We start from the raw sequence: 226,470 nt of genomic DNA on the forward strand, positions 1-226,470 counted from the left end.
GCCTCGCCGAGGACCTCGTGGCCGCGTTCGCGGCGGCGCGCCGCCCGGGGCCGCCGCCCGTCGTCCTGTTCGCCGGGACGACGAGCCAGAGCGGCCCCACGTACGGCAGGCCCGTCGACGGCACGGAGCGGGACCGCCCGCTGAGCGCGTACTGCGCCCAGAAGCTGCGCGCCGAGAAGCTGCTGAAACAGGGCACCGAGGACGGCCTGGTGCGGGCCGTCTCGCTGCGGCTGCCCACCGTCTACGGCCTCGCGCCGCGCCCCCGCAGCGAGCGCGGCGTGGTGGCCGCCATGACCCGGCGCGCGCTCGCCGGGCAGCCGCTGACCCTGTGGAACGACGGCACCGTGCGCCGGGACCTGCTGCACGTCCAGGACGCCGCGGCCGCGTTCGCCGCCGCCCTCGACCACGCCGACGCGCTGGCCGGCGGGCACTGGCCGGTGGGCACCGGCGAGAGCGTGCCGCTCGCCGAACTGTTCACGCTGATCGCGTGGACCGTCGCCGAGCACACCGGGGAGCGCGCGGTGCCCGTACGGACCGAGCCGCCGCGGGACGGGGCGGTGGGCGCCGACCAGGAGAGCGTGCGGGTCGACCCCGCGGCCTTCCACGGCCGGACCGGCTGGCGGCACGCGATCCGCCCGCGCCCGGGCGTCCGCCGCACCGTCGGCGCACTCGTCGCCCGGGAGGCGCACACCTCAAGCCGTCCTTGAGCCGCGCTGATCCGCCCTCAAGCCGCCGTGAAGACCGTGCCACGACGATGGTCGAGACCAACGGGACCGAACGGCGAAAGGGAAGCCATGAGGGTGCTCGTCACGGGGGGCGCGGGGTTCATCGGATCCTGCTTCGTGCGCACCGTCCTGAAGGACGGCGGGCCGGACAGTGGCTCGAACCGGGCCGGCGCGACGGCCGAAACGGTCACCGTCGACACGGCCGGCGCGACGGGCGACACCGTCACCGTCCTCGACAAGCTCACCTACGCGGGCAGGCGCTCCAACCTGCCCGCGCACCACCCGCGCCTCCACTTCGTCCGCGGCGACATCCGCGACCGCGCCCTGCTGCGGAAGCTGCTCCCCGGCTGCGACGCCGTCGTGCACTTCGCCGCCGAGTCGCACGTGGACCGCTCGCTGCACAGCGCGGACGCGTTCACCGAGACCAACGTGCTCGGCTCGCAGGTGCTCTTCGACGCCTGCCTGGAGGCGGGCGTGGAGCGGATCGTGCACGTCTCCACGGACGAGGTGTACGGCTCCGTCACGGCCGGCGCCTCCAAGGAGGACGACCCGCTCCTGCCCAACTCGCCCTACGCGGCGTCCAAGGCGGCCTCCGACCTGGTGGCCCGCGCCTACCACCGCTCGCACGGGCTGCCCGTCGTGGTGACCCGCTGCGCCAACAACTACGGCCCCCGACAGGACCCCGAGAAGGTCATCCCGCACTTCGTGACCAGGCTGCTCGACGGGCAGGACGTCCCGCTGTACGGCGACGGATCCCACGTACGTCAGTGGCTGCACGTCAGCGATCACTGCCGGGCGCTGCGCCTGGTCCTGGAGAAGGGCGAGCCCGGCGAGATCTACAACATCGGCGGCGGCACCGCGCTCAGCAACCGGGAGCTGACCTTCCGGCTGCTGCGGCTGTGCGGGGCCGACGCCGGCCGGATCCGGCACGTCACGGACCGCAAGGCCCACGACCTGCGCTACGCGGTCGACGACTCCAAGCTCGCCGCCCTGGGCTACCGGCCCCAGGTGCCCTTCGACGAAGGGCTCACGCGCACCGTCGAGTGGTACCGCAGCCATCGAGACCATCGCAGCCATCGAGACCACCGAGAAGGGAACGTCGCTTGACTACCAACGTATGGAGCTACCTCCCCGAGTTCGAGCAGGAGCGGGACGACATCCTCGACGCGGTCCGGACCGTCTTCAGCTCCGGCACGCTCATCCTCGGCGAGAGCGTCCGCGGCTTCGAGGAGGAGTTCGCCGCGTACCACGGACTGCCGCACTGCGTCGGCGTGGACAACGGCACCAACGCCGTGAAACTCGGGCTGCAGGCGCTGGGCGTGGGCCGGGGCGACGAGGTGATCACCGTCTCCAACACGGCGGCGCCCACCGTCGTCGCCATCGCCTCCACCGGTGCCACCCCCGTCTTCGTCGACATCCGCGAGGACGACTACCTGATGGACATCGAGCAGGTCGAGGCGGCCGTCACCCCGCGCACCAAGGTGCTGCTCCCGGTCCATCTCTACGGCCAGTGCGTGGACATGGCGCCGCTGGAGCGGCTGGCGGAGCGGCACGGTCTGACGATCCTGGAGGACTGCGCACAGGCGCACGGCGCCACCCACCACGGCCGCCGCGCGGGCGCGATGGGACACGCGGCGGCGTTCTCCTTCTACCCGACCAAGGTGCTCGGCGCGTACGGCGACGGCGGGGCCGTCGTCACCTCCGACGCCGAGGTGCACGCCGACCTGCTGCGGCTGCGCTACTACGGCATGCGGGACCGCTACTACGTCGTGCAGACCCCCGGCCACAACGCCCGCCTGGACGAGGTGCAGGCCGAGATCCTGCGCCGCAAGCTGCGCCGCCTGGACGACTACGTGCGCGCCCGCGGCCGGGTCGGCGAGCGCTATGCGAAGGCGCTGGCGGGCACGGATCTCGTGCTGCCCGCGACGGCTCCCGGCAACACCCACGTCCATTACGTGTACGTGGTGCGACACCCGCGCAGGGACGCGGTCATCGAGGCGATGCGCGCCCACGACGTCAACCTGAACATCAGCTATCCCTGGCCGGTGCACACGATGAGCGGCTTCGCGTACCTGGGCTACGCGCGCGGCTCGCTGCCGGTCACCGAGCGGCTTGCGGGCGAGATCTTCTCGCTGCCGATGTATCCCTCGCTCCCCGAAGCCGAGCAGGACGCCGTGATCGACGCGCTGCACAAGGTGCTGCGCGAGGTGTGAGCGCCGGGGGTGTGAGCCTCAAGGGCGTGCCGCCCGTACGAACTCCTCGAACTCCGCGTAGTCGTAGAGGTAGTCGTCCGGGTCGTACGGTGCCGAGGCGAGCACCAGGCAGATCGCGTCGGCCGAGAAGCCGGTGAACTCCGTCCACAGGTGCGGCTCGATGTGCAGGGCCCGGCCGGGGCGGTCCAGGCGCACCCGGGCCCGGCACGTGCCGTCGTCCACGGTCACCTCGAAGGAGCCGGAGACGGCGACGATGAACTCGTTCAGCTCCCGGTGCGCGTGCAGACCCCTGGCCACGTGCGGCGGCACGCCGTGGACGTAGAAGACCCGCTCGACCCGGAAGCCGAGCTGCCGGCCGCTCTCGATCACCGTGAGGGAGCCGCGCGGGTCGGTGTGCTCGGGCAGGTCGACGAGCCGGCAGCCGCGCACCTCGGACAGCGGTGCCAGCGGGGACCGCGCCTGCGGTGTGTCCGGCTTCGACGGTGCGTCCGGCGTGTGATCAGCGGCCATGGAACCCTCCCGGGGGTACAGACGGTGCGGACAGCAGGCTGTGCAGGCACGCGATGAGGCTGCGGGCCTGGACGTTGACGTAGTGGCTGTGCTGGAGCAGGGCGGCGAGTTGGTGCGGCGTCACCCAGCGGAAAAGGTCCTGGTGGTCACCGGCCAGGGACTCCGGGTCCCGGTCGGTGGCGACCACCAGATAGCGGTTCCTGGCGTGGTAGAAGCGCCCGCCCTCCTCGGAGAGCGTGGCGTCGAACAGGATCCGGGACCGCGGGGCCGCGAGGACCTCCGCGAGCAGCGGCGGCCGCGCGGACGGCGGCAGGTGCGCGTAATTGGCGGGCGTGCACTGGACGGTGGGGCCCAGCTCGGCGACGTCGGCGTAACCGGGCTCGCGATGGACCCCGGTCAGGACGTGCGGGGTGCCGTCGAACCAGCGCAGCAGGAAAGCGATCACGCCGCCCTCGCGGGGCCGCAGCATGGGCTGCTGCCAGCTCGTGACCTCGCGGTGCGCCGACTCCGCGTGCACGCCGATCACGTCGAAGTAGCGCCCCTGCTCGTGCGCGATGCGCTCCGGGGTCCTGACCCAGTCGGTCACCGCGCGCAGCGGCACGCGCCGGACCCGCAACGGCTCCTCGCAGCGATGGGCGGTGAGCCAGCTCAGCAGCTCGGCCTCGCTGTGCCGGGGCGTGCCGGGGGTGCCGGGCGGCGGCAGCTGGGACAGGACGCTGCGCGCGTCCATGTTGACGTAGTCGCCGGCGGCCAGGAGCCGGTGCAGTTCGGCGCGGGTCGTCCAGCGGAACCCGTCGGCGAGTCCGACGTCCTCCGTCACCTCGACGATCATGTTCCGATTGCGCTTGCGCAGGAACCAGGCTCCCTGTTCCGACTGCCGTACGTCGGCGAGCACCCGGTGCCGCCGGGGGTCCTGGAAGTAGCCGAGGTACGGCACGGACCGGCCGCGGTGCACCCGGGTGTAGTTGCTGCGGGTGGCCTGCACGGTGGGGGAGAGCTGGTGCCCGTTGTGGTTGCCCGGCTCGGCCTTGGCCTGCATCAGGTAGTGGCGTACGCCGTTGAACTCCTTGGCGAGCAGACCGAGTACGCCCACCTCGGGCTGGTCGATGATCGGCTGGCTCCAGCCCGTGCCGGTGCCGTGCGCGTCGCCGTCCCGGCGCTGGACGCTCAGCCCGGCGACGGTGAAGAAGCGGCCGCTGCGGTGCCGGATGTCACCGGTCTCCGGGTCGGTCTCCCAGCCGTCGAGGCCGGCCAGCGGCATACGGCGCACGCGCATCGCGGAACGGCGGCCGACGTCGCGCAGCCAGGCGACGGACGGCTCGGCTTCGCCCACCTCGGTCTTGCCCACGTCGGCCTGGGTCAGGTCGGCCTCGCCCACCTCGGTCTCGTTCACGGGGTGCCCGTCCCGGCCAGCGCGGACAGCGGCATCTCGACCCTGCGGTCGATCTTGTCCTCGGCCCAGGTCCGCAGGTCGATCAGCCACCACCGGTCGACGGTGACGCGGTAGAGCCGGTGCACGCCGGGCGGCCTGAACGCGGCCGGCGGCAGCGCCCACTCGGAGCGCACCTGTGGGTCGGGGAAGACCGTCTCGAAGAAGTACCGGTGCGTCTGCCGGAGTTCGCCGTCCGGCACCTCGGCGCAGACGCCGGTGAACTGGGCGCCCTCGACGGGTGCGATGGCGACGTCGGTGGCCGCACCGGTGACGAACAGGGAGCCGGCCACCCGGGCGTTCGCGGCGATGTCTCTCCCGTGCCGGGTCCGATGGGACGAGCAGAACAGCAGCCGCAGTGGATCCGGCTGCCACTCGTAGTGCAGCGCGGCGGACCAGGGGCCGCTCCGCGGCGAGCACGTGGCCAGCGTCAGATAGCGGGTGCCGGCCAGCAGGCGCAGGGTGCGCGCGGCCAGTTCCTCGGGCGTTGCTCCGGATCCGACGGGCGTCGCTCCGGGTTCGACGGAGGTCAAGAGGACTCCTCACAGGGCCAGACTGAGCAGGTACTTGCCGTAGGCGGAGCCGGACTGCGCGGAGCCGAGCCGGTGGCACTGGTCGATGTCGATGAACCCCATCCGCAGCGCCACCTCCTCCAGGCACGCGATGCGTACGCCCTGCCGGTCCTCCAGCGCCCGGATGTACAGGTCGGCCTGGAGGAAGCTCTCCGGGGTGCCTGTGTCCATCCACGCGAAGCCCCGGCCGAGGTCGACGAGGCGGGCCCGGCCCCGGTCCGCGTAGTGGCGGTTGACGTCGGTGATCTCCAACTCGTCGCGCGCGGAGGGCCGCAGGTTCTTCGCGATGTCGACGGCCTCGTGGTCGTAGACGTACAGGCCGGTCACCGCCCGGTTGGAACGCGGGTGGCGCGGCTTCTCCTCCAGGGAGACGACGCGTCCCTCGGCATCCGTCTCACAGACGCCGTAGCGCTCCGGGTCGGGCACGGGATAGCCGAACAGGACGCAGCCGTGGGGGTCGCGCGTCGCCTCCTGGAGGGTGCCGGAGAAGTGGTGGCCGTGAAAGATGTTGTCGCCGAGGATGAGCACCACCGGATCGCCCGCAATATGGCCGGCGCCGATGAGCAGCGCGTCGGCGATGCCCCGTGGCTCGGCCTGCTCGGCGTAGGACACACTGATTCCCAGATGTGATCCGTCCCCGAACAGCTCCTGAAAGCGCGGGATTTCCGCGGGGCGGCCGATGACGAGGATGTCCCGTACACCGGCAAGGAGCAGCACCGACATCGGGTAGTAGATCATCGGTTTGTTGCCGACCGGCAGCAACTGCTTGGAGACGGCCACCGTCGTGGGGTACAGCCGGCTGCCGGTTCCGCCGGCGAGAATGATTCCTTTCATTTCCGGATTCCCTTCGTTTCCGCTCATTTCCGCGCATGCCTCCCGGACGTCAGGATGCGCGCCACGGAATCCGGGCCCGGACTCGTCAGCGCGGATCGGGAGAGACGGGCGGCCGCGGCCGGGACAGCGGGGTCGTCGAGGAGCCGGAGCAGTTCCTGGCGCAGCCGTTCGGGGGTGAGCCGGTCCGGCGTGACGAGCGCCCCGGCGCCGAGATCGGCCAGGCGCTCGCCGAGCAGCCGGGGGTCCCACACGGCGTCCGGCACGATCAGTTGCGGGACGCCGTGCGCCACGGCGCTGTGCAGCGTGCCCGCTCCGCCGTGGTGCACCACGGCGGAGCAGCTCGGCAGCAGCGCGGTGAGCGGCACGAAATCCACCGCGCGGACGTTGGGCGGAAGCGCGCGGCGCGCCTCGTCGTCGGGCGGCAGGGTGGTCACGACCTCCACGTCGAGGTCGGCGACCGCCGCCAGCAGGTCGCCGACGGAAAGGCCGGCGGCGTCCCACATCTCCCGCAGCGACAGGCCCAGCGTCACACAGACCCGGGGCCGCCCCGACGGCGGCTCGCGCAGCCAGCGGGGCACCTGGGACGGGCCGTTGTAGGGCGTCTGCCGCATGGCGATCCGGGGCAGGCCGGCGGGCAGGCCCGCGTCCAGGGCGAGCGGCGGCGGCATCGGGTCGACCGTCCAGTCGCCCGTCGCGTCCGCCTCGGTGAACCCGCTGCCGTGCCGCCGCAGATGGACGTCGAGCCACTCCGCGAGCACGTCGTCCCGCGCCTCGGGCGGCAGGCCCCGGCGCTGCTCCTGGAAGCGGTGGCGCATCCGGACCAGCAGGTCGAGGCCGAACAGCAGCCGGGTGTGCGTGGCGTCGCAGGCACGGGCCGCGACCGGGCCCGCGTAGGTGAGTGCGTCCCACACCACGAGCCCCGGCCGCCAGGCGCGGGCCGCGTCGACGAGGTCGTCCATGAACGTCTCGTCGGTGACGTTCTGCAGGAACACGGTCGTGTACCAGGTGAGGATGCCGAGGGTGCGTTCGGCGTCCAGCGTCGCCGGATCCTCGGAGATGTCGAAGCCGAGCCCCGCGATCACGGACTCGCGCTCCATGAACGACCCCATGTGCAGGGGCCGGCCCACGGTGACGGGCTGGAGCCCGGCGCCGGCCACGGTGGCCGCGGCCTCGGGGTGCACGGCGAACCGCACGTCGTGTCCGGCGGACTGCATCGCCCAGGCCAGCGGCACCATATTCAGAATGTGCGAGGTAACGGGTATGGAGGTGAAGAGGACACGCACGTCATTCCGCCGCTCTGTCGCCCTGCCGTTCTTCCGTGGATTTCCGTATCGCCCGAGCGACGCTATCAACGGCTTCCTTGGGTGGCCGTCGAGGCTTCTTGAGAGGTCCTTGAGCAGTACTTGAGGAGGGAATTTGCAGCCTCAACGGAAAATCTGGCCCCGGCTGCTGCAATTGCCCTTCCCGCACGTATTTCGAGCGCCGCCGAAAGGAAATGCCATGGCCCAGGCCGCACTTCCCGCCCTCGACCCCCGGCGCCACGGCGACGCCGAACTCGCCCGGCACCTGCTGACCCTGCGCGGCGAGCAGTGGATCAGCGGAGAGCGGACCGGCGACCCCTACGCGCTGCTGCTGCGCGGCCGCGAACCCGCCTCCGTGTTCCCGCGGTTGTGGGAACTGCCCGACGTGCACCGCAGCACCACGGGCGCGTGGGTGACCGCCCGGCACGCGACGGCGTCGGCCGCGCTCACGGACCCCCGGCTGGGTCCGGGACCGGCGGGGCGGGCCCTCGTGGTCGTACCCGGCCTGTTCGACCGGGACGCGGCGGCGCCCGCGCCCCAGCCCGATCCGGCATGGGTCGCCCGCCGCTGCCGGGACCTGGTGGAGGCGGCGGGCGACGGCGAGACCGAGGTGATCTCCGCGCTCGCGCGTCCCCTCGCGCGGGACTGCGTGCGCGAACTGCTGTGCCTCACACCGCGGGAGGCGGGGTCCGCGCCCGAGGGGCTGGCCGACGCGCAGCTCTGCCCGCCCACGCTGCGCACCGCCCGGACGCTGGTGCACGCGACCGACGCACTGCGCGACCGGCTGACCGCCCCGGGAGAACTGGCGCTGTGGGCAGTCGGCGTCGACACGGCGGTACGGGTGATGGCACATGCCGTGGCGCTCCAACTCGGCGCGGGCGAACCCCGTTCGGGTCCGGCTGCCGCGAGCGAACCCGGGTCGGTCCCGGCTGCCGTGCGTGATCCCGGATCGGCCCCGGCCGCCGCGAGCGAACCCCGTCCGGATCCGGCCGCCGCGAGTGGACCACGTTCCGACCCCGCTGCCGCCGTGGACGAGGCCCTGCGGCTCGAACCTCCCGTCCGCTTGGAGAGCCGCGTCGCCCGCGCGCCGCTGACCCTGGGCGGTGCCGACATCCGGGCGGGCGAGGAGCTCGTGATCGCCGTGCAGGCGGCGGGGCGCGACCCGCGTGTCCACGTCGAGCCCGACGCCTTCCGGCCAGGGCGGCAGACGCGCAAGAACGCGCCGCGGCCGCCCTGGGGGCCGGCCGTCGACGCGTATGTTCCGATGGCCCGGCTGCTCGCCGTGACGCTCCTCGCCGAGCTGGACCGCGGCTTTCCGCGGACCCGCCTCGTGGAGCCGCTCGTACGCCGCTGCCGGGCCCCGGTGACCGGCGGACCGGTCAGGCTGCGCGCGGTGCTGTCCCGATGAACAGCCCGCGCGGCGCGTGTTCGTCGCGTACGTACTCGACCGTGCAGCCCGCCCGCCGGATGGCGTTCTCGTAGTCCTCCCGCTCGAACAGCCGCGCGCGGTGCACGTCGGAGAAGTGCGTGATGCCCTCCTCGGCGGAGGCCACCAGATAGTGGACCTCCATGTGGCTGCTGTCGCCGTCGCGCACGGTGTGCGAGATCCGCGCGTAGCTGCGGCCCTTCCACTGGAAGGAGTCGGTGGCCACATAGCCGTCCAGGAAGTCCTCGGGCAGCCACCACGGTTCGATCACGATGACGCCGCCGGGCGTGAGGTGGCGGGCGAAGCAGGCCAGCGTGGCGTCGAGTTCGCCGGTCCCGGCGGAGTACGCGACGACGTTGAACATGCTCACCACCGCGTCGAAGCGGCGGCCGAGCGCGAAGTCCCGCATGTCCCCCCGCGTGACGCGGACGCCGGTGCCGCGCTCCTCGTTCCTGCGCACCATGTCCGCGCTCAGGTCGAGTCCCTCGGCGTGCGCGAAGTGCCCGGCGAAGCACTGGAGATGGCTGCCGGCGCCGCAGCCGACGTCGAGCAGCGAGTCGGCCTTCGGCAGCCGCTCGCGCACCAGTGACGTCACGAGTGCCGCCTCGGCCGCGTAGTCCTTGCCGCGGCTCATGTAGATGGCCTCATAGATGTCGCCGTGGTCGTAGATGCTCGTGCCACTGTCCGTCGTCGTCATGCGTGGGGGCTCCTCAGCTCGGCCGTCAGGCGTTCCAGGACCGGCACCGCCTCGCTGGGTGCCGGGTGGGCGAGGGTCGCGCGGCGCATCGCGCCCGCGCCCTTCGCCCAGGCGGGCTCGGTCAGCAGCCTGGTCAGCGCCGCTCGCACCGCGTCCGGCGTCAGACCGGCGCGCGGGCCGGGGCCGCCCCGCGCGCCGGGCTCGGCGGCGCCCACGGTCAGCCCGGCGCCGAACGCCTCGACGGCCGCGGCCAGTTCGCGTTCGTCCCAGGTCTCCGAGGGCACGATGAGCTGCGGCACCCGCGCCCACACCGCGGCCATCAGCGTGCTCGCGCCGCCGTGGTGCAGGACCGCGGCGCAGGTGGGCAGCAGCGCGTTCATCGGTACGAAGTCGACCAGGCGGACGTTGTCCGGCACGGGCGTGCCCGGCGGGAGCTGCTCCGGGGTGAGCGTCGCGACCACCTCGGCGTCCAGGCCGTCGACGGCCGTGAGCAGATCGGGGACGCTGAGGCCGTAGTTGTCGTTGCCCCGCACGTCCCGCACCGACCGGCCCAGGGTGAGGCACACCCGGGGCAGATCGGGGGCCGCCCGCTTGCCGGTGAGCCAGTCGGGCAGCGCCTCCAGGTGCGTGAAGGGCAGTTGCCGCAGGGACAGGCAGGCGAGGCCCGGGGGAGCGGGGACGGCCTCCGGCAGCGGGTTGACGGTCCAGTCGCCGACCAGGACCGCCTCGTCGAACGCGGCGCCGTAGCGGTCGAGCCGGTCGGCGAGCAGCCCGGCGACAGCGTCCTCCTCGGCCTCCCCCTCCTGCTCGGCCACCGAACCGTTCCGGGCGAGGAACGCCCGCCGCATCCGCGTCACATGGTCGACGCCGACCAGGGAGCGGGCGCTCGCGGCCCCGGCGGCGCGGGCCGCGACGGAGCCGTGGAAGGCGACGTTGTCCCACACCACCAGGTCCGGCTCCCACGCCCTGGCCAGCGCCACCAGCTCGTCCATCGTGGGCTCGAGCAGGTCCACGGCGCAGTACGCGGCGATCGCGCCGAGCACCTGGTCGCGGATCTGCCCGTCGCGGTACGAGCCGTCGGTGTCGAGCCCCGCGAGCCGCTCCCACTCCGGGGCCTCGCCCTCGGGCATCGCCTCCTGCGAGTCGCCCAGGTCCACGTCCACGCCGAAGGGCACCGCCATCAGGCCGGTGCGCAGCACGCTGTCCACATGGTTGGGCGGCACCGCGAACCGCACCTCGTGCCCCGCGGTCTGGAGCGCCCACGCCAACGGCACCATCAAGGTGATGTGCGAGGGCGCGGCGAGCGGGACGAACAGGACGCGCATCGTCATCGGGGACTCCCGGGTGTCTTGGTGGGCCGCGGGCGGCGGAGGTAGCCCGAGGCGAAGAAGTACGCCAGGTACCGGTCCAGCAGGGCGTCGTCCACCGGCGGGCAGTCCAGGCCGCTGCCCGCCAGCGCGCGCTCCGCATTGGTCCGCGCGAGCCGGGGGAAGGTGCCGTCGAAGTACATCTCCTTCACGGACATGTCCGCTCCCCGGCTGCGGTCCACGCACAGGGCGACGAACGGCGCCGTGGGGCTCGCCGGGTGCTCCGCGACGTATCGCACCAGTTCCCGCACCCACTGCCGGTACGGCAGCGTCCGTATCTCGCAGCCCGCGGCCCGCATCCGGCGCAGCATGTCGTGGAAGGCCGCGGGGCGGGGGTTGGTGAGGTGGTAGACGTGCCGCCCGGGCGGGTCCGTGGTGGCGATGTGGGCGATGGCGGCGGCCGCGTGGTCGACGGGCACGAAGTCCAGCGGCAGCGGGATGTCCGGCGCGACCCCCGTCTCGGCGACGGTCTTGAACAACGAGCAGATCGCCGTTTCCACGTTGCACACGCCGCCGGCCTGCTCGCCCGTGATCTCGTACGGCCGGAAGACGGAGACCGGAAGGCCCCGTGCCCCGGCGTCGAGGACCAGCGCCTCGGCCGCCCACTTGCTCTCCGCGTAGCCGAGGGTGAGGTGGTCGCCGTGGTCGAGCGGTGTGTCCTCGGTGACGTGCCGCACGCCCGCGGTGCCGAACCCGGCGAGGGTCGCGACGGTGGAGATGAAGTGCACCGGCACCCGCCGGGGCGCCGCGAGCCGCAGTACCTCCCGGGTGCCGCCCACGTTCGCCGCCCGCAACTCGGCGTACGGATAAAGGAAGTTGACCTGGGCGCCCGAGTGCAGCACCAGATCGAGACAGGCGCGCAGCTCCGCCGTCTCGTGGTCGGTCAGGCCGAGGCGGGGCCGGGTGAGGTCGGCGGTCCTGCACACCACGCGCCCCGGATCCGCGACCTGTTCGAGGGGCGGAAGACCGTACTTGGCTCGGGCCGCCGCAACCCTGCGCCCGGCGTGCTCCGCGTCCCGCGCGCGTACCGGCAGATGGACGCGGGCCCGTGTCGTGCGCAGCAGCCGGTCCAGCAGGAAGGTGCCGAGGAAGCCGGTCGCGCCGGTCAGCAGCACATGCTCCGGGTCCTGCCAGCGCGGCTCGGGCCCGCGGCGCGGGGGGAGCGTGAAGCCCAGCCGGGCGTCCTTGATCAGCGTGGCCATGGAGGGCGAGCGGTGGCCGCCGTCCCCGTCGCGGGCCACGGCGACGGTGCGGGTCCAACCCGCCAGCGTGGGGTCCCGCAGCAGCCCGGCGACCAGCGCGCTGCCGAGGGAGGCGTCGAGGCCGAGGACGGTGAGCGTGCGGCTGACGGTCTCCGAGGCGAGCAGCGAGTCGCCGCCCAGGGCGAAGAAGTCGTCGCGGGGGCCCGGGTCGACGGCGAGCGTGGTGTGCCACACCTCGGCCAGCGTGTCCTGGAGGCCGGCGACCTCGGGCGCCTGCCCGGCCGCGGCGGCCTCGTCGCCGTGCCGGTCGGCGAGCGCGGCGAGACGTTTCTGGTCGACCTTGCCGTTGAGCTGCACCGGGAGCTGGTCGAGGCGCAGCAGCCTGGCGGGGACCGCCTGGTCGGGCAGCCACTGGCGCAGCGCGGCGAGGATGTCGGCCCCGTCGCGCTCGGCGCCGGGTGCGGGCGTGTAGAAGCCGATGAGGAAGGCGTCGCCCGACTCCCGTTCGGCGAGCAGCACGGCGGCCTCCGCGACGCCGCCCTGGGCGCGCAGCCGTGCCTCCACCTCGTCGATCTCGATGCGGTGGCCGCGCAGCTTGATCTGCCGGTCCTGGCGGCCCACGAACTCCAGCTCCCCGTCGGGCCGCACCCGCACCCGGTCACCGGTTCGGTAGAGCGTGCGCTCCGGCGCCCGCGGGTCGGTCACGAAGCGCTCCGCGGTGAGCCCGGGATCGCCGAGGTAGCCGAGCGCGAGACCGTCCCCGCCGACCAGCAGTTCGCCCTCGTCGCCGGGCCCGGCACCGGTTCCGTCCGAACGGCGCACCAGGCAGGCGGAGTTGGCGATCGGGCGGCCTATCGGCACCCGGTCGGCGCCTTCGGGGACCTCGCGCACGACGTACGCGGTGGAGACGACCGAGTTCTCCGTGGGGCCGTAGAAGTTGACCAGCGTGGTGTCCGGGCAGGCGGTGAGCACCGCGCGGGCCAGGTCCGGGGACATCGCCTCGCCCCCGGCCGAGACGTGCCGGAGGCCGGACAGCGCCTCGGGGCGGCTGCGCGCGACGAGGTGGAAGACGCTCGTGGTCAGGTAGGCCACGGTCACCGACTCCGCGCGCAGGAGCTTCTCCAGAGCGGGCGGCGAGAGCAGGTCCGGCTGGTCGACGAGCACCAGGCAGGCGCCGTTGACCAGGGCCGCCCAGATCTCGATGGTCGAGGCGTCCGACGAGAGCCCGCAGGAGTGCAGCACGCGGTCCCCGGGCCCCGGACCGGACAGCGCGGGCTCGGACGTCACCAGCCGGACCACCCCCCGGTGCGGGACGACCACGGGCTTGGGCCGCCCGGTCGAGCCGGAGGTGAACATGACGTAGGCGGGCCCGGCGGCGTCCGGAAGCACGGGTTCCATGGCCGGCAGCGAGGACCCCGCGTGCGGGAGCGGGGACTCCGTGTCCGGGAGCGGGGACTCCGTGTCCGGGAGCGGGGACCCCGCGTCCGGCAGCGGGGACCCCGCGTCCGGCAGCGCCGGGCCCGCGCCCCGCGCCGCCGACACCCCGAGCAGCGTCCAGCTTCCGCGCGGCAGCCTTCGTACGGTGTCCAGCGCCACGATCACGCGCAGTCCCGTGTCCTCGGCCATCGCGCGCAGCCGCTCGGGCGGCAGCCCGTCGTCGAGCGGGACGTAGGCGGCGCCGGACTTGAGCACGCCGAGCAGCGCCACCAGCGCGTCCACCGAGCGGCTGCCGCACACTCCCACGAAGTCGCCCGGCCCTGCCCCGGACTCCCGCAGTCGGACGGCCAGCAGGTCGGACCTGGCCCGGAGTTCGCCGTAGGTGAGCAGCGCCTGGCCGTGCACGGCCGCGGGGGCGTCGGGACGGGAGGCGGCCTGTTCGTCGAAGAGCTGGTCCAGGGTGCTGCCGCTGGGATAGGAGCGCGCGGCGCCGGACCACAGCACGGGTCGGGTGGCGTTCATGGGCGGATCACCTTCCGGAGAGGACGCGGGCGTCTCGGCGGGTCAGAAGATCGTCACGTCGGGCACATAGGTGATCCACCGTCCGCCCGACGCACGGAACGCGGTCTCCTTGGCCGTGATCTCTTCGGCGTGGTTCCAGGCGAACAGCAGCGCGTAGTCGGGGTACGCGGGCGAGCCGAACGCCTCGTGCGGGCGCACCGGGATGTGCGAGCCGGGCGTCAGCCGCCCCTGTTTCTCCGGCGTGGTGTCACAGACGAACTCCACGAGGTCCGGGCCTATGCCGCAGTAGTTGGCGACCGTCGCGCTCTTCGCGGTGGCGCCGTAGGCGACGACCCGCTTGCCCTCGTCCCGCAGTCGCGTCAGCAGCTCCCGCAGGTCGGTGCGGACCGCGCGCACCTGCTCGGCGAAGGCGCGGAGCCGGTCCGGCTCGCCGACCCGCTCCCGGTGCTCCTCGTCCAGGAGCCCGGCCACGGAGGCGTCCGGCGTGCGCTCGCCGGCCCGGGCGAGGAAGTAGCGCACCTCGCCGCCGTGCACCGGCAGCCGCTCCACCCGCACGAGCCGGAAGCCGAACCGGTGGGCCATGGCCTGCACCGAGGTGGCCGTGAAGAAGTAGAAGTGCTCGTCGTAGATCTGGTCGAAGGAGACGCGGCGGAGGATGTCCCCGAGGTAGGGGTCCTCGAAGACGAACACCCCGCCGGGCGCCAGCAGGGTGTCGACGCCGCGCAGCACGGAGTCGAGGTACGGAATGTGGCAGATGGTGTTCGCGGCGTACACGAGCCGGGCCGCGCCCTCCGCCTTCCGGATGCGTACGGCGCTCTCCTCCTCGAAGAACTCGCCGAGGATCCGTACGCCTTCGGCGCGTGCCTCATCGGCGACCCCGAACGACGGGTCGACGCCCATGCACCGCACTCCGGCCTCGTGCACGGTGCGCAGCAGCACCCCGTCGTTGCAGCCGATCTCCACGACGAAGGGATCCTCGCCCCGGCACTCCTCGGCCAGCAGGCGGCGCGCCGTCGCGGCGAAGTGCTCCCGCATGACCCGGGAGCCGGAGGACCGGTAGGGGTAGTTCTCGTGGAACATCCGCTCCCGCGGGACCTCTTCGACGAGCTGGGTCATGGCGCAGCCCTCGCACACGCCCACGGCGAGGCGGAAGAAGAACTCGGGCCGGCTCTCGCCGGGCGTGCGGAAGGCGTCGGAGAGGGGTTGCTGCCCGAAGTCCAGGAACTCGGTGACGTTGTCGCTGCAGATACGGCAAGTGACCATGCGGAGGACCGTAGGAGCCGACTTCACAGGATGGCTCGAAGGCTCATGAGGAACCCTTGAGCCCGCCTGGAGACGGATCCGCCCCCGCTCGGAAAAGCGGTTGAAGGCCGCCGGATCAGTTCCTAGGGTGAGTGTCACTTCGGAGAGGAGGTGGTTCGGCAGATGTACGGAAACCGGACGGAAGAGGTGACTGCGGGCTAGCGGCCCGCCACCACACCCAGTGCGGTGCCGGACCAGCACGCGAGAGCTGCGTGCAGCCGGCCGAAATCCAGGCAGTCACCCGACCCGCGAGCCGCCGGTACGTCCGGCCGGCTTCCCCCGTCTCACCCACGGGGGAACCACGGCTCGCGGGTCGTTCCGTATGCGTACGCGCGGGTCGTTCCGTAGGCGCACGGCATGCGCACGGCGGGCTCAGCCCCTGCTCACCGCCGCCAGGATCTCCGGCAGCCGCCCGGCCACCCGGGGCGCCGCGAGCCGCAGCCCCGCGAGCGCGACGGCGGCACCGTAGACCGTGCCCAGCGGGAGCAGCAGCCAGGTCGAGGCCGTGTGGTCCGCCGTGTGCAGCCAGATGGTGAAGGCCAGGACGGGGGCGCAGAGGACGGCGGCGGTGAGCATGCCGCCGACGATGGAGATCCAGGCGAGCCCCGCCTGGCCGGGGGCGACGTTCTTGTAGCCCTGCTGCGGGATGGAGTAGGGGAAGCGGGCCGACGACCAGGCGCCGGTGGCCAGCATGGCGCCGAGCAGCGCGAAGGACAGGCCCAGCGCCTCCGGCAGGGCGCGCCACTCGCCGAGGATCGCCGTGGTCAGGACGGTGACGAGGGCCGCGTACGGAAGTGTGATCGCGAAGAGGGCGAGGGCCCGGGCGCGCAGCTCGTCGTACGCGTCGCGCGTCGAGGAGATCGTCATCGCGACCATCCAGAACGCCGAGGTGTCCTGCCCGAACTGGTTGTACATCTGGATGCCGAGCATCCCGGCCGCGAAGCACGCGAAGTAGACGGAGCCGGTGCCCTGCAGCGCGTTGAACAGGGGCACGATCAGGCCGATGGCCAGGGACGTCACCCAGGCCGCCTTGGTCTTCGGGTCGCGCCACACGTAGCGGAGGGTGCGCTCCATGACGGGCCCGGTGCGGCCGGCGGGGAGGCGGGCGGAGAGGCCCGTCGTGCGGTTCTTGGTGCGTGTGGGTTCCGCCGCCGCGAGCGTCGAGCCGTCCGGCGAGGTCATCAGCCGGGTCAGGCTGCGCCGCCACACCCACAGGAGCAGGAAGAGGGCCGCGACGGACAGGGTCAGTTGGGCCGCCGCCGTGACGTACCGCGCGTCGCCGGTGGCGTGCACCGCCGACAGCGCCGACGACGGCGGGATCCAGCCGAGCACGTCCGCCGCCGGATCCAGCTCGCCGAGCCCCGCCTCCGACGAACCGATCCGCTGCGCCCCGAAGTTCACCACCTGCGCCCCGACCGCGATGACGAGCCCGCTCAGTACGGCGAGGTCGCGCCCCTTGCGGCTGGTCAGCAGGCGGATGTTGGCGGCCGCGACGGCCCGCGCGAGCGCCACGCAGACCAGCAGCGTCAGCGGCACGGCGACGACACCCACGGCGACCGCCGCCCCGCCCCGCGCCACCGCGATCACCGTGCCGAGCGCCAGACAGAGCGTGAACAGCGGCCCGATGCCCACCAGCGAGGAGACGAGCAGGGCGCGTACGAGAGGACGCGGGCGCAGCGGCAGCATCACCAGCCGCGTGGGGTCCAGGGTCTCGTCGCCGCTCGGGAAGAACAGCGGCATCACGGCCCAGCCGAGCGCGAGCACCGCGAGGAGGATGACCGACACGGTCGCCGCGTGCTCGTTGCCGCGCAGCAGGATCAGGCCGAGGAGCTGGAGCGCGGCGAACAGCAGCGCGATGACGGCGGACGCCACGTACGCGGCGCGGCGGCCCGAGGACTGCCGCAGGCCGTTGCGGAGCAGGGACAGTTTCAGGCGTACGAAGACGGGGGTGAGGCCCGTGCCCGGGGCGGGCCCCGGCCTCGGGGAGGCTGTGGCCTGTGTCGTCATCGGGCGCCGCCGCCCAGCCAGTCGAGGTCCGACCCGGCGTCGCGCCCGTTCGCGCCGACGAGTTCGAGGAACGCCTCCTGGAGTGTGGCCGCCTCGCCGCGCACCTCGGCCAGCGGGCCCTGCGCGCGGATGCGGCCCGCCGCGATGACGGCGACCCAGTCGCACAGGGACTCCACGAGCTCCATCACGTGGCTGGAGAAGACGACGGTCGCGCCGGAGGCCGTGTAGCGCTCCAGGACGCCGCGGATCGTCTGCGCGGAGACGGGGTCGACGCCCTCGAACGGCTCGTCGAGGAAGAGGACTTCGGGGTTGTGGAGCAGTGCCGCCGCGAGTCCGATCTTCTTGCGCATGCCCGTCGAGTAGTCGACGACGAGTTTGTGCTGGGCGCCCGCGAGGTCGAGGACGTCCAGGAGCTGGGTGGCGCGCTTGTCGACCTCCTCGCCGGGCAGGCCGCGCAGTCTGCCCGTGTACGCGAGGAGTTCGCGCCCGGAGAGGCGGTCGAAGAGGCGCAGGCCTTCGGGGAGTACGCCGATGCGGGCCTTGACCTCGGCGGGGTCCCGCCAGACGTCGCGGCCGACGACTTCCACGGTGCCCTGGTCGGGGCGGAGCAGGCCGGTGACCATGGAGAGGGTGGTGGTCTTGCCCGCGCCGTTCGGGCCGACGAGTCCGATGAATTTCCCTGCCGGGAGGGTGAGGTCGATGCCCGCCACGGCAAGTTGCTGGCCGAAGGCCTTCCACAGGTTCGTTACGCGTACCGCTGGCTGGGTCACCGCTGCCCCTCTGGTTGCCGTCGCCCGTGGGGTGCACGATACGTCGGGCTCGTGGCCCTTGGACGGACGGTCCCGTCGGCCTGGGCTGTGCCCGCCCGTGCCGCCCCCTGGGCGGCCCAGCCGCCCACAGGGGGGAGGAGCGGGGGTGGGCGCCGCCCACAGGGGGGAGCGGGTGATTGCCTGCGGTGGGGAGGGGCGGCGGGGGCGGAAATATAGCCCCTCCGGCGTTTGAGGAGCGGGGTCTGGGGCGGAGCCCCAGAAGAGGGCGGGTGCGTGTGGGCGCCCCGCGGAGGCGGACGAGTAGCCGCCCGCCGCGGGTGCGGCGGGCGGCAGTGGAAGGGCGGGTGGGTGGGGGAACTAGCGTCGGCGGGAGTCCCTGCCGCAGGCGTAGGACAAGGGGGAGATGATTTCTTCCGCGTCGGGGAGCCAGCGGTTGGCGGGGGTGGGGCGGCAGGCCCACTGGACGGCGCCGGAGGCGCCGAAACGGGTGGGGGGCGCGGCGACGTACGCACCCTCACCGAAGGTGACGAGGTCGAGGGCGGCGGGCGGCCAGCCCAACTTGCGCACGAGGTCCGGGACTTTCGCGGCGGCACCGGGCAGCACGAAGAACTGCATGCGCCGGTCCGGCGTACACGTCACGGGACCGAGCGTCAGCTCCATCCGCTCCATGCGGGCGAGGGCGAGGAAGCCGGCCGTCTCGGGCACGTCGATCGCGTCGAACGTGCGCCCCGTCGGCAGCAGGATCGAGGCTTTCGACTGCTTGGCCCACATGCGTCGGGCGACTGTCGCGCTGCCCGTGGCCTGCGTGGGCCAGTCGTCGCGCACGGGGTGGGCGCCGGGCGCGGGGCACGCGACCTCGCCGCACGAGCAGCGCCACGTGCCCTCGACGGACTCGAGCCAGGCGCCGGGGAAGACATCCCAGTGGCGTTCCTCCGCGTACCGTACGGCCGTGTCCTGCAGGGCCTCTCCGCGCTGCTTCGGGATCTGCGCGGCTGACGTGACTCCGATGGTCTCTTCCACGCAGGGCTCAACTGCCCCCGTCATGTGGGGTTACGGGGTGTCACGTGCGCGGGGGAGGAGCATCGATCCTGCTGCGGGGCGCATGGGTGCACAGCCGGGGGCGCGCATGCGCAAGGGAGGCCGGGCGCGGGTAACCACGTCAGGGGCAGTCGGAGTTCACCCAGGTTCACCCGGCTCGCCGACTTGTGCTGCGCTCTGTTGTGTTCTACGCGATTCCACATCGTTCTGTCGCGCTCTGCCGCGTTCTGCTGTATCGCGCTGCGAAACGCCACGAAAGAGTGTGAAACGCGAAGTTCCCGCAGGTTGCAGCTCATTTGTGGTGCTAGTGGTGCATCTTCCGGTTGTTCCCAGGGCATTGATCATCTGGGCGATGCGGGCAAACCGGCCCGGACCGTTCCTCATTCGACATCCACATCCGAAGTTCCAGATGGTCCACGGTGCACACAGGGGGTACGCCATGGCCGCCAGGCCTCTCGTCGCGCGGCAGCCCAACGAACGGCTGCAGGCGCTCATTCAGGAAGCCGGCTGTTCCAACGCCGGCCTGGCCCGTCGCGTGAACATGTGCGGCGCGGAGCACGGTCTCGATCTTCGTTACGACAAGACGTCGGTGGCTCGCTGGCTGCGCGGCCAGCAGCCGCGCGGGCGCGCGCCGGGCATCATCGCCGAGGCGCTCGGCCGCAAGCTGGGGCGCACGGTCACGATCGACGAGATCGGCATGGCGAACGGCAAGAACCTCGCCTCCGGCGTGGGGCTGCAGTTCTCGCCCACCGTTCTCGGCGCGATCGAGCAGGTCTGCGAGCTGTGGCGCAGCGACGTGGGGCGGCGGGACTTCCTGTCCGGCTCGTCCGTCGCCGCGTCCGCGCTCGTGGAGCCGAGCCGCGACTGGCTCATCTCCTCGCCGGACGCACAGGTCGGCCGGACGGCCGGGCCGCGCGTCGGGCTCTCGGACGTGGCCGCCGTCAAGGCGATGACGGAGGCCCTGACGCAACTGGACCACCAGTACGGCAGCGGGCACGTGCGCCCCGTCGTCGTGCACTACCTCAACTCGGTCGTCTCCGGGCTGCTCGCGGGTTCGTACCGCGAGGCGGTGGGCCGTGAACTGTTCGCGGCCGTCGCCCGGTTGACGGAACTCGCCGGGTACATGGCCGTCGACACCGGCCAGCCGGGCCTCGCCCAGCGCTACTACATCCAGGCGCTGCGCCTCGCCCAGGCGGCGGGCGACCGGGGGTACGGAGGGTACGTACTCGCGGCGTCGATGAGTCACCTGGCCGCGCAGCTCGGCAACCCCCGCGAGATCGCGCAGCTCGCGCGGGCGGCGCAGGAGGGGGCGCGCGGGCGGGTCACACCGCGCGCGGAGTGCATGTTCTACGCCGCGGAGGCGCGGGGGCACGCGCTGCTCGGCGACGCCCGGTCCACGCAGGTGGTCGCGGGCCGCGCGGTCGAGGCGATGGAACGCGCCACGGGCGAGGAGGACTCGGGCGACGACCCGGTGTGGATCCGCCATTTCGACCAGGCATATCTGGCCGACGAACTCGCGCACTGCCACCGCGACTTGGGACAGGCCGACGCGGCCGCCCGGCGCGCGGAGGAGTCCCTGGCCGGGCATCCGCCGACGCGGGCGCGGCGGCGCGCCATCGGTCTGGTGCTGCTCGCCACCGCCCAGGTCCAGCGCCGCGAGGTCGAGCAGGCCTGCCACACCGGCCTGAAGGCCGTCGAACTCCTCGGCACCCTGCGGTCCAACCGCGGCGCGGAGTACCTCGACGACTTCCAGCAGCGGCTCGAACCGTTCCGGGAGGAGCCGGTGGTGCGGGAGTTCGGGGCGCGCCTCGACCTCCAGGCCGCGTGAACCTCGCGCGACGGCGGGAGGCGCGGGCTCCTCTTCTCCCTTGAGGGGCTTTGCTCAAAGGGCTTAAGGGGCCCTTAACAGCGTCTCCCGCACAACTTCTGTTACTCCTGTGGCGTCTGTGTCAGGAGCGGTGCTTGGCGCCTCCTGAGCTGCGTGGCAGAGCGCCGCGGGGACCCGGTAGCGTGAGCCGACGTTCCGAAGGTCCCCCATTCGTAGGAGTCCCGGTGACGCAGCAGAGCGGGCAAGGCGCTGCTTCCTCCGAACCGCAGCAACCCGCGGCGCGGCACGCGCACGAGGGCATCGTGCTGCCGGCGGACGGCAGCGAGCCCCTGATGCCGGGCACCACCGGCGACCACGCCGCCCCACCCGTCGGCAGCCCCTGGGGCGACCCCTGGGGCCCGGACCCGGCGACTCCGGCACCCGGCGCGGGCGAGGCCTGGGGCACCCCGGCCCAGGAGCCCGCCGGGCCCTACCAGGACCCCACCGGGCCGCCGCCACCCCGGTCCGGGATGCCGCTGCCCCCCGAGGGCACCCCGCTCCCGCCCGCCGCACCGTCGGCGGCGGCGTACCCGGACGCCGCCGCGTACGGGGGGCACGGGGCGCAGGGGGCGCCGTTGCCGCCCGAGGGGGCGGGGCAGGGGTATGCCCCGAGGCATGGTCAGGGGTCGGGTCAGATGCCCGGTCAGGTGCTTGGCCAGGGCCCAGGGCAGATATCCGGTCAAGTTTCGGGTCACGTCCCCGGTCAGGGCCCGGGCCAGATACCCGGCCACGGCTCCATACCCGCCGAGGGCCACCTCATGCCGCCCCACGGCCAGAACCAGGGCGCGCACCAGCTGAACCAGGGTGCGCACCAGAACCAGGGCCCACACCAGCAGAACCAGGGCTCACACCAGGGCCAGAGCGCGCCCCAGAACCACCCGCTCCCCCCGGCCGACCACGGCCAGGAACTGCCCGGCGCCTCGTACGGCGGGCACGGCAGGCACGGCGGGGCGCACGCCGCCTACGGGGGGACCGGCGGCGGCGACGCTTCGTATGGCGGTCACGACGCCTCGTACGGCCAGAACGGCGGGCACGGCGGCCACGACGCCTCGTACGGCGCCAACGCCTCCGCCCCCCTCCCGCCCGCCGCCCAGAGCATGCCGCTCCCGCCCACCGGACACCTCCCGTCGGCAGGACAGCACGACCCCGGCTACGGGCCGCCGGGGCCCGACGCCGCGTACCCCGCCGGAAACGGTGGCGGCCGACACGCCGCGGCGCCCACCGGGGCCGACGCCGAGGCCACCCAGTTCATCGCGCCCGTCGACCCCGGCGCCCCCGCGGCGCCGGGCGCGCTGCCGCCCGAGATGCCCGCCGACGGCGCCACCCAGTTCCTGGGCCGCGCGCAGGACGTCGGCCCGGCCGCGGCCCCGGACGACAACGCGCCCACCCAGTTCATCGCTCCCGTCACGGACGGCGGCGCCCACGCGGGCCCGCCCGCCGCTGCGTCCCCGTCCGCCGCGTACGACGTGCGCCCCGGCGCCCCGGGCGACCGGCAGCCGCCCGCCGAGTTCGACAGCCTCTTCCGCAGGGAGCCGGAGCCCGACCAGGGCGCCGCGTCCACCCAGCAGATGCCCCGGCTCCAGGTGCCCGCGCCGGGCCCCGCGTTCGAGCCGGAGCCCGAGCCCGGGCGCCAGCGCCGCGGCCGCGGCGGCTCCAAGATGCCGCTCCTCGCGGCCGTCGGCGTGGGCATCGCCGTGCTCGGCGTCGGCGCGGGCGCGATGCTCAGCGGGGGCGGCGGCGCCGGCGACGACGACGAGAAGGACGACAACAAGCCGCTCGCCGCGACCGCCCCGGCCGAGAGCGACAAGCCGTCGCCGTCCGCCGACCCCGGCAAGAAGCAGGCGGTGGCGCTGGACAAGCTGCTCGCGGACAGCAACAACAGCCGCGAGGCCGTGATCGGCGCCGTACGCAACGTGGGCAAGTGCTCGAACCTGAAGCAGGCCGCCACCGATCTGCGCGCCGCGGCCAGGCAGCGCGACGGCCTCGTCGGCAGGCTCTCCGGCCTGACCGTCGACCAGCTGCCGAAGCACGCGCAGCTGACCGCCGCGCTCAACAAGGCGTGGAAGGCGTCCGCGTCGGCCGACAACCACTACGCCGCGTGGGCCGACCAGGTCGCCCGCAAGAAGGGCTGCCGCAAGGGCCACGCCCGGCAGACCAACCACTCGGCCGCGGGCAACCGCGCGAGCGGCGAGGCGACGCGGGCCAAGCAGCAGGCGGCGGCCCTGTGGAACGCGATCGCGCAGCAGCACGGACTGACCAAGCGGGACAAGACGCAGCTGTAACAAGGCACAGCTGTAAAGCGGCTGAAGCGGCTGAAGCAGCTATGGAGAAGGCGCGTGCTTCAGTGGGCGGATTCGAGGGTCTTGGCCACGTTCACGAACGACTTGCGGGCGAGTACGAGACGGCCGTCCCGCACCACCTGGAAGGTGACGTCGGCGTTGACCAGGCGCGGGTAGTCGCCCGCCGCCAGCATGTCCTCGAAGCGCCAGCTCAGCATCGGCGTGAGCCCGCCGGTGTCCACCCGCAGGCCCTGGTCGAGGGTGCGGCGCAGCGAGCGGGGGGTGACGTCGTCGCCGTTCAGCGACTCGACCGCCTGCCGCAGGACGGTGAACGCGATCCAGGTGGTCTGCACGCCCGCGTCCGCCGCGTCGACCCGGTTGTCGCCGAAGGCCTGTTCGCGGATGACCTCGCGCATCTTCGACCAGCGCCGGTCGCTCCCGTCCGGGTACCAGCCGGTGACGTACGCGCCCTCGTACACGCCTTCCGCGCCGCCCGTCCGGTCGATCAGGGACTGGTCGACGCTGCCGAGCACGGAGGCGGTGCGCACGTCCGGGTACGTGTCCTCGGTGCGCCGGAACGAGTCGAAGAAGGTGTCCGTGCGGGCGCCGAGCGCGGCCGCGACGCAGCCTTCCTTGCCGCCGGAGGCGGAGGCGGAGGCCGATGCCGAGGAGGCGCCGCCCGCGCTTCTGCCGCCGGAGGCGCGGTCCAGCGCCTGCTCGGCCTGCGTCGTGTAGTCGGTGGCGTCCTCGGGGGCCCGGATGTCGGCGGATGCCGCGTTGTGGTCCTGGGCGAGGCCGGAGTCGAGGAGCTTGGAGAGGTCGTCGCCCGCGATGGTGTCCGGCCGCACCAGCGAGACGCGGTCGCAGACACCGGCGAGCTGCCGTCCGTTGCCCGCGATCAGCGCGGGCTGCCCGCCGTTGACGGGGTACGACAGCGGGCTGGAGAACTCCTCGTCGGTGAGGCCGTAGCCGCCGATGTACGGGATGCCGGCCGACTCCAGGGGTGCCATGAAGGCGCGGCCGTGCTGGCTGTAGGAGCCGACGACGGCCGCGACGTCCTCCTTGACGGCCTCGCGGGCGCAGTTGCCCGCGCCGACCGGGTCGTTGCGCTCGTTGCAGGTGACGACTTCGAGCTTGCGGCCGTCGAGCCCGCCGTTGGCGTTGACCCAACGGGCGTAGGCCTTCGCCATCGCGGGCATGCCGGGCTTGTTGGTCGCTTTGGTGTGTTCCGGGGCCCAGGTCATGACTTTCACGGGGTCATCCCCGGAACCCCCCGTGGTACCGGGGATGACCCCGCAGCCGACGGCCACGGACGCACACGCCGCCACCGCCGCGGCGCTGAGCAGCGCTTTTCGAGCTCGGGGCGCGGTCTCGGCGGGACGGGGAGGGAAGACGCGTCGCAAGGCGGGCATGAACACGCACGATTCCGTCATCCGGCCAACCTGGGAGTGACGCGCACCCAACGATCGGTGACCAAGGCGTGAACTGGTGGGGCCGTAAACAGGTGGGGGATGTGGGAACGTACGATCGATGACCGTGCAAGGAACGGAGAAGTCTTCCCGTCGTGGCCGTCGGTCGACGACCATAGGCGGCATGCCAACGAACGACATGCCGTGGTGGCGCTGGCGCAGCAATGTGCGCTCGGCGCTGCACATGCTCTCGGACCCGGTCTTCCAGCGGGAGTGCTGGCTCGCGGGGCGCGAGGAGTACGGGGACGTGACCGACGCCGTGTACCGCCTTGTCGAGGACACGTGGCTGGACAACTGGTCGGCGGAGAAATACGTCGGGACGATCTTCCGGGACTCCCAGGAGGCCGCGCTCGTCGACGCCGCCGTGCTGCGGGTCCTGCGGATCATGCACGAGGTCGGTCCGGACGCGGCGGTGTCCGTGTATCTGGACCACCCCGGCTGGCCGGACGCGGTGCGAGCGGCGCGGGACGCGCATGTGCGGCTCGCGGCCGGGGACGGGGAGGATCCGGACGGGCCGCCGCGCACGCTGGAGGTTCTGCGGATTCTTACGCGGTCGGGTTGAGGGGTCCGTTCTTCGTACGCGGCTCCGGTTGAGGGGTCCGTACTTTCGTACGCGGTCGGGCTGAGGGGGCCGTTCGTCGTACGCGGCTCCGGTCCCGTACGCGGTCGGGTTGCCCCCTGGCGTATGGGACCCTGGGCGGATGAACGAGCAGTCCGCCGTCGCCAGTGACCAGCGCGCCGACCGCGCCGAACAGTACGTCCTCACTCTCTCCTGCCCGGACAAACAGGGCATCGTGCACGCCGTGTCGAGCTACCTCTTCATGACCGGCTGCAACATCGAGGACAGCCAGCAGTTCGGCGACCACGACACCGGGCTGTTCTTCATGCGGGTGCACTTCTCGGCCGAGCCGCCGGTGACGCTCGACAAGCTGCGCGCGAGCTTCGCGGCCGTCGGTGACTCCTTCCAGATGGACTGGCAGCTCCACGGGGCCGACGACAAGATGCGGATCATCCTGCTGGTGTCGAAGTTCGGCCACTGCCTGAACGACCTGCTGTTCCGCTCGCGCATCGGCGCGCTGCCGGTGGAGATCGCCGCGGTCGTCTCCAACCACACGGACTTCGCCGAGCTCGCCGCCTCGTACGACGTTCCCTTCCACCACATTCCCGTCACCCGGGACACCAAGCCCGAGGCCGAGGCGCGGCTGCTGCAGCTCGTGCGGGACGAGAACGTCGAGCTGGTCGTGCTCGCCCGCTATATGCAGGTCCTCTCCGACGACCTGTGCAAGCAGCTCAGCGGGCGGATCATCAACATCCACCACTCGTTCCTGCCGAGCTTCAAGGGCGCGCGGCCCTATCACCAGGCGCACGCGCGCGGCGTGAAGCTGATCGGTGCCACCGCGCACTATGTCACCGCCGAGCTCGACGAGGGGCCGATCATCGAGCAGGAGGTCGAGCGGGTGGGGCACGGGGTGACTCCCGACCAGTTGGTCGCCGTGGGGCGGGACGTGGAGTGCCAGGCGCTGGCGCGAGCCGTCAAGTGGCATGCCGAGCACCGCATCCTCCTGAACGGCCACCGCACCGTGGTCTTCGCCTGACCGATCGAGCCCCGCCGCTCCGCGGCGGGATCTCTCCCACCCGCCCGCCCGTTTCCAGCAGACCAACAGGCCCTGGCCGCAGCCGCCACCGACGCCGGCCTCCGGCCCAGGCAGACCACGCTTCCGGTGCCGAGCAAGGCCGTTCGGCGTCTGCGGGCTGCGGCTGGATGATGCTCCGTCACTTGCTGTGGGCAATCGTGCCGCAGGGCGGCTCCCAACCCTTAAAGGCAGCCCAGGCCGACGGTGCCGTTCTGGTCGGGGGTGCGCACCCCGAGGCCGACGGTGCCCGTCCGGACGGCGTGAGGTGACTTGCCGGGTGCGGGGCCCGAGGCCCACGGCGCCTACAACCGGCTCAGCGACGCCGCTGCGAACAGGACGTCGCGGATCGCCTCGCGGTCTCCCATCTGGCCGGCGGCCGCCTCCTCGGGGGCCACATGCCCCGCCGCCAGGCGACAGAACTCCACCCCGTCCAGCGCGATGTGCGCAACCTCGCACTCGGCGGAGCCGCTCGCCCCGGGCGAGTCCAGCGGAATGAACCACTCTCCGCCCCCGACCCCCTCGACCTCAAGGCGCAGGCTCCGCCCGGGAGCCCCCGCCGCGACCAGCTCCCGCGACGGCGCCGCCCGCCCCGCCCGCCGCCGCTCCGCCAGCGTCGCGGGCAGCATCCGCGCCGCCAGGTCGATCATGTGGTGCAGATGGCGGGGCGAGGGCGGCTCGTACGGATAGTCCACGGCGTCGGCGATGTCCTCGGCGTGGATCCAGCATTCGAAGGCCCGCTCCACCATCGAGTCCCGCAGGGGCAGTTCGACCCTGCGGCCGTCCTCGCCGGGGTCCTCACGGGGCGGGGCCGCCGCAATCCCGTACTCCACGGCGAGCCGTCCCGAGCCGCCGCCCGCGAACGACACCGTCCGGATCAGCTCGTGCGTCTGGTCGCGCCAGGGGCCGCGTACGGCGCGGGTGGGCGGGACGTGAGAGGCGCGCCAGTACGCCTCCGTGCGCCGGGTCGGGTCGGGGACGCGCGGGGCGTCCGCGCCGAGCGGGTCCTCCAGGCCGAGCGCGGTGCCGACCAGGCCGTCGACGGCCAGCAGATGCGCGATCACCCCGGCGACCGTCGTCTTGCGGCTCACCGGACCGTCGTCCTTGAACCAGCGCAGCCGCACCGGGGCGTGCCACTCGGCGTCCCCGATGTCCTGGAGCAGTGCGTCGAGCCGCGCGGTCTCGGCGTCGTACGGAGCGGCCCACTCCGGCAGTGGGATGCGGGGCGGGCGCCGCCCCAGGCAGCTCTCCAGGACGCGGGTGCGCAGCCCCGGGTCGAGGTCGAGGCTCTCTTCGGGGTGCAGCAGTCCGACCGCCTCGCGCAGCCGCAGCGCCTCCTCGGCGCAGGGGCCGCACGTCCCCAGATGCTCCTCGACGGCGATCGACTCCTGCGCCGAACAAGCGGCGAGTGCCCACGCCCCGAGCAACGACTTCAACACCCGATGATCAAGCTCCCCACCCCCCGACACGTCCCCACCAGTCCCCGCCCCCGCGTCCGGGTCCCACTCCGACCCCGGACCTGAGCCCGCGCCGGACGCCCCACTCGCGTCGTACGCGCTCCCCGCGTCGTACGCATCCCCGACGCCGGGTGCACTCCCGACGTGGGGCGCACCCCCCACGTCGGACGCGCCCCCGCCGTCGCCCGGGTCCGCACCCCGCTCCTTCGCCCCCGGAGTCGGCACGTCAGGCAACGGCCCCCCGCCGTCCTCCACCGACACCCGCGGCGCGGGTATCCGCGGCGCCCCGCCCCCGCCGGGGAGCGCCCCCGGACCGTCGCCCGCAGGCCCACGGCCAGTCCCGTCGTCCCGAGGCCCACGGCCTGTCTCTTCGTTGTCGTACGGGTCCGGCTGGTCGGGGCTGTTCACAGTGCTCTCCCGTAGCCGTGGGCGCCGGTGTCCGTGGGCTCTTCGCCGGACGGGGCGGTGTCGTGGGCGGTGGAGAGGAGCTGCAGGCCGAGGCGGAGGCGGCGGCGGGCCTCGTCCTCGGTGACGCCGAGATCGGCGGCGGTCTGGCGATAGTCGCGGCGCTGGAAATAGGCCAGCTCGAGGGCGGCGCGCAGCGGGGCGGGCATGGCCGTGACGATGTAGTCCGCGCGGGCGGCGGCGGAGGCGCGGCGGACCTTGCGCTCCAGGTCCTCCGTGGTGCCCTCGCCGCCCCGGGCCAGCGCGGCGGACTCGGTCTGCCGCAGCCGCCACACCGCCTGCCGGTGGGCCAGCATGGCGATCCAGGAGCGCAGTGGGCCCTGCTTGGGGTCGTACCCCTCGGGGTTCTCCCAGACGTGTGTGAAGACCTCGCGCGTGATGCGGTCGGCCGCCGCCACGTCCCCGAGGACGCGATACGCGAGGCCGTGCACCAGCGAGGCGAAGTGGTCGTACAGCTCGCCCAGGGCGGCTGCCTCCCCGTGCGCCAGGCGCTGCTGCATGCGGCGGTCCCAGCGACGCGGCGCGTCCTTCGGCATGCGGCCCCCTCGATCGCTCGCCGTCCTCACCCTCATCGTTGCTTCGAATGTAGTCGGCGCCACTGACACCGCACCGCTCTTTCGGCCCGCTTTCCCGTTCTTTGCGGCAAAGCGCGGCCGGGCAGGGCCGCGAATGATATTGAACGTGTGCTCGCCCCGCGTCCCGCGGGCATCCGCGAAGCCCGCTTCCGGTACGCATGGTGTCCTGGTGTTTCATGGAACCGCTGTGGGGCAGCCGCGAAAGAGGAACCGAAGGAGCTGCTTCCGGATCAGCGGACGAGGGGCTGGCGCGTGGCGTTCAAGGTGGCCGTGGCCGAGCAGGGCGACTGGGTCGTGCTGCGGGTGTCGGGGGAGATGGACCTCCTGGCGTCACCCATGCTGCGCCAGCGCGTGCACGACGCCGTGGCCGAAGGCCGCCGCAGCCTGGTCCTCGACCTGTCCGACGTGTTCTTCTGCGATTCGAGCGGCGTCGGCGTACTGATCACCACCCGCCGCCTGATGCGCTCCTGCCGCGGCCGGCTGCGGCTGATCCTGCCCGCGCAGGGAGCGGTCGACGGCTCGCACGTGAACCGCGTGCTCGCCGCGCTCGGCGTGCGGCGGCTCTTCGAGGTGTACCCGGACGCGGAGTCGGCGGTCGACGACGGCGCCGCACCCCTGACCGCGTAGCGCCCGCACCCCTGACCGCGCAGGCCGTCCCGCCGGGCAAGCCACGGCCGACTCGGGCAAGTGGAACCCCGCACCCCGCGCAAGATCGGAATGCTGATACAACCTTCCCGAGCGGACGCCGGCGTCGGCGTGCCCGCCGGGTCCGTCCGGAGTGCGTCCATGACACACCTTTGTCGCGGAATTTCCGCGGTCTTGGCACAGGCGCAGCTTTTCCGCCTCCTGGCGGCCGACGGCGTCGTACGCTCCTGGACAGATACCTGTAGGACGGCTCGCCCGGCTCCGGCCGCGGCGGGCCGACCCTCCGAACCGCATGAGAAGTGAGGCGGCCCTAAGACCATGGACAGTGCCGAGTACGAACGCAGGATCGCGGCCCGTTTCGCCACCTTCGACCAGGACGGCAACGGCTACATCTCCCGTGAGGACTTCAGCACGGCGGCCCAGGCGCTGCTCGCGGAGTTCGGGGTGACGGCACGGTCCGAGAAGGGCCAGGCCCTGTACATCGGGGCCGAGGCGTTCTGGCAGGGCATGGCGGGCATCGCGGACCGCGACGGCGACCAGCGCATCACCAAGGACGAGTTCGTCGGCGGCGCCGTGAAGCGGCTGCGCGACAACCCCGCCCGGTTCGCGGAGATCGCCCGGCCGTTCCTGCACGCGCTGATCACCCTCGCGGACGGCGACGGGGACGCCTCGGTGACCCCCGAGGAGGTCCAGCGAGCCCTGCGGGTCCTTGGCGTGGAGTCCACCCTCGCCGAGCAGTCCGCCACCGCCCTGGGCCCGGTGACGGAGGACCAGGTGGTCACGGCTTTCGCGGAGTACTTCACCGTCCCTGAGTAGGCACGGATTCGGCACGTTCCGGGGACAGAATCAGCCCGTCCGGCATTTGAGGACGAGGCCCGAAGGGCCGAAAAGGCGGGGAAAGGGGCGCAGCCCCATACACCCGCTCACGCCGAAAAGCGCTCCCGCAGCTTGTACTTGAGCACCTTCCTCAACGTCTCGTTGCGGGGCAGCGCCGTCACCAGCTCCAGTTGCTCCGGCAGCTTGTGCACGGACAGGCCCGCGCCGCGCAGGTACGCCGACGCCTCCGGGAGCGTCAACTCGGGTGCCCCGGGGGCGCCTTCCACGACCGCGCACACGCGCTCCCCGCGCTCCGGGTCGGGCAGGCCGATCACCGCCACGTCGGCGACCGCCGGGTGGGTGTGCAGCAGGTCCTCGATCTCCTTGGCGGAGATGTTCTCGCCCTTGCGGATGATGACGTCCTTGGCGCGCCCGGTCAGGACCAGGTGCCCGGACTCCCGGACGTGCCCCAGGTCGCCGGTGATCAGGAAGCCGTCCGCGTCGAAGGCGGCCCGCGTGGCCGCCGCGTCCAAGTAGCCCTGGCAGACGGCCTCGCCGCGCAGCCGCACCTCGCCGTCCGTGTCGGCGGGCAGCTCCTTGCCGTCGGGGTCCGTGACGCGGATCTCCATGCCGGAGGGCGGGCGGCCCTCCGTGGTGGCGAGGTGCTCGGGGGTGTCGTCGGGGTCGCCCATCGTGATCATCGGGACTTCGGTCATGCCGTAGCCGTGCGTGAGCTGACACCCCAACTCGCGTACGACGGCGTGGTAGATCTCCGGCGGCTTGGGGGCGCCGCCGCCCGCGAGCAGGCGCAGGGTGGGGATCAGCTTCCGGCCGGGCCGCTTGCGCTGCTCGGTCAGGAACATCGAGTAGAACGCCGTCGAGCCGCCCGCGACGGTCACGCCGTGCCGCCGGTAGCCGTCCAGCGCGTCCGGCAGCGCGAAGTGCTCGAACAGCACGGCCGGGAAGCCGTACAGCAGCAGCATGACGGTGTAGTCGGGCCCGGCGATGTGCGCGAAGGGGAACGCCATCGAGCCCACGTCGTCCGGCGTCAGGCGCAGCGCGTGCGCCAGGCAGGCGCCGCCCGCGATCAGGGAGCGGTCGGTGTGCAGGACGCCCTTGGGGTCGGACGTCGTGCCGGACGTCCAGTAGATCCAGCGCACCGCGCGGCCGTCGGCCGGCGGCGGGGGCAGCACGCCGGGGTCGGCCTCGGGCAGCTCGTCGTACGCGGTGAACACGCCGCGCGCCCCGAGCCGCGCGGCCAGTTCCGTGTGGTCGAAGCCCCGCCAGACACCTGGCACCGCGAAGAACTCGGCCTTCGACTCCCGCAGCGCGAAGCCGACTTCGCGGTCCCGGTAGAACGGGATCACCGGTGACTGGACGGCGCCGAGACGGGCGAGGGCGAAGGACAGGACGGCCGTCTCGATGCGGGTGGGGAGCTGCCAGGCCACGACCGTGCCGGGGCGCACCCCCCTCCCGTACAGCCCCGCCGCCACCCGCTCGCAGCGCTCCCGCAAGCCGCCGAAGGTGAGGACGCGGTCGTCGGCGGGATCGGCGGCGGCCTGGATCAGGGCGGGGGTGTCCGGGGTGAGGGCGGCGCGGCGCTCGATGAGCTCCCAGAGCGTCCCGCAGGCGCTCAGGGCATGGGCGGTGTCGTCGTGCACTGCGGCCCCCTCGTGATCAACCGAGCACTGTTTCTGACGGGTAGTCAGGATGTGCGGTGAGCGTAGAGCTCCGCTCCTTGTCGGTCCAGGGGTGCGGGGCTAGCCTGCGTTCTGACGCTCCATCAGAAATTGTTGAGGGCTGCCGGGGTGAGGGCTGTCAAGAACTGTCGAGCGAGGGGACCTTGATGGACCTGACGTACACCGAGGAGGAGGAAGCCTTCCGGGAGGGGCTGCGGGGCTGGCTCGCGGACGTGCTGCCGAAGCTGCCGGCCAAGCCCTCGCCCGACGACTGGCCCGGCCGGCGGGCGTACGACACCGCGTGGCAGCGGACGCTGTACGACGCGGGGTACGGCGAGGTGCACTGGGACGCGTCCCCGACCCGGCGGCTCATCTTCCTGGAGGAGACGGAGAAGGCGGGCGCGCCCTACGTAGGGGCCAACTTCGTCGGGCTGCTGCACGCGGGCCCCACCATCGCCTCCGAAGGCACCCCCGAGCAGCGGGCCCGCTGGCTGCCGCCCGTGCTGCGCGGCGACGAGGTGTGGTGCCAGGGCTTCAGCGAACCGGACGCCGGATCCGACCTCGCGTCGCTGCGCACGCGCGCGTGGCGCGACGGCGACGACTACGTAGTGAGCGGTTCGAAGATCTGGACCTCGCACGCGGAGGTCGCCGACTGGTGCGAACTCCTCGTGCGGACCGCACCCGTGAGCGCGGAGGTGCCCAAGCACCGGGGCATCACCTGGCTCGCGACGCCCATGGACGCGGACGGGATCACGGTGCGGCCGCTGCGGACGCTCGCGGGCTCGGCGGAGTTCGCCGAGGTGTTCCTCGACGAGGTGCGGGTGCCGGTCGCCAACCGGGTGGGCGCCGAGAACGACGGCTGGCGCGTGACCATGGTGACCCTGTCGTTCGAGCGGGGCACGGCCTTCGTGGGGGAGGTCGTGGCCTGCCGCCGGCTGCTCGGCGAGCTCGCCCGCGAGGCGCGCGCGAACGGGCGCTGGGACGACGCGGTGCTGCGGCGCCGGCTCGGGCGGCTGAGCGCGGAGTTCGCCGCGCTGTGGCGGCTGACCCAGTGGAACGTGAGCGAGGCCCAGCGCACCGGCGGCGTGCCCGGCACCGGCGGGTCCGTCTTCAAGCTGCGCTACTCGCAGGCGCGCCAGGAGCTGTACGACGCGGCGGCCGAGGTGCTCGGCCCCGGCGCCCTCGACCTGGACCGCGCCTGGACACTGGAGCGGCTCTCCTCGCTGTCGTACACCATCGCCGCCGGGACCTCGCAGATCCAGCGGAACATCGTCGCCGAGCGCATCCTCGGCCTGCCGAAGGGGCGGTGAGCCGACGGTGGACTTTCAACTCACCGACGATCAGAAGGCCTTGAAGCGGGGCATACGGGATGTTCTGGAGGGACGGTTCGGACGGGACACGCTGCGGGCCGCCGTTGCTGCCGCCGAGGGCGCCGAGGGAGCCGCGGGAGCCGAGGCTGCTGACGCCTTCGAAGTGCCGTGGCTCGACCGGGACTTGTGGCGGGCGCTCGGCGACGCCGGGTTCTTCTCGCTGTGCGTGGCCGAGGATGCGGGCGGTGTCGGACTGGGGCTGCCCGAGGCCGTGTTGGCCTTCGAGGAGGCCGGGCGGGTGCTGCTGCCGGGGCCCGCCGCGGCGACGTTCCTCGCGGCCGGGGAGGTCGAGGGCGCGGCCTCCGGGGAGGTCGTCGTCACTGCCGTCGACGGCGTGCTCGTGCCGTGGCTGGCGGAGGCCGACGTGGTGCGCGGGGACGCGGCGGGAGCGGTGCCCGTACGGTCCGTGGACCCGCTGACGCCGCTGCACCGCCTGCCGGACGGCTCCGGGCCCGTCACCGCCGCCGCGCCCGCCTCCCACGCCTCCCAGGCCCCTCACGCCTCCCAGGTCCCTCACGCCTCCCAGGCCCCTCACGCCACACACGCCGCCCACGCCCCTCACGCCTCCCTCCTCGGGGCCGCCGAACAGCTCGGCTCCGCCACCCGCACCTGCGAGGCGGCCGTCCAATACGCCCAAGATCGCGAACAGTTCGGCGGGCCCGTCGGCCGCTTCCAGGCCGTGCAGCACCTGTGCGCCGACATGCTGGTCCGCGCGGAGCTGGCCCGCGCCGCCGTGTACGCCGCCGCCGTCACCGCGGACCCCCTCGACATCGCCGGAGCCAAGCTCCTGGCCGACGACGCCGCCGTACGCAACGCCTGTGACTGTCTGCAAGCGCACGGTGGCATGGGGTTCACCTGGGAGTCCGACGTCCATCTGCACCTGAAGCGGGCCTGGGTGCGGGCCGCGCTCGGCGGCACGGCGGCCCGCGCGGAGGAGGAACTGGCGGCGGCGTTGTGATCGACTTGCGCGCCCGCCGAAAGGCGCTAAAGCTTCCCGTGAAAGGCGGTATTGCGTCCCATGCGGACGGAAACGTCACGGAAAAGCTACTGAGCGTCGATATCGGGTTGTGTCCTACGCGTGACTCGTCACGACGCGGAGTCGGCGCCCGGCTCCGGTACCTTGTGTGAGATGCGAGTGGTCATGAGGCCGAGCCGTGCCGGTGTTGCCCCCGAGGCAACTCCGCGGCTGGCAACGCGTTCCTCTCGCCGCGCAGGACGAGGCCGCGCGCCCGCCTGTTCGACCCCTTGCGGTGCGCGTCGCACAGTATGCCGCACGCGTACTCCTTCGCGCTGGAATATGCCCGAAGCGCTTGTTGGGGTGACTGAACGTCAACCATGCTGTTTCTCAAGGGCTTCACGTTCTGTGACCTTGTCGAGTCACGAGGCGATGTGTCCGCCGGTTCGGATGGTGTGAGCGGTGCAGGTGCTTCAAGTTCAGCTGGAAGTCGGGCCGGATCCCGCGGAAGTGGGCCGGGCCCGCAGATGGGCGCGCTCACGGCTCGCCGGGTCGGGTATAGCTGCCGATGAGCCGGTGGCCGAGACGCTGATCCTGCTGATCTCGGAGCTCGTCACCAACGCCGTTGTGCACACGGGCTGTCCGGCGGTCCTGCGCATGCTGCTCCCCGGAGTCCCCGCCGACGAACCCGGCACCGTCCGTGTCGAGGTCGCCGACCGCAGCGCCTGCCCGCCCCGCCCTCGGCACGCCGAGGGCGACGACACCAACGGCCGCGGACTCGAACTCGTCGACGGCCTCGCCGACCGCTGGGGCTGGCGGCACGAGGGCGCCGGCAAGAGCATCTGGTGCGAGGTCGACCGCTGCGAGGCGGGCACCCCCGCCGTCACCTTCGACGGGACGACCCACGAGGACGTCGCGTACGAAGCAGTGTGACCCCGCGTCGCGTACGAAGCCGCGTGACCCCGCGTCGCTCACAACCCCGCGTGACTGCCTGACCGAACCCGCGTGACCGCCCGACCGAAGCCGTGTGACCCCCGACCGCCCCCGCACCCCTCCTGCTCTCCCTCCGTGCCGCACCGCCGTCCCGCGCTCCCGCACCGCCCGCCGTGCCGACGTATGCGCCGTCCCGTGCCCCCGTGCGCGGCCGTGCGCGGGCCGGAGCAAAAGCGGCATATCCCGTAAATCCCCGGCATGGTGTTGACGTACCGTGACCAATTGATCACGCTGGTGTGCAGCGATTCGCCGCGAGGGGACGCCGAGGGGCGCCGGTGCCCGTGGCCCGCTCCTTGGCGAGGTGCGAATCGTGATTCGGCGTGGTGCTCCTTCAGGGCAAAGAGGGGGGTGGAGCCCGTACGCCGGAGCCGGATGGCGGCGCGCGAAACAGCGCTCGGGGCGGGCGTCGACGCGCCGCCACCCGAACTCAGAAGATCACGACGGGCGCCACCGGTGAGCCCGTCGCACCGGCGAAGGGCTCCGGCGTCGCCGACAGCAGGAAGCTGTGGCGCCGCTCCTCTCCACAGGCTGTGGACAACTCTTCGAGATTCCAGTTCTGACCCTGCGGCATGCCCATCTCGACCAGATGCAGGGCGTGCACGGGCAGCCACAGATTCTCGATCTCCGGCGGGAAGATCTCAAAGGTCAGCGTGTCATTGGCGACGGCCGCCACGTCGCGCGCGTGGAACCACTCCGGCGTCCGCACCGAAAGCCCCGGCGACGGAAAGGCGTAACCCTGCTTGTCGCCCGCCAGATACGTCTGGAGCTGCCCGGTCCGTACGAGGACGATGTCGCCGGAGCCGACGGTGACACCCCCGAACTCCTCGGCCTCGTCCAGGTCTTCGGGTGTCACGGCGTGGTCGGCGGGCAGCCGGTCCAGGCCCTTGGCGCGGGCCACGTCGAGGAGTACGCCGCGCGAGACGACGTACGCGGCCGTGGCGATGGAGCTGAACCGGGCGCCCTCGTGGGCCGTGATCGTGTCCGCGGGGCGGCCGTTGTAGATCCGGCCCGAGTGCGAGGCGTGCGGCAGCGCGTCCCAGTGCGTGGCCGCCTGCAGGCCCATCGTGACGGCGTCGTCGCTGGTGGCGACCGAATCCGGGCCGACGAGGGGCTGGTTGATCTGCACCATCGTGTGCAGCGGATTGACGCGTCCCGGGATCAGGCCCGTCTGTACGCCGTCCTGGCGCAGCGGCAGCGCGAGCGGGACGCGGCGGCCCGTGCGGACCGTCGCGGCGGCCGTGCGCACCACCTCGTCGGTGATCAGGTTCAGGGTGCCGATCTCGTCGTCGGCGCCCCAGCGGCCCCAGTTGTTCACGCGCTCGGCGAGGTCGAGGAACTCGGGCGGCATGGCCGACGTGTTCGGCGTGTTGGGTGTGCTCGGCGTGTTCGGCATGTTCGGGGCTGACATGAGTACTCCCCGGGGCTTGTCTTCCGGCGTCTGACGGGTCATAAAATCTAACGGTCCGTCAGAAACCGCGGGAAGGGGCCGGTGTGGGGAACTTCTTGGCAGGCAAGGTGGTCGCCGTCACCGGCGCAGGGCGGGGCATCGGCCGGGCGGTCGCGCTCGCCGCGGCGGCCGAGGGCGCGAAGGTCGTCGTCAACGACTACGGGGTGTCGATCGAGGGCGGCGAGCCCACGAGCGAGGTGGCCGCGGCCGTCGTCAAGGAGATCGAGGCGGCGGGCGGCGAGGCGGTGGCCGTCGCCGACGACATCTCCACGATGGCGGGCGGGCAGCGGATCGTCGACGTGGCTCTCGCCGAGTACGGGCGCGTCGACGGGGTCGTGTGCGTCGCCGGGATCCTGCGCGAGCGGATGCTGTTCAACATGTCCGAGGAGGAGTGGGACCCCGTCGTCGCCACCCACCTGAAGGGCACCTTCACCGTCTTCCGGGCCGCGTCCGCCGTCATGCGCAAGCAGGGCTCGGGCACCCTCATCGGCTTCACCAGCGGCAACCACCAGGGCTCCGTCGCCCAGGCCAACTACAGCGCCGCCAAGGGCGGCATCATCTCCCTGGTCCGCAGCGCCGCGCTCGGCCTGCACAAGTACGGCGTCACCGCCAACGCCGTCGCACCCGTCGCCCGCACCCGGATGTCCGCCAACGTCCCCATGGAGCTGGCGGAGATCGGCGAGCCGCAGGACGTGGCCGCCCTCGTCGTCTACCTGCTCAGCGACCGCGCCCGGCAGGAGAAGATCACCGGGCAGGTGTACACGATCGCCGGACCGAAGATCGCGGTCTGGGCGCAGCCGCGGGAACTGCGCGCCGGGTACGCCGACGGCGGCTGGACGCCCGAGAAGATCGCCGACTTCCTGCCCGGGACGGTGGGCACCGATCCGATGCCGCTGCTCGCGCGGCTTGAGGAGATGGCGCGGGCCGCGGCGGCGAAGGACCGGCCCAACGCGGGGGCGGACGCCGGAACCGCCCCCACCTCCCGCCCGAACGACTAGGCCCCGCCGTGGACTTCGGGTTCGGGCCCGCCGACGAGGACTTCCGGCGGGCGGCGCGGGCGTGGCTGGAGGAGCATCTGACGGGGGAGTTCGCGGCGGCCGCGGGGCAGGGCGGGCCGGGCAGCGAGCACGAGCGCGGGGACGTGCGGCGGGCGTGGGAACGGGAGTTGGGGCGGGGCGGGTGGATCGGGATCGGGTGGGATGCCGGGCCCGCGTACGGCACCCGGCGGGCCACGCTCACCCAGCAGGTCGTGTGGGCCGAGGAGTACGCGCGCGTGCGCGCGCCCGCTCGGTGCGGGCACATCGGGGAGAACCTGCTGGCGCCCACCCTCCTCGCGTACGGCACCCAGGAGCAGAAGGACGAGTTCCTGCCGCCCATCGCGCGCGGGGAGGTGCTGTGGTGCCAGGGCTACAGCGAACCGGGCGCCGGGTCCGACCTGGCAGGCGTGCGCACCACGGCCGTACGGGAAGAACACGGCGGCGGCACGCAAGGGACGTACCGCGTCACGGGGCAGAAGATCTGGACTTCCCTCGCGCACGAGGCGGACTGGTGCTTCGTCCTTGCCCGCACGGAACCGGGCTCGCGGCGCCACCACGGTCTGTCCTTTCTGCTCGTCCCCATGGACCAGCCCGGCCGGATCGAGGTGCGCCCGATCCGGCAGCTCACCGGCACGAGCGAGTTCAACGAGGTCTTCTTCGACGGCGCACGCGCGCGTGCCGAGCACGTCGTCGGCGGCGAGGGCAACGGCTGGCGCGTCGCCATGGGGCTACTCGGCTTCGAGCGCGGCGTGTCCACGCTGACCCAGCAGATCGGCTTCGCGCAGGAACTGGACCGGGTCGTACGGGAGGCCCTGCGCGCCGGGGCCGCGGCCGACCCGGTGCTGCGGGACCGCCTGGTGCGGCAGTGGGCCGAGCTGCGGGTCATGCGCTGGAACGCCCTGCGTACGCTGGGGAGTTCCGGCGGCGACGACGGCTCGCCCAGCGTGGCGAAGCTGCTGTGGGGCGGCTGGCATCAGCGGCTCGGCGAGCTGGCGATGGCCGTGCGCGGCACGGCGGCCGCCGTCGGCCCCACGGACTGGAGCGCGGACGCGCCGTACGAACTGGACGCGCTGCAGCGGCTTTTCCTCTTCTCGCGCGCCGACACCGTGTACGGCGGCTCGGACGAGATCCAGCGGAACATCATCGCCGAGCGCGTGCTCGGTCTGCCGAGAGAGGCCAAGGGGCCGGTGAGGGGTGCGCCATGAGAGGCGTGGTGTTCGACGGGGCGCGGGTGGAGGTCGTCGACGACCTGGAGATACGCGACCCGGGGCCGGGGGAGGTGTTGGTGGCCGTCGCGGCGGCCGGGCTGTGCCACAGCGACCTTTCGGTGATCGACGGGACGATCCCGTTCCCGCCGCCCGTGGTGCTCGGGCACGAGGGCGCGGGCGTCGTCGAGGCCGTCGGCCCGGGCGTCACGCACGTCGCGCCCGGCGACCACGTGGCCCTGTCCACCCTCGCGAGCTGCGGGGCCTGCGCGGAGTGCGACCGGGGCCGCCCGACCATGTGCCGCAAGGCCATCGGCATGCCGCAACAGCCTTTCGTACGCGCCGGGAAGCCGCTGTACCAGTTCGCCGCGAACTCCGCGTTCGCCGAACGCACCCTCGTCAAGGCCGTGCAGGCCGTGCGGATCCCCAAGGAGATCCCGCTGACGTCGGCCGCGCTCATCGGGTGCGGGGTCGTCACCGGCGTCGGAGCCGCCCTCAACCGCGCCCGCGTCGGCCTCGGCGACTCCGTCGTCGTCATCGGCACCGGCGGCATTGGCCTCAACGTCCTGCAGGGCGCGCGGATCGCGGGCGCCGCGACCATCGTGGCCGTCGACACCAACCCGGAAAAGGAGCCGGTGGCACGGCAGTTCGGGGCCACACACTTCCTGCCGTCGGCGGACGGCGTGACCGAGATCCTGCCGAACGGCGCGGACCACGCCTTCGAGTGCGTGGGCCGCGTGGAGCTGATCCGCCAGGCCGTCGACGTACTCGACCGGCACGGCCAGGCGATCCTGCTCGGCGTGCCGCCCGCGAAGGCCGAGGCGTCGTTCGTCGTGTCGTCGCTGTTCCTGGACAAGTCGATCCTCGGCTGCCGGTACGGATCGGCCCGCCCGCAACGGGACTTCGCGCTGTACGCAGACCTCTACCTGGCAGGACGGCTGCTCCTCGACGAACTGGTGACGCGGACGTACCCGGTGGAGGAGTTCGCGGCGGCGCGGGCGGACGCGGAGGAAGGGAAGGTGGCACGGGGGGTGTTGGTGTTCTGACGGGGGTGTTGCTGGTGCTGCGCCGAGTGGTCCTGAGGGCTTCGCGCCCGGCGCGGGAAAAGCCGTGGGGCGGTGTCAGTGGTGTGATTTACCTTCGTACGCATGAGTTATCGCGACATCGCATCGCGGCGGACCCTCGCCTGGGCTGCCGTGGCCGTGGGCGCCCGGATGCCCGTGGCCATGGCGCCGCTCGCCGTCGTGTTCCTCGTCCGCGAGCGCGAGGGCGGGTACACGCTGGGTGCGATGCTCGCCGCCGCGTACGTGATCGGTGAGATCGCCGGCGCCCCGCTGCTCGGCATGCGGATGCGGGCCGAGCGGGCCAGGCCGCAGCTCGCGGCGGGCCTCGCGGTGGGCGCCGTGGGCTTCGCGGCGCTCGGCGCGCTGCCGGACGCGCACGCGGCGGTGCTCGCGTTCTGCGCGTTCGTCGCGGGCGCCGCCCCGGCCGCCGCGCCCGGCGGGATGCGGGCGCTGCTCAACAGCATGGTTCCGGAGAAGTCCGTGCCGCAGGCGATGTCCGCCGAGTCCATGCTGGTCTTCCTGATATGGGCCGTCGCCCCGGCCGCCGTCACCGGCCTCGCGCTCGGCGTCACGCCGGGCCCGCCCCTGCTGCTCGCCGCCGTCCTGATGGCGCTGTCCGTGGCCGGGCTCTGGCTGCTGCCCGCGGGCTGGCGGGCGGACGAGTCCGACCGGGACGGCGAGTCGATGCTGCGCATCCTGGCCCGCGCCTGGCCGGTGTTCGTGACGGGTGCGGCCGGCCTCTCGCTCCTGGCCCTCGCTGAGCTGGTGCTGCCCGCGCTCCTGGAGCAGCGCTCCATATCCGTCGGCATGTCCGGTCCGCTGCTCGCCGGGCTCGCGGTGGGCTCGGCGGTCGGCTCGTTCGTGTACGGGCTGCGGACGTGGCCGGGGCGGTTGCGCACCCAGAGCCTGGTCCTGATGCTGTCCGTCAGCGGCTGCCTGGCCGTCGTCGCCCTGCTGCCGACGGCGGCGTGGCTCGCGGTCGGCCTCGCCGTCGCGGGCTTCCTCCAGGCGGGCTCGATGCTCACCCGGAACCTGACGCTCCGTGAGGTGTTGCCTCCGAGTGCGCTCGCCGCGGGCTATTCGGTGATGTACGCGGCGATCGGCGCCGGTTACGCGGCCAGTGGGTCCCTGGCCGGCGGGCTCCTCAGCGTGACGACGCCGTCGAACGCGATTCTGGCCGGGGTGGGGTTGTCCGTGGTGCTGGCGTTGGTGGGCGGGTTGGCGGAGGTGCGGCCGGGCCCTGGGGGGCTCTCCCCAACCCCGCCCCTTCCCGAAACTGGGGCTCCGCCCCAGACCCCGCTCCTCAATCGCCGGAGGGGCTAGAACTTGCCGGTGCGGCAGGGTTTTAGCCTGTCCGGCGATTGAGGACGAGCCGCGGAGCGGCGATAGCGGGGGTCCGGGGGCGCAGCCCCCGGGGCTACGGGACGGGCCGCCGCGTCGCAGGCTTCGCTGCCCGCCACTCCGGGGCGAGTACCGACCAGATCTCCTCGTCGTGGCGCTGCCCCCGGTAGAGATAGCTTTCGCGGAGGACGCCGTCGCGGGTCATGCCGAGGCGGCGGGCCACGGCGATGCTGGGGGCGTTGGCCGAGGAGCACCACCAGTCGACGCGGTGGATCCCGCGCTCCTCGACGGCCCAGTCGATGAGGGCCCGGCAGGCGCGCGTGACGAGGCCCTTGCCGGCCGCCGCGGGCTCCAGCCAGCAGCCCGCCTCGGCGGTGCGCTGGACGGTGTCCATGGTGCGCAGGATGACGGCGCCGACCAGCTCGCCGTGCAGGCGGATGCCGCAGATCCGGCCGGTGTCGGCGGCAGTCTTGTCGGCGTACGCCTGGAGGTAGGCCCGGCTGGACTCCAGGTCGGTGACGATGTCGGGCAGGCCGTTGTGCCGCCCGATGAACTCCCGCCCCCGGTCGATGTGGGCGAGGAACTCGTCGGCCTGCCAGGGCTCCAGCGGACGCAGCTCCGCGCCGTCGTCACCCAGCGATATCGCGTACATCAACGCCCTCCACAGTGTTCGCGGTCGCGCTCATTATCGGGCTCCCGCCGTGGCCCGGAATGTCCGGCGGTACGAGGTCGGCGTCACCCCGAGGGCCGCCTGCAGGTGCTGCCGCATGGACTGTGCCGTGCCGAAGCCCGCGTCCCGCGCGACCTGGTCGACGGACAGATCGCTGGACTCCAGGAGATGCCGGGCCCGCTCCACCCGCTGCCGCGTCAGCCACTGCCCGGGGCTGACCCCGACCTCCTCGCGGAAGCGCCGCGTGAACGTCCGCACGGACATCGCCTCCTGCTCGGCCATGTCGCGGAGCTGGATCGGCTCGTGCAGCCGCCCGAGCGCCCACGCCCGCGCCATCGACGTCGTCGCCAACTGCGGCTCGGGCACCGGGCGTTGGATGTACTGGGCCTGCCCGCCGTCCCGGTGCGGCGGCACGACGGTGCGGCGGGCGACCTCGTTGGCGACCGCGGTGCCGTGGTCACGGCGTACGAGATGCAGGCACAGGTCGATGCCGGCCGCGACGCCCGCCGAGGTCAGGACGTCCCCGTCGTCGATGAACAGCACGTCCGCGTCGACCTCGACCCGTGGGAAGAGCCGCTGGAAGTGGTCCGCGGACGACCAGTGCGTGGTCGCCGGGCGCCCGTCCAGAAAGCCCGCCGCCGCGAGGACGTAGCCGCCGGTGCAGATGGCCACCAGGCGGGTGCCGGGCCGCAAGTGCGCGAAGGCGGCGGCCAGTTCGTCGGTGAGGCGGCCCTCCTCGTACACGGGCCCCAGTTCGTACGAGGCGGGGACGACGAGGGTGTCGGCGGTGGCCAGTGCCTCCGGCCCGTGCTCGGCGACGATCGCGAAGTCCGCGTCCGTGCGGACCGGCCCCGGCGGCCGGACGGAGCAGGTCACGACGTCGTACAGCCGCCGGCCCGCGGCGTTCCTGGTGCGCCCGAAGATCCGCTGCGGGATGCCCAGTTCGAAGGGGATGACGCCGTCCAGGGTGAGGACGACGACACGGTGCCGCTCCCCGGTTCGCACAGGTCCGGCAGGGTCATGCGTACGGTCCGCCATGGCCCGATCCTAGCGAATGCTGGCCCTCGGGCCACTCGTCCGTGGTGATCGGCGCCACGGATGCTTTCTGACGTGAGCGAGACAAGCGAGACAACGGAACCGCGCGTGCGGACGACACAGCAGGAACTGGTGAACAAGACCCCCGGGGCGCCGGGCGCGGAGCAGCTGTCGCCGGGCGCCGAGGCGAAAGCGCCCGGCGGGCGGCGGCGGGTGCCCCGGATCCACCGTGCCTGGTCCGTCGCCGCCGTCGCCTTCGTGACGATCATCGGCGGCGCCGCCTTCGGCTCGCTGCCGGGCCTCCTCATCGACCCGCTGCACGACGATTTCGGCTGGTCGCGCGGCGAGATCGGCCTCGGCGTGTCCCTCAACATGGCGCTGTACGGCCTGACCGCGCCGTTCGCCGCCGCGCTCATGGACCGCTTCGGCATGCGCAAGGTCGTCGCGGCGGCGCTCACCGTGATCGCGACCGGGGCCGTGCTCAGTGTCTGGATGACGGCGAGCTGGCAGCTGATGCTCTACTGGGGCCTGCTCGTCGGCCTCGGCACCGGCTCGATGGCCATGGCCTTCTCGGCGACCGTCACCAACCGCTGGTTCGTGGAGCGGCGCGGCCTGGTCACCGGCGTCCTGACGGCGGCGGGCGCCTCCGGGCAGCTCGTGTTCCTGCCGCTGTGCGCGTGGATCGTGGACAACCACGGGTGGGAGCCCGCGGTCGTGACGGTCGCCCTGGCCGCGCTCGTCGTGGTGCCGTTCGTGTGGCTGCTCCTGCGCGACCACCCGGCGGACGTCGGACTCGCCCCGTACGGAGGGGAGTTCACGCCGAAGCCGGAGCCGACGCGGGGCGCCGCGAAGCGGACCGTACGCGTGCTCCTCGACGCGGCACGGACAGGACCCTTCTGGCTGCTCGCGGGCTCCTTCGCGATCTGCGGCGCGTCCACGAACGGCCTGATCCGCACCCACTTCGTGCCGTCCGCGCACGACCACGGCATGCAGATCACCGCCGCGGCCTCGCTGCTCGCCGTCATCGGCGTCTTCGACATCATCGGCACCATCGCCTCCGGCTGGCTGACCGACCGCTTCGAGGCGCGCCGCCTGCTGGCCGTCTATTACGCGCTGCGCGGCATCTCGCTCCTCTTCCTGCCGATGCTGCTCGCGCCGACCGTGCACCCGCCGATGATCTTCTTCATCGTCTTCTACGGCCTGGACTGGGTCGCCACGGTGCCGCCGACGCTCGCGCTGTGCCGCGAGCACTACGGCGCGGACAGCGCCATCGTCTTCGGCTGGGTCCTCGCCTCGCACCAGGTCGGCGCGGCCGTCGTCGCCTTCCTCGGCGGGGTGGCGCGGGACGTGTTCGGGACGTACGACGTGGTCTGGTACGCGTCCGGGGCGCTGTGCGCGGCGGCGGCGCTGATGGCGCTGGTGATCCGGCGGAACACACGGGACGCGGAGCTGCTGACTAGCGGGGGGTGAAGTCGCCGAAGGCGCCGCGGTGAAAGAGGAGCGGTGCCGCTGCGTCTTCGTCCGCGCTCCCGTCGACGGCGCCGAGCGCCTCCACGCGGCCGACGACGATCAAGTGGTCGCCGCCCGTGTGCACGGCGTGCACCGCGCAGTCGATCCAGGCCGGGGCGCCCCCGAGCCGCGGCGACCCGGTGACCGGGGCGGCGTCGTACGTGACCCCCGCGAACTTGTCCGCCCCGCTGACGGCGAAGGCGCGGCACAGGGCGCCCTGGTCCGCGCCCAGGATGTTCACGCAGAAGACGCCCGCGCGGGCGATGCGGGGCCAGGTCGTCGACGTACGGGCGACCATGAAGGAGACCAGGGGCGGGTCGAGGGAGAGGGAGGCGAAGGACTGGCAGGCGAAGCCGGCGGGACCGGCCTCCCCCGGGGCGGCGGGGGCCGTCACCACCGTCACGCCCGTCGCGAAGTGGCCCAGTACGCGGCGGAATTCGGCCGCGTCGACCGGTGCGCGCTCGTCCTCGCGGACGGCGCGCAGGTGGGGGCGCGGCAGCGCCTCGACCGGGCGGTCGGCCGTCGTTGGGGCCCCGACCGACCTGAGGTACCGGACGACGGTGGCCGCCATGCCTGCGTGTCCCATCATGCTTCCATTGAACCTGACGGCCCGTCAGATCGGAAGCCTTGGTTGGAGGCCTTCGCCGGAAGGCTCCATCGGATGGGCTTCAGGCTTACTCACCTCGGTACGTGGGCTGCCTGCGTTCGACGTACGCCGCCACGCCCTCCTGCGCGTCCGCCGTCGTCATGTTGATCTCCTGCGCGGCGGCCTCCGCGGCGAGGGCCGTGGCGCGGTCCGACTCCAGGGAGGCGTTGACGAGTTGCTTGGTGAGGGCGAGGGCGCGGGTGGGGCCCGTGGCGAGGCGGTCGGCCCAGGCCTGGGCCGTCTTCTCCAGGTCGGCGTCCGGGACGACGCGGTTGACGAGGCCGAGGCGTTCGGCGTCCGCCGCGGGGAGGGCGTCGCCGAAGAACATCAGTTCCTTGGTGCGGTGGGGGCCGATGAGGCGGGGGAGGAGGTAGGCGCCGGCGCCGTCAGGGACCAGGCCTCGGCGGGCGAACACCTCGATGAAGCGTGCCGATTCGGCGGCGAGGACCAGGTCGCAGGCGAGGGCCAGGTGGGCGCCTATGCCTGCTGCGGTGCCGTTCACGGCGGCCAGTACGGGTTTCTCGCAGTCGAGGACCGCGGTGATGAGGCGTTGGGCGCCGTGCTTGATGGTGCGCGCGATGTCGCCGGGGACTCTTTCCGCCTGCGGCGGGGCTGTGGTGGGGGAGCGCAGGTCGGCTCCTGCGCAGAAGCCCTTGCCGGTGGCGGTGAGGACGACCGCCCTGGTGGAGCGGTCGGTGGTGGCTGCTTCCAGCAGGGTGATGAGGTGGTCGCGCTGCTCGGCGGTGATCGCGTTCATCACCTCGGGCCGGTTGAGGGTGATCCAGGAGACGTTGTTGTGGCGGGTGTGGAGGATGGTGGGCGTGGTGGGCATCGGGGGTCCGTTTCGGTGGGTGGGTGGTAGGTCCCTGCCGGGGGCTTCCCCAGTCCCGCCCCTTCCCGTAACCAGGGGGCTGCCGCCCCCTGGACCCCCGCCGATCGCCGCTCCGCGGCTCGTCCTCAATCGCCGGACGGGCTGGGAGGGGTGGGGGTCGTGGGTGGGTGGGACAGCCCCCGCTGTCGCCGCTCTGCGGCTCGTCTTCAATCGCCGGACGGGCTAAAACCTTGCCGCGCTGGCAGGTAGTAAGGGCGGGTGGGTGGGGAAAGCCCGTCCGGCGTTTGAGGACGAGGCCCGGAGGGCCGAAAAAGGGGGAGAGGGGCGCAGCCCCATGCAAGAGCGAGGGCTGGGGCCGCCGCCCCAGGTCAGGGCGGGTGGGTGGGGGAGATAGCCCCTCCGGCGTCTGAGGAGCGGGGGTCGAGGGGGCGGAGCCCCCTTGGGGGTCACACAGTCAGTGGCAGATGGCCAAGGCGTCCAGGGCCACCGCCCCCTGCCCCCGGGGCAGGACCACCAGGGGGTTGATGTCCAGCTCGGCCAAGGACTCCCCGAGCTCCAGGGACATCCGCTGGACCCGCAGGACGACCTCGACGAGCGCGTCCAGGTCGGCCGCCGGGGCGCCACGGACCCCGTCCAGCAAGGCCCGCCCCCGCAACCCCCCAAGCATGCCCCGCACTTCCTCCTCCCCGAACGGCGGCACCCGTACAGCCACATCCCGCAGGACTTCCACGAGCACGCCACCCAGCCCCACCGTCACCGTCGGCCCGAAGAGGGGATCGGGGGCCACCCCGACGACCATCTCGACGCCCCGCTCGACCATCTGGCAGACCAGGACCCCGTCGAGCTCGACGTCTTCGTAGCGGGCGATGTCGGTGAGGTCCCGGTAGGCGTCCCGCACCTGGCTGGCCGAGGTGAGCCCGACCTTCACCAGGCCCAGCTCGGTCTTGTGGGCGATGCGGGACCCCGATGCTTTCATGACGACGGGGTACCCGACGAGCCCCGCCGCCCGCACGGCCGCCGCCGCGCTCGTCACCAACTGCTCGCGCGGCACCCGGATCCCGTACGCCCGCAGCAACTGCTTCGCCGCGTGCTCGCTGAGCCGCTGCCCGGGCCGCAGCAGCGCCTGCGCCTTGCGGTAGGAGGGCGAGACGGTGCGCGGCGCCTCGTCGAAGGGAGAGCGGTAGGAGGAGGTGAAGCGGTGGTGGTCGACGTACGCCCGTACGGCACCGACGCAGTTGGCGAACGTACGGAACGTGGCCACCCGGGACGAACCGAGCAGCGTCTCGCGGTACGCGGCCTCCGTGCCGACCGGCGAGCCCCACACCACGCACACCAGCTTGTCCGTCTGCTCGGCGGCGTCCACGAGGTCCTGCGCGAGCTTGTCGCTCATCGGGGGGAAGGGGCCCGTGATGGGGCAGATCAGGACGCCGACGTCCGGGTCGGCCAGGATCGCGTCGATGATCTTCCGGCCGCGCCAGTCGCCGACAGGGTGGCCGCCGTTGTCGACGGGGTTGGCCACGTTCAGGTAGTGGGGGATCCAGTCGTGCAGCTCGGCCTGCTTGGCGGCGGAGAGCGTCGGCAGCCGCAGCCCGGCCCCGGCGGCGAGGTCGGCGAAGTGCGCGCCGGTGCCGCCGGAGATCGAGTACACGACCACGCCGTCGGACTGCGGCGGCCGGGCGCGCGCCAACAGGGCGGCGGTGTCCTGGAGTTCGTCGAGCCCGTCGACGCGGATCACGCCGTACTGCCGCATCGCCGCGTCCACGACGGCGTCCGCCCCGGTCAGCTTGCCGGTGTGGGACGCGGCCGTACGCGCCCCGGTCTCGGTGCGGCCGACCTTCACGGCGACGACGGGCACCCCGCGCCGCGCGGCCCGGTCCGCGGCGAGCAGGAAGGCGCGGCCGTCCTTGAGGCCCTCCACGTAACAGGCGATGGCGCCGACGTCCGGCTGCTCGGCGAAGTACGAGATGAAGTCGGCCGTCTCCAGGTCGGCCTCGTTGCCGGTCGGCGCCCAGTGGGAGAGGCGTACGCCGAGCTCCTGCAGCGTGAAGACGGGGCGGCCCTGGTGTCCTGACTGGGTGATGAGGGCGATCGCGGGGCCTTCGAGGTCGTCGCGGAACTTCTCGAAGGCGTTGAGGTTGGTGTTCGGGCCGAGCAGCCGCATGCCCGAGCGGCTGACGGCGGCGGCCAGCCGCTCCTGCGCCACCGCGCCCGCCTGGCCGGTCTCGGCGAAACCGGAGGCGAAGACGACCGCGAACTTCACCTTCGCCTCGGACAGTTCCTCGATGAGGGGGAGCGGGTCGCTCACCAGGAGCACGGCGAGGTCGACCTGCTCGGGCAGGTCCGCCACGGACGGGACGCAGGGCCTGCCGAAGACGGCGGGGCGGGTCGGGTGCACGGGGTGCAGCCGCGCGCCGACCCGCTCCGCCCAGGCCACGAGCTGGCGCGTGATGCCGGTGTTGGGCCGCCCCTCGGCGTCCGACGCGCCGATGACGGCGACGGACTCGGGGCGGAAGAAGCGGTCGAGGTCGGGGACGTCGGCGTACAGCGGCCGGCCGCCGACGTCCAGGTCACCGGCGCCCGCGGGGCGCCCGTGGACGGCGCCGGCGGGGAGGTTGCCGCAGGCCACCGCGCGGGCGCGGCGGGGGTCGGAGGTGAAGGTGCCGTATGTCGATCCAAGCATCGGTCCGCCCGCTCCTGTGTGACAGCAACATAACTGACGCATAGTCAGGTTACTGAACTGACGCTGTGTCAGGAATGGGGCTGCAGGTTTTCTGCGACGGCGCGGGGAGGCGGCCGTACGCGCACGAGGGAGCTGTACAGGGAGCTGTCTGTGGTGCGTGTGACAGGTGCGTATATCTGGTGACTCCGGTAACACACCACGGAACCGCAGAAGTCGGCCCCTGCCAAGGGCGCGTCGGCGAACTGGCCGGTTACTTGCGAAGCCGCCCCGCGTGCCTGCGAAGGCGGCTCGGTTGCCTACGAAGCCGTCGCCCGGCTCCGTGCCTTCGCCACCGCCGTCGCGATCCGCCCCGCGTCCCTGGCCAGTTCGCGCAGCATCCCGCTGATGGGGTTGGTGAAGCCGGTGAAGTACAGGCCGGGGGCGCCCGGTGCGGTGCGCGGGCCGTGCACGCGCGGGCGGCCCCGCCCGTCGAGCACGTCGAGGTGGCCGAGCAGCGGCTCCAGGGCGCGGCGGTAGCCGGTGGCGGCGATGACGGTGTCCGGGCCGACGCGGGTGCCGTCCGCGAGGACCACCTTGTCCTCCTCGAAGGATTCGACGGCCGCCACGGGCTCGACACGTCCCTTGCGTACGGCGTCGATGAGCCCGACGTCCTGCACGGGGATGGCACCCTCGTGGACCCGCGAGTACAGCCCGGTGTCCGGGCGCGGCAGCCCGTGCGCGGACAGGTCCGGCACGCTCACCTTGGCGATCGCGCGCCCGAGCCGGTCGACCACCGGCACCGGCAGCCTGCGGCACAGGATCCCGGAGCGCTGCGCGGGCCACCCGGCCGTGGACCGGCGCACGATGTGCGGCGCCGTGCGCACCGCGAGCCGCACCCGCGCCGCGCCGCCCTCGATCAGGTCGACGGCGATCTCCGCGCCGGTGTTGCCGACGCCGACGACGAGCACGTCCTTGTCGGCGTACGGGGCGGGGTTGCGGTAGGCGTTGGCGTGCAGCAGGTCGCCGGTGTACGTCTCGCGGCCGGGCCAGTCGGGCACGTGCGGGGTGTGGTTGTAGCCGGTGGCGACGACGACCGCGCTGCCGGTCAGCTCGCGCCCGCCGGTGGCGTGCAGCAGCCAGCCGGTGCCGTCGGGCGCCCGCTCCAGGCGGGACACCTCGACACCGGTCACGACCTCCAGCTCGTGGTACTCCGCGTACTTGTCCAGATAGCGGATCACGTCGTCCCGCGACACCCACCGCCCGAAGGAGCGCGGCATCGCGAGGCCGGGCAGGGCGGAGAGGCGGCGCGTGGTGTGCAGGTGGAGGCGGTCGTAGTGCGTACGCCAGGAGGCACCGACGCGGTCGGACTTCTCCAGGACGACGGCACGTACGCCGCGTGCGCGCAGGGCAGCCGCCACGGAGAGCCCGCCGGGGCCGCCGCCGACGACGTAGACCGGGTGGTCCTCGGCCGGGCGGCTGGGCGCGGGGTGCTCGGTGCGGCGCGCTCGGGGGGTGGTGGAGTCGGCCATGTCTGGAGAGTAACCACGCCGTCACTTGATGGGTGACGGACAAGTCCGAAACCGGTTGCAATCCGATCACGCGCGCGACCCCTCCGTGCACCCGTCTTGCGCTCCCGTCGCCAGCTGCGCTGAACTGACGTGCCGTCAGGGCGTGGTGGTCGGTGCCCGGAATGTCCCGAGGGTGAGCGGGGCAAGAAGGGCCGATTCGGACTGCCTTCGCCCTGCCTTCGCCCCGCCTGCCCTCGCTCACATCCCGCTTGCACCCCGTACGGAGCCCGCCATGGACGTACGTTTCGACCTCCGTTTCGACCTCCCCGAGGCCGACGTCTTCACCCGCCCCTACTGGGACGCCGCCGCCGAGGGCCGCCTCCTGATCCGCCGCTGCCACGCCCCCGCGTGCGGCCGGGCCCACCACTACCCCCGCGAGTTCTGCCCGCACTGCTGGAGCGAGGACGTCACCTGGGAGCGGGCGAGCGGCCACGCCACGCTGTACACCTGGTCGGTGGTCCACCGGAACGACCTGCCGCCGTTCGGCGCCCGCGTGCCGTATGTCGCCGCCGTCGTGGACCTGGCCGAGGGGCCGCGCATGATGACGGAACTCGTCGACCGCGAGGAGTCCGCCGCGCTGCGCCCGGGTCTGCCGCTGGAGGTCACGTTCCGCGAGCGGGCGGAGGGTGTGACGGTGCCGGTGTTCCGGGCGCGCTGACGCGGGGCTCCGAAAGCTCGAGTGGGCCGACGTGGGCCGGGGCGGCCCGGGGCGGCCCGGGGCCTCAAGTGGCGGTCGTCGCCACCCGCTTCACATACCGGTGGCACGGCACATGGATGGGACCGCTGTCGCTCGCCGCCAAGTACTCGAAGAGGCCCTCGTCCGTCCAGCCGTTGCGCTCGTAGAACCTGCGGGCCCGCGCGTTGCCGTTGACCACGGCCAGCCAGGCCCTGGCGTAGCCCTTCGACGCCACCCGGCGCTCCGCCTCCGCGAGGAGCGTCCGCGCCACGTTCGTGCCCCGGTGGTCCGCGTCGACGTACACCTGCTCCACCTCGTCGTCGACCACCATCACGAAGCCGGCCACCGCGCCGCCGACCGTCGCCACCACCGTGTCCGCGACCCGCTGCGGCGCCCGCAGCCCGAACGACTGCGGCGTCCGCACCGCCACCAGCGCCTCCGGTACGTTGCCCCGGTGGCCGTCGGCCCAGCCCTCGTGCCAGATCCGGGCGACCGCCGCCGCGTCGTCGAGCGTCGCCGGGCGCAGCGTCACGGGCGGCTCGGTGCCGTCCTCGACACCGCCCTCGGTGCCGTTCTCGTGGATCGTCACGGCCACATCAACTCCCTTGCCCAGCCCCCGTTTCGAGCCGCACGGTAGCGCAGTCGTACGTGCCGTCGCCGTGCGTCTCCCTGGAAGAATTCCACCTCCTCAGGCACCAGTACGTACAGCGTCCAGCTCGGCGCGTCGGCGTCCGGTTCCGCGGCCACCCGTTCCCACGCGGCGTCCGACGCGCGCTCCAACTCCTCGTACGCGTCCAGAATCTCGCTCTGCCGACCCACCAGCGCCGCCGCCAGCGCCCCTGCCGACCTCGCGTGCAGATCGGCCAGGGCCTCGGCGTGCGGGGCCGTGCGGACCGGGCCGCGCACTCTGACCTGGCGGCCCTGCGCCGCCCAGTAGAAGTGCAGCGCCGCGTACGGTCGGGCCGCCAGCTGTCTGCCCTTCGCGCTCGTCGCGTGCGACGCGAAGTGCCAGCCCTCGTCGTCCGCGTCGTGCAGCATCACCGTCCGTACGTCCGGGGTGCCCGCCGCGTCCGCCGTCGCCAGCGCCATCGTGTGCGGCTCCGGCTGGCCCGCCGCGCACGCTTGCGCGAACCAGCCGTGGAACAGGGCGACCGGTGCGGCCGGGGCCGTCGCCGGGTCGAACTCCGGCAGTTCGGTGTCCCAGACCTTCTGGGCCCGCAACAGCTTCCGGAACTCCGCGGGCGTCGGTGTCGTCGTCATCCGGCCATTGTCGTCCCGCACGCTCATCCACCTCCCCGCAACGGCGTGGTGGGCGTCTGTTCATGATCAACGGCACAACTGGGCGACCAAGCCCCTGGTCTAACGGGATGACCAGAAGCACCACGGCGCACAAGACATCCCGAAGGGCCACTTCTGCATGCGCACGTACAAGGCAATCGCAGCGACAGCCACCCTCACCCTCGCCCTCGGCGGAGCCCTCGTGGCGCCCGCCGCGCAGGCGGCCGCACCGGCGGCGGCCACGGCCTCCGTCGTCCATGAGGACAGCGAACTCTGGTACAAGGCCGCCCCCGGCCAGAAGAACAAGCTGACCGTCACCGACAAGGTCGAGAACGTCGGTGACTTCGAGTCGTACTACGTCCTCACCTTCCGCGATCGGTTCGACATCTCGATCGACGCGGACGCGGCGGAGTGGGACGAGTGCACGTACCCGACGGCGTCCGACCGCAAGGTCGTCGAGTGCCGGGTCGAGATCCCGGAGAACTCGGACGACTCCGACAGCTACGACATAGACCTGGGCGACAAGGACGACACCCTCACGCTGCGACCCGACAGCAGCGCCTGGGCCGGTGTCTACGGCGGCACGGGCAACGACGTGCTCAACGGCTCGACCGGGTCCATGCTCCGCGGCCAGGACGGCAACGACCGCATCGACAGGGGCGGGGGCCCCTGGGGCTTCGGCTCGGACGGCGGCGCCGGGGACGACACCCTCACCAACTGCGGGCAGGACTGCTTCGGCGGGGCGGGCAACGACTCGCTGAGCGGCGACGGCGAAGAGAACAGCCTGCACGGCGACGACGGCAACGACGTCCTGCACGGCAAGGCGGGCGCCGACGTCCTCTACGGCGGCAAGGGCCACGACAAGCTGTACGGCGAGGCGGGCGACGACACGCTGTGGGGCAACAGCGGCGACGACGTCCTGTGGGGCGGCACCGGCACCGACAAACTCTCCGGCGGCCCCGGCCGCAACGAACTCCACCAGGACTGACCCACCCCGTGCGTGAGGGAGCCGCCCCCCCCTCCCTCACGCACGCCGCGTCAGGCGACCGTGGAGACCCGGGGCGCGCCGACACCCAGGGGAGTCGTCACCGCCCCAGCACCACCGTCCCCGAAGAACAGAACCACCCGCCCGTCCCCGACACCACCGCCACCTCGGGCAGCCGCCCCCGGCCCCCCTGCCGTCCCGGGGCTCCCTGCGGCCCCCGGCCGCCGTCCCCCCGCCACACCTGGCGCCCTTCCCCCGCCTCCCCCCGCAACTGCCGCACCGCCTCCACCAGCAGGAACAGGCCCCGCATGCCGGGGTGTTGGGCCGAGAGGCCGCCGCCGTCCGTGTTGGTCGGGAGTTCGCCGTCCAGGCGCAGGCGGCCCTTCTCCACGAACGCGCCGCCCTCGCCCTTCTCGCAGAAGCCCAGGTCCTCCAGGGTCACCAGCGTCATGTACGTGAACGCGTCGTAGATCTCGGCGATGTCCACGTCCGCCGGGCCCAGCCCCGCCCGCTCGAACGCGAGCCGCCCGCTTTCCGCCGCCGGGGACACCGTGAAGTCCTCCCACTCGGACATCGTCGTGTGCGAGACGTGCTCGCCGGTGCCGAGCACCCACACCGGCGCCGGTGCGCAGTCCGTCACGTACTCCTCGGCCGCGAGCAGCACCGCGCAGCCGCCGTCGGAACGTATGCAGCAGTGCAGCTTGGTGAACGGGTCCGCGATCATCGGGCCGGAAAGGACCTCGTCCACCGTGATCGGGTCCCGGTGCATCGCCTCGGGGTTCGCCGCCGCGTTCGCCCGCGCCTGCACCGCGACCTGCGCCAGCTGCTCCAGCGTCGTCCCGTACTCGTACATGTGCCGCCGCGCCGCCATCGCGTACTTGGCGATCAGGGTGTGCCCGTAGGGGGCCTCGAACTGGAGCGGGCCGCTCGCCCCGAACGACAGGTTCGCCGTGCGTCGGCGCGCCTTGAGGTCGGCGCGCGCCGTCGACCCGTACACGAGCAGCACCGCGTTCGCGTGCCCCGCCGCGATCGCGTCCGCCGCGTGCGCCGCCATGACCTCCCAGGTCGAGCCGCCCACGGAGGTGGAGTCCACCCAGCGCGGCCGCAGGCCCAGATACTCGGCGACCTCCGCGGGCGCGAGCGTCCCGAGCCCCGCCGACGCGATCCCGTCGATCACCTCACGGCCGAGCCCGGAGTCCGCGAGCGCGCGCCGCGCCGCCTGTGCGTGCAGCGCGTACGCCGTCGTGTCGTCCACGCGCCCGCAGTCCGACAGGGCCACGCCCACGACGGCGACCTTCCGGCGGCCTTGAGTACCTGAAAGGGGTTGGGAGAACATGCATCTGACGGTACATCAGATGTGGGTCCCCGGACCCGGGAGAGGAGCCCGCCGATGGACGCCGCCTGCACCGCCGAACAGGACGAGATCCGCCGCACCCTCCGCGAGGTCGTCACCAAGCACTGCGGCCCCGACGACGTCAAGGCCGCCGTCCGCACCCCCGCCGGGTACGACACCGGGCTGTGGGCCGCCCTCGCCGGCCGCCTCGGCCTGCCCGGCCTCGCCCTGCCGGAGGCGTACGGCGGCATCGGCTGCGGCATCCTCGAACTCGCCCTGGCGAGCGAGGAACTGGGCCGGGCCCTCGCCCCCTCCCCCCTCCTCGCCACCGCCGGACTCGCCGCGCCCCTCCTCCTCGCCCTCGGCACGCCGCGCCAGCGCACCGCGCACCTGCCGCGCATCGCCACCGGCGAGCTGACCGCCACCCTCGCCGTCCCCGGCGCCGCCCTCACCACCGCCCTCGGCCTCGTCGGCGACAGCCGCGACAGCCGCGACAACCGCGGTGACTGGGTGGGCGGCGGCCGCGCGGGCGGTGTCCAGGCGTGGGCCGCCGACGGGGCCTGGCGGCTGTACGGGCAGGTGGACCAGGTCCTCGACGGGCACAGCGCGGCCCTGCTCCTCGTCGCCGCCCACACCGGCGGCTTCGCCCGCCCGCGCACGCTGCTGTTCCTCGTACGCGGCGACGCCCCCGGCCTCGTACGCGTCCGGCAGACCGCCCTCGACGAGACCCGGCCGCGCGCCCGCCTCGAACTGCGGGACGTGGAGGCCGAGTTGGTGGGGGAGGGGCAGGGGGGTGACGGTGATGTGGCCCTCGCGCTGGGTGACGTGGGTGAGCGGGTCGCCGCCGTGCTCGCCGCCGAAGCCGTCGGCGCCGCCGACCGCGCCCTCGCCCGCACCGTCACCTACGTCAAGGAACGCGAACAGTTCGGGCGCGCCATCGGGTCCTTCCAGGCCGTGAAGCATCGGCTCGCGGAGGTGTACGTGCGGGTGCAGGCGGCTCGGTCGGCCGCCTATTACGCGGCGTGGGCGGCCGGGGTGGACCACGCTGTTCCGAGCCCCGAGGGTGTCGACCCCTACGGCGCGCACGAACGCGTCGGCGGGCTCGCCCTCGCCCAGGGCCTCGGCGCGCTGCGCACCGCCGCCGCCGAAGCCGTCCAGCTCCACGGCGGCATCGGCTTCACCTGGGAGCACGACGCCCACCTGTACTTCAAGCGGGCGGCCGGTGACGAGCTGCTCTTCGGGCCCGTGCACCGGCTGCGGGCGTACGCGGCCGAAGGGGCCGGGCTGTTCGCGGGTGAGGGGGCCCCGGCAGGGGGCGAGCCCGCCGTTCGGGTGGAGGGCGCGGGCGGGGGCGGCCGGGGGCGTCCGGTGGACGGGGCGGGCGTCTGATGGCCGCCGGGGCCGGGCTCCGCCTGGTGCAGCGCATATCCGCCAGCCGCGCCTTCGCCCGCGTCGCCCCGCGCTTCGTACCCGCCCTGGACCGGGCCGTCCACCGGCTCACCCGCGGCAAGGTGCTGCCCAGCGCCCGGATGCTGCCCGGCGTGATCCTGACGGCGCGGGGCGCGAAGAGCGGGCTCGACCGGCGCACGCCGCTGGCCTGCGTGCCGGAGGAGGGCGGGAGCTGGCTGCTGGTCGGGTCCAACTTCGGGCGGCCGGGGCACCCGGCGTGGACCGCCAATCTGCTCGCCCACCCGGACGCGTCGATCAGCCTGCGCGGCACGGACATACCGGTGCGTGCACGGCTGTTGACGGGGGAGGAGCGGGCCGCCGCGTGGCGGACCGCGCTCGCGTTCTGGCCGCCGTACGCGACGTACCAGGCACGCGTGGAGCGGGAGATCCGGCTGTTCCGGCTGGAACGGAGGTAGCGGGCGCTAAGCGCTTCGCTGGATGTGCGGTGTCAATCCTGCGGGCCGGTGAGGGCTGGTCGCGCCCCGCGGCGGAGCCGCATGTCGATACAGCCCCGCGCCCCTTACGGGGCGCGGTACCGCGCCCCGTAAGGGGCGCGGTACCGCGCCCGACCTTCACCAAGGCCGCTTAGAGACAGTGGGCACCGAGGCGGGGGCGCAACCGAACACGGCGGCGGATCACTGTCAGTGATCCGCCGCCGTGGTGACAGGACTTCGCGCCGCGCGACCTACGTGCCGCGCGCCTACTTCGTCGGCTTCTTGCCCGTCACGCCCATGTGCACCAACAGCGCCAGATTCGGCTTCAGTTCGGCCTGTTTGACGCCCCAGGTCTGGAAGCCGCGCTGGTGCGAGGCGACCGCGGCGAGCATCGCGACCAGCGAACCGGCCATCGCCGCCGGGCTCACGTCCTTGTCGACCTTGCCCTTGGCCTTGAGCTCCTTGACGGTGTCCGTAAGGGAGTTGTTCACGGAGTTGAGGATCTTCATCCGGATCTTGTAGAAGCGTTTGTCGCCCTCGGCCGCGCCGAGGTCGACCACCCGGAGGATCGCGTCGTTCTTCCGCCAGAAGTCGAGGAACCCGTCGACCAGGTCCTGCGACGTCTGCCAGCCGGCCTTGCCGACCCAGGAACGGCCCTCCAGGAGCTGCGTCAACTGCGCGCCCTCGGCGGCCATTTGCTCGGCGATCTCCAGGACGGCGCCCTCGACGTCCGGGAAGTACTGGTAGAACGTCGCGGGCGAAGTGCCCGCCTTCCGGGCGACGTCGATGACTTTGACGTCCCGGTAGGGCGAGGAGCTGAGCATCTCGCTCAGGCAGTCCAGCAGTTTCTGACGTGTCGCCTGACCACGCCGACCGGCCACACGGCCGTCGACGGTACGTACCTGTCCTGTCATGCCGTCAGCTTACCGAGGGGTGATCGGAGCGCGATTCGACCGAGTGCAAATGGGGTTGAAGGGGTGCCAGAGGGGTGCAGAGGGGTGACGGGAGCGGGCGGCGGGCGCCGTGGGGGCGCCCGCGTCGGGCGGTGCGCTCCGGCCGGAAACAGTCGTTGGGGCGGGGCCCGCCCCGCCGCCGCTTGCGACGTACACCGGATCGCGAGAATTGACCAAGTGTTCGAATGGACGTGCTGCGGGCCCGCGGGCGGGCGGCTAGCTTGACTGTGACGGAGGCCACAGGAGGGCCCTCCGCGGTCGAACCGAGGGAACGGTCTCATGGAATTCGCGGAAGGCGTCCCTTGCTGGGTGGACGCGATGCTCCCCGACGTCGAGGGCGGCAAGCGCTTCTACGGCGAGCTCTTCGGGTGGACCTTCGACGAGGGCGCGGGAGCGGAGTACGGCCACTACGTCCAGGCGAACCTCGGCGGCGAACCCGTCGCCGCGCTCGCCCCCAAGGCGGACGGCCGCATGCCCACCGCCTGGACGGTCTACCTCGCGACGCCGGACGCGGCCGCCCTCGCGGGCCGCATCCGGAGCGCGGGCGGCCAGATGATCACGGAGCCGGTGCCGGTCGGGCCGTTCGGCACGATGGCGCTCGCTGCCGACCCCGAGGGCGCGGTCTTCGGCCTCTGGCAGGCGGGCACGCACCGGGGCTTCGGCCGCCAGCGCGAGCCCGGCAGCTTCTGCTGGACCGAGCTGTACGCCCGCTCCAAGGACGCCGTCGACCCCTTCTACGAGGGCGTCTTCGGCTACGGCGGACACGACCTCGACAACCTCGGCCAGGACTTCCGCACCTGGTCGCCCGCCGGGGCCGAGGCCGGGCCTGAGACCGCCATCGGCGGCCGGGCCGTCATGGCCGGCGACTTCCCCGCCGAGATGCCCCCGCACTTCCTCAACTACTTCGTCGTCACCGACTGCGACGCCGCCGTCGCGACCGCCCGCCGCCTCGGCGGCCGCGTACGCGACGAGCCGGAGAACACTCCGTACGGACGCATCAGCGTGCTGGTGGACAACCAGGGTGCCGCTTTCGCGGTCCTTCAGGAGCCCGACCAGGGGTGACGTTGTTCCCGTACGTCACCTTTGTCCTGAAACAGCCCGATGTTGCCCCGGGTTCGCAACCGTGGGCCGAGCCAGGAAGAATCAGGGTGCGTGCCGCCGTAGCGGCTCGGTGGTGAGACGCTGCACGGGGCTGCTCCAAGCGGCGGCCGCGTACGGGGAGGTGGCAGGCAAGTGGTGGACCAGCTTACGCAGCACGATCCGCGGCGGATCGGCCCGTTCGAGGTCCTTGGACGGCTCGGTGCCGGCGGCATGGGACTCGTCTATCTCGCGCGCTCCGCCTCCGGGCGGCGCGTGGCGATCAAGACGGTGCGGACCGAGCTCGCCGAGGACCAGCTCTTCCGTGTCCGCTTCACCCGCGAGGTCGAGGCGGCCCGGGCCGTGTCCGGCTTCTACACGGCCGCCGTGGTCGACGCCGACCCGCGCGCCGCCGTGCCCTGGCTCGCCACGGCGTACGTGCCCGCGCCCTCCCTCGAGGAAATAGTGAACGAGCACGGGCCGCTGCCCACGCAGGCCGTGCGGTGGCTGGCCGCGGGCGTCGCGGAGGCGCTGGAGTCCATCCACGGCGCCGGGCTCGTCCACCGCGACCTGAAGCCGTCCAACGTGCTCGTCGTCGAGGACGGGCCGCGCGTCATCGACTTCGGCATCGCGTCGGGCGTCTCCAACACCCGCCTCACCATGACCAACGTCGCCGTCGGCACGCCCGCCTACATGTCGCCCGAGCAGGCCAAGGACTCGCGCAGCGTCACGGGCGCCAGCGACGTCTTCTCGCTCGGCTCCACGCTGGTGTTCGCCGCCACCGGGCACGCCCCGTTCCACGGCGCCAACCCCGTCGAGACCGTCTTCATGCTGCTGCGCGAGGGCCCCGACCTGGAGGGCCTGCCCGACGAGCTGCGGCCCCTCATCGAGTCCTGCATGCAGATGGAGGCCCCGCGCAGGCCCACGCCCAACGACCTCCAGGCCCAGCTCGCCCCCCACCTCTTCGCCTCCGAGGGCCACGGCGACGACAGCGGCACCGCCTCCGCGTGGCTGCCCGAGCGGGCCGTCGCGCTCATCGAGGCCCGCCGGGGCGGACGCCCGCCCGCGCGCGTCTCCGCCGGGTCCGGCGGGTCCGGCGGCCGGGGCGCCCGCGGGAACTCCGCCGCCGGGGCCGCCGCCGCGCCCGTCTCCGCCGTACCGCCGCCGCCCCGCCAGGCGCCCGCCGCGCCCTCGCACGCCCCCGCCTCCGGAGTGCCCTCGCAGGTGCCGCCCGCCGGGGCGTCCCAGCCGTTCCAGGCGCCGCTCCCGCCCGTCCAGGGGGCGCCCGACGCCGGGCCCGTGCAGCTCGCGGGCGCGCAGGTGCCGATCGGGCCCGGGCCGCGGGTCGCCGAGGCGCGGGCCGCCGTGCCGCCGGTGGACTCCGGGCTCGCCGGGTCGTGGTCGAGATCCGCTCCGCCGCCCGCGCCGGCCGGCGGGCGGCACGGCGGCGGGGCCAATGGGGTCGACCCGGCGGTGACGGGTGGCGCCGGGGCCGGTGCCGGTGCGGCCGCGGGGTCCGGGGCGCCCGCGTCCTGGCGGCCCTGGCGGTTCCGGATGTCGAACGACGTGTGGGGCACCCCCGCCGTCGCCGGGAACCTGGTCTACGTCACGTCCTTCGAGGTGCACGCCCTCGACGTGAGCACCGGCCGGCGCAGCTTCAAGACCCGCGACGTCGCCTGGTCCATGGCGGTCGCCGACGGCCGCATCCACGCCTCCGACGGGCCCACTCTGTACGCCCTCGACGGCGCCGACGGCTCCGACCTCTGGCGCATCCAGACCGACGCCTGGGTGTACGCCCTCCAGGCCGACCGGGGCACCGTCGTCACCGCCACGCGCGGCGGCGGCGTCCAGGGCTGGGAGGCCGTCAACGGCGAGAAGCTCTGGGAGATCACCAACGCCCAGACCGAGTTCGAGACGCCCGAGGCCGCGCCCGTCATCGTCGACGGCACCGTGTACGTCTGGAAGGACGCCCGGCTGCGGGCCGTCGAGGCGCGCACCGGCATCGAGCGGTGGTCCTACCCCGTCGGGGACGGCGCGTCCTGCGGCGGCGTGCCCGTCCGCGTCACGCAGGCGCCCGACGGGTACGCGTACATCGCCGCCGGCACCCGCGTCCTCGCCGTCGACGTGGCCGCCGGTCACGTCCGCTGGCACTTCGAGGCGCCCGCCGCGTTCCTCTCCCCGCCCACGTTCGCCCCCGGCCCCGCCGTCACCGGCGGCGGCGTGTACCTGGCCGACTACCTCGGCACCGTGTACGCCCTCGACGCCACCGACGGCCGCGACCGCTGGCGCATCGCCACCGAGGCCCGGTCCTCCGTCGACCCCGTCCTCGTCGCCGACGGCCACGTGCACGTGGGCAGCGGCAAGGGGCTCTACACCCTCGACGCCGTCACCGGCACCCCGAAGTGGCGCTTCCAGGCGGGCGGCGAAGTCGTCGGCTCGCCCGTCGTCGCCGACCGCCGCATCCACTTCGGCGCCACGGACCACCTCCTGTACACCCTCAAGGCCGACGACGGCCGCCTCCGCTGGAAGCTGGCCACCGGCGGCGAGATCACCGGCGCCCCCGTCGTCCGGGACGGCATCGTCTACGCCTGCAGCAAGGACCGCTGTGTGTACGCGCTGGACGCGGAGCGGGGGACGGCCACGTCGCGGTAGCCGCCGCGGAGCCGCCCCGGCCTACCGGGTCCGGAAGCCCCCGCCCCGCCCGCGCGAAGCGAACAGTTCCGCTTGGTCGGACGGGGCCGCGTTGCCCAGGGCGATGAGGTGCGGCGCGTGGGCCATCGCCTGGCTACGGGCGGCCTCCTTGGCCGACCACACGGCCCGCACCGTGCCCTGCACGGCCTCCGTGGGGAAGGAGGCGACGGTCTCGGCGGCCCGGACGGCGGCCGCCAGCACGCCGTCCCCCGGCACCAGCTCCGACACGAGGCCGATCTCGTACGCCCGCCGCGCGGAGACCCGTTCGGCCGTCCCCATCAGGGACATCCGCGCCACCTCCCCGAACGGCATCCGCTGCGCCATGGAGATGGCCTCGTACGCGCTGACCATCCCGTACGTCGTATGCGGGTCGAAGAACGTCGCGTGCTCCGCCGCGATCACGAACTCCGCCTCGCCGATGAGATAGAACGCCCCACCGCACGCCATGCCGTTGACGGCGGCGATCACCGGCTTCCACAGGTCGTTGGCCTTGGGCCCGAGGGTGAGGAGCGGGTCGTCGATCGTGTACGGGGAGGACGGCTGCGGCACCTTCGCGTCGCGGTCGATGCCCGTGCAGAACGCGCGCTCGCCCGCGCCGGTGACCACGATCGCCCGCACCGCGTCGTCGTAGCGGAACTCCCGCCAGGTGGCGGACAGTTCGGCCGCCATGGCCGGGGTCACCGCGTTGTGCCGGTCCGGGCGGTCCAGGGTCACCACGGCCACGCCGGTCTTCTCGTCCCGGTCGACGCGTAGCCCCTCTGCCGCCGGTGTCGCCCCTGTCCTGGTCACGGCCGCTCCAGTACCCACTGCGGCACCGTGAATCCGTTCTGTTCCGCGAAGACCACCTGGACCCGCGCGCCTATCCGCAGGCGGTCCGGCGGCACGGAGTTGGGCGGTGCGCCCGGGCCCGCGACTACGTTTCCGGCCAGCCGGATGCGGGGGGCGTCGGCTAGTTCTACTAGGACGGCGTTGTACGGGGCGAGCGCGGCGTACGCCGGGAGGAGTGGGGGGTGCGGGATTACGTACGACCAGATCCTGCCCTTGCCGGTCATCCGGCGCCACTCGCTGTCGAAGGACTGGCAGTGCGGGCAGCAGGGCCTTGGCGGCCACCGTAGCTCGCCGCAGGCGTCTTTTGCGCAGGCCTGTATGCGGAGTTCGCCTTGGGCGGCGTAGGCCCAGAAGGGGGCGCCGTCGTCGTCCACGACTGGGGTCAGCAGGGTTTCTGTCGGCGTCGCGTCTGCCATGTGCTCGCCTCTTCCGTGTGCGGGTTTGTTTGTGGCTGGTCGCGCAGTTCCCCGCGCCCCTTAGGCAGCCGGGGCGCATCAAGTCCTCAGCAGGGCCGCCGACGTGGGTACCCCTTCGCCCGCCGTCACCAGGCAGGTGGTCGCTCCCGGGACCTGGGCCGTGCTCGTGCCGCGTAGTTGTTTGACGCCCTCGGTTATGAGGTTGAAGCCGTGGACGTAGGCCTCGCTCAGGCCGCCGCCCGCGGTGTTGAGGGGGAGGCGGCCGCCGATCTCCAGGGAGCCGCCCTCCGTGAACGCGCCGCCCTCGCCGCGTCCGCAGAAGCCGTAGCCCTCCAGGGAGAGCGGGATGAGAGGGGTGAACGCGTCGTAGATCTGGGCCACGTCGACGTCCTGCGGGCCGAAGTCCGCCTGTTTCCAGAGGTGGCGTGCGGCCGTCCACGCCGGGCCCGACAGCGGGTCGTCGTTCCAGTAGTTGACCATGCCGTGGTGCTGCGCGGGCAGGCCCTGGGCGACGGAGTGGACGTACACCGGACGCATGCGGCAGTCGCGCGCACGCTCCGCCGACACCATGACACACGCCAACGCGCCATCGGTCTCAAGGCAGTTGTCGAAGAGGCACAGCGGCTCGCTGATCCAGCGCGAGGTCATATACATGTCCCGGGTCAGCGGGCGTTCGTACATCATCGCGGCGGGATTCTGGTTGGCGCGGTTGCGGCAGGCGAGGGCGACATTGAAGAGGTGGTCGCGGGTGGCGCCGTACTCGTGCATGTAGCGGCGCGTCAGCATCGCGATCTCGTCGGCGGGGCGGAGCAGGCCGAAGGGGCGCGTCCACTGGGCGGGGGTGGGGAGTTGGGCGGTGGTGTTGCGCCACGGCCGCGGCCCGCTGCCGCGCTTGCGGGAGCGCCAGGCCACGCCCACGCTCGCCTGCCCGGTCGCGATCGCCGCGGCCAGGTGCGCGAGCGTCGCGCAGGAACCGCCGCCCCCGTACCCGACCTTGCTGAAGAAGGTGGCGTCCCCGGCGCCGATCGCCTTGGCCACCTCGACCTCGTCGGTCTCCTCCATCGTGTACGAGGCGAACGCGTCCACCTCGGACGCCGCGATGCCCGCGTCGTCGAGCGCCGCGACGATCGCCCGGCACGCCAACGTCTTCTCGCTGTCGGGTAGTTGCTTGGCGAACGGAGTCTGTCCGATACCTGCGATCGCTGTGGCGTCCTTGAGCGATGAAGCCATGGCGTGCACCTCCGCGTCACGTCGTCACCTCGCTGCTGACAGCGCGTCAGGCTACCGCTAATCTGACGGTTAGTCAGCTATCGGGTGCGGGAGGGGAGCAGCGATGCGCGGCGACCTGGAGTGGGGCAGCGTGCCGGGCCTGGTCCGGGCGGCGGCGGAGCGGTACGCGGACCGGGAGGCGGTCGTCGACGGCCGCACCCGCGTGACGTACCGCGAACTCGGCGACCGGATCGCACGGGCCACCGCCGCCTGCGTGGCGAGCGGCGTCGAGCCCGGCGACCGCGTCGCCGTCTGGGCGCCCAACACCCTCGACTGGATCGTCTCCGCCCTCGGCGCGGTGGGCGCGGGCGCGGTCCTCGTCCCGCTCAACACCCGCTTCAAGGGCGCCGAAGCGGCGTACGTCCTTGCGCGCTCGCGGGCGAAGCTGCTGTTCATCACCGGTACGTTCCTGGGGACTTCGTACGTGGCGTCGCTGCGCCGGGCCGCAGCCGAAGGGCCGGGCCACGGCCCCCTCCCCGGCCTGCCGCACCTGGAGCAGGTGGTCGTGCTCGCCGACGACGCCCCCGAGTCCTTCCGCACCTGGAAGGACTTCATGGCGAGCGGCGACCCGGTCACGGGCGAGGCGGTACGGACGCGGGGCGCGGCCGTCCGCGGGGAGTGGCCCTCCGACATCGTCTTCACGTCCGGCACCACAGGACGGCCCAAGGGCGCCGTCATCACGCACGCCCAGACCCTGCGCTGCTACGCGATCTGGAGCGATCTCGCCGGACTGCGCGAGGGCGACCGCTATCTGATCGTGAACCCGTTCTTCCACACCTTCGGCTACAAGGCCGGCATCGTCGCCTGCCTGATGCGGGGCGCCACGATGGTCCCGCAGCCGGTCTTCAACGTGGACACGGTCCTGGCGAACATCGCCGCAGAACGCATCTCGGTGTTTCCGGGACCGCCCACCCTGCACCAGTCCCTCCTCGACCACCCGGCCCGCGACAGCCACGACCTGTCGGCGCTGCGGCTCGTGGTGACGGGCGCGGCCGTGGTGCCCCTGCGCCTGGTGGAACGCCTCCGCGCCGAACTCCACATCGCCACCGTCCTGACCGCGTACGGCCTCTCGGAGGCCAGCGGCATCGTCACGATGTGCCGCAGGGGCGATCCGGCCGAGGTCATCGCGGCCACGTCGGGGCGCGCGATCCCGGACACGGAGGTCCGGGTGGTGTCGGCCGCCGGTGACCCCTTGCCGCCGGGCAGCCCGGGGGAGGTCCTGGTCCGCGGTCACAACGTCATGAGCGGCTACTTCGAGGACCCGTCCGAGACCAAGAAGGTGCTGACGGGCGACGGTTGGCTGCGGACGGGCGACGTGGGCGTCCTGGACGCGGACGGAAACCTCCGCATCACGGACCGCATCAAGGACATGTTCATCGTCGGCGGCTTCAACGCCTACCCGGCCGAGATCGAGCAACTCCTCGGCGTCCACCCGGACGTGGCGGACGTGGCCGTCGTCGGCGTGCCCGACGCGCGCCTGGGCGAGGTCGGGAAGGCCTATGTGGTGCGCCGCCCCGGCGCGACGCTCACCGCGGACGACGTGATCGCCTGGTCGCGGCGCGAGATGGCCAACTACAAGGTGCCGCGGGAGGTGGAGTTCGTGGCCGGGCTCCCGCGCAACGCGAGCGGCAAGGTGCTGAAGGACGAACTGCGGCGCCGGGGACCGGCGTCGGGCTGAGGGCCGGACGGTCGGCACGGTGGGCCGCGCCACCGACCGGGCCCCCGAGCAGGTGTTCTAGACTGCGCGCCAGACTGTCGCGTCGAGCGTGACGCGTCCGAACAATTAGGGGGAACTCCACGTGCGTATCCGTACGGGGGCGGCTGCCGCTGCCCTGGCCGGTCTGCTGGCCGTCGGCGCTGCCGTACCGGCCCAGGCCGACAGCCACGACACACCGCGGCAGCGCGGCACTGCCGACAGCACCGTCAGCACTTTCGACACGGCGTCCAGCGCTGCCGGCCCCGGCGTCGGCATGTTCAAGACCATGGGCGACAACGTCCACTTCTCGCACACGGTGAGGGGCAACATCAACGCGCACGGCTGGTGGAAGAACCTGCGCGGGCCGGCCGGGATCAAGGCCAAGGTCACGGTGTGGCTTCAGGTCAAGCGCGGGGGAGAGTGGAAGACCCTGACCAAGGCGGCCAAGAACGTCTACTCCGGCGGCGGCAGCGGCAAGCGGACGGCCGCCGCGTACAAGTGCACGTACAACGTGGGCCAGTACGACTTCCGCAGCGTCATCGACGTCGACCTCATCGGCTACGCGGACGACAGCTACCGGAAGGTCACCCCGACCCAGAGGCTGGGCTGCGGTCTGTGATCAGGTCGGGTCGCGGTCTGTGATCGGTCGCGGCCCGTGACCAACGGTTGACGGCGGTGCTGGAAGAGTAACCTTCCAGCACCGCCTGCTTTCCGGGAGTGCCTTTGTTTCCCCCCACCGTCATCGTCGGCCTGCACGGGGTCCTTGAGACGTATCCGTGGTTCGACCGGGTCGTGAAGCGGGACGCCGGTTCCGACACCGATGCCGCGACCGATTCCGAGACCGATTCCGACGCCGAGGGCTCCGTCGAGGAAGAACTCCTCTTCCTCGCCGTCGACCGGGCCGGTTCCTACGGCTGGCAGACCGTGGGCGGCCTGCTGCACGAGGACGGCCGGGTCATGGCCGCCCATGACCCCACGGCGTGGGCTCATGAGGAGGTCGGCGGCGACTGGACGCAGGACGGTGGGGTGCACCAGCTGGCGTGGCTGGGAGCGGGGGTTCTCACGGACCCGCCGCGTCCGGGGCTGCCCGTCCGGCCGATCGCCCTGGTGCTGTCCGAGACCCTGGCCCGCGTGGGCGCGACGACGTTCACCGGCCTGCACGCGCTGCTGCCGTTGCAGGCGGCCGAGCGCAACACGGCCTTCCACCAGACCGAGTTGGCCCCGTGGTTCGGCATGGCGGACCCGGACGCCCGCCACGAAGTGGTGGTCACCGTCTCCGCCCGCCCCGGCGAGGGCGGAGCGGCCGAGGACGACGCGGCGCCCTTGTGCGAGGCGGTGCGGGAGCGGGCGCAGGGGGCGGTGGACGTCGCCGCGCCCGTCCCCCCGCCGGTGGCGGAGAACAACCTCCCGGGAGTGGCCCTCGACCTCGATCAGGCGGTGCACACTCAGGGGATGCGCGAGGTGATCCGGTTCGCCTGCCGCACGCGGGAGTGGTCGCCGGACATCGCGGTGTGGCTGGTGGAGCTGGTCGCCGAGGCATTGCTCGAGGCGGGGCGGTCGGCGCCGGTGGTGGTGACGGCGTCGCTGGCACGGTGCCCGCGTAGGGGCCACTGACATGGCCGCTGGGGGCGTCGCCCGCACACTCGTACGACAGGGACGTTGTGCGCGCACTCGTACGAGTGGCGTTACCGTCATACGGGTAGGACGCAGCATCCCTTCTTGCACGATCTCCTCCATGGGAGCAGTCATGGCCGCAGAGGCACACGGCGAACACGGCGAGCAGCAGGTGTCGGCCGACTCCGAGAACTGGATGTACCCGCCGAAGGACGGCTGGACATGGGACCAGGTTCAGGAGCTGGACGTCCCGTTCGACTGGGATCTCGTGGATGGGAACATCGTGGTTCGTGGGGTGGCGAAGGTCTGGCATCAGTTGGTTCGGGACCGGCTGTACCTGCGTCTGGAACTGGCCAGGCGCGCACCGTATGTCGTCATGAGCGAGCAATGGGTCATGTTCGACGAGCACAACGTCTTTAAGCCTGACGTGGTCGTCTTCGACAAGACCGGGCTCGACGCAATGACTCTGGATTGCATTCCCGCCGCGAAGGCCGTTCTCGCGATCGAGATCGTCTCGCCCGGCTCACGCAAGGACGACCGCTTCCTCAAGCCGGGCATGTACGCGGAGGCGGGCATCGACTACTACTGGCGCGTCGAGCGCGGCGAGGACGACGTCCCGGTCGTGCACGAGTTCTGGCGCCACTACGAGGCGAGCGTCTACGCCCCCAGCCCCGAACAGCCCACTCACACCGGCAAGCTGACCACGGATGTGCCGTTCCCGGTCGACATCGACCTGCGCGGCCTGATCGAGTTCTGAGGGCTGCTGCCGCCTGGGTGCGCGGGTGCGCGGACCGGGTCAGCCGGTCGCCGCCCGCTCGCCCGCACTGCGCTCCACGCAGAACTCGTTGCCCTCCGGGTCGGTGAGCGTCACCCAGCCGCGGCCGTCCGGCAGCCGGTGGTCGCCCACGAGGGTCGCGCCGAGCGCGATGACCCGCGCGACCTCCTCGTCCCGCGTGCGGTCCTGCGGCTGCAGGTCGAAGTGCACGCGGTTCTTCACGCCCTTCTTCTCCGGCACGGTCACGAAGAGCAACGTGGGGCCCTCGGGGGTGGTCACGAGGGCCTCCGGGTCGCCCGGGAAGTCCTCCTCGGACACCGCGCCCTCCAGGACCTCGGCCCAGAAGGACGCGAGCGCGTAGGCGTCGGAACAGTCGAAGGTCACGTGCCGCACGAGAGTCGTCATGGCGGCACTATCGGGCAGCGGCACGGCTCGGGTCCACCGTATTTGGCCCGCCGCCTGTCGGGTTCAGTGACCGACGGGCGGCTCCATGCACCCCGTCTCCATGAACGGCCCGTTCGTCTTCGCCTCGTAGTTGGACTTCTGGACGAAGGCGGTGACGCAGGCGTCGTCCCGCACGCGCAGCCCGACCATCGCCCCCTCCGGGGTGACGTTCTTGTTCTTGTCGTTGTCCCACCGCGCGTACATGCTCTGCACAGTGAGCTTCTGCCCGTTGTTACTGGCCGCCTTCCCGGCGTCCGCCCCCAACTCCCTCCGCAACGCGGCCCGTACGGAGTCCGGGTCCCACGTCCGCTTCCCCCACAGCCGCTTGAGTACCGCCTCCACGCGCTTGGCCTGCGCGTCGGCCGCCTTCTCGCTGGCGGCGGACATCTCGCCGGGGCGGCGGTGGGCGTTGTTCTCCCGGTAGTGCGGGGCGCCGTCGCCCGCGCCGGGTTCTACGTAGGGGGAGGGGACGTCGGCCGAGGCACTGGGCGTGCCGGTCGCCACCCCGTCGTCCCGGGGCGGCGCCGCGTCGTCCCGCCGCTCCTGACCGCAGGCGGTCAGGAGGACGGCGCCCAGGAGGGTGGCGGTGGCGGGTATGACGTACGGAATCCGGGGCCGGGACTCGGTTCTGGGCATGGGGCGACTCTTCCACAGGGCCTTGAAACCAGAGAACCGGGGCCGAGCGGCGGCTCGGCCCCGGGACATCAGTGTGCTGGGGTGCGGTCAGGCCTGCGGAGAGCTGGGCAGGTGGCCGTCGCTGGGCGGGGCCGGCAGGTGGCCGTCACCCAGCGGACCGGTCGACATCTGGCCGTCACCGGCCGGGGCCGGGGCGTGGCTGTCGGCTATGGCCGGGGCCGCGGCGCCGGCGCTCGCCGCGGCCATGACGGCCACAGTGACGATGAGTTTTCTGGTTCGAGTCATTGCAACTCCTTGGAGGGGGCAGACTTTCAACAAGTGACTCTAGTCGCACATAACGGCCCATGTCCGAACAAGTGCACGTAAAACTTGGGCAGTTGGCGTGTATGTGCAGGTATCCGTACACACCTCGGCCGCGGCGGCTCCCCCTCCGCGCCGCCGCGGCCGATCCCCGTCGGGAAGAAAGTGTCAGGCGCCGTTGGCCGGCGGGGCGGGAATGTGACCGTCGCCCTTCGTGGTGAAGCCGTCCTTCGGCGGGGCAGGGATGTGGCCATCGCCCTGCGGGGACGCGACCGGGCCGTCCTCCGGCGGGGCGGGGATGTGGCCGTCCCCCTGGGTGGTGATCTTCTGCTTCTTCTTCTTTGCTTCGCTCATGTCGGCAACTCCAGTGCATCTGCGGGGCTCCAGGACTGGATCGCCCGTTCAGCAACTCCCCCGAGGGTCGCTGAACGGGCGATCGGGCCGCTCACACTAGCTAGTGGGGCCCACGCGACCCGTCTGCCCCCCGACGCGACGGATCGATAAGTAGAGAGTGGCAGGCACTCATAAACGTTCGATGAACGCGCTCGACAGCGGTGTCACGCCGCCGCTACAGGACGGAGAAGTGCCCGCACTTCATCGGCCTCCGTGGCCCCGGCCCTGTCGTGCAGGGAAACGGCCTCCTGCCAGCACGCCCGTGCGCGGTCCAGTTGCCCCAGCCTGTCGAGAGACCGGCCCAGGAGGGTCAGAGCGTTGGCGCGCATCCAGTCGCCGCCGATGCACCCGGTGGCGAGTGCCTGCTCCGCGTGTTGCGCCGCCTGAGGCATACGGTGGGCCGAGAAGTAGACCTCCGCGATCCGGTAGTGGGCCGAGCCCTCCCACAGGCGCTGCCGGTTCTCTCCGAACACCCGCAGCGCGTCGATGAGCTGTTCGAGGGCTTCGGTGTGGCGCCCCGCGTGGCTCAGACCGATGCCCAGCGCGTACTTCGCGTTGGCCAGGCGGAAGGTGAGACCCAGGTCCGCGTAGATCTCCATTCCGTGGTGTGCCAGGTCGATGGCCTTCGCCGTACGCCCCATGGTGACGAGCACTCGGGACAGGTTGCACAGGGCGCTCGCCTCTCCGGCCCGGTTGCCGTCGTGCCGGAAGGCATCTGCCGCCTTGCGCAGATGAACCTGGCTCACCTCGTAGTCGTTCACGCAGTAAGCGGCGATGCCGCGCTCGTTGAGGGCGTTTCCCTCGGTCCAGGGGTCGCCCGACAGGGACGCCAGCTCGATGGCTCGTTCAAGTTCGGCTGCGGCCTGGCCGAAGTGGCCCAGCTTGATGAGGACTTGGCCCAGGCTGGTCCGTGCACGCCCCTCGGCATGCAGATCTCCGATGGACTCGGCGGCATCCCTCGCGGCCCGAGTCGCCAACTCGAACCGGAGGGAACTGGCGCCCGACTCGGCCAGATCCGTGGAAGCCAGGAGCAGATCCACCGCACGTCGCAGTGTGTCCGCCCCCAGCGACTGCTGCACGCACGCCAGAATGCACGCGGCCTCCGCGTGCAGCCAGTCCAGCGCCGACGCGTCGTCCTGGAAGTCCAAGCCCGCCTGCTCCGTGGCCTCAAGATGATCCACCGTCCTGTCCCCAGGACGCTCAATCGCGTACACCCGAGCCGCCGAAGCCAGATAAAAGTCCAGCACCCGCGAAAGCGCGGCCTCCCGCTCGCTGGGCGGCAGTTCGTCCCGTTCCGCGCACGCACGCGCGTAGAGCCGTACGAGATCGTGGTACCGGTACCGGCCCGGTGCGGCCGACTCCAGCAACGACGTGTCGACGAGGGACTCCAGGAGGTCCTCGGCGTCCTCGACCGGCAGGTCGAGCACCGCGGCCGCCGCGGCGAGCGAGATGTCGGGGCCGTCCGCCAGGCCGAGCAGGCGGAAGGCGCGGGCCTGGGCCGGCTCCAGCTGGCCGTAGCCGAGTTCGAAGGTGGCCTCGACCGCGAGGTCGCCCGCCTGGAGCTCGTCGAGGCGGCGCCGCTCGTCCGCGAGCTTGGCGGCGAGCGTCGAGACGGTCCAGGTGCGGCGCGCGGCGAGCCGGGACGCCGCGATGCGGATGGCGAGGGGGAGGAAGCCACAGGCGGCGACCACGTCGAGCGCGGCCTCCCGCTCGGACGCCACCCGCTCCTCGCCCACGATCTTCGTGAACAGCTGCAACGCCTCGTCGGGCGACATCACGTCGAGGTCGACGAGGTGCGCCCCCGCGAGGTCCACCATCCGCATCCGGCTGGTGACCAGCGCCGCGCACCCCTCCATGCCGGGCAGCAGCGGCCGCACCTGCGCGGCGTCGCGGGCGTTGTCGAGCAGGACGAGCACGCGGCGGCCGTCGAGGACGGACCGGTAGAGCGCGGCCCGCTCCTCCAGGGAGTCCGGAATCGCGGAGTCCGCCGTACCCAAAGCCCGCAAAAACGCCCCGAGCACCGTCTCCGGCTCCGCCGCCCGCGGGCCCGCGCCCTGGAGGTCGACGTACAACTGCCCGTCCGGGAAGTGCGTGCGCGCCGCGTGCGCGACATGCACCGCGAGCGTCGTCTTGCCCACGCCGCCGATGCCCGCGAGCGCGGACACGGCCATGACGCGGCCCTCGGCGGTGGACAGGATGTCGCTGAGCTCCTTGACGAAGGAGACGCGGCCCGTGAAGTCCTGGACCGTGGCTGGAAGTTGCGCGGGGCGCACCACTCCGGCGGACGGCTCGGCGGCGGGCGCCGACGGCTCGGCGAGGGCCGGGTCGGCCTGGAGGATGCGCTGCTGGAGCTCCTGGAGGCCGGGGCGCGGGTCGACGCCCAGCTCGTCGGCGAGCAGCCGGCGCGTGTCGGCGTACACGGCGAGGGCCTCGGCCTGCCGGCCCGAGCGGTAGAGGGCGAGCATGAGGAGTTCGCGCAGGCGCTCCCGGAGGGGGTGCGCGGCCGTGAGGGCGGTCAGCTCGGAGACGGACTCCGCGTGGCAGCCCTGCTCCAGGTCCATGTCGAGGCGGGACTCGAGGAGCTGCAGCCGCCATTCCTCCAGCCTGGTGCGCTGCGTGTCCGCGTACGGACCGGGGACGTTGGCGAGCGGCTCGCCGTCCCAGAGCGACAGCGCCTCGTTGACCAGGGAACGGGCCTGGTACAGATCGCCGAGCCCGCGCGCCCGCTCGGCCGCCGACCACAGCTTCTCCGCCTCGGCCAGGTCGAGCGCGCCCTCGGCGGCCCGCACGGCATAGCCGCCCGACTCGCTCACCAGGGCCCCGGGCGGGAGCGCCTTGCGCAGCCGGGACGCGTACGTACGGATAGCGGCGAGGGCCTGCGACGGCGACTCCTCGCCCCAGATGGCGTCGATCAGCTCGGAGGCGGTGGCGGTTCGGCCGTCACGCAGCAGGAGGGCCGCGAGCAGGGCACGCTGCTGCGGGGAACCGGTGGGCAGTTGCTCCGCGCCGAGCCAGGCGCGTACGGGTCCGAGCACGCTGAAGCGCGCATCCTGCGTCGCGTCGTGCCCGTCCGGCCCCGAAGGCCCGTCCTTGCGCCCGGCGGCAACGGGTTCGCCCCGCCCTCCGGCCGCGACGGGTTCGCCCCGCCGCGCCGCTGTCCCAGGGTCGCTTGCCGCCGTCGAACGCCGCTGATCCGGCACTCGCGGTAGTCCGTCCATCGCTCCCCCTGCTGCCCTGCCGCACGCAGTTGCTGAAGTCCGTTCAAATATGCCCAACTGTGCCCGGCTGTGCCTGGTTTGTGCCCGCCCGCGGGCCTGCCCAGCCCGTGAGACTCGCTGCGCAGCACAGTTTGCCTTGTCCGGAGCGGATGCGTCAGCCGTGGGAGACGGCTCTCACAGGGTTCCCGCACCAGTGACCGGATCCGGACAACTGACGGATCGTCAGATCCGCGCTACCGTGAGCCGTATGGAGACCATGGAGAGCACTCAGGACGCCGCCCCCGACGCGCCGCCGTTCCCGAGGATCATCTCGGTGGACGACCACACGGTGGAGCCCCCGCACGTCTGGCAGGACCGCCTCCCCGCGAAGTACCGCGACCGGGGGCCGCGCATCGTCCGCGCACCGCTCAAGGAAATGACCTTTTTGGGCGGGAAGTTCGCCCCGATCATGGGGGAGAAAGGGGACGATGGCCCCATAGGGGACTGGTGGGTGTACGAGGAGCTGCACCGCCCGCTGACCCGCCTCGACACCGCCGTCGGCTACGACCGCGACGAGATCAAGCTCGAAGTGATCACGTACGAGCAGATGCGGCGCGGCTCCTTCAGTGTCCCGGACCGCCTCGCCGACATGGACGTCAACCACGTCCAGTCCGCCCTGTGCTTCCCCACCTTCCCGCGCTTCTGCGGCCAGACCTTCACCGAGGCGCCCGACCGCGACCTGGGTCTTCTGGCCGTACGGGCGTACAACGACTGGATGGTGGACGAGTGGTGCGGCCCCTCCGCGCAAGGTCGGCTGATACCGCTCACCCTCATCCCCCTCTGGGACGCGGAACTGGCCGCCGCGGAGGTCCGGCGCAACGCGGCGCGCGGCGTGCGGGCCGTCGCCTTCTCGGAAATCCCGCCACATCTCGGGCTGCCGTCGATCCACACGGACTACTGGGACCCCTTCCTCGCCGCCTGCGACGAGACCGACACGGTCGTGGCCATGCACATCGGCTCCTCCAGCAAGATGCCGTCCACCTCGGCCGACGCCCCGCCCGCCGTCGGCTCCACCATCACCTTCGCCAACTGCTGCTTCTCCATGGTCGACTGGCTGATGAGCGGCAAGTTCGAGCGCTTCCCGAACGTGCGGGTCATGTACGCCGAGGGGCAGATCGGCTGGCTCCCCTACATCCTGGAGCGCGCCGACGTCGTCTGGGAGGAGAACCGCGGCTGGGGCGGCGTCGCCGACAAGGTGCACCGGCCGCCGTCCGAGCTCTTCGCCGACCACGTCTTCGGCTGCTTCTTCGACGACGCCTTCGGCCTGCGCAACCTGGACGCGATCGGCGTCGGCAACGTCCTGTACGAGACCGACTACCCGCACTCCGACTCCACCTGGCCGAAGTCCCGCCAGGTCGGCGAGGAGCAGATGGGGCACCTGGCCCCGGACGTCGTGGAGCGGATCGTCCGCGGCAACGCGATCGATCTTCTGGGCCTGACGGAGGACGGGCTGTGGCCCGGGCCCGGGGCCTGAGGTCCTCGACCTCGCAGTGCCCGGGGCCCTCGAAGGGCCTGAGGTCCTCGAAGGGCGATTGTCAGTGGGGCCGTGTTCAATCGAGGACATGGCTGGCAACGAGGTGGTACGGGACGAGACCGTCCGGGACGAGGACTGGTACGGACGAGATCTGTCGGGCCGGTTCTTCGAGGGGTGCACGTTCTTCGACACCGACCTGACGGAGGCCGAGGCGGAGGGCGCCGGGTTCACCGGCTGCACGTTCGCCGGGGTCAGGTTCAACGCCGCGCGCTTCTCGTCGTCGGCGTTCACGAACTGCACATTCCGGGGGTGCGTGTTCTTCGACACCCGCTTCGATCAGTGCAAGGTGATGGGGAGCCTCTTCAAGGACTGTACGTTCACGGTCCTCGAGGTGCGCGGCGGCGACTGGTCGTTCGTCGCGCTGTCCGGCGCCGACCTGCACAAGGCCGTGTTCGACGGGGTGCGGTTGCGCGAGGCCGACCTCAGGGCCGCCCGCCTGGAGGAGGCGACGGTGACGCTCTGCGACCTCTCCGGCGCCCAGCTCCGCAGCGCCCGGCTCGCCGGGGCCGACCTGCGCGGCAGCGACCTCTCCGCCCTCGATCCGCTGACCGCGCAGATCGGCGGCGCGAAGATCGACCCGGACCAGGCGGCGGTGATCGCCGGGGCACTCGGCTTCGAGGTGGGCTGAAGGGTGCGGTGACGCGGGGCGCGCGCAGCTCTTGTCTGATGGGTCGTCAGGTACGACGATGTGGGCCGTCGTAGTAAGTGACACGCCGTCAGATCAGGGCGAGGGGTTGAGGTCCTATGGTGCCGGTGCCGGGCACGGCGGAAGTCTTTCCTCCGGGGCGGCTCGCGTACGGGATGCAGCTTCCCGTGCAGTCGCAGAGCGCCCTCTTCGCGGAGTCGTGGGAGGCGGAGGCGGGCGTCGGGGATCTGGTGGAGATCGCCCGCGTCGCGGACCGCTCCGGGTTCGCGTACCTCGCGAGCTGTGACCACGTCGCGATCCCGCGGCGGCTCGCGGACGCGATGGGCACCACCTGGTACGACCCGGTCGCCACGCTCGCGTACCTCGCCGCCGCCACCGAGCGCATCCGGCTGCTGAGCCACGTCGCGATCGTCGGCCTGCGTCACCCCCTGCTGAGCGCCAAGCAGTACGCGACCCTCGACCACCTCAGCGGCGGCCGTCTCATCCTCGGTGTCGGCGCCGGGCACGTGGCGGAGGAGTTCGAGGCGCTCGGCGTCGACTTCGCGCGCCGGGGGGGCGTGCTCGACGAGACCGTGGACGCGCTGCGGGCCGCGCTCGGGCCCGGGGAGTTCCCCGAGTACCGGGGTGAGTTCTTCGCCTTCGAGGGGCTCGGCCAGCGGCCCCGCCCCGCGCAGCGACGGGTGCCTATCTGGGTCGGCGGCTCCTCGCCCGCCGCCGTCCGCCGGGCCGCCGTGCGCGGCGACGGCTGGCTGCCCCAGGGCGACCCGCGCGACCGGCTCCCCGACCAGATCGCCAAGCTGAAGCGGCTGCGGGCGGAAGCCGGCATCGAGGCGCCGCTCACCGTCGGCGCCATCACCGAGCCGCTGTACGTGGGGGAGCCCACCTGGCCCGTCGGGCGGCGCACGCTCAGCGGGAAGCCCGCCGCCCTCGCGGAGTCGCTGCGCGCGTACGCGGCGATGGGCGTGCACCAGATCCAGGTGCGGTTCCGCAGCCGCAGCCGCGGGGAACTCACCGACCAGATGGCGGCGTTCGGCGCGGAGGTCGCGCCCCACCTTGGATAGAGCGTTCGTTCCATTGAGTCGAACCAGGAGGCCGGCATGGGCAAGCTGGACGGGCGCGTCGTCATCGTCACCGGTGGCGCGCGCGGGCAGGGCGAGCAGGAGGCGCGGCTGTTCGTCGAGGAAGGCGCGCGGGTCGTCGTCGGCGACGTACTCGACGAGCAGGGGGAGGCGCTGGCGAAGGAGCTGGGGCACGAGCGCGCCCGGTACGTCCACCTGGACGTGAGCCAGGAGGCGGACTGGGCCGCCGCCGTCGACGCCACGAAGGGCGCCTTCGGCAAGGTGGACGGCCTGGTCAACAACGCGGGGATTCTTCGTTTCAACGAGCTGGTGAAGACCCCGCTGGCAGAATTCCTGCAGATCGTGCAGGTCAACCAGGTCGGCGTGTTCCTCGGCATCAAGGCGACCGCGCCCGAGATCGCCGCGGCCGGCGGCGGCTCCATCGTGAACACCGCCTCGTACGCGGGAATGACGGGCATGGCGTACGTCGGGGCGTACACCGCGACCAAGCACGCCATCATCGGCCTCACCCGGGTCGCCGCCCTCGAACTGGCCAAACAGCGCATACGCGTCAACGCGGTCTGCCCCGGCGCCATCGACACCGCCATGAGCAATCCGGCGCACCTCGACCCCCAGGCGGACACCGAGCAGGCCTCGCGCGGCCTGGACGCGCTGTACCGCAAGCTCGTGCCGCTCGGGCGGGTGGGCCGGGCGGAGGAGGTGGCCCGGCTCGCGCTGTTCCTCACCGCCGAGGAGGACTCGGCGTACATCACCGGGCAGCCGTTCGTGATCGACGGCGGCTGGCTGGCAGGCGTGAGCGTCATCTGACGCCACATCAGCTATTGACGGTCCTGGCGTGCGGTGGAACAGTCGGCTGCATAGATCTGACGGTACGTCAGAAACTGACGAGGACGGTGAACCTCCTTGGAATTCGGGCTCTTTGTACAGGGATACGTGGGCAAGCGGGCCGAGACCGACCCGCAAGCCGAGCACAAGGCGCTGATGGAGGAGACCGAGTACGTCATCCAGGCGGACAAGTCGGGCTTCAAGTACGCCTGGGCGTCCGAGCACCACTTCCTGGAGGAGTACTCGCACCTCTCCGCCAACGACGTGTTTCTGGGGTATCTCGCGCACGCGACCGAGCGGATTCATCTGGGGTCGGGGATCTTCAATCCGCTCGCCCAGGTCAACCACCCCGTGAAGGTCGCCGAGAAGGTCGCCATGCTCGACCATCTGTCGGAGGGCCGCTTCGAGTTCGGCAGCGGGCGCGGCGCCGGGTCCCACGAGATACTCGGCTTCCTGCCGGGCATCACCGACATGAACCACACCAAGGAGATCTGGGAAGAGACCATCGCCGAGTTCCCCAAGATGTGGCTCCAGGAGGAGTACGAGGGGTTCCGGGGCAAGCACTGGCAGCTGCCGCCGCGCAAGGTCTTCCCGAAGCCGTACGGTGCCTCGCATCCCGCGATGTGGTACGCCGCCGGGTCCCCGTCCTCGTACGCCATGGCCGCGAAGAAGGGGCTCGGGGTGCTCGGGTTCTCCGTGCAGAAGGTCTCCGACATGGAGTGGGTGCTCGAGCAGTACAAGACCGCGATCCGCGATGCCGAGCCCGTCGGCGCCTTCGTCAACGACAACGTGATGGTGACGTCCACGGCGATCTGTGCCGAGACGCACGAGGAGGCCGTGCGGATCGCCGTCGGCGGCGGGCTCAACTATCTCCAGTCGCTGGTCTTCCGCTACCACGACACCTTTCCGCGGCCCGAGGGGATTCCCGAGTGGCCCGAGGTGCTGCCCGACTACACCGAGGAGATCATCGAGCTGCTCATCTCCGAGGAGTTGATGATCTGTGGGGATCCGGAGGAGGTGACTCGGCAGTGCAAGCGGTGGGAGCAGGCGGGGGCCGACCAGTTGTCCTTCGGGCTGCCTATTGGGGTCTCGTACGAGGACACGCTCACCTCGATCCGGCTGATCGGTGAGCACGTCATCCCGAAGATCGACACGGATCCTGTGCATCGGACCACGCGGATGCGGCAGGCGTAGGCCCTCGCGGGGGGCGCCCCAGGCCCGCCCCTTCCCGTAACCAGGGGGCTGCCGCCCCCTGGACCCCCGCTTATCGCCGCTCCGCGGCTCGTCCTCAAGCGCCGGACGGGCTGAATACTTCGCCGGGGCGGGCTGAAAGCAACGCGCTGAAATGGAGGACCTCCCGCCATGCTCGACCATCTCATCAAAGGTGCGACCGTCGTCGACGGGACGGGTGCCGCGGCCCGTGTCGTCGACGTGGGTATCCGGGACGGGCGCGTGGCCGTCGTCGCGGCGGACGTCGCGGAAGCGGCCCGTACCCGTGAAGAGGCCCACGGCCTGGTTCTCGCGCCCGGGTTCGTCGATCCGCACACGCACTACGACGCGCAGTTGTTCTGGGACCCGTACGCGACGCCGTCGCTGAACCACGGGGTGACGACGGTCGCGGGCGGCAACTGTGGCTTCACGCTTGCCCCGTTGAATCCGGCGCGGCCCGAGGACGCCGACTACACGCGGCGGATGATGTCCAAGGTCGAGGGCATGTCCCTGGTGGCGTTGGAGGAGGGTGCGCCCTGGTCGTGGCACTCCTTCGGGGAGTATCTGGACGCGTTGGAGGGGCGGATCGCCGTCAACGCGGGGTTCATGGTGGGGCATTGTGCGCTGCGGCGGTACGTGATGGGGGCGGATGCCGTGGGTGGGCAGCCGTCGGACGCGCAGATGGATCGGATGCTCGCGTTGTTCCATGAGGCCATGGAGGCCGGTGCTTGGGGGCTTTCCACCACGCAGTCCTCGACGCACTCGGACGGTGACGGCAAGCCGGTGGCGTCCCGGCACGCCGGGCCCGCCGAGCTGCTCGCGCTGTCGCGGGCGGTCGCCGAGCACGAGGGCACGCAGTTGGAGGCGATCGTCGCCGGGTGTCTCGACCAGTTCAGCGATGCCGAGATCGAGCTGTTCGTGGACATGAGCGCGGCGGCGGGGCGCCCGCTGAACTGGAACGTCCTCACGATCGACGCCGCCGTGCCCGAGCGCGTGCCGCGGCAGTTGGTCGCGAGTGAGCGGGCGCGGAAGGCGGGCGGGCGTGTCGTGGCGCTTACGATGCCGATCCTGACGCCGATGAACATGTCGCTCGGCACGTTCTGCGCCCTGAACCTGATCCCCGGGTGGGGGGACATCCTCGGCCTGCCCATTCCCGAGCGCGTCGCGAAGCTCCGCGACCCGGACATCCGCGCCGGGATGCTGCGGCACGCCGGCAGCAAGGAGGCCGGGGTCTTCCGCCGTCTCACCAACTTCGGCCGGTATGTCATCGGTGACACGTATTCCCCGGAGAATGAGGGTCTTACCGGCCGGGTGGTGCGGGACATCGCCGCCGAGCGCGGCCAGGAGCCCTTCGAGTGCATCGTCGAGATCTGCGCCAACGACCGTATGCGTACGGTCCTTTGGCCCATGCCCACCGACAACGACCCGGACTCCTGGGCGCTGCGCGCCGAGACCTGGCAGCACGAGGACGTCATGCTCGGCGGCTCCGACGCGGGCGCGCACCTGGACCGCATGTGCGGCGCCCCGTACACGACGCGTTTCCTCGGGGACTGTCTGCGGGGCCGGAAGCTGATGGGTCTGGAGCAGGCGGTGAAGATGCTCACCGACGACCCGGCGCGGCTCTTCGGGCTGCGGGAGCGGGGCCGGGTCGCTGAGGGCTTCCACGCGGACCTGGTCCTCTTCGACCCCGAACGGATCGACGCGGGCAAGGCCACCCTCGTGCACGACCTGCCCGGCGACAGCCCGCGCCTGGACTCCAAGGCGATCGGGGTGAACGCCGTGTGGGTCAACGGCGTCGAGGTGATCCGCGACGACGTGGTGACCGGGGCGGTGCCCGGGACGGTGCTGCGGTCGGGGCGGGACACCAGGACGGTGAGCACGCGGTGAGCGACTTCCCTGTGGGCGGCTTAGCTCCCGCCGGGGCCGGAGCCGCGGGTGGTCCGCAGCGGCTGTTCGTCGACGGGGTCTGGGAGGAACCCGAGGGCGGTCACTATGAGGTGATCGACCCGGCGACCGAGGGCGTCGTCGGCCTGGCCCCCGAGGCGAGCCGGGCGCAGGTGTGGCAGGCGGCGTCGGCGGCGCGGGCGGCCTTCGAGACGTGGTCGCGTACGCCGCCGTCGGAGCGGGCGGCCGTCCTCGACCGCGCCGCCGACATCGTCCAGCGGGACTTCGCCGCGCACGCGGAGCTGGCGCGGGCCGAGACCGGCGCGACGACCGGCACGGCGCGCGGCATGCAGGTCGCGGTGGCGGTGGCGCGGTTCCGGCGGTACGCGCGCGGCGCCTTGGAGCCGGTGGAGACGGGACTGCCGCCTCAGGTGAACGAGGCGGGTCCGATGGGCAAGGCGGGTGTGCTCGGCGCCGTCGCCGTCCGGCAGCCCGTCGGCGTCGTCACCTGCATCACCTCGTACAACAACCCCTGGGCGAACCCGGCGGGCAAGATCGCCCCTGCCCTGGCGATGGGCAACACCGTCGTCGTGAAGCCGGCCCCGCAGGACCCGCTGTCCGTGTACCGGATGGCGGCGGCACTCGAGGAGGCCGGGGCGCCGCCGGGCGTGGTGAACGTCGTGTCGGGCGCGGCCCCCGAGGTCGGCGAGGCGGCCGTCGACTCGCCCGACGTCGACATGGTGAGCTTCACCGGCTCGACGGCGGTCGGACAGCGCATCGGGGAGGTCTGCGGCCGCGGCATGAAACGCCAGCTCATGGAGTTGGGCGGAAAGGGCGCGGCGGTCGTCTTCGAGGACGCGGACCTGGACGCGGCGGTGGCGGGCATCGGCACGACGTTCTCCTTCTACAGCGGCCAGATCTGTACGGCGCCGACGCGGGTGATCGTCCACCGGCGGGTGTACGAGCCGCTGCTGGAGAAGCTGGCGCGCTACGCCTCGTACCTGAAGGTCGGGGACCCGAGGGAGCGGGACACGGTGGTCGGCCCGCTGATCTCGGCGGCGCATCGTGAACGGGTGGAGTCGTACGTGGAGTTGGGCCGCAAGGAGGGCGCGCGGGTGGTGACGGGCGGCGAACCCCCGGCCTCCCCGCTGCCGCGGGGCTTCTACGTCACGCCCACCCTCCTGGCCGACTGCGCGCCGCACATGCGGGTGGTCCGGGAGGAGATCTTCGGCCCGGTCGTCGTGGTCGTCCCCTTCGACGGCGAGGGCGAGACCGCCGAGGACACAGCGGTGGCCCTGGCCAACGACAGCGACTACGGCCTGCTCGACTACGTCTGGTCGGCCGACGCGGCCCGCGCCTTCCGGGTGGCCCGGCGGCTGCGGGCGGGCGGGGTCGGCGTGAACACCATCGGCCGCAACATGGAGGCCCCGTTCGGCGGCTTCAAGCAGAGCGGGGTGGGGCGGGACTGCGGGTCGTACGCACTGCACGCGTACAGCGAGACGCAGGCGGTGGTGTGGGCGGGGTAGCCCCCCGGCCCGGCCCCCGGCCCAGGCCCTCGGCCCTAGGGCCGGGCTGGTCCCTGGGTAGTCCCTTGGACGGATACGGCCCCCCGTGAGCCCGAACTAGCGTCCTCCCCATGAGACTTGCACTGATCGGAACAGGGAATGTCGGCCGGGCGCTGGCCAAGGGCTGGGCCGCGGCGGGCCACGAGGTGGTCCTCGGCTCCCGGGACCCGGCCGCGAAGGCGGACCTGGCGGAGGAGTCGGGGGTGCCGGTGGTCACGGTCGCGGAGGCGGTGGCGCGGGCGGAGGTCGTGGTGAACGCGACCCCCGGCACCGAATCCGTCGCCCTCCTGCGCACGGTGAGCGCCGAGCTGCGCGGAAAGCTGCTGATCGACATAGCCGTCGGCTTCACCGAGGAGCCCCACGGCATGGCTCTCTCGCACCCCGCCGTCTCCCTCGGCGAGGAGATCCAGACGGCGTTCCCCGACGCCCGGGTGGTCAAGACCCTGAGCACGATGGACGCCATCGTGATGACGGCCCCCGCCGACCTCACGGGCCCGGCCACCGTCTTCCTCTCCGGCAACGACCCCCAGGCCAAGAAGACGACCGCCACCCTCCTCACCGACCTCGGCTGGCCCGAGTCCACCCACCTGGACCTCGGCCCCATCGAAACCGCCCGCGGCCAGGAACACTTCGCCCTGCTGTTCATGGGAATCGCGGGCGCACTCGGCTCCTACGACTTCGGCATCCGCGTGGTGCCGCACCGCGGGGACTGAGGGATGGGCGTCACGCGGGGTTCCGCAGGGCGCGGTGCGTGAGGGACAGGACGTGGGACACCAGGTCGGCGGTGTCGATCCGGGCCTCCTGGGAGATCAGGTCGTCCAGGAGGCCGTCGATGCCGTGGTAGATCAGACGGAACGTCATCGCGGGGTCGGCGGCCCGGAAGGCTCCGGCCTCGGCGCCTTCCGTGACGTACGCGCAGATGCGCTCGACCACGCGGCGGTTGGCCTGCTTGCAGATCTCCAGGGCCTTCGCGTTGGCGGAGCCGTAGACGGTCCGGTGCAACTCGGCGTTGCGTACGGCGTGTTCGACGAGGGCGGTCAGGAGCCGGTCCAGGGTCGGCCACCAGTCCGCGTCGTCCGTGAGGAAGCTCTCCGCGATGTCGGCGATGCCGTCGACGTACCGCTCCCACAGGGCGCCGAGGAGGTGGTCCTTGGAGTCGAAGTACAGGTAGAACGTGCCCTTGCCGATGTCCGCGGCGTCGGCGAGCTCCGTGATGGTCGCCCGCTCGAACCCGACCTCGGCGAAGACCTTCTCGCCGCCGCGCAGGATGTCCTCGCGGCGGTCGTCCGGGCTCTTGGCGACGCGTTTGCGCCGGGGCTTGGCTTGGGGCGGCATGCTCTCACCCTAGCCGACTGACCAGCGGTCAGAACTCTGTCGATCACTGCGTTCTCTTCATTGACCGGCGGTCAGTCACTCTGATTGACTGACTGCCGGTCATTCGATGTGCGCAGGGTGCGGGAGAGGACGGCGGGAACCGAGATGTCCAGGAAGCCGGTCGCGGAAGCGGGAAGGGCGGCAGCAGTCGGAGGCGCGGAAGAGGGGGAATCCGGAGGGATGGCGCGGGGCGGGGCCGCGCCGGGCGGGCGAGGTTCTCGGCTCCTGTTCTGGGGCACTGCCTACACCCTCGTCGTCCTCCTGGCCGGCACCAACCTCCCCACCCCCCTCTACCGCGGCTACCAGCGGGAGTTCGGCTTCTCCCCGCTCACGGTGACGCTGATCTTCGCGGTGTACGTCGCCGCGCTCGTGCCGTCGCTCCTCGTCGCGGGGCCGCTGTCCGACGCGGTGGGGCGCCACAGGGTGTTGCTGCCCGCGGTCGGCCTGGCCGCGGCGGGGGCCGGGGTGTTCGCCCTCGCGGACGGGGTGGGGTGGCTGTTCGCCGGACGTGTGCTGCAAGGTGCGGCCGTCGGGGCGGCGTCCGGTGCGCTCACCGCGCAGTTGAGCGAGCTCGAACCCGGTGGGGACCGGCGGCGGGCCGCGCTGGTGTCCACCGCGGCTTCGGTGGGCGGGCTCGGGGTGGGGCCGCTGATCGCGGGGGTCCTCGCCCAGTACGCGCCCGCGCCGCACATGCTGCCGTATGTCGTGGAGATCGTCCTGCTGGCTCCCGCGGCCGTCGTCGTGGCCGCGGTGCCCGCCTCCGGGCGGCGGGGGCGGTGGCGCCCGCGCCGCCCCTCCGTGCCCGCCGCGGTCCGTCCTGCCTTCGTGACGAGCGGCGCGGCGAGCTTCCTCGCGTTCTCGGTGACCGGGCTCTTCCTGGCGCTGGTCCCCACGTATGTCGGCAAGTTGTCCGGCAGCGGCAACGTCGCGCTGGCCGGCGGCGCGGTCGCGCTGATGCTGGCCTGTTCCGTGGTGGCTCAGCTCGCCGGGTACGGGAGGTCCGCCCCCCGGTTGCAGGTGACCGGGCTCGGTCTGCTGGCTCTGGGGCTCGTGCTGCTCGCCGTCGCGGGCGGGCTCTCCTCGCCGACGCTGCTGCTCGTGGCGACGGTCGTCGGCGGTGTCGGGCAGGGGCTCGCCTTTCTCGGCGCCCTCACCCGCATCAACCACCTGGCCCCGCGCGACCGGCACGCCGAAGTCATCTCCAGCTTCTACGTCGTCGTCTACCTGGGCGTCGGCGTTCCTGTCATCGGCGTCGGCCTCCTGTCCTTGACGATCGGCCTGCTCCCCGCCGTACAGACCTTCGCCGTGGCCGTCGCGGCGCTCTGCCTGACGGACGCGGCACTCCTCGCCCGCACACGATCGGGTGACGCTTAGCCATATTCCAGGGGCAGTTGCCGTAGTCGTCCTAACGTTCCGCACATGGTGAGTTCATCCCACGAAGCGATGCACCGGATCTTCCAGAAGGAGCCGGAAGTCTTCGGGCGCGCCTTTCGCGCGCTCGACATCCCGTTCCCGGAGCCGATCGCGGTGACCTTGCTGACCAATGACTTAACGGAGACGGAGCCGCTGGAGCGCAGGGTGGACACGTTGCTCCGGTTCGACACCGAGAAGGAGGGCAGCTACCTGGTCGCCGTGGAGGCGCAGGGCCGCAAGGACGCGGGCAAGCCCGCGAGCTGGGCCTACTACACGTCGTACCTGCATGCGAAGTACGAGCTCCCGACCGTCCTCCTCATCACCTGCCAGGACAAGGCGACCGGGGTCTGGGCCGCGGGCCCCTTCAGCGTCGGCCCGGTCCACTGGCCCATGCTCACGATCCGCCCCCTCGTTCTGGGCCCCCACAACGTGCCGGTCATCATCGACGTCGAGACGGCCGTCAAGGACATCCCGCTCGCGACGTTCTCCGCGATTACGCACGGCAAGGACGCCAACGCCGATGCCATACTGAGGACGCTGGACGCCGCCTTGAGGACCATCGACAGAGAAGACGCGGACATCTTCTCCGAACTGACCGAACAGGGTCTGGCCAACAGCCCGGCCCTCAAAATCTGGAGGGAACTGATGGCCGTCGACACTTCCTTTTTCCGCTCGGAGAGGGCGATGAAGCTGCGTGCCGAGGGGCGAGTGGAGTTGATCCTGCGAGTCCTTGAGCGGCGCGGTGTCGAGGTGCCCGAGTCCGTGCGCGAGCGGATCACGGCGTGTGTCGATCTGGACGCCCTCGACATCTGGTTCGACCGGTCCCTGACGGCGGAGTCCGCTGACGAACTGTTCGGGGACGGAGAGGACACCTCGTGACCGTTCCGCTCTCCTACTTCCGCTCGGAGAGGGCGATGAAGCTGCGCGCGGAGGGGTGCGCGGAGGGGCGCTTGCAGGGACGTGCGGAGGTGATTCTGCGGGTCCTTGAGGTGCGTGGCATCGAGATTCCCGACTCCGTGCGGGGGCGGGTCATGGGATGTCGCGATCTGGACACCCTCGGCAGTTGGTTCGACCGTTCCATGTCAGCCACGACAGCCGACGACCTCTTCGCAGAACCCGACGACTGACGGCAGCCGGGGCTCAGTTGCCCCGGCTGCTTCTCATGGCCAGTGCCGCCGTCACCAAGTACAGCAGGGCGAACGCCGCGAACACCACGCCGTGGGTGGCCCGCGTGCTCAGGAACGCGTACGTTCCGTAGACCGTGACCGTCGTCAGGTCTGTGGCGGCGCCCGCCAGGGACGTCACCGTTGCCCGGCTCGGGCCGGTGACGTGGGTCTGGAGGTGGGCGTCGGCCAGGATGGTGGCCAGTTGGAAGCCGGCGAAGGCCAGGGCCACGAGGGTGACGGCCGCGGGGAGCGGGAAGCCGGTGGCCGGGAGGGCCGCGCCCGCGGCGAGCGCCGCGCCCGCGCAGGCGAGCAGCGCCGCGAAGCCCGCCCTGCCCACGCCCCGCGTGCCCAGGCCCCGCGTGCCCACGCTCTGTACCGGCCCCGCCAGCAGGCTCCCCGCCGTCGCCCCCACCCAGATCAGCAGCAGCCACCACGGCACCTCCGCGTCCGCCGCACCGGCCTCCCGGACCAGGAGCGGCGTGTACTCGTCCAGGGCGCCCCATACGGCGGTCACGGCCGGTACGAGGAGGAGTGCCCGTCGTACGGGGCGGCTGTCGCGGGCTTCAGTGAGGCCTGCCCGCAAGGTCGCCGCCCAGCCCGAGGGCGGTTCGGCCTCGTCCTCGGCCGCTTCCCGGGTCCGATGTTCCGGGAGCCGGGCCGCCACCACCGCCGTCAGCACGCACGCCCCCACGCTCGCCGCGCCCACCACCCCGTACCCGCCCGCCCCCAGCACCGGGCCCGCGAGCGCCGTCGCCGTCATCACGCCGAGCAGGGACGCGGCCCGCGCCCGGCCCATGACACGGGCGTAGGCGTCGGCCGCGCCGAGGTGGTCCAACTCCTCGTACACCAGGGCTTCCAGCGCGCCGGAGCCGAGCGCGCCCTTCGCGCCCCACAGGACGAAGCCGAGGGCGAAGGTCCAGTACGAGGGGGCGACGATCCAGAGGGCGAAGCCCGTGGCGGACAGCAGAGGGCCGGTCCACAGCAGGAGGCGGCGCGAGACCGCGTCGGCCAGGGCGCCGGAGGGCACCTCGAGGACGATGCCGGTCAGTGACCAGAGAACGAAGAGGGACGAGAGCTGCGCGACGGACAGGCCCGCGTCGCTGAACAGCAGCGCGTACACGGGGTAGAGCAGGACGCAGTCGTCCAGGAACGAGTACGCGTACAGCGTCGCCGCGAGGCGGCGGTGGCTTCCGGTGCCCGGTGAAGGTTCGCCCGGTGAAGGTCAATGTCGGCGCGTCATGCCCCCGAGCCTAGCCGCCCGCCGCCGCGTCCGCCCGGGCCCCGGCCAGGATCGCGTCCAGGAGCCCCGGATACCGCGCGTCCAGGTCGTCACGGCGCAGCGTCAGCAGGTTCTCCCGGCCGGAGGGGCGCTGCCAGATCACGCCGTTCTCGCGCAGCACGCGCCAGTGGTGCGTCATGGTCGACTTCGCCGGTACGCCAAGGGTGTTGAGGACGCTCGTGCAGTTGTGGTCGCCGCCGGCGTCAAGGAGCCGGACGACGGACAGCCGCAGCGGGTTGCCGAGGGCGGTCAGGACGCCGTCGACCCGGATCTGGTCCCGCTCGGGGTGGCGGTAGCTCATGGCCTCAACGGTACCTCTGTACGAAGACATACGGACTGTCGCTGCCCGTTCCCCCTTGTCGCCCGCCGTGATCGTACGTAAGGATGCGTACAGTCAATTGTACGTATCAACGCGTACTGTCGTACCGAAGGGGTACTCCTGTGTCCGACAAGCGCCGCCTGGGCTGGAGTCTCGTCCTGCTCGCCCTCGCGCAGACCGTCTACGCGCTCGACCTGAACATCGTCTTCGTCGCCCTCCCCGAAATCGGCTCCGACCTCGGCTTCCCCGGCCAGACACAGCAGTTGGTGGTCAGCGCCTACGTCGTCTTCGCGGGCGGGTTCCTGCTGCTCGGCGGGCGCGCGGCCGATCTGCTCGGGCGGCGACGGATGTTCGTGCTCGCCCTGGCCCTGTACGCCGTCTCGTCCCTCGCGGGCGGGCTCGCGGACAGCGCGGGCGTCATCATCACCGCGCGGGCCGTGCAGGGGATCGGGGGCGCCTTGCTGCTCCCCGCGACCCTCTCCCTCATCAACAACCTCTTCGAGGAGGGGCCCAGGCGCAATCGCGCGCTCGCCGTGTGGGGCGGCGCGGGCGCCAGCGGGCTCACCCTCGGCGCCCTGCTCGGCGGCGTGCTCACCGATCGCTTCGGCTGGCCCGCCGTGTTCTATGTGAACGTGCCGCTCGCCGGGCTCGTCGCGCTCGCCGCGCTGTACGTCATCCCGCGCGACCCCGCGCGCGGCGAGCGCCGCCGCTTCGACCTGCCCGGCGCGCTGAGCGTCACCGCCGGGTCGACCCTCCTGGTCTTCGGGCTCGTCGAAGGGCCCGAACTGGGCTGGGGCGACCCGCTGGTGGCGGGCGCCTTCGTGGCCGCCGTCGTGCTCCTCGCCGCCTTCGCGGCGATCGAGGCCCGCAGCGCCGACCCGCTGATGCCGTTCCGGCTCTTCCGCAACCGCAGCCTCACCGTCGGCATGACCGTCACGTTCGTCTACATGGCCACCTTCGGCGTGCTGCCGTACTTCCTGACGGTCCTGATGCAGAGCGTGCACGGATACAGCGCGCTGCAGACCGGCCTCGCCTTCCTCGTGCCGTCCGTCGCCATCGCCACCGGCACCCAGCTCGGCGAGCGCATGACCACTCGGGCGGGCACCCGCGCCACGCTCCTGACCGGCTTCGCGGTCGGCGTCGTCGGCACGGCCGTCCTCGCCCTCGGCTTCGACGCCGACGCGGGCTACGCCACGCTCGTGCCGGGCCTCGTGGTGTCCGGCGTCGGGCAGGGCATCGTGTGGACGGCCATGTGGATCGCCTCGGCCACCGGCACGCCCGCGCACGAGCAGGGCGTCGCCAACGGCATCGCCTCCACGGCCCTGAACATCGGCAACGCCATCGGGCTCGCCGTGTTCACGGTGATCGCCGACATCGGCACGGAGGGCCGGGCGGGCGCCGCGCTGCGCACGGCGACCGCCGACGGCGAGTTCCTCGTGGTGCTCCTGACGGCGGCGGGCATGGTGGCGGGACTGCTCGTCACGCTCGCCCTGCCCCGGTCACGAGCGGCCCGTACGGTACGGGATTCGGGGACCGCCCGGCCCGCCGCCGAGCTCGTCAACGCCCCAGGAAAATCGGGTTCGTGAGGGCCGCCATGGGGCCGGGCAGCGGCGGCGCCGCCTGCGGCTTGCGCACTTCGGCCCGTACGTACGCCGCGTACGAAGCCGTCGTGCGCCACTCGGCGGACCCGGCCCCCGACTCGGGAATCACCGGGCTCGTGAACAGCACGCCCTGGTCGGTCACGAAGCGGATGGTGCAGCCGGGGACGCCCTTGACGTCGAGGCGGATCGTCACCGGGTCGTCGGAGTCGACGCGCAGGCGTTCGCCGATGCCGGCGTGCAGGCCCTTGCCGCCGCTCGCGCCGAAGGTCAGCTCGATGTCCTTGGACTCCGTGAGGTAGGAGCGGCCCGCGCGGATGCCCTCCTGGATGGCCTCGCGGGTCAGGTCGTCGGCGAGGACGACGGTCTGGGGGCGGCCGACGGGGTCGGGGTCGCGGTGGGCGTCGCTGTTGCCCATGGCCGGGGTCCAGCGGCGGCGGCCGCGCGCGGCGGCGACGAGCGCGTTGTCCCACTCGGCGATGGCCACCTCGTCCTCCGGCGAGTACGCGCCGTTCCACACCTCGACCGCGTCCGCCTCGCCGAAGCCGAACTTCCAGTTGCAGCCGACGCAGGTGGCGTGCGGGTGGGCGGGCACGACCAGGCCGCCGGTGCGATGGATCTGGCGGGCGTAGTGGCCGAAGCGGTTGTCGCGGGCGCGGTAGCGCCAGTCGACGAAGGTGCCGGGCTCGGTGCCGATCGCGAGGACGTGGCCGTTGCGCGTGGTGACCTCCTCGCCGAGCAGGACCAGCAGGTCGTCGCCGGCCACCTCGGACCAGTGGGCGTGCGCGGACTGGGTGTTGTGCTCGGAGGTGTTGATGAAGTCAAGGCCCGCGGCGCGGGCGAGGGTGCCGATCTCGGCGGGGGTGCGGCGGCCGTCGGAGTACCAGGTGTGCAGGTGGCAGTCGCCCCGGTACCAGGCCCGGCCCCGCCCCTTCGCCCGCTCCGGCGGATACTTCGGCTTCGGCGGGGTCCCGGGCGCGCCGTAGGTGAGGGTGATCGTCACCTCGTACGGCAGCCCCTGCGGAGCCACGGTGTAGGGGCCGAGCGCGATGTTCCACGTCCCGGCGCGCACCGGCCCCGGGATGTAGCCGGGTGTCGCGTCGTCGCCGCGGATGAAGAACTCCGTGCGCGCGCCGCCCGACCACCCCCGGAACCCCTTCCCGCCGAGCGCCGTGCCGCGCTCGTCGAAGATCCCGATGTCGAGCGCGTTGCCGACGGTGCCGGGCGGCACCGCCGGCTTCTCGTACGTGTACGAGACGTGGATCTGCTGGACCCCGCGCGGGACCTCGACCGGCAGATACACGAAGTCCGGCGATCCGGTGGGCAGCGTGCCCCTGACCGTCTTCGTCTCTTTCCCGTCCCGCCGCCCCTCGGCGGCGCCCGCACTGCTCGCGAAGCTCACACTGCCCAACGTAAGGGCGGTCGCCGCCCCCGTCACGAGCAGCGCGCGTCTGTTCAGGTGGCTCTCGTCCTCACACATGCTGCGGCTCCCCAGAGGTCGTGGGCGACGTGCCCGACGGTGACAGCGTGACGCCGGTGCTCGGTGCAACCTTGGTATTGAGCCGTGAACTCCCTTGTAAGGGAAGGGGGTCGACGGGTTTCGCGCAGTCGTCCGGTTCGGCTGCGCCCAGCGGGCCGAAGCGGCGGGGAAGTGCCTGTATGGGTCAGGTGTTCCCGCTCGTATGCTCAAGGGCATGACCAACAGCGCGCAGCCCCCCGAGGCCGGACGTCCCACCGCCAACGCCATGCGCCGTGCGCTGAAACGGGCCAGGGACGGGGTCGCGCTGGATGTGGGGGAGGCGGCGGTGCTGCTTCAGGCGCGCGGGGACGACCTGGAGGATCTGGCGGGGTCGGCGGGGCGGGTGCGGGACGCGGGGCTTGCGGCGGAGGGGCGCGGGGGTGTCATCACGTATTCGAAGAGCGTGTTCATTCCGCTCACCCGGCTGTGCCGGGACAAGTGTCACTACTGCACGTTCGTGACCGTCCCGGGCAAGCTGCGGCGGGCCGGGCACGGGATGTTCATGTCGCCGGACGAGGTCCTGGACATCGCGCGCCGGGGTGCCGAACTGGGCTGCAAGGAAGCGCTCATCACCCTCGGCGACAAGCCGGAGGACCGCTGGCCCGAGGCGCGCGAGTGGCTGGAGGCGGAGGGGTACGACGACACGATCGCGTATGTGCGGGCGATCTCGATCCGGATTCTGGAGGAGACGGGACTGCTGCCGCACCTCAATCCGGGGGTGCTGAGCTGGACCGACTTCCAGCGGCTCAAGCCCGTCGCGCCCAGCATGGGCATGATGCTGGAGACCACGGCCGAGCGGCTGTGGAGCGAGCCGGGCGGGCCGCACCACGGCTCGCCCGACAAGGAACCGGCCGTGCGGCTGCGGGTGTTGGAGGACGCGGGGCGTTCGTCGGTGCCGTTCACCAGCGGGCTGCTCATCGGCATCGGGGAGACGTACGAGGAGCGGGCGGAGTCGCTGTTCGCGCTGCGGCGCGTGGCCCGGTCCTACCACGGCATCCAGGAGCTGATCATCCAGAACTTCCGCGCCAAGCCGGACACGGCGATGCGCGGGATGCCGGACGCGGAGCTGGATGACCTCGTCGCGACGGTGGCTGTCGCGCGGCACATCATGGGGCCCGCCGGGTGCATCCAGGCCCCGCCCAACCTCGTCGACGGGGAGTACGGGCGGCTCATCCGGGCCGGGATCGACGACTGGGGCGGGGTCTCGCCGATCACCATCGACCACGTCAACCCCGAGAAGCCCTGGCCGCAGATCGAGGAGTTGGCGGCGCGGTCGGCGGCGGAGGGCTTCCGGCTGGAAGAACGGCTCTGCGTGTACCCGGAGTTCGTGCGGCGCGGCGAGCCGTGGCTCGACCCGCGGCTCCTGCCGCACGTGCGGGCCCTCGCCGACCCGGAGACGGGCCTCGCCAACCCCGACGCCCCGGTGCGCGGCCTGCCCTGGCAGGAGCCCGACGAGGGGTACGTGGCCGCCTCCGGCCGTACCGACCTGCACCGCACCATCGACACCACGGGCCGCACGTCCGACCGGCGCGACGACTTCGACGAGGTGTACGGGGACTGGGAGGCCCTGCGGGAGCAGGCCGCGCCCGGGATGGTGCCCTCGCGCATCGACGGCGACGTGCGCGCGGCGCTCGCGACGGCCGCCGACGATCCGACGAGGCTCACCGACGACGAGGCCCTCGCCCTGCTGCACGCCGACGGCCCCGCCCTCGACGCCCTCTGCTCGGTCGCGGACGACGTCCGCAAGTCCGTGGTCGGCGACGACGTCACGTACATCGTCACGCGCAACATCAACTTCACCAACGTCTGCTACACGGGCTGCCGTTTCTGCGCCTTCGCGCAGCGCAGGACCGACGCCGACGCCTACACCCTGTCCCTGGACCAGGTCGCCGACCGCGCCGCGCAGGCGTGGGACGTGGGCGCCGTCGAGGTGTGCATGCAGGGCGGCATCCACCCGGACCTGCCCGGCACGGCGTACTTCGACATCGCGCGCGCCGTGAAGGAGCGCGTGCCTGGCATGCACGTGCACGCCTTCTCGCCGATGGAGGTCGTCAACGGCGCGACCCGCACCGGGCTTTCGATACGGGAGTGGCTCACGCAGGCCAAGGAGTCGGGCCTCGACTCCATCCCCGGCACGGCCGCCGAGATCCTCGACGACGAGGTGCGCTGGATCCTCACCAAGGGCAAGCTGCCCGCCGCGACCTGGATCGAGGTCGTGCAGACCGCCCACGAACTGGGCCTGCGCTCCTCCTCCACGATGATGTACGGCCACGTGGACCAGCCGCGCCACTGGCTCGGCCACTTCCGTACGCTCGCCGCGATGCAACAGGCCAACCTGGACAAGGGAGTCGAGGGCTTCACGGAGTTCGTGACGCTGCCGTTCATCCACACCAACGCGCCCGTATATCTGGCAGGGATCGCCCGCCCGGGTCCGACGACCCGCGACAACCGCGCGGTGACGGCTATGGCCCGGCTGCTGTTGCACCCCCACATCCCCAACATCCAGACGAGCTGGGTGAAGCTCGGCACGGACGGTGCCGCCGAGATGTTGCGCTCCGGCGCGAACGACCTCGGCGGCACGCTGATGGAGGAGACCATCTCCCGGATGGCGGGCTCGAGTTACGGCTCGTACCGCTCCGTGCAGGACCTCGTCGCGATCGCGGACGCGGCGGGGCGGCCGTCGAAGCCGCGTACGACGCTGTACGGGGAGGTGTCGGAGGAGCGGCAGCAGGCGGCCGCCGCGTCGGACGGCCACCTGCCGGAACTGCTGCCGGTGCTGGACGCCTAGCCGGCGGTGCGTGACGTCTGGCTGGTGCGTGACGTCTGGCCGGTGCTTGGCGCGCCCAGCCCGTGCTCAGCGCTTGAGCGTGAAGGTGAAGTCGCCGGAGAGCTTGCCGCTCAGCCGGACCGCCGACACGAGCTTCCCCTCCGTGATCAGCCGCTCGACCTCGGCCCGCGAAAGACCGCAGCCCTCGGCGATCAGTCGCACCGGCCGGACAGGTATCCGCGCCGCGAAGCGGACCGAGACGTCGACGACCTCCTGATCCAGGTGATCCTTCCCCAAGCTCTCAACTCCGTTCGAGCAGGGGATACCCCATTCGCCGGTGTCCAGGCGCCAGGCGTTGTCCCAGTCGAGGGCGACGCGATTGCGGCGCCGCACGACCGGGTCCTGGAGCAACTCGGCCGCCAGGGCAGGGTCGTTGTCGTGCATCCGGTCAAGGAGATCGGGCCGTATGGAGCGCACGTTCACGCGGTCCAGGATCGTGAGCTTTGCCGTGTCCCCGCACCCGGTGCAGAGCACGAGGAGCCAGGCGTCGAGGACCTTGTGGTTGGCATTGACGCGAAATTTGCCGTTGGCCCGGAAGCGCTCGGACGTGCACGTGTGGCAACGGCGGAGAACGGTCGGGAGGCAGGTGGGCATGACAAGCCAGGTGTTGAGCACAGAAGTACACCGGTTTCAGTGAGAAGTCCGCAGCAAGAAGCAGCGCGGCGCATATGCGCGACGCGCGACAGATCAGCTCTCGGGAGGTCTCACAGGGTGTACAACGGCACGTCCTTGCCTGGGCGACTTGGCTCGGCAGCACGGTAGGGCAGCGCGGCGGCGCTGATCCACTGTTTTTTCCGGCGCCGCTGGGCGCCGCACCGCCGGACAGGTCCTATACGGCGCTCAGCGGCCCACGTCCTGGCCGAAGTGGGCGTAGTCCTCGGGCGCCCCGAGCCCCTTCGGGCCGAAGGAGGTGAGGCCGGTGGTGGTGAGTCCCGTGCCGCTGCCCGGGAACACCCACGCCGCGCCCGAGTTCTCGTACGTGCCGTCCTCGCCGTGGGCAGTGACGGTCAGGTCGGCCTTCTTGTCGCCGTCGACGTCGCTCAGGAGCACGCGGTGGCCGAACCAGTCCTCGGACTCGGAGGCGCCGGGCACGCCGGGCTTGGACTGGTCGAAGGCCTGCGCCCCCGTGCCGCCGAGGCCGGCGCGCGCCCCCTTGAGCAGCACGACGGAGCCCGCGTCGGTGACCCTCCCGGTCCCGCTGCCGATGTCCTCACCGGGTACGCCCACGGCGACGTCGGCGTACCCGTCCCCGTTCACGTCGCCCGCGCTGATGTCGGCGCCGAACTGGTCGCCGGTCTCGCCGACGCCGGGGACGCCCGCGGAATCCTGGGTGATCTTCTTGGTGCGGGTGGCTGCGGGGCCGTCCTTGCTGCCGTAGTCGACGCGGACGGTCCCCTTGTCCCGGTCGTTGTCGTCGTTGTTGGAGCCGTTGTCGCGGGTGACGAAGTCGCCGTACCCATCGCCGTCGACGTCCGCGACGGCGCCGCCGAGCGAGGACTTGAGGCCCTTCGTGTCGCGGCTGAGGCCGTCCTTGGTGCCCTTCCAGAAGCGGCTGGGGTGCGCCATCTCCTCGAAGCCGTGGCTGGTGACGAGGTCGTCGATGCCATCGCCGTTCAGGTCGCCGGGGACCAGGTCGACGGGGCCGAAGGTCTGGCTGGTGGGGATGGCCTCCTGCCGCACGGGTTTGCCTTCGCGGGTGAAGGGCCCGTACGAGACGGTCATCCCGGCCTGGTCCTCGTCGTTCTCCGGATAGTCGTTGCTGACGAGGTCACGGTGGCCGTCACCGTTGAAGTCGCCGGAGGTGAACCCGGCCAGGCTGGCGGGCAGTTCGGCGGACGCGCCGGTCAGCCCGTCCCGTGACCCCCACAGGGCGAGCAGCTTGTCCTGGTACCCGCTCCCCACGACGAGATCGGTGAACCCGTCCCCGTCCAGGTCCCCGACGGTGGCCCCGGTCCCGAAGGTCCCGTCCTTCTCGATCTCGCCCGGCACGCCGTCCGTGCCCCGGTCGATGATCTCCGGGTGCGCGCGGTCGGGCCCGTCCTTGGAGCCGTACACGACGCTGACGTATCCGGCGTAGGTCTTGCCGCCGATGGTGGCGTAGGGGGCGGTGATGGCGAGGTCGGCGTAGCCGTCGTGGTTGAAGTCGGTGACGGGTGCCTGCTCGGCGGGCGGGGCGGGTGCGGAAGCGGATGCCGTGCCGGTCGCGGCGAGCGCGGTGGCCGTCGCGGTGGCCGCGAGCGCGGCGGCTATGGCGGTGCGTCGCACTGATCCTCCTGGGGCTCCGGTGGGTCCTGGCGAGATGGTGGTACTTGGGGAGACCCGCGAGGCGGAGGGACGGTTGCACGAGAAATTGACCTGCATTATTGATGCGGAAGTGACCTGTCGGGGAGGTCACTTCGGTCTGTAGATTCATGATCATGAACAACGACGCGAACACGAACTCCACGACCACGACGGCCCTTCAGGCGGTGCTGACCCGCAGCGCGGACGCCGAGACCTGCGCCGACCCGAGCAGCGTGATGACCCTCCTCGGCGAGACGGGCGCCGCCGGCGGCACCGGCTTCACGAGCTACCGCTCCAGCTTCGCCGCGGGCGCGGTGGGTGCGCCCGCCCACTTCCACACCAAGGCGACGGAGCTGTTCTTCGTCATCAGCGGCTCCCTCCAGGTGCTGGTGGGCGAGGAGGTCACCGTCCTGAACGAGGGCGACTTCCTGGCGGTGCCGCCGCACACCCCGCACGCGTTCGCGGCGGCGCCGGGCTGCGAGGCGGACGTCCTGTTCGTGTTCACGCCGGGCATGGACCGGTTCGACTACCTGCGGCTGCTCGGCCGGGTGCTGCGCGGCGAGGCCGACGCCAAGGAGATCGCCGAGTCCTCGGAACGCTTCGACAACCACTACGTGGACAGCCCCGTGTGGCGTGCCGCCCTGGAGGAAGCGAGCGCCTGACGATGGCGGCTTCGGCCCTGGCCATGACCGCCGGAGCCTCGACCGCGGCGGCCGAAGGCGTCACCGTCACCTTCGTCAACCGCAACAGCGGCAAGTACCTGGAGATCGAGAACTCTTCGCAGCGCAACGGGGCCCGGGCGCAGCAGTGGTCCAACGGCATGCAGATGGGTCTGCTGTGGAACTTCCGTAACTAGCGGGCCGCGAAGGCGGCCGAGGTGGGGTCGGGGCACGGGGGTTTGTGAGCCCGCTCCGACCTCCGGTGGAACCGTCCGGTGGAACACTGTGTGCATGGCGTCGAACGCGGGGGCCCAGCCGTCCATGCAGGAGCTGATCCGGCGGCGCAGGCGTGCCGGATTCGTGGGGCGGCGGGGCGAACTCGCCGCGTTCCGCGAGAACTTCGAGGTGCCGGTGGGGGACGAGCGGCACCGGTTCCTCTTCCATATCCATGGGAACGCGGGTGTCGGCAAGACCTCCCTGGTGCGTGAGCTGGAGCAGGTCGCCCGTGAGCAGGGTGCGCTGACGGCGTACGTCGACGAATCCGTCGGCAGCGTGCCGGAGGCCATGGCGGCGGTCGTCGCCGAGTTCGCCCGCGAAGGACGGCGGCTCAAGGAACTCGACCGGTTGCTCGTGGCGCACCGGGAGCGGCGCCAGGAGGCCGAGTCGGCGGCACTGGCGGCGGCCCTCGCGCCGGAGCCGGAGACGGGCGCCGGACCGCTGCCCCCGTCGGCCCTGCCGGCTCCGCCGGCCCCCTCGGCCGGGAGCATGGCGGCCGCCCGCGCGGGCCTCGCCGGGCTCGGGCTGCTGCCCGGGGTCGGCGCGCTCGCGGGCGCGGTCGACCCCGCCCAACTCGCCCAGGGGGCGGACAGGTTGCGGGCCGGGCTCAGCGCCCGCTTCCGCAACCACGAGGACGTACAGCTGGTGCTGTCGCCCGAGCGCGTGCTCACCCCGGTGCTGGTCAAGGAACTCGCCGACGCGGCGGCCTCGGTGCCGTGGATCGTGCTGTTCTTCGACACGTACGAACGTACCGGGCCGTTCCTGGACGGCTGGCTCCGTGACCTGATGACGACCGAACGGCACGGGCGGCTGCCCGCGAACGTCGTGGTCGTCACGGCCGGGCAGCAGCCCTTCGACAGCGCGCGGTGGGGCGGCTACGAGGACTTCGTGGCGGACGTGCCGCTGGGGGCGTTCACGGAGCGGGAGGCGCGCGGACTCCTCGCGGGGAAGGGGGTCGTCGCGGAGCCCGTGGTCGAGGAGGTGCTCCGGCTGTCCGGCGGCCTGCCGGTCCTCGTGTCGACGCTCGCCGAGAACCGTCCCGCCGACGTGGGCGACGTCGGCGACCCGTGCGCCACCGCCGTGGAGCGGTTCCTGAAGTGGGAGCGGGATCCGGTGCGGCGGGCGGCCGCGCTGGTGTGCGCGCTGCCGCGCAGGCTGGACGCGGACGTGTTCCGGGCGGCCGTGGGCGGGATGTGCGCGGAGGAGGAGGCCGCGGGGCTCTTCGCGTGGCTGCGGGGGCTGCCGTTCGTGAGTGATCGCGGGGATCGGGTGGTGTACCACGACGTGGTGCGGGAGCCGATGCTGCGCTTGCAGCGGCTGCAGTCGCCCAGGGCGTGGGCGGACACGCACCGGCGGTTGGCGGAGACGTTCGGGAGGTGGCGGGCCGAGGTTGAGACCGGGCCGCACCCGGAGGGTTGGGGCTACGAGCGGTGGCGGGAGCTGCGTCTCGCGGAGTCCTACCACCTCCTGTGCGCGGGGGAGCGGCCGGCGCTTCCCGGTGTGCTGCGGGACGTGGTCGACGCCTGCGGCTGGAGCGAGGCCCTGGGCCGGCGGTGGGCCGACACCTTGGTGGCCGCCGGGCAGGACGGGGACGCGCGGTCCGCGTGGGCGTGGGGCCGCGAACTCCTCGCGGCGTTCGAGGACGGCGGGGCGGCCGCCGCCCTGAAGGCGCTGATCGACCGCGCGCGGCTCGACCCGCCGGGCCGCGCCCTGGCACACGCCTACCGCGGACGCGAACTGCGCGACAGCGGCGAGCTGTTGGCCGCGATCAGTGAGTACGACCGAGCGCTCGAACTCGACCCGGAACTGTCACGTGCGTACTCCGGCAGGGGCTACACACGGATGCGGATGCGCGAGTACGACACCGCGCTCGGCGACCTGAACCGTGCCGACGAACTCGCGCCCGACGACGAGTTCGTCCTCTCCGTGCGCGGCAGGCTCCACCGGCTCATGGGCGCGTACGAAGCGGCGTTGCCCGACTTGGCCCGTGCGGTCGAACTCGACCCGGGCCACATGTACACCTGGGCGGAGCTCGGCGCGACCAGGCACGCGCTCGGGCAGCACGAGGAGGCCCTCACCGCGCTGGACCGCGCGCTGCGGATCGACGCGGACTATGTGTGGGCGCGGGTGCGCCGAGCGCGCGTGCACCGCGACCGGGGCGACCACGAGGCGGCCCTCGCCGAGCTGGACCGCTGCGTCGAGCTGGCCCCCGACTGGGCCTGGTTGGCCTGTGAACGGGGCGACGCCCTGCGGATCGCCGGACGCCATGAGGACTCCCTGGCCGACTACGACCGGGCGATCGAGCTGGACGGCAGTTACGCGTCGGCGTACGCGAGCCGTGGTGTCGCACGGTACGGACTCGGCCGGAGCGAGGCGGCTCTCGCGGACCTCGACCGGGCCATCGAGCTGGTCCCGGACTATGCCTGGGCACTGGCTCAACGGTCCGTGGTGCACCTGGGCCTGGGCGACCGCGAGCAGGCGTTCGCCGACGCGGACCGGGCCAACACCCTGTGGCCGGACGTCGACTGGGTCCTCTGCCAGCGAGCCAACGCGGTGTGGGAGCTGCGGAGGCACGACGAGGCGCGCGCGGACTTGGACCGGGTCATCGAACTGGCCCCCGGATACCGGCTGGCGCGCGTCCTCCGCGGAGCCGTGCTGCATGAGCAGTCCCGCTTCGAGGACGCGTTCGCGGACCTGGACACCGTCATCGAGGCTCACCCCGACTACAGCACCGCGTTCATGATCAGGCTCTCCGTCTGCCTGGCCACCGGCCGCGTCGAGCAGGCCCTGGCCGACCTCGCCCGCTATGCCGAGACCGATGACAATCCCGACGCCGACTGGATGCGCCGCAAGTCCGCCGACATCCAGCTTCGCCTCGGACGCCCCGACCTGGCCCTCGCCGACCTGGCCGCCGACGCCTCGCTCCACACCCCGGACGGCGCCCAGGTGTTGGCGAAGGCGTACCGCATGACGGGCCAATGGTTCCGCGCACGCCGGGCCGCGCTGGCGCTGCGCGCGCAGAGCGAGTCCGTCGGCTTGTTCACGCTCGCCCTGGTGGTGAGCGGTGCCGAGGGCGCGGACGCGGCGCGCCCGCTCTGGCGGCAGACCGCCCGGGCCACGAGCCCGTCGCCCTCCTCCCCTTCCTCCCACGACCACGTGTTCGTGCCGATCGCCGCCGCCCTCGCCGACTGGCCCGCCCTCGACACCCACCTCGCCCGCGTCCTCACCACCGACGGCCCCGGCAAGGACTGGGCCGACCTGGCCGACCTGGCGGACTGGCTGGCCGAGCTGCTCCGCGCCCCCGGCGCCGACCGGGCCCGCATCGCGCCCCGCCTGGCGACGGTGACGGCGGCGCGGGACGCGGTGCGGGCCAAGTACGCCCTCTGAAACCGCGCTGAAACCGAGCTGAACCCACCCCGCCGCAACCTGTGCGGCATGACAGAGACGCCGACACCGACACCCACACCGACACCGCCACAGACAACCGCAACGACCCCCGCACCGAACCCCCTGGCCATCGAAGCCAGGGGACTGTACAAGGCCTACGGCGACAAGAAGGTCCTCGACGGGATCGATCTGGCCGTGCCGCAGGGCACGATCTTCGCGCTGCTCGGGCCCAACGGGGCCGGCAAGACCACCGCCGTGAAGATCCTCTCCACGCTCATCGGCGCCGACGCCGGCGACCTGCGCGTCGGCGGTCACGATCTAGCCGTCGACCCGCAGGCGGTGCGGGCCGCGATAGGTGTCACGGGACAGTTCTCCGCCGTGGACGGCCTGATCACCGGCGAGGAGAACATGCTCATCATGGCCGACCTGCACCACCTCTCCCGGCGCGAGGGCCGCCGCACCGCCGCCGAGTTGCTTGAGCGCTTCGATCTGACGGAGGCCGCGAAGAAGCCCGCCTCCACCTACTCCGGCGGCATGAAGCGCCGCCTCGACATCGCCATGACCCTCGTCGGAAGCCCGCGGATCATCTTCCTCGACGAGCCGACCACCGGCCTCGACCCGCGCAGCCGCCACAACATGTGGGGCATCATCCGCGAGCTCGTCGCCGACGGCGTCACCGTCCTCCTCACCACCCAGTACCTGGAGGAGGCCGACGAACTCGCCGACCGCATCGCCGTGTTGAACGACGGCAAGATCGCCGCCGAGGGCAGCGCCGACGAGCTGAAGCGGCTCATTCCGGGCGGGCACGTGCGGCTGCGCTTCACCGACCCGGCCGCCTACCAGTTCGCCGCGTCCGCCCTGCGCGAGGAGATCGCCCGGGACGACGAGGCGCTCGCGCTGCAGATCCCCAGCGGCGGCAGCCAGCGCGAACTGCGCTCCATCCTCGACTGGCTGGACGTGGCGAACATCGAGGCGGACGAAGTGACCATGCACACCCCCGACCTCGACGACGTGTTCTTCGCCCTGACCGGCGACACCGTCAGCACCAACCAGCCCAAGGAGACCAAGGAGAAGGCCCGATGAGCTCCCTCTCCCTCGCCGTCCGCGACTCGAACACCATGCTGCGCCGCAACCTGCTGCACGTACGGCGCTACCCCTCCCTCACCCTGAACCTGCTGCTCACGCCGATCATGCTGTTGCTGCTCTTCGTCTACATCTTCGGCGACACGATGAGCGCGGGCCTCGGCGGCGGCGCGGACCGTTCCGAGTACGTCGCCTTCATCGTCCCGGGCATCCTGATGATGACCGTCGGCGGCACCGTCGTCGGGGCCGCGGTGTCCGTCGCCTCCGACATGACCGAGGGCATCATCGCCCGCTTCCGTACGATGGCGATCCACCGCGGATCCGTGCTCGTCGGGCACGTCGTCGGCAGCGTGCTGCAGTGCGTCGCCAGCGTGGTCTTCGTCGGCGCCGTCGGCGTGGCCGTCGGCTTCCGGTCCACGGACGCCACGGTCCTGGAGTGGCTGGCGGCGCTCGGGATCGTCGCGCTGGCCTCCTTCGCGCTCACCTGGATCGCCGTCGGGATGGGCATGGCGAGCCCGAACGCCGAAGCGGCCGGAAACAGCGCGATGCCGCTGGTCCTCCTCCCGCTCATCTCGACCGCCTTCGTCCCGGCCGACGCGATGCCGGGCTGGTTCCAGCCGATCGCCGAGTACCAGCCGTTCACCCCGGCCATCGAGACCCTGCGCGGACTGCTGCTCGGCAGCGAGATCGGCAACAACGGGTGGATCGCGATCGCCTGGTTCCTCGGCCTGGCCGCCCTCGGCTACTACTGGGCGACGGCGCAGTTCAACCGCGACCCCGAATGAGCGCGCGGGCCGCGTCCCCCAACTCGTCCCGCCCCAGGGCGGCATACTCCGACACCGCGTCGGCGTACGCCGCCCGGTCGGCGCCCTCGACCGCCCGCCGGGCACGCTCCGCCGACATCGTGGGCTGGAACTCGCGCAGCACCCGCAGCCGTTCGGCCAGCGCGAGCATCCGTACGGCACCGGAGTCGCCGGACACAAGACCCGCCATGCCGAGGGCGTGCAGCACCGTCCCGAACACAGGGAGGTCGACGGGCGAGTGGGACGGACCGGAGAGCAGGGTGCGCAGGCTCCGCCGCAGCCGGCCGAGCGGCTCCGCGACCCGGTCGAGACAGCCGGCGTACGCGTGCGCCGTCACCGCCGCCGACTGGATCTGCAGCGCCCACGGGTCGAGCCAGGGATCGCTGTACGTGGATCCGGCGTCGGGCAGCCGCTCCACGGCGCCGCGCCACAGGCCGAGCCCGGCCTCCGTCTGGCCGCGGGTGAGCGCGATCTCGGCGCGCGCGCCGAGATCGGGGCTGTAGAAGGCGTCCCGCTGCGGGGTGTTGTCGCTCTGCGCCTGCCGCAGCCAGTACTCGGCCTCGTCAGGGTCGCCGCGCTGCAGGCAGGCGAGGACGAGGGACGTACGGATGAAGATGTAGTCGTGGCCGTCGCCGAGCCGCGGCAGCACCTCGAGCGCCGCCTTGAGGTGCTCGTAGCCTTCCTCACCGTGCCCCATCCGCAGGCACAGCTCGCTCATCCGGGAGTGCGCGAGGAGCTGCAGCGACGGGCTGTCGGCCGAGGCCAGTGCGGCGACCGTCCGACGGGCCGAGACGAGCGCCCGGTCGTTGTCGTGCTCGTACTCCCAGACGTAGCTCGCGATGCACTCGGCGATGCCGGCGACCAGCGGCCGCTCGCTGTCGCAGAGCTCCCGCAGCACGTCGTAGCCGGGAGGCCGGATCTCGGGGACCGCGCGCAGCACCACAGCCACGGCCCGCAGCAGGGTGTCCGGCGGGGCCGGGGGCAGCCGCCGCAGGGTGACGAGCTGGCGGATGGCGCGCGGGCCGTAGCCCATCAGCAGGATCGCCGTGCACAACACCGCGGCGCTGCGGGCGACTTCGACGTATTCCGGCCCGGGATGGTAGTGCGACAGCGGCGGGCCGGTGTCGGCGGCGAGGGCCGTGAGGCGGGAGAAGTTGGCGTCGGTGGACCACAGGCCGGCGAGGACGGCGGTGATGGCGGCGATGGCGGGGCCGTCGGTACGGGCCAGGGCGTGCCGCAGCGCCAGCACGAGGTTGTCCTGCTCGGCCTTGATCAGCTCCCAGGCGGGCAGCCGGTCCGGGCCGAAGAGCGCGTCGTGGTACGCGACCCCGAAGTCCCGTGCCCAGGCGAGGAATCGGCCGACGGCCTCCTCGTCCTCGCCCGCCTCGGCGCGCCGGGCCGCGCTGAACTCCCGTACGGTCTCCAGCATCCGGAACCGGGCACCGGCCGGGGTGTCGGCGACGGTGAGCAGCGACTGACCGGCCAGCTGCTCCAGGACGGACAGCGCGTCCTCACCGAGGGCCTGCTCCGCCGCTTCGCCGGAGAAGCCGCCGGGGAACACGGACAGCGTGCGCAGCGCGGCCCGGGCGTCCGCGTCGAGCAGGTTCCAGCTCCACTCCACGACCGCGTGCAGCGTGCGGTGGCGCTCCGGCACGTCCCGCGCCCCGCCGCGCAGCAGCGCGAACCGGTCGCCGAGGCGGCGCGCGATCTCCGGCACCGAAAGCACCCGCACCCGGGCCGCGGCCAGCTCCACGGCCAGCGGCAGTCCGTCGAGGTGGCGGCACAGCCCGGCCACCGCGTCCGGCGGCAGCTCCACGCCCGGCCGGGCGGCCCGGGCCCGCTGGGTGAACAGCTCGATGGAGGTGTCGAGACCGAGCTCCGGCAGCGCGTACACCGCCTCCGACGTCAGGCCGAGCGGGGCCCGGCTGGTGGCGAGCACTCGCAGGTCCTTCGAGGACGAGACCAGGGCGTGTACGAGACCGGCGGCGCCCCGGACGACGTGCTCGCAGTTGTCCAGGACCAGCAGCGCGGGCCCGGAGCCGAGCACACCGAGGACGGCGGACACCGGGTCGGCCGGGCCGTGGCCGCTCATGGCGCCGGGCCGCCCCTCGCCCGCGCCCAGTGCGGAGGCCACCTCTGTAGCCACGTCCTCGTGCGCCGTGACGCCGGCGAGCGGCACGAAATACACCACGGGGTGCTCGGCCCTGCGGCTGACGGCGTGCGCGAGCCGGGTCTTGCCGAGGCCGCCGGGCCCGACGACGGTGACGGCGCGCGACGCGCGCAGGAGCCCCTCCACCGCCGCGATGTCCTCGTCCCGGCCGAGGAGCGGATTCGGCTCGTGCCGCACGCCGTGCCTGACCACGGGCGCCTCGCCGCGCAGCAACTCCCGCTGCACGGCCCTGAGTCCGGGGCCCGGGTCCGTGCCGAGCGCCTCGCGCAGCTCGCGGCGGTACGCCTCGTAGCGCGTCAGGGCGGCGGACGGGCCCGCCGTGGCCGCCTCGCCGCGCAGCAGTTCGGCGAGCACCTCCTCGTCGCGCGGCCGCTCCCCGGCGGCCTCGGCCAGGGGCCCGGCCGCCTCCGCGTGCCGTCCGAGGCGGGCGAGCGCGAGGCCCTGCGCGCGGACGAGCCCGGCGCGGACGGGGGCGCGGTCGGCGCGCAACGCGGCCACGGGGTCGCTCGGATCACCGGCCTCGACCGGGGTGCCCTCCCACAGGACGAGCCCGGCCTCCGCCGCCGCCAGTGATCCCGCGTGGTTCCCGGCCCTGGCCCGTGCCGCGCTCGCGGCGGCGTGCAGCAGCAGGGCGGAGCTGTCCACCTGGTCCTCGGCGAGGGCGAGCCGGTATCCGGTCGGGGTGCTCGCGACGACGTCGGCGCCCAGCAGCGCCCGCGCCCTGGACACGAGGACCTGCACTGCCTTGCCCGGCCGCTCCGGCAGCTCGTCGTCCGGCCACAGCCCCGCCACGAGCCGCTCGGTGCCGCAGCCCGCGCGCAGATTGCCCGCGAGCAGCGCGAGGAGGCCGCGGAGCCGGGGCGCGGTGACCTCCTGCCCGCGATAGGCCACCCGCGGCAGCAACGTCAGATCGGTGGTCACCCGTGCAGATTAGCCAAGCCGTCCGGCTGTCCCCTCCGGCGCGTGCCGCGGCCCCGCGGCCACAACGGGCGTCTGGACCAGGACGCCCCCGCCGCGCGGCCGCGACGTGAGCAGCAACGTCACCTCGTACGCCGCCAACGCCCCCTCTGCCACCGCGAGTTCGATGCCGCGTCCCGTGAAGTCGCCCACCGACCGGCACCCCCACCAGTCCGCCAGCTCCGGGCACCCGGCCCGCAGCAGCTCCGTGACGCGGGCGCCGCGGGACGCCGGGGGCTCGCGGTCGGCCCGGGTGCGGAAGTGCCGGTACAGGTCCAGGGCCAGGGGCCGCCAGGCGGGGAGGAGTGCCTGGTGGCGGAGGTCGGTGGTGAGGAGCAGGAGGAGGTTGCGGCGGTCGGGGGGTACGTCGGCGGGGTCCGGCCAGAGCGTCGCGTACGCCGTGTTCCACGCGAGGATGTCGAAGGCGGAGTCGAGGAGGAGGGCGGGGCTGGTCGGCCAGGCGTCGAGCATGGATTGCGCGGGATGCGCGGGCTGTCGGGTGGCGGTGGCCGGGTCTCCCTGCGGAGGTGCGGGGGCCGTCGCCCGGCTGACCGGCGCGAAGCCCGCCAGTGCCAGCGCGTGGTCGTGTGCCGCCTCGTCCATGCGCAGGGTGCGCGCCACCGCGTCCAGGACCTGGCGCGACGTGTCGACGCGGCCCTGCTCCAGCCACGTGTACCAAGCGACGGAGACCCCGGAGAGCGCCGCGACCTCCTCACGGCGGAGGCCGGCCGTGCGGCGGCGGGGTGTCGGCGGCAGGCCGACGTCCGCGGGGGTCAGCTGGGCGCGGTACGCACGCAGGAAGCCGCCCAGCTCCTGCCGGAGCGACGCCTGGTCCGTCATCGTGTTACCTCCACTCACCCCATGAACACCCCCCTGGCCGACCCCCATTCCCGGCCGCGAGGCTGGTCGCATGACAGACATCGACAGCAACATCGACAGCAGCACCGAAGCCCCCGTCGTCCGCCGCCGCCACAACGACTCCTCCCACCTCACCGAACCCCGCGTCTTCGTCCGCGTCTACACCGGCCCCGGCACCCTGGAGCCGGTCACCGCCTTCTACGAGCGGCTGCTCGGCGTCGAGCGGGACCTGTGGTTCACGTATCCGGAGAAGGAGCTGAAGCTCGCTTCCGTCGGCGGGTTCCTGATCATCGAGGGGACGGAGCAGTCCCTGGAGCCGTTCCGGTTCACCGACGGGACGTTCCTCGTCGACTCGGTGGAGCGGTATCTGACGCGGCTGACCGCCGAGGGGGCCGAGATCCTGTACCCGCTGCAGCGCGTCCCGACCGGCTCCAACTTCACCGCCCGGCACCCCGACGGCACCGTCATCGAGTACGTCGAACACCGGCCGACTCCCGACGGGAACTAGGGACAACCCTCTCCGGGAGGCAGAGAAAGGGCACCTTCCGTACAAACCACTTGGGCCCTGAACCCACCGTTCCCGTTCGATTACAGTGCTGCGGAGTCGGACGCCAGGGCACGGGAAAGGGGGTTCGGTGAGCACTGCAGCTGCCACCGGGGTGTGGGGCCGCACCGAGCAGCAGGACTTCCGCAGCCGGGTGCGCGGCACGCTGCTCGGGGCCGCCGTCGGCGACGCCCTCGGAGCACCCGTCGACGGGCTCGGGCTCGGCGCGATCCGCGAGGCGCACGGCACCGAAGGCCTCACCGAACTCGTCGCCGCGCACGGCAGGCGCGGCGCCGTCACCTGCGCGACCCAGCTGATGCTGTTCAGCGTCGACGGGCTGATACGGGCGCAGGTGCGGCGCGACACCGGGGCCTGGCATCCGCCCACCGACCTGCACCGCGCCTACCGGCGGTGGGCCGCCACCCAGAGCGACTGGGGGCCCGACGAGCGCCGCAAGGAAGACGGCTGGCTGGCCCGCGAGGAGTGGCTGTACTCGCGCCGCGACCCCTCTCGCGCCTGCCTCACCGGGCTCGCCGACGACCGCATGGGCACCCTCGACGTACCGAAGAACCCGGGCGAACAGGGGCCGGAGGCCGCCACCCGGTCCGCGCCCTTCGGGCTGCTCGTCGGGTGGGAGCCGCAGCTCGTGCTGCAACTCGCCGTCGAGTGCGCCGTGCAGACGCACGGGCACCCGACGGCCTTCCTCGCGGCCGGCGCCCACACCATCCTCGTGCACGGGCTCGCCCGGGGCGAGTCGCTCGACGGCGCCATCCAGCGCACCCTCGCGCTGCTCGCCTCCCGGCCCGGACACCAGCCCGTCACCGACGCGCTGCGGCACGCCCTCGGCGCCGTCCGGCAGGGCATGCCCACGGCCACGCGCGTCGAGGAACTGGTCGGCGAGGGCGGGGCGGTGGGCGCGCTGGCCGCCGCCGTGTACTGCGCCCTCGTGGGCGAGGACGTCCGGCACGGCCTGCGGCTCGCCGTCAACCACAGCGGCTCGTCGGCCGCGTCCGGCGCGCTCTGCGGGGCGCTGCTCGGCGCGCTGCACGGCGAGACCGCACTGCCGCCCGGCTGGCTGACGGAGCTGGAGGGCCGCGCCACCATCCTCGAACTCGCCGACGACTTCGCCATGGAGATGACGCAGGGCCCCGCGCTGCACAGCCCCGCGGGGGCGGCGCCGGGGTGGCTGACCCGGTATCCGCGGGCTTGAGCCCGGCCGCTTTCACACGGTGAGCCCAGCCCGCCTTCACACCTGCGAGCCCTCTGAGTCCTCCGGTTTCACGCCTGTGAGTCCTCCAGGATCTGCAGCGCCCGGGCCTTCAGCTCCTCGCTCGCCTCCTGCGCGTTCCCCGCGTCGAACGGCGGCCGCGGGTCGTACTCGACGGCGAGCTGGATCGCCCGCGCCGTGTCCTCGTCGGTGAGGAGCGCGGCCAGATGGAACGCCATGTCCAGTCCGGCCGAGACGCCCGCCGACGTGATGAACTTCCCCGACTGTACGTAGCGTTCGGGGACGTACGTGATGTCGAAGGTCTTCTCCATGTACGGGGCCGACGCCCAGTACGTCGTCGCCCGGCGGCCGTCCAGGAGCCCGGCGGCCGCCAGGATCAGGGAGCCCGTGCACACCGAAGTGGTGTAGCGGGTGCGGCGGTTGGTCTCGCGGATCCAGTTCAGCAGCGTCCGGTTCTCCATCGCGGCGATCGTGCCGCGGTTTCCCGCGCCCGGTACGAGGAGGACGTCCAGGCGGCCCGCCTCGTCGAGGGCGCGTTCGGCCAGGACGGCCACGTCACCTGTGTCGGTGTGGACGGGGCCGCGCCGCTCGGCGATCATCGTGACGCTCGCGCCGGGGACGCGGGAGAGGACTTCGGCGGGGCCCGTGGGGTCGAGGAGGCTGTAGCCGTCGTACAGAAGGATGCCGATCCGCGGTCCGCCGTCCGCCGCACGCGCGGTGCCGGTCGAGGCGAGGCCCGCGGCGGCGAGTGCCGCCGTGGCGGCCGTGCCGCGCAGGACGGTGCGGCGGGTCGTGGGGCGTGATGTCGGGTGCGTCATGCCACGGGAGTCTCGCGGGGGCGCGGCGTCCGTGGCCGGGGCATGTCCGGCATCCTGCGAATCCTGTCCCCGCTCGTGCCGTAGTGGTCCACGAAAGCCTGCCGCAGTGTCTGCGCGGAGCCGAAGCCGCAGCGGCGGGCGATGGCCGCGAGGGAGAGTTCGCTGGAGCGCACCAGGTGGGCGGCCGCCTCCGTGCGGGCCGCCCGCACCGCGCGGGCCGGGGTGGTGCCCAGGTGGGCCGAGAACAGCCGCGTGAGGTGCCGGGTGCTCACGCCCGCGCGGGCCGCGAGCGCGGCGGGGGACAGGTCGTCGGCGAGGTGCGCGGCGATGTGGCCCGCGAGGTCGCGGACCAGGCGGTCGCCCGGGGGCGGCGCGGCCAGGAACATGCTGATCTGGGCCTGGTCGGCGGGGCGGTGCAGATACGAGACCAGTTCGCGGGCCACCGCGCGCGCCAGGGTGGGGCCGTGGTCGTCCTCGATCAGGGAGAGGGTGAGGTCCAGGGCGCTGGTGACGCCCGCGGAGGTGTAGACGTTGCCGTCGCGTATGTAGAGGGGCGCCACGTCGACGGCCACCGTCGGGTGGCGGGCGGCCAGTTGGTCGGCGTAGCCCCAGTGGGTGGTGGCGCGGCGGTGGTCGAGGAGACCGGCGGCTGCCAGGACGTAGGCGCCGGTGCAGACGGAGGCTATGCGGCGGCTCTGTGCCGCGAGGCGGCGGACGTGGGTGACCAGGTGGGGGTCGGCGGCCGCGTGCTCGTAGCCGGCGCCGCCGACTACGAGGAGGGTGTCCAGGGGGCCGGTCACCGTCTCCAGGCGCTGGCCGGCCGCGAGCGCTATGCCCGCCGAGCTGGTGGCCGGGCGGCGGCCCACTGTGCCCAGTTCTATGCGGTACGGGGGGTTCGCGCCGTGGCGGTTGGCTATGTCCAGGGCGCCGCTGGGGCAGGCTATGTCGAGGATTTGGGCGTTGTCGTACGCAACGAGTAGCGCGCGTCTCGCGGTCTGCATGGGGGGCAGTCCACCACGACGGTCCCCGTCCGGGTGCGGGTCGGCGGGGGTGCCCCCGCCTCTTCCCTGTGGGGGTTGTTCGCCGTTGGCGGGTGCGGGGGGTTCTCTTTCCCGCCCGCCCGCCCGTTTCCGGTTGCACGTGCGGTGGGCGTCTCCTGTGGGGGGCGTTCGCCGTTGGCGGGTGCGGGGCGGTGGGGGTGCCCCGCCGCTGCGCGGCGGGATGCTCTCCCACCCGCCCGCCCGTTTCCAGTTGCATGGACGGTGGGCGTCTCCCGTGGGGGTGTTCGCCGTTGGCGGGTGCGGGTCTCCCCGCCCACCAGTTCCCTCGCCCGCCCGGCGCAGGCGGCGCGGGGCACCGCCCACCCACCCGTGCCCGTCGGCCGCCCGGCGGTGCGGCTGGGACGGCAGTCACGGGTGGGTGGGTGGGAGATCCCCGCCGCGGCAGCGGCGGGGGGACGGTTGCAGCCCCAGGGCCGCGGTCAGGCGACTGTTTTGGGGGCCACAGGCTCCGCCTGCTCCGGGACCTCCGCGGCAGCGGAATCGTCGTCGGTGTTTATGCGCTCGATGAGAGCATCCCGCTCAGGGGTGTCCTCGGGCTTGATGTAGCCGATCGCGATGTAGAGGATCAGCGACACGGCCAGCGGGATGGACACCTGGTACTGGAGCGGCACGCCGCCGTCCACGTTCCAGTGGATGGGGTAGTTGACCAGCCAGAAGGCGAGAAGCCCCGCGGCCCAGCTGGTGAGCGCCGCTGTGGGGCCGGAGCGGCGGAAGGTGCGCAGGAGGCCGAGCATCATCGGGATGGCCATCGGGCCCATGAGACCCGCGACCCACTTGATCACGACGGTGATGATGTCCTTGAACGCGGGCGAGTTGACCTGCGTGGCCGCCGCCATGGACAGGCCGAGGAAGACGACGGTCGTGATCCGGGCGACGCGCAGGCCCTGCCCGTCGGTCCAGGTCCGCGCCCGGCGCCACACGACGGGCGCGCAGTCCCGCGTGAAGACGGCCGCGATCGCGTTGGCGTCGGAGGAGCACATGGCCATCGTGTGGGAGAAGAAGCCGACGATGACCAGGCCCAGCAGGCCGTGGGGCAGGAGCTGTTCGGTCATGAGGCCGTACGAGTCCGAGCCGTCGGGCTTCTTCGCCTCGACGAGCAGCGGCGACATCCACATGGGGAAGAACAGGACCAGCGGCCACACCAGCCACAGCAGGGCGGACAGCCTCGCGGACCGCGCGGCCTCGCGGGCGTTGGCCGTGGCCATGTACCGCTGGGCCTGGTTGAGCATGCCGCCGTTGTACTCGAAGAGCTTGATGAACAGGAAGGCGAGGAGGAAAACCGTGCCGTAGGGGCCCACCAGGGGCTTCTCGTGGCCGTCCAGCTCCGGTCGGTCCCACACCCCGAAGAAGCCGCCATAGTCGCCGATTTCCACGAGCACGGCCACGAACATCGCGACACCCGCGAGGAGTTGGATCACGAACTGGCCCAGCTCGGTGAGCGCGTCGGCCCACAGGCCGCCGATCGTGCAGTACACGGCGGTGACGGCGCCGGTGATGAGGATGCCCTGGTTCAGGGACACCCCGGTGAACACCGACAACAGCGTCGCGATCGCCGCCCACTTCGCGCCCACGTCCACGATCTTCAGGAGCATGCCGGACCAGGCGAGCGCCTGCTGGGTCTGCAGGTTGTAGCGGTTCTTGAGGTATTCGAGGGGGGACGCCACGTGCAGGCGTGAGCGCAGCCGGTTGATGCGCGGCGCGAACAGCCGCGAGCCGATGGCGATGCCGAGCGCGATGGGGAACGACCAGGTGACGAAGGACGTGACACCGTAGGTGTAGGCGATACCGGCGTAACCGGTGAACATCACCGCGCTGTATCCCGACATGTGGTGCGAGATGCCGGAGAGCCACCAGGGCATCTTCCCGCCGGCCGTGAAGAAGTCACTGACGTTGTCGACGCGTTTGTGGGACCACACGCCGATCGCGACCATCACGCCGAAGTACGCGATGAGCACGGCCCAGTCGAGACCGTTCATTGCCCCTCCCAGGGGTCCGCCTTGTGAACTCGGTCAACTCCGCTGAAACGGCGCCCACTTCGCCTGTGTGGCACCCGAACGGCCGCGAAGTGCCCGCTCATCGTCGGTTCGGCGGCAAGGCGCGGACAACCGCCCGCACAGTCAAGAGGGAGTAAAATCGTTCGAGTTGGCGACCTTGATTCACGTACGTGACTGAGAAGGGGTGACGAAAGCCCCCGAAGGGGGACTTCCGGCGGAGCGCTACCGCATCAGCTCGCCCGCGTTCACCAACAGCGACTGCCCCGTGATGGCCCGCGCCCGGTCGGAGGCGAGGAACACGCACGCGTCCGCGACGTCCCCGTCCGTGGCCAGCTCCGGCAGCGCCATCCGGTCCGTGAGCCGCCGCTTCACCTCCGCCTCCGGTACCCCCTCGGTGTGCGCGGTGAACTTCACGTACGCCTCCACCGGCGGCCCCCACATCCAGCCCGGCTGGACGGTGTTCACGCGGATCCGATGCGGGCCCAGCTCGCGCGCGAGGGAGTACATCGCCGAGACGAGCGCCCCCTTGGATGCCGCGTACGCCGCCTGCCGCACCTGCGACGGCGCGGCCACCGACGACTGCGTACCGATGAGCACGACCGAGCCGCCCCGCTCCTTCAGGGCCGGCAGGCAGGACCGAGCCATGCGCAGCGAGCCGAGCAGGTTCACGTCCAGGATGCCCGACCAGGCGGCGAAGTCCGCGTCCTCGAGGCCGCCGAAGTAGCTGTCCCAGGCGGCGACCTGGACCAGCGCGTCGATCCGCCCGAACCGCTCGACGGCCAGGGCCGCGAGGGCGTCGCACTGGCTCTCGTCGGTGATGTCCGTCGCCCGGTACGCGACGCGCGTGCCCTCCGGGTCGAGCTCGGTGGCCGACTTGGCGAGGTTCGCCTCGGTGCGCGCCCCGAGCACGGCGTTCCCGCCGTCGCGCACCACGGCGGCGGCGACCTCGTGGCCCAGCCCCGCGCCGATCCCGGAGACGATCACGGTCCTGCCGTCGAGCAGTGACATGGGGAACCTCCAGGCTCTGGCAGTTTTCCTGACGGGGCGTCAGAGTATGGGCGTCCATGGGAGGAAGGAAGAAGGGAGAGGGAGTCGATGACTGAGGACACCCGGAGCGGGGCGTACGCGGAGCTGGCCGCCGTCGGGCCCTACGGCGTGCGCCCGGGGCACGCCCTGATCACCATGGTCGAGCCGCACCCCGGCCAGGAGTACGCCTACAACCGGTGGTACGAGGACGACCACTACTACGCGGGCGCCATGGCGATGCCCTGGATGTACGCGGGGCGGCGCTGGGTGGCGACCCGGGACCTCCAGCTCCTGCGGCGCCCGGAGAAGTCGGCGGTCGCCGAGCCGGTCACCGCGGGCTGCTATCTGTCGACGTACTGGATCACCGAGGGCCGCTACGACGAGCACATGAAGTGGACCGTCGGCATCAACAAGCGCCTCAACCGCGACGGCCGCGTCCACCAGGCCCGCACCCATGTCTTCACGGCCTTCCAGGACCACCAGGCCACCGTGTACCGGGACGGGGCGGCCGGGCCGCGCGACTTCCACGCGCTCGACCATCCGTATCAGGGCCTCGTCCTCGAAGTCGTCGACGCCGAAGGCCCGGAACAGCGGGGGGAGTTGCTGGAGTGGCTGGTGGCGCGGCGGCTGCCGCGCGCGCTCGCCGGGTCGCCCGCCGCGATGGCCGTGATCTTCCGGCCGACGCCGCTGCCGGGGGACCGGATGACGTACGTGAAGCAGGTCGAGGGCGTCGACACACGGCTGACGCTGCTGTGGTTCCTGGAGTGCGATCCGCGGGAGTGCTGGGAGGAGCGGTTCGCGGCGGGCGAGGCCGACGTGGCGGAATCGGGGCTCGGGCGGCTCGAGTTGCTCGCGCCGTTCATCCCGACGGTGCCGGGCACGGACCGGTACGTCGATCTGCTCCGCTAGCGCGGGGCCCGGTCGGCCCGCCCCCGTACCCCGCACAAGGCCGAGCCCCCTCGGCCAGGACGGCGGACCAGTCGAGAGGGCTCATGCGGTGGTGCTTATGCGGTTGTGTCGGTACTGGTACTGGCACGTATCACCGGCGGTCGTAAGACCCCTTGCGCACCACAGTCACGAAGGAGTTCCACGATTCGGCGGGGAACGCGAGGACCGGGCCGTCGGTGACCTTCGAGTCGCGCACCGAAATGGCGTGCGTGACGGGGGACTTGACCTCGACGCAAGCGCCGTTCCCGGTGGAGTAGGAAGACTTGGTCCACGTGTGCGCGGCACCTTGCTGGATTGCCATGTTTGCTCCGTTTTGCCCAGTTGGTGAATTGCTGTATCCGCCGAAGAGCGGTATACGCCAACGTTCTTGCTGTTGGCGTGAATGACGCTACTCGCCAACATCGATCGGCGTAGAGGTCGTTCACTCAACCGGATGGCATATTCCAGAAGGGTCTTCCGTCGTGCCCAGGCGAAGGTGTACTGTACGGCGATTTCACGCGGGACGTCGGCGAACGGACGTCAACGGGCGGATGTCAGCGGGCGGATGTCAACGGGCGTAGTCCTTGGCGATGTCCGCGATGAGCTGGCGGGACTGCTCCACGTTCAGCGCCTGCGCCCGCAAGTGCTCGTACATGACGCTGTACTGCTGGACGTCGTTCGCCTTCTCCAGATACAGGTCGCTGGTGACACCCTCGATGTAGACCACGCTGGAATCCGAGGCGTCCGGGAACTCGAGAATCGCGTACTGACCGTTCAGACCCGGATGCGCGCCCATGTCGAAAGGGATCACCTGCACCGTCACGTGCGGCAATTGGGACTGCTCCACCAGATATTCCAGTTGTTCGCGCATCAGCGCGCGGGTGCCGACGACGCGGCGCAGCGCGGATTCGTCCAGGACGGTCCACAGGCGCAGCGGATTCTCCGGCGCCGCGATGCGCTCCTGGCGGCGCATGCGGACCTGCACCCGTTTCTCGATGTCGGTCGGGGTTGTCTCCGGGAGCGCGCCGGTGATCAGCGCCTCCGCGTACGGCCTGGTCTGCAGCAGGCCGGGGACGACCTGCGGGTCGTACACGCGCAAGGACGCGGCGTCCGTCTCCAGGCCGATGTACACGCTGTACGGGATGTCGCCGAAGGAGTGCCACCAGCCCTGCTGGCGGGAGTCCTTGGCTATCTGCATCAACGAGTCGACGATGCGGTGATCCTCCACCTCGTACACCCCGCACAGGTCGCGGACGTCGCGCTGACTGATCGAACGGCGGCCGTTCTCGAGGCGGCTGATCTTCGACTGCGAGACGAGCAGGCGCTCCGCCACCTCCTCGGCCGTCATGCCCTTGAGCTCACGCAGCCGGCGCAGCTCCTGGCCGAGCCGGCGTCGCCTGACGGTGGGATTGACGTTGGACGCCACGGGACGTGCACCTCCGGCACTATGCCTCTACTTTGCGTGTCTGCTGCCATGCAGAGTGCCACCACGGGCCAACTCCCCGCTGGGAAACAGCAGAACAGCGGTGTGTGGCGGTGCCGGCGCGGCATGCGCCGAGTGCGGTTCCTCAACGGGCGTGCCGCGTGAGGCGGTTGCGGCCGCGCGGGCCGGGGCGCCGGTGCGTCCGTCCTGGACGAACCGGCGCCCCGCCCGCGCGGTCCAGCGGCTCCCGAACCGGGTCTGGGGGACTGCGGTGCGGCGCTGGGTGCACCTGGCGGTGCGGGTGCGCCAAACGGTGCGTGTGGCGCGAGCGCGTCACGCGGTGCGTGTGACGCGGGTGGTGCTTGTGCCTGGTGGTGCTGGTGCCTGGTGCTGCTGGCTCTCTCTGTGGTGCTCGGCGGTGCTGGGGGTTTCCTGAGTGGCCGGGTTTCAGTGGGCCACGGCGCGGGCCATGGCTCCCGCACCCCGGCGCGGCTGCATCGGAACCCTGCCGGGGTCCGGTGCGGTCCTCGCCGCCTGCGCGGGCTGCCGCCCGCCCTGTCCCGCGGCGGTCGCGGGGCTGCGGCGCGGCTGCGCCGCCACACCGTTCTGGACGTCCATCACGGCGTGCGCCACGAGGCCGCCCATCGGGTCGTGCCTGATCAGATCCCGCAACCGGGAACGGGACGAGCGGCCCTCGTTGCCCGGATACAGGTGCTTGCCGAGTCCGACCGCGTGGGCCAGCGCGGCGAGCGCCGCGGTCCGCGGGTCCGGCGGGACGCCGGTGCGGATCGCTGAATCCAGCCGGGCCCTGATGTCCCGGCTGATCGCCGTGTCCGTCGCCTGATAGCGAGTCGTCGGCAGTACTCCGCACATCTGGCCCGCCACGGCATGCACCATGCCGCACCGCTCCAGATGCGAGAGGTAAATCTGGCGCAGCCCCAGGCGGGGCCCGCCGATCCAGTGGACCGCCCGGACCGGGCTGCCGCGCCTGCGCAGCAGTTCCAGTGCGGAGTCCAGAGTCGGATCTCCGGTCGGCCGTGGCATCACCACGGCGATACGATCCCCGTCAGGGGCTATCCGTCCGGCCAGCGCCAGCTCCACTAGCTGTGCTCCGGCCAGACCGAGGTCGAGCGACTGCGGCTGCGCCGTGGTACCCGTGGCCGGGTCCAAAGCGAGCAGCAGAAGCTCCTCCGGAATTGTTCTGCGGCTCCTGCCCATCCATGCCTCCCCGCGTGGATGAATGACAGGGTGACCCCTCTCACATTGGTCTGTCGAGAGCGCGTGGGCGGTACGTACGGGAACCAGTAGGTATGTCGTTCTCGTCTACCACGGGGGTTAAGCCCTCACACAGGACACTGGTACATGGTTCGGACACGTTCGGACAGTGGGTCCGGGCGGGTGATTGCGGCGGTGCGGCGCTTCGGCGTACGTAATGGCCGGACGTAACGGCGTGGCGAGCACGAGGAGGCATCGGTGGCGGGCGAGTTCCCCGACAGGTCGAAGACGGTTTCTGGCGGGGGCGCCTCGGACGGTGGGGCCGACGCTGCGTCCGGCTCCGCGTCCGGCTCCACGCCGGGTGACACCCATGGGGACGCGCGGCTGCGGGCCGCGGTTGCCGCGTGGGTCGCGGGGGCGGAGGAATCCTCGCCGGGGGACGGCTCCGCCGGGGCCGAGGGTGCGGCTGGGGCCGCCGGGGCCGCCGAGGTCGAGGGGGAAGGTTCCTCCTCGGTCGGGGGCGGGGCTGCCGACGGTGCTGAAGGTGCCGCTGGGGGTGACATAAGCACAGGTCAGGTGGCTGACGCCGGTGCCGGGGAGGACGTTGACGTCGCAGGTTCTGCCGACGGCGAGGACGGTGCCGGGGACGACGGTGACCGTGAGGACGGGGCCGAGGACGATGGTGCCGGAGCAGACGTCGCCGGGGCGTCGGGCTCCGCGGTCGACATGGCCACCGCGGTGTTCACGGCTGCGCGGCCCTCCACGAAGGCGGACGCCGCGGAGGCCGACTCCGACGATGCCGAGTCCGGGCCTCGTGACCCCCGGATCGACCAGGCCACGGCCGTGTTCAAGGCCGTCCGGCCGGGCGCGGACGCCAAGGACTCGCCGGAGGGCGGGCCCAAGTCGGGCGGCGGCGCCGCGACGGGTGCTGCCGAGTCGCGCGACGCCGACGCGCAGGGCGCCGCGAAGTCCGGCGAGGAAGCGTCGAAGGTCGAGGCCGAGCCTGGCGACGAGGCGGCGAAGGGTGCCGCTGAGTCCCGCGCTGCGGGTGCGAAGGGTGCCGCCGGGGTCGGCGTGGACGCGTCCGAGGGCGCTGCCAAGTCGGGCGAGGGTGCGCCGAAGGGTGCCGCCAAGCTCGGCGGCGAGGCGGCGAAGGGTGCGGCCGAGTCCGGGGGTGACGCCGCCAAGCGTGCCGCCGAGTCCGGCGCTGCGGGTGCGACGGCTGCCGCCGGGGTCGGCGTGGACGCGTCCGAGGGCGCTGCCAAGTCGGGCGAGGGTGCGCCGAAGGGTGCCGCCAAGCTCGGCGGCGAGGCGGCGAAGGGTGCGGCCGAGTCCGGGGGTGACGCCGCGAAGCGTGCCGCTGAGTCCCGCGATGCGGGTGCGACGGCTGCCGCCGGGGTCGGTGAGGGCGCGTCCGAGGGCGCTGCCAAGTCGGGCGAGGGTGCGCCGAAGGGTGCCGCCAAGCTCGGCGGCGACGCCGCGAAGAGTGCCGCCAAGCCCGGCAGTGATGCGGCGAAGTCCGGGGCGAAGTCCGGTGACGGTGACGCGAAGGGCGCGGGCGGCCGTGGTTCCGACGGCGTCGACCAGGCCACCGCCGTGTTCAAGGCCGTCCGGCCCGGGTCCTCCGGCGTGGATCAGCCCACCACCATGCTCAAGCTCGGCGATGCCGGGGCCGAGGCCCCGAAGAAGGCCGAGCGCAAGCCTGAGCCTGAGCCCGAGTCCGAGTCGGAGCGGACCAGCAAGTTCGTCGCGCTGAAGCCCCTCGACGAGCCCCGCGTCAAGCCCGAACCGAAGCCCGCCACGGACCCCGCCGCCAAGCCGGGGGCCAAGCCCGGGGCAGCCGGGACCGAGGCCGGGGCCGGAGCCGACGCCAAGGCCGGCTCCGCCTCCGTACCCGCGCAGACCACCCCCGCACAGGCGCCCCCGCCAGGACAGGCGCCCCCGCCAGAACAACCGCAGCCGGACCAGCACACCCGCCAGCAGCCCCTGCCCCCCAAGCCGCCGATCGATCTGCTCGCCGAGCTGACCAACACGCCGCCGCCTCCGGAGACCCCCGTCCGCACGATCGTGCGCCGGGTCAAGATCTGGACGCCCCTCGTGCTGCTGCTCGCCATTGTGTTTGCAGTCGCACAGGCGGTGCGTCCGCTGCCCGACCCGAAGCTGACGCTGACGAGCGCGTCCTCGTACTCGTTCGAGGGCGGCAAGCCCTCCGTCCCGTGGCCGAGCAAGGGCCAGGCGGCCATGGACGTCGACGGCATCGGCACCTTCGGCTCCTCCGGCGACCAGAAGCCCGTACCGATCGCCAGCATCGCCAAGGTGATGACGGTCTACCTGATCCTGCGCGACCACCCGCTGAAGAAGGGCGAGGACGGCCCGAAGATCCCCGTCGACGCCGAGGCGCAGCGGCACTACGAGAAGGGCAAGCCGGCGAACGAGTCCGTGGTCAAGGTGACCGAGGGCCAGAAGCTCACCCAGTACGAGGCCCTGCAGGCCGTGATGCTGCCGTCCGCCAACAACGTGGCACGGCTGCTCGCGCGCTGGGACAGCAAGGGTGCCGAGGAGAAGTTCGTCGCCAAGATGAACAAGACCGCCAAGGAACTCGGCATGAAGAACACCCACTACACGGACCCGAGCGGCCTCGACAAGACGACCGTGTCGACCGCCGACGACCTGGTGAAGCTCGGCCGCGCCGCCATGGAGGACCCGGTCTTCAAGGAGATCGCCGCCCAGCCCAGCTACAAGGACCTCAACGGCGACAAGCAGAAGAACTTCTTCGGGCTCGTCCCGACCGTCGCCGTCGGCATCAAGACCGGCACCACCACGGCCGCGGGCGGCAACATCCTCTTCGCCGCGGAGAAGAAGGTCGGCGGCAAGACCCACGTGATCATCGGCGCGGCCCTCGCCCAGTTCGGCACGGACGGCGTGGCCAACATCGACAAGGTCACCAAAGTCACCAGGGACCTGATCGCGGCCGGGCAGGACGCCCTCAAGGCCAAGACGGTGGTGAAGAAGGGCCAGGTCGTCGGCGAGGTCGACGACGGCCTCGGCGGCACCACGCCGGTCGTCGCCACCAAGGACGTCACCGCCGTCGGCTGGTCCGGCCTGACCGCGAAGGTGGAGCTGGACGACGCGGGCAAGACCCCGCCGCACTCCGCCAAGGCGGGCACGGTCGTCGGCCGCCTCACCGTCGGGGACGGCACCACCACCGGCGCCGTCAAGGTTCCGGTGGCCCTGCAGAAGGACCTCTCCGAGCCGGGCTTCGGCGCGAAGCTGACCCGCGTCAGCTGACACGACGTGACAAAGGGGTGGGGCGAGCCGTTCGGCTCGCCCCACCCCTTCTTCGTAAAAGCCGGTCCGCGGCTAGTCCTTCTCGGGCCCCGGCTCACACGTCGGCTGCGGCCCCGACGGCCCCCCGTAGTTGGACGCGATCCGCACGTCGCCCGGCTTCTTCACCGTCAGGCGCGTGAAGTCGCCCTCCTTGTACAGGCAGCCGCCCTCCGCCCACAGCCACGGCGAGTAGGCGACGCGCACGATGACCGAGCCGGGCTTGGACATGCGGACGGTGAGGTGGGCGCCGTCGGCGGTCACCACGGAGCCGGGCCGGTCGACCAGCGGGACGGCGTCCTTCACGCGGTAGATGCGCCAGTTGTCGTCGTGCCAGACCTGGTCCAGATAGCTGGGCTCGCTGGTCACCAGGTCGTGCTCGCGCTCGGCGGCGCCGTCCGGCCTGCCGTCGCCCTTGTAGAGCACGACGAAGCCGACGGCCCAGTGGTTCAGCCAGGCGCGGTAGGAGGCCGACGAGAAGGCGCCCTCCTTCACCTCGGAGACCGGGCGGCCCTCGTAGAAGAGGCGGCCGCGCTCCACGTCGGCCTGCCGGTTCCAGCCGCGCGCCATGTTGATGTACGGCGAGAGCACGGCGGCCTCGCGGTGGTCGCGGGCCGGGACCACCTCGACGCGGGTGCGCTCGGCGCCCAGGCGGTTGAGTTCCTTCACGACGCCGTCGGTCTCGACGGCCCAGGTGGGCACCTTGGTGTACGCCACTATGTCGGAGGTCGTCTTGACGGACACCCAGATGACGGAGAGCGCGACGGCGCAGATCAGCACCGTCCGGTGCCAGAGGTGGCGCGGCTTGCCGTCGGGCCGCAGCAGCCGGATGGTGGGCCGGCGCCGGTTCAGGACGGCGGCGAGCAGTATGGGCGGGGCCGCGATCTCGGCGAAGCGCTCGACGTTGGTGCCGATCGGGGTGGGGATCAGCCAGGTGAGCACCACCCCCACCGCGTACACCGCGGCGCCCACCTTCAGCAGCTTCCAGGAGCGCGGCGCCGCCAGGATGACGACCCCGCACAGCAGCACCGGCGGGAAGATCCTTATGAACGCCATGGGCTGCTCGCCCTCGAAGGGGAACAGCCACGTCGTCAGGCCGACGACGACGAACGGCGGCAGGATCAGGGCGAGCGCGCTGCCCCACTGGCGCATCAGCAGATAGGCGGCGCCCACCACGACGAGGAACAGGCCGGCGACCGGGCTGCCCATCGTCGCGAGTGCCGCGCAGAGCGTGGCGGCGGCCACCCGGCGGCGGTTGGGGGTCCCGGTGACCGCCAGGACCGCGCCGACGCCGAACGCGACGCCCAGCATGAACGTCGCCCGGCCGCACACGACCTGGCACCACATCGAGAAGCCGACGACGATCGAGGGCCACAGCGGCTTGCGGATGCCGCTGCGCATGATGATCGCGACGCCCATCCAGGTGGCGGCGATGCCGGAGGCCGCCGCCACGGTCCGCACGCCCAACGCGGCCATGAGGTACGGGGAGATGACGCTGTAGTTGGCGGTGTGCAGGCCGCCGTACCAGAAGAGGCTGTAGGCCGAGCCCGGGTAGCGCCGCGCGAAGCCCGCCCACGCCTCCTGCGCCGCGAGGTCGCCGCCGCCCGTCGCGAACACCGTCCACCACAGCAGATACAGCGGCAGCACGCCGGCGGTGATCAGCAGCGGCATGCGGTAACGCCAGTACCAGGGTTCGCGCATGCCACTGCCCCGGTCGGCTCGGCTGAGTGACGGGGAGGACAGTTCGGCAGAGGCCACTGTTGGCGGTCCGTTCGGCTGGCTGGGGGCAACTCCTTCGGAGTAGACGCTAACCGCTGCGGAATGGTTGGCAGACAGCGACCCCGAGGGGCCGACTCCTGGTCAGTATGCGGCTGAATGGCCGTATTCGCAGTCCCAGCACGTCAGCCCCGTCACAGCCGTCTCATCGGCGCCGCAGGCGTCTGGGATGCCGTCCGCGAGGCCGCCCGCGTCACCCGTCCGAGGGGGGTGCGCACAGGGCGTCGGGTGGGAGAGTGCCGCCGCCCGTCTCGGCGCGGACGGTGTCGAGCTGGCCGAGGAGCGTGTCGAGGCGCTTGCGCGAGGGGCCGCGGAAGTAGCGGAGCACCGCGCGGTGGAAGGCGTCGCGCAGCGCGGGCGGCATGGCGTCCGAGGCGTCGAAGCAGAGCGTCCGGGCCTTGCCGGTGAGCAGCGCGGCGGCCTCGCCCCCGCCCGGGTCGGTGGGCTGCGGATCGCCCGCGCCCGGGAAGAAGGGCCGCAGCTCGGGCTCCGCCTCGTCGTGCCAGAGCCGCCGCGCCGCGGAGCCGGACAGGCGTTCGACGAGGTCGCGGGCGGCCGGGTTGCCGCTGAAGACGGCCGCCATGTCGCCCGCGACCTCGTACGCGCCGTCATGGGCGGCCGGTCCCGGCAGGAAGCGCGCGGACGGATCGACCCGCACGCCCCCGCCGGACCCCCTCTTTGCGCCCCCGGGTTTGTTCGCATTCGCATACAGGTAGCGAATGAAGGCGCTCTGGTGTTCGTGCGTGCAGTCGAACTCCGGCGAGTTGAGGAGACCTCTCGGCGCGGGGCGGGCCGCCTTCGGGTCGGAGGTGCCTTCGTACGACGTGGTGAGCGAGAGGTCGACCGACTTCTTCGAGCGCTCGCCGAGCACCTTCGCCCACGCGGTCCAGGCGCCGCGCACCTCGGGGCTGCGCCAGCTCAGCCGCCCCGTCGCCCACCGCGCGTACGTCCCCGGACCCGACCGGTGCAGCACCAGGTCCTCGATCCAGTCCGTCCCCGGCCAGCCCGAGGTGGCCTGCGAGGCCATCCCCACGCACCAGCGCGGCCGCGCGCCGCCGCCCGCGCCGCCCTTCCTGCTCCACACCAGGCTCTTCAGGTCGACCTTCAGCGGCACCCAGTACGTGCGGCGGCTGCCGTTCACCTCGACGCGGGGCGCCCACGGGGGGTGGCCGGGGGCGTCCAGCGGCTGCAGGCGGTTGCCGCGGGCGTACTCGGTCAGCTCGCCCAGGCTGTTGAGTACGGCGACGTCCGGCGGGTCCCCGGCTTCGAGCTGTGCGACCAGGGTCTCGCGCAGCGAGCGGGTGCCTTTGTACGTGTACGTCGCGCCGGTTCCGTCGTCGAGCCGCTTCAGCATCGCCTCGAACGCGATGCCCTCCGCGCCGGTCCACGGGCCGAGGACGACCAGGGTCTCGCGGCTCGGGTCGGCGCAGCCGCCGCCCGCGAGGGCGGCCAGGAGCAGCAGGCAGCAGGCGAGGGCGGTCCGCGCGGGGCGCCGCCGTGCGGGCCGCCGCCGGACGGGGCCCGGGTGCCGGGGGTCCGTGCGGCTCATGGGGCGGCTCCCGGGCGGGTGAGGCGGACGTATTCGCGCCGGTAGGCGTGCAGCGTGGCGCCCGTGACCGCGGCGCTCAGCAGGCCCGCGGGTACCACCCATGCGGCCGCGTCGTCGAGGAAGGAGAGGCGGCCCTCGGCCAGTTCGCGGTCGACGGAGTCCTCCAGGGCGGCGATCACATACCGGTCCGGCGTGCCGAACGGGTCGGCCGCCGCGGCGCCCTCGATCCGCGGGGACGTCTCGTCGGACAGCGCGCGGGCCGTCGACTCGGCGGACCGCTGGGCGCTCTGTACGAGCACGGCGTCGACGGCGAGGAGCGGCAGCGCGAGCAGCGGCAGGGCGGCGGCGAGCAGCGGCAGGCTGACGTACAGCCGGAAACGGTGGTGCAGGAAGACCTGGGTGCGCCAGAGCCCGCGCACCAGCAGCAGGCAGGCGACCGCGGAGACGCCGAACGCCACCAGCACGCCCGCGCCCGGCTCGGCGCGGTCGGACACCCGCTCCTGGAGGGCGCGTTCGAGGGCGGTGATGCGGTCGACGACGGCGGTGGCGGTGGAGCCGGTGGCGGGGCGGCAGGCGCGGTGGGCGTCCGGCCGTGCGGCGCGGGCGGGTTCGCGGGCCGAGCACAGGATGCTGCGGGCGTACTCCAGGGCCGCCTCGCGCAGGGCCCGGTCAGCGGCGTTGGCCTGGGCCCAGGCGGTCCAGGTGCCGTAGTCGGCGACGAGGCCCGCGACGACGTCGAGGTCCTGCCGCTCGGAGGCGGACAGGGCGCCGCTGCGGGCGACCTGGTTCAGGCGCTGGGTGGCGCGGGTGGTGCGGGTGCGGTAGCGCTCGCTGAGGCCGCTGAGTTCGACGGCGCGGCCTGCGCGGAGGCTGTCGCCCGCCTCGCGGTCGGCGATCTGGAGGGACGCGCGGGCGTCGGCCAGGTCTACGAGGGCCGGGGCGGCCTGGGTGCGGAGGTACTCGGCGTCTTCTCTGAGGGTGGTGTGGGACCAGGCGAAGGGGGTGAAGGTGAGGGCGGTGAGGAGGGGGAGGGCGAGGAGGCGGTCCCGCAGGTAGGCGTGGTTCCGCGTGCCGCGAGCTTCCGCCGCCCACAGCCAACGCCACGCGCGCCGTAGTGCCGCCCTGCTCATGCGGGCTCCTGGGCGCCGGAGTATGCCCCTCTGTACGCGTTACGGGCACCGTAGGCGTGGGCTGTGCCCACCCGTCCCGCCCCCTGGGCGGTCCAGGTGCCCACAGCGGGGACCGGCATCCCTCGGCTCGCCGCGCGCGCCTGGGCGGACCAGGTGCCCACAGCGGGAACAGCAGGCTCGGCGTCGGCCTGCAATGCCACAGCGGGGGCGGGAGCGGGCCGGGTGCGCGCAGCGCGAGCGGGAGCGGGGCGGGTGGCCGCAGCGGGGGCGGGTGGGAGCCCCGCAGGCGGCGGCGGAGGGCCGCACCCCCGGCTCATCGTTCCCCCCTCTGGTGGCGCCAGCCGAAGGGGCGGGTTGCGTAGGCGCGGTCCAGGAGGCGTTCGGCCACCTGGTCGGCGGTGGGGGTGCGGGCGGCCTGTTGGGCCAGGCCCAGGCAGCAGCGGGAGAGGTCGACGCGCAGGTGGCGTTCGGTGCCGGGGAACCGGAGGCGGGCGTCCGCGCCGCGGGCGATCTCGCGGAGCCGGGCGGCGGACACCGCGCCCGTGGCGAGCAGGGCCCGCGCCGCCTCCCACACCTCGGCGCGCATCCGCAGCCGCGCCTGCTCGTCGGTGAGCCCGTGCGCGTAGAAGAGCCGGCCGAGGCGGCGGACGACCTCCGCGAGGTCGTCGCCGCCGCGCGCGTGGTCCACGCACACCCGCACCGCGGCGACCCGCGCGGCCGTGCGGTGCCGGGAGTGCTGCGCCACCGCGTCCAGCGCCTCCACGGCGTAGGCGAGCGCCCGCGGCCCGCCCAGGGTGAGCCGGGCCCGCGCCGCCCCGAACGCCGCGCCGCCGAGCGAGGGGTTGCGCACCCGCACCGCCTCGTAGAACGTGAGCGCCTCCCGCCACCGCCCGAGCCGCTCGGCGCAGTGGCCGAGGGCCAGCTTGGGCGCGTACTCGCCGGGGATGGCGGCGTACACGCGGTCGAAGTGGACGCGGGCGCGCGGCACATCGGCGGCGGCGAGCGCGAGCAGCCCCCGGTGCCAGGCGAGCCGCCAGTCGTACGGGGCGGCCCCGGGCCCGATCGCCTCCTCGGCGCGGACCAGCGCGACGGCGGCGTCGTCGAGGCGCGGCGGCAGCTGGGCGCCCGGCCGCAGGGCGGTGCGCAGCGTCAGGCGGCAGCGCAGCAGGTGCACCTCGGGCGAGCTCGGCCACTCCGCGGTGTGCTGGAGCAGCGCGGCCGGGTCGTCGTCGCCGAGCCGGCTCAGCTCGGTGTGGTGGGCGTCGTCGGGGTCGGGCCGGGGGACGGGCAACTGCTGGGCGGCGTCTGCGGGTTCGGGAGCGGCGTACGGAACGACGGCAGCCACGCCGACGGCACCGCGCCCGCCGCCGCGCCGCTCACCCTCGTGACGCTCGCCGCGCGCCCCCGCGCGACCCTCGTCCCAGCCCGCCGCGCTCTCTGGCGCCCACCGCGACAGCGGCGGCGGTGCCCCGAGCCCGCCGTCCAGGGCGGACGCGGACTGCAGGAACAGGGGTGACGGCTCGAACGTCTCGGTGCGCAGCCGCAGCGAGCGCAACTCGCGGAAGACACCCCGCAGTTGCTCGTCCATCTCGCGTGCCGTGGCGAAGCGGTCGGCCCGTTCGGGGCGGGTGGCGCGGCGCAGCGCGCGGGCGAGCGAGAACAGGCCGAGGCCGAGGGCGTCGGGCGGCAGCGGCACCGTCATCCGGCGGGTCGCGCGGCCCAGCGGCGACTCGGTGGCGGGGGCGGGCGCGTCGAGGCAGGTGAGCAGGGAGAGGTCGGCGAGCTGGTCGAGGTCGCCGAGCCCGCACAGATGGCGCAGCGTCTCGCCGAGGCTGAACAAGTCGTCGGCGCCGGTGGACTCGCCGCGCGGGCCGACCGTCGGGGCGCGGTAGTCCACGGAGGTGAGGCCGGGCGCCCCGGCCCGCCGCACGCTGCCCACGTCGATGAACTTCGTGGTGGACCCGTCGTGCATGACGTTCGACGGCTTCAGGTCGCCGTACACCTTGCCGCGTTCGGGCGCGTGCAGATAGCCGAGCCCGGCCAGGAACCGCACCCCGTACGCGAGCACGAACTCGTAGAACCGGGAGCCGCCGAACTCCTCCGGGTGCAACTGGGCGCGGGCGCGCACCTCTTCGAGGGTGGGCCCGTCGACGTACTGCAGGACGAGGAAGTCGCCGACGTCCGGATGGTGCCCGTAGTTGAAGACCCGGATGATGTCGTCGTGGTTGAGCTCGACGAGTTCCTGCCGCTCGCGCGCGAGGGGGTGCTCGGGGGAGTCGGGCGCGGGGTGCGGGGCGGCGCCCTCGCGGGCGCCGTTCGCCGCGTTCTCCGGGCGCAGGATCTTGATGGCGACCTCCCGGCCGCCGACCTTCGTGTCGAGCGCGAGATACACCTCGCCCATGCCGCCGTACCCGAGCGGCCGCACCACCCGGTACTGCCGGGCGAGCAGCCGGTCCGGCGGCAGCGGCAGGCCGTCGAGCGCGGCCGGGTCGTCGCCGCGCGACACCGCCCGGTCCAGGAGCGTGATCTCCGGCAGGACGGTCGGGTCGGGGCTCTCCGGGGGGAGTTCGACGCGGGCGGCGCGCTGCGGCGGGCCCGCGACGAAGAGGGGCGGCAGGGACGACTCGGAGGCGCTCCCGCGGGACGTTCCGGCGCGCGGCGGACCGTCCCGGCCCGGCCTCCGGGCAGCCGAGTCGGGCAGCAGCCCGTCGCCGGTGCCGTCCCCCTCCATGTCTCCTCAGGATAGGTGCGCGCGGGGGCGTTGACTCCTGGACGGCGGCAAGAGATGTACGGGACTTGACGGTATGTCAGCTCACTGGGTACGCCACGTCGCACACCTGGTCCTCGGGCCCCGCCGAGTCCCACTCCGCGAAGTACACCTCGCGGCAGGGGCCCGTGGCGGTGAGCCCTTCGCGGTCCAGCCACTCCTCCACGGCGTCGTACGCGCCGATGATCTGCGGGTAGACGACCTGCGCCTTGGTGATGCGGGTGTACGCGAGCCGGCGCGCGGGCTCCACCCGCGTCGTTACGTCCCACTGCCGCCCCCGCTCCGCGGCCCAGACGCGGGCCGCCGCCGGGTCCGCGACGGGCACGCACGCCTCGGCGGGGCCGTCGCTGTCCTCGGTGACCTCGGCGTGGTAGATCACGAACGGCGCGCCCGTGACGCCGCCGCAGTGCTCCACGGCGGCCTCCTCCAGGCGGGCGAGCGAGGCGTCGATCCAGCCGGGCAGCTCGTCGGTGAACACGTGTCTGCGCTCGACGAGGACGAACGCCTCGGGGACGTCGGTGGTGCGGATCTCGAACGTGCCGTACACGGCGGGGCTCCTTCCGGACAGGCGGCCGCGGAGGTAGTCCACGAGGGTGCGCTGGGCGGCGAACCGCTCCTCGATCCGGGCCCAGTGCTCCCCGACGGCGCGCGCCGCGCCCTCGCCGTCGAGCCCGACGACCGCCGCGATGTCCGCGAGCGGCATGTCGAGGCGGCGAAGCAGCACGACGGTGCGGGCCTGCTCCACCTGCTCGGGCCGGTAGTAGCGGTAGCCGGTCGCGTCGTCCACGTACGCCGGGGGCAGCAGGCCCTGCCGGTCGTACAGGCGCAGCGCCTTGGCCGAGAGCCGGGTGCGGGCGGCGAAGGCGCCGATGCTCAGCAGTTCTGGGTCCTTGCGAGGTTCTGGGTCTCTGCCGTGTGCGTCCACGGGGTCATCCTCCGGGACCGGCGGGTTGCTGAGGTTTACCTCATGGTGTCGGTGCCGGTGAATCCGGCCGACCTGCATTTCCGGCTGGGGGTCCGGGGGCCCGCCGCGGAGCCGCTGCTGTCACAGCCCCCGGGAAATGCAGTCCGGTCGCCGAAGGCGGGTTCCTTCGGTGGATCGACCTTGGACCCTGCCCCTGGGGCAAGGTCAACGCCGCGCAGCGCGTCCTGCCAGATCCGCTCGGCCAGGGCGTTGCCGTGCCGGGACTTCTCGCCGCCGACGCCGGACAGCGGCTGCAGCAGCGGGTCGCGCGGGCGCGTCCGGAAGACGGTGACGGCCGTCGACACCTCGGGCGTGTAACCGGCGAACCACGCGGACCGGAAGCGGTCCTGGCCGGTGGTGCGCCCGGCCGCGACCGGCTGCCCGCCCTTCGCCGTGACCCGGCCCAGGCTGTCCTCGGCGGCGTTCCGCAGCACGCCGCCGACCTGGGCGGCGACCCGCGAGTCCAGGGCGCGCCGGGTCCGCGGCCGCTCAAGGCCGCTCACCTCCTCGCCGTCCTTCGTCACCGACGTGACCGAGTACGGATCGTGCTGGAGGCCGCCCCGCGCGAAGGTGCCGTACGCGCCCGCGAGCCGGACGGCGCTCGGCGTGGACGTGCCGAGCGGGAACGACGCGTCGGGGCGCGCCATGCTCTGCTCCAGCATCCCGGCGTCCACGGCGACGTCCCGCACCCGCTGCCGCCCGACCTCGCGGCCGAGTTCCTGGTACGTGGCGTTGCCGCCCTCGACCAGGGCCTCGCCGGGCGTCATCCCGCCCGGCCCCTCGCGGTCGGCGCGCATGCCGTCCTGGAGGGCGGCGGCCAGCACGAACGGCTTGAAGGCGGAGCCCGCGGGGACGCCGGAGGTGTCGGCGTTGTTGCTGAAGTGCCGGGTGGCGTCGGCGCCGCCGTACAGCGCGAGGACGGCGCCGTCCCGGGTGCGCACGGAGGCGGCGCCGGCCTGGACGCCCTTGTCCTGCGGGCGCTTCTTCGGATCGAGTCGGCTGAGTAGAACGTTCTTTACAGAGCGGGCGAGTTGGAGGACGCGGCGCTTGTCGAAGGTGGTGTGGATCTTGTAGCCGCCGCGGGCGAGGTCCTTGGCGGTGAGGCCGGTGCGCTGGCGCACGTACTTGTTGGCGACGTCGACGAGATAGCCGGTCTGGCCGCAGTGCCCGCTCAGGCTGGTCGACCGGGACTCCTTCTGCGGCTCGGGGAACTTCTTGTACCGCGCGCGCTCCTCGGCGCTCATGCGCCCGACGGCGACCTGCCGGTCCAGGATCCAGGCCCAGCGCGCCTTCGCCCGCCGGTGGTTGGCGGCGCTCACGGACGGGTCGTACATCTCGGCGCCCTTCAACAGCGCGGCCAGCAAAGCCCCCTGACTGGCATTCAACTGCCGCGCCGGAATCCCGTAATAAGCATGGGCGGCGGCCTCGATCCCATACGCCCCCCGCCCGAACCAACTGCTGTTCAGATACCCCTGAAGGATCTCGTCCTTGCTCTTCCGCCGGTCGACCTTCAGCGAGAGCACGAACTCCTTGACCTTGCGCGTGACGGTCTGGTCCTGGGAGAGGTAGGTGTTCTTCACGTACTGCTGCGTGATGGTGGAACCGCCCTGCGTCTCCTGCCCCTTGACCATGTTCACCACGGCCCGCCCGAGGCCCTGGGGCGAGACCCCGGAGTCGCTGTAGAAGCTCGCGTTCTCCGCCGCGATGACGGCGTCCCGCACGGACTGCGGCACGTCGTCCAGCTCCACGATCTGCCGGTTCACGGCCCCGATGCTGACCATCTGCGTGCCGTCGGACCAGTAGTACACATTCGCCTCGCGGCGGGCGGCGGCGTTCTCGTCCGGGATGTCCACGGTGACGTACACGTACGTGAAGAGCCCCGCGAGACCCCCGCCCCCCAGCAGGCAGGCACTGAGCCACTGCCGCCACGAAGGCAGCCACCGGCGCACCCCCCGCCGCCCGCGCCGCGGATAGTCGATCAGCCTCCGCCCCCGCCGGCACCGCCGCCGGGCCGCGGTCTTCCGCGCGACGTCGCCGCGCTGTGCGTGTGTCCCCATGATCAAGGAGAGGGGGGCGGGGGAGCGGGGGTTGGGCGGAGGGCTGTCAGCGGTGCGTAACAGTCACGATCACATCATGGAGCCCATGGTGCTAACGTAAGTAGCACCATGTTGCTGACACTGGACATCGCAGACGGCCGCCCCCTGCACGAGCAGGTGGCGGGCGCGATCCGCCGGGCCATCGCCGAGGGCGAGTGCGCCGCCGGCGACCGCCTGCCTCCCGCGCGCGAGCTGTCGCAGGCGCTGGGGGTCAACTCCAACACGGTGCTGCGCGGCCTGCGTTCACTGCGGGACGAGGGTCTGCTCGAATTCCGGCGGGGCCGGGGCGTGACGGTCGCGCAGGGCGCGGCGCGGCGATCCGTGCTGGTGGACCGGGTGCGGGACCTGGTCGCGGAGGCGGCGCGCCTCGGCTACGCGAAGGCGGACCTCATAGAAATGATCAGGGTGGTGCCGTGAGGAGGGTGGGGGATTCTGTGCAAGGGGGTTCCACGGCGGGTGGTACGGGGCCGGGGAGCGGTGCGCGTTGGGCCGCCGTCGGCTGGGTGACGGGCGTGCTCGCCCTCCTCGTCGCGCTGCCGCTGCTGGCGGCCGGCCGGCTGCCGGACCGCGTGGCCACCCATTGGACCGCCACGTCGGGCCGCCCCGACGGTTCGATGCCGCTGTGGGCGGCGGCGGTGTTCCCGGCGCTGATCTGGGCGGTCGCCTCCGCCGTCGTCGCGGTGGCGCACTGGAGGTGGGGGAGCGTTGCCTGGGGCGGCACGGTGCTGCTGTCGATGGGCGTCACGCTGGCGGGCGCGCAGGCGGCGATCGTGCGGGCGAACGTGGACCACGCCCACTGGCGGGACGCCGAGCCGGTGACGCCGTGGGTCGTGGGGACGCTGGTGGCCGGGGCGGTGGCGGGCGCGGCCGGGGCCCTGGTGGCGCGCCGCCGCACCCCGCGGGCCGCGCGGCCGGCGGACCTCCCGCGCATGGACGTCCCACCGGACCGGCGCGTCGTCTGGCTGGCCGGTGCCTCGAACCCCTGGCTGCACGCGCTGGCAGCGGTCACGGGAGCGGTGGCGCTGGTCGCCCTGGTCCTGACGGCGTGCGGGGTGACGGCCCCGCTCTGGTCCCTGTTCGCCCCGTTCGCCCTCGTCTCCGTCCTGACCCTCGCCTGCGCGTCCGTGCAGGTTCTCGTGACGGAGCGGGGCCTGCGGGTGTCCTTCGGACCGCTCGGCTGGCCCGCCCGCCGCTGGCGGCCCGCCGACATCGAGTCGGCCCACGCCGAACGCCGCACGCCCGCCCAGGTCGGTGGCTGGGGCTACCGCCTCAGCGGCCTCGGCACCACGGTCATGCTGCGCGCGGGAGAGTGCCTGGTGATCCGGGCCAAGGGGAAGAACTTCGCGGTGTCGGTGGACGACGCGGAGCGGGGGGCCGCGTTGCTGAACGCGGTGGCGGAGCGCCGCCGCTCCACCTGAAGCCCGCACACCTCACCCGCCCGGAGCAACCCCGCACGCGCCCCGCACCCGCCCGCCCCACGGCGGGCGTCGACGGACAGCAGCTGAACCGGTGCCCCGAACCGAACCCTTGACAGCACGCGCGCGCTTTCGCCACGTTTGAGCCTTGCCATACAGGGGGGTTTGGCCAGACGTGGACATAACGAACCACAGGGCCGAGGAGCTGAGCGCACCGCTCCGGCAGGCCTGGCACCGGACCATGGAAGAGTCACCGGACTACGGCAATCCGTTCCTGGCACCGGAGTTCGCCGCGGGGGTCGGCACCTGCCGGGGCGGGGCACGGGTCGCGGTCCTGCACGAGAACGGGGAGCCCGTCGGCTTCCTGCCCTACGAACGCGACGTCTTCGGCGTCGGCCGGGCCATCGGCCTGGGCCTCTCCGACTGCCAGGCACTCGTGCACCGCCCCGGGTTCACCTGGGACACCCACAAGCTGCTGCGGGCCTGCGGGCTCTCCGTCTTCGAGTTCGACCACCTCGTGGAGGAGCAGCAGCCGTTCGCCAGATACGTCACGGGCACATTCGCGTCACCGGTCATAGACCTGAAGGACGGCGGCGGCGAGGGCAGCGACGGCGAGTACGCGGAATGGCTGCGCGGGACGTACCCGGGCCTGGCGAAGACGACCCTGAAGAAGGAGCGCCGCCTCGGCCGCGACCTGGGCGAACTGCGCTTCGTCTTCGACGAGCGCGACCCTGAGGTGCTGCGCCGACTCATGCGCTGGAAGTCCGCCCAGTACCGCAGGACGGCCCGCATGGACCGCTTCGCGCGGCCCTGGATAGTGAACCTGACGGAGCATCTGTTCCAGCTCCGCGAGGAGCACTTCACCGGGGTGCTGTCCGTGGTCTACGCCGGTGACCGGCCCGTCGCCGCGCACTTCGGGCCGAGATCGCGCACCGTGTTCGCGGCCTGGTTCACCGCGTACGACCCCGAGCTGCGCTACTACTCGCCCGGCCTGATCATGCACCTGAGGATGGCCGAGGCGGCGGGCCGGGCGGGCCTGCGGGTCCTGGACCTGGGGCGCGGCGAGAAGGAGTACAAGGACTGGCTCAAGACCCGCGAACTGCGCGTGGGCGAGGGGTTCGCGACCCGGCCGCACCCGGTGGCCACGGCCCACCGCCTGTGGCGCAGGCCGGTACGCGGCCTCCGGAACACGGTCCTTGCCCACCCCCGCCTGCGCAAACCGGCAGATCGGCTGTTGCGGACGGTGGGGGCGGTGAGGACGGCGCGTACGAGGCCGGGGACGGTGCGCTAGGCAGCGCCCCAAAGGGGCGCGGGGCTGTGTCGATATGCGGCTCCGCCGCGGGGCGCGACCAGCCCTCACCGGCCCGCAGGTGAGGCCCCCGCACATCCAGCGAAGCGCTCAGCGTGCCTTGGGCGGCACAAGACTGCGCTCAGCCCCAAGCTTCGCCCCCGTGTCCACGTACAGAGCCACCGAGCCATCGGCCCGCCGCACGATCAGGTCATCGGGCCGCCCGTTGGCGGTGTGGTTCCCGGAGGCCGTCGCCCGCACGTTCTTCCAGCGGGCGTCGGCCGCCCGCAGCCGCGTCTTCTTGCCGGTGCCGCGGGTGCTCACGTCCTGGTGGAGGGTGAGTTCGCCGTCGTCGCGGCGGACGACGAGATCCCAGTTGGCGCCGCCCGCGAAGTCGCCGCCGGTGAGCGGCGAGGCCCGCTTCCAGGTGGCGTTGGGCTTGTGCAGCCGGGTCTCCTTCTTCAACTTCTGGCTGCCCACATCCCGGTGGAGAGTGACCTCCCCATCACTCCACCGCACCACCAGATCGTCGGCTCGCTTGTTGCCGCTGAAGCGCCCGCCCGTGATCTGACTGGCGTGCTTCCAGACGGACTTGGCGCGCGCGAGCCTGATCTCCTTGCCGAACCCGGCCTTGCTCACGTCCGGGTAGAGGGTGACCTCCCCGTCGGACCACCGCACCACCAGGTCGGACAGCTTGCCGCTCCCCGTGAAGTCGCCGCCGGTGACGGCCGTGGCGTGCTTCCACGTCCCCTTGGCGGCCTTGAGCCGCCGCTCCCCGCTGAACCCGCCCTTGCCGTCGCCGGTGTAGAGGGTGACTTCGCCGTCGGTCCACACCACGATCAGATCGGCCTTGCCGTCGCCGGTGTAGTCGCCGGAGGCCAACTGCTTGGCGTGCTGCCAGGTCTCGCCGGCGCCGGGGGAGTACGGCAGCGGGGGCCGCGTCACCGCGGGGACGCCGTCGACGGCGTCCTGGTAGAGCTTGAACACCTCGCCGTCGTAGTACGGCGCGTACGAGACATCGGCGCTGGCCCCGCCGCCACCCCACCCGCCGAGGTTCCCGACCACGTCGCCGGTCTTGGTCTTCTCGTCGAAGTTCATCAGCCAAGGGCTGCCGGAGGTGCCGCCGTGGAACCCGCCGCACGCCATGCGCAGTTGCTTGTACCCGGCCAGCCGCGTCGTCTTCGCCCGGCACTTGATCGCGCGGTCCTTGGCGTCGTACGTGGCCTTCGGATAGCCGATGACGGTGACGGCCACCTTGTAACCAGGTGTGCGCGCAAGCCTGTTGGCGCCGGTGACCTGCTCGACCTGACGCCCGCGCTTGTCGGCCTTGAGGCTGGCGAAGGCGAAGTCGAGGTCGGACCCGGGGCCCTTCACGCTGTGCCGCGGATCCTTGAAGACCCGGTCGACGGCCCAGATGCCGTACGGCTGCTTCGCGGCGGACCGGTCCGAGCGGTACTGCGGCACGAAGGCGTACTTGCTGCCGTTCCCGCAGTGCGCGGCCGTGAGGATCAGATTGCCCTTGGGGCTGTGCACGACGCTCGCGGTGCAGCTGTGCGCGGCGAGGTCCTTGCCGACGAAGTAGAGGACGCCGATGGTTTTGGCGCCTTGGTAGTAGGAGGCGGAGGGGGTGGAGGCGGCGCGGGTGGCCGCGTACGTCGCCGGGGACGCGGGCGCGGACGCCGGGGCACCTCCCGTACCGCCCCCTGGCCGGTCCGCCTTGGCGGGTTCCGGAGGCGTGGCCGACTCCATGCGCGTGGCGGTCCAGAACGCCTCGGCGTCCGCCACACCCCAATTCCCGCTGCCCTGAACGGGAATGGACGGCGTGGATACCGCAGTGGATGCGGAGGTGGGTTCGGTGGCCGCCGAGCCGGCGAAGATCGCGCCGCCCACCCCCAGAGCAACGACCCGAGCAACGCCCCGGCCCCAACCAGTAATCCCCACAACTGCCCTTCTACGACCAGCCGTGGAACACAACGCACTGCACTGCACTCGACGACCGCTTCTCCCGAAAATCCCCTCGATCACCTTATGTCACGCAAACGCACAGCCGTTCGCACCCCATCCCCCGGGCCCGCCCCCTCCCCGCGATCCCTCCAGGCCCGCCCCCACGTCCCCGCGTCCCCTGAACGGGCGGCTCCCTTCCTCCACGCGGCCCACAGCGGTGTCGCCCCAGTGGCGCCCCCATGAGGCTCGAGCCAGCAAGGACCAAGACCTACATCAGCTCCCCCTCAGCAGGAGGTAAGCCCATGCGCAAGCGCGCGTACTTCGCCGCAGCCGCCCTCGCCGCGACCGCCGTCCTCGGCGCCGCCGGCACCGCGGCAGCCGACCCGGGCCCGTCCGGCGCCTATGCCGAGGGCCACTCCTCGAACTCCCCCGGCGTCCTCAGCGGCAACACGGTCCAGGTCCCCGTCGACCTCCAGCTCAACCTCTGCGGCAACAGCGTCAACGTAGTCGGCCTGCTCAACCCGGCGTTCGGCAACAAGTGCTAGACCCACTGACCTGGCGGCCTGACCGCCACCACCGGGCACCCGCACGTATGCCGTAATCCCGTAACCTTCCCGGGATGTCCTTCATAGCCAGAATGTCCGAGCGCCACGTCACGAAGCTGGCGTGGCTCGTCATCCTCGCCGGCGCGGTGTCGGTCGTGCTGGGAGACCGCCTGTGGCGCTGGGTGGCGGGCCTCGGACCGGGGGTCGGCTACGCGTTCGGGGCGTTCTGCGGTACGGGCATTCTGTGCGGCTGGGCGTTGGCGGCGGCCGCGCTGAGAAGGCGCCAGTGGCTGCGCTGCGCCGTCGCAACGACGGTCGGCTGCATAGCGTTCCTGTCCCTGGCATGTCTGATCCCGGGCCGCAACGGCCGCCTCACCGGCTACCTCGCCCTGCCGGGCGACCAACGCATGTGGGTGGAGGAGCACCCCACGGTGTGGTGGGCCATAGCCGCGGGCCTGGCACTCGGCGCGCTGTCCGTCTGGCACATCGGGCCGCGCCGCGCCGGGGGCCGCAGCCGTTGACGCTTCTCCAGTCATGCCCGGAACGTCACCGGCGCTGTCGCGCGACGGCGTCCGTGTACGTCTCTCGGGTCAGATCGGTGGAGCTGATGCCCAGGTCCTCCAGGACTGTGCGGACGTCGTCCAACGCCGCTGACATCTCGTCCTCGTCGACGAGCGTCTCCACCTCCAAGAAGGTGCCGTCGATCTCCGGCACACGCACGAGCGTGGCCAGCATCTGCCGCCCGTGGGCCTCGAAGTCGTAGTTCCTGCACCGCTTTTCGAACGCGATGGCCTCGACGTACCCGAGCCCCAGCAGGATGGCGTGCGCCGCCTCCGCGTCCGCGACGACTGTCTCGTGCTCCGGCTTGGACCCTGAAGCCTCGTCAACCGCCGCGGCCTTGAAGGTCAAGAGGGTGCGGGTGCCGTCCCCGCCATGGATCGTGCGCACGCGCAGCTCCTCGTCGGCCGCGCCGAGGGCTCCGTCCGGCCGGTCGTAATACGCGTCCCGGTACACCTCGACCCGTGCCGACGCCCGCTCGTCCAGCCGCGCCATGACTTTCTCCGGTTCCTGCACGCGAGCCTTCAGTTCGGCTTCGATCATCCGCGGTTCCCCTCTCACACCGTGCGCCTTGCGTCCGCCAGGATCGCCTCGAACATCCGCCGGAACCCACGGAAGAGCGGACCGTGTGGCGTCGCCATCACCTTGTACGTAGCCGACTCGTGGCCCTCCCACCCAGAGTCGAACGCCCCCACGAACAGCGTGTCGTCGGCCCGGATCAGGCGCCACGTCGGCAGCATCCGGTACCGGAATACCGCGACGTCGCATCCGTCGTCCAGCAGTTCCCGCAGTCGCGCCTCGGTCAGCCGCACCCCGCCTGCCAGGGACTCGGCGGACTCGCCGATCTCGGCAGCGCGATGCACCAGAGCGGGGCTGTCCGGGTCGATGAGAGCCACCCGCACCCGGAGCCCTTTGCCGCCCTTCTCCCGCGGCAGGCACGTGCCCCGCAGCAGGCTTGCGTTCAGTCCGATCAAGCCCAGTCCGCGCACGGCGAGGATGTCCAACTCGGCCGCGCGGCGCGCGTGCTCCTGGATCTCCTCGGCGGCCGAGGCCTGCGCCGCGTACACCCGCACCACTTCGGGGAACGCCGCGAGGTCGAATGCGGCGCCGCCGCAGTGTTTCTCCCGGCTCGCCGCGAGTCCCAGCAAGTGCCGCGCGTCGTCGGGCATGAGCAGGCCCTCGGCGATCCGCTCGTATACGTCGAGACGAGAGACTTCACGACGGCCGTTGATGATCTCATTCACGCGTGACTGCGTCATGCCTGTGGCCGACGCGATGCGGGCCTGGCTGGCGCCGGAGTACTGCTGTACGTGCCGGAAGACTGCTGCCATGTCCCGGGCGCGGAGTGCCTCGCGCACATCGGCGCGCTCCCATGCCCAGTCCGGCAGTTCGATCGCTCCTGATGCGGTCGGCATGGCGCTGCCCCCCGGTATCCGTGGACGGGATCAGAAGTCATCTCACTGTGAGATTACCGTGAGGGGATCGCATCGCCACCATGCGTGACCAGACGCTGGTCAGATCGACAAGGCCCCGGCGACCGCGCGACCGGTCCCGGGGCGTGGCCGACTGACAAGGAGTCGACATGGACGAGCGTATGGCCCACCTGCCGAGCCCGGGAAGCAGCGCACGAGAGCAGACACCCGACCGCGGTGCCATCGCCGATTGGTTCGCCAGGGCGCACCCCGTACCGCGCCAGGCCGTATCGGAATGGGCCAACCATGGGATCGCGCTCCTGCCGCTCGGTGAACGCTTCGACGCCATCCGCGTCCCAGGCCGGCTCGTCCACGCCGCGGTGGGCAGCGACGGGGCGGAGGCGGTGGCGCGGGCTCTGGCCGACTGGCTGCACGGCCCCGTCATCTGCGACGCCCGCACCGGCAGCGGCTGCTACTACGTGCTCGTCGCGCCGGACACCGCGTGGGAGGAGTCCGCAGACCGACTCACGGCAGGCACGTACCTGGGCGTCCCGCGCATCGGCAAGCAGGTCTCACCGGTCACGTACTGGGCGGTGCCGCCGCAGCGCCGCGGGCAACTGTGCGACCCCGCCCACCTGGCCGCGCTGCTCTCAACCGCCGACACACTGAAGGCGATCGAGTCATGACCGCCACCGACCAGGCCGCGTCGCGCGCAGACGAGTTGTACCGGATCCTCCTCCGACACCTGTACTCCTGCGCGACTTGCCGCACGAAGGACGACTGCGACGAGGGGGCACGCCTGCGCCGGGCCGTCCGGGCGGCCCGACTCGCCGCAGATGGGCGGCCGCGGTAAAGCCCGCTCAGCGACCGTAGGGATCCAGTGACGGACGGCGTCGAGTCGATCGAGTCATTCGTGCTGCGGGACTTCCAGTTCCAGGAGCCGTTCGGCGATGTCGTCGGCCCACTCCTGAGCCCATCGGCGGAGTCCGGCGATCGCCTCCTCGTCGAGACCGTAGGCAGTGAACTCGGTGTCGTCGATCCAGTCCGCTCCGGCCAGGCGTGCCTGGAGATCCGTGAGATCAAAGGCGTCGCGGGCGTGCCGGCGCCCGAGTTCTTCGAGTTCGGGACGGTTCCAGTGATCCGCGGCTGCCCGGACGTCGATGAGGTCACGGGCGAGGCCACGGTCGGACAGTGCGCGGACCTTGGTGCCGACGACGTCTTCGAGGGGGAGAACAAGGCCGTAGTCGGTCTGAACAGGCGGACGCCAGAGGGCTTCCTTGAGGACGTCGACCTCGCACTCGTCACCGGTGGCCGGATCGGTGACGATCAGCCGGGCGGCTCACGCAACGGCCTGGGTGCGCGGGGTCAGCTCAGGGAAGGCGGTTTCCCAGGCGACGCGGAGGTCCCTGCTGATCAGTGTGCGCAGGGTGGGCCACATGCTGACGAGCAGCTCCCGGTTGAGGTACCGGATCAGGTCGTCGTGGAGGCCCTCGGCCAGGACGATGCGGTAGCAGCTCATCCGCAGGCGTGGCTGGTCGAGGTCGAACTCGGTGAGACCGGACCAGGCCAGGTGCAGCGGCAGGCTCACGGTCCCGTGGGCGGGCCCGGCGAGCGTTGCGAGCTCGCCAGGCAGCCGTCGGGCGAACTTGGCTCGGCGGAGCTCGGAGAAGTCGGGCGGTGAGGCCATGCCTCGATTATTGCCCGAGGGCCCGGGTGGGGATGAGAAATGTTCCGACACCTGAGCAGGGAGCACCGGCTCCAGGCACGCACAAGGGCCCGCGACCAGCCAGGTCGGCCAAGTCGCGGGCCCTTGCCCAAGTGCATCTCGTACACGCCGTACAGATGCTGTCCGTGCCCCCGGCAGGATTCGAACCTGCGACACCAGCTTTAGGAGAGCTGTGCTCTATCCCCTGAGCTACGGAGGCGTCGAGTCGTCCGTGCGGACGGCTCAGGACAGGGTAGCCGATGGGGGCGCGGGGGTGGTGTGCGGTTGGGGTGGGCGGGGGGTGGGTGGGGACTGGAGGAGGGGGATCAGGGAGGTCAGGGTGGGGAGGGTTTCGGCGGTGGTGCGGTAGATCATGACTATGTGGCGCTCCAGGGTCTCGCGCAGCGGGAGTACGTCCACGTGGGACGGGCGCAGGCGCAGCATCAGGTCGGTGACCGTGCTGATGCCGACCCCCGTCTCCACCAGCGCCAGCGTCGCCGCCGTGTCCGTGACCTCGTGGCGTACGGAGGGTTCGACGCCGGCCCGGCGGCAGGCCGTGCGGACCGCCCGGCCGTAGTACGTGTCGGCGGGCGGGAGGATCCAGGAGTGCGGTTCCGTCCGGCGCAGGTCGAGGGGGAGGGACGGGAGAGGGGGGCCCGTAGGGCGGTCGGTCGGCGCGGTCGCGGTGGTGGCCGCGTGGGCCGGGAACGTTCCCGGTGGTGTCGCCAGCGCGAAGCGTTCCGTGTGGAGGGGGCGGATCCGGAGCGCCGGGTCCCGGGGAATCGGGACGTCCGGGTAGTCCAGGCCGAGCGCCAGGTCCACCGTCCCGGACGCCACCGCGTCGTACACGTCGTCCACCTCCATGTCCCTGCTGCGCACCTCCAGGCCGGGGTGCGCCTCGCGCGCCCGGCGCAGCGCCTGCGGCAGGATCTCCGCCGCAGCCGTCGCGAACAGCGCCACCCGCAGCACCCCGGTGATCTCCGTGCGCGTGCGTTCCACCGCCGCCACGGCCTCCGCCTCCGCCGCGAGGATCCGGTCCGCGTGCCGCGCCAGTGCCCGGCCCGCCTCCGTCAGCTCCACCCGGCGGCCCACCCGGCGCAGCAGCTTCCTGCCGGTCGCCCGCTCCAGCGCCGCGATCTGCTGCGAGACGCCGCCCGGCGTGTAGCCGAGTGCCGCCGCCACCGCCGTGATCGTTCCTCGTCGGTCCAGTTCCGCCAGGGAGCGCAGTTGGGCGCTGGTCCAGTTCACGGGTTCCCCTCGCTGCCCGCGTACGTCGCGTGGGTACTGCGCGTACGTACGGCGCGTCCATATAGCAGGCCTCAACGGTCAGGCGCAGGATCTGTCCATGGACGTCAATGGTCGCCGTGCAGCACGATGACCGGTAGATCGCGTAGATCGCCTGGAGCGCTTCCCTTTGCGTGGAAGGGGTCGGGATCTTGAACCTTTCGATCACAGGCACCAGCACCACAGGCACCGGCGGTACGGGTGCGGACGCCGCCGCCGTCGTCGTCATCGGCGGCGGCGTCATCGGCCTCTCCATCGCCTTCCACCTCGCCGAAGCCGGCGTCCGGGACATCGTCGTCGTCGAGCGGGGCGCGCTGGGGAGCGGGAGTTCGGGCAAGCCGATCGGCGGGGTGCGGGCCCAGTTCTCCGATCCGGTCAACATCGAGCTCGGGCTGCGGAGCCTGCGGGCCTTCGGGGACTTCGCGCGGCGGCCGGGCGGCGACATCCGGTTCGAGCGGGTGGGGTATCTGTTCCTGCTCGGGGACGCCGCGGACGTCGCCGCGTTCACCGAGAGCGTCGCGGCGCAGCACGCGCTCGGCGTGCCCAGCCGCGTCATCAGCCCCGCGCGGGCCCGCGAGTTGTGTCCGTACGTACGCACTGAAGGGCTCGTCGCCGCCGTCCACTCGCCGGACGACGGGCACGCCCGGCCCGGGCTCGTCATCCGGGGGTACGCCCGCGCCGCCGCCGACGCCGGGGTCCGGATGCTGACGCACACCGCTGTGACCGGGGTCGACGTCGACGCGGGCCGCGTCACCGCCGTGCGCACCGACCGGGGCGTCATCCGCTGCTCCGCCCTCGTGTGCGCCGCGGGCGCCTGGTCGGCCGGCATCGGCGAGGCGGCCGGGGTGCACCTGCCCGTGCGGCCGCTGCGGCGGCAGATCGCCCTCACCCGGCCGCTGGGCCCGCCCGCGCCGCCCCGCATCCCGTTCACCATCGACTTCTCCTCGACCGCCTACTTCCACAACAGCGACGACGGGCTGCTGTTCGGCCTGGCCGACCCCACGCAGGAGGAAGGGTTCGACACGACGTGGACCGACGACTGGCTCGGGCTGTTCCGGGACGTCGTCCGGCGCCGCGCACCCGCCCTCGCCGGCATGGAGATCGCCGGGGGATGGGCCGGTCTGTACGAGGTCACGCCCGACCGGAACGCCCTCATCGGGAGGAGCGGCGAGGTCCCCAACTTCCTTTACGCCACCGGGTTTTCCGGGCACGGGTTCCTTCAGGCCCCGGCCGTGGGCGAAGTCGTACGGGATCTGTATCTGGGGCGTGAGCCCGTCGTCGACGTCGCGGCCCTCGGCGCCGAGCGGTTCGCCGACGGCGCCCGCCCCGCCGCCCGCCCCGAGGCCCACGTCGTGTGAACAGCCGAATCGCGGAGAGGGAAGGTCAGTTGATGAGCACTCGGTCAGCACAGTGGAGGGAGCCGTGGCGGCTCCGCGCCGACTTCGCCGCCCGCCTCTCCGCCATGTACGGGCGCGAAGTCCCCGCGTACACCACCCTCGTCGACGTCTCGCGCGACGTGAATGAGGACGTGCTGCGCGAGCGCGGTGCCGACGCCGAGCGGCTCGGGGCGATCGGCCGGGTCACCGCCGAGCGGCACGGCGCCATCCGGGTCGGGACGCCCGCCGAACTCCAGCAGGTCGGCCGCGTCTTCGGGGCCCTGGGGATGCGGCCCGTCGGGTTCTACGACCTGCGCGAGGCCGCCACCAGAGCCGTGCCCGTCGTGTCCACCGCCTTCCGGCCCGTGGCGGGCGAGGAACTGGCCCGCAATCCCTTCCGGGTGTTCACCTCCCTGCTCACCCCGGCCGACCCCCGCTTCTTCGACGACGAGCTGCGCAAGCGGCTCGAAAGCTTCCTCGCCGCCCGCGAGCTGTTCCCGCCCGAACTGCTCGCCCTCGCCGACCGCGCCGAGGCCGAGCAGGGGCTCCCGGACGGGGACGCCGAGCGCTTCCTCCAACTCGCTGTCCAGGTCTTCGAGTTGTCGGGCGAGCCGGTCGACCGCGCGTGGTACGAGACGCTGGAGCGGGTCTCCGCCGTCGCCGCGGACATCGGTGGCGTACGGAGCACGCACATCAATCACCTCACGCCCCGCGTCCTCGACATCGACGAGCTGTACCGGCGGATGACCGGGCGGGGCATCCGGATGATCGACGCCATTCAGGGGCCGCCGCGGTGGGACGGCCCGGACGTGCTGCTCCGGCAGACCTCCTTCCGGGCCCTCGACGAGCCGCGCCCCATGCGGCAGCCCGACGGGAGCGTGGTCCCCGGCGCGCTGCGGGTGCGGTTCGGGGAGGTCGAGGCGCGGGGCATCGCCCTCACGCGCCGGGGGCGTGCGCTGTACGACGAGCTCCTTGCCCGCATCGACGCGGCCGCCCCCGCCACCGCGGCCGCCCGCACCGACCTCGCCCGCAGCCTCTGGCCCGCCCACTTCCCCCGCACCGAACACGCCCTCGCCGAACGCGGCCTCGCCCACTTCACGTACCACGCCGTCGACGACCGGCCCCGCGACGGCCGCACCCCGCCCCCGGACCTGCCCGGACTCCTCCGCGAGGGCTGGGTCCGCGCCGACCCCGTCGTGTACGAGGACTTCCTGCCCCGGTCCGCCGCCGGGATCTTCCAGTCGAACCTGGATGAGTCGGGCACTCGCCACGATGCCGGAGCGGGCTCGGGTGCCGCGTACGACAGCGACTGGCTGTCCGGCGCCGTCGAGCGCGACGTACTCGACCCCTTCGCCCTTTACGAGGGGCAGGAGTCCCGCTCCCTGGCGCAGGTCGCGGCGGAGCTGCGCCTCGACCGCCTGGATCCGACAGCAGACTGACCCCCTCCGAGGAGAGCCGTCATGCCCCGCACCCTCCCCACCACCGAAGACTTCCGCACCCGCGCCCGCGCCGCCCTCGACCGCGTCGGCGTGATCCCCCAGGAGCCCGTGGGCGACGTCCACCACGCCCGCACCCCCATCACCGGCGAAGTCCTCTTCCCGCTCGCCGCCACCACCCCGGCCGCCGCCGACGAGGCCGTCGCCGACGCTCACCAGGCCTTCCTCACCTGGCGCTCCACCCCGGCGCCCAAGCGCGGCGAACTCGTCCGCCGCCTCGGCGAGTTGCTGCGCGAGCACCAGGGCGACCTCGCCGACCTCGTCACCATCGAAGCGGGCAAGATCCGCTCCGAGGCGCTTGGCGAGGTCCAGGAGATGATCGACATCTGCGACTTCGCGGTCGGGCTCTCACGGCAGTTGTACGGACGGACCATCGCCTCCGAGCGGCCCGGGCACCGCCTTGCCGAGACCTGGCATCCGCTGGGCGTCGTCGGCGTCATCTCCGCGTTCAACTTCCCCTGCGCGGTGTGGTCGTGGAACACGGCCGTGGCGCTGGCCTGCGGCGACACCGTCGTGTGGAAGCCGTCCGAGCTGACGCCGCTGATCTCGCTGGCGTGCGCGCGGCTCCTGGAGCGGGCCGCCGAGGACGTCGGCGCCCCCGACGGCGTCCACCGGCTGCTCATCGGGGACCGCGCCGTCGGTGAGGGGCTCGTGGACGACTCCCGGGTCGCGCTCGTCAGCGCCACCGGGTCCACGCGCATGGGGCGCGAGGTGGGGCCGCGCGTCGCCGCGCGGTTCGGGCGGAGCCTGCTCGAACTCGGCGGCAACAACGCCGCGGTCGTCGCGCCCTCCGCCGACCTGGACCTCGCGGTGCGCGGCATCGTGTTCGCGGCGGCGGGCACCGCCGGCCAGCGGTGCACCACGCTGCGCCGCCTCATCGTGCACCGCGACATCGCGGACACCCTCGTGGCCCGGCTCACCGCCGCGTACGCCCGGCTGCCCGTCGGCGACCCCTTCGACGAGGCGACGCTCGTCGGGCCGCTGATCACCGCCGCCGCGCTCGACCGCATGCAGGAGGCGGTGGCGCGCGCCCAGGCCGAGGGCGGCAAGGTGCTCGCGGGCGGCGGCCGGCGGCTCGCGGACGTCGCGCCGGACGCCGCGTACGTCGAGCCGGTGATCGTCCGCATGGGCGCGCAGACCGGTGTCGTACGCGAGGAGACGTTCGCGCCGATTCTGTACGTGATGACGTACGACACGTTCGAGGAGGCGATCGCGCTGCACAACGACGTGCCGCAGGGGCTCTCCTCCAGCGTCTTCACCCGCGACCAGGCGGAGGCCGAGCTGTTCCTGTCCGCCGAGGGCTCCGACTGCGGCATCACCAACGTCAACATCGGCACGTCCGGGGCCGAGATCGGCGGCGCGTTCGGTGGCGAGAAGGAGACGGGCGGCGGGCGCGAGTCCGGGTCCGACGCGTGGCGGGCGTACATGCGGTCCGCGACGAACACCGTCAACTACTCGGGGGAGCTCGCGTTGGCGCAGAACGTCAGCTTTCTCTAGCGGGCCGCTCTCCAACGGCTCTATCGGATCGCACTAAATAGAGCGTTCGTTCTAGCGGAGGGGTTGTTCCAGGAGGGAGGTCTTCCTCTCACATGGTGTCCCGTCGCCCGGACGCCGCCCCCGCGCGGGCGCGCAGGCCGGTCAGGTCCCGGGTGTAGGCCACCCCCGCGCGGCCGTCGAGTTCGATGTCGCCGGCGGGGACGAAGCCGGTGCGGGCGAGGACGGCCTGGGAGCCGGGGTTGTCCAGGGTCGTCGAGGCGCGCAGCGACGTCAGGCCGTACTCCGTGGCCGCGAGCAGGCACACCTTCTCCACGGCGGACGTGGCGAGCCCCTGCCGGGCGGCCTTCCGGGCGATGCGGTAGCCCAGCTCGGCCGAACCGGCCGCCACGTCCACGAGGTTGACCCGGCCGAAGATCTCGCCGTCGCCGCCCACGAGTACGTGGAAGTGGCACGCGCCGGTCTCCTGCTCGGCCAGGAGCGCCGCGTGCCGCGCCTCGAACTCGGCGAAGTACGCGTCGCCGCGATCCGGGACCGACGCGGCGAAGTAGGCGCGGTTCTCCCGCTCGAAGGCGAGCAGGGCCGGGGCGTGGTCGGGGCGCAGACGCTGGAGTTCGGGCATGGGCAAACGGTACGGCGGAGGGGAGCCCGACGGCAGGGGGGAACAGTCCTCAGCCGCGCGGCTCGACGTGGAACCCGAACGCCACCCCACCGGCCCCCACCGTGGTGACGCCGCCGTCCACCGTGAGGCTCGCGCCGTTGACGTACGACGCGGCGGGGGAGAGCAGCCAGCTGATCGCCTCGGCGACCTCTTCGGGGCGGCCGGGGCGGCCGGTGGGGGTGAGCCGGGTGGCCTGTTCGTACGCGGCGTCGATGCCCTCCGCGCCGGCGCCGAGCCCGGCATCGTCGGCGAACTTGGCCATCCGCCAGTCCGCCATCTCCGTACGCACCCAGCCCGGGCACACGATGTTGGCCCGCAGCCCTCGCGCCCCGTAGTCCACGGCGACCGACCGGCAGAGCTGGAGGAGGGCCGCCTTGGAGGTGGCGTACGCGGCGTTGGCGGCGCTGTTCTGCAGCGCGGCGACCGACGCCACCGCGACGACGGAGCCGCGTGTTTCGAGCAGGTGCGGCAGGGCGGCGCGCAGGAGGAGGAAGGGGCCGGTGAGGTTGGTGTTCATGACCCTGGCCCAGTCCTCGGGGGAGAGGTCGCCGACGGCGCCGGGGTGGCCGACGCCCGCGTTGAGGACGAGCCCGTCCAGGCGGCCGTACGCCTGCGTGGTGGCCTCGACCAGTTCGGCGACGGCGGCGGGGTCGGCGGCGTCCGACGGGTGGGCCAGGGCGCCGGTCTCCTCGGCGAGTTGCCGCAGCGGCTCGGGGCGGCGGCCGGAGACGACGACCTGGTGGCCCGCGGCCCGCAACTGTCGGGCGGTGGCGGCTCCAATGCCCGTTCCGCCGCCGGTGACGATGACAACTCGGCTCTCCGCCATGGGTGTTCGGCCTCCGCTCCGTGGGTGTGCCGGGGCCCGTGCGGGCCCCGGCAGCCAGGGTCGCACGCAGCGCCGTCCCACCGCGTGCGACCCTCCCGTCACCCCCGCCCACCCCGGTGCGACTGCCCATGGGGGTCGCAGCCGGACCGGGCGGTCAGCTGTGGGCGGGGGCGGTCCGGGGGCGTCAGTCGATGTAGACGCTGGCGCCGAACTCGGAGACCGTCGAGGCACCGGGGTTGACGAGTTCGACGACCTCGCCGGAACAGCCCGAGTCCGAGAAGACCAGCGCGACCGTGTCCGTGTGGTTGGAGACGCTCAGGGGCCAGCGGTCCGAGTCGTAGCAGCCACTGGGTTCTTCGTACGCCGTGTCGTTGACGATGAGCACCCCGTCGGCAGCGACGGCGGAGCCGGGGATCGCGAAGGCGAGCATTCCCGCCGCCATCAGGGAGCCGAGTGTCAGCGCGAAACGACGCATGGGCATTCCTCCTGCCTGCCGGAGCCGCCGTCTGCGGCCCCCGTGAACACCGACCGTACGCGATCATGTACGTACCGTCACCGGGCGTGCGGGGGCTCAAGATTGCCCGCGCACTGCGCCGTTCGCGCCGCTGTGTGCTACGGTGCGGAAAGCACGTGTGTACGCCCCCTCTGGGCGCCCGTGCTTCTCCTCCCCGTTTCGGGTCTCTCGTTTCACACGCGTCTCATTTCACGCGCGTCATGTGTATGCCTCCCGTCTCGGGTTCGTTCCAGCGACTCGCGCTTGCTCGCGGCTCCCGGCTCTCGTTTCCCAGTTCTCGGGTCTCGGTTCTCGACTGCGCCGCTCTCTCGCCGGTTCGCCCGCCCAGCAAGGCGTGAACTCCCCGCCTCGCCAGGCCTGTCATTCGCATGTCCGCGAAAGGACCCACACCACCATGACCAGCCAAACCCTCCACAGCGGTGTCCTGGACATCGCACGCCCGAGCACCGGCCGCACCGCCCCCAACGGGCACCTCCGCGTCGCCGGCTGCCTGCCCGGGCCGGGCGACCTCCTCGTCCCGGCCCCCCTGATCCGTCAACACGGCCTGCGCACCGGCGACTTCGTCGAGGGCACCTGCGGCGACAAGCCGCGCGTGCTCGCCACCATCGCCCGCGTCAACGGCCACGCGCCCCACAAGCCGGGCGCCCGCGCCGAGTTCGGCGACCTCACCCCGCTGCACCCGCGTGAGCGGCTGCGCCTGGAGTCGGCCGCCGGCTCCGTCGCCACCCGCGTCGTCGACCTCGTCTCGCCCGTCGGCAAGGGCCAGCGCGGCCTCATCGTCGCGCCGCCGCGCACCGGCAAGACCGTGCTGCTCCAGCAACTCGCCGCCGCCATCGCCGACAACCACCCCGAGTGCCACCTCATGGTCGTCCTGCTCGACGAACGCCCCGAGGAAGTCACCGAGATGCGCCGCTCCGTACGCGGCGAAGTCCTCGCCTCCACCTTCGACCGCGCCCCCAAGGCACACATCGCGCTCGCCGAACTCGCCGTCGAGCGCGCCAAGCGGCTCGTCGAGGAGGGCCGCGACGTAGTGATGCTCTTCGACTCGCTCACGCGGCTGTGCCGCGCGTACAACAACTCCGCCTCCTCCGGCGGCCGCACGCTCAGCGGCGGTGTCGACGCGGCCTCCGTACAGGGACCCAAGCGGCTCTTCGGCGCGGCCCGCCTCGCCGAAGAGGGCGGCTCCCTGACCATGCTCGCGACCGTCCTCGTCGAGACCGGATCACGCGCCGACGACTACTACTTCGAAGAGCTCAAGTCCACCGGCAACATGGAGCTACGCCTGGACCGCAGACTCGCCGACCGCCGGGTCTTCCCGGCCGTCGACGTCACACCCTCCGGCACACGCCGCGAGGAACTCCTCGTACCGGCCGCAGAGTTGACCGCCCTGCGCGGGCTGCGGCGCGCCCTGGAATTGCGGGACGTACGGGACGTACGGGACGGCAGCAGCGGCGTGGAAGTGCTGCTCGACCGCATCCGCCGGACGCCCAGCAACGCGGCGTTCCTGCGGCAGGTGCGGGAGACGGTGCCCGGGGCGGCGGCGCGGGACAGTGCGCTGGCGGCCTGAGCGGGCGTGGGCCCCGGCGGGCGCCCGTGTGGGTCTCACCGGTGGCGGCCCAGCGGTCTCACCGGCGCGTGATGTGCACCCGGTAGTTCCCGTCCAGGTCCGCCCCCGCGACCGTCACCCGCACCCCCGTGTCGCGGTCCCGGAACGTCTCGCCCGGGGTGTACGGCGCGTCCGACAGTTCGGCGTGGACGTTCGGGCTGCGGGTGCAGCCGCCGCTGTCGCGGGTGGAGTCGAAGACGGTGACCGGGCCGTGGCCGGTGTCGACGTCGGCGTCCACGCGGTAGATCAGGACGCCGGGGCGGCAGACCACCTCGTCGTTGCCGGCGCGGGTGCGCACCTCCACGGCGTAGCCGGTCTTCTTCGACAGCGGGATGAAGGCGAGCTTCGTGCCGCCGGTGCGGGCCAGCGGGGTGAGGAGATGTTCCGTGGTGCCGGACGTCGACGCGCAGTCGACCTGGGAGTCGTCGAGCCAGCCCAGCTTCCACTTGTGCCAGGCCAGCAGGTCGTTATTGGCGCCCCAGTCCTCGCTCATGATGTCCCAGTGGCCGACCGCGCCCCCGCCGTCCTGCGTGTACAGGTCGGGCAGGCCGAAGACGTGGCCGTTCTCGTGCGGGAGCACGCGGTAGCCGGTCTGGTCGTAGCTGCCCGAGCCGTCGTCCTGGCGGCTGTAGACGAACGACGCGTTGGAGATCGGCACGCCGTCGGCGACGGGCGCCTCGTGGTTGCCCGCGAACGTCACCGACAGGACGGTGTCGAGCGCGGAGGGGCCCGCGTTCGGGGTGATGAGGATGTTCACGAGGTCGTACGCCGCGAAGTCCACGTCGGGGTCGGCGGTGGCCACGATGTCGTCGACCAGCTCCCGGTAGCCGGGGTCGAAGGGGGCGCCGCGCTCTATGCCGTACTTCTTGAAGGGCTTCGGCATCCGCAGCCAGTCCTGGACGGGCGCCTCGGGGCGATAGTCGACGCGGCCGTAGGAGCTGGTGCGGAACCAGTCCGTGGTCTGCGGGAAGAACTCCCCGAGCCGGTCGAGCGCCCGGCCCTCGCCGGGGGCGTCGGAGAAGTCGACCATCAGGTTCAGGGCGCGGACCGTGCCGGTGGAGCGGGCGTAGCCGGGTCCGGTCGGGATGCCCTCCGACATCTGCACGCCCAGGCCACCGCCGATCATGCACCGGCCCAGCGCGGCCGACCTGGCCTGCGCGGTGGGACCGGCCGCCGACGGGGTCTCGTCCATGAGGCGTCCGGTGCTCGCGGAGGCGGCGGCGCCGAGCGCGAGGGCGGTGAGCGAGGCGAGGGCCGCGGTGCGCCGCGACATGCGCCGGGACGGGCGGCGGGGTGGGCTGGGCCGTTCGGCAGCGCCCCGGAGGGGCGCGGGGCTGTGTCGATATGCGGCTCCGCCGCGGGGCGCGACCAGCCACGACGGCGCCGCAGGCCATCGACGGCGGGGCGCGGCACTTCCGGCGGAGCGCACAGGCGCCGGGTCCGGGGGCGCCGACTCGCCCCGGTCCGGCTCTCCGCGGTGCGCCCAGGGGCGAGATATGCGCATGCGTGGGCCCTCCACTCCACGGCAGCCCCGGTCCTGGCTGCACCCTGTTCGATCACCCTGTGCCGGGGGGTGCGCGGGCGCTCGCTGAGCGCGACCGATCGTGGGTTTTCGCAGGTGGTCGGGGGGTGAGCCGCCAGTCGGGGGAGGGGGCGCGGGGCCCGCCCGCGGGGTCGGGTGCCGGGCGCACGGATGTTGTGATGCAGGTCACATGAGAGGCGGGAAATAACCGGGGATCATTTCCCCGTTTAGACCGGTGTCCGCGCGAAACGGGGATCCACTCCCCGGATCGCACACCTCAGTTCCCGCCGGTTCCCGCCTGTTGCGGCCGGTCCCCGCCCGGGAAATTCGTTGGACCCGCCACCGCGGGCCCTGCGAGTCTGAGGCCTTTGACCGCTTCGAGGAGAGTTCACCGTGGAAACCGCCACCGTCGCGCAGCGCCGTGCATCCCGCCCGCGGGCCGACGCTCTGCGCAACCGGGAGCGGATCGTCGCCGCCGCCCGCGAGATGTTCGTCGAGCAGGGCCCCGAGGTGCCGCTCGACGAGATCGCGCGCCGCGCCGGCGTCGGCAACGCCACGGTCTACCGCCACTTCGCCGACCGCGGCGAGCTGGTGCACCACGTCGTCCTCTCCGTCACCGACCGCGTCTCGGCCCTGGCCGACGAGGCGGTCGGCGCCGCCGAGGCCGACCCGGGTGCCGCCTTCGAGGCGCTGCGGGTCTTCGTCCACGCCGCGGTGGACGAGCGCATCGGCGCCCTGTGCCCGATCCTCTCCGAGGCCGTCGACCCCGACCATCCCGATCTGCACGCCGCCCGGATCCGGCTCGAAGACGCCGTGGAAGGGCTGATGGCGCGGGTGCGCGCCGCCGGGCAGCTGCGGACCGACATCGCCGTCGGAGATCTGATGGTCGCCCTCTCCCAACTGACCAGGCCGCTGCCCGGCGCCGGCTGCCTGCTGGACTTCGACCAGTTCGTCCACCGCCATCTGCAGCTGTTCCTCGACGGCCTGATGGCACCGGCGCGCTCCGAACTCCCGGGGCACGCCGCGACGTTGGAGGAGCTGCGTCGCGATCATGACGAGCAGAGGCCGCGGCGAACGCGGCACGGCGAGGAGGGCCTGGGTCAAAAGTAGGACCCGTCCTCGCGACCAGGGGCCCATGCGTACGCACGCCCATCAGGTGTCTCGTTTACCCCGTACTCACCTCTTTGTCTTCCTAGGTGGACCCACCCATGTCTCAGTCACCCGTCACTTCACTCGCTCCCGACCCAAAGCGCTGGAAGGCGCTCACCTTCATCGCCATCGCGCAGCTCATGGTGGTCCTCGACGCGACCATCGTGAACATCGCGCTGCCGTCCGCCCAGGAGGACCTCGGCATATCCGAGGGCAACAAGCAGTGGGTCATCACGGCCTACGCCCTGGCCTTCGGCGGTCTGCTCCTGTTCGGCGGCCGCATCGCCGACCTGTGGGGCCGTAAGCGCACCTTCGTGACCGGCCTCATCGGCTTCGCCGCGGCCTCCGCGCTCGGCGGTGCCGCGACCAGCGAGGCCATGATGCTCGGCGCCCGCGCGCTGCAGGGTGTGTTCGGCGCGCTGCTCGCGCCCGCCGCCCTGTCGCTGCTCGCGGTGATGTTCACCGAGGCCAAGGAGCGCGCCAAGGCGTTCGGCATCTACGGCGCGATCGCCGGTGGCGGTGGTGCCGTCGGCCTGATCCTCGGCGGCTTCCTCACCGAGTACCTGAACTGGCGCTGGACGTTCTTCGTGAACATCCCGTTCGCGATCATCGCCGCCGCCGGTGCGTACTTCGTGATCCGTGAGCCCTCCGAGGGCCGCAACCGCTCGCCGCTCGACATCCCCGGCGTGGTCCTGTCCACCCTCGGTCTGGTCGCGCTCGTGTACGGCTTCACGCGCGCCGAGTCCGACGGCTGGTCCGACGCCGTGACCGTGACGATGTTCGTCGCCTCCGTCGTGCTGCTCGCCGCGTTCGTCGTCACCGAGGCCAAGGTCAAGTCGCCGCTGCTCCCGCTGCGCGTCCTGACCGAGCGCAACCGCGGTGGCGTGTACCTCTCGCTCGGCCTCGCGATCATCGCGATGTTCGGCCTGTTCCTGTTCCTCACCTACTACCTGCAGATCGTCAAGGGCTTCTCGCCGGTCAAGACCGGCTTCGCGTTCCTGCCGATGATCTTCGGCATGATCGTGGGTTCGACGCAGATCGGCACCCGCCTGATGACCCGCGTCGCGCCGCGCCTGCTGATGGCGCCGGGCTTCCTGCTCGCCGCGGTCGGCATGCTGCTCCTGACCCAGCTCGAGGTCGACACCTCGTACGCCGGTCTGATCCTGCCCGCGCAGCTGATGCTGGGCCTCGGCATGGGTACGGCGTTCATGCCCGCCATGTCGCTGGCCACGCACGGTGTCGAGCCGCGTGATGCCGGTGTCGCCTCCGCGATGGTCAACACCTCGCAGCAGGTCGGCGGCGCCATCGGCACGGCCCTGCTGAACACCATCGCGGCCTCCGCGACCACCGCCTACATCACCGACCACGCGGCCTCCGCCACCTCTCCGGCGGCGCGGAAGCTGCTCGTGGCCGAGTCGATGGTGGAGGGCTACACCGCCGCCATCTGGTGGGCGGTCGGCATCCTGGTGGTGGCGTCGGCGATCGCCTTCGTCCTGGTCAACACCGGGGCCGACAGCGGCACTCCGGCGACCTCCGGCGACGGCGCCGAGGACGAGGTGAAGATCCCGGTCGTGGCGCACTGACGCCACGTACCCATCGGCCCGCCCCGGTCGCTGCTCTCTGCGGCAGCCGGGGCGGTACCGCGCCCCGTAAGGGGCGCGGGGCTGTATCGATATGCGGCTCCGCCGCGCGGGCGCGACCAGCCCCCACCGGCCCGCAGGATTAACACGGCACATCCAGCGAAGCGCTAACGCAGCCAGGGCAGATCCGCCCCCGCGTCCTTCGGCTGAAGTCCCTCGGCGACGATCCTCATGATCTCGCCGAGGGACTTCTGCTGTTCCGGGCTGAGCCGGTCGAAGAGGGCCTGGCGCACCGCGTGCACATGCCCCGGCGCGGTCTGGCGCAGCACCTCGAACCCCTCGTCCGTGAGGATCGCGAACTGCCCGCGCTTGTCCGTCGCGCAGTCCTCGCGCCGCACCCAGCCGCTCTTCTCCAGGCGCGCGATCGCGTGCGAGAGCCGGGACCGGGTGATCTTCGAGCTCTTCGCCAGCTCGGTCATCCGCAGCCGGCGGCGCGGCGCCGCGGACAGCTGGACGAGCAGGCCGTAGTAGACGTGCGGCATGCCCGCGTCGCGCTGGAGCTGGCGGTCGAGGAAGTCCTCGAGCAGCGTGGAGGCGTGCACATACGCCAGCCAGGTGCGCTGCTCCTCGTCATCGAGCCAGCGGGGCTCGGCGAAGTCCGCTGTCGCGGTGGATGGCGTGTCCATGTATTCCACTGTACGAGCCCTTCCTGTGACGCCCGAACCCGCCCGGAACTCGCTCAGAAGACGGGGTCGTTGAGCTCGACCGCGCGCAGGGCGGCGGCCCGGGCCCGCTGATCCCCGACGTCCAGGGCGGTGTCCGCGAACTTGACCGTGTGATCGTCCCCGTGCGCGGCGGCCCGCGCGAACACCTCGTCGAAGGTGCTGCTCGCTGCTTCCGCGTACGCCGCTTCGTACGTCTCCGGGGTCGCGGGCGCGTACGCCGCGGTGACCGCCGCACTCGCCGCCCAGGACGCGTCCAGGGAGGCGGGCCACAGCTCGCGGGGGAGCGCGGGCAGGGTGCGCAGGACGGCGTTGGAGGCGGTCGCGGCGTGCACGAGCATGATCGGCTCGCCGTGGCCGTACCCGGCATAGCGGTGCACGGCGGCGGCGACGAGCTCGGTGAGGCGGGCGCGGGCCGTGTCGGGGTCCGTGGCGCCGGGCGCCCGGTCCCCGCCGTTCGCGGGCCAGACCGGGACCGAGGCGAGCTGGGCGAAGCGGTCCGGGAGGCCGCCGGTCTGCTCCGGGATGCGCTCCACCGCGTCGAGCGCGGCGGCCGCGCCGGCCGACGGCGGCAGGGCGACGGGAGTGCGGGCGGGCAGCGGGGTGTGGCGGGCGGCCCAGTAGCCGAGGCCGTGCGCGAGCTCGGCGAGGCGGGGCGCGGTCTCGCCGCCGGGGCCGAGGAGCGTGCGCACCGCGTGGCCGACGCGGATGACCGGGTGCGTGGAGCCGCCCGCGATGCCGGGCAGGAGCACCGGCCACCAGGCGGCGAGCACGTCGCGCCAGGGCCGCTCGGCCACCTGGCGCTCGAAGTACGTGATCCAGTCCGCCGCGCGCCGCGGGTCACCGAGCGCCGCGCGCCAGTCGGCGTCCGTGACCGGCGCGTGGTGGGCGGGCATGTCCTCCAGCTTGGCGCGGTAGTAGTCGAGCCAGCGGTGCACCGAGCGGGCCTGGCCGCCGTGCACCAGGGCCTCGACGGCCATCGGCCCGTGGTTGGTGAGCCGCCCGAGCCGCTCGGGCCCGGAGGCGTGCAGCCGCTGAAGGGCTTCGTCGAGGATGCCGCTGGTGTCGAATCGGGTGCCGTCTGTGCCGCTCGTGCCGCTGGTGTCGTTCATGGCGGCACGTTAAGTGGGGGTTCGGGGCGGCCGTAACGGTCTGCGGGCCTAGTCCGCTGGCCCGAGGCCCTGCGTAGGGCCTGCTGCTGCGGGGTGCCCGAGCGGTCTCTCGTACCAGGCGACGTCCCAGTACCGCTGAAACTTCCTGCCGACTTCCGCGTACGTACCGACGTGCCGGAAACCGAAGCGCTCGTGCAGCCGCACCGAGGCCTCGTTGGGCAGCGCGATCCCCGCGTACGCGCGGTGCAGGTCCTCGCCCGCGAGCGCCTCGAAGAGCGCCTCGTACAGGAGCGTGCCGATGCCGCGGCCGCCCGCGTCCGGGGCGAGATAGACACTGACCTCGACGGAGGTCGCGTACGCGGGCTTCGGGCGGAGCGGGCTGGAGGTCGCGTACCCGAGAATGCCGGATTTGTCCCGCTGCGCAACCAACAGGCGATGCGGGCCGTCTTCTGGGTGGGAGAGCAGCCAAGGGCGGCGCTCTTCCGGCAGGAAAGGGACGGTGTCGAATGTGACGGCGGTCTCACGTACGTAGTGGTTGTAGATGTCGGTGAGGGGCCCGAGGTCGACCTCGGATCCCGGTCTGACCTGCACCTCTGTGCGTTCCGACAGCAATGGCCCTCCCTCTGTGGCGGCACAGGGTACTGCATGATCACAAAAACGGGCGTGCGGCTTGGGAATTCTGTCCGGATTCCAGTCGTTGTTTCCATCGGATGCAGGGCACCTGGGAGGGTGTGCCGTCCACCACAGGTCCGCACCAGGACCACAGGTCCATCCCCGGACCACAGGTCCACCGTTGGGCCGACCACCGAAGGTCCATGCCGGACCGACCAGTGACAACCACGCAAGGGAGCACGCATGGCAACCCGTGCCGTCGCCCGTCGTAAGTCCGCCGACACCGGCGAGACCGACGCGGCACGCAGTGTTCGCGCCGTAGGCGGCGAGATCGCCGATCGCGACCTGGTCGGCATGTACCTCGACGAGATCGCACGCACACCCCTGCTCGACGCCGCCAAGGAAGTCGAGCTGTCCCAGATCATCGAGGCGGGCGTCTATGCCCGGCAGATACTGGACGGCAAGGTGGAGCGGGACTCCGAAGCGTCCGCCGCGTCCGTGACCGCCTCGCGCGAGGAGCTCGAAGCCCTCGTCGCCGACGGCGAGCGCGCGAAGGACGTCTTCATCCGCTCGAACCTCCGCCTGGTCGTGGCGGTCGCCCGGCGCTATCCGCGCAGCGGCCTGCCCCTGCTCGACCTGATCCAGGAGGGCAACGCGGGCCTGGTCCGCGCCGTCGAGAAGTTCGACTACGCCAAGGGCTTCAAGTTCTCCACGTACGCGACGTGGTGGATCCGCCAGGCCATCACCCGCTCCATAGCGGACCAGTCGCGCACCATCCGCCTCCCCGTGCACCTCGTCGAGGAGCTCGGCCGCATCCGCCGCGTCCAGCGCGAGTTCAACCGCGAGCACGGCCGGGAGCCGGAGCCCACGGAGATCGCCGCCGAGCTGGCGTCCACGCCCGAGCGCGTGATCGACGTCCTGGACTGGGCCCGCGACCCGGTCTCGCTGAACATGGCCGTGGACGACCAGGGCGAGACCCAGTTCGGTGACCTCCTCGAGGACACCTCGGCCGTCTCCCCCGAGCAGTCCGTCCTCACGCTGCTGCGCAGCGAGGAGCTGGACGACCTCATCGGCCGCCTCGACCAGCGCACGGCCTCCATCATCAAGATGCGGTACGGCATCGACGACGGCCGTGAGCGCACGCTGACGGAGGTCGGCAAGCAGCACGGGCTCACGCGCGAGCGCATTCGCCAGATCGAGAAGCATGCGCTGCTCGAGCTGAAGAAGTTGGCTCGGGACACGGGCTTCGACGCGGCGGCCTAGGCCGGCCGGGTTCGCAGGGGGGCTGGGTGCCGGGTCCCCTTTGTTCCTGGGCGCGGCCCGGCGGGCGCATTCCGCCGCGCTACGCGCGCCGGCTTGCCCCACCCGCCCACCCGTGACGCCCAACATCAGGCTCGGGAGCTTCGCGTGCGGCCCGGTGGGGGTTTTCGCCGCGCTGCCGCGCGGCGTTCTCTCCCACCCGCCCCCCCCGTTTGCCCCCAACGTTCAGGTGCGGGAGCTTCGCGTGCGGCCCGGTGGGTGGTGTCCCCGCGCTGCGCGCGGGTTTCTCTCCCACCCGCCCACCCGTGACTACCCGCCCACCCATCACTGCCCCCACCGGCTTACCGCCCGCCCACCCGTGGCTGCCTGCCCGCCCATTACTGCCTGCCCGCCGGCTTGCTGCCCACCCACCGGCGGAGAGCCGCCGTGGTGCCCGTACCCCGGGCGGCGGTTGCCGCGGCGTCGGGCTTTCCGTCCGGCAGTAAACGGGCGGGCGGGTGGGGGCATCGCCGCGCGCAGCGCGGCGGAAACCCCCGCCGGCGGGCAGCCGGGGCTCAACCCGTGCCCGGGGCGGCAGCCCGGGTCAGGCGGAGGCCCAACTCCCGTACGCGAGCCACAAGTTCCTCAGGCCCGCGCACAGCGAACCCGCACTCGACCCAGATGAGCCGAGCAGCCACCCACTCCACGGGCTCGGTCACCGTCGCCCGAAGCCGGCACCGGTCGTCGCCCACGGGGACCAGTTCGCCGAGGGAGGCCGGCAGCCGCCCGCCGACCCGGTCCGGCGGAGCGTGGAATTCCACGTCCACCTCGTACGCCGAAGACTCCTGCGGCCGCGAAAGCACACTCCGCCGCACATACGCCTCCGCACTCCCACCCGGCAGCATCCGCGGAGCGAACCGCGCCCCCGTGGCGAACGGCTCCGACACCCGGTCCACCCGGAACGTGCGCCAGTCCTGCCGCTCCAGGTCGAACGCGACCAGGTACCAGCGCCGTCCCGTGGACACGAGGCGGTGCGGCTCGGTGAGACGCCGCGACGGAGTGCCGTCCTTCGCCTCGTAGGCGAACCGCAGCCGCTCGTGCGCGGCCGTCGCCGACGCCATCACCGTCAGCGTCTCCGGCGCGATCCGCGCCCCGTCCCCGCTGGCCAGCGACATCGTCGCGGCCCCGAGCGCGGACACCCGGTGCCGCAGCCGCGCCGGAAGCACCTGCTCCAGCTTGGCGAGCGCCCGCACGGACGCCTCCTCCACGCCGTCGACGGCGTGCCCGGCCCCGGCCCGCAGCCCCACCGCGATCGCCACCGCCTCCTCGTCGTCGAGGACCAGCGGCGGCATCGCCTTCCCGGCGACAAGCCGGTACCCCCCGCCCGCCCCCTGCGTCGCCTGCACCGGATACCCGAGCTCCCGCAGCCGGTCGACGTCCCGCCGCACGGTGCGACGGCTGACGCCGAGCCGCTCCGACAGCTCACCGCCGGGCCACTCGCGCGGCGTCTGCAACAGCGAGAGGAGCTGAAGCAGCCGCGCCGGTGTGTCCGTACTCATGAGGGGCCTCCCGCCACCGTGATCCCGAACCCGCGCCGGGCACCCGCGCCACCTCCGCGCCGGCCCGTGCTGGCCCGTGCCGGACCTGACTCCGACCTGACCCCAGGGTGCCGTACAACTAGGTCATGATCTGACCTATTGGGCTCCTAGCCTTACGGCATGACTTTTCCCAGCAGCACCCCTGCGTCACAGGGATCGGACCGGCGCCGCTGGTTCGCCCTCGCCATCGTGATGACCGCGGCCTTCATGGACCTCGTCGACGTGACGATCGTGAACATCGCGATCCCGTCCATCCGGCGGGACGAGGGCGCCACGTTCAGCCACATCCAGTGGATCACCGCGGGGTACGCGCTCGCGCTCGGCGCGGGCCTGATCACCGGCGGGCGGCTCGGCGACATCTACGGCCGCAAGAAGATATTCCTCGTCGGCATCACCGGCTTCACCGTCGCCTCCGCGCTCTGCGGCTTCGCGGCGAACCCGGACATGCTGGTGGCGTCCCGCATCCTGCAGGGCGCCATGGCCGCGCTGATGGTGCCGCAGGTCCTCTCGATCGTGCACGCCACCTTCCCGGCGCACGAACGCGGCAAGGTCTTCGGCCTGTTCGGCATGGTCGTCGGCCTCGGCGCGGTCTCGGGACCGCTGCTCGGCGCGCTCCTGACGGAGTGGAACCTCTTCGGCCTCGAATGGCGCCCGATCTTCCTCATCAACCTCCCGGTCGGCATCGCGGGCCTGCTCCTCGGCCGCAAGTTCATCGAGGAGTCCAAGGCACCCAAGGCCCTCAAGCTGGACCTGGTCGGCGTCGTCCTGGTCACGGCGGGCGCGCTGATGCTGCTCTACCCGCTGACGCGCGGGCGTGAGCTGGACTGGCCGGTGTGGGGGTACGTGATGATGGCGGGCGCGCTCGTCGTCTTCGGCGCCCTCGTGGCGTACGAGAAGCACAAGGCCAAGAAGGACGGTTCACCGCTCATCGAGCTGTCGCTGTTCAAGGTGAAGAGCTTCGCCGGCGGCATCGCCGTACAGACCGTGTTCGGTGTCTCGCTCGGCATCTTCTTCCTGGTCTGGACGATGTACATGCAGGTCGGCCTCGGCTGGAGCGCGCTGCGCGCCGGCGTGACGGGCGTGCCCTTCTCCATCGCGGTGTCCGCCGCGGCCGGGCTCTCCGTGCAGCAGCTGGTGCCGCGGTTCGGCCGCAAGGTGCTGCAGGCCGGTGCGCTGACCATGGCGGCGGGTGTCCTCATCTACATCTGGGAGGCCGACCGGTACGGCGCCGGGATCGCGTCCTGGCAGATGGCGCTTCCGCTGGTCGTCATGGGCCTCGGCATGGGCCTGATCGTGGCACCCATCACGGACGCGGTGCTCTCCGAGGTGCCGCGCGAGCACGCCGGTTCGGCGTCCGGCCTCATCAACACCGTCCAGCAGATGGGCAACGCGTTCGGCCTCGGCCTGGTGTCCGTCGTCTTCTACGGCGTCATCGACGAAAAGGTGACCCGGGACCGGATCCCGGCCGAGTACATCAACGGCTTCCAGCACGCGCTGTGGTGGGTCGTGGCGGTCCTCGTCGTCATCTTCCTCCTGATGCTGACCCTCCCGAAGCGGCCGAAGCTGCACATCGAGGGAGCGGAGGCCTCCGGCCCGGAATCGGGTGCCTCCGCCGAGGACGCCGAGGACGCCGTGAAGTCCCGCGAGCCCGCGCTGACGCCCTGAACCCCCGTCGCTCAGCGACGAACAGCCCCACCCACCTACCCGGTGGGTGGGGTTTCGCTTTGCCCCGGCGGACGGCCGAGCCGCTCCTACCCCTGTGGGCGGCCGGGCCGCTCTTCTCTGCCCTGTGGGCGGCTGGGCCGCCAGGGGCGGCACGGGCGGGCACAGCCCAGGCCGACGGCGCCCGTCACGCCTGGGGTACCCCGTCCCACCTCCAGGGGGCCCCAGGCCCACCCGCACAGGACCGAAAGCCCGAATGTGCCCACCTGGTGCCCGAGTATGTTTACTTCCTGGAAATGGAGACGTACGCTCCGGGGTAACCCACACACCCGGGCAAAAAGCAGGAGGCCCCCAGCCATGTACGGCCCAGAGCGCCAGCAGGAAATCCTGCGCCTCGCCCGCGAGGGAGGACGCGTGGACGTCCTCTCCCTCGCCGCCGAGTTCCAGGTCACCGCGGAAACCATCCGCCGCGACCTGAAGGCCCTGGACCGCGCGGGCCTGCTGCGCCGGGTGCACGGCGGCGCCATCCCGGTCGGCAGCCTGGCCTTCGAGCCCGACCTCGCCGAACGCGAGGCGACGGCCGCGGACGAGAAGGACCGCATCGCCCGCGCGGCCCTCGCCGAGCTTCCCGCCGAAGGCAGCGTCATCCTCGACGCGGGCTCCACGGTGGCCCGCCTGGCCGCCGCCCTCCCGCTGGAGGCGGAGCTGACGGCCGTCACGCACAGCCTCCCCACCGCGGCCCGCCTCGCCGACCACCCCGGCATCCAGCTCCACCTGGTCGGCGGCCGCGTCAGGCCCCGCACGCGCGCCGCCGTGGACGCCTGGTCCCTGCGCGCCTACGGCGAGATCCGCGCCGACGTCCTCTTCCTCGCCGCCAACGGCTTCTCCGCCGCCCACGGCCTGACCACCCCCGACCTGGCCGAGGCCGCCGTCAAGCGCGCCGCCGTCGCCGCCGCCCGCCGCGTCGTCCTGCTCGCCGACTCCGGCAAGCACGGCCAGGAGCACTTCGCCCGCTTCGGCGACCTCGCCGACGTGGACCTGCTCATCACGGACACCGGCCTGAGCCCGGCCGACGCCGCCGCCATCGAGAAGGCGGGCCCGGAGGTCGTACGCGCATGACCACCCGCGAAGCACCAGAAGGCGCCGCCGACAAAGCGGCACAAGGCACCGCACCTGCAGCAGCCGAAGCAGCACCAGAAGGCACCGCCCGCATGATCCTCACCGTCACCCCCAACCCCTCCCTCGACCGCACCTACGAGGTCCCCGCCCTCGACCGCGGCGAGGTCATCCGCGCCACCGGCGACCGCATGGACCCCGGCGGCAAGGGCGTGAACGTCTCCCGCGCCGCCGCCGCCGCGGGCGTGCGCACCCTCGCCGTCCTCCCGCTCGGCGGCGCCCCCGGCGCCCTCGTCGCCCAACTCCTCGACGAGCAGGGCATCGAGGTCGCCCCCGTCCGCGTATCGGGCCAGACCCGCTCGAACATCTCCGTCGCCGAACCGGACGGCACCCTCACGAAGATCAACGCCCCGGGCCCCGAACTGACCCCCGACGAGCGGGAGTCGCTGCTCACCACCATCGGGGACAAGTCGCCGGGCGCCGACTGGATCGCCTGCTGCGGCAGCCTCCCGCGCGGCCTCGCCCCCTTCTGGTACGCGGACCTCGTCGCCCGCTGCCACGCCGCAGGCGCCCGGATCGCCCTCGACACCTCAGGGCCGGCCCTGCTCGCCGCCCTCGCCGAGCGCCCCGACGTCGTCAAGCCCAACGCCGAGGAGCTGGCCGAGGCCGTCGGCCGCCCCCTCGCCACCGTCGGCGACGCCGTCAAGGCCGCCGAAGAACTGCGGGAGTCGGGCGCCCGCGCCGTCCTCGCCAGCCTCGGCGCCGACGGCCAGCTCCTCGTCGACGACTCCGGTACGTACTTCGGACACGCCCGCGTCGACGTCGTACGCAGCAACGTCGGCGCCGGCGACAGCTCCCTGGCCGGCTTCCTGATCGCGGGCGGCAGCGGCCCCGCCGCCCTCGCCTCGGCCGTGGCGCACGGCGCCGCCGCGGTCCGGCTCCCCGGGAGCGCCATGCCCACGCCGTCCGACCTGTCCCCGGACGCCGTCACCGTCACGTCCGACGTCCCCCTGGACCGCGCCCTGACGGAACCCGCCCCATGACCCCCGTCCCCCTCCCCATCCCCGCCCTCATCCCCACCCCCCCCGGGGATACGCGTGCGAAGGAGCCCGCGATGAGCGAGAACAACGCCATGATCACCGCGGACCTGGTCGACCTCGAACTCGACCGGTCCGCCGACACCAAGGAAGCCGCGGCCCGCGCGCTCGCCACCCGCATGGTGACCCTCGGCCGCGTGACCGACCTCGACGGCTTCCTCGCCGACGTGGCCGCCCGCGAGGCCCAGATGCCGACGGGCCTCGACGGCGGCATCGGCATCCCGCACTGCCGCAGTGAACACGTGACGGAACCGACCCTGGCCTTCGGCCGCTCCGCCACCGGCATCGACTTCGGCGCCCCCGACGGCCCCGCCGACCTCATCTTCCTCATCGCAGCCCCCACAGGCGCAGACGACGCCCACCTCACCATCCTGTCGTCACTGGCCCGCCAGTTGATGAACGCAGAGTTCACGACTGCGTTGCGCGAGGCTCCCGACGCGGAGTCGGCGGCGACCTTGATCCGAGGCGAGGAGCCCCCGCCCTCTACCCAGGCGGACGACGCCGCTTCCGCTCCCGCTCCCGCTGTGGGCAGCGACGCCGACGGCGCCCCGACACCCACCGCAACCGCTGTGGGCATCAGTTCCGCTGGGGCGGAACGGGTGGGCACAGCCCCCGGTTCCGGCCAGCCGGACTCCAACGCAGAGAAGCCGACCCCGGCCTCAACCCAGCCCTTCCGCATAGTGGCCGTCACCTCCTGCCCCACGGGCATCGCCCACACGTACATGGCAGCTGAGTCCTTGGAGAACGCAGCCCGCGAGCAGGGCGTAGAGCTGACGGTCGAAACCCAGGGCTCCGCAGGCTTCACCCGCCTGGACCCGGCGGCCATCGAAGCGGCGGACGCAGTCGTGTTCGCCCACGACGTCCCCGTAAGGGACAAGCCCCGCTTCGCGGGCAAGCCCACCGTCGACGTAGGCGTAAAGGCAGCCATCAACCGCCCCGCCCAACTCATCGCGGAAGCAAGGGAGAAGGCGGCCCGCGGCGAGGTCACCACCCCGGCGAACCCGACCCCGGTCGACAACACAGGGGACAGCGGCGACAGCTACGGCACGAAGCTGCGCAAGTGGCTGATGTCGGGCGTGAGTTACATGGTTCCCTTCGTGGCGGCCGGCGGCCTCCTCATAGCCCTCGGCTTCGCCATCGGCGGCTGGAAGATCGACAAGGCCCCCTCGGTCGCGGAGCACTTCATCTGGACCGACCACACGAGCTGGGCGGCCCTCCTCTTCCAGATCGGCGGCCTCGCCTTCGCCTTCCTGGTCCCGGTCCTCGCGGGCTACATCGCGTACGGCATGGCCGACCGCCCCGGCCTCGTCCCCGGATTCGTCGGCGGCTCGGTCGCCGTCACCATCGACGCGGGCTTCCTCGGCGGCCTCGCCGCCGGTCTGCTCGCGGGCGGGGTGGTCCTGGGGATCCAACGGGTCCGCATCCCGGCCGTGCTGCGCGGCATCATGCCGGTGGTGGTGATCCCGCTGATCTCCTCGGCGGTCGTCGGCTTCCTGATGTTCCTCGTCGTCGGCAAGCCCATCGCCTCGCTGCAGAGCGCGCTGACCGACTGGCTGGAGGGCCTGACCGGCGCCAACGCGATCATCCTCGGCGTCATCCTCGGCCTGATGATGTGCTTCGACCTCGGCGGCCCGCTCAACAAGGTCGCGTACGCCTTCGCGGTCGGCGGACTCGCCCACCCGACGGACGGCTCGCTCAAGGTCATGGCCGCGGTGATGGCGGCGGGCATGGTCCCGCCCCTTGCCATGGCCCTCGCCACCACCGTACGAGGACGTCTGTTCACCAAGACCGAGCGCGAGAACGGCAAGGCGGCCTGGTTCCTCGGCGCCTCGTTCATCACGGAGGGCGCGATCCCGTTCGCCGCCGCCGACCCGCTGCGCGTCATCCCCGCCTCGATGGCGGGCGGCGCGGTCACCGGCGCCCTGTCGATGGCGTTCGGCTGCACCCTGCGCGCCCCGCACGGCGGCGTGTTCGTGGTCCCGCTGATCGGGCAGCCGCTGCTCTACCTGGTCGCGATCGCCGCCGGTGTCTGTGTGTCGACGGGCGTGGTCGTGCTGCTCAAGGGCGCGCGGAAGACGGCAGGTCCGGCCGGGGAGAGCGACACGGCGGCCTCGACGGCGGACGAGGCCCGGGTGCCGGTGGCCGCCTGAGGGAGCCGAGTGGCCGACGGAACGGCTCGCGTCCCGGGTGCGGACGCGGGCCGGACCCGGGCCGGATCCCGGGGTGTGAAGGGCCCGCCCGTACAGGCGTGCCCTTCACGCATTCCCGGACGTCCCCGGCGTAGGCATACTGCTGGTACTGCGGTCCGAACCCGGGCACGGGCATCCGGCGGGGGCCATCGTGAGCCACCTTCAGCAGAGTCACCTCAGCAGCCTGCTCGACATGGTCGGCCGGCTCACCGAGCAGGCACGGGCCGGTCTGGAGCAGGACAGCGAGACGGCGGGCGTCTTCCTCGCGGTCTACTCCGGCTTCCTCATCGAGACCGGCACGGGCATCCGCTGGATCCTCGAACCCGACCTGATCGAGCACGCCACCGACGTGATACGCGGCCACGCCCCCGGCGCCGGCCCCGCGCGCACCGACCTCGCCGCCCGGCTGCTCGCGACCCTGTGGGCCAGTTGCGTCCTCGCGGGCGTCGACACGGAGGACTGGGCGCGCGAGGCACCCGAACTGCCCGCGATCTGTGTCCGGATGGCGGGTTTGCTCACCGGCGAACGCGACGGCGCCCCGGACGGCCGCGATGGCCGCGATGCCAGCGATGCCCGCGACGGCCGCGGCGGTCCTGGCGGTTGGGCGACCATGTGGCAGGAACGGCACGACGCCGCCCGGGAGGACGGGGACGGCGACGTACGCGGCGACTGAGGCCACGTACACGGCGGCGACGTGGCTTACGTAGGCGGCGGCTGACAAGTGCGAGATGCGTCACTTCAGGACCAAAGGCCCATTAACACCTCTGTTGTAGATCTGGCCGCTGTTGTCTACTGACCGCATGTTCCAGGGTGCTTCGATCGTTCAGCAGACAGGCGTGGCCCTGCTCGCCGGGGTGACCGTCGTCTGGGCCGTCACATTCCTGCACGTGCAGCGCCGCCGCGCGGCCGAACTCGCCGCGCCGAGCGGCCCGTCACCGCGTTCGCTGCGTGCACTGCGTTCGCTGCCGGGCCAGTCCGGGCCGCCACGCGCGGAGTCCGTCGAACTGACGGCGCACGAGCGCGCAGCGTTCGCCGGTCTGGTACGGCAATTCGGCCGGGGCCGTCCGTAGCGCACGGCCGGGCCTGGCGGGCCGAGCGGCGGAGCCTGGTGAACTAGCGGGCCCTGGTCGCGGGATACGTCCGCGCCCGGCGCGCCATCGCCGCCCGCGCCGCGTGCTCGCTCGTGTACACCTCGCACATGTGCCTGCCGTCGGCCGTCGCCGTGTGCTCGACCTCCCAGAGGCTGACCTCTGAGCCGTCGAACAGCAGGAACGCGTGCTCGTACAGCGAGAAGCCGAGCCGGGTCTCGCCGCTGAGGCCGGTGCGGCCGAAGGCCTGCGTGATCTGGTGGGCGAACGCCGAACGCAGCAGGCGGGCCATGTCGTCGCCGGGGTGGTCCGCGCCGGCCGGGTTCTCCGCGCGGCGCAGCAGGCGGCGGGCGTGGTCGGCGGAGTCGTCCGGCACGTAGGTGTGCCGCGGCTCGTGGGCGGGGAGCGGATGCAGGACGACGGGCGCTTCGTCCGCGGGTGTGTCCGGCGGCAGCGGCAGGCGGGCGGTGGCGATGCCGGCCTCCTCCTCGTCGAGATAGAGCTCGTACTGAACGGCGCTGCCGGGGCCGGTGTTGTGCGCGAGCTCCCAGAGGGTGAGCACCTGGCCGTCGGCGAGCAGCCAGGTGTGGCGGTACGTCTCGCGGTGCAGGCCCGCGCTGTGGTGCGCGGAGTGCAGCGAGCTGTCGTACGCGAGGGCGCGCTCCAGGCTCCGGATCGCCTCGTCCGGCAGGTCGAAGGAGTTCAGGGCGCGGCTGAGCAGTCGCTCGAGGTGCTCCTCGGGGGAGGAGGGCTCGGGCGACTCGGGTGGTTCGTACGCTGTCTGGTACGGAACGCTCACGGATACTCCCGGATGCTTCCGGCGTTGCTGCATGTCACCTTGTGCGTGCATACCGTAGCCCCTGGGTCGGACATCATGTCCGGGAACCGGAAAACGATCGGGCCGCACGGCAAGTTCCCGTGCGGCCCGCGCCGTTGGTGCTCCTGCGGTGCTTCCGGTCAGACGGCGCTGCCCGCCGTCCACTGGCTCCAGGACATGTTCCAGCCGTTCAGGCCGTTGTCCGGGGCGATGGTCTTGTCCGGCGAGCCCTTGACCGTCACGACGTCCCCGACGAGGGAGTTGTCGTAGAACCACTTGCCCAGGGTGTCGCCCTGCGCGCCCTGGACGTCCTGCAGTCCTACGCATCCGTGGCTGGTGTTGGCGCTGCCGAAGATGGAGGGGGAGCTCCAGTAGTTGCCATGGATGAAGGTGCCGGACGTCGAAAGACGCATGGCGTGCGGTACGTCCTTGATGTCGTACTCACCGCCGAAGCCGACCGTCGAGCCGTTCATCCGCGTCTGCGTGAACTTCTCCGAGATCACCATCTGCCCGTTGTACGTGGGGTTCTCGGCGCTGCCCGCGGAGATCGGCACGGTCTTGATGACCTTGCCGTCCCGCTCGACCGTCATCTTCTTGGCCTTCACGTCGACGGTGGAGACCTGCGAGCGGCCGACGGTGAACGTGACGGTCTTGTCCTGCACTCCGGTCGCGTTCGCCGCGCCCTTCACGCCGTCCAGCTCGATCTTCATGGTGACCTTGGAGCCGGCCTTCCAGTACTCCTGCGGCCTGAAGTCCAGGCGCTGGTTGCCGAACCAGTGGCCGACGACCTTCTGGCCGCTGCTGGAGCTGACCGTGATGTGCGACTGTACGGCCTTCTTGTCGGTGATCGCCTTGTCGAAGGTGAACGACACCGGCATGCCCGCGCCCACCGTGGCACCGCCGTCGGGCGTGTACGTCCCGATGAAGCTGTTGGCGTCCGACACCGTCGTGAACGTCGCGTTCTCCGTGGCCGGGCGGCCCTCGGAGTCCTTGGCGTTCGCGGTGACCTTGTACTTGGTGCCGCGCTCGAGCTGGGCCTTGGGCTTCCACGTACCACCGTCGGCGGAGATCGACCCCTCGACCGCGGAGCCGGACGCCACGTCCGTCATCTTCACGCTCGTGAGCTTGCCGCCCTTGACCTTCACGCCGGTGGCGTTGATCGAGGCGTCGGTCGCGCCGTCCTTGGAGGAGATGGCTATCCGCGCGCCGGACGCGTCCTTGGAGGTCCCGGACTTCTTGTCGTCCTTGGCGTCGGCGTCACCGCCGCAGGCCGTGAGGGTCAGCGCGCCGACGGCCGCGAGCGCGGCTGTCACCAACAGGGCCCGCCGACGGCGACGGGGCTGAGGCTGAGCTGCTATGTCCGGCGTTGTCACGAGCTGCTCCAAGGTGCGTCGTCTGGTCCAGTACGGGTAAAGAGCGGCCTGGCGGCTGATTGGTTCCGCCGCACCGATGTGAGTGCAGGCACATCCGACCGCGCCCTCGCGACGCTAACAACCTTGGATTAAAGGCGACTTAATGAACTTCCTGACGAGAGGGGATGAGAGGGCCCGAGAAGAGCAGAGAGGAGCCGAAAAGAGATGAGAGGCGCTATTTCTTATAGAGCTCACGATATGCCGGGAATGTTCCTCCAGGTGTCTCCACCGACTCCGCCGCGAGCAGCGCCCTGACGATCGCCCGCGTCACCAGGTCCGCGCCCGCGGCGAGCACCTCGTTCAGCGCCAGCGGGTTCGCCGCGTCCAGGGTCCGCTCGCCGGCGGACAGGGCGAACACCGTGTCGCCGTCGTTCAGCAGGTGCACCGGGCGCACGGCGCGGGCCATGCCGTCGTGCGAGGTGCCGGCGAGCTTCTGCGCCTGCGCCTTGGTCAGCGCGGCGTCCGTGGCGACGACGGCCAGCGTCGTGTTCAGCGGCGGCCGCACGTTGCGCTCCGCCACCTCCGCGAGCCGCCGCCGCGCCGCCGCGTGGACCTCGGCCGACGGCGGTTCCACGGCGCCGTCCGCACCGTCGTCGTCCCCGAAGAACTGCCCGTACAACACCCCCGTCCGTGGATCCACCCCCGACCCCGCCGCGTTCGCCACCACGAGTGCCGCGACCGTGACCCCCGATTCGAGCACCGTGCTCGCCGTGCCGACCCCGCCCTTGACCTGCCCGACCACCGCCCCCGTCCCCGCGCCGACACTGCCCTCGGCCACCGCGTGCCCGCTCTCTCGGGCCGCCGCATCGGCCACCGCGGCCCGCCCCATCTCCGCCCCGGGCCGCGCCCCGAACGCGCCCCCGCGCCCCAGGTCGAACACGCAGGCCGCGGGCACCACCGGCACCACATGCGCCGGATCGGGGCCGACCCGCACCCCGCGACCTCGCTCCTCCAGCCACGCCATCACCCCGCCCGCCGCGTCCAGGCCGTACGCGCTGCCGCCCGTCAGGACGACCGCCTCCACCCGCTGCACCAGGTTGCGCGGGTCCAGCGCGTCCGTCTCCCGGGTGCCGGGGCCGCCGCCGCGCACGTCCACCGCCGCGACCGCCCCGCCCTCGGGCGCCAGCACGACCGTCGTGCCGGTGAGCCAGCCGTCACCGGCGCGCCCCGCGTGCCCGACCCGCAGCCCCGCCACATCGGTCAGCCCCCCGGCCCGCCCGGATTCCCTCGGTACGTCACGTGTCGTCATGCAGCATGCGTACCACGCGAGTTGCCCGCCCGGGCCGCCCGGGCCATCCGTGCCGCCGGCGGCCTCAGGCCGACTCGGCCCGGACCATCCGCGACGTCAGCGTCACCCCGGTCGCCACCGCGAGCGCCGCGACGACCCCCGCCGCCAGCACCGCCCAGCGTCCCGCGAACGTGCACGCGAGCACCGCCAACGCCGTCACCGGAAGCACCAGTTGCTGCGCGAGCCCGACCTTGAAGAACCGCGAGTGCAGCGCCCACACCGTGAACAGATACACCGCCCCCGGGATCGTCACGGCCGCCGACGCCGCCGTCTCCGAGATGTGCGCCTTGCCCACGGCCTGCTCCACCGCGACCTCGATCCCCGCCCCGATCGCCGCCGCCGACGCGAAGATCAAATAGTGGCCGTAACCCCACAGGAACGCCTGGCTGTTGGAGCGCAGATGGCCGTGGATCGGCACCACGAAGTAGATCCACCAGGCGGCGAAGACGAGGAGGAGCCCGCCCGTGGCGATCGGAAGCAGCTCGCCGAGCGCGTCGTTCTCGTCGATGCCCGACTTCACCGCGACCGTCGCCGCGGCGATCGTCTCGCCGAGCACGATGATCGTGAAGAGGCCGTACCGCTCGGAGATGTGGTGCGGGTGCCAGGGCGTCGTCCTGGCCCGCTCCGCCCACGTCGGCACCGCCATCTCGGCGATCGCCATCACCAGGAACGTCCAGGGCCGCGCCCCCTCCGGCAGCACCAGGAGCCCCAGCCAGCCCACCTGGCACAGCGCGACCCCGCCCGCGTACCGCAACGCCGTGCGCCGCTCCGCCCCTGTCGTCGAGGCCGCCGCCCGCAGCCACTGCGTGATCAGCGCGAGCCGCATGATCAGGTAGCCGAGCCAGACGACCAGGAACTGGTGGTCCTGGAAGGCCTTCGATACCCCCGCCGCGAGCACCAGGACACCGGCGATCTGGATGAGCGTCACCACGCGGTAGAGGGTGTCGTCGTTGTCGTAGGCCGACGCGAACCAGGTGAAGTTCATCCACGCCCACCAGATCGCGAAGAACACCATCGCGTAGTTGAGGACCCCCTCCCCCGGATGCCCCTCCGCGACCGCGTGCACCAGCTCCACGCCGGCCTGCGCCACCGCCACCACGAAGCAGAGGTCGAAGAAGAGCTCCAGCGGTGTCGCGGCGCGGTGTTCCTCCTCCCTGCCGCGGGCGACCATCGGCCGCAGCGGGGGAGGCGGGGCGGGCGGGGCGGGGGCGCTGGGAGGGGGAGTTGTCGACGTCATGGGGCAAGGACAGCAGAGCCCGGCGGCCCCTCGGCCCTGGTCGGGCCGTGTCGGGGCGGGAGCACCCGGGTGGGTGGTGGCGGCACGCCCTCGCCTGGCGCGGACCGGGATCAATGCGGGGCCCCGGGTGGCCCGGGCGGGAGCGGAACGGAGCCGTAGTGCGCTTGGGACGTGCCCGGCGGACGCCGACGTACCCTGGAAGCATGAGCACCGCCCCCGCCCCCGAACCGCGCGATCCGAAGGACGCGAAGCCCCGGCAGGCCGCCAAGAAGCCGGCGAGCGCGCTGGTCTTCGACGACCCGCTGTCGCAGCAGTCCTCGGACGACACGGACCGTGGGTGGGGTGAGCGGCCGACGGCGGCCGGTGACAGCGCCGCCGACCTCGCCCGCTTCCTGGACGAGAAGCCGCCCCACCACATCTGAGCCCACCGGGGCGCAGCCGCCCCGGACAGCCCCCGGGCTACTGCGTCGAGCCGCCCGGCCCGGCCCCGCCACCGGGCCCGCCAGTGCTCCCAGGCCCGCCACCGGTTCCGGAACCGCCGCTGGCCCCGGAGCCACCGCCGGTCCCCGAACCACCGCCACCCGGCCGGTCCCCGTCGCTCGAGCCCCGCTGGGCGACCAGCGCGTCGCGGATCTCCTTGAGCACCTCCAGCTCGGAGACTTCCATGACCTCCTGCGTGCCCTCCTTCGCCGCCTGCCGTGCGGCCTGCTTGGCGAGGTACTTCGCCATCGGCATGACCATCAGGAAGTAGACGACCGCCGCGGTGATCACAAAGCTGAGGGTCGCGCTGAGCACCGAGCCCCACAAGATCGGGATGCCGCTGACGGCCTCGCCGTTCTTCACCACGCAGGGGGCTTTCAGGCAGGAGCTGTAGTGATCGAGATCCTTGGTGCCCATGGCGCCGACCAGCGGGTTGATGACGCCCTTCACCACCGAGTTCACGATGTTCGTGAACGCGGCGCCGATGACCACCGCGACCGCCAGATCGACGACATTGCCGCGCATCAGGAAGGCCTTGAAGCCCTGCCAGATGCCCGGATCCTTCTTCTCGCTCACCACTGGGCCTTTCGTTGCATGTGCGGATTGTGCGGCAAACCGCGTTGCAACCTACGGCAGCGCGTGGCAGCCCTGTCCAATTCGATAACGCGAATGAGCGACTTGACAGACGATCGGCCCGCCCGCAAACGCCCAGGTCCGGTGGGCGAGTCCCCGTCGGCCGCCTCATCGCAGCGTCACCGCCAGGCGCGCGGTCGCGCTCGCCCCGGCCAGTCGGGCCGCCGTCGCCCGCGGCACCGAGAGGACGATCAGCGCCCCGCCCTCGACCGCGCTGTCGGGGGACTCCGGCACTTCGGACACCCGGGCCCCGACCGCGACCACCCGCGCCGCCGCCCCGCCCGCCACCCCGGAACCGGCCGAACCCGCCGAGCCCACGCCGGGGCCGTCCGCCGCCGAGCCGTCCGCCGCGACGACGTCCACCCGGTCCCCCGGCCGCAGCAGCCGCACCGTCGCCGCGTCCGCGATCCGCACCGGTGCCGCCACCAACCGGGCGGCCCGCCGCGGTCGTTGACGTACTCCGTCGCCGCCCCGCTCCTCCGCGGCCATGGCCGCCGCCGAACCCCGCGGGCGCGGCTGCTCGGGCTCGGGCGGGCCCGCGGCCGCGAGCGCGGCGGCGGTCATCGCGAGGCCCGCGGCCATCGCCCGCCTGCGGTGCCGCATCAGCCGCCGCAGGCGGCGGCGTCCGCCGCGCACGTGCAGCGGGGAGAAGTGCGGCACCTGACAGGGCGGCGGCGCACCACTGCCCCCGCCACCCGCGCCGCCGCCGGACACCGCCAAGTGCGGCTCCTCGTCCTCTCGTTGAGAAGCCGTGTGGGAAGCCGCATGAGCAGCCGTGTGGGAAGCCGTACGAGGAGCCGTGTGAGAAGCCGTACGAGAAGGAACGCGTGCCATGACGACCACCGCCTGCCGTGAGAAGCGAGAAGGGAGTAGTGAGAGTTCGGATCCCGGTCCGGACTCCGTTTCCCGTTCTCACGATGCAGCCCCGCGCCCCACCCCCGCTGAGCCCCGTGCACTACTCGCCGGTTGTGGACAACTCCCTCACCCGAAGGGGAAGTTCCACCCCTCGGCCGCCGGTCGGCGAACCCCTACGGCAGCCGAACTCCTACGGCAGCCGAATCCCCGTCTCCATCCCGCCCAGCGCCCCCACGCACAGACAGTCCCGTTCCTCGGGGGCCGGCAGCCCCGCCACCGCGTCGAACAGGACCGCCCGCAGCCGGTCCACATTCGAGGCGAAGACCCGCATGACCTCCTCGTGCGAGACCCCCTCGCCGGACTCGGCGCCCGCGTCCAGGTCGGTGACCAGGGTCAATGAGGCGTAGCAGAGCTCGAGTTCGCGGGCGAGGATCGCTTCGGGGTGGCCGGTCATGCCGACCACGGACCAGCCCTGCGCGGCGTGCCAGCGCGACTCGGCGCGGGTCGAGAAACGTGGGCCCTCGATCACGACGAGCGTGCCGCCGTCCACCGGCTCCCAGTCCCGGCCGCGGGCGGCCTTGAGCGCGGCGGCGCGTCCCGCCGGGCAGTAGGGGTCGGCCAGCGACACGTGCACGACGTTCGGTGTGCTGCCGTCCGCCAGCGGCAGCCCGTCGAAGTAGGTCTGCGGGCGCCCCTTCGTACGGTCCACGAGCTGGTCGGGCACCAGCAGCGTGCCGGGGCCGTACTCGGGCCGCAGCCCGCCCACGGCGCACGGGGCGAGCACCTGGCGCACGCCCACGGAGCGCAGCGCCCACAGGTTGGCGCGGTAGTTGATGCGGTGCGGCGGCAGATGGTGGCCGCGGCCGTGCCGGGGCAGGAACGCCACCCGTCGGCCCGCGATCTCACCGAGGAACAGGGAGTCGCTGGGGGAGCCGTACGGGGTGTCGACGTGTACTTCGGTGACGTCGTCGAGGAAGGAGTAGAAGCCGGAGCCGCCGATGACGCCGATCTCGGCCTGAGTCGCGTTCGCCGTGTTCACCATGGCCAGCACAGTAGTAGGGCCGGAAATCACGCGGGAGACCGGCCGCACGCGGTCCCCCGCGAACGCCCCCGCAGCCTCCACGAACGCCCGGCCGCCCCCCCCGCAAACGCCGAGAACCCCGCCGTCGTACGACAGCGGGGTCCTGGAGAGATCCTGGGAGTCGCCTGGTCAGGCCGCCGAGGAGCTCGTCGACGAACCGGCCGACGAGGAGGAAGAGCTCGGCGACGAAGACGACGTGGAGGAGGACGACGAAGAGGACGAGGCCGACGAAGAACCGGACGACGGCTTGGCGTCCGCCGACTTCGACGCGGAGGACGACCCCGGCGAGCTGCTCGACGACGACCCGCGGCTGTCGTTGCGGTAGAAGCCGGAGCCCTTGAAGACGATGCCGACCGCCGAGAACACCTTCTTGAGGCGTCCGTCGCAGCTCGGGCACACGGTCAGGGCGTCGTCGGTGAACTTCTGCACCGCCTCGAGGCCCTCGCCGCACTCGGTGCACTGGTACTGGTACGTCGGCACTTGCTTCCTCCTGGCACTCTCACTCGATGAGTGCTAACGACGCTCCATAGTGACGTATTCCGCGGGATCAGTCCACCGCGACCGGCGTCCGGTGACCGACGCCACGTGCGACGGTCCGCCCCGATGACTTCGGGGTGAGCCGCGACCGCAGGGTCAGCAGCACGGTCAGCGCGAGGGCCGTGCCGCCGAGCGGCACCAGGAATCCGGCGCCGTCCCAGAAGCGGTCCTCGAGCTGTCCGGCGACCGTGACGGCCGCCGCCTGCCCGAGCGCGACCGCGCCGGTGAGCCAGGTGAAGGCCTCCGTGCGCGCGGTCGGCGGGACCAGGCTGTCGACCAGGGTGTAGCCGGTGATCAGGGCGGGCGCGATGCAGACGCCGACGAGCAGGCCGAGCCCGGCGAGCAGCAGCACGGAGTGCGCGGCCCACAGGCCGGACGCCATCAGCGTCAGGGCGGCGTATCCGAGGACGAGCCGCCGCTGCGGGGCGATCTTCCAGGCGATGGCGCCGCAGGCGACTCCGGAGAGCATGTTTCCGGCGGCGAACGTGCCGTACAGGACTCCGTTCAGGCCGGGCTGTCCGATGGACTCGGTGAAGGCGGCGAGGGAGACCTGCATGCCGCCGAAGACGGTGCCGATGCCGAGGAACGCGACGATCAGGACGCGCACGCCGGGCACCCGGAGGGCGGAAACGTGCTCCACGCGCGCGTGGGCGTCGTCGCCCGCGGCGGAGGGCTGCGGCTGGGTGCTCTTCTGCGCCGCGAACAGCAGACCGCCGACGAGGGTCAGACCGGCCTCCGTGAGGAGTCCGGCCGCCGGGTCGACGCCGGTGCACAGCGCGGTGGCGACCAGCGGGCCGAGGACGAAGGTCAGCTCGTCGGTGACGGACTCGAAGGCCGCCGCGGTCTGCGCGAGCGGGGTGCCCTGGAGCTTGACGCCCCAGCGGGCTCGCACCATCGGCCCGATCTGCGGTGTCGAGGCACCGGCGGGCACCGCGGCCGCGAAAAGGGCCCACAAGGGGGCGTCGGACAGCGCGAGGACGGTGAGCGTGACGACGGACGCCGCGTGCACGAGCACGCCGGGCAGCAGCACCGCGCGCTGCCCGAACCGGTCGGCGAGCTTGCCCACGAAGGGCGCGAACACCGCCATGGAGACGCCGGTGACCGCCGAGACGGCACCGGCGACTCCGTACGAGCCGGTGGTGTGCTGCACGAGCAGCACGATGGAGATGGTCAGCATCGCGAACGGCTGTCGCGCGGCGAATCCTGGGAGCAGGAAGGTCCAGGCGCGCGGGGTGCGCAGCAGCTGTCCGTAGCCCGGGCGGGGCTCGGTGACCGTGGATGCCACGGCCCTTGCCTTTCTGCTGCCTGGTAGCGCGCCCGTGCGGGGGCGCCGAGAGCTGTCCTCTTGCGCAGAACTGCGGTAGATACCGGGCCGCCCACTGCGGGGGCGCCGCGGCCGCCATACGGTCGCGCCAGCTCTGCTTCAGACAGAGTTGGTTCGATCAGGTCGGTACATACGTACATCGGTACGTACAGAGTGTGCCTTCATCGTACAGGCGCTGCGCAAGCGGCACCTGTGATTACGAGAAGTGAGACCCCCGCCACCTGCGATTGCCCCCTCACTGCTGCCCGCCCTCGGGGGGCACCCCCAGCCAGCCCACCAGCTTGCCGCCCTGGGCGACCGCCCGCAGTCGCTGCTCGGCCGCGTCGCGCACCGGGTCCGTGGCCACCACCAGGAGCTCGTCGTCGTGCCGCAGCACGGTCGTCGGGCCGGGTACGAAGGAGTTGCCGTCGCGCACGACGAGGGTGACCGCCGACCCCTTGGGCAGCCTCAGCTCGCCGATCTCGACGCCGTGCAGGCGGGAGCCCTCGGGGACCGGCACCGAGAGCAGATGACCCCGCAGCCGCTCCAGGGGAGCCGACTCGATGCCCAGGTCGGAGGCCTCCGTGCCCTTGCCGACGCCGAGGATCCTGGCGAGTCCCGGCAGCGTGGGGCCCTGCACCAGGGTGTAGACGACGACCAGGACGAAGACGATGTTGAAGATCTCTTCGCTGTTCTCGACGCCGTTCACCATCGGGATGGTGGCCAGGATGATGGGCACGGCGCCGCGCAGTCCGGCCCAGGACATCAGGGCCTTCTCCTGCCAGGGCATCTTGAACGGCAGCAGGCTCAGCACGACCGCCAGGGGCCGGGCGACCGCGGTCAGGATCAGCCCGGTGATCACCGCGGGCCAGATGTCGTCGAGCAGGTGGTGCGGCGTCACCAGCAGGCCGAGCAGCACGAACATGCCGATCTGGGCGATCCACCCGACGCCTTCGGCGAAGCCGCGGGTGGCCGCCCAGTGCGGCAGCTTGGCGTTGCCGAGCACCATGGCGGCCAGGTACACGGCGAGGAATCCGCTGCCGTGGGCGAGGGCTCCGGCGGCGTAGGCGGCGACGGCGATGGCCATCACCGCGATCGGATAGAGACCGGAAGCGGGCAGGGCCACGTGCCGCAGTCCGTACGCGCCGAGCCAGCCCACCGCGAGCCCGATGGCCGCGCCGATGGCCAGCTCCAGGGCTATCTCGCCCACCAGGACGTACCAGTGGTGCACCGGCCCCGCGGTGGAGAAGGCGACGACCAGGATGACCACCGGGGCGTCGTTGAAGCCGGACTCCGCCTCCAGGACGCCCGTCACCCGGGGCGGGAGCGGCACCCTGCGCAGCACGGAGAAGACGGCCGCCGCGTCCGTCGAGGACACCACCGCGCCGATGATGAGCGCCGGGCGCCAGTCGAGCCCGACGAGGTAGTGCGCGGCGGCGGCCGTCACGCCGACGCTGACGGCGACGCCGACGATCGCGAGGGAGGCCGCGGCGGGCAGGGCCGGCTTGATCTCCTTCCACTTCGTCCCGAGGCCGCCCTCGGCCAGGATCACGACGAGCGCCGCGTAGCCGATGACCTGGGTGAGCTGGGCGTTGTTGAAGGTGACGTTGCCGATGCCGTCCTGGCCCATGGCGACGCCGATGCCGAGGTAGAGCAGCAGGCTGGGCAGCCCGCTGCGCGAGGAGAGGCGCACCGCGACGACCGCGACGAGCAGGACGAGTGAACTGATGAGCAGAAGCTGATTGAGGTCGTGGACAGACAGGGGCCGTTCCTTCCGTCGTGCGAGCCGTGATGCTTCGTTACGTTACCTAAGCTTTAACGCGCTCTTGACGCGCGCCCCCGCGCCCCATCTATCATCTCCGAACCTTCGTTCGATGCCGCTCCAGTGCGGCGCACTGGGATTCCTCGGTGCGGTACGCGGGGATTCCGACTCCGCGTCCGGGGTCGTATCGCCCTGCGCCTATGGTTGCTCCAGCACTCCAGGACCCGCACAAGCCCCGCCCTGCCGCTCGCGAAGGACAGCAAGGACAGCGATGCCCTCCAACACCAACGCCTCTTCCGGTCGCAAGTCCGGTAGGAAGAAGGGGCGCCGAGCCCGACTGATCGTGATCGTGCTGGTCCTGGCCGTCGTAGGAGGCATCGGTTTCGGCGCGTACTGGAGCATCAGCACCGTCCGCGCCTCCTTCCCGCAGACCAAGGGATCCATCGAGCTGAAGGGCCTGTCGGGCGCGGTCGACGTGAAGCGCGACGGCAACGGCATTCCGCAGATCTACGCCGAGTCCGACGAGGACCTGTTCATGGCCCAGGGCTTCGTGCAGGCGCAGGACCGCTTCTGGGAGATGGACGTACGCCGCCATATGACCTCCGGCCGGCTCTCCGAGATGTTCGGCAAGAGCCAGGTCAAGACCGATGAGTTCCTGCGCACTCTCGGCTGGCACCGCGTCGCCAAGAAGGAGTACGACTCCAAGCTCTCGCCGCGGACGAAGAAGTACCTCCAGGCGTACGCCAAGGGGGTCAACGCCTATCTCGACGGCAAGGGCGGCGAGGAGATCTCCGTCGAGTACGCGGCGCTGTCCTTCGAGAACGACTACAAGCCGCAGAAGTGGACGCCGGTCGACTCGATCGCCTGGCTCAAGGCCATGGCCTGGGACCTGCGCGGCAACATGCAGGACGAGATCGACCGCTCCCTGATGACCAGCCGCCTCGGCCCGTCGCAGATCAAGGACCTCTACCCGAAGTACCCGTACGACCTGCACAAGCCCATCGTCCAGGAGGGGCGCTACAACGGGGTCACCGAGAAGTTCGACGGTGACGACTCGGCGGGCGGCCAGACGCAGACCGGCACGGGCGGAACGGGCACCGGCACCGGCACCGGGGGCACTGGTACCGGCAACGGCGGCACGGGTACAGGCACCGGAACGGGCACAGGCTCCGGCACCGGCGGCACCGCGGGAACCGGCCTCTCCGGCGGCACCCAGAACCCCGCAGGCAGCGGCCTGCAGTCCCAGCTCTCCGGCCTCTCCGACGTCCTCGACAAGGTCCCGGACGCGGGCCTCGGCTCGAACGGCAACGGCATCGGATCCAACTCGTGGGTGGTCTCCGGAGACCACACCATCACCGGCAAGCCTCTCCTTGCCAACGATCCGCACCTCGCGCCGCAGTTGCCGTCCGTCTGGTACCAGATGGGCCTGCACTGCCGGTCCGTGTCGTCGAAGTGCCAGTACGACGTCAGCGGCTACACCTTCTCCGGCATGCCCGGCGTGGTCATCGGCCACAACCAGGACATCGCCTGGGGCATGACGAACCTCGGTGCCGACGTCACCGACCTCTACCTGGAGAAGTTCACCGCCGACGGCTACCAGTACGACGGCAAGGTCCTGCCCTTCAGGTCCCGCGAGGAGAAGATCAAGGTCGCGGGCGGCAAGACCAAGACCATCACGGTCCGCGAGACGAACAACGGCCCGCTGATCTCCGACCGCGACGACGAACTCGTCAAGGTCGGCAAGAAGGCCCAGGTCGACGCGTCCGCCCCGGACCGCGGCGACGGCTACGGCATCGCGCTGCGCTGGACCGCGCTGGAGCCCGGCAAGTCCATGGACGCCGTCTTCGAGCTCAACAGGGCCAAGGACTTCAAGGACTTCCGCAAGGCAGCCGCCTCCTTCGAGGTGCCCTCGCAGAACCTGATCTACGCCGACACCAAGGGCAACATCGGCTACCAGGCGCCCGGCAGGATCCCCACCCGCGGCAAGGGCGACGGCTCGCTCCCCTCGCCCGGCTGGGACCCCGCCTACCGCTGGGGCAAGCCCATCTCGCAGGACGCGCTGCCGTACGAGTACAACCCCAAGCGCGGCTACATCGTCACCGCCAACCAGGCCGTGATCGACGACAGCGACGCCGAGAAGTACCCGTACAAGCTCACCTCGGACTGGGGCTACGGCGCGCGCAGCCAGCGCATCGAGGACCTCATCAAGTCCAAGACGAAGAACGGCGGCAAGATCTCCACGGAGGACATGCGGCTGATGCAGACGGACAACAGCAGCGAGATCGCCCGGCTGCTCGTGCCCAAGCTGCTGAAGATCGACATCAGCGACAAGCACGTCCGTGAGGCGCAGAAGCTCCTGGAGGGCTGGGACTACACCCAGGACGCCGACTCGGCCGCGGCCGCGTACTTCAACGCGGTCTGGCGCAGCATCCTGCAGCTCTCCATCGGCAACAAGCTGCCCAAGGAGCTGCGGGTCAAGGGCCAGTGCCTGTCCGTGGAGCCCGCGGGCAACACCCGCCCCGCCGACGAGGAGAACCGGGTCCGCGAGTGCGGCGAGCGCGACGCGGACTCCGCGCAGCCCGACGGCGGCGACCGCTACTTCGAGGTGATCCGCAAGATCCTCGACGACCAGGACAACGACTGGTGGAAGACGCCGGGCACGCGCACGGACGCGGAGACCAAGAACCGCGACCAGCTGTTCGCGCGGGCCATGGAGGACGCCCGCTGGGACCTGACGGCCAAGCTCGGCAAGGACATCGACACCTGGAGCTGGGGCCGCCTTCACACCCTCACGCTGAAGAACCAGACCCTCGGCACCGACGGTCCCGGCTGGCTCCAGTGGGTGCTCAACCGCGGCCCCTGGAAGCTGGGCGGCGGCGAGGCCACGGTCAACGCCACCGGCTGGAACGCGGCGGGCGGCTACGGAGTGATCTGGGTGCCGTCGATGCGGATGGTCGTGAACCTGAAGGACCTCGACAAGTCCCGGTGGATCAACCTCACCGGCGCCTCCGGGCACGCCTACAGCGACCACTACACCGACCAGACCAGCAAGTGGATCAAGGGCGAACTGCTGCCGTGGGCCTACTCCGAGAAGGCCGTCGACGACAGCACGGACGACACCTTGGTGCTCAAGCCCTGACGGGCCGGTGACAGACGAAGGGGCCCTCCACGCGTGCGTGGAGGGCCCCTTCGCCGTCTTGGAGCCTGCCGTTCTGGAGCGCGCGCCGGTCACTCCAGCAGCGTGCGCCGGTCACGCGAATCGGCGTACCGCCGAAGGTGTCACCACCGCGTGCACCGGAAGGTCGTGCGCCTCCCCGGGGATGTGCGCGACGACTTCGGAGTCGTACAGGAGCACCACGAGCGCGGGCGAGAGGGCCGCGCGCGCCAGGCGGGCGAGCACCCGGTCGTACGACCCGCCGCCGCGTCCGAGCCGCGTCCCGCGCGCGTCCACCGCGAGCCCCGGGAGCAGCACGGCGTCCGCCTCCAGGACGGCGTCAGGACCGAGCCGCGGCCCCGCGGGCTCCAACAGCGTCATTTTTCCCGTGTGTTGTACGTGGACGAGGGAGTCGGGTCCGTCGTACGCGGCCCAGTCCAGGTCGTTGTCGGGGAGCAGGACGGGCAGCAGGACCCGCGTCCCGCGCGCGTGGAGGGCGTCCAGAAGAGCGCGGGTACCGGGCTCGGTGCCTACGGAGACGTACGCCGCGACCGTGCGGGCGCCGGAGAGTTCGGGGAGTTCGAGTGCGTGCTCGGCCAGGGCCGCGGCCGCCTTCCGCGTGTCACCGGGCGTCAACCCGCTTCTTACCGCGAGGATCTCTCCCCGCAATGTGCGCTTGTTTCCCTTGCCCGGGCCGGGTTGATCCATGGTGAACTCACAAATCCTTCCTATTGTGCTCACATATGGGCCAATATTCCGGAGCCGCAGATTCCTCACATAGGCACCGGTTAAGGTAACGCTCATGACTGAGTCTCACCCCAAGATCACCAAGGCTGTCATCCCAGCAGCGGGTCTTGGCACGCGCTTCTTGCCCGCCACGAAGGCCACGCCCAAGGAGATGCTGCCGGTCGTCGACAAGCCGGCGATCCAGTACGTGGTCGAGGAGGCCGTCGCCGCGGGCCTGGACGACGTCCTGATGATCACGGGGCGCAACAAGCGTCCCCTGGAGGACCACTTCGACCGCAACTACGAGCTGGAGTCCGCCCTGGCGAAGAAGGGCGACGAGTCCCGGCTCGCGAAGGTCCAGGAGTCCAGCGACCTGGCGACCATGCACTACGTCCGCCAGGGCGACCCCAGAGGCCTCGGTCACGCCGTCCTGTGCGCCGCTCCGCACGTAGGCCGGGAGCCGTTCGCCGTGCTCCTCGGCGACGACCTGATCGACCCGCGCGACCCGCTGCTCGCGCGCATGGTCGAGATCCAGGAGCGGCACGGCGGCAGCGTCATCGCGCTCATGGAGGTCGCGCCCGAGCAGATCCACCTCTACGGCTGCGCGGCCGTGGAGGCCACCGCCGAGGCCGACGTCGTCAAGGTGACCGACCTGGTCGAGAAGCCCGAGCCGGCGGACGCCCCGTCGAACTACGCGATCATCGGCCGCTATGTCCTCGACCCCCATGTCTTCGACATACTGCGCAAGACCGAGCCGGGCCGCGGCGGCGAGATCCAGCTCACCGACGCGCTCCAGCAGCTCGCGGCGGACGAAAAGGTCGGCGGTCCGGTGCACGGCGTGGTCTTCAAGGGCCGCCGCTATGACACCGGCGACCGCGGCGACTATCTGCGTGCCATTGTCAGACTCGCGTGCGAACGTGAAGACCTGGGCCCCGACTTCAAGGCCTGGCTTCGCAGTTACGTCACCGAGGAGATGTAGCACTTGAGCAGCAGCGGCACGACGACGCACCACGGCACCGGCCGGGACCAGCTCTGGTCGGTGGACGAGCATCTGGACGACATCCTCGCGACCGTCAGGCCGCTGGAGCCCATCGAGCTCCAGCTCCTCGACGCGCAGGGCTGCGTCCTCGTGGAGGACGTCACGGTGCCCGTCTCGCTGCCGCCCTTCGACAACAGCTCCATGGACGGGTACGCGGTGCGGGTCGCCGATGTCGCGGGCGCGGGCGAGGAGTTCCCCGCCGTCCTGACCGTCATCGGTGACGTCGCCGCGGGCCAGGGCGAGCAGCCCACCGTCGGCGCGGGCCAGGCCGCCCGCATCATGACCGGCGCCCCGCTGCCCCCCGGCGCCGAGGCCGTGGTGCCCGTGGAGTGGACCGACGGCGGGCTCGGCGAGGGCCCCGCCACCGGGATGCGCGCCCACAGCGCCGCCCCCGAGGGCGCCTCCGGAGAAGTCCGCGTGTACCGCCCCGCGGAAGCACGCGCGCACGTGCGCGCACAGGGCAGCGACGTCCGCGCGGGCGACCGCGCCCTGACCGCGGGCACGGTCCTCGGCGCCCCGCAGATCGCCCTGCTCGCCGCGATCGGCCGGGGCACGGTCAAGGTGCGCCCGCGCCCGCGCGTGGTCGTCCTGTCCACCGGCAGCGAACTGGTCCAGCCCGGCGAGGAGTTGGGCGACGGGCAGATCTACGACTCCAACAGCTTCGCCCTCACCGCCGCCGCCCGCGAGGCCGGAGCGATCGCCTACCGCGTCGGCGCGGTCACCGACGACGCCGAGACCCTGCGCGCCACCATCGAGGACCAGCTCATCCGCGCCGACTTGGTCGTCACGACGGGCGGCGTCAGCGTGGGCGCGTACGACGTCGTCAAGGAAGCCCTGGACTCCATCGGCGACCCGGACGACGAGGAGGGCCTCGGCGCGGGCGGCGGCGTCGAGTTCCGCAAGCTCGCCATGCAGCCCGGCAAGCCGCAGGGCTTCGGCGCCATCGGCCCCGACCACACCCCGCTGCTCGCCCTGCCGGGCAACCCCGTGTCCTCGTACGTCTCCTTCGAGATCTTCGTACGTCCCGCCGTGCGCGCCCTGATGGGTCTGCCGGACGTCCACAGGGCCACGGTCCGCGCGCGGCTCGCCGCCGACGAGGCCCTGACCTCGCCGGCCGGGCGGCGCCAGTTCCTGCGCGGGCGGTACGACGCCGACGCGGGCACGGTGGCCCCGGTCGGCGGCGCGGGTTCGCACCTCGTCGCCGCCCTGGCGCAGGCGGACGCGCTGATCGTCGTCCCCGAGGACACGACGTCCGTCGAGCCCGGCACGGAGGTCGACGTGGTGCTGCTCGGCTGACGGGCACGCAGGCCGGGCGGGGCGCGAGGGGCTCCGGCGAGGCGGCGGGCGGGGCGGTACTGTGTCGCGCACAGCAGGCCCGCGCACCGCACCGCGCGGAGCCCGGACCGGGAGCGCCACAGCACATGAGCACGCAGCAGCGACTGACGCACATCGACGAGGCGGGCGCGGCCCGCATGGTCGACGTATCCGAGAAGGACGTGACCGCCCGCACCGCGCGCGCCACCGGCCGTGTCCTCGTCTCGCCCCGCGTGATCGAACTGCTGCGGGGCGAGGGAGTGCCGAAGGGCGACGCCCTGGCGACCGCCCGCATCGCGGGCATCATGGGCGCCAAGCGCACCCCCGACCTGATCCCGCTGTGCCACCCGCTGGCCGTCTCCGGAGTCAAGGTCGACCTGACGGTCGCCGACGACGCCGTGGAGATCCTGGCCACCGTGAAGACGACCGACCGCACCGGCGTCGAGATGGAGGCCCTCACCGCCGTGAGCGTCGCCGCCCTCACCGTCGTCGACATGATCAAGGCCGTCGACAAGGGCGCCGTGATCACGGACGTGCGGGTCGAGGAGAAGACGGGCGGCAAGTCGGGCGACTGGCACCGCGAGGGCGCGGCGGGCGAGGTGAGCCGCGAGGGCGTGTCCGGCGACGGGGGCCGCGACGGCTCGTCCGGCGGCGTGAGCCACGACGGCGCGTCCGGGGACGGGAGCCGCGAGAGTGAGTCGCGGGACCGGAGCCGCGAGGGCGAGCCTGGCGGCCGGGGTGCCGAGGGCGAGTCCGGCGGACAGAACCGTGGCGGCGGCCAGAACCCCGAGGGAGCCCGAGCATGACGTACCGCGCGCTCGTCGTCACCGCCTCCAACCGCGCCGCCGCCGGCGTCTACGCCGACAAGGGCGGCCCGATCCTCGCCGAGGGCCTCGCCGCGCTCGGCTTCGCCGTGGACGGCCCCCGGGTGGTCCCGGACGGCGACCCCGTCGAGCAGGCCCTGCGCGAGGGCGTCGCGGCCGGGTACGACGTCATCCTCACCACCGGCGGCACCGGCATCTCGCCCACCGACCGCACGCCCGACGCCACCCGCCGCGTCGTCGACCACGAAGTGCCGGGCATCCCGGAGGCGATCCGCGCGTACGGCCGCGAGAAGGTGCCCACGGCCGCCCTCTCCCGGGGGCTCGCGGGCGTCGCGGGGCGCACCCTCATCGTGAACCTGCCGGGCTCCAGCGGCGGCGTACGCGACGGACTCGCCGTCCTCGAGCCCCTGTTGACGCACGCCGTCGACCAGCTCCGCGGCGGCGACCATCCGAGAACCGACGGGGGTGCGAGCTGAACAGCCCGAGCTGGCCCGTCGAGCTGACGGACGGCGATGTCGTCCTGAGGCCGATAAAACTGCGCGACCAGCGGGCCTGGCGGGAGGTCAACCGGCGCAACCGCGACTGGCTGCGCCCCTGGGAGGCCACGATCCCGCCGCCCACCCCCAGCGGCCCGGTCGCCCACCGCCCCACCTACCGGCAGATGGTCCGGCACCTGCGTGCCGAGGCGGCCGCGGGCCGCATGCTGCCGTTCGTCATCGAGTACCAGGGCCGCCTCGTCGGGCAGTTGACGGTCGCCGGGATCACCTGGGGATCGATGTGCTCGGCCCATGTGGGGTACTGGGTCGACGAGTCGGTGGCCGGGCGCGGCGTGATGCCGACCGCCGTGGCGCTCGCCGTCGACCACTGCTTCCGGACGGTCGGGCTGCACCGCGTCGAGGTCTGTATTCGGCCCGAGAACGCGCCCAGCCGCCGGGTGGTGGAGAAACTCGGATTCCGTGAGGAGGGGCTGCGGCCCCGCTATCTTCACATCGACGGAGCCTGGCGCGACCACCTCGTGTTCGCGCTCACCGTGGAAGAGGTACCGGAGGGGCTGCTGCACCGCTGGCAGCAGTCGCGGTCGCGGAAGACGGCCTGAGGGCGGCGGTTCCCCGGCAGAATGCCGCCTCTCTCATAAATGAAATGCCTGTTCGAAATTGATCGGTGAGTGACCGTTAAATTCGGTGCATCGTCGGCCTGTTGATCGCATCAGTCACAAAAAAAGTTCGAGATATCAGCCAGATCGTGCGACACACCGGCCCAATTGGCGGATGGCCTCGACAAAACCCCTCTACCGTGTGAGGCGTGAGCAGCAGCGGCCTCATCTACGCAGTCATCGTCGGGGCCTGGGCCGCCTACTTGGTGCCGATGTGGCTCCGTAGGCAGGACGAGCTCAACGAAGCCCGTCCGACGGAACGCTTCAGCACCGCCATCCGGCTGCTGTCCGGACGGGCGGGTATGGAGCGCCGGTACGCCAAGGACCTGCAAGCGCGCTCGCCCGAGGAAGGGGAGCCGCGCAGCGACCCGGACGCCGTGACCGACTCGGTCGACGTCCGGTCCTTCGCCGTGCCTCCGGAACAGGAACACGCCAGACCGCAGGGCCGTCCCGCCGCCGCCGAGCAGGCCCAGCAGGCCAGGCCCGGAGCCGAGCCGGCCCAGCAGGCCAGGCCGGGGGCCCAGGCGCGCCTCGGCGCGCGGCCCGGCGGAGGCACCGCCCCGGACCGGGCGAAGGCCCCGTCCCAGGCCCAGTCCCAGGCATCGCCCCAGGCCCCGTCCCCGGCCGCCCGCCGCGCCGCCGCGGCCGACGCCGCCGCGCGGGCCCGGCGCACCAAGGTGCTCGCGCGGCGCCGCCGCACGACCGTCATGCTGTTCGTCGCGTTCACGCTCGGCACGGTCGTCGCGGCGGTCGGAGGCCTCGCGTTCCTGTGGGCGCCCGCCGCGCCGGCCGCGCTGCTGAGCGCGTACATCGTCTATCTGCGCCGCCAGGAGCGCCGCCGCTTCACGTACACGATGGACCGGCGCCGGGCCGAGGCCGCGGCGCGGCGGCTGCGCGAGCGGCAGCCGCGCGGGCGCGAGGCGGGCGCCGAGCCCGCCGCCGAGGAGCCCGCCCCAGCGCCGGACCCCGGGCTCTCCGCGCTGGCCGCGGACCGTCGCGCCCTCGTCGAGCAGACCGACCACGCCGAGTGGGTCGACCAGCAGCGCGAGCGCCAGCACGGCCCCGGCCGCGGCGACAGCTGGGACCCGGTCCCGGTGCCGCTGCCGACGTACGTGACCGCGCCGGTCGCCCCCCGCGCCGGCGGCAGCGTCGACCTGGGCGCGCCCGACACCTGGAGCTCGGCCCGGTCCAGCGCCGCCACCCCGGCCGGCAAGTCCGCCGCGGACCGGGAGGCCTCGGCGCGCGCCGAGGCCCCCGCGCCCGCCGAGGAGCCGGGGGCCGAAGGCGCCGACGGCGGCCGCAGCGACGCCCGCCGCGCGGCCTCCGCCCGCCGCTCCCGCGAGCGCGGCCGCACCCCGCTGTTCGACCAGTACGACGACGGCGCCGACGGACGCCCGCGCGCCGCCAACGAGTGACGCGCGGGCGCGGCCCGGCGCGCCTCCCTGACCAGCCAGGAACGGATTTCCAAGCACCCGGACGGGGATGCTAGAGTTTCACTCGTTGCAAGGGCCTGTGGCGCAGTCCGGTAGCGCACCTCGTTCGCATCGAGGGGGCCAGGGGTTCAAATCCCCTCAGGTCCACTGCACATGAAGATCCCGCCCGATCGAAAGATCGGGCGGGATCTTTGCGTTATCGAGCGGGATCTTTGCGTTGGGGGAGCCCCCGGGAGCCCCGGCGCCCGGAGGCTCCCCCGTGCTTCAGTCCGGCAGGACGGCGAGGTGCAGGGCGCGCAGGCGGGCCGGGGCGGCGATGACCTCGTACGAAGTGATGGTGCCGGACTCGACGGTGAGGGTGAGGGCCAGGAGCAGGCGGCCGCCCGGGGCCACGACGATGCCGGGGGCGCCGTCGACCAGGGCGGTGGCCGCGTGCCGGGCGTTCCGGGTGAGCAGGACGGTCTCGCGGGCGACGGCCGCGGCGCCGCGGATCTCGGCGGCGGCGCCCAGCGGGAGCGCGGCGGGGTCGGCGCGGCGGACGACGTCGGGGGCCAGGACCGCGAGCAGGGCGTCGAGGTCGCCGCCGCGGGCCGCCGCGAGGAAGGCCTCGACCACGTGCCGGTGCTCGGCGAGTTCCGCCTCCGGGGCGGCCGGAGTGCCGCGCACCTTGCCGCGGGCGCGGCTCGCCAGCTTCTTCGTGGCCACCGGCGAGCGCTCCACGATGGGGGCGATCCGGTTGAACGGCACGGCGAACGAGTCGTGCAGCACGAACGCGACGCGTTCCGCCGGGCTCAGGGTGTCGAGCACCACGAGCAGGGCGCGGCCCACCGAGTCGATCAGGAGCGCTTCCTCCTCCGGGCCGTGCGCGTCGGCACGGGCGATGTGGTCGGGGATTCCGTCGCCGGTCAGGTCCTCCCGGCGGGACGCGCGGGTGCGCAGCATGTCGAGGCAGATGCGGGAGACGACCGTGGTCAGCCAGCCCGGCAGGTTCTCGATCCGCTCGGCGGCTCCGGCCGCTCCGGGCACTTCGGGGGCTTCGGCGGTCCCGGCGGCCCCCGCGTTCGTGCGGTCGAGGCGCAGCCACGTCTCCTGGACGGCGTCCTCGGCCTCGCTCAGGGAGCCCAGCATGCGGTACGCGACGCCGAGCAGCCGGCCGCGCTGCGCCTCGAAGCGGTCCGCGAGTCCGGCCTGCTCGTCCGCGAGTCCGGTCTGCTCGTCCATCGGGCCCGTCGGTCCCATCGGTCACCTTTCCCCGTCGTGCTCCGTCACCTCCTTGACGTAGGCGACCGGATCAAATGTGACAGGAGCGAGTGGGATGAGTGACATGAACGGGTTTCTGCTGCATCTGGACTCCAGTGCCGACCGGCGTGGGGAGTCGTCCGTGACCCGGCGGCTGACGGGTCTCTTCGCGCGGATCTGGCGGGAGCGGTACGGGCACGCCGGGTACCGCCACCGGGACCTGGCCGCCGAGCCGGTGCCGCTGGTGGGGTCCGGTTTCGTGGGGCTCGGGACGCGGGTGGAGCGGCAGGGTGTCGTACCGCTGGAGAAGGTGGCGGCGCTGGTCGAAGGGGCCGAGGAGGAGCGGGAGTGGGCGCTGACGCTGCCGCTGATCTCGGAGCTGCGGGCGGCGGGGACGGTGCTGCTCGGCGTGCCCATGTACAACTTCGGGGTGCCCGCCGCCCTGAAGGCGTGGATCGACCGCGTGACCTTCCCGGGGGCGTACACCGACCCGGACAGCGGGCGGCCGCTGCTCGGCGGGACGCGGGTCGTGGTGGTCGCCGCGTGCGGCGGCGGGTACGGGCCGGGGACGCCGCGCGAGAGCTGCGACTTCCAAGTGCCGTATCTGCGGGCGTACTTCGGCAACCTCGGGGTGGCCGAGGACGAGCTGCACGTCGTGCGGGCCGAGCTGACGCGGTCCGGGGACATTCCCGGGCTCGCCCAGTTCCAGGGCATGGCGGCGGACTCGCTGGCGGCGGCGCGGGAGGAGGTGGCCGAGCTGGCCGTACGTCCTTACGGCGGCCGTCCGCCCGCTTAGTACGGCGGGCCTACCGCAGGGGCTTGGCGTAGCAGCGGCTCAAGGGGGAGAAGCGGTAGTGGCCGAAGAGGGTGCAGGGGGTGTAGCCGCTGGAGGTGTAGAGGGATATCGCCTCCGGCTGCTTCGTGCCGGTTTCCAGGACCATGCGGGTGCGGCCCGCCTCGCGGGCGTCGTCCTCCAGGGCCGCCAGGATGCGGCGGGCGAGACCGAGCCCGCGGGCCTCCGGCGTCACGTACATGCGCTTGATCTCGGCGTCGCCGTCCGCGTAGCCCTCGCCGTTCTCGTCCATCACGCGCCAGCCGCCCGTGGCCAGCGGCGTGCCCGCGTCGTCGTACGCGATCAGGTACAGGCCGTACGGCGGCTCGAACATCGACGGGTCGAGAGGCGTCACGTCGCCTTCGTCCTCGTAGCGCTCGGCGTACTCGAGCTGGACGCGGTCGTTCAGCTTGACGGCGTCCGGGTGGTCGAAGGCGACGGGCTGTATGTTCATGCTCTCCATCGTACTTCTATGCAGGGCCCGGGAGGGGCGGCGACGGGATTCAGGGCGCTCACCAGTGTGCCGGTAGGGTGCCGGGATGCTCACAGTGACTTCCGTGAATGTGAACGGCCTGCGTGCCGCCGCCAAGAAGGGCTTCGTGGAGTGGCTCGCCGGGACCGGCGCGGACGTGCTGTGTCTGCAGGAGGTGCGGGCCGAGCCGCAGCAGCTGCCGGAGGAGGTGCGCGACCCCGACGGCTGGTACGTCACGCACGCCCCGGCCGCCGCGAAGGGCCGCGCCGGGGTGTCCCTGTACACGCGGCGCGAGCCGGAGCGGGTGCAGGTCGGCTTCGGCTCGGCGGAGTTCGACGGCAGCGGGCGCTACGTCGAGGCGGACCTGCCCGGCGTCACCGTCGCGAGCCTCTACCTGCCCTCGGGCGAGGTCGGCACGGAGCGGCAGGACGAGAAGATCCGGTTCATGGGGGAGTTCCTCGTGTACTTGAGGGAGCTCAAGGTGCGGGCCGCCGCCGAGGGGCGTGAAGTCCTGGTCTGCGGCGACTGGAACATCGCCCACCAGGAGGCCGACCTCAAGAACTGGAAGGGCAACAAGAAGAACGCCGGGTTCCTGCCCGAGGAGCGGGCCTGGCTGACGGAGGTCTTCGAGGAGTACGGGGACGTGATGCGCGCCCTGCACCCGGAGCAGGAGGGGCCCTACTCCTGGTGGTCCTACCGGGGCCGCGCCTTCGACAACGACACGGGCTGGCGCATCGACTACCACGTGGCGACGCCGGGCCTCGCCGGCCGCGCCGTCAAGGGCTACGTCGAGCGGGCCGCCACGCACGCCGAGCGCTGGTCGGACCACGCGCCGGTGACCGTCGTCTACGAGTAGGCCGCGTGCCCGTCGTCTACGAGTAGGCCACTCGGCGACGCTCCGGCCAAGACACGGCGAAAAGTCCGGCAGAGGACTGTCCGGCCGCCGCGCGGCGTGACAGATTGCGGGCGCGCCCCTCACGACGAGGGGCGCGCCAACTGTCGGTCGCGCGGGGGTGCTTCATGTCTGCCGGTCCTTCCAGCGGTTCTGCCAGTGGTCCTGTCGGTGGTCCTGCCAGGAGGCTTTCCAGACGCGGGCTGTTGACCGGTGCCGCGGGCGCGGGGCTCGCGGGGGTGCTGCCCGCGGGGGCGGCGTACGCGTCCGCCGCCACGGCTCCGTACGCCACCGGCCCAGCCGTCCCGCCCGGCACCCCGCCCGTCCTCCTCACCGAGCAGGCGAGCAAGCGCCTCCTCCTGCTTGACCCGCGCCGCCGCGTCTGGGACCCGGCGGCCGATCCGTCCGTCGTGCGCTGGCAGTTCTCGCCCCTCGGCGACCCTCGTTACCGGGACCTCCGGCCGGAGGCGAGCTGGGTGTACCCGTGCGAGGCGAAGGTGCGGCGGCACCGGGGGCGGACCCTGGTACTGACGACGGCGTCCTTCGGGTTCGTGGCCGCCGTCGAGTACCCGTCGGGCCGTCGCTACTGGGGCACCGCGATCGGCCCCGGCGACGACCTGTTCAACCCGCACAGCGCGGAGATCCTGCCCGACGGCAACGTGGCGGTGGCGTGCAGCACGGGCGCGCTGGTGCGCGTGTACGCCGCCTCGCTCGGGCCGCACGCGACGCGGTACGCGGAGGACCGGCTCAAGGGCGCGCACGGGCTGCACTGGGACCGTGCGCGTCGCGTCCTGTGGGCGATCGGCGACGACGAGCTGGTGACGTACGAGGTGGGCGGGGCGCCCGCGCGCCCCACGCTCACCCGGGCCTCCGCCGTCGCCCTGCCGGTGGCGGTGCCGGGGAGGACGGCGGGCGGGCACGACCTGTTCCCGGTGGCGGGGCGGCCGGGGCGGCTGTGGGTGACCACCAACGCGTCCGTCTTCCAGTACGTGAAGCGGACGGGGGAGTTCGTACGTGACTACGCCGGGCACGAGCTCATCGACCGGGCGAAGGTGAAGGCCGTCGGCAACGACCCGCGCACCGGACAGGTCCTCAGCACGGTCCCGGAGAGCGGCCTGGAGGAGACCTGGTGGACCACCAAGGTCGGCGTCCACCGGCCGAGCGGTACTTACACCTTGGTCAACGGCGGTATATACAAGGCCCGTTGGTGGCTGCCGGTCTGACCGTCCGGCGGCCGGAAGAACCGAGTAGCGGGGGTTTGTGTGTTCCGATCCGTTTCCGTCCTGGGCGTGCTGGCCGTCGCCGCGCTGACCCTGGCGCCTCAGGGCGCCGCCCAGGCCGCGCCCGCCGCCGAGGCGCCGCCCGTCATCGTCACCCAGCAGCAGGCGCTCCTCGTCCTCGACCCGAACAAGCCGGTGTGGGACTTCAAGCGCGACCCGGCCGCCGTGAAGTGGGCCTTCGACCCGCGCACGGTCTCCGGGTACGAGGACCTGGACCCGGCGAAGAACTGGTCCAAGGGGCCGAACGAGGCGAAGGTCTACCAGCTGCGCGGCAAGACGTACGTGGCCACCGTGACCGGCAAGGGCTTCGCGGCCGTGGTGGAGTACCCGTCGAAGAAGCCGTACTGGAAGACCAGCAAGCTGATCACGCCCGACGACACGTACGCGTACAACCCGCACAGCATCGAGCTGCTGCCCACCGGCGAGGTCGCCGTCGCCAACTCCGGGCACACGGCCACCGGCCAGGCGCGCAGCGACCGCAACGTCTGCCTCTTCCCCACCGGGAACGCGACGGCCTCCAGCTGCGTCAAGCTGCTCCACGCGCACGGCGTGCAGTGGGACGCGGGCCGCAAGCGGCTGTGGGCCCTGGGCGGCGACCAGCTGAAGGCGTACAGCATCGACCGCGGCATCCCCGGGCAGCCGAAGCTGAAGGAGGACACGGCGCTCAGCACCAAGGTGCCGTGGGGCGCGGGGCACGACCTCGGCTTCGTGCCCGGCACCGGCCGGCTGTGGGTGGCCACCGGCACGCCCGTGTTCCAGTACGACATCGGCGCCAAGCGCTGGTACGGCGACACGAGCAAGGGCGCGCAGGAGGAGTACCCGGGCTGGCAGCAGGTCAGCCAGAGGGGCACGAAATCCGTGACGACCGACCCGGTGACCGGGCAGGTGATCACCGCCGTCGCGGAGAACGCCGAGCAGACCACGCACACCGCACAGCGGCACTTCCCCGAGGCGAGGCACGAGCTGTTCTGGGACGGGAACAAGTCCTACTTCTACAAGGCCCGGTGGTTCCGGCCCGTCACGATCGGCTGAGCCGTGCGGGGCGCAACGATCAGCTGAGCCGCGCGGCGCGCGGCCTAGGGCCGGCTGAGCCTGCGGTCCAGGGCCAGCGAGAGCTCCGCCTCGACCACGGCCTTGGCCAGGGGGCGCAGGTCGTCCACGGTCAGCTCCGCGTGCTCCGCGGCGTGGGTGAGCGTGAACGTGACGAACAACTCGGCCAGCGCGTTCGCGTGTTCGCGTACGCGCTGGCCCGCCTCCAGGACGTCCGCCAGCGGAACGCCCTTGCGTACCAGGGCCGTTGAGGCGTCGAGCAGGCGGCGGCTGATGTGCACGATGTCGTCGCCGTCCGTGCCCAGATAGCCGAGGTCGAGGGCGGCGGACAGGTTCTCCGGGGTGACCTGGCCCGCGAAGCGGTCGGCCAGCTCCTCCGGGGTGAGGCGGACCGGGGTCTCCTCCGACGGGCCGCCCATGCCGAGGAGTTCGGCCACGTCGCGGCCCTGCTCGAAGGCCTCGGCGAGCTCCGCGATGCCGCTGAGGGTGTGGCCGCGCTCCAGGAGGGCGGCAATGGTGCGAAGGCGGGCCAGGTGGTGCTCGTCGTACCAGGCGATGCGGCCCTCGCGGCGCGGGGGCGGGATCAGTCCGCGCTCGCGGTAGAAGCGGACGGTGCGCACGGTGATGCCGGCCTCCTTGGCCAGCTCCTCCATGCGGAATTCGCGTACGCCGGTTGCGTCTGCCACTTCATCTGCCACGTGAGCAGCCTATGCCGGGACGGTGCTGTCACGCCGGGGTCGTACCGCGGGTAACTTTCCTCCGTCCGCCCCCTACCCATGAGTACGCAGCTGTCCTACGCTCCTAATTGCGCCAGTGCTTACTGGCAGAGTCACACTCCTCGGGAGGCGTCGGCATGGCCGGGAGCGAACGTGTGGAACACGTGCGGGTGGCGGTGATCGGGTCCGGCTTCGGCGGGATCGGGGCCGCCGTCCGGCTGCGCAGGGAGGGCGTCACCGACTTCGTCGTCCTGGAGCGGGCCGGCGCGGTGGGCGGCACCTGGCGGGACAACAGCTATCCGGGCTGCGCCTGCGACGTGCCGTCCCACCTCTACTCGTTCTCGTTCGCGCCCAACCCGGACTGGCCGCGCACCTTCTCCGGGCAGGAGCACATCTGGGACTACCTGGAGCGGGTCACGGACACCTTCCGGCTGCGCCCGCACATCCGCCTCGACACCGAGGTGCTGAAGATGACCTGGGACGGCGACCAGCTGCGCTGGCGGATCGAGACCAGCACCGGGAAGCTCACCGCCGACGTCGTGGTCTCCGCCACCGGGCCGCTCTCGGACCCGAAGATGCCGGACATCCCGGGCCTGGACACCTTCCCGGGCAAGGTCTTCCACTCGGCCCGCTGGGACCACGACTACGACCTGCGGGGCAAGCGCGTCGCCATGGTCGGCACCGGGGCCTCCGCGATCCAGATCGTGCCGGAGATCCAGCGCGACGTACAGAAGCTGACGCTGTTCCAGCGCACGCCGCCGTGGGTGCTGCCGCGCGCGGACCGGGCTATCAGCGGCGTCGAGCGGTGGCTGCACCGGCAGTTGCCGTTCACCACGTACGCGCGCCGAGGCCTGCTGTGGGGCATCCGGGAACTCCAGGTGCAGGCGTTCACCAAGCGGCCCGACGAGCTCGGCCTGATCGAGCGGATCGCCAGGCGGAACATGGAGCGGTCCGTCAAGGACCCGGAGCTGCGGGCCAGGCTGACGCCGACGTACCGCATCGGCTGCAAGCGGATCCTGCTCTCCAACTCCTACTATCCGGCGCTCGCGAAGCGGCACGTGGACGTCGTCGCGAGCGGGCTCGCCGAGGTGCGCGGGTCCACGGCCGTGGCCGCCGACGGCACCGAGGCCGAGGTCGACGCGATCATCTTCGGCACCGGCTTCCACGTCACGGACATGCCGATCGCCGACCGCGTCGTCGGCGCGGACGGCCAGACGCTGATGGAGTCCTGGAAGGACGGCATGAAGTCGCTGCGCGGCGCGACCGCGGCGGGCTTCCCGAACTTCTTCACCGTCATCGGCCCGAACACCGGCCTCGGCAACTCCTCGATGATCCTGATGATCGAGTCCCAGCTCAACTATCTCGCCGACTACATGCGGCAGTTGACCATCATCGGCGGCCGCACCGCGCTCGCCCCCCGCCCCGTGGCCGTCGAGGCCTGGAACACCCGCGTCCAGGAGCGGATGAAGCGCACGGTGTGGAACACCGGCGGCTGCACGAGCTGGTACCTGGACGCGAACGGCGTCAACACGACGGTCTGGCCCGGTACGACGACGGAGTTCCGCGCCGCCACGCGCCGCGTCGACCTGTCCGAGTACGAGGTCACGCGCGCCCCCGACACGGACGCGCGACCCCGGCCGCGTACCGCGGGAAAGAGCGGGAAGAGCCGGTCGGCGAAGGTGAGGGCCACGGCATGAGCAGGCTCACCCATGTCCGCGGCGGGCCGTACGCGCCGCCCGTGCCCGATCACGAGCTGACCGCCGTGTCCGCCGACGGCGCGCGCGTCCACGTCGAGGTGCACGGGGCCGGGAACGCGCCCGCCGTCGTCCTCGTACACGGCTGGACGTGCTCGACGGCGTTCTGGGCGGCGCAGATCCGGGCCCTGTCGGCCACGTACCGCGTGATCGCCTACGACCAGCGCGGGCACGGACGTACCGAGGCGCCCCTGGAGCCCGCCGGATACGGCACGCGGGCGCTCGCCGACGACCTGGAGGCCGTGCTCGCCGCGACCCTCGCGCCCGGCGAACCGGCCGTGCTCGCCGGGCACTCCATGGGCGGCATGACGCTGATGGCGGCGTCCGGCAGGCCCGGGGTGCGGGAGCACGCGGCGGCGGTGCTGCTGTGCAGCACGGGCAGTTCGCGGCTCGTCGCCGAGTCGACCGTGGTGCCGCTGCGGGCGAGCGCCCTGCGGACGCGGCTCACCCGCCGGGTCCTCGGCTCGCGGGCGCCGCTCGGCCCGGTGACGCCAGTGGCCCGGTGGGCTCTCAAGTACGCGACGATGGGCCCCGGTTCGGCCCCCGAGCGGGTCGACGTGTGCGCGCGGATCGTGCACGCGTGCCCGCGAGTGGTGCGCTACCGCTGGGCGCACGTCCTGGACGAGCTGCATCTGGACGCCGGGCTCGGCGAGTTGGCCGTGCCGACCGCCGTGATCGCGGGCACGGCCGACCGGATGACTCCCCTCGCGCACGCCCACCGCATCGCGGCCGCGCTGCCGCACTGCCTGGGCCTGACCGAGCTCACGGGGGTCGGGCACATGACGCCGGTGGAGGCGCCGGAAGTGGTGACGCGCCGGATCGCGGAACTGGCCGAGACGTACGTGGTCCGGGAGCGCGGCCGCGGCCCGCTCGGAGGCCGGGAGAGGGAGAGGGAGGGCGCGTGAGCAAGGTGAGCCTGGAAGGGCAGGTCGTCGTCGTGACCGGGGCGGCGCGCGGGGTCGGCGAACTCCTCGCCCGCAAGCTGTCGGCGCGCGGTGCGCGGGTGGCGCTCGTCGGCCTGGAGGAGGCCGAGCTGAAGCAGGTCGCGGGGCGGCTGCACACGGAGGGCGACCACTGGTACGCCGACGTCACCGACCACGAGGCGATGGCTCGGGTGGCCCGGGAGGTGAAGGAGCGCTTCGGGAAGGTGGACGCCGTCGTCGCCAACGCCGGGGTGGCGAGCGGGGGTCCGTTCCTCGGCTCCGACCCCGTCGCCTGGCGGCGGGTCATCGAGGTCAACCTGATCGGCAGCGCGGTGACGGCGCGGGCGTTCCTGCCCGTGCTGATGGAGAGCCGCGGGTATCTGCTGCAGATCGCCTCGCTCGCCGCGTTGACGCCCGCGCCGATGATGACCGCGTACTGCGCGTCCAAGTCGGGTGTGGAGGCGTACGCGCACGCGCTGCGGGCCGAGGTCGGCTACAAGGGGGTCAAGGTCGGCGTCGGCTATCTGTCCTGGACGGACACCGACATGGTGCGGGGGGCCGATCAGGACGACGTCATGCGGGAGTTGCGGGCGCGGTTGCCGTGGCCGTCCAACAAGACGTATCCGCTCGGTCCTGCCGTCGACCGGCTCGTCGCGGGGATCGAGCGGCGCTCGGCGCATGTGTACGCGCAGTGGTGGCTGCGGGGCCTTCAGGGCATGCGGCCCTATCTGCCCGGGGTCATCGCGGCCGTCGGCCAACGGGAGATGCGGCGCTTCGAGCCGCGGCTCGGGGAGGTTTCGACCGGGCTGGTCGGGGCCGGGGGTACCGCTGACGCGGAGGTTCGCCGGGGGCGGTCGTGAGTTCCCGCTGTCCGTGACGTGAACGTCGGCGTGGGGCTGTGCCCACCCGTGCCGCCCCTGGCGGCCCAGCTGCCCACAGCAGGTGCAGGGAACACAGCGAAGCGGGGCTCGCCCGAGAAGTTCGGGTGAGCCCCGTTTCTGTTCCGCCAAGTGCAACGGCTATGCGTCGTAGTCCTGGTTGAACTTGTCCTGAGCCTCCTGCGCGGCGCGCTGGGCCTCGTCCGGGGTCTCGTCGCGGTCCTGGCGCTTGGAGGCGCCCTGGCGCTTGGAGGCGCGGTCCATGCCCTGCGTGCCGGGCTCCTGGGCCTGCTGAGCGCGCTCGCTCGCTTCCTTCTCGCCGCGCCTGGCGTCCTGCGCCTTGTTGCGGAGTTGCTCGGCCTTGTCCTGGAACTGGTCCTTCATGCCCATGCTGTTCACTCCCGTTTGTGGGTGAGGGGATTGGGCCTCGACCAGACTCACATAGCGGAACAAGCCGCGCATTTCGATCACTCACGCTCCGTGATCGCCCGCCAAGAGCCGCGCCAAGCGCCCCGCGGCGGCAACCCCGGCCGCCGCCGGTCCGGCACGTCCGAGTACCCCGGCGGCACCGCGGCGGGGTGCTTCTCGAGCAGGTCCAGAGCCACCTGCACCGCGTCGTCGAGCTGCGCGTGCCGCCCCTCCGCCCAGTCGAGGGGCGTCCGGATCACCGCCAGGTCCGGCTCGACGCCGTGGTTCTCGACGGACCACCCGTACTCGTCGAACCACGCCGCGTTCATCGGCACCGTGATCACCGTGCCGTCCCCGAGCGTGTGCCGCCCGGTCATCCCGACCACCCCGCCCCACGTGCGCTGCCCGACCACGGGCCCGAGCCCGAGCAGCCGGAACACCGCCGTGATCATGTCGCCGTCGGAGGAGGTCGCCTCGTCGGCGAGGGCGACGACCGGGCCGCGGGGCGCGTTGGAGGCGTACGACACCGGCTGGGCGTCGCGCGTCAGGTCCCAGCCGAGGATCTTCCGGGTCAGCTTCTCCACCACCAGCTCGCTGATGTGGCCGCCCGCGTTGCCGCGTACGTCCACGAGCAGCGCGGGCAGCGACATCTCCAGGCGCAGGTCCCGGTTGAACTGCGCCCAGCCCGACCCGCCCATGTCGGGGATGTGCAGATAGCCGCACTTGCCGCCGCTCAACTCCCGTACGACTTCACGGCGTTTGGCCACCCAGTCCTGGTAGCGCAGCGGCCGCTCGTTGATGAGCGGCACGATGGCGACCCGACGGGAACACCCTTCCCGTTCGGCCGGCCGGAACGTCAGCTCCACCGTCGTACCGCCCGCCGCAGCGAGCAGCGGATAGGGGCCCGTCACCGGGTCCACGGGCCGCCCGTCGACGTGCGTGAGCACGGCGCCCTGCCGGATCCCCGCGCCGGCCAGCGGCGAGCGGGCCTTGGAGTCGGACGACTCGCCCGGCAGGATCCGCTTGACCACCCACCCCTCGTCCCGGCACACCAGGTTGGCGCCGAGCAGCCCCATCGCCCGCTGGTAGTGCGGCGGGCCCTCGCTGCGCCGCGCCGCGGTGACGTACGCGTGCGAGGTGCCCAGCTCGCCGAGGACCTCGCGGAGCAGGTCGGCGAACTCGTCGGGGGACGCGACGCGTTCCACGAGCGGCCGGTACTGGGCGAGCACCGCGTCCCAGTCGATGCCGCACATCCCCGGCTCCCAGAAGTAGGCGCGGATGAGGCGGCCCGCCTCCTCGAAGGACTGCCGCCACTCGGCGGCCGGGTCGACCTCGTGCAGGATGCGGCGCAGGTCGATCCAGACGGTGGTGTCGAGGTCGCCGGACTCGGTGGACGGCACGGCCCGCAGGTCCCCCTCGTCCACGACCACGAGCCGCGAGCCGTCCCCGCTGAGGGCGAACCAGTCGAGGTGGTCGACGAGTTCGGACTTCTTAGCCTTGGTGATGTTGAAGTATTCGAGGGTCGGACGGCCCGAGGTGTCGGCGGGGTTCGCGAAGGTCTCGCCGAGCGCGCCCGAGATCGGCCAGCGCAGCCACACCAGGCCGCCGCCGCTGACCGGCTGCAGCGCCGAGTACTTGGAGGCCGACACCGGGAACGGCGTCACCCTGCTCGCCAGGCCCTCCGCCTCCACCATCACCGTCCCGTCGCCCGAGCCCTCTTCCTCGCCGACGCCTCCGTCCGCGGCCGGGTCGAGCCCGCCCGCGGCCGGGCGGCCGTCGGGGAGCAGCGCGAAGGGCGAGGGCGTCGCGGACGACAGCGGTACGAGATAGGGACGGCAGCCGAGCGGGAAGGACAGGTCGCCGGTGTGCACGTCGTAGACGGGGTCGAAGCCGCGCCAGGAGAGGAAGGCGAGATAGCGGCCGTCGCGGGTGAAGACCGGGTTCTCGTCCTCGAAGCGGCCGTTGGTGACGTCGATGATCGTGCGCGCGCCCGGGCCCTCGATCCGCGCCAGCTTGATCTTCCGCAGCGACCGGCCGACGCCCGGGTGCGACCAGGTGAGCCACGCCCCGTCCGGCGAGAAGGCGAGGTCGCGCACGGGCCCGTTGACGGACCTGACGAGCTCGGTGACCTCGACCTCGGAGTCCTCCGTACCCGCGGCGGCGGCCGCATCGTCAGGAGGCACGGTGACGTCATCGGGCACGGTGACCAGGAGCAGCCGTCCGTCGTGCGAGGCGATCGCGAGCCGCTCGCCGTCCGGGGCCGCCACCAGCTCGTGCACCCGCCCGAGCCGCCCGCTCGCCAGCCTGCGCGGCGCGCGGTGGCCGCTGGCCCGCGGCAGATAGGCGATCTCGATCGCGTCCTCGCCCTCGGCGTCGGTGACGTACGCGACCTGCCCGCCCTCGCCCAGCATCGCCGGCAGCCGCACCCGCACCCCCGGGGTGTCGGTGATCGTGCGGGCGGGACCGTCGCGGTGCGTGAGCCAGTACAGGCTGCCGCGTACGACGACGGCGCTCGCGCGGCCCGTGGTGTCCACGGAGAGCGCGTCGACGTGCTGCGCGGCCGGCACCTGATAGGTGCGCCGCCCCGCGCGCGGGCCGCCGATCGCGACGTCCACGCGGCGCGGCACGGAGTCGGCGGCCAGGTCGTCCACCAGCCAGATCTCGCCCGCGCACTGGTAGACGACGCGGGTGCCGTCGCTCGCCGCGTGCCGGGCGTAGAACGCGTCGTGGTCGGTGTGGCGGCGCAGGTCGGTGCCGTCGGGCAGGCAGGAGTACAGGTTGCCGACGCCCTCGTGGTCGGAGAGGAACGCGATGCGGCCGGACACGAACATGGGCGCGTCCAGGTGCCCGTCGAGGTCTTCGAGGAGCCGCTCGCCGTGCAGCCACAGGCGGCCGGTGGCGCCGCCGCGGTAACGCTTCCAGGCGGCGGGCTCGTGCGGCGGCTTGCCGGTCAGGAGCAGCGTCTTGCGGTCGCCGTCGACGTCCAGGACGGCGATGTGGTGGACCGGGCCCCAGGGCAGCTTGCCGCCGGGGGAGCCGTCGGTGGGCACGCTGTAGGCCCAGCAGAAGTGCGAGAAGGGCTGGCCGTGCGAGGACACGGCCAGGATGTGGCCGTCGGGCGCCCAGCCGCAGACGCGGGTGTCGGTGGAGCCCCAGTAGGTCAGGCGCCGGGCCTGGCCCCCGCTCACGGGGGCCAGGTGGATCTCTGGGTCCAGGCTGCGCCAGCTCGTGTACGCGATGTGACTCCCGTCGGGGGAGAAACGGGGGTGGCCCAGCTTGGTGCGGTCGGCCGTTGCTCGCCAAGCGCGTTCTGGCGGGGCGCCCTCTGCCGTGAGCGGGGTCACCCATAGGTCGTCCTCGGCGACGAAGCAGAGTCGGTCGCCGTTGATGTGGGGGAAGCGGAGGTACGCCTGAGTCACCCTCCCCATGCTTTTCCGTGCCGTCGGCCGCGGCAACTTATGGGGCTTCGCCCCTTTCCCCCTTTTCGGCCCTTCGGGCCTCGTCCTCAATCGCCGGACGGGCTTGATGCGTGTGGCTCAGGACACGTACGAAACCGTTTCGTTTCGTTAGGGTGTCCGCGTAGAGTACGGGGGCAGGACCACCGACGGAGTGGAAAGGAGGCGGTCATGGCCGAAGTGGCAACGTCGTCGCGGCGCAGCCGGATTACGCCCGAGCGGGAGGCGGAACTGTGCGAGGCCGTCCTCGACCTGCTCCGTGAGGTGGGGTACGACGGCCTCACGATGGACGCCGTGGCCACCCGCACCCGGTCCAGCAAGGCCACGCTCTACCGCCAGTGGGGCGGCAAGCCGGAACTGGTCGCGCGGGCGCTCAGTTACAACAAGCCGGTGTCCCTGGCGGACATCGACACCGGTTCGCTGCGCGGAGACTTCGCGGCGCTCATCGCGCGTTCGGACGACTGTCAGATGGAGCGGGACGCCGCGTTGATGCGGGGCTTGTTCCATGCCATCCACGGGAATCCCGAACTCCACGAGGCGCTGCGGGAGGTGCTGATCGCCCCGGAGGTCACGGGGCTCAACGACCTGCTGCGCCGCGCCGTGGAACGCGGTGAGGTTTCCGCGGACAATCCCGCGCTCGAGTACGTCGTCCACATGCTGGTCGGCGCCTACGCCGCGCGCGAAGTCGTCGAGGAACGCCCCGCCGACCAGGAGTTCCTCCGCAGCTACATCGACGCCGTGATCCTCCCCGCCCTCGGCGTCTGACCCCCAACTCCCCGTAGAACCAGCCCCGTTCCACCTGGCGCGACTGCTCACGTCGTCGGGCCGATCACCCCTGCCCAGAAGCCCTGAGCCATCAGCCCTCACGACCCGACCGGGAGTACTCCCCGTGGCCACATTCCTGTACAAGCTAGGCCGAATGGCCTTCCGGCGGCGGCACTTCGTCGCCCTGATCTGGGTGGCCCTGCTCACCCTCGCCGGGGTCGGCGCGGCGTCCGCGCCCACCGCCGCGTCCAGTTCCTTCTCCATCCCGGGGACGGAGGCCCAGCAGGCCTTCGACCTCCTGGAGAAGCGTGCGCCCGAGGCCAGTGCCGACGGGGCGAGCGCCCGCGTCGTCTTCAAGGCGCCGGCCGGCGAGAAGGTCACCGACCCGGCCAACAAGGCCGAGATCCAGAAGACCGTCTCCTCCCTCAAGTCCGGCTCGGACCAAGTCGCTTCGGCCGCCGATCCATTCGTCGCCAAGGCGGTCTCCAAGGACGGCACGACGGCCTACGCGTCCGTGACGTACAAGGTCACCTCCATGGAGCTGACCGACGACAGCCGGGACGCGCTGGAGAAGACCACGGACGAGGCCCGCGGCGACGGCATGACCGTCGAGGTCGGCGGTGACGCGCTGCAGGCCATGCCGCACACCGGGGCCACCGAGATCATCGGCATCGCCGTCGCGGCCGTGGTGCTCGTCATCACCTTCGGCTCGCTGGTCGCGGCCGGTCTTCCGCTGCTGACCGCGCTGATCGGCGTGGGCATCGGCGTCTCCTCGATCACCGCGCTCGCCAACGCCCTCGACCTCGGTACGACCACGTCGACGCTCGCGATGATGATCGGCCTCGCGGTCGGCATCGACTACGCGCTGTTCATCGTCTCCCGCTACCGCGCCGAACTCGCCGAGGGCCGGGAGCGCGAGGACGCGGCGGGCCGCGCCGTCGGCACGGCCGGGTCGGCCGTCGTCTTCGCCGGTCTGACCGTCGTGATCGCCCTCGTGGGCCTCGCGGTCGTCAACATCCCGATGCTCACCAAGATGGGCATCGCCGCGGCCGGCACCGTCGCCATCGCCGTCCTGATCGCGCTCACGATGATCCCGGCGCTGCTCGGGTACGCGGGCAAGAAGGTCAAGCCGACGGGGGAGAAGGGCAGGCTGCTCGGCGGCCGCAAGAAGTCCGGTACGGACGCCACGGCCGCCCCGGCCGACGGGAACGCCCCGGTCAAGGAGAACCTCGGCACCCGCTGGGCCCGCTTCGTGGTCCGCCGCCCGGTCGCCGTCCTGCTGCTCGGCATCATCGGCCTCGGCGCCGCGGCCGTACCGGTCTCGCAGCTCGAACTCGGCCTGCCCGACGACGGCGCGCAGCCCACCTCCACGACCCAGCGCAAGGCCTACGACCTTATTGCGGACGGTTTCGGTCCTGGTTACAACGGTCCGCTGATGGTCGTCAGCGACCTCAAGGGCGTCGCCGACCCCAAGGGCGAGGCCGCCGCCGTACAGAAGACGATCTCCGGGCTCGACGACGTGCTCTCGGTGAGCCCGCCGCAGTACAACAAGGCGGGCGACACCGCGATGCTCAGCGTCGTGCCGTCCTCCAAGCCCAGCGGCACCGAGACCGAGAACCTGGTGCACGCGATCCGCGACGAGGCGGAGACCGTCAAGGCGGACAGCGGCGCCGACGTCATGGTCACCGGCACCACGGCCATGAACATCGACGTCTCGCAGAAGCTCAACGACGCGCTGCTCCCGTATCTGGCGCTGGTCGTCGGGCTCGCCTTCCTCCTGCTCATCGTCGTGTTCCGCTCCGTCCTGGTCCCGCTCAAGGCGGCCCTCGGCTTCCTGCTCTCGGTGCTCGCCGCGCTGGGCGCCGTGGTCGCGGTCTTCCAGTGGGGCTGGCTCGGCTCGCTGTTCGGCGTCGAGCAGACCGGCCCGATCATGAGCATGATGCCGATCTTCATGGTGGGCGTGGTCTTCGGCCTGGCGATGGACTACGAGGTGTTCCTCGTGACCCGGATGCGGGAGGCGTACGTCCACGGCGAGAGCCCGCACGACGCGATCGTCACCGGCTTCAAGCACGGGGCGCGGGTCGTCTCCGCGGCGGCGGTCATCATGATCGCGGTGTTCGCCGGGTTCATCGGCTCCAGCGAGCAGATGGTCAAGATGATCGGCTTCGGGCTCGCGATCGCCGTCTTCTTCGACGCGTTCATCGTGCGCATGGCGCTGGTCCCGGCCGTGCTCGCGCTGCTCGGCCGCAAGGCCTGGTGGCTGCCGAAGTGGCTGGACCGCGGGCTGCCGAACGTGGACGTCGAGGGCGAGGGGCTGCGCACCCCGGCGGACCAGGACGACCCCGACGAGAAGCGGGAGCTGGTGGGCGTCTGAGTCAGTGGGGCACGGGGGCGGCCGTGTACGTACGGCGCAGGAAGCGGATCAGCGCCGAAGCGTCGAACTGCACGACCGTCACGCCCTGCGGTGAGTGGAACTCCAGGACCGTCTGGACTCGTCCGCAGGGCCAGACGCTCACGTCGCCGCTCTCCGTCGGAGCCCGGAGCCCCTGCTCGAGAAGCTCGCGGCTGAAGACCCACTCGTGGGAACCCGGCAGGCCGACCCGCACCGACAGCGGGTCGGCCTCCGGGTCGTAGCGCAGCGCGACGGGGACGACGACGTGCTCGTCGGGGGAGTCGGTGACCAGGTGGGCCCGGGTGTACTGCTCGACTGCCGACATGGTGACTCCTCGTAGTCGTTCCGGCCCACGGGTAGCGGCTAGATGCTAAAAAGCGGCTTCTCCCAATGTCCCATATGTGCGTATATGCCACACAGAGGGTGGGGCGCCCGGGCGCCCGGAGGCGGCGCCCAATCGTTGTCCGGCCGCTCTTGCAAGCGATTCGCAACAACGCCCATCATTGAAAGGTTCACGAGCGACCCGCTCGGAGCGATCCGCTCTCGTCGTGAGCGCCTCCCCACGCCCACGACATGCGCCTTTCCAGGAGCACGCGCATGCATGTCCCCGATGGCTTCATCAATGCGCCCGTTTCCGTCGCCGCCGGTGCCGTGGCCGTCGGCGCGGTCGCCGTCAGCCTGCGCGGCGCACGGCGTGAGCTGGACGAACGCACGGCACCGCTCGCCGGACTCGTCGCGGCCTTCATCTTCGCCGTGCAGATGCTCAACTTCCCCGTGGCGGCCGGGACCAGCGGCCACCTGCTCGGCGGCGCGCTGGCCGCGATACTCGTGGGCCCCTATACGGGGGTCCTGTGCGTCTCCGTCGTCCTGCTCATGCAGGGCCTGCTCTTCGCCGACGGCGGCCTGACCGCGCTCGGCGTGAACATCACGGTGATGGCGGTCGTGACGACGGTCGTGGCGTACGCGATCTTCCGCGGCCTGGCGAAGGTGCTGCCGCGCGGCCGCCGCTCGGTGACCGCCGCCGCGTTCGCGGCCGCGCTCGTCTCCGTACCGGCCGCGGCCGCCGTCTTCACCCTCATCTACGCCGTCGGCGGCACCACGGACGTGCCGCTCGGCAAGGTCGCCACGGCCATGATCGGCGTACACGTCCTGATCGGCATCGGCGAGGCCGCCATCACGGCGCTCACGGTCGGCGCGGTCGTCGCCGTCCGCCCGGACCTGGTGCACGGCGCGCGGGGGCTGACCGCGCCGCTCAAGCTGCGGGTGGGCGGTGAGTTGGTGGACGCGCCCGCCGCGCCCGCTCCTGTCAGTCAGGCCCCCGCCGCCGCGGCCCGCTCGCACCGCAGGCTGTGGGCCGCGGGCCTGGTCACCTCCCTCGTCCTCGCGGGCTTCGTCTCCTTCTACGCGTCCCAGGAGCCCGACGGCCTGGAGAAGGTCGCCCACGACAAGGGCTTCGACAAGGGCGAGAAGGAGCACGACGCCGCCGACTCGCCGCTCGCGGACTACGGCGTGAAGGACATCACCGACGCTCGCCTGTCCGGCGGTCTCGCGGGCGTCATCGGCGTCGGCGTGACGGCGGTCGCGGGCAGTGCGGTGTTCTGGGCGGTACGGCGGCGGCGCGACGGGGACAGCGGCCCCGCGTCGACGGCCACAGGCGCCACGGACGCTACAAGCGCCACGGACGCCCCACCGGCACCGACCACCTCCGCGGCCAAGCCCGCGGAGAACGCCTGACATGGGTGCGGGTCACGCCCACCGCCTCTACCGCCACGGCCGTTCCCCGGTGCACGCCCTGCCCCCGCACACCAAACTCACCGCCGTGTTCTGCTTCGTCGTCGTGGTGGTGTCCACGCCGCGCGAGGCGATGTGGGCGTTCGCCGCGTACGCGCTGCTGCTCGCGTCGGTGGCGTACGCGGCCCGCGTACCGCCGCTGTTCTGGCTGAAGCGGCTCCTCATCGAGGTCCCGTTCGTGGCGTTCGCGGTGCTCCTGCCGTTCGTGGCGGAGGGCGAGCGGACCGAGGTGCTCGGGATGCAGCTGAGCGTGCACGGCCTGTGGGGCGCGTGGAACGTCCTGGCCAAGGGCACGCTGGGCGTCGCCGCGTCCGTCCTGCTCGCCGCCACCACCGACCTGCGCGAACTGCTCCTGGGTCTGCAGCGGTTGAGGCTGCCGCCGCTCCTCGTACAGATCGCGTCCTTCATGATCCGGTACGGGGACGTCGTCACGGACGAGATGCGGCGCATGAAGATCGCGCGCGAGTCCCGCGGCTTCGAGGCGCGCGGCGTGCGCCACTGGGGCGTGCTCGCCAAGTCGGCGGGCGCGCTGTTCATCCGCTCCTACGAACGGGGTGAGCGCGTGCACCTCGCGATGGTCAGCCGGGGCTACGCGGGGTCGATGCCGGTCATCGACGAGGTGACGGCGTCCCGAGCCCAGTGGACGTACGCCCTGGCCCTGCCCCTCTCCGCCCTCGCCGTCTGCCTGTTGGGATGGACCCTGTGACCCCCGTGACACCCGCCTCTCTGGAAGTCGCCGGCCTCGCCTACGCCTACCCCGACGGCCATCAGGCCCTGTTCGGCGTGGACCTGCGCATCGACCGCGGCGAACGCGTCGCGCTGCTCGGGCCCAACGGCGCGGGCAAGACCACTCTCGTCCTGCACCTGAACGGCATCCTCACCGCGGGCGCCGGGACGGTCACGATCGCCGGACTGCCCGTCGGAAAGCGGCACATGGCGGAGATCCGCCGCAAGGTCGGCATCGTCTTCCAGGACCCGGACGACCAGCTCTTCATGCCGACGGTGCGCGAGGACGTGGCGTTCGGCCCGGCGGCGGCCGGGATGCGCGGGCCCGAGCTGGAGGCGCGGGTGCACAAGGCGCTCGGCCAGGTGGGGATGGCGGAGTACGCGGACCGCCCCCCGCACCACCTCTCCTTCGGGCAGCGACGACGGGTCGCGGTCGCGACGGTCCTGGCGATGGAACCGGAGATCCTGGTCCTGGACGAACCGTCCTCGAACCTCGACCCGGCCTCGCGCCGCGAACTGGCCGACATCCTGCGCTCGTTGGACGTCACCGTCCTCATGGTCACCCACGACCTGCCGTACGCCCTCGAACTCTGCCCGCGCGCGCTCGTCCTCAGCGAGGGCGTGATCGCGGCGGACGGCCCCACCGGCGAACTCCTCGCGGACGAGAACCTGATGAGCAGCCACCGCCTTGAGCTGCCGTTCGGCTTCGATCCGAAGTCGGTGCGGGGCGCGGCGTAGTGGAATCTTCGGTGGCGGGTGGCTGTTGTGCGGTACATGAACGCTGACGTGGAGGCGGCCGAGCAGGTGGCCGCGGAGGTCGTGCACGGAACTGTGGCCGACGGGTTCGAGGCGGTGCGGGACGCCTTCGTACGGAACTTCACCGCGCTGGGCGAGCGGGGCGCCGGGGTCGTGGTGTACCGGGACGGGCGGCCGGTGGTGGATCTGTGGGGCGGCGCACGGGACTTCGACGGGACCGAGGCGTCCGGCACCGACGGCACCGCCCCGGCCGCGCCCTGGGAGCGTGGCACCGCGCAGGTCGTGCGCTCGGCGACCAAGGGTGTCGCCGCGGCCGTCCTGCTCCTCCTCCACCAGCGCGGCGAGCTCGACCTGGACGCTCCGGTCGGCGCGTACTGGCCGGAGTTCAAGGCGCGCGGCAAGGACCGGGTCCTCGTACGCCACGTCCTCGCGCACCGCGCCGGGGTGCCCGCGCTCGACCGCCCGCTGACGCCCGAGCAGGCCCTCGACCCCGACGTGGCCGCCGCCGCGGTCGCCGCGCAGACGCCCTTCTGGGAGCCGGGGACGGACCACGGCTACCACGCGCACACGTACGGCTGGCTGACCGGGGAGCTGGTGCGGCGCGTCACCGGGCGCTCCATACGGGACGTCGTTGCCGAGGAGATCGCCGGGCCGCTCGGCCTCGATCTGTGGGTCGGGCTGCCTGCCGCGGAGGCGGGGCGGGTGGGGCGGCTCGGGCGGCTCGAAGCCCCCGCCGCCTCCGTCGGCCTTCGTACCCGGCCCAAGCCGGAGGTCTCCGCGGCCTACCGGGATCCGGACTCGCTCACCCGGCGGGCCTTCGACGTGGTGTCCCCGTTCCCTGATGAGAACTCGGCCGCCTACCACTCGGCCGTGCTGCCCGCCTCCAGCGGTATCGCCACGGCCGGGGCGCTCGCCCGCTTCTACGCCGCCCTGATCGGCGAAGTCGACGGCGGTGCACGGCTGTTCGCCCCCTCCACCCTCGCCCTAGCCCGCACCGAGGCGTCCGCAGGCCCCGACCGCGTCCTGGTCGTGGCCACCCGCCTCGGCCTCGGCTACATGCTCCACGGCCCCGCGTCCCCCCTCCTCGCCCCCACCTCCTTCGGCCACCCCGGCCGGGGCGGCACCCTCGCCTTCGCCGACCCGGAGACGGGGCTGGCCTTCGGCTATGTCACGAACGGGATGGGGAAGGGGGTTACTGCGGACGTGCGGGCGCAGGGGTTGGTACGGGCGCTCCGGGGCGCGGTCGCCTGACGCCACGGGGGCTCCGCCCCCGGACCCCCGCTCCTCAAACGCCGGAGGGGCTGTCTTCCCCACCCACCCGCCCTTACTACCTGTCGGAAACAGCCAGCTCGGCGGAATTTCAGCCCGTCGAGGGGGTCCCCCTGCTCTTTAAGAGCTTGGGGGAGTTTGAGGACGAGCCGCGAAGCGGCGATCGGCAGGGACTGTCCCACCCGAACGGGACACCCACCCCTGGGGGTCCGGGGGCGGAGCCCCCGGTTTCGGGAAGGGGCGCCCGCGCGCGGAGCGCGCTAATGGACGCAGCGGGGAAAGCCCCGCAGGGACTCAACCCGCGTGCAGCATCAGGCCGATCCCCGCCACCATCACCCCGGCCGCGACGATCCGCGACAACCCGAACCGCTCCTTGAAGAACACCGCCCCGATCCCGGCCCCCACGATGATCGAGGACTCACGGAGCGCGGAGATCGGAGCGAGCTCGGCCCGCGTCTGGGCCCAGAGGACGAGCCCGTACGCCGCGACGGAGAGCGCCGCACCGAGCAGCCCGACGAAGGCGAACGGCCGCAGCCGGGAGCCGAGTTCGCCCCGCCACCGCCACGCGGCATACGCGGGCACGGCCAGCCCTTCGAGCACCATCAGCCAGGCGATGTAGCCGATGGACGAGCCGGAGGCCCGCACCCCGAGCCCGTCCACGACGGTGTACGCGGCGATGGAGACACCGGTGGCGAGCGCGGCCCCGATCGCCGCCCAGTCGGGCCGCCGCCCGGACCCCCGGATGCCCCAGAGGGCGAGCCCGGTGAGCCCGGCCGAGCAGACGGCGACACCCGCGGCCTGCCATCCGCCGGGCACCTCACCGGCGAACACGGCGGCGAGCAGGGTCACGACGAGCGGGGCGCTGCCGCGGGCGATGGGGTAGGCCTGCCCGAAGTCGCCGAGCCGGAACGACTTCATGAGCAGCGCCATGTAGGCGACGTGCAGGACGGCGGAGAGGAGGAGGTAGGGCCAGGCACCGGCGGCGGGAAACGGGGCGAAGGGGGCCATGGCGAGGCCGATGAGGGTGCCGCCGCCGGCTATGAGGGTGAAGCCGACGAGCTTGTCGGTGATGTGGTGGGCGATCGCGTTCCAGCTCGCGTGGGTGACGGCGGCGAGCAGCACGGCACCCGCGACCAGCGGGGTCACTGAGCGGGTCCGGCGCCCTCGCGCACGTCGGTGAGCGTGGCGCCCGCGTGGGCGATGAGGTCCTTCGGGGCCATCGGGAAGACGGTGTACGGGGTGCCGGCCGCGGCCCACACCACGGAGTGGTCGAGCAGTGACCGGTCGGCGAGGACGCGGGTGCGGGTGGCGTGCCCGAAGGGCGGAACCCCGCCGATCGCGTACCCGGTGGCCTCGCGCACGACGTCCGCCTTGGCCCGAGTCACCTTCTCCACACCCAGCTCCCGCCGGACGAGCTCGACGTCGACGCGGGAGGCACCGTCCATCAGGACGAGTACAGGCACCCCGTCCGCCGCGAAGATCAGCGACTTGCAGATCTGACTGAGCTCGCAGCCGATCGCGGCGGCCGCCTCGGCGGCGGTGCGGGTCCCGTCCGGGAAGCGGCGGATTTGGGCGGGGAGTTCGTCGAGGCCCAGGTCGCACAGGGCCTCGACGAAGCGCGGGTTGGCGCCGGGGGCGCCCGCTGCGTTGTCCGAAGTGCTCATGCGTTGCACGCTAGCTGTACGTGCGTATGCCACGCGACCATGAATTGTGCCCGGAACCGGGGCTAGGCCCGGGGGCTGCCGCCCCCGGACCCCCGCCATCGCCGCTTCGCGGCTCGTCCTCAAACTCCCCCAAGCTCTTAAAGAGCAGGGGGGACCCCCTCGACGGGCTGAAATACCCCCGCCGGTCAGCGCAGCATCGCCCTCACCACCGGCCCCGCCGAATCCCCCCCATGCCCCCCGGCCTGCACCACCGCCGCCGCGGCCACATCCCCGCGGTACGCCGTGAACCAGCCGTTGGGCTTCTTCTGGCCGTCGACCTCCGCGGAGCCGGTCTTCGCGCCGGAGTCGGAGCCCAGGCCCGCCATGGGCTTGGCGGCGGTGCCGGCCACGCCCGTGTAGTGCATGAGGTCCCGCAGCGCCGCCGCGGTCTTGCCGGACATCTTGCGCGGCGCCTTCGCCAGCGCGCGGTCGTCCAGGTCGGGCGAGACCAGGTACGGCTGCCGGAACGTCCCGGACTTCACGGTGGCCGCGACCGACGCCATGTTGAGCGGGTTCATCCGCACCCCGCCCTGGCCGATGAGCGAGGCCGCCATCTGCGCGTGCGACTGCACCGGCACCGCGCCGTCGAACGACGCGACGCCGATGGACCAGTTGTCGCGGCCGAGGCCGAACACGTCCTGGGTCTGCTTCGTCAGGTCGTCGTTCTTCAGCTTCTTGGCCTGGGTGATGAAGGCCGTGTTGCAGGACCGCGCGAAGCTCGCCCGGAACGTACCGCCCTTGATCTGGAACTTGTCGTCGTTCTGGAACTTCCAGCCGCCGTACGTCTCGTACTTCGGGCAGGGGTGCTTCTTGTCGACGCCCGCCAGGTTCTTCTCCAGGAGCATCGAGGAGGTGATGACCTTCATCGTCGAGCCGGGCGCGAGCGAGCCCTGGAGGGCCGTGTTGAAGCCGCCGGGGCTGGAGTTGGCGACGGCCAGGATCTCGCCGGTGGACGGCTTGACCACGACGACCGAGGCCTGCTTCCGCTTCGCCGTCTCCTTCTCCGCCCTGGCCTGCGTGCGCGCGCTGATCGTCGTCTTCAGCGTGCCCGGGGTGCCGGGGGAGAGGGCCAGGAGCGTCTTGTCGGGGGCGTCCTTCGCGTCGCCCTTCTTCGCCGTTGAATCCTTGGCGTCCGCATCCTTGGCGTCGGCAGCCGACTTCGCGTCCGCGCGCACCACGCGCAGCTCCACGCCCGCCTTGCCGCCCGCCTTCTTGCCGTACTTCTCGCGCAGCCCGTCCAGGACCGTGCCGAGCGAGGGGTACTTGGCGGCCGTCAGCGCGCCCCCGTCCCGGTCCACGGCCCTGATCGGCGGGTCGCCCGCCTCGCCCGTGACCAGGCGGTCGCCGGGCCGCAGTTCGGGGTGGACGACGGACGGCGCCCAGGACACCAGCGTCCGGCCGTCCGAGGCGCGGCGTACCACGGTCAGCGCGGAGTCGTACGCGTACGGCTTGGTTTTTCCCTCGAACGAGACCTTGGCCGCCGCCTTGAACGGTACTTTCGCGCTCTTGCGGGCGCCGGGCTTGCCGGGCGTCAGCCGCACCTCGGCGATCCGCGCCTCCTCGGCGTACGCGGTGAGCGCCGCGCGGGCCTGCTTCCGGTCGTCCGTCAGCGCGGCCGCCGCGGCCACGTCGCCCTTCTCCCACGCGGCGAGGAACGCCCGTGCGGTGGTGCGTACTTCGGCGGCCGTCGGCGGGCCCGTGGCCACCGACTTCCCGTCGGACTTCCCGCCGCCGCCCGCGCCGTCCCCGACGACCGCGTACGCGGCGACCCCCACGCCGCACACGATCGCCACCGCCGCGCCGCCGAGCACGCCCGGGTGCACCTTCTTGCGCTCGGTCGCCCGTCTCCTGTTACCCACGAATCCTCCGCTGTTCCCCTCGGCCCCCGCCGCACCTGCCTCACCGCCAGGCCCAACCTAGCGGCACCCGCACACCCCTTTGACCACGGCATCGCCCGCCCGGGCGACCCGTCGGCCGGGTTCTCACCCGCCCTTCACTCACGTGCTACTCAGGTTCGCCTTGGTGTCCGTGCCGGTGTCTCGGCCGACCTGCATTTCCGGCTGGGGGTCCGGGGGTCGTCCCCCGGGAAGATGCAGTACCCGCCCTTCACCCGCGCTTCATCCGCCCGCGCGCAGCACCGCCGCCACGATCGGCCCGGCGGTGTCGCCGCCGTGCCCGCCCTCCTGCGCCATCGCGGCCACCGCCGTGTCCCCGCGGTAGCCCGCGAACCAGCTGTTGGGCCTCTTCTGGCCGTCGACCTCCGCCGATCCCGTCTTCGCCCCGATGTCGCCGCCGAGCCCCGCCATGGCTTTCGCGCCCGTCCCCGCGATCGCCGTGCGCCGCATCATCTGCCGCAGTTGGGCGACCGTGTCCGGCGACAGGCCGCGCGCGGTGGCCAGTTGGCCGTCGATGAGCTTCTTCGGTACGAGGACGGGCTGGCGGAAGTCGCCCGTCATGGCCGTCGCCGTCACCGACGCCAGGGTCAGCGGGTTGAGCTGCACCTGACCCTGGCCGATGGCGTTGGCGGCGCGGTCGGGTCCGCCGGAGGCGGGCACCGAGCCGTCCGACGACGTGATGCCGGTCCGCCAATTGTCCCGGCCCAGACCGAAGTTGGTCTCCGCCTCCTCGGTCAGCGACGCGTCCGTGAGCGGCTCCTCGTCGACCAGCTTCACGAACGCCGTGTTGCAGGAGCGCGCGAAGCTGTCCGCGAGCGTGGCGCCCTCGTTCGGCGCCATGCCCTTCAGGTTGTGGAAGGTCTGGCTCTGCCAGGTCGCCTCCGGGGTGCAGGGCGCGGGCCCGGACGCCTTCGTGACGCCGTTGTCGATGAGCATGGCCGCCGTCACGATCTTCATCGTCGAGCCGGGCGCCAGCTTGCCCTCGAAGGCCGCGTTGAACCCGTCCGCGCGGTGGTTGGCGACCGCGAGCACCTCGCCGCTGCTCGGCCTGACCGCGACCACCGACGACTCGGGGTGCCGGGCCACCGCGTCCTCCGCGGCCCGCTGCGCCGCCGCGCTCAGCGTCGTCGGCAGCTTCCCGGGCCGCCCCTTCGTGAGCGTCAGCAAGGTCTTCGAGCCCGCCGCCTCGTCGGCACGCCGCACGTACAGCTCGATGCCCGGCTTCCCGCCCGCCTGCTCGCCGTACTTCGAGCGGAGCTGGTCCAGGACGGGCGCGAGCGACGGGTACTTCTTGCCGGTCAGGACGGTGCCGTGCCGGTCGACGGCCTCGATCGGCGGGGCCGCCGCCTCGCCCGTCTCCAGGCTGTCGCCGCGCCGCAGCCCGGGGTGCACCACGGACGCCCGCCAGTCGACCAGGGCCCGCCCGGTGGTGGCGCCGCGTACGACCTCGAAGGCGGAGGCGTACCGCAGCGGCTTGCTCTTCCCCTCGTACGCGACCGTCGCGCGCACCGTGAACGGCACCCGCGTCCCGCTGATCCGCCCCTGCGTCAGCTCGACCTTTCTGATGTGCGCGTCCTCGCGGTACCCGGTCAGGGCCTCGGCGGCGGCCGCCGCGTTGTCGGTGTACGCCGCCGCGCCGTCCGCGTCGCCCTTCGCCCACGCCGCGAGGAACTCCCGCGCCGTCTCCCGGACTTCGTCCCGCGACGGCGGACCGCTCTTGCGTGCCGCGGAGCCGGACGACGAACCGCCGTCACCGTTCACCGCGTCGACGACGTTGTACGCGCCATATCCGGCGCCCCCCATCATGACGGCGAACACCCCGCCGACAAGAGCGGCTTTCGCTCCCTTGCGCATCAAGCGCTCCCTCCCCAGGAATGCCACAACCTTATGGGCGCCCGTGGGAGCAAAGGGCCGGACGGGTCGGCTGTTATCCGAAGGTGTCCGTTTATCGCGTTCAGACCCAGGTATCGAGCCACATTCTGGAACGCCAGGAATCGATCGGGATCGCCTGGCCGGTATAGATCGGCCAGAAATAAATGATATTCCGAGCGATCGGGGCCATTGCGGCCCCGACCTGCCCGGGAACCCTGCGACGCGGGCTGCTGCCCCCTATCTGGGCCGCCTCTGGGCCGTGATCTTGGGAACAAGCAGCGCGTTGTCGACCGCTTTCCGGGTCCTCCCCTCGCTGCTCGGCATCAGGTGCGTGTACGTCCTGAGCGTGAATCCAGGGTCGGAGTGTCCGAGGTACTGGCTCAGCGCACGGATGTTCTCGCCAGCGTCCAGGAGGACGGACGCGTAGAAGTGCCTGAGCGCGTGCATGCCGTCCTCGCGCGCCGCCGCGTACCGCTCGCCCTCCTCAGGCTCTGGGATGACGCCAGCGACGGCGAGGGCGGGTTTCCACATGAAGTCGTTGAAGTAGCTCACGCGGACGTGCAGCCCCTCGTTCCCGCTGTACAGCAGCCGCTTGGTCACGAGGGGCCCGTCAGGCGTGCGCCACGGCAGCGTGACCGTGATGGGCGGGAACTGCTCCGAGTGGGCGCGCAGAGCACGGCCCACTGTCCTCGGGAGCGGCGTGCTGCGTTCCTTGCCGCCCTTGGGCGGCGCGAACACGTACTTCCCACGAATGCGCTTGAGCTGGTGCGTGACGTGCACCCACCCGTCGTCGTAGTCGAGTTCGTCCTCCGACAGTCCGAAGATCTCCCCTTGGCGCAGACCGCATCCCGCTCCAGGGTCCACGGTGGCCTGGAACCGCTTGGGCAGCGCCGACCGCACGTCAAGGACCCGAGCGGCTGTCCACGGTACGACGCGCGGCTTGGCGGGCTTTGGCAGGCGGACGGTGCGGGCACGGCATGGGTTCTTCGGCAGGAGCCCGTCCTCCACGGCTGCATGCAGCGCCGCCGACACCGTGCCGACGATGACGCGGCGGCTCGACTCGGCCGGCACGGTGCCTTCAAGCGCGCTGATCCAGTCCCGGATGTGCTCGGGCTTGAAAGACCCGATGGGACGCGTGCCGATGTGCGGGTATGCGTGCAGCCTCAGCCGACGCTCCGCAGCTTCGCGGCTGTTGACCTCGCCCGTGTGGGCGTTGACCCACTTCTCGGCGTACTGCTGGAAGGTGGTGCGTGCTGTCCTGGGGTCGATGTACTGGCCGCGCGACATGTCGGCCTCGATGTTGCTCAACCACCGCTCCGCGAGGCGCTTCTGTCCGTCGCGGAAGCTCTTGGACTTCTCCGAGCCGTCGGGACCGACGTAGCGGGCGCGGTAGCGCAGACCGCTGCCGTGACGGTCGGACTTGACCTTGCGGGGCTTGCCGTTGGTGTCGGTCTCGGTCTTGTACCAGCGGTCTTGGATGTGGCCTGCCACGAGGAGGCGTTCCCTTCACGAAGCACGGCAGGGAGAGCCGCGCGGGGCGGCTCTCCCTGCCGTGCTGAGGTGTGTTCGGTTATGCGGCGGCGTCGGCCGCCATGCGCTCCTGTTTCCAGCTCTGGACGTCGGCGGGGTCGTAGCGGATGTGCTTGCCGACGCGGAAGCCAGGCGGGCCGGTGCGCTTCTTGCGCCACTGGTAGACGGTCTCCTTGGGCACCTCGAACATGTCGGCGATGTCGTCGGGGGTGAGGTACCGGTCGGGCAGTCCGCCGCGGAGGGTGGCGCGGGGGTCGGGTTGAGCGGAACGGGTTCGGCTCATGGGGTCCTCGGAAGTCGAGTCATGTTGCGTTCGGAGGCTTCTCGGGGCGCGCGTGTCCGAAGTGCGGATTTCTGCGTCACCGCGTCACCTGCGTCATGCTCGTCTCTGACCTGTGGGTTTCGGGTGACGCAGAGGCTCGGGGGTGCGTCACCGGTGACGCAGGCTGTCCGTCACGGGTGACGCAGGTGACGCGGCGTGACGCAGAGGTCGGCCGTCTGCGTCACGGCCGTATGCGCAGGTCGCCGGGCGTTTTCCGGGCGCCCATGACGCAGGTGACGCAGCGTTCCCCACTTAGGAAAAGGAAGGGGGGTGTCTGTGGTGGTGCGGTGCTGCTTAGGACGTGAAGAAGGAGCCGCTTCGCGGCGCGTCATCGCAGGGCGGCTTCGCCGCCGAACTGCAAGAGGAGCACGGCGCACCCGGGGTGCTCTTCTTGCCGTTGCTGTTCGGCGGCGATGCCGGTCAGAACGCCTGTTGTTCGTGCAGGGTCGTGGCGGGCGAGCGGGTCATTTCGATGTAGCGGCCCTCTCTGGTGCGGCCGGAGTCGATGAGGACTCCCCGGGCGGCAAGCGTGGGCTGGAGGCGCTTGAGGCGGTCGGAGAGGACCTTTCCCGTGGTCGGCCACCCCTTGGGCAGGGGACGCAGTTCGTCACCGCTGTAGAGAACGCTGAGGCAGTGCAGCCACTCGGTGGACGTCATCCGCTCCCCTGCGCCCGGCACCATGGTGTCGGCGTGCTTGAGGGCGGTCTGCGCGAGGAGGTCGCCCTCGATGACGTCGTCGTTGAGGTCGTCCAGGCAGGTCCGGTAGGCGCTGAGTGCTCCGAGGCCGGTGGCCGCGTCGAGCTGCGCGCACAGGTGCGCGAAGTCCGCCATCCGCAGATCGGTGGGAGTCTCCGCCTCGGCTGCACGGACCTTGACCGTGAGGTCCAGGAGAGACCCGAGAACGACGGGCAGCACCTCTGCGTACTCCGCCCACAACTCTGCCTCGGTGCGCCGGACGCCGGGCCGTTCCAGGCGCAGCGGCAGGAGCCGTTCGGCGAGGTCGGGCCGGATGACGCCGACGTCGATGCCTGTCAGGAGCAGGGGGCGGCGGTAGCAGGCGCGGAAGACGTCCCCGTCGGTGAACAGGGCGCGCTTGACGCTCTCGGCGCCGGTGACGATGCAGCACATGGCATCGGACAGGTCCGGGGTCATGTGGGAGAGGTTGTCCAGGGCGGTGACCCATCCGGCCGCGACCGCAGCGATCAGGTTCTCCTCGTCCTTGGGCGCGCGGCGCAGGTCCCCGCTCATGCCCTCGATGATGCGCACGAGCATGCGGCCCCCGGTGGACTTGCCCGCGCCCTGCGGCCCGGTGAGGAAGGGGGCGGGGACGGGCACGGACGGCCCGAGGCAGCCGATCAGCCAGGCGATGGCCAGGCACTCGGTTTCCGCGTTGGCGAAGTTGCACAGCCTCAGAAGAAGGTCGATGCCCTTGCCGTTGGTGTCCTTGGCCGGCAGGGGCAGTTCCCCGGTGAGCTGGGTGCGCCGCCAGCACACCTCGCGCGGGTCGGGAATGGCGATGTCCCAGCCGGTGGGGTTGATGCGCACCGACTGTCCGTCGTTGCGGCCCAGGTCCAGCCAGGTGGCTCCGTCGAAGCCGGGGGCGACGCGGATGTGGACGGCCTGTGTGTCCTCGTACAGGGCGAGTGCTTCGATCAAGTCCAGCGCTTCCTTGAGGGCGGTGCCGTTGAACACGCCGCGGCCGTCCCTGTACAGGCCGACCATGAGTTCCTGGCGGTGGCTGCCTGTGGTGCCCTGGGAGCGGATCGGGCGGGCCACGGGGTGGCCGTTCTTCTGCGCGTACACGGTCCCATCCGCGGTGCGGAAGTACCGGAAGTGCTCCTGCGCGTAGTCGGTGATGACCTCGCGGGCAGGGTTCTTCTCATCATCCGGCATGGTCACAACCCCAACCTGGTCCGGGCGTTGGTCCACGCGTCGGTGCAGTGCCGCAGGGATTCGCCCCTGGCCTGCGCGGCGGTGAACAGCCGTCCGACGTGGGCGTCGGTGAGGCAGCCGCACCGGCCGTGCGTGGACAGCACGGCGAGGAACGTGCGGTACACGGTGGCGTGCACCGCGCTGCGCGCCTCGGTGATGCGCTGCTCGGCCATGGCGATGCCGCGGTCAAGGTAGGCGGGCGTGCGGTGGCGGCATGCCCCGCCCCCGGCCGGTGCGGGCACGGCGATGGCCTGCGGCGCGGGCCGGACCGTGGCGGGCTTCTTCACGGCCAGCGTGCGCACGACATCCGGCAGCGCGGTCAGGGGGCCGGTACCGGGGCCGAGCCAGCGGGCGTAGGCCATCGTGGACTTGATGTCCACGCCGGGCCGGACCGCGTTGGCGGAGGGCATCGGCCCGAGGTAGATCCAGTGCTCGCCACGGGTGGTGGGCACGGTCTGTGTGGCGGGCAGGTTCTCGCGGGCCCACGTGATCGCGTCGGCGTTGTCCAGGTCCACCACCGTGAGCCCGGCCCCGCCCGGGTGGTAGGCGACCGCGCCCGCCCGCGTCCATGCGCGGCGCCAGACACTGGAGTTGATGACGTCCGGGTTGGTGGTCGCGGCGGCCCACCCGTGGCAGGGGCCGGGGCAGGTGCAGGGGCCCGGACTCTTCATGTTCGGCCGTCCACCGCACGTGTTGTCGGTGCAGCGGCGGCAGTTGCCGAACGGCACCTTCCCGGCCCGCAACGGCAGCACGGGCACGCCAGAGGCTGCCAGGGCGAGAGCAGCACGCAGGTGCTCTCCCCGAATGTCGGTCGGTTGCGTCATGCTGGGAGACCTCCACAGCTCTGTTGTGGGCAGGTGGACAAGGGCGGCCCCGGTTCTTGGCGGAATGGAGGGCCGCCCTTGGCGTAGCTAGAAGGGCGGTTCGTCGCTGTAGCCACCGGGCGGCGGGGTGCGCAGCGTCCGGCGCGGCAGGGGCAACAGGGGCAGGCACCATGCCGTCCAGCAGGGGCAGAACTCGTAGCCGGTGCCCTCGTACTCGCCGGTCTCGGGGTGGCCGTAGTCGTAGGTGATGCCGCCCGCGCCCTGGCAATCAGGGCAGTCGGGGCGTGGTGTGTCGGTCAAGGCCAGCGCCCGGCGGGGGCAGCCGACAACCTTGAGGCGAAGTCGGATCATGAGTGCGGGTCCTCCTGTCAGCGCTTGGAGTTGAGGAGCCTGATGCTGATGCCACCGATGCCGATGGGTCCTGCGGCGGCGCCGATGGCGGCGGCGGTGTGGGTGGCGACGTCCAGCAGTGCGAGGAAGGCGACCACCAGGCCCATGCCGCCGATGCCGCCCGCGGTGACGACGGCGACGCCGATGAAGTAGATGCGGGCCGTGCGGCGCGGGGGCGCGGGCATGGGCTGCACGAGGATGATCGGCTGGCCGGTCTCCTGCGCGCGTCGGTAGGTGTCGGCGGGGATGTGCGGGGCGAGGATCCCCGGGGTGGCCGGGGGCGGTTCGCGGTGGCGCATGGGCGTCTCCTACCGGTCGGAGATGGTGTCGGCCACGGACTGAATCGAGTCGCTGATGTCGGGCCCGGCGTCGGTGGAGGCGAGCAGGAACCCGAAGAGCGCGGCGATGGCGGCGCCGACGACGGCGACCTTGCGGTAGTACACGAGCAGCGCGAGGACTACGCCGATGAGCAGGACCAGGGAGATGGTCACGGCCACGTCGGAACTCCTTTCGGGGCAGCGGGGTTGGGGTCAGCGGGTGCCGTCGCGGTAGGTGCGGGCCCACAGGTTGTAGAGGTGGCGGCCGATGCGGATGCGCTTGCCGGTGGCGTGGCAGCGGCGGCAGTCCTTGCCGCGCTTGGCGCGGCCCTTGCGGTCGTGCTTGATGTCGTGGCCCATGCCGCGGCACTTGCGGCAGTCGCCGAACGGGCTGCCCGCGCACCGCAGCGCGTAACCGAGAGTGATGGCGAGTAGGCAGGCGCTAGCAAGGAGGGTGAGGGTCATGGGATGCCTTCCAGGCGGGGTTTCCGGCGTTGTCGCAGGTGGTCTGCTAGGTGCGAGATCGCAGATGGATGCCGGTTTGAGGTGCTAGAGGGGCTGCTAGACCTAGCAGCGGCGGCTGCTAGGTCTAGCAGCGGTGCGCGTCAGCCTCCGGACCGTTTGGAGTCACGCAGGGTGATGGCTTGGGTGATGTCGGCGCGGGCAATGCCGCGTCGGGTGGTGCCCTTGCCCTTGTCGGTGCTGCCCCATACGTCCTGCGCGCTGATGCCGTGCGGCTTGAGGTTGGAGGTGACCGTCTCGGCCCTCCAGCCGCCGTAGACCTCCGGGCGCAGGCTGGCCAGGCGCGCGGCGACCTTCTCGTTCCACACCTTGTCCTCATCTGCCGCAACGACCTTGAGGATGTCAGCCAGCAGATCGAAGGCAGCCTCACCGCTCTCGGGCTGTTGGCCGATGGCGTGGCCGGTGACGTTGCCGTACTCCTCGCGCATCTGGCGGGCACGGGCAACGACCTTCTCGGCGCCGACCGCGTCGACGAACGCCGAGGCGACGATGCGCGGGTCATCGCCCTCACCGGCCATCCAGCAGATGCCGCGGTCGGTGCGGGAGAACATCGTGGCCCGGTATCCAGCCCTGTACATCGAGGTGCCCAGCACCATGTCGTTGGCGGGCTGACCCATGACCTTCAGGCAGAACCGCAGCACCGCATTCGCGCTGATGCCCGTGGGCAGCGACTTCGCGTCCGGCCGCTGCGTACCGAACAGCATCGTCATCCCCAGGGCCGGACCGCGCTTGCCCAGGTCGGTGGCGATTTCCTCGATCTCCGCACCGTACTTCTCGTGCTCGAAGGGGACTTGGCACTCATCGAACCCGGCGACGATCGGGTGCAGCCCGAGCGACTTGTCGTTCGCCAGTTCCGGGGTGACCTTCGACTCCGGGCAGCGCGAGCGCGGCAGGGACTTGATGACCTTCGCCCGCCTGCGCAGCTCGGTGCGAAGCTCCCGCAGCGATTCCAGGACGTAGAGGATGTCTTCGTCTTCGTCGCCTGCGCGGTAGCGGTGGCAGACCGGTTCCAGGGCGCCGAAGTCGCCGGTGCCCTTGAAGTCGAAGGCGTGCACCTCGGCCCGCGGGTCCAGGGCTGCGATGAGCAGGAACAGGCGCATCAGGAACGTCTTGCCCATGCGCGGGATGGAGCCGACGACCACGGAGGCGAACATCAAGGTCACCGACACGTCGCCCATGCGCTGGTCGTTGCCGAACACGACGGGCTGGAACAGGTCGACGCTGCCGGACTTCAGCAGTGGCCAGGCGGGCTTGGTGGTCTCGTTCATGGGCTTGTCGCCCACCCACAGGATCAGCCGTCCCTCATGCTCGCTCGGGTCGGCGGAGGGCCACACGCAGCCGACCTTGCGCCGCAGTCCGGAGGCGAGCGGTTTGCGGGCCTCCATGATGTCCTCCGGGGTCACACCCCAGGGGAGGTCCAGGTCGGCGCGGTAGCCGGGCCCGTCGCGGGTGATCTCGGAGGTGAAGCGCATGCCGTTCATGTCGCCGCCCTTCTTGATGGCGGCCGTCAGCTTCGGGTTGCCAATGTTGTCCAGTGCCCGCAGCACGATCGATCCTGTCAGCTTTTGGATCTCGGTCTTCAGCACGGCGGGACCGATGACGGGCTGGTCCTTGGGCGCACCCCAGAACCCGACGACCAGCACCGCAGCCGACGCGAGCACGGCGAGCCAGCCGGGGGCCATGACGTACATGGTCAGCGCGAACGCGGCACCGAAGACGACGCCGATGGTCGTGATGAACGCCCGCAGGCGAACACGGCGGTCGCGTTGGCGCGACAGCTTCAGATACTCGGCCGTGTTCTCCTTGAACACCTCGTAGGCGCGCAGCGGAGCCGCCTCCGCATCCCACACCCACCGGTTGGTCTCGCGCACCAGACGCGCCGCTCCCCGGGGGGCGTACAGCGCGAGCCGGTAGGCGTACCAGGGGGTGCGGATGCCGTGGAAGACGGTCGCGTAGAAGGTGTTGCCGGCCGCGCGCTGGATGGTGGAGACGAACCCCGGCTTCGAGGTGAGCCAACTGGGCAGGATCGGCTTGCGCTTGAAGGTGGTGATGCCCGGCGCAGGCAGGTCAGGCGAGTCGACCGGCCGCGGCCGCGGCGTCTCCTCCTCGTCGTCCTCCGCCAGCGGCGCGGCGGGAACAGTCTCCTCAGCCGCGGCCGGAGCCGGTGCCGGAGCGGGGGTGAGGGCAGGTCGTTTGGTGGTGATGTCGAAGACCTCGGCGTCAGGACGCTCAGGCTCTTCGCTCGGGCCAGTGACATGGACATCAGACACGATGGGTCTGCTCCCTCATCGAGTGGGGTTGGAAGGGGTCCGGACGGCGCTATGGCAGGCCGACCGTCCGGACCCCGCTGAGCGAAGTCGTGCCAGATCAGACGGTGTGCTGTTGCAGTGCGACGTGCGTGACGAGCTCTGGCGGGCGGTTCACCGCCAGATGGAGCGCTTCTTGGGCTTGGCCTGCGCCGGACCGTCCAAGCCGAGCAGGGCGTAGGGGAACGCGTCGCGCTCGATGTGGACGCCCCACCGGATGTAGTGCCAGTGGAACGGGAACGCGGCAGCGCCCAACTCCATGAGCGCGACGGCGCGGTGGTGCCCGTCGCTGACGTACACGTCCGGGTACTTCTCGTGCACGCACAGCAGGATGGGCTTGAGCAGTCCCCGCTTGGCGATCGACTGCTTCAGCTCGTCGACCTTCGCCCGGTCCTTGGGGCGGCGGGCGAAGCGCTCGTGAGCGTCGCGCCACTTACGGTATTCGGTGGGGCGGATCTGCTGGTCGTTCAGCAGCGCCGTGCTCATCAGTCCCTGGTACGTCTTCATCACTTGCCTCCGGTACTGGTCGGGGCGGTGTGGGTGTGGGCGTCGTGGCAGAGCAGGCACATGCCGAGCGAGACCGGCAGGCAGTAGCTGTAGGCGACCCCGCAGGCCGGGCAGGTGCGGCGGGCGAGCATCGCCAGTGCGAGCGCGCCCCACTTGCGCGAGGTCATCGGCCGCACCGGCAGCGCCCTGTCCACGCGGTAGAGGTAGGCCACCGCCACGCCGCTCTTGCGGCCGCGCGAGCAGCGCATGAGCTGGGCCGCTATCGGCTGACCGCCCGGACGCAGCCCCCGCGCTCGGAGCTGACGGCGCGTGGCCAAGCCGTTGGGGGCGAACTTCCACGGGTAGGTGGGGATGCCGTAGCGGGCCCCGGAGGGGTCGAAGCACTCGGCATAAGCGGTGGGCATCAGACCACCGCCCCGGCACGCTCCGCACGCAGCGTCTCGCGCAGCATGCGGGCCTTGGCGGGCGCAGTGCGCACGGCCTTGCGGATCGCTTCGGCCGTCAGCTCCTCATCCGACCAACCGGCCGTCGCCGCACGGGCTTCGGCAAGCAGATCGGCGCGCGTGCGCTTGGGGCGCGGCGATCGGGCAACCTCGGGAACCCGACCGGTCGCCCGACGCGGCCGGGCCGACTCAGCCGCCACCGAACGCGCCTCGATCGCCGCAGCGCCCGGGCCAACCGACGGAGTCGGGGCGGGGGCCACGGGCTTGAGGGGCAGGGTCGACTTCAAGAAGCCGACCGCCACCGGACGCGGCAACGCCACAGGGTTCGTGGTGATCGGCTCGGGGGCCGATACCGGCAGGTCAGCCGTAGACCGATTACTGATGGTCTCGGTAGATTCCTCCGCATTTTCGGTCAGGGTGGAGGGCGGGGTGGTGGTGTTGAACATCGAGGCGAGTGCGGCGTCCGCGCCTTCGGTGATCCGGTCGCGCTGGACATCGAGCAGCCTCGATCCCAGTGCCGCATCCCCGATGCCGACCTTGCGGGCCAGACGCCACGATGTGCGCTCCGACCGCTTCCTGACCCGGCCGCTGGGGTGCTGCGCGGCGCGGGCGCGGTGGTAGGCGAGGGCCTGGACGATGTCGGCGGTGCGGCGCTCGTGCTCCGCATCGCCGCCGTCAGTGTGGACGACGATGCGCCGGGCGAGGAACGCCATGCCCTCCGCCGACACAGACATGCCCATCGGCGTCAACGCGTAGATCACCGTGCGGCCTGCGTCCGGCGCAGCCATGGCGCCCATGACCGCAGCGGCGGCCGGCAGCGCCCACAGTCCAGCCCGCACGATGCGCGGGGAGGACTGTCCGAGCATGGTCAGCCCGAGCAGCACCAGGGCGAGCACGGCGGTGGCGCCCTCGCCCGCGGCGAGCGCACCGAGCGCGGTGCCCTGTCCGTAGGCGTGCCCGATGTTGCTGTAGGTGCCGATCCCGCCGAACACGCCCGTGGCCAGCATCGGCACGAACGCGGCCGACAGCACACCGGCCTGAACCCGGGTCAGCGACGTACGGGCGCTCATGCCGCACCCCCCAGCGTCAGCAGCGTTGCGATGATGAGCAGGACCCCACCGGCGCAGGTCAGGTCGACCGCGCGGCGCAGGCAGGTGAACTTGGCGACCGCCAGCCGCGACAGCCCGGCAATGTCAGCAGCGAGATCGTTCGACATCGCCGTGGGGATCTCCTCGGGCGTGAGCGTGGCCCACAGCGTGAAGCCGTGCCTGCCGCGCAGGTTCGGCCGCGTGGAACGCAACAGCAGACCCGCCGCCGCGACCAGCAGCCCCATCCCGAGCGCTCCCGCCACGCAGGCGGGAAGGTTCAGAGGCAGGGCGCGGGCGACCGTCCAGGCGCCCGCGAACACCGCGCCGACGAACGCCAGCAACAGGCCCGTCTTGGTGTCCGTCCGCGTGATCTCCGCCTTCACCTCAGCGTGCGCGGCCATCAGGTTCCGGTCGGGGGCGCTCACGCGGCACCGCCCGGAAGGCTCACAGCGGTGGTGCGGTTGGTGAGAGCGATCCGCGCGGCGAGCGCCCGGCGACGGGCCCGGCGGATACGCCGCTCGTCCAGCTCGGACGGCGTGCGATCAAGCGTGGCGATGTGCGCGTCCAGCAGGTCGACGTCGGCGAGGATCACGGGCATCTCCCGCTCGATCGCGGCCAGTTCCGCGCCGGTCGGTTCGATCCAGTCGGCGAACGCGGTAACAGCGTCCTGAACAGTGACGATGTGGTTCATGGGTCGTGTTCTCCCTAGCAGGTGGAACGGCCCGAACAGCGCCCCCGGAGGGCCAACTCCGGGGGCGCGCGCCGTTGAGGTGAGGGGAAGGGTCAGGCGTAGATGTGCTGGGCACCGGCCACGCGCAGCGCGGTGTGCGCCTGGCGGGCCCGCAGACCCGCCGCGTCCAGCTCGTCGGCCGGGACGTCGCCGACGGCCATCGCCGCGTCAACCGCTTCCTGAGCGACCGCCAGAAGCTCGCTGTTGCGCGTGGTCATGAACAGCGTGTCCATCGCGCTGGTGACCGCCGAACGGGCCGCGTAGCGGGCCTGTCGCGTCTCGGCGGTGTCGGCCACGCCTTCCCGGCGGGCCACGATTTTCAGATACTGCTGTTCACGGTGGCGGACCAGCGCGGACAGCAGCGCCGGTATGGCGTCGGCCAGCGCCGTACGGCGCTCTTCGAGCGTCGCCGTACGGGCGGCGCGGATGGCGGTCAGGTGCTGCATGAACCCGGCGACGACCGCGCCCGCCAGAGTGCCGAATACCGCGATCAGCGTTGCAGTCATGAGGACTCCCACGAGTCGAAGGAAGATGGTCCGGCTCCCCTCGGCGCTGCTCGTACGAGACGAGCAGCGGAGGCAACCGGCCGCAGCGCACGAACGCTGCGGAGGTGTCGAAATGCGCTGTGCCGCGCACGGGACAGGACCCGTACGCGCCCGCCCGCTTGCTGCGAGGTGGGGCGGGATTCCCTCACGACCCATCGACCGCCCGTGTACAGGCAGCTGGGTCGGCACGCTGTTGAGTTCTCAAGGCACGGTCAGCGCGGGGCCCGTTGGCGTGCGACCGAAGCCGCCTTCCAGCCGAGCGATCCCGCCTGCATGTCATTGTTCTAGCACTGCTGATACAACCAGCACAAGAGGTTGTGCTGTTCGTGCTGCTTGATCTAGGTCAGAGAGGGTTAGCATCGAGGCATGACGCCAACTGCTGACGACGCGCGACGGGTGAACGAGCAGATCGCCGAGACCCTGCGAGAGGAAATCAGGACCGGCAAGGTGAAGGCGGGCGACAAGCTGCCGTCGGTGCGGGCGATCGCGGAGCGCTTCGGAGTCGCCGCGGGGACGGCGACGAAGGCCCTCCAACTCCTCACGAAATGGGGCCTGGTGACCCCGGACTCAACGCGCGGCTACTTCGTGAGCGCCCAAGCTTCGGATGCCCGAGAAGTGCCGTCTCCCAGCCCAGAGTTCACCGCGATCATGAGGGAGATCGAATTGGTGCGTGAGTGCCTGGGGCGTCTCGATGAACGCCTTCGCCGGTTGGAGGGGGCGGAGGGGAAGAGCTGAAGGTGTCCGCTAAGCGTTGTGCCCTCTCAGCGAGCGCGCCCACTTCCGCGGAGAGCTCCGCAAGAGCCACCATCACTTGGTGCCGTTCATCAGCCGTCAGAGACATAGCTGTGCCTCCTTGCCGCCGCCGTGGATGTCTCGGTCTCGACACCCACGACGCTATGGCCAGGCCCTGAAGCGACCCCGGAAAAACCTTCCGGGGTCCTCATCCGAACCGAGGTGACGCTGAAGTCATGCGAGGAATGACGCAGCAACTGACGATCGGCGAGCGTGTGGCTTGGTACCGCCACCGCCGCGGAATCTCCCAGGAAGTGCTGGCAGGACTGGTCGTCCGTACGCCGGACTGGCTCGGCAAGGTCGAGAACAACCGTATCCAGTTGGACCGGCTCTCAGTGATCCGCGCACTGGCTCACGCACTGGACGTGTCCATCGGAGACCTCATCGGCGAACCGACCCTGCTGGAGTGGTCGAACGAGAGCGGCCGACGGACGGTCCCCGCCCTGCGCGAAGCGCTCATGGACTACCGCCAGTTGACGCCACTCCTGAGCGCGCCCACCGATGGTGAGCCACCGACTCTGGCGAACCTGCGATCCGACGTGAGTGAGGTCTGGGATGCCTACCAGGGCTCGCGATTCGGCTTCGCCACGCGGCAGTTGCCGCTCATCCTGTCGGACGCTCTGCTCGCGGTGCGTACGTACACGGGCGAGGAGCGAGAAGAGGCGAACGCGCTGCTTGCTCTGACGTACCAGGGTGCGGCCATGGTGCTCGGCAAGCTGGGGGAGAGCGAGCTTGCCTGGATGGCGGCGGACCGCGGGCTTGCCGCCGCGCAGCAGAGCGGTAACAACGTCATCATTGGGTCGCTCTTCCGGTCCGTGACGCACTGCCTGCTGTCCACCGGCCGGTACGAGTCTGCCGTCCAACTCGTGAGCGATGCGGCAGGGTTCCTAGAGACAGAACTCGGAGCGGCTTCGCCCTCGTACCTGTCCGTCTACGGGACCTTGTTCCTCACCGGCGCGATGGCTGCCGCTCGCGCAGAGGATCGCGCGACGGCACATGCCTACCTGCGTGAGGCGGAGACGGCGGCAACACGCCTGGGAGCGGACGCCAACCACATGTGGACCGCCTTCGGGCCCACCAACGTCGCGATCCACAAGGTGGCTACCGCTGGCGAGCTCGGAGACTTCCAGATCGCTTCGGAACTTGGGCCGCAGGTCGATACGAGCGGCCTTCCCATCGAGCGGCGCGTGAGGCATGATCTCGAAGTAGCGCGAGCACTCACCGCCCGGAACCGCACGGACGAAGCGCTCGCTGTAGTGCTCGAAGCTGAGCAGATGGCTCCGGAGCAGGTCAGGCACCACTACATGAGCCGTGAACTCGTACTCGGCTGGGTCCGCGGTACTCGTGGGCGACCGAGCCGGCCCGTGGCTGACCTGGCCGAGCGGCTGCGCGTGGTGTGAGCTGGTTAGGCTCGGCCGTGTGAGCGAGACCGAGAATGAACACGAAGCGAAGATGGCGCGCCCGCGCATGGCGGCGGGCGCGCTGTTCTTCGATGATCAGAACCGCGTCATGCTTCTTGAGGCGACGTACAAGGACTACCGGGATATCCCGGGCGGCTACGTCGACGTTGGTGAATCCCCGCTTCAGGCGTGCGTGCGGGAGGTCCGCGAAGAGCTGGGCATCACGCCTGGGATCGGTCGCCTTCTCGCCGTCGATTGGGCTCCTAGCCCT

General features: G+C 72.2%; 197 protein-coding genes, 2 tRNA genes and 2 pseudogenes (2 of these 201 only partly in view). 94 read left to right on the forward strand and 107 right to left on the reverse strand.

What is annotated here, in order from left to right:
* The 3 genes from AC0KTA_RS21075 to AC0KTA_RS21085 all read left to right on the forward strand — a co-directional run.
* Window positions 1-707, forward strand: partial view of an NAD-dependent epimerase/dehydratase family protein gene (locus tag AC0KTA_RS21075; protein WP_481049764.1) — the 3' portion only. It extends 325 nt beyond the left edge of the window; only the last 707 of its 1,032 coding nucleotides appear in the window; its start codon lies off the left edge, out of view; its stop codon occupies window positions 705-707.
* An 87-nt stretch (window positions 708-794) separates the two neighbouring features.
* The gene (locus AC0KTA_RS21080; RefSeq protein ID WP_481049765.1) at window positions 795-1,832 is read left to right on the forward strand and encodes a dTDP-glucose 4,6-dehydratase; all 1,038 of its coding nucleotides are present in this window, start codon (window positions 795-797) and stop codon (window positions 1,830-1,832) included.
* Window positions 1,829-2,938 carry a DegT/DnrJ/EryC1/StrS family aminotransferase gene (locus AC0KTA_RS21085; protein ID WP_481049766.1) on the forward strand — a complete coding sequence of 370 codons (1,110 nt, stop codon included), beginning with the start codon at window positions 1,829-1,831 and terminating at the stop codon, window positions 2,936-2,938. The genes AC0KTA_RS21080 and AC0KTA_RS21085 overlap by 4 nt, the downstream gene beginning before the upstream one ends.
* Before the next feature lie 18 nt (window positions 2,939-2,956).
* Here AC0KTA_RS21085 and AC0KTA_RS21090 read toward each other — a convergent pair whose 3' ends face one another.
* From AC0KTA_RS21090 to AC0KTA_RS21110, 5 genes are read right to left on the reverse strand one after another with little or no spacing between them, the layout of a single operon-like run.
* The gene (locus AC0KTA_RS21090; protein WP_481049767.1) at window positions 2,957-3,448 is read right to left on the reverse strand and encodes a sugar 3,4-ketoisomerase; all 492 of its coding nucleotides are present in this window, start codon (window positions 3,446-3,448) and stop codon (window positions 2,957-2,959) included.
* Complete coding sequence (locus tag AC0KTA_RS21095) at window positions 3,438-4,841, reverse strand: NDP-hexose 2,3-dehydratase family protein (RefSeq protein WP_481049768.1); 1,404 nt, start codon at window positions 4,839-4,841, stop codon at window positions 3,438-3,440. Before AC0KTA_RS21095 ends, AC0KTA_RS21090 begins: the two co-directional genes overlap by 11 nt.
* On the reverse strand, window positions 4,838-5,410 hold the full coding sequence (locus AC0KTA_RS21100; RefSeq protein ID WP_481049769.1) for a pyridoxamine 5'-phosphate oxidase family protein: 573 nt from the start codon (window positions 5,408-5,410) through the stop codon (window positions 4,838-4,840). The genes AC0KTA_RS21095 and AC0KTA_RS21100 overlap by 4 nt, the downstream gene beginning before the upstream one ends.
* Before the next feature lie 9 nt (window positions 5,411-5,419).
* The gene (gene rfbA, locus AC0KTA_RS21105) at window positions 5,420-6,283 is read right to left on the reverse strand and encodes a glucose-1-phosphate thymidylyltransferase RfbA (protein WP_481049770.1); all 864 of its coding nucleotides are present in this window, start codon (window positions 6,281-6,283) and stop codon (window positions 5,420-5,422) included.
* A gap of 23 nt (window positions 6,284-6,306) precedes the next feature.
* Window positions 6,307-7,566 carry an activator-dependent family glycosyltransferase gene (locus AC0KTA_RS21110; protein ID WP_481049771.1) on the reverse strand — a complete coding sequence of 420 codons (1,260 nt, stop codon included), beginning with the start codon at window positions 7,564-7,566 and terminating at the stop codon, window positions 6,307-6,309.
* A gap of 217 nt (window positions 7,567-7,783) precedes the next feature.
* Here AC0KTA_RS21110 and AC0KTA_RS21115 point away from each other — a divergent pair, with 217 nt between their 5' ends.
* Window positions 7,784-8,992, forward strand: coding sequence for a cytochrome P450 (locus AC0KTA_RS21115; protein ID WP_481049772.1), 1,209 nt, complete (start codon window positions 7,784-7,786; stop codon window positions 8,990-8,992).
* Here the strand turns inward: AC0KTA_RS21115 and AC0KTA_RS21120 are convergent.
* From AC0KTA_RS21120 to AC0KTA_RS21150, 7 genes are all read right to left on the reverse strand, one after another.
* Window positions 8,964-9,707, reverse strand: coding sequence for a class I SAM-dependent DNA methyltransferase (locus AC0KTA_RS21120; protein WP_481049773.1), 744 nt, complete (start codon window positions 9,705-9,707; stop codon window positions 8,964-8,966). The two genes, AC0KTA_RS21115 and AC0KTA_RS21120, sit on opposite strands and share 29 nt — an antisense overlap.
* Window positions 9,704-11,038 carry a nucleotide disphospho-sugar-binding domain-containing protein gene (locus tag AC0KTA_RS21125; RefSeq protein ID WP_481049774.1) on the reverse strand — a complete coding sequence of 445 codons (1,335 nt, stop codon included), beginning with the start codon at window positions 11,036-11,038 and terminating at the stop codon, window positions 9,704-9,706. Before AC0KTA_RS21125 ends, AC0KTA_RS21120 begins: the two co-directional genes overlap by 4 nt.
* Complete coding sequence (locus AC0KTA_RS21130; protein ID WP_481049775.1) at window positions 11,035-14,235, reverse strand: amino acid adenylation domain-containing protein; 3,201 nt, start codon at window positions 14,233-14,235, stop codon at window positions 11,035-11,037. Before AC0KTA_RS21130 ends, AC0KTA_RS21125 begins: the two co-directional genes overlap by 4 nt.
* Before the next feature lie 42 nt (window positions 14,236-14,277).
* The gene (locus AC0KTA_RS21135; protein ID WP_481049776.1) at window positions 14,278-15,498 is read right to left on the reverse strand and encodes a methyltransferase domain-containing protein; all 1,221 of its coding nucleotides are present in this window, start codon (window positions 15,496-15,498) and stop codon (window positions 14,278-14,280) included.
* A 411-nt stretch (window positions 15,499-15,909) separates the two neighbouring features.
* On the reverse strand, window positions 15,910-17,544 hold the full coding sequence (locus AC0KTA_RS21140; RefSeq protein ID WP_481049777.1) for a transporter: 1,635 nt from the start codon (window positions 17,542-17,544) through the stop codon (window positions 15,910-15,912).
* Window positions 17,541-18,314: an ABC transporter ATP-binding protein gene (locus tag AC0KTA_RS21145; RefSeq protein ID WP_481049778.1), complete on the reverse strand. Its 774-nt coding sequence runs from the start codon at window positions 18,312-18,314 to the stop codon at window positions 17,541-17,543. Before AC0KTA_RS21145 ends, AC0KTA_RS21140 begins: the two co-directional genes overlap by 4 nt.
* A 357-nt stretch (window positions 18,315-18,671) precedes the next feature.
* On the reverse strand, window positions 18,672-19,358 hold the full coding sequence (locus AC0KTA_RS21150) for a bifunctional DNA primase/polymerase (protein ID WP_481049779.1): 687 nt from the start codon (window positions 19,356-19,358) through the stop codon (window positions 18,672-18,674).
* A gap of 433 nt (window positions 19,359-19,791) precedes the next feature.
* Between AC0KTA_RS21150 and AC0KTA_RS21155 the strand changes: the two genes are divergently transcribed.
* Complete coding sequence (locus AC0KTA_RS21155; protein WP_189735320.1) at window positions 19,792-21,180, forward strand: NsdA family TPR-like regulatory protein; 1,389 nt, start codon at window positions 19,792-19,794, stop codon at window positions 21,178-21,180.
* A 224-nt stretch (window positions 21,181-21,404) separates the two neighbouring features.
* Complete coding sequence (locus AC0KTA_RS21160) at window positions 21,405-23,501, forward strand: hypothetical protein (RefSeq protein ID WP_481049780.1); 2,097 nt, start codon at window positions 21,405-21,407, stop codon at window positions 23,499-23,501.
* A 59-nt stretch (window positions 23,502-23,560) separates the two neighbouring features.
* On the opposite strand, the gene AC0KTA_RS21165 is transcribed toward AC0KTA_RS21160, so the two are convergent.
* A complete protein-coding gene (locus tag AC0KTA_RS21165; RefSeq protein WP_481049781.1) occupies window positions 23,561-24,910 on the reverse strand; it encodes an ABC transporter substrate-binding protein in 1,350 nt (449 codons plus the stop codon).
* Window positions 24,911-25,028: 118 nt separating this feature from the next.
* Between AC0KTA_RS21165 and AC0KTA_RS21170 the strand changes: the two genes are divergently transcribed.
* Together AC0KTA_RS21170 and purU are read left to right on the forward strand one after the other, a co-directional pair.
* Complete coding sequence (locus tag AC0KTA_RS21170) at window positions 25,029-25,529, forward strand: SCO4402 family protein (protein WP_481049782.1); 501 nt, start codon at window positions 25,029-25,031, stop codon at window positions 25,527-25,529.
* Window positions 25,530-25,668: 139 nt separating this feature from the next.
* Entirely contained in the window at window positions 25,669-26,562 is an 894-nt protein-coding gene (purU, locus tag AC0KTA_RS21175; protein ID WP_481049783.1) for a formyltetrahydrofolate deformylase, read from the forward strand.
* A 341-nt stretch (window positions 26,563-26,903) separates the two neighbouring features.
* On the opposite strand, the gene AC0KTA_RS21180 is transcribed toward purU, so the two are convergent.
* Together AC0KTA_RS21180 and AC0KTA_RS21185 are read right to left on the reverse strand one after the other, a co-directional pair.
* Window positions 26,904-28,331: an MDMPI N domain containing protein gene (locus AC0KTA_RS21180; RefSeq protein ID WP_481056509.1), complete on the reverse strand. Its 1,428-nt coding sequence runs from the start codon at window positions 28,329-28,331 to the stop codon at window positions 26,904-26,906.
* Window positions 28,332-28,459: 128 nt separating this feature from the next.
* Window positions 28,460-29,056: a sigma-70 family RNA polymerase sigma factor gene (locus AC0KTA_RS21185; RefSeq protein ID WP_481049784.1), complete on the reverse strand. Its 597-nt coding sequence runs from the start codon at window positions 29,054-29,056 to the stop codon at window positions 28,460-28,462.
* 291 nt (window positions 29,057-29,347) lie between these two features.
* On the opposite strand from AC0KTA_RS21185, the gene AC0KTA_RS21190 reads away from it, so the two are divergent.
* Window positions 29,348-29,722 (forward strand): STAS domain-containing protein, encoded by a 375-nt coding sequence (locus AC0KTA_RS21190; RefSeq protein ID WP_481049785.1) that lies wholly within the window; start codon window positions 29,348-29,350, stop codon window positions 29,720-29,722.
* A 336-nt stretch (window positions 29,723-30,058) separates the two neighbouring features.
* Window positions 30,059-30,556 (forward strand): EF-hand domain-containing protein, encoded by a 498-nt coding sequence (locus AC0KTA_RS21195; RefSeq protein ID WP_481049786.1) that lies wholly within the window; start codon window positions 30,059-30,061, stop codon window positions 30,554-30,556.
* Between the two features lie 107 nt (window positions 30,557-30,663).
* On the opposite strand, the gene AC0KTA_RS21200 is transcribed toward AC0KTA_RS21195, so the two are convergent.
* The gene (locus tag AC0KTA_RS21200; RefSeq protein WP_481049787.1) at window positions 30,664-32,217 is read right to left on the reverse strand and encodes a class I adenylate-forming enzyme family protein; all 1,554 of its coding nucleotides are present in this window, start codon (window positions 32,215-32,217) and stop codon (window positions 30,664-30,666) included.
* A 185-nt stretch (window positions 32,218-32,402) separates the two neighbouring features.
* On the opposite strand from AC0KTA_RS21200, the gene AC0KTA_RS21205 reads away from it, so the two are divergent.
* From AC0KTA_RS21205 to AC0KTA_RS21215, 3 genes are all read left to right on the forward strand, one after another.
* The gene (locus tag AC0KTA_RS21205) at window positions 32,403-33,545 is read left to right on the forward strand and encodes an acyl-CoA dehydrogenase family protein (protein WP_481049788.1); all 1,143 of its coding nucleotides are present in this window, start codon (window positions 32,403-32,405) and stop codon (window positions 33,543-33,545) included.
* Window positions 33,546-33,552: 7 nt separating this feature from the next.
* Window positions 33,553-34,563 (forward strand): acyl-CoA dehydrogenase family protein, encoded by a 1,011-nt coding sequence (locus tag AC0KTA_RS21210; RefSeq protein WP_481049789.1) that lies wholly within the window; start codon window positions 33,553-33,555, stop codon window positions 34,561-34,563.
* Window positions 34,564-35,022: 459 nt separating this feature from the next.
* Window positions 35,023-35,493 (forward strand): ATP-binding protein, encoded by a 471-nt coding sequence (locus AC0KTA_RS21215; RefSeq protein WP_481049790.1) that lies wholly within the window; start codon window positions 35,023-35,025, stop codon window positions 35,491-35,493.
* Between the two features lie 487 nt (window positions 35,494-35,980).
* On the opposite strand, the gene AC0KTA_RS21220 is transcribed toward AC0KTA_RS21215, so the two are convergent.
* Complete coding sequence (locus tag AC0KTA_RS21220) at window positions 35,981-36,901, reverse strand: cyclase family protein (protein ID WP_481056510.1); 921 nt, start codon at window positions 36,899-36,901, stop codon at window positions 35,981-35,983.
* Between the two features lie 143 nt (window positions 36,902-37,044).
* On the opposite strand from AC0KTA_RS21220, the gene AC0KTA_RS21225 reads away from it, so the two are divergent.
* The 4 genes from AC0KTA_RS21225 (at window position 37,045) to AC0KTA_RS21240 (ending at window position 41,629) form a co-directional block, all read left to right on the forward strand.
* A complete protein-coding gene (locus AC0KTA_RS21225) occupies window positions 37,045-37,998 on the forward strand; it encodes an SDR family NAD(P)-dependent oxidoreductase (RefSeq protein WP_481049791.1) in 954 nt (317 codons plus the stop codon).
* 8 nt (window positions 37,999-38,006) lie between these two features.
* The gene (locus AC0KTA_RS21230; protein WP_481049792.1) at window positions 38,007-39,242 is read left to right on the forward strand and encodes an acyl-CoA dehydrogenase family protein; all 1,236 of its coding nucleotides are present in this window, start codon (window positions 38,007-38,009) and stop codon (window positions 39,240-39,242) included.
* Window positions 39,239-40,288, forward strand: coding sequence for a Zn-dependent alcohol dehydrogenase (locus AC0KTA_RS21235; protein ID WP_481049793.1), 1,050 nt, complete (start codon window positions 39,239-39,241; stop codon window positions 40,286-40,288). Before AC0KTA_RS21230 ends, AC0KTA_RS21235 begins: the two co-directional genes overlap by 4 nt.
* 102 nt (window positions 40,289-40,390) lie before the next feature.
* Window positions 40,391-41,629, forward strand: a complete 1,239-nt coding sequence (locus AC0KTA_RS21240; protein WP_481049794.1) for an MFS transporter — start codon at window positions 40,391-40,393, stop codon at window positions 41,627-41,629.
* Between the two features lie 94 nt (window positions 41,630-41,723).
* Here the strand turns inward: AC0KTA_RS21240 and AC0KTA_RS21245 are convergent, their stop codons facing one another.
* Together AC0KTA_RS21245 and AC0KTA_RS21250 are read right to left on the reverse strand one after the other, a co-directional pair.
* A complete protein-coding gene (locus AC0KTA_RS21245; RefSeq protein WP_481049795.1) occupies window positions 41,724-42,299 on the reverse strand; it encodes a GNAT family N-acetyltransferase in 576 nt (191 codons plus the stop codon).
* A gap of 33 nt (window positions 42,300-42,332) precedes the next feature.
* Window positions 42,333-43,355, reverse strand: coding sequence for a GlxA family transcriptional regulator (locus AC0KTA_RS21250; protein ID WP_481049796.1), 1,023 nt, complete (start codon window positions 43,353-43,355; stop codon window positions 42,333-42,335).
* A gap of 60 nt (window positions 43,356-43,415) precedes the next feature.
* On the opposite strand from AC0KTA_RS21250, the gene AC0KTA_RS21255 reads away from it, so the two are divergent.
* Window positions 43,416-44,822: an MFS transporter gene (locus tag AC0KTA_RS21255; protein WP_481049797.1), complete on the forward strand. Its 1,407-nt coding sequence runs from the start codon at window positions 43,416-43,418 to the stop codon at window positions 44,820-44,822.
* Here AC0KTA_RS21255 and AC0KTA_RS21260 read toward each other — a convergent pair.
* The 4 genes from AC0KTA_RS21260 to AC0KTA_RS21275 all read right to left on the reverse strand — a co-directional run bounded on the left by AC0KTA_RS21260 (window position 44,809) and on the right by AC0KTA_RS21275 (window position 50,527).
* A complete protein-coding gene (locus AC0KTA_RS21260) occupies window positions 44,809-45,447 on the reverse strand; it encodes a flavin reductase family protein (RefSeq protein WP_481056511.1) in 639 nt (212 codons plus the stop codon). The genes AC0KTA_RS21255 and AC0KTA_RS21260 overlap by 14 nt on opposite strands.
* 88 nt (window positions 45,448-45,535) lie before the next feature.
* A complete protein-coding gene (locus tag AC0KTA_RS21265) occupies window positions 45,536-46,339 on the reverse strand; it encodes an enoyl-CoA hydratase/isomerase family protein (protein ID WP_481049798.1) in 804 nt (267 codons plus the stop codon).
* Window positions 46,340-46,793: 454 nt separating this feature from the next.
* Window positions 46,794-49,019 carry an acetate--CoA ligase family protein gene (locus AC0KTA_RS21270; protein ID WP_481049799.1) on the reverse strand — a complete coding sequence of 742 codons (2,226 nt, stop codon included), beginning with the start codon at window positions 49,017-49,019 and terminating at the stop codon, window positions 46,794-46,796.
* A 296-nt stretch (window positions 49,020-49,315) separates the two neighbouring features.
* Window positions 49,316-50,527 (reverse strand): flavin-containing monooxygenase, encoded by a 1,212-nt coding sequence (locus AC0KTA_RS21275; RefSeq protein WP_481049800.1) that lies wholly within the window; start codon window positions 50,525-50,527, stop codon window positions 49,316-49,318.
* A gap of 271 nt (window positions 50,528-50,798) precedes the next feature.
* On the opposite strand from AC0KTA_RS21275, the gene AC0KTA_RS21280 reads away from it, so the two are divergent.
* The gene (locus AC0KTA_RS21280; protein WP_481049801.1) at window positions 50,799-51,224 is read left to right on the forward strand and encodes a Zn-ribbon domain-containing OB-fold protein; all 426 of its coding nucleotides are present in this window, start codon (window positions 50,799-50,801) and stop codon (window positions 51,222-51,224) included.
* A gap of 64 nt (window positions 51,225-51,288) precedes the next feature.
* On the opposite strand, the gene AC0KTA_RS21285 is transcribed toward AC0KTA_RS21280, so the two are convergent.
* A complete protein-coding gene (locus AC0KTA_RS21285; protein ID WP_481049802.1) occupies window positions 51,289-51,831 on the reverse strand; it encodes an N-acetyltransferase family protein in 543 nt (180 codons plus the stop codon).
* Window positions 51,828-52,502: a pyridoxine/pyridoxamine 5'-phosphate oxidase gene (locus AC0KTA_RS21290; protein ID WP_481049803.1), complete on the reverse strand. Its 675-nt coding sequence runs from the start codon at window positions 52,500-52,502 to the stop codon at window positions 51,828-51,830. Before AC0KTA_RS21290 ends, AC0KTA_RS21285 begins: the two co-directional genes overlap by 4 nt.
* Before the next feature lie 157 nt (window positions 52,503-52,659).
* Here AC0KTA_RS21290 and AC0KTA_RS21295 point away from each other — a divergent pair, with 157 nt between their 5' ends.
* Complete coding sequence (locus AC0KTA_RS21295; protein ID WP_481049804.1) at window positions 52,660-53,508, forward strand: calcium-binding protein; 849 nt, start codon at window positions 52,660-52,662, stop codon at window positions 53,506-53,508.
* A gap of 97 nt (window positions 53,509-53,605) precedes the next feature.
* Here AC0KTA_RS21295 and AC0KTA_RS21300 read toward each other — a convergent pair whose 3' ends face one another.
* Complete coding sequence (locus AC0KTA_RS21300; RefSeq protein ID WP_481049805.1) at window positions 53,606-54,841, reverse strand: thiolase C-terminal domain-containing protein; 1,236 nt, start codon at window positions 54,839-54,841, stop codon at window positions 53,606-53,608.
* Between the two features lie 54 nt (window positions 54,842-54,895).
* On the opposite strand from AC0KTA_RS21300, the gene AC0KTA_RS21305 reads away from it, so the two are divergent.
* Both AC0KTA_RS21305 and AC0KTA_RS21310 read left to right on the forward strand, forming a co-directional pair.
* Window positions 54,896-56,227: an acyl-CoA dehydrogenase family protein gene (locus tag AC0KTA_RS21305; protein ID WP_481049806.1), complete on the forward strand. Its 1,332-nt coding sequence runs from the start codon at window positions 54,896-54,898 to the stop codon at window positions 56,225-56,227.
* A complete protein-coding gene (locus AC0KTA_RS21310) occupies window positions 56,227-56,703 on the forward strand; it encodes a nitroreductase/quinone reductase family protein (RefSeq protein ID WP_481049807.1) in 477 nt (158 codons plus the stop codon). The genes AC0KTA_RS21305 and AC0KTA_RS21310 overlap by 1 nt, the downstream gene beginning before the upstream one ends.
* A gap of 284 nt (window positions 56,704-56,987) precedes the next feature.
* Here the strand turns inward: AC0KTA_RS21310 and AC0KTA_RS21315 are convergent, their stop codons facing one another.
* Window positions 56,988-57,635 carry a TetR family transcriptional regulator gene (locus tag AC0KTA_RS21315; protein ID WP_481049808.1) on the reverse strand — a complete coding sequence of 216 codons (648 nt, stop codon included), beginning with the start codon at window positions 57,633-57,635 and terminating at the stop codon, window positions 56,988-56,990.
* Between the two features lie 318 nt (window positions 57,636-57,953).
* Here AC0KTA_RS21315 and kbpA point away from each other — a divergent pair, with 318 nt between their 5' ends.
* Window positions 57,954-58,736 carry an AfsK-binding protein KbpA gene (kbpA, locus tag AC0KTA_RS21320; protein WP_481049809.1) on the forward strand — a complete coding sequence of 261 codons (783 nt, stop codon included), beginning with the start codon at window positions 57,954-57,956 and terminating at the stop codon, window positions 58,734-58,736.
* A gap of 171 nt (window positions 58,737-58,907) precedes the next feature.
* Window positions 58,908-61,403 carry a protein serine/threonine kinase AfsK gene (afsK, locus tag AC0KTA_RS21325; protein WP_481049810.1) on the forward strand — a complete coding sequence of 832 codons (2,496 nt, stop codon included), beginning with the start codon at window positions 58,908-58,910 and terminating at the stop codon, window positions 61,401-61,403.
* Window positions 61,404-61,424: 21 nt separating this feature from the next.
* Here afsK and AC0KTA_RS21330 read toward each other — a convergent pair whose 3' ends face one another.
* From AC0KTA_RS21330 to AC0KTA_RS21340, 3 genes are all read right to left on the reverse strand, one after another.
* On the reverse strand, window positions 61,425-62,231 hold the full coding sequence (locus tag AC0KTA_RS21330; RefSeq protein ID WP_481049811.1) for an enoyl-CoA hydratase/isomerase family protein: 807 nt from the start codon (window positions 62,229-62,231) through the stop codon (window positions 61,425-61,427).
* Window positions 62,228-62,686: a Zn-ribbon domain-containing OB-fold protein gene (locus tag AC0KTA_RS21335; RefSeq protein WP_481049812.1), complete on the reverse strand. Its 459-nt coding sequence runs from the start codon at window positions 62,684-62,686 to the stop codon at window positions 62,228-62,230. Before AC0KTA_RS21335 ends, AC0KTA_RS21330 begins: the two co-directional genes overlap by 4 nt.
* A 78-nt stretch (window positions 62,687-62,764) precedes the next feature.
* Window positions 62,765-63,916: a lipid-transfer protein gene (locus AC0KTA_RS21340; protein WP_481049813.1), complete on the reverse strand. Its 1,152-nt coding sequence runs from the start codon at window positions 63,914-63,916 to the stop codon at window positions 62,765-62,767.
* A gap of 103 nt (window positions 63,917-64,019) precedes the next feature.
* Here AC0KTA_RS21340 and AC0KTA_RS21345 point away from each other — a divergent pair, with 103 nt between their 5' ends.
* The 4 genes from AC0KTA_RS21345 to AC0KTA_RS21360 all read left to right on the forward strand — a co-directional run bounded on the left by AC0KTA_RS21345 (window position 64,020) and on the right by AC0KTA_RS21360 (window position 68,022).
* Window positions 64,020-65,633 carry a FadD3 family acyl-CoA ligase gene (locus AC0KTA_RS21345; protein WP_481049814.1) on the forward strand — a complete coding sequence of 538 codons (1,614 nt, stop codon included), beginning with the start codon at window positions 64,020-64,022 and terminating at the stop codon, window positions 65,631-65,633.
* A 121-nt stretch (window positions 65,634-65,754) separates the two neighbouring features.
* Window positions 65,755-66,270, forward strand: a complete 516-nt coding sequence (locus tag AC0KTA_RS21350) for a hypothetical protein (protein WP_481049815.1) — start codon at window positions 65,755-65,757, stop codon at window positions 66,268-66,270.
* Between the two features lie 104 nt (window positions 66,271-66,374).
* The gene (locus AC0KTA_RS21355) at window positions 66,375-67,265 is read left to right on the forward strand and encodes a hypothetical protein (protein WP_481049816.1); all 891 of its coding nucleotides are present in this window, start codon (window positions 66,375-66,377) and stop codon (window positions 67,263-67,265) included.
* 133 nt (window positions 67,266-67,398) lie between these two features.
* Entirely contained in the window at window positions 67,399-68,022 is a 624-nt protein-coding gene (locus AC0KTA_RS21360; protein WP_481049817.1) for a Uma2 family endonuclease, read from the forward strand.
* A gap of 39 nt (window positions 68,023-68,061) precedes the next feature.
* On the opposite strand, the gene AC0KTA_RS21365 is transcribed toward AC0KTA_RS21360, so the two are convergent.
* The 5 genes from AC0KTA_RS21365 to afsR form a co-directional block, all read right to left on the reverse strand.
* Window positions 68,062-68,445 (reverse strand): VOC family protein, encoded by a 384-nt coding sequence (locus AC0KTA_RS21365; protein WP_481049818.1) that lies wholly within the window; start codon window positions 68,443-68,445, stop codon window positions 68,062-68,064.
* A gap of 63 nt (window positions 68,446-68,508) precedes the next feature.
* Entirely contained in the window at window positions 68,509-69,120 is a 612-nt protein-coding gene (locus AC0KTA_RS21370) for a hypothetical protein (RefSeq protein WP_481049819.1), read from the reverse strand.
* 87 nt (window positions 69,121-69,207) lie between these two features.
* The gene (locus AC0KTA_RS21375; RefSeq protein ID WP_481049820.1) at window positions 69,208-69,405 is read right to left on the reverse strand and encodes a hypothetical protein; all 198 of its coding nucleotides are present in this window, start codon (window positions 69,403-69,405) and stop codon (window positions 69,208-69,210) included.
* Between the two features lie 183 nt (window positions 69,406-69,588).
* Window positions 69,589-69,774, reverse strand: a complete 186-nt coding sequence (locus AC0KTA_RS21380) for a sigma-like protein (protein WP_481049821.1) — start codon at window positions 69,772-69,774, stop codon at window positions 69,589-69,591.
* 203 nt (window positions 69,775-69,977) lie between these two features.
* Window positions 69,978-73,031 (reverse strand): SARP-family global regulator AfsR, encoded by a 3,054-nt coding sequence (gene afsR / locus AC0KTA_RS21385; protein WP_481049822.1) that lies wholly within the window; start codon window positions 73,029-73,031, stop codon window positions 69,978-69,980.
* A 247-nt stretch (window positions 73,032-73,278) separates the two neighbouring features.
* On the opposite strand from afsR, the gene AC0KTA_RS21390 reads away from it, so the two are divergent.
* From AC0KTA_RS21390 to AC0KTA_RS21425, 8 genes are all read left to right on the forward strand, one after another.
* Window positions 73,279-74,544: an amidohydrolase family protein gene (locus AC0KTA_RS21390; protein ID WP_481049823.1), complete on the forward strand. Its 1,266-nt coding sequence runs from the start codon at window positions 73,279-73,281 to the stop codon at window positions 74,542-74,544.
* 88 nt (window positions 74,545-74,632) lie between these two features.
* The gene (locus AC0KTA_RS21395) at window positions 74,633-75,232 is read left to right on the forward strand and encodes a pentapeptide repeat-containing protein (RefSeq protein ID WP_481049824.1); all 600 of its coding nucleotides are present in this window, start codon (window positions 74,633-74,635) and stop codon (window positions 75,230-75,232) included.
* A gap of 116 nt (window positions 75,233-75,348) precedes the next feature.
* Window positions 75,349-76,311: a TIGR03619 family F420-dependent LLM class oxidoreductase gene (locus AC0KTA_RS21400; RefSeq protein WP_481049825.1), complete on the forward strand. Its 963-nt coding sequence runs from the start codon at window positions 75,349-75,351 to the stop codon at window positions 76,309-76,311.
* A 36-nt stretch (window positions 76,312-76,347) separates the two neighbouring features.
* Window positions 76,348-77,136, forward strand: coding sequence for an SDR family NAD(P)-dependent oxidoreductase (locus AC0KTA_RS21405; protein ID WP_481049826.1), 789 nt, complete (start codon window positions 76,348-76,350; stop codon window positions 77,134-77,136).
* A 96-nt stretch (window positions 77,137-77,232) separates the two neighbouring features.
* Entirely contained in the window at window positions 77,233-78,348 is a 1,116-nt protein-coding gene (locus AC0KTA_RS21410) for an LLM class flavin-dependent oxidoreductase (protein ID WP_481049827.1), read from the forward strand.
* A gap of 168 nt (window positions 78,349-78,516) precedes the next feature.
* Window positions 78,517-80,250 carry an N-acyl-D-amino-acid deacylase family protein gene (locus AC0KTA_RS21415; protein WP_481049828.1) on the forward strand — a complete coding sequence of 578 codons (1,734 nt, stop codon included), beginning with the start codon at window positions 78,517-78,519 and terminating at the stop codon, window positions 80,248-80,250.
* Window positions 80,247-81,773 (forward strand): aldehyde dehydrogenase family protein, encoded by a 1,527-nt coding sequence (locus AC0KTA_RS21420; protein ID WP_481049829.1) that lies wholly within the window; start codon window positions 80,247-80,249, stop codon window positions 81,771-81,773. The genes AC0KTA_RS21415 and AC0KTA_RS21420 overlap by 4 nt, the downstream gene beginning before the upstream one ends.
* A gap of 110 nt (window positions 81,774-81,883) precedes the next feature.
* The gene (locus tag AC0KTA_RS21425; protein WP_481049830.1) at window positions 81,884-82,525 is read left to right on the forward strand and encodes an NADPH-dependent F420 reductase; all 642 of its coding nucleotides are present in this window, start codon (window positions 81,884-81,886) and stop codon (window positions 82,523-82,525) included.
* 10 nt (window positions 82,526-82,535) lie between these two features.
* Here the strand turns inward: AC0KTA_RS21425 and AC0KTA_RS21430 are convergent, their stop codons facing one another.
* Complete coding sequence (locus AC0KTA_RS21430) at window positions 82,536-83,147, reverse strand: TetR/AcrR family transcriptional regulator (protein WP_481049831.1); 612 nt, start codon at window positions 83,145-83,147, stop codon at window positions 82,536-82,538.
* A gap of 219 nt (window positions 83,148-83,366) precedes the next feature.
* Between AC0KTA_RS21430 and AC0KTA_RS21435 the strand changes: the two genes are divergently transcribed.
* From AC0KTA_RS21435 to AC0KTA_RS21445, 3 genes are read left to right on the forward strand one after another with little or no spacing between them, the layout of a single operon-like run.
* Window positions 83,367-84,560: an MFS transporter gene (locus AC0KTA_RS21435; protein ID WP_481049832.1), complete on the forward strand. Its 1,194-nt coding sequence runs from the start codon at window positions 83,367-83,369 to the stop codon at window positions 84,558-84,560.
* A 45-nt stretch (window positions 84,561-84,605) separates the two neighbouring features.
* Window positions 84,606-85,478 carry a hypothetical protein gene (locus AC0KTA_RS21440; RefSeq protein ID WP_481049833.1) on the forward strand — a complete coding sequence of 291 codons (873 nt, stop codon included), beginning with the start codon at window positions 84,606-84,608 and terminating at the stop codon, window positions 85,476-85,478.
* Window positions 85,475-85,726, forward strand: coding sequence for a hypothetical protein (locus AC0KTA_RS21445; RefSeq protein ID WP_481049834.1), 252 nt, complete (start codon window positions 85,475-85,477; stop codon window positions 85,724-85,726). The genes AC0KTA_RS21440 and AC0KTA_RS21445 overlap by 4 nt, the downstream gene beginning before the upstream one ends.
* 13 nt (window positions 85,727-85,739) lie before the next feature.
* Here AC0KTA_RS21445 and AC0KTA_RS21450 read toward each other — a convergent pair whose 3' ends face one another.
* Both AC0KTA_RS21450 and AC0KTA_RS21455 read right to left on the reverse strand, forming a co-directional pair.
* Window positions 85,740-86,930, reverse strand: coding sequence for an MFS transporter (locus AC0KTA_RS21450; RefSeq protein ID WP_481056512.1), 1,191 nt, complete (start codon window positions 86,928-86,930; stop codon window positions 85,740-85,742).
* An 85-nt stretch (window positions 86,931-87,015) separates the two neighbouring features.
* A complete protein-coding gene (locus tag AC0KTA_RS21455; protein WP_481049835.1) occupies window positions 87,016-87,345 on the reverse strand; it encodes an ArsR/SmtB family transcription factor in 330 nt (109 codons plus the stop codon).
* Between the two features lie 140 nt (window positions 87,346-87,485).
* Here AC0KTA_RS21455 and AC0KTA_RS21460 point away from each other — a divergent pair, with 140 nt between their 5' ends.
* Window positions 87,486-88,949 carry an MFS transporter gene (locus AC0KTA_RS21460; protein ID WP_481049836.1) on the forward strand — a complete coding sequence of 488 codons (1,464 nt, stop codon included), beginning with the start codon at window positions 87,486-87,488 and terminating at the stop codon, window positions 88,947-88,949.
* Here the strand turns inward: AC0KTA_RS21460 and AC0KTA_RS21465 are convergent.
* Window positions 88,921-90,441 carry a CehA/McbA family metallohydrolase gene (locus AC0KTA_RS21465; protein ID WP_481049837.1) on the reverse strand — a complete coding sequence of 507 codons (1,521 nt, stop codon included), beginning with the start codon at window positions 90,439-90,441 and terminating at the stop codon, window positions 88,921-88,923. The genes AC0KTA_RS21460 and AC0KTA_RS21465 overlap by 29 nt on opposite strands.
* 214 nt (window positions 90,442-90,655) lie before the next feature.
* On the opposite strand from AC0KTA_RS21465, the gene AC0KTA_RS21470 reads away from it, so the two are divergent.
* Window positions 90,656-93,268, forward strand: coding sequence for a bifunctional FO biosynthesis protein CofGH (locus tag AC0KTA_RS21470; RefSeq protein WP_481049838.1), 2,613 nt, complete (start codon window positions 90,656-90,658; stop codon window positions 93,266-93,268).
* A gap of 66 nt (window positions 93,269-93,334) precedes the next feature.
* Here AC0KTA_RS21470 and AC0KTA_RS21475 read toward each other — a convergent pair whose 3' ends face one another.
* Together AC0KTA_RS21475 and AC0KTA_RS21480 are read right to left on the reverse strand one after the other, a co-directional pair.
* Window positions 93,335-93,922: a DUF1062 domain-containing protein gene (locus AC0KTA_RS21475; RefSeq protein ID WP_481049839.1), complete on the reverse strand. Its 588-nt coding sequence runs from the start codon at window positions 93,920-93,922 to the stop codon at window positions 93,335-93,337.
* Window positions 93,923-94,147: 225 nt separating this feature from the next.
* The gene (locus tag AC0KTA_RS21480; protein ID WP_481049840.1) at window positions 94,148-95,572 is read right to left on the reverse strand and encodes an FG-GAP-like repeat-containing protein; all 1,425 of its coding nucleotides are present in this window, start codon (window positions 95,570-95,572) and stop codon (window positions 94,148-94,150) included.
* A gap of 146 nt (window positions 95,573-95,718) precedes the next feature.
* Here AC0KTA_RS21480 and AC0KTA_RS21485 point away from each other — a divergent pair, with 146 nt between their 5' ends.
* The 5 genes from AC0KTA_RS21485 to AC0KTA_RS21505 all read left to right on the forward strand — a co-directional run bounded on the left by AC0KTA_RS21485 (window position 95,719) and on the right by AC0KTA_RS21505 (window position 101,780).
* A complete protein-coding gene (locus AC0KTA_RS21485; RefSeq protein ID WP_481049841.1) occupies window positions 95,719-96,252 on the forward strand; it encodes a cupin domain-containing protein in 534 nt (177 codons plus the stop codon).
* A 2-nt stretch (window positions 96,253-96,254) separates the two neighbouring features.
* The gene (locus AC0KTA_RS21490) at window positions 96,255-96,446 is read left to right on the forward strand and encodes an RICIN domain-containing protein (RefSeq protein ID WP_481049842.1); all 192 of its coding nucleotides are present in this window, start codon (window positions 96,255-96,257) and stop codon (window positions 96,444-96,446) included.
* Between the two features lie 94 nt (window positions 96,447-96,540).
* The gene (locus AC0KTA_RS21495; protein ID WP_481049843.1) at window positions 96,541-99,912 is read left to right on the forward strand and encodes a tetratricopeptide repeat protein; all 3,372 of its coding nucleotides are present in this window, start codon (window positions 96,541-96,543) and stop codon (window positions 99,910-99,912) included.
* Window positions 99,913-99,960: 48 nt separating this feature from the next.
* Complete coding sequence (locus AC0KTA_RS21500; RefSeq protein WP_481049844.1) at window positions 99,961-100,995, forward strand: ATP-binding cassette domain-containing protein; 1,035 nt, start codon at window positions 99,961-99,963, stop codon at window positions 100,993-100,995.
* Window positions 100,992-101,780, forward strand: a complete 789-nt coding sequence (locus AC0KTA_RS21505) for an ABC transporter permease (RefSeq protein ID WP_481049845.1) — start codon at window positions 100,992-100,994, stop codon at window positions 101,778-101,780. Before AC0KTA_RS21500 ends, AC0KTA_RS21505 begins: the two co-directional genes overlap by 4 nt.
* On the opposite strand, the gene AC0KTA_RS21510 is transcribed toward AC0KTA_RS21505, so the two are convergent.
* Window positions 101,761-104,889: an ATP-binding protein gene (locus AC0KTA_RS21510; RefSeq protein ID WP_481049846.1), complete on the reverse strand. Its 3,129-nt coding sequence runs from the start codon at window positions 104,887-104,889 to the stop codon at window positions 101,761-101,763. The genes AC0KTA_RS21505 and AC0KTA_RS21510 overlap by 20 nt on opposite strands.
* A 9-nt stretch (window positions 104,890-104,898) precedes the next feature.
* Window positions 104,899-105,765 carry an MmyB family transcriptional regulator gene (locus tag AC0KTA_RS21515; protein WP_481049847.1) on the reverse strand — a complete coding sequence of 289 codons (867 nt, stop codon included), beginning with the start codon at window positions 105,763-105,765 and terminating at the stop codon, window positions 104,899-104,901.
* A gap of 70 nt (window positions 105,766-105,835) precedes the next feature.
* Here AC0KTA_RS21515 and AC0KTA_RS21520 point away from each other — a divergent pair, with 70 nt between their 5' ends.
* Both AC0KTA_RS21520 and AC0KTA_RS21525 read left to right on the forward strand, forming a co-directional pair.
* Window positions 105,836-106,291: a VOC family protein gene (locus tag AC0KTA_RS21520; protein WP_481049848.1), complete on the forward strand. Its 456-nt coding sequence runs from the start codon at window positions 105,836-105,838 to the stop codon at window positions 106,289-106,291.
* A 127-nt stretch (window positions 106,292-106,418) separates the two neighbouring features.
* Entirely contained in the window at window positions 106,419-107,537 is a 1,119-nt protein-coding gene (locus AC0KTA_RS21525; protein ID WP_481049849.1) for an ADP-ribosylglycohydrolase family protein, read from the forward strand.
* 68 nt (window positions 107,538-107,605) lie between these two features.
* Here the strand turns inward: AC0KTA_RS21525 and AC0KTA_RS21530 are convergent, their stop codons facing one another.
* From AC0KTA_RS21530 to AC0KTA_RS21545, 4 genes are all read right to left on the reverse strand, one after another.
* Window positions 107,606-108,373, reverse strand: coding sequence for a DJ-1/PfpI family protein (locus AC0KTA_RS21530; RefSeq protein WP_481049850.1), 768 nt, complete (start codon window positions 108,371-108,373; stop codon window positions 107,606-107,608).
* On the reverse strand, window positions 108,370-109,374 hold the full coding sequence (locus AC0KTA_RS21535; RefSeq protein WP_481049851.1) for a GlxA family transcriptional regulator: 1,005 nt from the start codon (window positions 109,372-109,374) through the stop codon (window positions 108,370-108,372). Before AC0KTA_RS21535 ends, AC0KTA_RS21530 begins: the two co-directional genes overlap by 4 nt.
* 479 nt (window positions 109,375-109,853) lie before the next feature.
* A complete protein-coding gene (locus AC0KTA_RS21540; RefSeq protein WP_481049852.1) occupies window positions 109,854-111,410 on the reverse strand; it encodes a sodium:solute symporter family protein in 1,557 nt (518 codons plus the stop codon).
* A 240-nt stretch (window positions 111,411-111,650) separates the two neighbouring features.
* Window positions 111,651-112,436 carry an SDR family oxidoreductase gene (locus AC0KTA_RS21545; protein ID WP_481049853.1) on the reverse strand — a complete coding sequence of 262 codons (786 nt, stop codon included), beginning with the start codon at window positions 112,434-112,436 and terminating at the stop codon, window positions 111,651-111,653.
* 87 nt (window positions 112,437-112,523) lie between these two features.
* Between AC0KTA_RS21545 and AC0KTA_RS21550 the strand changes: the two genes are divergently transcribed.
* A complete protein-coding gene (locus AC0KTA_RS21550; protein ID WP_481049854.1) occupies window positions 112,524-113,363 on the forward strand; it encodes a hypothetical protein in 840 nt (279 codons plus the stop codon).
* 130 nt (window positions 113,364-113,493) lie between these two features.
* Here AC0KTA_RS21550 and AC0KTA_RS21555 read toward each other — a convergent pair whose 3' ends face one another.
* From AC0KTA_RS21555 to AC0KTA_RS21565, 3 genes are all read right to left on the reverse strand, one after another.
* Window positions 113,494-113,703 carry a DUF397 domain-containing protein gene (locus AC0KTA_RS21555; RefSeq protein WP_481049855.1) on the reverse strand — a complete coding sequence of 70 codons (210 nt, stop codon included), beginning with the start codon at window positions 113,701-113,703 and terminating at the stop codon, window positions 113,494-113,496.
* Window positions 113,704-113,949: 246 nt separating this feature from the next.
* On the reverse strand, window positions 113,950-114,807 hold the full coding sequence (locus AC0KTA_RS21560; RefSeq protein WP_481049856.1) for a helix-turn-helix domain-containing protein: 858 nt from the start codon (window positions 114,805-114,807) through the stop codon (window positions 113,950-113,952).
* 444 nt (window positions 114,808-115,251) lie between these two features.
* A complete protein-coding gene (locus AC0KTA_RS21565) occupies window positions 115,252-116,022 on the reverse strand; it encodes a GOLPH3/VPS74 family protein (RefSeq protein WP_481049857.1) in 771 nt (256 codons plus the stop codon).
* A 573-nt stretch (window positions 116,023-116,595) separates the two neighbouring features.
* Between AC0KTA_RS21565 and AC0KTA_RS21570 the strand changes: the two genes are divergently transcribed.
* Complete coding sequence (locus AC0KTA_RS21570) at window positions 116,596-119,307, forward strand: D-alanyl-D-alanine carboxypeptidase (RefSeq protein WP_481049858.1); 2,712 nt, start codon at window positions 116,596-116,598, stop codon at window positions 119,305-119,307.
* Window positions 119,308-119,379: 72 nt separating this feature from the next.
* Here the strand turns inward: AC0KTA_RS21570 and AC0KTA_RS21575 are convergent, their stop codons facing one another.
* The 6 genes from AC0KTA_RS21575 to AC0KTA_RS21600 all read right to left on the reverse strand — a co-directional run bounded on the left by AC0KTA_RS21575 (window position 119,380) and on the right by AC0KTA_RS21600 (window position 129,586).
* Window positions 119,380-121,044 (reverse strand): hypothetical protein, encoded by a 1,665-nt coding sequence (locus tag AC0KTA_RS21575; protein WP_481049859.1) that lies wholly within the window; start codon window positions 121,042-121,044, stop codon window positions 119,380-119,382.
* A 268-nt stretch (window positions 121,045-121,312) separates the two neighbouring features.
* Window positions 121,313-122,668 (reverse strand): alpha-glucoside ABC transporter substrate-binding protein, encoded by a 1,356-nt coding sequence (locus AC0KTA_RS21580; protein ID WP_481049860.1) that lies wholly within the window; start codon window positions 122,666-122,668, stop codon window positions 121,313-121,315.
* Entirely contained in the window at window positions 122,665-123,798 is a 1,134-nt protein-coding gene (locus tag AC0KTA_RS21585) for a hypothetical protein (RefSeq protein ID WP_481049861.1), read from the reverse strand. The genes AC0KTA_RS21580 and AC0KTA_RS21585 overlap by 4 nt, the downstream gene beginning before the upstream one ends.
* A gap of 313 nt (window positions 123,799-124,111) precedes the next feature.
* Complete coding sequence (locus AC0KTA_RS21590) at window positions 124,112-126,529, reverse strand: serine/threonine protein kinase (RefSeq protein WP_481049862.1); 2,418 nt, start codon at window positions 126,527-126,529, stop codon at window positions 124,112-124,114.
* 76 nt (window positions 126,530-126,605) lie between these two features.
* A complete protein-coding gene (locus AC0KTA_RS21595; protein WP_481049863.1) occupies window positions 126,606-127,490 on the reverse strand; it encodes a MerR family transcriptional regulator in 885 nt (294 codons plus the stop codon).
* A gap of 35 nt (window positions 127,491-127,525) precedes the next feature.
* Window positions 127,526-129,586 carry a transglycosylase domain-containing protein gene (locus AC0KTA_RS21600; RefSeq protein ID WP_481049864.1) on the reverse strand — a complete coding sequence of 687 codons (2,061 nt, stop codon included), beginning with the start codon at window positions 129,584-129,586 and terminating at the stop codon, window positions 127,526-127,528.
* 108 nt (window positions 129,587-129,694) lie between these two features.
* On the opposite strand from AC0KTA_RS21600, the gene AC0KTA_RS21605 reads away from it, so the two are divergent.
* From AC0KTA_RS21605 to AC0KTA_RS21615, 3 genes are all read left to right on the forward strand, one after another.
* Window positions 129,695-130,042: a GntR family transcriptional regulator gene (locus tag AC0KTA_RS21605; RefSeq protein ID WP_481049865.1), complete on the forward strand. Its 348-nt coding sequence runs from the start codon at window positions 129,695-129,697 to the stop codon at window positions 130,040-130,042.
* A gap of 17 nt (window positions 130,043-130,059) precedes the next feature.
* Entirely contained in the window at window positions 130,060-131,043 is a 984-nt protein-coding gene (locus tag AC0KTA_RS21610; RefSeq protein WP_481049866.1) for a DUF1648 domain-containing protein, read from the forward strand.
* 172 nt (window positions 131,044-131,215) lie between these two features.
* A complete protein-coding gene (locus AC0KTA_RS21615) occupies window positions 131,216-132,331 on the forward strand; it encodes a GNAT family N-acetyltransferase (RefSeq protein WP_481049867.1) in 1,116 nt (371 codons plus the stop codon).
* Window positions 132,332-132,439: 108 nt separating this feature from the next.
* Here the strand turns inward: AC0KTA_RS21615 and AC0KTA_RS21620 are convergent, their stop codons facing one another.
* Window positions 132,440-134,113, reverse strand: a complete 1,674-nt coding sequence (locus AC0KTA_RS21620; RefSeq protein WP_481049868.1) for a trypsin-like serine peptidase — start codon at window positions 134,111-134,113, stop codon at window positions 132,440-132,442.
* A 461-nt stretch (window positions 134,114-134,574) separates the two neighbouring features.
* Here AC0KTA_RS21620 and AC0KTA_RS21625 point away from each other — a divergent pair, with 461 nt between their 5' ends.
* Complete coding sequence (locus AC0KTA_RS21625; RefSeq protein ID WP_481049869.1) at window positions 134,575-134,817, forward strand: chaplin; 243 nt, start codon at window positions 134,575-134,577, stop codon at window positions 134,815-134,817.
* Window positions 134,818-134,909: 92 nt separating this feature from the next.
* Window positions 134,910-135,338 (forward strand): hypothetical protein, encoded by a 429-nt coding sequence (locus AC0KTA_RS21630; RefSeq protein ID WP_481049870.1) that lies wholly within the window; start codon window positions 134,910-134,912, stop codon window positions 135,336-135,338.
* A 25-nt stretch (window positions 135,339-135,363) separates the two neighbouring features.
* On the opposite strand, the gene cyaB is transcribed toward AC0KTA_RS21630, so the two are convergent.
* Window positions 135,364-135,918: a class IV adenylate cyclase gene (cyaB, locus tag AC0KTA_RS21635; RefSeq protein WP_481049871.1), complete on the reverse strand. Its 555-nt coding sequence runs from the start codon at window positions 135,916-135,918 to the stop codon at window positions 135,364-135,366.
* Between the two features lie 14 nt (window positions 135,919-135,932).
* Entirely contained in the window at window positions 135,933-136,790 is an 858-nt protein-coding gene (locus tag AC0KTA_RS21640; RefSeq protein ID WP_481049872.1) for a helix-turn-helix domain-containing protein, read from the reverse strand.
* Window positions 136,791-136,957: 167 nt separating this feature from the next.
* Between AC0KTA_RS21640 and AC0KTA_RS21645 the strand changes: the two genes are divergently transcribed.
* Window positions 136,958-137,473, forward strand: coding sequence for a hypothetical protein (locus AC0KTA_RS21645; RefSeq protein WP_481049873.1), 516 nt, complete (start codon window positions 136,958-136,960; stop codon window positions 137,471-137,473).
* A 221-nt stretch (window positions 137,474-137,694) separates the two neighbouring features.
* Here AC0KTA_RS21645 and AC0KTA_RS21650 read toward each other — a convergent pair.
* From AC0KTA_RS21650 to AC0KTA_RS21665, 4 genes and pseudogenes are all read right to left on the reverse strand, one after another.
* Window positions 137,695-138,126 (reverse strand): annotated as a pseudogene (locus AC0KTA_RS21650) (nucleotidyl transferase AbiEii/AbiGii toxin family protein); the annotation flags it as partial.
* A complete protein-coding gene (locus AC0KTA_RS21655; protein ID WP_481049874.1) occupies window positions 138,127-138,474 on the reverse strand; it encodes a transcriptional regulator in 348 nt (115 codons plus the stop codon).
* Window positions 138,475-138,639: 165 nt separating this feature from the next.
* Window positions 138,640-138,712 (reverse strand) — tRNA-Arg (locus AC0KTA_RS21660).
* Window positions 138,713-138,735: 23 nt separating this feature from the next.
* Window positions 138,736-139,740, reverse strand: a complete 1,005-nt coding sequence (locus AC0KTA_RS21665; protein WP_481049875.1) for a LysR family transcriptional regulator — start codon at window positions 139,738-139,740, stop codon at window positions 138,736-138,738.
* A gap of 188 nt (window positions 139,741-139,928) precedes the next feature.
* On the opposite strand from AC0KTA_RS21665, the gene AC0KTA_RS21670 reads away from it, so the two are divergent.
* From AC0KTA_RS21670 to amaB, 3 genes are read left to right on the forward strand one after another with little or no spacing between them, the layout of a single operon-like run.
* Window positions 139,929-141,134: an NAD(P)/FAD-dependent oxidoreductase gene (locus tag AC0KTA_RS21670; RefSeq protein ID WP_481049876.1), complete on the forward strand. Its 1,206-nt coding sequence runs from the start codon at window positions 139,929-139,931 to the stop codon at window positions 141,132-141,134.
* A gap of 32 nt (window positions 141,135-141,166) precedes the next feature.
* Window positions 141,167-142,591 (forward strand): 2-oxoadipate dioxygenase/decarboxylase, encoded by a 1,425-nt coding sequence (hglS, locus tag AC0KTA_RS21675; protein ID WP_481049877.1) that lies wholly within the window; start codon window positions 141,167-141,169, stop codon window positions 142,589-142,591.
* A 21-nt stretch (window positions 142,592-142,612) separates the two neighbouring features.
* On the forward strand, window positions 142,613-144,145 hold the full coding sequence (amaB, locus tag AC0KTA_RS21680) for an L-piperidine-6-carboxylate dehydrogenase (RefSeq protein WP_481049878.1): 1,533 nt from the start codon (window positions 142,613-142,615) through the stop codon (window positions 144,143-144,145).
* 88 nt (window positions 144,146-144,233) lie between these two features.
* Here the strand turns inward: amaB and AC0KTA_RS21685 are convergent, their stop codons facing one another.
* The 3 genes from AC0KTA_RS21685 to AC0KTA_RS21695 form a co-directional block, all read right to left on the reverse strand.
* On the reverse strand, window positions 144,234-144,764 hold the full coding sequence (locus AC0KTA_RS21685; RefSeq protein ID WP_481049879.1) for a GNAT family N-acetyltransferase: 531 nt from the start codon (window positions 144,762-144,764) through the stop codon (window positions 144,234-144,236).
* 49 nt (window positions 144,765-144,813) lie between these two features.
* On the reverse strand, window positions 144,814-145,629 hold the full coding sequence (locus tag AC0KTA_RS21690) for an SDR family NAD(P)-dependent oxidoreductase (RefSeq protein ID WP_481049880.1): 816 nt from the start codon (window positions 145,627-145,629) through the stop codon (window positions 144,814-144,816).
* A 184-nt stretch (window positions 145,630-145,813) separates the two neighbouring features.
* Window positions 145,814-146,104 carry a hypothetical protein gene (locus AC0KTA_RS21695; RefSeq protein ID WP_481049881.1) on the reverse strand — a complete coding sequence of 97 codons (291 nt, stop codon included), beginning with the start codon at window positions 146,102-146,104 and terminating at the stop codon, window positions 145,814-145,816.
* 433 nt (window positions 146,105-146,537) lie between these two features.
* Between AC0KTA_RS21695 and rho the strand changes: the two genes are divergently transcribed.
* A complete protein-coding gene (rho, locus tag AC0KTA_RS21700) occupies window positions 146,538-147,710 on the forward strand; it encodes a transcription termination factor Rho (protein ID WP_481049882.1) in 1,173 nt (390 codons plus the stop codon).
* Window positions 147,711-147,768: 58 nt separating this feature from the next.
* On the opposite strand, the gene AC0KTA_RS21705 is transcribed toward rho, so the two are convergent.
* On the reverse strand, window positions 147,769-149,022 hold the full coding sequence (locus tag AC0KTA_RS21705) for a M6 family metalloprotease domain-containing protein (protein ID WP_481049883.1): 1,254 nt from the start codon (window positions 149,020-149,022) through the stop codon (window positions 147,769-147,771).
* A 642-nt stretch (window positions 149,023-149,664) separates the two neighbouring features.
* On the opposite strand from AC0KTA_RS21705, the gene AC0KTA_RS21710 reads away from it, so the two are divergent.
* Window positions 149,665-150,381, forward strand: coding sequence for a TetR/AcrR family transcriptional regulator (locus AC0KTA_RS21710; RefSeq protein WP_481049884.1), 717 nt, complete (start codon window positions 149,665-149,667; stop codon window positions 150,379-150,381).
* A gap of 98 nt (window positions 150,382-150,479) precedes the next feature.
* A complete protein-coding gene (locus tag AC0KTA_RS21715) occupies window positions 150,480-152,003 on the forward strand; it encodes an MFS transporter (protein ID WP_481049885.1) in 1,524 nt (507 codons plus the stop codon).
* 164 nt (window positions 152,004-152,167) lie between these two features.
* Here AC0KTA_RS21715 and AC0KTA_RS21720 read toward each other — a convergent pair whose 3' ends face one another.
* The 3 genes from AC0KTA_RS21720 to AC0KTA_RS21730 are packed head-to-tail and all read right to left on the reverse strand — an operon-like array spanning window position 152,168 to window position 154,446.
* Complete coding sequence (locus AC0KTA_RS21720) at window positions 152,168-152,686, reverse strand: MarR family winged helix-turn-helix transcriptional regulator (protein ID WP_481049886.1); 519 nt, start codon at window positions 152,684-152,686, stop codon at window positions 152,168-152,170.
* Window positions 152,687-152,739: 53 nt separating this feature from the next.
* A complete protein-coding gene (locus tag AC0KTA_RS21725; protein ID WP_481049887.1) occupies window positions 152,740-153,834 on the reverse strand; it encodes a questin oxidase family protein in 1,095 nt (364 codons plus the stop codon).
* A 48-nt stretch (window positions 153,835-153,882) separates the two neighbouring features.
* Window positions 153,883-154,446: an N-acetyltransferase family protein gene (locus AC0KTA_RS21730; RefSeq protein WP_481049888.1), complete on the reverse strand. Its 564-nt coding sequence runs from the start codon at window positions 154,444-154,446 to the stop codon at window positions 153,883-153,885.
* A 243-nt stretch (window positions 154,447-154,689) separates the two neighbouring features.
* On the opposite strand from AC0KTA_RS21730, the gene AC0KTA_RS21735 reads away from it, so the two are divergent.
* Window positions 154,690-155,709 carry a sigma-70 family RNA polymerase sigma factor gene (locus tag AC0KTA_RS21735; RefSeq protein WP_481049889.1) on the forward strand — a complete coding sequence of 340 codons (1,020 nt, stop codon included), beginning with the start codon at window positions 154,690-154,692 and terminating at the stop codon, window positions 155,707-155,709.
* 551 nt (window positions 155,710-156,260) lie between these two features.
* On the opposite strand, the gene AC0KTA_RS21740 is transcribed toward AC0KTA_RS21735, so the two are convergent.
* Window positions 156,261-157,244, reverse strand: a complete 984-nt coding sequence (locus tag AC0KTA_RS21740; RefSeq protein ID WP_481049890.1) for a helix-turn-helix transcriptional regulator — start codon at window positions 157,242-157,244, stop codon at window positions 156,261-156,263.
* Window positions 157,245-157,403: 159 nt separating this feature from the next.
* Here AC0KTA_RS21740 and AC0KTA_RS21745 point away from each other — a divergent pair, with 159 nt between their 5' ends.
* The 6 genes from AC0KTA_RS21745 (at window position 157,404) to AC0KTA_RS21770 (ending at window position 164,417) form a co-directional block, all read left to right on the forward strand.
* On the forward strand, window positions 157,404-158,948 hold the full coding sequence (locus tag AC0KTA_RS21745; RefSeq protein ID WP_481049891.1) for an MFS transporter: 1,545 nt from the start codon (window positions 157,404-157,406) through the stop codon (window positions 158,946-158,948).
* 354 nt (window positions 158,949-159,302) lie between these two features.
* Window positions 159,303-160,064, forward strand: a complete 762-nt coding sequence (locus AC0KTA_RS21750) for a DeoR/GlpR family DNA-binding transcription regulator (protein ID WP_481049892.1) — start codon at window positions 159,303-159,305, stop codon at window positions 160,062-160,064.
* Between the two features lie 92 nt (window positions 160,065-160,156).
* Window positions 160,157-161,104, forward strand: coding sequence for a 1-phosphofructokinase (pfkB, locus tag AC0KTA_RS21755; protein ID WP_481056513.1), 948 nt, complete (start codon window positions 160,157-160,159; stop codon window positions 161,102-161,104).
* Between the two features lie 71 nt (window positions 161,105-161,175).
* The gene (locus AC0KTA_RS21760; protein WP_481049893.1) at window positions 161,176-163,308 is read left to right on the forward strand and encodes a PTS fructose transporter subunit IIABC; all 2,133 of its coding nucleotides are present in this window, start codon (window positions 161,176-161,178) and stop codon (window positions 163,306-163,308) included.
* Window positions 163,309-163,498: 190 nt separating this feature from the next.
* Window positions 163,499-164,020, forward strand: coding sequence for a hypothetical protein (locus AC0KTA_RS21765; RefSeq protein WP_481049894.1), 522 nt, complete (start codon window positions 163,499-163,501; stop codon window positions 164,018-164,020).
* A gap of 127 nt (window positions 164,021-164,147) precedes the next feature.
* Window positions 164,148-164,417: a hypothetical protein gene (locus tag AC0KTA_RS21770; RefSeq protein ID WP_481049895.1), complete on the forward strand. Its 270-nt coding sequence runs from the start codon at window positions 164,148-164,150 to the stop codon at window positions 164,415-164,417.
* 43 nt (window positions 164,418-164,460) lie between these two features.
* On the opposite strand, the gene AC0KTA_RS21775 is transcribed toward AC0KTA_RS21770, so the two are convergent.
* The 4 genes from AC0KTA_RS21775 to AC0KTA_RS21790 form a co-directional block, all read right to left on the reverse strand.
* Window positions 164,461-165,234 carry a DUF6227 family protein gene (locus AC0KTA_RS21775; protein WP_481049896.1) on the reverse strand — a complete coding sequence of 258 codons (774 nt, stop codon included), beginning with the start codon at window positions 165,232-165,234 and terminating at the stop codon, window positions 164,461-164,463.
* A 158-nt stretch (window positions 165,235-165,392) separates the two neighbouring features.
* A complete protein-coding gene (locus AC0KTA_RS21780) occupies window positions 165,393-166,625 on the reverse strand; it encodes a L,D-transpeptidase (RefSeq protein WP_481049897.1) in 1,233 nt (410 codons plus the stop codon).
* A 214-nt stretch (window positions 166,626-166,839) separates the two neighbouring features.
* Window positions 166,840-167,913, reverse strand: coding sequence for a P1 family peptidase (locus tag AC0KTA_RS21785; protein WP_481049898.1), 1,074 nt, complete (start codon window positions 167,911-167,913; stop codon window positions 166,840-166,842).
* A 64-nt stretch (window positions 167,914-167,977) separates the two neighbouring features.
* Entirely contained in the window at window positions 167,978-169,189 is a 1,212-nt protein-coding gene (locus AC0KTA_RS21790) for a low temperature requirement protein A (protein ID WP_481049899.1), read from the reverse strand.
* A 203-nt stretch (window positions 169,190-169,392) separates the two neighbouring features.
* Between AC0KTA_RS21790 and AC0KTA_RS21795 the strand changes: the two genes are divergently transcribed.
* Entirely contained in the window at window positions 169,393-169,611 is a 219-nt protein-coding gene (locus AC0KTA_RS21795) for a hypothetical protein (RefSeq protein ID WP_481049900.1), read from the forward strand.
* A gap of 37 nt (window positions 169,612-169,648) precedes the next feature.
* Here the strand turns inward: AC0KTA_RS21795 and mscL are convergent, their stop codons facing one another.
* The 6 genes from mscL to AC0KTA_RS21825 form a co-directional block, all read right to left on the reverse strand.
* Window positions 169,649-170,245, reverse strand: coding sequence for a large conductance mechanosensitive channel protein MscL (gene mscL, locus AC0KTA_RS21800; RefSeq protein ID WP_481049901.1), 597 nt, complete (start codon window positions 170,243-170,245; stop codon window positions 169,649-169,651).
* A 165-nt stretch (window positions 170,246-170,410) separates the two neighbouring features.
* Window positions 170,411-171,022: an RcpC/CpaB family pilus assembly protein gene (locus tag AC0KTA_RS21805; RefSeq protein WP_481049902.1), complete on the reverse strand. Its 612-nt coding sequence runs from the start codon at window positions 171,020-171,022 to the stop codon at window positions 170,411-170,413.
* A 325-nt stretch (window positions 171,023-171,347) separates the two neighbouring features.
* Window positions 171,348-172,199, reverse strand: a complete 852-nt coding sequence (locus tag AC0KTA_RS21810; protein ID WP_481049903.1) for an S-methyl-5'-thioadenosine phosphorylase — start codon at window positions 172,197-172,199, stop codon at window positions 171,348-171,350.
* A gap of 168 nt (window positions 172,200-172,367) precedes the next feature.
* A complete protein-coding gene (locus AC0KTA_RS21815; RefSeq protein WP_481049904.1) occupies window positions 172,368-172,718 on the reverse strand; it encodes an FmdB family zinc ribbon protein in 351 nt (116 codons plus the stop codon).
* Between the two features lie 67 nt (window positions 172,719-172,785).
* Entirely contained in the window at window positions 172,786-174,060 is a 1,275-nt protein-coding gene (locus AC0KTA_RS21820) for an MFS transporter (protein ID WP_481049905.1), read from the reverse strand.
* A gap of 274 nt (window positions 174,061-174,334) precedes the next feature.
* Window positions 174,335-175,813, reverse strand: a complete 1,479-nt coding sequence (locus AC0KTA_RS21825) for a potassium/proton antiporter (protein ID WP_481056514.1) — start codon at window positions 175,811-175,813, stop codon at window positions 174,335-174,337.
* A 298-nt stretch (window positions 175,814-176,111) separates the two neighbouring features.
* Between AC0KTA_RS21825 and AC0KTA_RS21830 the strand changes: the two genes are divergently transcribed.
* Entirely contained in the window at window positions 176,112-178,979 is a 2,868-nt protein-coding gene (locus AC0KTA_RS21830) for a penicillin acylase family protein (protein WP_481049906.1), read from the forward strand.
* Between the two features lie 111 nt (window positions 178,980-179,090).
* Here the strand turns inward: AC0KTA_RS21830 and AC0KTA_RS21835 are convergent, their stop codons facing one another.
* Window positions 179,091-179,702, reverse strand: coding sequence for a 5-formyltetrahydrofolate cyclo-ligase (locus tag AC0KTA_RS21835; protein ID WP_481049907.1), 612 nt, complete (start codon window positions 179,700-179,702; stop codon window positions 179,091-179,093).
* Between the two features lie 94 nt (window positions 179,703-179,796).
* On the opposite strand from AC0KTA_RS21835, the gene galU reads away from it, so the two are divergent.
* The 7 genes and pseudogenes from galU to AC0KTA_RS21870 all read left to right on the forward strand — a co-directional run bounded on the left by galU (window position 179,797) and on the right by AC0KTA_RS21870 (window position 185,630).
* Window positions 179,797-180,699, forward strand: a complete 903-nt coding sequence (galU, locus tag AC0KTA_RS21840) for a UTP--glucose-1-phosphate uridylyltransferase GalU (protein WP_481049908.1) — start codon at window positions 179,797-179,799, stop codon at window positions 180,697-180,699.
* Between the two features lie 3 nt (window positions 180,700-180,702).
* Entirely contained in the window at window positions 180,703-182,055 is a 1,353-nt protein-coding gene (gene glp / locus AC0KTA_RS21845) for a molybdotransferase-like divisome protein Glp (RefSeq protein WP_481049909.1), read from the forward strand.
* Between the two features lie 125 nt (window positions 182,056-182,180).
* Window positions 182,181-182,654, forward strand: a pseudogene (gene moaC / locus AC0KTA_RS21850) (cyclic pyranopterin monophosphate synthase MoaC); the annotation flags it as partial.
* Window positions 182,655-182,875: 221 nt separating this feature from the next.
* Window positions 182,876-183,373, forward strand: coding sequence for a MogA/MoaB family molybdenum cofactor biosynthesis protein (locus AC0KTA_RS21855; protein ID WP_481049910.1), 498 nt, complete (start codon window positions 182,876-182,878; stop codon window positions 183,371-183,373).
* Complete coding sequence (locus AC0KTA_RS21860; protein WP_481056515.1) at window positions 183,370-183,993, forward strand: GNAT family N-acetyltransferase; 624 nt, start codon at window positions 183,370-183,372, stop codon at window positions 183,991-183,993. The genes AC0KTA_RS21855 and AC0KTA_RS21860 overlap by 4 nt, the downstream gene beginning before the upstream one ends.
* Before the next feature lie 206 nt (window positions 183,994-184,199).
* The gene (sepX, locus tag AC0KTA_RS21865) at window positions 184,200-185,465 is read left to right on the forward strand and encodes a divisome protein SepX/GlpR (protein ID WP_481049911.1); all 1,266 of its coding nucleotides are present in this window, start codon (window positions 184,200-184,202) and stop codon (window positions 185,463-185,465) included.
* A 91-nt stretch (window positions 185,466-185,556) separates the two neighbouring features.
* Window positions 185,557-185,630, forward strand: a tRNA-Ala gene (locus AC0KTA_RS21870).
* A gap of 117 nt (window positions 185,631-185,747) precedes the next feature.
* On the opposite strand, the gene AC0KTA_RS21875 is transcribed toward AC0KTA_RS21870, so the two are convergent.
* Window positions 185,748-186,722 carry a sigma factor gene (locus AC0KTA_RS21875; RefSeq protein WP_481049912.1) on the reverse strand — a complete coding sequence of 325 codons (975 nt, stop codon included), beginning with the start codon at window positions 186,720-186,722 and terminating at the stop codon, window positions 185,748-185,750.
* Between the two features lie 76 nt (window positions 186,723-186,798).
* Between AC0KTA_RS21875 and AC0KTA_RS21880 the strand changes: the two genes are divergently transcribed.
* On the forward strand, window positions 186,799-187,518 hold the full coding sequence (locus AC0KTA_RS21880) for an FMN-dependent NADH-azoreductase (RefSeq protein WP_481049913.1): 720 nt from the start codon (window positions 186,799-186,801) through the stop codon (window positions 187,516-187,518).
* Between the two features lie 10 nt (window positions 187,519-187,528).
* Here AC0KTA_RS21880 and AC0KTA_RS21885 read toward each other — a convergent pair whose 3' ends face one another.
* Window positions 187,529-188,008, reverse strand: a complete 480-nt coding sequence (locus tag AC0KTA_RS21885) for a GNAT family N-acetyltransferase (protein ID WP_481049914.1) — start codon at window positions 188,006-188,008, stop codon at window positions 187,529-187,531.
* A gap of 85 nt (window positions 188,009-188,093) precedes the next feature.
* On the opposite strand from AC0KTA_RS21885, the gene AC0KTA_RS21890 reads away from it, so the two are divergent.
* The 3 genes from AC0KTA_RS21890 to AC0KTA_RS21900 all read left to right on the forward strand — a co-directional run bounded on the left by AC0KTA_RS21890 (window position 188,094) and on the right by AC0KTA_RS21900 (window position 191,230).
* A complete protein-coding gene (locus AC0KTA_RS21890) occupies window positions 188,094-188,882 on the forward strand; it encodes an exodeoxyribonuclease III (protein ID WP_481049915.1) in 789 nt (262 codons plus the stop codon).
* A 242-nt stretch (window positions 188,883-189,124) separates the two neighbouring features.
* The gene (locus tag AC0KTA_RS21895; protein ID WP_481049916.1) at window positions 189,125-190,141 is read left to right on the forward strand and encodes a DUF6528 family protein; all 1,017 of its coding nucleotides are present in this window, start codon (window positions 189,125-189,127) and stop codon (window positions 190,139-190,141) included.
* 39 nt (window positions 190,142-190,180) lie between these two features.
* On the forward strand, window positions 190,181-191,230 hold the full coding sequence (locus AC0KTA_RS21900) for a DUF6528 family protein (protein WP_481049917.1): 1,050 nt from the start codon (window positions 190,181-190,183) through the stop codon (window positions 191,228-191,230).
* 44 nt (window positions 191,231-191,274) lie between these two features.
* Here the strand turns inward: AC0KTA_RS21900 and AC0KTA_RS21905 are convergent, their stop codons facing one another.
* A complete protein-coding gene (locus tag AC0KTA_RS21905) occupies window positions 191,275-191,901 on the reverse strand; it encodes a MerR family transcriptional regulator (RefSeq protein WP_481056516.1) in 627 nt (208 codons plus the stop codon).
* 200 nt (window positions 191,902-192,101) lie between these two features.
* Between AC0KTA_RS21905 and AC0KTA_RS21910 the strand changes: the two genes are divergently transcribed.
* The 3 genes from AC0KTA_RS21910 to AC0KTA_RS21920 are packed head-to-tail and all read left to right on the forward strand — an operon-like array spanning window position 192,102 to window position 195,501.
* Window positions 192,102-193,661, forward strand: a complete 1,560-nt coding sequence (locus AC0KTA_RS21910) for a flavin-containing monooxygenase (RefSeq protein ID WP_481049918.1) — start codon at window positions 192,102-192,104, stop codon at window positions 193,659-193,661.
* Window positions 193,658-194,623, forward strand: coding sequence for an alpha/beta fold hydrolase (locus AC0KTA_RS21915; RefSeq protein ID WP_481049919.1), 966 nt, complete (start codon window positions 193,658-193,660; stop codon window positions 194,621-194,623). The genes AC0KTA_RS21910 and AC0KTA_RS21915 overlap by 4 nt, the downstream gene beginning before the upstream one ends.
* Entirely contained in the window at window positions 194,620-195,501 is an 882-nt protein-coding gene (locus AC0KTA_RS21920) for an SDR family oxidoreductase (RefSeq protein WP_481049920.1), read from the forward strand. The genes AC0KTA_RS21915 and AC0KTA_RS21920 overlap by 4 nt, the downstream gene beginning before the upstream one ends.
* 159 nt (window positions 195,502-195,660) lie before the next feature.
* Here the strand turns inward: AC0KTA_RS21920 and AC0KTA_RS21925 are convergent, their stop codons facing one another.
* Together AC0KTA_RS21925 and AC0KTA_RS21930 are read right to left on the reverse strand one after the other, a co-directional pair.
* A complete protein-coding gene (locus AC0KTA_RS21925) occupies window positions 195,661-195,909 on the reverse strand; it encodes a hypothetical protein (RefSeq protein ID WP_481049921.1) in 249 nt (82 codons plus the stop codon).
* Window positions 195,910-195,986: 77 nt separating this feature from the next.
* Window positions 195,987-199,346: a S41 family peptidase gene (locus AC0KTA_RS21930; protein WP_481049922.1), complete on the reverse strand. Its 3,360-nt coding sequence runs from the start codon at window positions 199,344-199,346 to the stop codon at window positions 195,987-195,989.
* Between the two features lie 207 nt (window positions 199,347-199,553).
* Between AC0KTA_RS21930 and AC0KTA_RS21935 the strand changes: the two genes are divergently transcribed.
* Entirely contained in the window at window positions 199,554-200,147 is a 594-nt protein-coding gene (locus tag AC0KTA_RS21935) for a TetR/AcrR family transcriptional regulator (RefSeq protein ID WP_481049923.1), read from the forward strand.
* 124 nt (window positions 200,148-200,271) lie between these two features.
* Window positions 200,272-202,521 (forward strand): MMPL family transporter, encoded by a 2,250-nt coding sequence (locus tag AC0KTA_RS21940; protein WP_481049924.1) that lies wholly within the window; start codon window positions 200,272-200,274, stop codon window positions 202,519-202,521.
* 1 nt (window position 202,522) lies between these two features.
* Here AC0KTA_RS21940 and AC0KTA_RS21945 read toward each other — a convergent pair whose 3' ends face one another.
* Entirely contained in the window at window positions 202,523-202,864 is a 342-nt protein-coding gene (locus tag AC0KTA_RS21945; RefSeq protein WP_481049925.1) for an SsgA family sporulation/cell division regulator, read from the reverse strand.
* Between the two features lie 272 nt (window positions 202,865-203,136).
* Between AC0KTA_RS21945 and AC0KTA_RS21950 the strand changes: the two genes are divergently transcribed.
* The 4 genes from AC0KTA_RS21950 to AC0KTA_RS21965 are packed head-to-tail and all read left to right on the forward strand — an operon-like array spanning window position 203,137 to window position 207,063.
* Entirely contained in the window at window positions 203,137-204,273 is a 1,137-nt protein-coding gene (locus tag AC0KTA_RS21950; RefSeq protein ID WP_481049926.1) for an energy-coupling factor ABC transporter permease, read from the forward strand.
* 1 nt (window position 204,274) lies between these two features.
* Complete coding sequence (gene cbiQ / locus AC0KTA_RS21955) at window positions 204,275-205,036, forward strand: cobalt ECF transporter T component CbiQ (protein WP_481049927.1); 762 nt, start codon at window positions 204,275-204,277, stop codon at window positions 205,034-205,036.
* Entirely contained in the window at window positions 205,024-205,794 is a 771-nt protein-coding gene (locus tag AC0KTA_RS21960) for an energy-coupling factor ABC transporter ATP-binding protein (RefSeq protein WP_481049928.1), read from the forward strand. The genes cbiQ and AC0KTA_RS21960 overlap by 13 nt, the downstream gene beginning before the upstream one ends.
* 36 nt (window positions 205,795-205,830) lie before the next feature.
* Window positions 205,831-207,063: a serine hydrolase domain-containing protein gene (locus AC0KTA_RS21965; RefSeq protein ID WP_481049929.1), complete on the forward strand. Its 1,233-nt coding sequence runs from the start codon at window positions 205,831-205,833 to the stop codon at window positions 207,061-207,063.
* Between the two features lie 312 nt (window positions 207,064-207,375).
* On the opposite strand, the gene AC0KTA_RS21970 is transcribed toward AC0KTA_RS21965, so the two are convergent.
* The 19 genes from AC0KTA_RS21970 to AC0KTA_RS22060 form a co-directional block, all read right to left on the reverse strand.
* Entirely contained in the window at window positions 207,376-208,227 is an 852-nt protein-coding gene (locus tag AC0KTA_RS21970) for an EamA family transporter (protein ID WP_481049930.1), read from the reverse strand.
* Complete coding sequence (locus AC0KTA_RS21975; protein ID WP_481049931.1) at window positions 208,224-208,745, reverse strand: YbaK/EbsC family protein; 522 nt, start codon at window positions 208,743-208,745, stop codon at window positions 208,224-208,226. The genes AC0KTA_RS21970 and AC0KTA_RS21975 overlap by 4 nt, the downstream gene beginning before the upstream one ends.
* A 185-nt stretch (window positions 208,746-208,930) precedes the next feature.
* Window positions 208,931-210,643, reverse strand: a complete 1,713-nt coding sequence (locus tag AC0KTA_RS21980) for a penicillin-binding transpeptidase domain-containing protein (RefSeq protein WP_481049932.1) — start codon at window positions 210,641-210,643, stop codon at window positions 208,931-208,933.
* Window positions 210,644-210,901: 258 nt separating this feature from the next.
* Window positions 210,902-212,533 (reverse strand): penicillin-binding transpeptidase domain-containing protein, encoded by a 1,632-nt coding sequence (locus tag AC0KTA_RS21985; protein ID WP_481049933.1) that lies wholly within the window; start codon window positions 212,531-212,533, stop codon window positions 210,902-210,904.
* A gap of 255 nt (window positions 212,534-212,788) precedes the next feature.
* Window positions 212,789-214,042, reverse strand: a complete 1,254-nt coding sequence (locus tag AC0KTA_RS21990; protein WP_481049934.1) for a tyrosine-type recombinase/integrase — start codon at window positions 214,040-214,042, stop codon at window positions 212,789-212,791.
* A 79-nt stretch (window positions 214,043-214,121) separates the two neighbouring features.
* Window positions 214,122-214,364, reverse strand: a complete 243-nt coding sequence (locus tag AC0KTA_RS21995; RefSeq protein ID WP_481049935.1) for a helix-turn-helix domain-containing protein — start codon at window positions 214,362-214,364, stop codon at window positions 214,122-214,124.
* A gap of 459 nt (window positions 214,365-214,823) precedes the next feature.
* Window positions 214,824-216,296, reverse strand: coding sequence for an ATP-binding protein (locus tag AC0KTA_RS22000; protein ID WP_481049936.1), 1,473 nt, complete (start codon window positions 216,294-216,296; stop codon window positions 214,824-214,826).
* 2 nt (window positions 216,297-216,298) lie between these two features.
* Window positions 216,299-217,159, reverse strand: a complete 861-nt coding sequence (locus AC0KTA_RS22005; protein ID WP_481049937.1) for a bifunctional DNA primase/polymerase — start codon at window positions 217,157-217,159, stop codon at window positions 216,299-216,301.
* Window positions 217,160-217,246: 87 nt separating this feature from the next.
* Complete coding sequence (locus tag AC0KTA_RS22010; RefSeq protein WP_481049938.1) at window positions 217,247-217,510, reverse strand: hypothetical protein; 264 nt, start codon at window positions 217,508-217,510, stop codon at window positions 217,247-217,249.
* 17 nt (window positions 217,511-217,527) lie between these two features.
* Window positions 217,528-217,848, reverse strand: coding sequence for a hypothetical protein (locus AC0KTA_RS22015; RefSeq protein WP_481049939.1), 321 nt, complete (start codon window positions 217,846-217,848; stop codon window positions 217,528-217,530).
* A 9-nt stretch (window positions 217,849-217,857) separates the two neighbouring features.
* Window positions 217,858-218,046 carry a hypothetical protein gene (locus tag AC0KTA_RS22020; protein ID WP_481049940.1) on the reverse strand — a complete coding sequence of 63 codons (189 nt, stop codon included), beginning with the start codon at window positions 218,044-218,046 and terminating at the stop codon, window positions 217,858-217,860.
* 33 nt (window positions 218,047-218,079) lie between these two features.
* Window positions 218,080-218,331: a hypothetical protein gene (locus AC0KTA_RS22025; protein WP_481049941.1), complete on the reverse strand. Its 252-nt coding sequence runs from the start codon at window positions 218,329-218,331 to the stop codon at window positions 218,080-218,082.
* A gap of 140 nt (window positions 218,332-218,471) precedes the next feature.
* Window positions 218,472-220,658, reverse strand: coding sequence for a cell division protein FtsK (locus tag AC0KTA_RS22030; RefSeq protein ID WP_481049942.1), 2,187 nt, complete (start codon window positions 220,656-220,658; stop codon window positions 218,472-218,474).
* Window positions 220,659-220,808: 150 nt separating this feature from the next.
* Window positions 220,809-221,201 (reverse strand): ParB/RepB/Spo0J family partition protein, encoded by a 393-nt coding sequence (locus AC0KTA_RS22035; protein WP_481049943.1) that lies wholly within the window; start codon window positions 221,199-221,201, stop codon window positions 220,809-220,811.
* On the reverse strand, window positions 221,201-221,605 hold the full coding sequence (locus AC0KTA_RS22040) for an RRQRL motif-containing zinc-binding protein (RefSeq protein WP_481049944.1): 405 nt from the start codon (window positions 221,603-221,605) through the stop codon (window positions 221,201-221,203). The genes AC0KTA_RS22035 and AC0KTA_RS22040 overlap by 1 nt, the downstream gene beginning before the upstream one ends.
* Window positions 221,605-222,714 (reverse strand): conjugal transfer protein, encoded by a 1,110-nt coding sequence (locus AC0KTA_RS22045; protein ID WP_481049945.1) that lies wholly within the window; start codon window positions 222,712-222,714, stop codon window positions 221,605-221,607. Before AC0KTA_RS22045 ends, AC0KTA_RS22040 begins: the two co-directional genes overlap by 1 nt.
* Window positions 222,711-223,157, reverse strand: a complete 447-nt coding sequence (locus AC0KTA_RS22050) for a Pycsar system effector family protein (protein WP_481049946.1) — start codon at window positions 223,155-223,157, stop codon at window positions 222,711-222,713. The genes AC0KTA_RS22045 and AC0KTA_RS22050 overlap by 4 nt, the downstream gene beginning before the upstream one ends.
* Window positions 223,154-223,423: a DUF6284 family protein gene (locus AC0KTA_RS22055; RefSeq protein ID WP_481049947.1), complete on the reverse strand. Its 270-nt coding sequence runs from the start codon at window positions 223,421-223,423 to the stop codon at window positions 223,154-223,156. The genes AC0KTA_RS22050 and AC0KTA_RS22055 overlap by 4 nt, the downstream gene beginning before the upstream one ends.
* A 92-nt stretch (window positions 223,424-223,515) precedes the next feature.
* Window positions 223,516-223,968 carry a hypothetical protein gene (locus AC0KTA_RS22060; protein WP_481049948.1) on the reverse strand — a complete coding sequence of 151 codons (453 nt, stop codon included), beginning with the start codon at window positions 223,966-223,968 and terminating at the stop codon, window positions 223,516-223,518.
* A gap of 405 nt (window positions 223,969-224,373) precedes the next feature.
* On the opposite strand from AC0KTA_RS22060, the gene AC0KTA_RS22065 reads away from it, so the two are divergent.
* The 3 genes from AC0KTA_RS22065 to AC0KTA_RS22075 all read left to right on the forward strand — a co-directional run.
* Window positions 224,374-224,742, forward strand: a complete 369-nt coding sequence (locus AC0KTA_RS22065; RefSeq protein ID WP_481049949.1) for a GntR family transcriptional regulator — start codon at window positions 224,374-224,376, stop codon at window positions 224,740-224,742.
* Window positions 224,743-224,975: 233 nt separating this feature from the next.
* Window positions 224,976-226,199: a helix-turn-helix domain-containing protein gene (locus AC0KTA_RS22070; RefSeq protein ID WP_481049950.1), complete on the forward strand. Its 1,224-nt coding sequence runs from the start codon at window positions 224,976-224,978 to the stop codon at window positions 226,197-226,199.
* 52 nt (window positions 226,200-226,251) lie between these two features.
* Window positions 226,252-226,470: the start of an NUDIX domain-containing protein gene (locus tag AC0KTA_RS22075; protein WP_481056517.1), read on the forward strand. Its footprint extends 231 nt past the window's final position; 219 of the gene's 450 nt are visible here — the first part of the coding sequence; the start codon lies at window positions 226,252-226,254; the stop codon falls past the right edge of the window.

The organism is Streptomyces sp. Y309 (assembly GCF_056712025.1).

What these genes read in the sequence shown, in the direction of transcription:
- AC0KTA_RS21080 (WP_481049765.1), top strand. Translation starts at nt 795, where the DNA reads ATGAGGGTGCTCGTCACGGGGGGCGCGGGGTTCATCGGATCCTGCTTC.
- AC0KTA_RS21090 (WP_481049767.1), bottom strand. Translation starts at nt 3,448, where the DNA reads ATGGCCGCTGATCACACGCCGGACGCACCGTCGAAGCCGGACACACCG.
- rfbA (WP_481049770.1), bottom strand. Translation starts at nt 6,283, where the DNA reads ATGAAAGGAATCATTCTCGCCGGCGGAACCGGCAGCCGGCTGTACCCC.
- AC0KTA_RS21115 (WP_481049772.1), top strand. Translation starts at nt 7,784, where the DNA reads ATGGCCCAGGCCGCACTTCCCGCCCTCGACCCCCGGCGCCACGGCGAC.
- AC0KTA_RS21120 (WP_481049773.1), bottom strand. Translation starts at nt 9,707, where the DNA reads ATGACGACGACGGACAGTGGCACGAGCATCTACGACCACGGCGACATC.
- AC0KTA_RS21125 (WP_481049774.1), bottom strand. Translation starts at nt 11,038, where the DNA reads ATGACGATGCGCGTCCTGTTCGTCCCGCTCGCCGCGCCCTCGCACATC.
- AC0KTA_RS21130 (WP_481049775.1), bottom strand. Translation starts at nt 14,235, where the DNA reads ATGAACGCCACCCGACCCGTGCTGTGGTCCGGCGCCGCGCGCTCCTAT.
- AC0KTA_RS21135 (WP_481049776.1), bottom strand. Translation starts at nt 15,498, where the DNA reads ATGGTCACTTGCCGTATCTGCAGCGACAACGTCACCGAGTTCCTGGAC.
- AC0KTA_RS21140 (WP_481049777.1), bottom strand. Translation starts at nt 17,544, where the DNA reads ATGACGACACAGGCCACAGCCTCCCCGAGGCCGGGGCCCGCCCCGGGC.
- AC0KTA_RS21150 (WP_481049779.1), bottom strand. Translation starts at nt 19,358, where the DNA reads ATGACGGGGGCAGTTGAGCCCTGCGTGGAAGAGACCATCGGAGTCACG.
- AC0KTA_RS21155 (WP_189735320.1), top strand. Translation starts at nt 19,792, where the DNA reads ATGGCCGCCAGGCCTCTCGTCGCGCGGCAGCCCAACGAACGGCTGCAG.
- AC0KTA_RS21165 (WP_481049781.1), bottom strand. Translation starts at nt 24,910, where the DNA reads ATGCCCGCCTTGCGACGCGTCTTCCCTCCCCGTCCCGCCGAGACCGCG.
- AC0KTA_RS21170 (WP_481049782.1), top strand. Translation starts at nt 25,029, where the DNA reads ATGACCGTGCAAGGAACGGAGAAGTCTTCCCGTCGTGGCCGTCGGTCG.
- purU (WP_481049783.1), top strand. Translation starts at nt 25,669, where the DNA reads ATGAACGAGCAGTCCGCCGTCGCCAGTGACCAGCGCGCCGACCGCGCC.
- AC0KTA_RS21185 (WP_481049784.1), bottom strand. Translation starts at nt 29,056, where the DNA reads ATGCCGAAGGACGCGCCGCGTCGCTGGGACCGCCGCATGCAGCAGCGC.
- AC0KTA_RS21195 (WP_481049786.1), top strand. Translation starts at nt 30,059, where the DNA reads ATGGACAGTGCCGAGTACGAACGCAGGATCGCGGCCCGTTTCGCCACC.
- AC0KTA_RS21205 (WP_481049788.1), top strand. Translation starts at nt 32,403, where the DNA reads ATGGACCTGACGTACACCGAGGAGGAGGAAGCCTTCCGGGAGGGGCTG.
- AC0KTA_RS21220 (WP_481056510.1), bottom strand. Translation starts at nt 36,901, where the DNA reads ATGCCGCCCGAGTTCCTCGACCTCGCCGAGCGCGTGAACAACTGGGGC.
- AC0KTA_RS21235 (WP_481049793.1), top strand. Translation starts at nt 39,239, where the DNA reads ATGAGAGGCGTGGTGTTCGACGGGGCGCGGGTGGAGGTCGTCGACGAC.
- AC0KTA_RS21240 (WP_481049794.1), top strand. Translation starts at nt 40,391, where the DNA reads ATGAGTTATCGCGACATCGCATCGCGGCGGACCCTCGCCTGGGCTGCC.
- AC0KTA_RS21245 (WP_481049795.1), bottom strand. Translation starts at nt 42,299, where the DNA reads ATGTACGCGATATCGCTGGGTGACGACGGCGCGGAGCTGCGTCCGCTG.
- AC0KTA_RS21250 (WP_481049796.1), bottom strand. Translation starts at nt 43,355, where the DNA reads ATGGCGGACCGTACGCATGACCCTGCCGGACCTGTGCGAACCGGGGAG.
- AC0KTA_RS21255 (WP_481049797.1), top strand. Translation starts at nt 43,416, where the DNA reads ATGCTTTCTGACGTGAGCGAGACAAGCGAGACAACGGAACCGCGCGTG.
- AC0KTA_RS21260 (WP_481056511.1), bottom strand. Translation starts at nt 45,447, where the DNA reads ATGGGACACGCAGGCATGGCGGCCACCGTCGTCCGGTACCTCAGGTCG.
- AC0KTA_RS21265 (WP_481049798.1), bottom strand. Translation starts at nt 46,339, where the DNA reads ATGCCCACCACGCCCACCATCCTCCACACCCGCCACAACAACGTCTCC.
- AC0KTA_RS21270 (WP_481049799.1), bottom strand. Translation starts at nt 49,019, where the DNA reads ATGCTTGGATCGACATACGGCACCTTCACCTCCGACCCCCGCCGCGCC.
- AC0KTA_RS21275 (WP_481049800.1), bottom strand. Translation starts at nt 50,527, where the DNA reads ATGGCCGACTCCACCACCCCCCGAGCGCGCCGCACCGAGCACCCCGCG.
- AC0KTA_RS21280 (WP_481049801.1), top strand. Translation starts at nt 50,799, where the DNA reads ATGGACGTACGTTTCGACCTCCGTTTCGACCTCCCCGAGGCCGACGTC.
- AC0KTA_RS21290 (WP_481049803.1), bottom strand. Translation starts at nt 52,502, where the DNA reads ATGACGACGACACCGACGCCCGCGGAGTTCCGGAAGCTGTTGCGGGCC.
- AC0KTA_RS21295 (WP_481049804.1), top strand. Translation starts at nt 52,660, where the DNA reads ATGCGCACGTACAAGGCAATCGCAGCGACAGCCACCCTCACCCTCGCC.
- AC0KTA_RS21300 (WP_481049805.1), bottom strand. Translation starts at nt 54,841, where the DNA reads ATGTTCTCCCAACCCCTTTCAGGTACTCAAGGCCGCCGGAAGGTCGCC.
- AC0KTA_RS21305 (WP_481049806.1), top strand. Translation starts at nt 54,896, where the DNA reads ATGGACGCCGCCTGCACCGCCGAACAGGACGAGATCCGCCGCACCCTC.
- AC0KTA_RS21310 (WP_481049807.1), top strand. Translation starts at nt 56,227, where the DNA reads ATGGCCGCCGGGGCCGGGCTCCGCCTGGTGCAGCGCATATCCGCCAGC.
- AC0KTA_RS21315 (WP_481049808.1), bottom strand. Translation starts at nt 57,635, where the DNA reads ATGACAGGACAGGTACGTACCGTCGACGGCCGTGTGGCCGGTCGGCGT.
- kbpA (WP_481049809.1), top strand. Translation starts at nt 57,954, where the DNA reads ATGGAATTCGCGGAAGGCGTCCCTTGCTGGGTGGACGCGATGCTCCCC.
- AC0KTA_RS21335 (WP_481049812.1), bottom strand. Translation starts at nt 62,686, where the DNA reads ATGGCAGACGCGACGCCGACAGAAACCCTGCTGACCCCAGTCGTGGAC.
- AC0KTA_RS21340 (WP_481049813.1), bottom strand. Translation starts at nt 63,916, where the DNA reads ATGGCTTCATCGCTCAAGGACGCCACAGCGATCGCAGGTATCGGACAG.
- AC0KTA_RS21345 (WP_481049814.1), top strand. Translation starts at nt 64,020, where the DNA reads ATGCGCGGCGACCTGGAGTGGGGCAGCGTGCCGGGCCTGGTCCGGGCG.
- AC0KTA_RS21360 (WP_481049817.1), top strand. Translation starts at nt 67,399, where the DNA reads ATGGCCGCAGAGGCACACGGCGAACACGGCGAGCAGCAGGTGTCGGCC.
- AC0KTA_RS21365 (WP_481049818.1), bottom strand. Translation starts at nt 68,445, where the DNA reads ATGACGACTCTCGTGCGGCACGTGACCTTCGACTGTTCCGACGCCTAC.
- AC0KTA_RS21370 (WP_481049819.1), bottom strand. Translation starts at nt 69,120, where the DNA reads ATGCCCAGAACCGAGTCCCGGCCCCGGATTCCGTACGTCATACCCGCC.
- AC0KTA_RS21375 (WP_481049820.1), bottom strand. Translation starts at nt 69,405, where the DNA reads ATGACTCGAACCAGAAAACTCATCGTCACTGTGGCCGTCATGGCCGCG.
- AC0KTA_RS21380 (WP_481049821.1), bottom strand. Translation starts at nt 69,774, where the DNA reads ATGAGCGAAGCAAAGAAGAAGAAGCAGAAGATCACCACCCAGGGGGAC.
- afsR (WP_481049822.1), bottom strand. Translation starts at nt 73,031, where the DNA reads ATGGACGGACTACCGCGAGTGCCGGATCAGCGGCGTTCGACGGCGGCA.
- AC0KTA_RS21390 (WP_481049823.1), top strand. Translation starts at nt 73,279, where the DNA reads ATGGAGACCATGGAGAGCACTCAGGACGCCGCCCCCGACGCGCCGCCG.
- AC0KTA_RS21395 (WP_481049824.1), top strand. Translation starts at nt 74,633, where the DNA reads ATGGCTGGCAACGAGGTGGTACGGGACGAGACCGTCCGGGACGAGGAC.
- AC0KTA_RS21400 (WP_481049825.1), top strand. Translation starts at nt 75,349, where the DNA reads ATGGTGCCGGTGCCGGGCACGGCGGAAGTCTTTCCTCCGGGGCGGCTC.
- AC0KTA_RS21405 (WP_481049826.1), top strand. Translation starts at nt 76,348, where the DNA reads ATGGGCAAGCTGGACGGGCGCGTCGTCATCGTCACCGGTGGCGCGCGC.
- AC0KTA_RS21415 (WP_481049828.1), top strand. Translation starts at nt 78,517, where the DNA reads ATGCTCGACCATCTCATCAAAGGTGCGACCGTCGTCGACGGGACGGGT.
- AC0KTA_RS21425 (WP_481049830.1), top strand. Translation starts at nt 81,884, where the DNA reads ATGAGACTTGCACTGATCGGAACAGGGAATGTCGGCCGGGCGCTGGCC.
- AC0KTA_RS21430 (WP_481049831.1), bottom strand. Translation starts at nt 83,147, where the DNA reads ATGCCGCCCCAAGCCAAGCCCCGGCGCAAACGCGTCGCCAAGAGCCCG.
- AC0KTA_RS21435 (WP_481049832.1), top strand. Translation starts at nt 83,367, where the DNA reads ATGGCGCGGGGCGGGGCCGCGCCGGGCGGGCGAGGTTCTCGGCTCCTG.
- AC0KTA_RS21440 (WP_481049833.1), top strand. Translation starts at nt 84,606, where the DNA reads ATGGTGAGTTCATCCCACGAAGCGATGCACCGGATCTTCCAGAAGGAG.
- AC0KTA_RS21455 (WP_481049835.1), bottom strand. Translation starts at nt 87,345, where the DNA reads ATGAGCTACCGCCACCCCGAGCGGGACCAGATCCGGGTCGACGGCGTC.
- AC0KTA_RS21465 (WP_481049837.1), bottom strand. Translation starts at nt 90,441, where the DNA reads ATGTGTGAGGACGAGAGCCACCTGAACAGACGCGCGCTGCTCGTGACG.
- AC0KTA_RS21470 (WP_481049838.1), top strand. Translation starts at nt 90,656, where the DNA reads ATGACCAACAGCGCGCAGCCCCCCGAGGCCGGACGTCCCACCGCCAAC.
- AC0KTA_RS21485 (WP_481049841.1), top strand. Translation starts at nt 95,719, where the DNA reads ATGATCATGAACAACGACGCGAACACGAACTCCACGACCACGACGGCC.
- AC0KTA_RS21490 (WP_481049842.1), top strand. Translation starts at nt 96,255, where the DNA reads ATGGCGGCTTCGGCCCTGGCCATGACCGCCGGAGCCTCGACCGCGGCG.
- AC0KTA_RS21495 (WP_481049843.1), top strand. Translation starts at nt 96,541, where the DNA reads ATGGCGTCGAACGCGGGGGCCCAGCCGTCCATGCAGGAGCTGATCCGG.
- AC0KTA_RS21500 (WP_481049844.1), top strand. Translation starts at nt 99,961, where the DNA reads ATGACAGAGACGCCGACACCGACACCCACACCGACACCGCCACAGACA.
- AC0KTA_RS21505 (WP_481049845.1), top strand. Translation starts at nt 100,992, where the DNA reads ATGAGCTCCCTCTCCCTCGCCGTCCGCGACTCGAACACCATGCTGCGC.
- AC0KTA_RS21515 (WP_481049847.1), bottom strand. Translation starts at nt 105,765, where the DNA reads ATGACGGACCAGGCGTCGCTCCGGCAGGAGCTGGGCGGCTTCCTGCGT.
- AC0KTA_RS21520 (WP_481049848.1), top strand. Translation starts at nt 105,836, where the DNA reads ATGACAGACATCGACAGCAACATCGACAGCAGCACCGAAGCCCCCGTC.
- AC0KTA_RS21530 (WP_481049850.1), bottom strand. Translation starts at nt 108,373, where the DNA reads ATGACGCACCCGACATCACGCCCCACGACCCGCCGCACCGTCCTGCGC.
- AC0KTA_RS21535 (WP_481049851.1), bottom strand. Translation starts at nt 109,374, where the DNA reads ATGCAGACCGCGAGACGCGCGCTACTCGTTGCGTACGACAACGCCCAA.
- AC0KTA_RS21540 (WP_481049852.1), bottom strand. Translation starts at nt 111,410, where the DNA reads ATGAACGGTCTCGACTGGGCCGTGCTCATCGCGTACTTCGGCGTGATG.
- AC0KTA_RS21545 (WP_481049853.1), bottom strand. Translation starts at nt 112,436, where the DNA reads ATGTCACTGCTCGACGGCAGGACCGTGATCGTCTCCGGGATCGGCGCG.
- AC0KTA_RS21550 (WP_481049854.1), top strand. Translation starts at nt 112,524, where the DNA reads ATGACTGAGGACACCCGGAGCGGGGCGTACGCGGAGCTGGCCGCCGTC.
- AC0KTA_RS21555 (WP_481049855.1), bottom strand. Translation starts at nt 113,703, where the DNA reads ATGGCAATCCAGCAAGGTGCCGCGCACACGTGGACCAAGTCTTCCTAC.
- AC0KTA_RS21565 (WP_481049857.1), bottom strand. Translation starts at nt 116,022, where the DNA reads ATGGGCAGGAGCCGCAGAACAATTCCGGAGGAGCTTCTGCTGCTCGCT.
- AC0KTA_RS21575 (WP_481049859.1), bottom strand. Translation starts at nt 121,044, where the DNA reads ATGCGCGAACCCTGGTACTGGCGTTACCGCATGCCGCTGCTGATCACC.
- AC0KTA_RS21580 (WP_481049860.1), bottom strand. Translation starts at nt 122,668, where the DNA reads ATGAGCCGCACGGACCCCCGGCACCCGGGCCCCGTCCGGCGGCGGCCC.
- AC0KTA_RS21585 (WP_481049861.1), bottom strand. Translation starts at nt 123,798, where the DNA reads ATGAGCAGGGCGGCACTACGGCGCGCGTGGCGTTGGCTGTGGGCGGCG.
- AC0KTA_RS21590 (WP_481049862.1), bottom strand. Translation starts at nt 126,529, where the DNA reads ATGGAGGGGGACGGCACCGGCGACGGGCTGCTGCCCGACTCGGCTGCC.
- AC0KTA_RS21600 (WP_481049864.1), bottom strand. Translation starts at nt 129,586, where the DNA reads ATGGGGACACACGCACAGCGCGGCGACGTCGCGCGGAAGACCGCGGCC.
- AC0KTA_RS21605 (WP_481049865.1), top strand. Translation starts at nt 129,695, where the DNA reads ATGTTGCTGACACTGGACATCGCAGACGGCCGCCCCCTGCACGAGCAG.
- AC0KTA_RS21625 (WP_481049869.1), top strand. Translation starts at nt 134,575, where the DNA reads ATGCGCAAGCGCGCGTACTTCGCCGCAGCCGCCCTCGCCGCGACCGCC.
- AC0KTA_RS21630 (WP_481049870.1), top strand. Translation starts at nt 134,910, where the DNA reads ATGTCCGAGCGCCACGTCACGAAGCTGGCGTGGCTCGTCATCCTCGCC.
- cyaB (WP_481049871.1), bottom strand. Translation starts at nt 135,918, where the DNA reads ATGATCGAAGCCGAACTGAAGGCTCGCGTGCAGGAACCGGAGAAAGTC.
- AC0KTA_RS21640 (WP_481049872.1), bottom strand. Translation starts at nt 136,790, where the DNA reads ATGCCGACCGCATCAGGAGCGATCGAACTGCCGGACTGGGCATGGGAG.
- AC0KTA_RS21645 (WP_481049873.1), top strand. Translation starts at nt 136,958, where the DNA reads ATGGACGAGCGTATGGCCCACCTGCCGAGCCCGGGAAGCAGCGCACGA.
- AC0KTA_RS21655 (WP_481049874.1), bottom strand. Translation starts at nt 138,474, where the DNA reads ATGGCCTCACCGCCCGACTTCTCCGAGCTCCGCCGAGCCAAGTTCGCC.
- hglS (WP_481049877.1), top strand. Translation starts at nt 141,167, where the DNA reads ATGAGCACTCGGTCAGCACAGTGGAGGGAGCCGTGGCGGCTCCGCGCC.
- amaB (WP_481049878.1), top strand. Translation starts at nt 142,613, where the DNA reads ATGCCCCGCACCCTCCCCACCACCGAAGACTTCCGCACCCGCGCCCGC.
- AC0KTA_RS21685 (WP_481049879.1), bottom strand. Translation starts at nt 144,764, where the DNA reads ATGCCCGAACTCCAGCGTCTGCGCCCCGACCACGCCCCGGCCCTGCTC.
- AC0KTA_RS21690 (WP_481049880.1), bottom strand. Translation starts at nt 145,629, where the DNA reads ATGGCGGAGAGCCGAGTTGTCATCGTCACCGGCGGCGGAACGGGCATT.
- AC0KTA_RS21695 (WP_481049881.1), bottom strand. Translation starts at nt 146,104, where the DNA reads ATGCGTCGTTTCGCGCTGACACTCGGCTCCCTGATGGCGGCGGGAATG.
- rho (WP_481049882.1), top strand. Translation starts at nt 146,538, where the DNA reads ATGACCAGCCAAACCCTCCACAGCGGTGTCCTGGACATCGCACGCCCG.
- AC0KTA_RS21705 (WP_481049883.1), bottom strand. Translation starts at nt 149,022, where the DNA reads ATGTCGCGGCGCACCGCGGCCCTCGCCTCGCTCACCGCCCTCGCGCTC.
- AC0KTA_RS21715 (WP_481049885.1), top strand. Translation starts at nt 150,480, where the DNA reads ATGTCTCAGTCACCCGTCACTTCACTCGCTCCCGACCCAAAGCGCTGG.
- AC0KTA_RS21720 (WP_481049886.1), bottom strand. Translation starts at nt 152,686, where the DNA reads ATGGACACGCCATCCACCGCGACAGCGGACTTCGCCGAGCCCCGCTGG.
- AC0KTA_RS21725 (WP_481049887.1), bottom strand. Translation starts at nt 153,834, where the DNA reads ATGAACGACACCAGCGGCACGAGCGGCACAGACGGCACCCGATTCGAC.
- AC0KTA_RS21735 (WP_481049889.1), top strand. Translation starts at nt 154,690, where the DNA reads ATGGCAACCCGTGCCGTCGCCCGTCGTAAGTCCGCCGACACCGGCGAG.
- AC0KTA_RS21740 (WP_481049890.1), bottom strand. Translation starts at nt 157,244, where the DNA reads ATGAGTACGGACACACCGGCGCGGCTGCTTCAGCTCCTCTCGCTGTTG.
- AC0KTA_RS21745 (WP_481049891.1), top strand. Translation starts at nt 157,404, where the DNA reads ATGACTTTTCCCAGCAGCACCCCTGCGTCACAGGGATCGGACCGGCGC.
- AC0KTA_RS21750 (WP_481049892.1), top strand. Translation starts at nt 159,303, where the DNA reads ATGTACGGCCCAGAGCGCCAGCAGGAAATCCTGCGCCTCGCCCGCGAG.
- pfkB (WP_481056513.1), top strand. Translation starts at nt 160,157, where the DNA reads ATGATCCTCACCGTCACCCCCAACCCCTCCCTCGACCGCACCTACGAG.
- AC0KTA_RS21760 (WP_481049893.1), top strand. Translation starts at nt 161,176, where the DNA reads ATGAGCGAGAACAACGCCATGATCACCGCGGACCTGGTCGACCTCGAA.
- AC0KTA_RS21770 (WP_481049895.1), top strand. Translation starts at nt 164,148, where the DNA reads ATGTTCCAGGGTGCTTCGATCGTTCAGCAGACAGGCGTGGCCCTGCTC.
- AC0KTA_RS21785 (WP_481049898.1), bottom strand. Translation starts at nt 167,913, where the DNA reads ATGACGACACGTGACGTACCGAGGGAATCCGGGCGGGCCGGGGGGCTG.
- AC0KTA_RS21790 (WP_481049899.1), bottom strand. Translation starts at nt 169,189, where the DNA reads ATGACGTCGACAACTCCCCCTCCCAGCGCCCCCGCCCCGCCCGCCCCG.
- AC0KTA_RS21795 (WP_481049900.1), top strand. Translation starts at nt 169,393, where the DNA reads ATGAGCACCGCCCCCGCCCCCGAACCGCGCGATCCGAAGGACGCGAAG.
- AC0KTA_RS21810 (WP_481049903.1), bottom strand. Translation starts at nt 172,199, where the DNA reads ATGGTGAACACGGCGAACGCGACTCAGGCCGAGATCGGCGTCATCGGC.
- AC0KTA_RS21830 (WP_481049906.1), top strand. Translation starts at nt 176,112, where the DNA reads ATGCCCTCCAACACCAACGCCTCTTCCGGTCGCAAGTCCGGTAGGAAG.
- AC0KTA_RS21835 (WP_481049907.1), bottom strand. Translation starts at nt 179,702, where the DNA reads ATGGATCAACCCGGCCCGGGCAAGGGAAACAAGCGCACATTGCGGGGA.
- galU (WP_481049908.1), top strand. Translation starts at nt 179,797, where the DNA reads ATGACTGAGTCTCACCCCAAGATCACCAAGGCTGTCATCCCAGCAGCG.
- AC0KTA_RS21855 (WP_481049910.1), top strand. Translation starts at nt 182,876, where the DNA reads ATGACGTACCGCGCGCTCGTCGTCACCGCCTCCAACCGCGCCGCCGCC.
- AC0KTA_RS21875 (WP_481049912.1), bottom strand. Translation starts at nt 186,722, where the DNA reads ATGGGACCGACGGGCCCGATGGACGAGCAGACCGGACTCGCGGACGAG.
- AC0KTA_RS21880 (WP_481049913.1), top strand. Translation starts at nt 186,799, where the DNA reads ATGAGTGACATGAACGGGTTTCTGCTGCATCTGGACTCCAGTGCCGAC.
- AC0KTA_RS21885 (WP_481049914.1), bottom strand. Translation starts at nt 188,008, where the DNA reads ATGAACATACAGCCCGTCGCCTTCGACCACCCGGACGCCGTCAAGCTG.
- AC0KTA_RS21890 (WP_481049915.1), top strand. Translation starts at nt 188,094, where the DNA reads ATGCTCACAGTGACTTCCGTGAATGTGAACGGCCTGCGTGCCGCCGCC.
- AC0KTA_RS21905 (WP_481056516.1), bottom strand. Translation starts at nt 191,901, where the DNA reads ATGGAGGAGCTGGCCAAGGAGGCCGGCATCACCGTGCGCACCGTCCGC.
- AC0KTA_RS21910 (WP_481049918.1), top strand. Translation starts at nt 192,102, where the DNA reads ATGGCCGGGAGCGAACGTGTGGAACACGTGCGGGTGGCGGTGATCGGG.
- AC0KTA_RS21915 (WP_481049919.1), top strand. Translation starts at nt 193,658, where the DNA reads ATGAGCAGGCTCACCCATGTCCGCGGCGGGCCGTACGCGCCGCCCGTG.
- AC0KTA_RS21925 (WP_481049921.1), bottom strand. Translation starts at nt 195,909, where the DNA reads ATGGGCATGAAGGACCAGTTCCAGGACAAGGCCGAGCAACTCCGCAAC.
- AC0KTA_RS21935 (WP_481049923.1), top strand. Translation starts at nt 199,554, where the DNA reads ATGGCCGAAGTGGCAACGTCGTCGCGGCGCAGCCGGATTACGCCCGAG.
- AC0KTA_RS21945 (WP_481049925.1), bottom strand. Translation starts at nt 202,864, where the DNA reads ATGTCGGCAGTCGAGCAGTACACCCGGGCCCACCTGGTCACCGACTCC.
- AC0KTA_RS21950 (WP_481049926.1), top strand. Translation starts at nt 203,137, where the DNA reads ATGCATGTCCCCGATGGCTTCATCAATGCGCCCGTTTCCGTCGCCGCC.
- cbiQ (WP_481049927.1), top strand. Translation starts at nt 204,275, where the DNA reads ATGGGTGCGGGTCACGCCCACCGCCTCTACCGCCACGGCCGTTCCCCG.
- AC0KTA_RS21960 (WP_481049928.1), top strand. Translation starts at nt 205,024, where the DNA reads ATGGACCCTGTGACCCCCGTGACACCCGCCTCTCTGGAAGTCGCCGGC.
- AC0KTA_RS21965 (WP_481049929.1), top strand. Translation starts at nt 205,831, where the DNA reads ATGAACGCTGACGTGGAGGCGGCCGAGCAGGTGGCCGCGGAGGTCGTG.
- AC0KTA_RS21975 (WP_481049931.1), bottom strand. Translation starts at nt 208,745, where the DNA reads ATGAGCACTTCGGACAACGCAGCGGGCGCCCCCGGCGCCAACCCGCGC.
- AC0KTA_RS21985 (WP_481049933.1), bottom strand. Translation starts at nt 212,533, where the DNA reads ATGCGCAAGGGAGCGAAAGCCGCTCTTGTCGGCGGGGTGTTCGCCGTC.
- AC0KTA_RS21995 (WP_481049935.1), bottom strand. Translation starts at nt 214,364, where the DNA reads ATGAGCCGAACCCGTTCCGCTCAACCCGACCCCCGCGCCACCCTCCGC.
- AC0KTA_RS22000 (WP_481049936.1), bottom strand. Translation starts at nt 216,296, where the DNA reads ATGCCGGATGATGAGAAGAACCCTGCCCGCGAGGTCATCACCGACTAC.
- AC0KTA_RS22005 (WP_481049937.1), bottom strand. Translation starts at nt 217,159, where the DNA reads ATGACGCAACCGACCGACATTCGGGGAGAGCACCTGCGTGCTGCTCTC.
- AC0KTA_RS22010 (WP_481049938.1), bottom strand. Translation starts at nt 217,510, where the DNA reads ATGATCCGACTTCGCCTCAAGGTTGTCGGCTGCCCCCGCCGGGCGCTG.
- AC0KTA_RS22015 (WP_481049939.1), bottom strand. Translation starts at nt 217,848, where the DNA reads ATGCGCCACCGCGAACCGCCCCCGGCCACCCCGGGGATCCTCGCCCCG.
- AC0KTA_RS22025 (WP_481049941.1), bottom strand. Translation starts at nt 218,331, where the DNA reads ATGACCCTCACCCTCCTTGCTAGCGCCTGCCTACTCGCCATCACTCTC.
- AC0KTA_RS22035 (WP_481049943.1), bottom strand. Translation starts at nt 221,201, where the DNA reads ATGAAGACGTACCAGGGACTGATGAGCACGGCGCTGCTGAACGACCAG.
- AC0KTA_RS22040 (WP_481049944.1), bottom strand. Translation starts at nt 221,605, where the DNA reads ATGCCCACCGCTTATGCCGAGTGCTTCGACCCCTCCGGGGCCCGCTAC.
- AC0KTA_RS22045 (WP_481049945.1), bottom strand. Translation starts at nt 222,714, where the DNA reads ATGAGCGCCCGTACGTCGCTGACCCGGGTTCAGGCCGGTGTGCTGTCG.
- AC0KTA_RS22055 (WP_481049947.1), bottom strand. Translation starts at nt 223,423, where the DNA reads ATGAACCACATCGTCACTGTTCAGGACGCTGTTACCGCGTTCGCCGAC.
- AC0KTA_RS22060 (WP_481049948.1), bottom strand. Translation starts at nt 223,968, where the DNA reads ATGACTGCAACGCTGATCGCGGTATTCGGCACTCTGGCGGGCGCGGTC.
- AC0KTA_RS22065 (WP_481049949.1), top strand. Translation starts at nt 224,374, where the DNA reads ATGACGCCAACTGCTGACGACGCGCGACGGGTGAACGAGCAGATCGCC.
- AC0KTA_RS22070 (WP_481049950.1), top strand. Translation starts at nt 224,976, where the DNA reads ATGCGAGGAATGACGCAGCAACTGACGATCGGCGAGCGTGTGGCTTGG.